Source organism: Desulforhopalus vacuolatus (genome assembly GCF_016918505.1).
Taxonomy (GTDB): domain Bacteria; phylum Desulfobacterota; class Desulfobulbia; order Desulfobulbales; family Desulfocapsaceae; genus Desulforhopalus; species Desulforhopalus vacuolatus.
This window is the reverse complement of record NZ_JAFFPZ010000002.1, coordinates 1-230,686: the sequence shown is the minus strand read 5'-3', so window position 1 is coordinate 230,686 and position 230,686 is coordinate 1. Positions and strand designations below refer to the sequence as shown.

The window sequence follows — 230,686 nt, the reverse complement described above, 5'->3', positions numbered from 1 at the left end:
GATTCCTGATTTTATGATTCAGGGAGGCTGTCCCCTCGGCACCGGTACCGGTGGCCCGGGCTACAACTTCCCCGATGAATTTGACTCCAGCCTCAAACACGATAAACCCGGCATCCTCTCCATGGCCAACTCCGGCCCCGCCACCAATGGCAGCCAGTTCTTTATCACTCACGTTCCCACTCCGTGGCTGGACGGAAAACATACCATCTTCGGCCATGTAGTTGAAGGTATGGATGTCGTCAACAAAATCGCCCAGGGTGACAGCATAAACACCGTGGAAATTATCCGTGCTGGCAGGAAGGCTACAGCCTTTAAAAGCGATCAGGCCGCCTTTGATTCCCTGCTCAACAATCTTGACAAAGACAAACGCAACCGCGAGAAAGAGGCTCAGGCTAAAGAGATAAGCCTTATAAATCAGAAATGGCCTGATCATCACTTCACCCACACCGGTCTCAAATATGTAGTGAAGAAAGAGGGTGAAGGCCCGTCCCCGAAGAAAGGCGATCTCATCAAGGTGCATTATACCGGGTGTCTGCTCGACGGAACCAAGTTTGACAGTTCAGTTGACCGCGGGGAACCGATTGAGTTCAAAGTTGATACCGGCCAGGTAATCCCGGGGTGGGATCAGGCTTTGATCCACATGAAAAAAGGCGAGAAGCGTGTTCTCATCATTCCGCCCGATCTCGGATATGGACCACAGGGTCGTGGACCGATTCCGCCCAACGCCTGGATGGTTTTTGATGTCGAGCTGATTGACTTCAAATAAATCGTCACGATTACAACAGGGACCCTTGAAATGACCTGTATTTCCTTTCTATTCCGAGGATAATTTTTTGACTGTCACCAGAAAGATGGGTGATTATTCGATGTTCCCTGTACACAAGAAAGTGGATTCCGGCACCGGGCTGGAATCCGCTTTGCTGTTTCCTCACTGCCATCGTGCTCTTTTCAAGACCTCACAGCTGAAGGTAGCAAAAGTTTAATCCTCCTGCACATCCTTGAACACGACCCGATTCCGGCCACTCTCTTTTGCTTCATATAATCCGGAATCCGCCCGTTTCAATAAGGATTCGGCGGTATCTCCCGGATGGTACTGTGCTACTCCGAAACTGATCGTCAGCGGACATCCCGGTGAGAATTTAAAATCCTCCACCAGTTGACGCAGTTTCCCGGCGAACGCCACCGCTCCGCCAGACCTGGTCTGCAGCAGAATAAAAACAAACTCCTCCCCGCCGAAACGGCCAACAAGATCCGAAGCGCGAACCTGAGTTCTGAAAATCTGTGCCAGTTCTTTCAGGACATCATCCCCCGCCTGATGGCCAAGGGAATCATTGACTATTTTGAAAAAATCAATATCAGCAATGATAAAGGAAAAAGGCGTACTGTTCCGTTCCGCAAGGGCAAATGCTCCTCTGAGAAAATTGTCAATTCCCATGCGGTTGCTTACGCCGGTGAGCGAATCGGTGACGGCCATCTTCTCAACCACTTTCCTCTGGGTGATGTCGGTGAGGATAATCGTATAGAAGTTCTCTTCACCGTTGTGTTCACCAGAGACTGTCTGCGTAACCCACCAGCTGCGACCGTCTCCGGTAATCCCTTTCAATTCTTTTGCTTTAAGGATATCAGCCAGCCCCCCTTTATTACGCTGGCCAATCTCTTTCTCTGCGCACTCAAAAAGGTTTGCATAATGGAGGCCGGTCACCTCGTCAGGATCCAGTTTCAACTGTCTGCGAAAAGCAGAGGTGGCATCGATAATACGCCCATCTTTTTCCACGTGCAGCACCATGACAAAACGGTCGATGATAATATCAAACTTCTGCAGCCGGATCACCGTATCCCTCAGTTTCCGCTGCAGCTGCAGCGGATACCCTGAGAGAACCCAGGCGAGCGGGATACTCACTGCCAGCAGAAAGAAGAGCATCCACAGCTGGGTAAAATTTTTGACCTGCTGCAGACGGCTGAGGTATTCACCCTTTTCTTTGAAAACAAGGAAAACATGCTGTGAGTTTTCCAGAAATTTTCCCACGTAATTGAAATAGAACCCCTTTACTTCGATATCTCTGCCTTCGCTGAGATTGAGAGCATCCATTTCATTTTCCCGCAGCATATTGCGACCGGTAGCGAGCTGCACACTCCAACACAGATGAGGGTCGACACTGTAGATATAGTTTCCCTTGTAATCAATGAGAAACACAGTGAACTTCTGCGACTTCACAAGACGCTGAAGCAGAGGTTCAAGGAGCATGTTGATGATTATTATTCCCCGCCTCCGACCATTGTGAAATATGGAGACAGCAACGCGCAGGGTCGGCTGCCAGGGGACTTCTATCCTGCCTTTCTCTCTATTAAGATCAATATCGGAGCGCCAGAAATCCCCTTCCGGCAATTCCATTGTTCTGGTGAAATACGAGTGCCCGCTCTTGTTCTGCAGCCCATTGTCGCTGACAATCTGCGGCGCCTGCCCGGCCTTCCGTTGATTTATGCGAATGACTTCATTCCCCTTACTGTCGAGATAACGCACCTGCATATAATCGGGATGATCCTCAACAGTGAAGAGAAACAACTCAATCAGCCGCTGGCGAGTGGCGGGAGTCGACATTTCAAGAAAACGGGTAAGAAAGGGACTGCGCTGCAGTCCGGAAAGAGTCTCTTCAAGTTCTTTTGTCAGAGTAAAAATAAAACGACGCTGCTCAAGGGCAAACTGATAATCCTGACGAATCTGCTCATGTATCTCTTGAGAACTGCGGGAGTAGAGAACAGCGATGGTCATCGCTATCAGCAGTATCCCGAAGGAAAGGAAGCTGAAGATAAACCGTAAACGATATCGTGTTTGCGAGGGAAAAGTCTCAGTCTCAAATGGCAGTGACATGACACTATAAAGGAGAAGGAAAGAACGTTAAATAAATGAGTTCCCGGAGGTCCGCGCCAGACTCCGATATCAAAGTTAAACCTGCAGTAAATTTCCTTCTGCACTTCGCATATAACGAAACGCAAAATTTTTCAAAATACCAATAAGAAGAAAGTCCGTCCATAGAAAAACTCCTGCAGACGGCCCAAAGCAGCTCGGGGAGGAGAATTATCGTGCTGTGCGCCGCCCTCTGATTAACCTTCCTCTCTTTTCCGAGAGAAGCCCCATTCTGCTTTCTTCACTGCATGATTTCCTGAGCAGCAGAAGAGAAAATCACCGCTACCAGCAACACCAGCAACAGAGACCACAACACCACGGCCCTGCGCCGTGCCGCCTTTGCCTTTCCTTCTCCCCACCACGTCCGGGGGGTAACACCGCGGGCACGGAAGGTAAGCACCCCGGCAAGGTTGATACCGATGATATTGGCAGCAAAGAGGAGAAAAGCACGAAGCCCCGCCTGCAGCTCCCCTGCACCCAGCAGCAGACCAACAACGGTGAGCGGCGGCAGCAGGGCCACCGCCACCATCACCCCGATAAGGGTGGAAGAAGTCCCGGTAGTGATAGCCCACACTCCGGCACAACCAGAAGCAAAGGCCAGCACAACATCGAAAAGAGTCGGCCGGGTGCGGGCCGCAATCTCACTGAGAGTAAGCAGCGACGTCTGCGGGTTGAACTGCTGCCAGCAGAACCCGAAACATATCGTAAGAACCAGCACGAGGCCGATACCTGCGGTAAGGGTTTTCAAGGCGCGATTGCCCAGCTCTTTTTCGGCAAGACAGGTAGAGAGAGCCAGTGCCACATTGGGACCCAGAAAAGGAGCAATCACCATCGCGCCAATGATCACCGCCACATTATCAGTGAGCAGACCGACAGCAGCGACCACTGCGGCAAGCGTAGTCATTACCATAAACGTACGGGAGAGACGCGCGCTGTCGGAGATGGAGGCAAAAAGCTCCTCCCGGCTCACCCGCGCTGCCTTCGTCAATTTTTCCTCCTTAATCTCCTCCGCCGTCTTCTCACCGTTATCCTTCTTCTCCCGCTCAGCTTCCCGGGGGCGTGGCAGTGAGGCAACCACGGAGAAAACGATAAGATGAAAGCCCTTAATACCGGTAAAGGTCCGTTCAAAGACATCCATGATAATCTCACTCCTCTCCGCCTCAACCAGCACGTTGACCACAAAGTTCTCCTTCGAGAATTCCTCCTGCCAGTAATACAACTCCTCATACTGGCTGAGCAGGCCAAGGGACCGCTCCTTCTCCACCCACGGAAGAAGTATCTTCAAAAACCTTTGTGCCATCTCTTTCAACCTTTGTATTTATTCTTGTGTTCTTCGCGGTAAAACAGCTTTTCTTTCAGGGTACCCATAACAAGAAAAAACAACAAGACATACACAACCAGCTAAATTATCGTATTATACAAGCGCCATGCTTCTTTTCCACCCTCGTCAGACTCTATGAAGACTATAACGAGGATGCATAACATCTCCTTTTGGAAGGGTTCTGTATTTTTAAATGCCGGTGAGTCCCGCAATGTTGTTGTAGAGACAAGGCATGCCTTGTCTCATCGTTGAATGGCTTTGACATTCATGAGCTACATCCTTACCCTGAAAGACCATCTTTCTCACTCAACAGAGAGAAACGCCATGCCTATCCCCCGTGCCCGCCTCAGCTGCGGATTTGACACCACCTTCCTGCAGCTGCCAGAGAAATTTTATCAACTCTGCTCACCTCAGCCGGTAACAGCTCCTGAGTTACGCCTTTTTAATCACGAACTTGCAGAGGAACTTGAACTCCCCTTCGACGCGAAAGAGCCGGAACTGACCGCCTGCCTTGCCGGTAACCTTCTCTTTGCCGATTCACACCCCCTTGCCATGGCCTACGCCGGTCATCAATTTGGTTCGTTTGTATCGCAGCTGGGGGACGGCAGAGCAATTTTACTTGGAGAGAAGGTGACTGCAGACGGACGGCGGTTTGATCTCCAACTCAAAGGTTCCGGCGTAACCAGATTTTCCCGCAACGGTGATGGCCGGGCCGCTCTGGGACCGGTACTGCGCGAATACATCGTCAGCGAGGCAATGCATGTCCTTGGCGTCCCCACCACGCGTTCTCTTGCAGTCCTGACCAGTGGTGAAAAAGTAGTGCGGAGTGAAGGTGCGCTGCCCGGCGCAATTCTCGTCCGGGTCGCTTCCGGACTGGTACGGACCGGTACCTTTGAATATTTCTCCGCCCGCAATGATGAAGAAGCCATACGCCAGCTCGCAGAATATGTCATCGCCCGCCACTACCCGGAATCTGCAGAAAACGAAAAACCTTTCCATCACCTCTTTGCCGCCATTGCCTCGGCCGGAGCACGACTCACAGCACAGTGGATGGCACTGGGTTTCATCCACGGAGTGATGAATACCGACAACATCGCCGTGAGCGGAGAAACCATCGATTACGGTCCCTGTGCCTTTATGGACCACTACCACCCGAACAGGGTCTTCAGTTCCATTGATTTTTCCGGCCGTTACCGCTATTCGGCACAGGGCTCGATTATGAAATGGAACCTCAGCCGACTCGGCAACTGTCTGCTGCCGCTTTTCGGCCAGGATGGGGAGGCGTTTATAGAGACGGTAACAGGATCGTTTGAACAGGAATTTATGCAGCTGTTAACGGAGGCAATGCTGTGCAAGATTGGCATCGAAGCTCCCCGTGAGGGTGATTCTTCCCTGTTGCAGGAACTGCTTGCTCTCATGCAGCAAGAGGAAACCGATTTCACCCTTACGTTTCACCACCTCGCAGATTGCCTTGATGGAGATACCACACCCTTCTCTACCCTCTTTCACAACAATACCGAACTGCCCGCCTGGTTGGAAAGGTGGCAGAAACGAATGAAAGCAGCAGAAGAAGAACCAGCGACGAACCGCCAGCGAATGAAAGCCGTCAATCCACTTTTTATTCCCAGGAATCACCGCATCGAACAGGCCATACACGCGGCACAGGAACATGATGACTTTACCCCTGCCCGTAAACTCCTGCAGGTACTCCAGACACCCTTTACAGAACAACCTGAGTTTGCAGAATTTGCCAAAGCACCAAAAGTTGAAGAGCGGGTACTTCACACCTTCTGCGGAACCTGAACCATGCAAACGGCAAGAGAAATCACGAATGGACACGGATAAACACGAATTATACCATTTACATTTTGTATTGACCAGAGAGCGTGACTGCGTGGACATCTTTTTTTGTGATTACGAATGAATAAACAGGATGTAAAAAGAGCATAACTTAATAGAAATGGTCTAATCATGTGAAAAAGGGCATTTTTTATAAAAGCGTAACTTCTTAAAGTTTTTTGCCTTTATTCGCATGATTAGAGCTTTTATTCGTTGGCAAAAAGTTTTTCGCTGTTCCGTCTTTTGCTTTTCCCTGCCTCCCGTCTCCTTTCTCCTGTCTCCCATCCCCCTGCCTTTGAATTCGCCAATAGAAAGTGAAAATGGCATTCAGTACGGTCACAACTTAATAGGAATGGTATTATTACTCATACCATTCCTATTAAGTTATGCCTCATTTGGGGGCTCAATCGCGGTTGTATCTGCTCTTAATAATTCCGGGAATTACTACCAGTTTAGCCCACCAATGGTTGTGTAATTCCACTGTTATCGTTACGTTTCCCGTCACAGTGTAGACAAGGCATGCCTTGTCTACAGAACAACATCGCGGGAAACCACCGCCGTGCCGATTTTCCATCAATGGTGATGAATCAATACAAAATGGAAATGGTATCATTCGTAATCGCCAAAAAAGATCCTCACGCAGTCGTGTTTCCTAGTCAATACAAAATGTAAATAGTATTTATTCCAGACAAAAAACAAAAGAGGCTGCCCCTTACGGGACAGCCTCTTTTTTTACTGCCTGCAATGTTAACCGTCAGTCTTCAATCTTTCCGGTTTCCATGCGCTTGTTGTAGATATTCTGCATTTCATACAGATCCTGCATGGTCTCAAACACACCATGCCAGTGTGCATAGTCCGGTCCGCCCATCAGAGCGCCCTGACGCATGCGGCGTCCTTCATGATGCCACAGATGATAAAACGTATTCTGGAAGGTATCAGCCCAGGGATTTTTCTTGAGCAGTCCTTTCTCGGCGAGGGCTTTCTTCATTTTCAAAGCCTCGTCGTAATACGCCTCATTGTAGAGTTTCACCTGCGGATCAGCCTGCTTGAAGAAACTTTCCGTGTGCAGCGCGGTATGGCAGTTGCTGCAGACCTGCTTCATCTTCTGGCGACCTTCAGGTCCATTTCCAACGAGAGGATCCATCGGATCAGTACCATTGCGGACCTCGGAACGTCCGGCCCACAGGTTCCAGTAGAGACGCTCAGAGATATTATGGGTAGTACTGAGATCACCAATCCCGCTCATGTGACAGGTGGCACAGGTAGGAGCACGATAGTCACCCGGCTGCCATGCACCCGGTGCTGAGTCGTAGTTCCAGGTGGTACCTTCAGCGTTGAAAATATGTCCATGCTTGGAGTTATTGTAGATCTCGATATCCGGATGATCCGGGCCAAGGTGACAGGACGCACAGGCTGCGGGTTTACGGGCCTCGGAGATCTTGAAAGTATGGCGGGTATGGCAGGTGACACAATTCCCGATGGCACCATCAGGATATACCGTACCGACACCATAGGTCGGCCAGGTTTGGAACGTAGGCCGTTTGTTTTCGTCAAGCTTGATGATGGATCCGTGGCACTGCATGCAGCCCGTTATGTTGGAAGACTCAACACATTCCGGATAATTCTGACCTTCATGGGTTTTAATAAGACCCTCGAAGAAAGTTTTATAACCGGGATTTTCAGGATCCTGATACTGCAGTGCACCGCGGGAGTGACCACCTTTGCCAGCCTGCTCAACCTCCTGGGCATGACAGCGGGCACAGGTTTTCGGGGAAACAAGGATACTGACATACATATCGGTTCCCTTCACGCCCGGACAATTCTGCGCAGCCATAGGGCTGCCCTTGTCAAGGGTGTGGCAGTCAATACAGGAAACACCTGCATGGGCATGGCGACTCATTTTCCAGTCGGCAATAATACCCGGGGTTTTTTCCTGGTGGCACTGTACACATTTCTGCCCTTCGGGAGAAATACCGTGATCCACTTTCAGAGTTTTCACCGCACTTTCCACCGTTCCTGCGTATGCAGAGGTGACAAGACCGACAACAAAGAGCAGCGATAAAAGTATTCGCATATTTCTCCTCCTGTTATTTTTCATTTTTGACCAGATGGTCCTTGATATTTTTGTGCCCGACATTCTCATGGCACCTTACACATGATTTAACGACACCATTTTTAAAATCTTTGTGGGCCAGATATGCCTTGGGAATATCGTATTTCATGGCTTCCATATCATGACACTGAAGACAACCGGAGGTATAAACAAACTCCTCACGGTTTTTGAGGTTTCCAACGAAGTCAACGGAATCAACCCAGAATGCCTCGCCCAACACATCTTTCATACCACTCTCGGCCTTCACCATAACATAGTGCAGAACATTGTCATGGGGGAGATGGCAGGCAGTACATTTAGCGCGGAAACCCGCCTTATTATTGCCGCCATGGATTGCATTTCCATAGGCTTCAACCACTCCTTCCATAGAATGACAGGAGGAGCAGAATTCAACGTCCGCAGTCTTCTCTATCATCTCTGCGCTGACCAGGGCAATGCCCAGTCCTATGATAATTCCCAGTATTACAACCAGCAGGAAACGAATCATGGGTGCTCCAGTGTTATGGGTAATTGAATACTCGGCTACCTTGAATAATCAGTCTTTCGCCCATCTTCTTCGTTACAGTAAAAAATTTATCCTCAGAGGTAAACGTCAGACTCCGATATCAAAATTACAGGCGGATAAATTTCCTTCTACACCTCAAATATGAACGAAATACAGGTTTTTTCAAGGTACCCTTATATTGGTCTAAAAAGTAAGCCGGAAGGTTAATACAGCTGCTGCAACTGCTGTCAGCTGAAAAATAAACCATTATGCTGCAGAAACTTTAAACAATTGGTCTTTATTCCAATTTCTTCGTTACAGTCAAAAATTTATCATCGCAGGTAAGCGCCAGACTCCGATATCATAAATATATGTCCTGGAAACTTTTTACTGAGCCTTGAAGTTAATCAAAAATTCTACATATTCAAAGCACAACAAAATTCAATCATAGCCTGTTTTCAAGAAAAAATCATACGCTTTTTCCCTCAAAGAGTTCTCTTTTCAAACAGTTAAAATTTCCAGGAATAATCATCAAGATACCCATCACAACATTGCGGATTTTCTTTGCCTCAAGGTGTACCGTCCTTCACCTCAACCGCTTCTTCAACCACACAGAGCAGACGGTAAAACCATTCCTATTAAGTTGTGACCGTACTAAATGCCATCTTCACTTTCTATTGGCGAATGTAAAGGCAGGGGGACGGGAAACAGGAAACAGGAGAAAGGAGACGGGAGACGGGGAAAAGCAAAAGACGGAACAGCAAGAAACTTTTTGCCAAAGGAAAGCTCTAAACATGCGAATAAAGGCAAAAAATTTAAAAAAAAATTAAAATTAAACAGAGAATTACTGTTGTTCTATTTTTACTCTTTGCGTTCTCTGGTTAATACAAAATGTAATACCAATCACATTTTTTACTGACCAAAAAAAATGACAGGACAAACAGGGTGATACATTAATTTCATTGCAGAAACGTCTGTTGTGAGATGAGCCACCTGTTGTGCTGAAGACGCCCAAATTGGGCGTCTCTACAAAAACCTTTTGCTTTTGCTTTTTCCTGTCTCCTATCTCCTGTCTCCCGTCTCCTGTCTCCCTTTTTCCGTCCCTGCCTTTGAATCCGCCAATACAAAATGGAAATGGTATAATACCATTTCCATTTTGTATTGACCAGAGAACGCAACTGCGTAGACATCTTTTTTTGGCGATGACGAATGAGTAATAATTCGTGTTTATCCGAGTCCATTCGTAGTTCCTTTTGCAGTTTGTAACCATGAATGGATAAACAGCAGACAAAACGGGGTATAACTTAATAGGAATGGTATAAATGGTATTATTCAAGGTACCCATAAAAAGAGCCCGTCTGCAATTGCAAACGGGCTCCAGCAAAAATATACTTCAGGGAACCTTCAAGACTTTTGGGAATTATTCAGCAGGCATTTCCAGCAGAGCCTTGCGGCTGAGACGGATACGGCCGCGGTTATCCACATCAAGCACTTTAACATCAACCTCGTCCCCTTCCTTGAGGACATCGGAGACTTTGGCTACCCGTTTATGGTCAAGTTCAGAGATGTGAACCAAACCGTCGGTCCCGGGGAGAATCTCCACGAAGGCACCGAACTCTTTGATACTGCGGACAACACCGTGATAGGTTGCACCAATTTCTGGTTCGGCAGTAATCGCCTTCACTTTGTTGAGCAGTGCTTCACCGAGAACAGCATTCTGGGCAAAAATTTTCACCAGGCCGGAATCATCCACTTCGATTTTGGCATCGAACTCTGCGGAAAGTTCCTTGATGATCTTACCGCCGGGGCCGATGATATCACGGATCTTGTCGGGGTTGATCTTGTGAACCATATATTTGGGAGCGTGATCACTCACCTCATCCCGGGCACCGGAGATACCTTTTTCCATCTCAGAGAGGATATGCATGCGCCCCTCTTTGGCCTGAGCCAGCGCGGTACCCATGATGTCACGGTTAACACCGTCAATCTTGATATCCATCTGCAGAGCGGTGATACCGTCGATGGTACCAACCACTTTGAAGTCCATATCGCCGAGGTGATCTTCGTCACCGAGGATATCGGAGAGGATGGCAACGTTGTCACCCTCTTTGATCAGCCCCATGGCGATACCTGAAACCGGGCGTTTGATTGGGATACCAGCGTCCATCATGGCCATGGAACCACCGCAGACGCTCGCCATGGAAGAGGAACCATTGGATTCCATGATCTCAGAGACAACACGAATGGAGTAGGGAAAATCGGTTGCATCAGGCAGTACGGCGGAGAGGCCGCGGTTGGCAAGAGTCCCGTGACCGATATCACGACGGGAGGGTCCACGCATCATGCGGGCCTCGCCCACACAGTATGGAGGAAAGTTGTAGTGCAGCATAAAGCGGACATTGAGTTCACCGTTAAGGGTTTCAACCCGCTGTCTGTCGCGTTCGCTGCCAAGGGTAGCGGAGACAAGAGCCTGGGTCTCACCACGGGTGAAAAGCGCAGAACCGTGAGTGCGGGGCAGCACGGCCACCTCGCAGTTAATGTCGCGAACCTCAGTGAAACCGCGACCGCCGATCCGGGTCTTGGTATTGACGGTGCGTTCACGCATGTAGCTTTTACGACAGGAGTCAAGCAGATCGGAGATTTCACCGTTACGCTCTCCTTCCGGATCAAGCTCATCTTTTACCGCTTTTTTCAATGCAGAGTATTTGTCGCTGCGCACCATTTTATCAGCAGTCTCGAAGACATCTGCAAGGCCACCGGCGGTGATCTCTTTGATTTTCGACTTCAGGGCTTCGTCAATAACTGGAGATTCAACGGCAATTTTCTCTTTCCCGTTTGATTTCTGCAGTTCAAGTTGAATATCGAGGAGCGGCTGAAGCTGTTCAAAGGCATAGAAAATACCACCGAGGACCTCGTCTTCGCTCAGTTCGTCAGCCTCCCCTTCAACCATGACTACTGCGTTTTTTGTGCAGGCGACGATGATGTCCATGGTGGATGTCTTCAGTTCCGTCTCGGTGGGATTCAGCACATATTCGCCGTCAATGAGGCCAATACGGCCGCCAGCCACGGGACCGGCAAAGGGAATATTCGAGAGAGAGAGAGCGGCAGATGCCCCGGTAATTGCCAGCACATCGGGAATGGTCTCCTGATCTGCGGAAAGTACAGTGGCGATAACCTGGGTTTCATTACTCCATCCTTTGGGAAAAAGCGGACGAACAGGGCGATCGATCATTCGACAGGTAAGAACTTCGCGGTCGCTCGGGCGGCCGATTTCCCGACGAAAGTAATTGCCCGGGATACGTCCTACAGAAGCCAGTTTTTCCTGATACTCAATGGTCAGCGGCAGGAAATCAACGTTCGCGCGTGGAGAACTTGCGCCTACGGCGGTAACAAGTACTACGGTTTCGCCGGAACGCACGATGACAGATCCCGATGCCTGCTTCGCGATCTTTCCTGTTTCAATGGAAATAGTTTTTCCACCGATTTCAGCTTCAACTTTGTTAAACATGTTTACTCCAGATATGTGCATCAGGGATAGGCGTGTGGCCCAACGGCAACGGAATGTGCCATAAGAAGGAAGTTCCTGACTGGATTCTCCACCAGCCCCTTATGCTCTTTTCGAATTCGGACACGGATGCGCCTTCCCTGTGAAGATGCTCCGCTTCACCGGACTTGCCGGTGGAAACTGCATTAGCAGGGGCTCTACCCCCTTATAAAAAAACACCCCGGGGAATTACCCGGGGTGTTTTTTTTAAAAACATCAATCACTGATTACTTCCGCAGATTGAGCGCCTGCAGAAGATCACGATATTTGTTGATATCTTTTTTGCGCAGATAGTCAAGCAGACTGCGGCGCTGACCAACGAGCATGAGGAGACCACGACGGGAATGATGGTCTTTTTTATGCACTTTGAAATGCTCGGTGAGATACTGAATACGGTCAGTGAGCAACGCGACCTGAACCTCAGTAGAACCGGTGTCACCCTCGTGAGTTTTAAACTTTTCAATAATTTCGCTTTTTTGTGCTGCTGACTGGGCCATGCTTTTCCTCAATGGTCTGAATTACCGCTTGCGGGACTGGTCCTCGCTCGCAGAGTGAGGGAACGACAACCGCTCCCTGAATCGGTTCGAACTTATCCATTCCCAACTTTTAATGCAACAATTTAACAACATCCTCAACAGAAAGCATCCTCGAAAGCAACAGCTCCCGTGCATTTTCTGCTTCAAAATCTTCCCCCGTCACTGCTTTCACCAACCCGAAAAAACCGCTGCTGGTTCTCCGCAGAGCCGTGAGATATGCACCGCAGCCAAGAGTCTCGCCTATCTCCGCTCCCAGCACCCGAATATAGGTTCCTTTGCTGCAGCGAACTCTGATCTTCAACTCTGGCCGGTCATCACTGCAGGAACCATTACCGACCCGCTCCAGCTCAGAAATGACTATCTTCCGAGGCTCCTTCTCCACTGCAATTCCTCTGCGGGCATACCAGTAAAGCGGTTTTCCCTTGTGCTTCAGGGCAGAATAAATGGGCGGCTTCTGCATCTGTACACCACGGAAGGTGGCAAGGACATCCTCGATCTGTCCCTCCGAAAGTTCCCCAACGGATTTTTTGCAAACAATATCTCCCTCAGGATCAAGGGTCTCCGTCTCAATGCCGAGTCGCAGAGTTGCCAGATATTCCTTCTCACCATCCATGAATTGCGAGATAAGCCTGGTGGCCGATCGTCCGACACAAATAACCAGCAAACCAGTAGCGAAAGGGTCAAGCGTCCCCGCGTGGCCAACTTTTTTAATACCGAGAATACGTCGAACCCGCGCCACTGCGCCAAAAGATGTGAGGCCAGGGGGCTTGTCGATACACAGCACTCCGGCGGGCAAAACAGCGTCCTCCTGCATAACCACCCCTTACAGCTCTTTGCGGAGCAATTTGAGAATCAGAGCCTCAGCCTTTTCCAGGGTGCTGCCGTTAATCTGGAAACCAGCGGCGTTATGATGACCTCCACCCCCGAAAAGACCAGCAATCTTCGACACATCCACTTCACCTTTGGCACGCAGACTGACAGAAACCTGCCCTCCGCTTCCCTCTTTAAGAAACATTGCAACCTTCACCGGCTTTACTGCACGGGGAATATTGATAAAGTTTTCCACATCATCAATCAATGCCCCGGTTGTGGCAAGCATTTCCCGGCTGAGAGTCATGACAGCTATTTGAGAGTTCTCAAGAAGATTGACTGAACCAAGACACTTCTGCAACAGGCAAAGTCGGGCCGGGCTGTAATTATCATAAATTCTGGCGGCCACGTCCTCAGCACTCACCCCTTTCTCCAGCAGTTCTGCTGCGATATGCATGGTGCGGGAAGAGGTGTTTTCGTAGCGGAAAGAACCCGTATCGGTCATGATGGCAACATAGAGATTATAGGCAGCCTCCCAGCTGATCTCAGCGCTGAGGGCCTCGGCGATTTCATAGAGCATCTCCCCGGTGGAAGAACGATGCTCGTCGACCCAGCTGCTGTTCCCGAACTTTTTATGGGAGGCGTGGTGATCAATAACAACAAAAGGGGTTGCCGCAGAGATTTCCTTATAAATATTACTGCCGATGCGCCAGGCATCCCCGCAATCCAGAGAAACGCCGGTCACTTTCTCTCCGGTTTTCTCAAAAAATGCCCGCACTTCTTTGAAATCCCAGCTCAATCGCTCCTGTCCAGGCAGAAAAGAATAGAGATGCGAAACAGGTTCTTCCAGCAGACAGAAAACCTCTTTGCCCAGTGATTCCATAATGGAAGCAAAAGCAAGTAATGATCCGAGGGCATCTCCATCAGGGTGAATATGCGTTACTGCAACAATCCTGCTGCTGTTGCGCAAATCATCAAGAACCTGTTGTGGAATCATAGTTTTTCCTTCCGTTCCCTGTCAATTTCCTGAAAAATTTCCTCCAGTTCCGCCACCTTCTCCACTGTATTATCGTAGAGAAATTTTAGAGCAGGAGTAAATCTCAGGTTAAGAGTGCGGGCAATGTGACTGCGAACAAACCCTGAAGCCCGTTTCCATCCCCTGCCCGCCTCAGTTACAGCCTTCGGTCCGCCGAGTACCGTGTAGTAAATCTTTGCTTCGGCAAGATCAGAGGTAACCTCCACTCGGGAGACAGAAACACCGATGAGACGCGGGTCAGATATTTTCCCCACGAGAAGCATAGAGACTTCCTGCTGGATGGCACGCGACACCCGGTCAGAGCGTTTACCACTGCGCGCTCCTTTCTCACCGAGACCGATATCATCCAGTGTCTGTTTAGGATTCCATATCGCCATGATTAAAGGGTAGCCTCCACTTCATTCATGATAAACGCCTCAAAAAGGTCTCCAACTTTGATATCGTTGAACTTCTCAACCCCGATACCACACTCGTAGCCGCTGGCAACCTCTTTCGCATCATCCTTGAAACGTTTGAGGGACTCAATTTTACCGGTATAGACCACTACGCTGTCACGAAGGACACGCACTCCCACCCCACGCTGTATTTTGCCGTCAAGGACAAAACAACCGCCAATAACGCCAACCTTCGGGACACTAAAGACATCACGCACCTCAGCGGTCCCGATAATCTCCTCTTCAAAGGAGGGATCAAGCATTCCGACCATCGCCTTCTTGATATCGTCAAGAGCGTGGTAAATGACGTCATAGGAGCGAACCTCAACACCTTCTTTTACCGCCAGCTCTTTTACCTTAAGAGGCGGACGGACGTTGAAGCCGATAATAATGGCGTCGGATGCTGAAGCAAGCAGGATATCCGATTCTGTTACAGCACCGGTACCCGCATGCAGCACCTTGACCTTGATCTCATCGGTAGAAAGATCCTCTGCAGCCTTGGCAAAGGCCTGAAGAGTTCCCTGAACATCCGAACGGAGAACCACGCGCAATTCTTTGATCTCCCCTTGACTCATTTGATCAAAGAGATTCTCAAAAGTCACGCGGTTTGTAACAGCGAGATCACTTTCACGAACCTTGAGACTCCGTTCATGACTGACACTCCGCGCCATTTTCTCGTCGGGAACAACGATAAATTCATCCCCGGCACCTGGTACACCTGAGAGCCCCTGAACCTCTACCGGCATGGCGGGACCGGCCACCTCAACTCTGCGTTCGCGGTCATCAAGCATCGAACGAACCTTGCCGCTGAACCGGCCAACGATGAAATAGTCACCGGTGCGCAGGGTCCCGTCCTGTATCAAGATGGTAGCCACGGCGCCGCGCCCTTTATGCAGCTGGGCTTCAACAACACGACCACGTGCCTTGCGATGTGTATCGGCATGAAGTTCAAGCACCTCGGCAAGGAGCATAATGGATTCCAGGAGAGTATCGATGCCAATATTCTGCTTGGCGGATGTCTCCACGAACATTGTGTCACCACCCCAATCCTCCGGCATCAGATTGAGCTCGGAAAGTTCACGTTTCACCCGCTCAATATCGGCATTGTCCTTGTCGATTTTGTTCACTGCCACAATAATTGGCACGTTGGCAGCTTTGGCATGGGCAATTGCCTCTTTCGTCTGATCCATGACACCGTCATCAGCGGCAACCACCAGTACGATAATATCCGTTATCTGAGCACCGCGGGAACGCATTTCCGTAAAGGCGGCATGGCCGGGAGTATCAACAAAGGTGATGTTTCCTGCGGCAGACCGGACATTATAGGCTCCGATATGCTGAGTAATGCCTCCAGCCTCACCTTCAGCAACGTCGCTTTTGCGAATAGCGTCGAGAATGGATGTCTTTCCGTGATCGACATGCCCCATAACGGTAACAATCGGCGGACGATTTTTCTGGGAGCCACCCTCTTCAGACTCTTCAAGAAGCTGCAGTCCAATCTCTTCTGTAATGCCCTGCTCAACCTCGTAATCAAATTCAGAGGCAATGATAACAGCGGTATCGTAATCGACCTGTTGATTGATGGTAGCCATAACTCCCATCCCCATCAGTTTACCGATAATTTCTCCCGCCTTAACCTTCATATTCAGTGCAAGATCGCCAACACTGAGGGATTCATAGACAGTAAACTTCCGTTTACTGGCCTTCATCTCAGCGGCGAGCTGTACCGGTTTGGCATTTTTTTTATTTTTCCGACGACGACCGCGGCCATCCGTCTCACCATAATCAGGACCGAAGTGGGTGTACTTGACATTCTTCCCACCCCTTTTGCTGTGGCGATCCTTATCACGATCTTCACTGTGCCCCACTTTTTTCCCTTTACGTTTTCCACGGGGTTCGTTTCCGGGAGCACCAGGCGCTCCCGGAGCAGGGGGACGTCCAGAAGCAGGGCGCGGAGGAGCAGAACCAGGGCGTGGAGCAGAACCCGGGCGGGCAGCAGAAACCGGGCCAGCAGAACCGGGGCGCGGAGCAGGTCTGCTCTTTTTCTTCGGACGAGAGGGGGACGGTTCAGGGGGCAGTTCGATACGACGCAGAATTCTTGCCGCTCCTTTACGCGGAGGAGGGATCTCCAGTTTCTTCTCGGCCACTTTTTTCTCCACAGGTTTTTCCACTCCGGGAGCTGCCGGTTTTTCTTCCACCTTTTTCTCCGTTGCTGTCATTTTTTCTGCAATTATTTCAGGAGCCACGGTTTTAACAACCGGTGCTGCCTTCATTTCTTTTTTCTCAGCGGATTCTGCAGGGTCAGCTGCGACGATGGCATCTTTCGGAACAGATGCCTGAACTGCACGTTTTTCCGCTGCAGGTTCTACAGGTTCTACAGGTTCTACAATCAAGGGCTTCTCTACGACTGGAAGTTTTGCAGGCGGCTCGACTCTCGGCTCTGTGGTAACTTCGGCCCTTTTCGGCTCAGTTTTGAGCGTTTCGGCGAGAACCGGGGCGGAAACCTGTTCCTCAGTGTTCTCTTCAGGCTTCTCTGGAGCTGCCTCGGCAAGAACAGGTTTTTCCGGCTCTACCTTTTTTGCACGGCGACGGATAACTGTCGACCGATGATGAATAACTGCCTTTCCTTTCTTTTCATCGGCCTCACTCTCAATGCGCTTTTCCACAAGCTTGGAATTCACGGATTTGAGTACTGTTTTGCGAATCTGATCGGCGGTCTCAGCGTCAACTGAAGAGCTGTGTCCTTTGATGTCATACCCCAGCTCCAGCAACTTGTCTGTGAGCACCTTGCTGCTCATTCCGGCTTCTCGGGCCAATTCATACACTCTGACTTTGCTCATCTATATCCCCCTGCACCACTGTTCCAATCAACTCTGACATCCCGAAAACCGGCTTTTCAGCCAATGCGGAACACAACTTTCCAGTATTTCTTCTTTGCTAAAAATCTTTCGCGGCAACAACTGCTGCAGCAATATGCCCCCCGCCCCGCCATTTTCTTTTGCGGATCAGCAACAACTTTACCTTCTCGCCAGACATAGCGCTCCAGTTCTGATTTACCAAATTTCTTCCGGCAAACAACACAGGTTCGAATCGGCTCTGTCATTCAACCGGCAGCTCAGGATCATTTGAAGGTTTAACATCAACCGGTTTTTTCGGATCCTCTGCCGCTTCAACATCAATCGGCTGTTCCGGATCCTCTGCCGCTTCAACATCAACCGGCTGTTCCGGATCCTCTGCCGCTTCAACATCAACCGGCTGTTCCGGATCCTCTGCCGCTTCAACATCAACCGGCTGCTCAGGGTCCTCCGCAGCTTCAACATCAACCGGCTGCTCAGGATCCTCTGCCGCTTCGACATCATCAGCTTCTTCCGTCTCAACAGCCTTCTCAACGGCATTGCCGTCTACATCTTCGGCAGCAGCATCAGTGCCTTGTTCTTTAGGCATCGTCACCGAGATTTTCGCCGCTTCAGCGATCAGCAGACCTGCGTAGTCCTCTTTAATGGCACGAAAGGCCATGAGGTCATCCATGCTTGTTTCAGCCAGAACTGCGGTGGAGGTTACCCCTTTGTTGAACAGCTGATCTGCCAGACTTTCATCGACATCAGGAAGCTTGAGCAATGACTGATAGCCCGGATCCTGCAAATTTTTATAGCGCTGCTCACTCTTCACATCAATATCCCAGCCCATCAACCGAGAGGCAAGGCGTACGTTCTGCCCACTGCGACCGATGGCAAGACTGAGCTGATCATTAGGCACAACCACCAGCAGAGTGTGATTATCTTCATCCACTCGAACCATACTCACATGGGCCGGAGCCAGTGCATTGTAAGCATATTTTGCCGGATCGGGGCTCCAGGTAACGATATCAATACGCTCTCCCTGCAGTTCCTGAACCACATTTTGCACACGGGAACCTTTCATCCCGACACAGGCACCTACCGGATCGACATCACTCTCCGAAGAGCTGACAGCGATCTTCGCGCGAAAACCCGGTTCACGACTGACTCCGAGAACCCGGACAATTCCTTCTCCCATCTCCGGAACTTCCATCTCAAAGAGCTTACCAAGAAATTCATTACAGGTTCGGGAGAGAATCAACTGCGAATCCCGGCTGGTCTGGCGCACCTCTTTCAAGTAGGCACGGATGCGGTCTCCCTGTTTGAAAGAACGCTTGGGAATCTGTTGATCACGGGGCAGAATAGCATCAGTACGACCAAGGTTGACCACCATATTACCGCGATCAAAACGCTGCACGATACCACTTACCACCTCGCCGACACGATCTTTGAACATGCCATAGATAACTTCCCGCTCGGCATCCTTCATCTTATGGATAATAACCTGTTTGGCAGACTGGGCAGCAATACGCCCAAGACCTGCAATATTGGGTATTTTCTCACCAAGCTCATCGCCAACCTGCGCCTCGGGATCAAGAACTTTGGCATCCTCAATATTAATTTCGGTCTGTTCGTCCCCGGCCTCTTCCACTACCATGCGAAACTGGAAAATTTCCACTTCGCCATACTCTTCATTGTAGCGCACCTCAATATCTCTACGGCTGCCATACTTTTTCCGCGCCGCAGACTGCACAGCCTCTTCAATGGCCTCAACAAGCAGAGATCTGTCAATGCCGCGTTCCCGGCTGATCTGGTCGATGATACGTTTTAATTCTGAGAGCATGTTCCAACTCCGTCGCTATAACTTTCGCTCAGCTCAAAACCAGAGCCGTGCCTTATTTATATTTTCGTGTTCAATCCGCAGAGATTGGCCAGCCTCAAGTTCGAGGGTGATTTCGCCATCTTCCACTGCTTTAATTTCACCAACAAACACCTTGTCACCATCCACAGGATAATGGGTGCGCACCTTGCACATTTTCCCGATATATCTCTCAAATTCTGCCGGGCTACGCAGCGGACGATCAAGCCCTGGAGAGGAAACTTCAAGATAATACGACTCGGGAATGCAGTCTTCCACATCAAGATACTGCCCGAGCGCACGACTGACAGCGCTGCATTTCTCGAGGGTAACGCCGGTATCTCCACTCTGCGGGACATCAACAGTTACCCGTAAGACCTGACCATGTCCTTCCCGATGAAACTGGAGGTCAAAAAGCTCCAGCCCCATTTCCGGAAGGATATCATCAAGATAACGGCGGATTATTGCAAGGACAGGCTCACTCATTTTTACTCCCTGGTTTTACCGGATTCAGGCACAAAAAAAAGCGGGCAGGGCCCACTTCCGTTACAACTCCCCCCTTTATTCCACGTAACGCCATAAGCGAAACACAGAGTGAAATCGCACCGCAGGCGACTTCGTAACAGCTTGGAAGGTATAAACAAACTCATTCCCCTACTTGAAGTAGTAAATAACGGTGAGAACGAATTAGGCCACAAATTTAACCATAAAGAGGCGTTCTTGTCAAGAGGCAAAAGGTATTCCCCCCCGTGAGAAAACACCTTTTGACAACATTTTACCCTCTCTGACAAAAATTCTCTGCCAATCGACAACACGCTGCGTACCAGCCGATGAACACCTTTTTATTACCGAAGAGCGAAGCCTTTCTGTTCGAAAAAGAGCTCAAAAATGGTGTGGAGTGGTGCCGCAGAACTCCTTACATGGCCGCCGCCGACGCTGATGGTCCTCAGCGATGACGATTACCTTGCGGACTTTGACCTTTCCTTTAAGCTGGAGCTGCCATGTACCACGGGTACTGCCTGCGGGGTTGAAGAAGCGTACCTTGTCAAAAGTAGCGGTCGACCGGCGGTTGAAATCCTGCGGCTGTCCGTTGATCAATCTCTCCCGACTGACTTTATTTCCAACCCGCAGGTTCGCGAGGCCGTGTCCTCCTTTTGATTTCGCGACCAGTACCACCCTCTTCAACTCCATATTTTGAAGTTTAATGCCGGGATACTGCTGGCGCAAAAGTCGTTTCAATGGCAACACCGCTGTCTGATTATGACCCGCCTGAAAAACCGTATCCCCCATATCGATCTGCAGGCGCAGGCGTTCAGCAGAGGCCACAGCCGGCAGGAGAAAAAGGCAGGTCAGTGCAACAAGAATACCGGGAGTAAAGCGGCCTTTTTTCTTCTGAGTTTTTTTGCTGTTACAGCTGTTTTCAAGTGTTGCTGTGTTCATAATGGAACCTCCATGTACAAATGTGATTTTTCATTTCGGGAAGCGTTGTTATTCTCTCCCCGCCTCTGAAGTCACACCTTACGCCACCACATCCTCCCTGCCAGTAGACACCGGGTGACATCCCCGGACTTGCGGGAATATCACCCCCCATGTCGGGGCGACATGGGATGAAATTACTCTGAAAGATGTTCTCATCTGTCCTTTTCTGGTGTAACAATTCAAAAGCACGCAACGAGGCCGCAGAGAAGGCCATCACCGACTTGCAATCAGAGCCCCTGAAAAGGAGAAAATATGTTGAAAAAATTTATTCTTACGGCAGCCCTCCTCCCCCTTCTGTTCTCCTTCACAGCACAGGCGGAAGAAACCACAGCCCCCGGCGAACAGGCAGCCACTGCAACCCCCACTGCAAGTGCAGCCATCCTCAGACTCCTCCAACAGCAGGGCCTTGCTGATCAATCAACCGTCGATGCCATCAGCCCCCATCTGGATCTGTTCGAGAAACAACTTGCCAGAGAGGGCAAAACCTCCGCAGGAAAGCTGGACGATCTTCTGCACAGTGAAAAAGTGAAGGCACTAAAGGGGCTTTTTTCCGGGACCGGTGACGATGGCATGGGCACAGGCAGCGCCCCTGGCGACCACCTCGCCGACATGCTTACACTTTCCAAAAAACAGATGACGAAAGTAAAACCCGCACTCAGTGAAGGCTTTACAGACCTGCGTAAGGCTGCAGGAGGAGCAATCGCCTCAGGGAAAGTGCGCTGGGAGGAATTTCGGCCAGAATATGATGCCGTCGTCAGCAAAATGCGCAACAAGGTAAAAGAAAGCCTCAACTCCGAGCAGATGAAGACTTTTGACACTTTTATCAAAGACAAGAGAGAAGCAATACAAAAAGCACTGCAATGATCCTTTTTTAGAAAAATCTGCTGATTGGTCCTATAGAAGACCTTGTAAAGAATGTAAATTTATGGCAAGTTTGTTCAAGGCACAGGAAGTTGGCTCTTTACCGCAATGTCGGGCATCTGTACGACATCAAAAAAGAGAGGAAGCAACTGTATGGCTCAAATGTATGGCTCAAATTCTTTTCACAATAGACCTCATCCTGAGGCCTGTATTTTCGTCCCTGTACAGATTTTCACAAACCGGTTTTGCCGGACTTGCAGTAAACACCGGTTTTTTTTATTTTCGGGAAGTGGAGGAATATCCTCTTCCACCTCATGGGTTTCTTTAATAGCCAGGGATCTCACTTCGAGATGCAAAACACCAGGTTATTCAAGAAATACCGATAAAGGAGACGCCCGAACAGCTGTTGGAATTCGTCCGTTTCCGCTCACCCTTGCCTGAGAGGTAGAACATTGAAAGACACACCAGAGATGTTTTGGACAGGATTATCTCCCGATGAAGCGCGCAAAGCGCTGGTCAACAAAGACAAATCCATGCGCGACAAAACCATGAGTCTGAAGGAAGCGGTAGACACCTTCATTCATGATGGAGACAACGTTGGGATCGGTGGCTTTGTTGACATTCGCCAGCCAGTGGCAACCACCCATGAGATGGTCCGCCATGGCTTCAAAGACCTCACCCTTTCCTTCCAGTCGGGAGGTATGGCTATAGACTATCTTGGCGCCGCCATGATGCTCAATCCCGATCACTTTTCCATCAAACGCCTTGAACTTGCCTACTGGGCTCATGAGGCCTTTGGTCTCGCCCCCATGTTTCGCTACCTCGCTGAACGCAGCCTGATAGAGCTTGAAGACTGGTCCAACGCCAACATGTCAGCCCGCTTTAAAGCCGGTGCCATGGGCCTCCCTTTCATCCCCACCCGGGGCCCGATCGCTGGAGATGTGGCAAAAAGCAACCGGACAAAAATCATTGACTGCCCCTTCACCAACCGCCCCATAGCTCTACTGCCGGCGTGCCATCCCGATGTGGCAATTATTCACGTCAATGCCGCCGACAAATACGGGAACTGTATTGTCCGAGGTTCAGATTGTACCTGTGCCGAGATTTCCATGGCCTCGGCACATACCATTGTCACCTGTGAACAACTGCTCTCCCACGAAACAATCACCAGCCTGCCGAAAGACATTGCCATCCCCTTCCTCGGAGTTGATGCCGTAATCGAAGTTCCCTACGGCGCCTATCCTGGTGCCTGCCGCCGCAGCTATTATTACAGCAAGGAACACATCGCCGACCTGCACAGACGTACATCTCTCATGTGCAAAACCGAAAATAAGGATGAATTGCAGGCATATTTTGATGAATATATCTTCGGCGTGGACGATTTCAGCGGCTTCCTTGAAAAAATCGGCGTTGCCGAACTGCTCAAAGCGAAGAAACTGGAAGCAGCTAACTGTGAACGTCTGGTGTAAGGACTGATATAAAGGAGAACTCTATGACCGTTTCAAAAGACTACACCGCACAGGAAATAATTATTGTCGCGGGTGCCAAGGTTCTTGAAGATAAAAAGGTTGTCTTCGTCGGCACTGGCCTGCCGATGGTGGCTTCATTACTGGCTAAAATGACCCATGCCCCCAGCCTGATTCCCGTATTTGAAGCCGGGGCTGTCGGCCCGGATCTCGCTGTAGGTCTGCCCGTTTCAGTGGGCGACTCCAAGACCTTTACCTCCGCGTCCTTTGTAAAGGGTCTCAACAGTGCCTTTGAAATGACCCAGCGCGGCTTTGCCGACTACGGCTTTATTGGTGGCGCAGAGGTTGATATGTATGGCAATCTCAACTCTACCATGATCGGGGATTTCCCCGATGGCTATCAGAAACCGAAGATTCGTCTGCCTGGTTCCGGTGGCGCTTCCGATATGGCAGCTTCATGTGAAAAGACGATTCTCATCGTCCCCCATGACAAACGGAAATTCAGTGCAAAACTGCAGTACCTTACATCTCCCGGACATCTCGACGGCAGTAAAGACGCTCGCTGGAAAGCCGGAATGCAGGGCTCTGGCCCCTATCGCCTCATCTCCACCAAAGGTATTTTTGACTTTGAGGAAGAAAGCCATCGGATGCGTCTGTTGCAAACCTTCCCCGGAGAGACGAAAGAGTCAATCCAGGCTGAAACCGGCTTTGAACTGCTCTTCGCCGACAACGTAACCGCGTTTGCCCCGCCTACTGAGGAAGAGGTACGATTGATTCGTGAAGAAATAGACCCGACTGGGATCTTTGTAAAACGGGCCTGATTTTTTACTTTCTTAAAAAGTGTTAAATCTTTAATTATGCGGCGACAGGAATTCTCTGTCGTCGCTTTTTTTTATGCAAATCACAAGGTACCTTTATATTTTTCTTGACTTCGCCCCGGAGAGGGTTATTCTTTTGGGAGATGCAAGGTACCTTGCAATGGTGCCAATACAAAAACAGGAGGACGCATTGGAAAATATAAATCAGGAACACTGCCCGATATGCGAAAAGCATTGTCCAGTCACCGATTTGCAGTGCCCAAAGGGAGAGGCATGGGTTGCCTCAGTAAACCTTCAAAACCCAAAAATTGAGGAGACAGCAATGAAAGAAATGAATCAAAGACAAAACGGCAACAACCAGAATCAAATAAATACAGGTGGAGCTGCAACATCCCGAAATTCCGGTGGAAACGGCAGCGGGATGGGACAGGGTGTAAACGCGGGGAAAACCGGCTGCAGAATGAATGGCGGCAGTGGTCGGGGACTTGGCGTCGGTCGAGGTCGCGGAATGAGTCAGGGCGGGAGTGCCAGGCAAGGTGGCTGCAGGATGAACGGTGGCAGCGGTCGAGGACTCGGCGTCGGTAACGGCGTTGGCCAGGGCGGTGGTGGACGACGGGGAAACAGATAAAGAAAGATGTGCTCCCCGTTGAGTAATTGAGTAAGAAAGGCCTCTCTTCACGGGCACGGTAGAATGTTTGCCGTGTTTGTGAAGAGGACTGATTCTGCGGACAGGGAATACATTGCAGTACCGCAGCAAGACCATGTGATACCATTCCGATTAAGTTGTGACCTCACTACATGCCATTTTCACTTTCCATTGGCGAATTTAAAGGCAGGGGAACGGGAAACAGGAGAAAGGAGACGGGAGACGGGGAAAAGCAAAAGACGGAACAGTGAAGAACTTTTCGCATTATTTCACCCTTCCTGTTAAATTATACCATTCCTATTAAGTTGTGACCTTACTCGATGCCATTTTCACTTTCTATTGGCGAATTCAAAGGCAGGGGGATGGGAGACAGGAGAAAGGAGACGGGAGACAGGGAAAAGCAAAAGACGGAACAGCGAAAAACTTTTTGCCAACGAATAAAAGCTCTAAACATGCGAATAAAGGCAAAAAACTTTAAAAAAGATTTTAAAATTAAACAGAGAATTGCTGTTGTTCTATCTTTACTCGTTCTCTGGTCAGTAAAAGATGTGATTGAGGAAACAGCAATGAAGAGATTCGATCAAAGACAAAATCGATATTGGCAGGGAACAGGAATTTGTAACGGTGGCACCCTCCAGGGACACGGCAGAGGGAGTAACTTTTAATGAGCAATGAAGAAGAGCTTGCGGCCCTCCTTCATCGGGTGGGTGGCGTTCTCCTTGGTCAGGGGAAACATCATCACGACCCTGCCCGCGGGCAGGGTCGTATTCTGCATACCCTTGCCAGGGAAGGAAGTCTCAGTCAACGCCAGCTGCAGGATATGTTTATTATGCGTTCCGCTTCAGTAAGCGAACTGCTCCTGAAACTGGAACGCAAGGGGCTTATTCAGCGCGAACGAAGCACTGAAGATCGACGCAGTTTTCTGGTCAACCTGACGGAGGCGGGAAAAGCGGCAATCGGAGAAAGTGCCGGGGATCGAGATCCATTTTCCCCCCTTTCCTTAGAAGAACAGGAAGAGCTGCAACGACTTCTTGGCAAACTGCTTCACACCTGGGAGAAAGAAGGCAATGCAGGAATGCAGCGAAGGAGTGGTCCCCGGGGATTCGGACCCCATCGTGGAGACGGTGGCGGATCTGGTCAGGGTGGTTCCCGTGGTGGACGCGGAGGCGGAGGCGGACATTTCAGATAACCTCAGTTGTTTACGTATTGCTGAATTCATACCCTTTACATTTTGTATTAACCAGAGAATGCGAGTAAAGATAGAACAACAGCAATTCTCTGTTTAATTTTAAAATCTTTTTTAAAGTTTTTTGCCTTTATTCGCATGTTTAGAGCCTTTATTCGTTGGCAAAAAGTTTTTCGCTGTTCCGTCTTTTGTTTTTCCCTGTCTCCCGTCTCCTTTCTCCTGTCTCCCATCCCCCTGCCTTTACATTCGCCAATAGAAAGTGAAAATGGCATTGAGTATGGTCACAACTTAATAGGAATGGTATTATATCAATATCACACCCTCCGACTAAAGAACTCACGCAATCCGCTCTGCCGCCGCACTGGCGTAATAACTGCCCGCTTAAAGCTCTCTTTCTCTGCCACGACAAGAACCCCCTCTCTGGCTCTCGTTATTCCGGTATAGACCAGTTCACGGCTGAGGAGACGGTTTTCCGCATCGGGGAGGACAACCGCAACCGTATCATATTCCGAACCCTGGCTTTTATGGATAGTCATGGCGAAGACGGTTTCATGGCCCGGCAGTCGATTCAACAGAAAGACCTTGAAGCCCGCCCCTGATTCAAACCACACCCGTTCCCCTTCGCCGTCACGCCCCGGCAGGCAGATACCAATATCTCCATTAAAAAGGTCAAGGCTGTAGTCGTTGGCAGTAACCATTACCGGTCGCCCGGCATACCAGCGCTCTCCCCACTCCTCACCCGGACAGTAAAACCCGGCAGCAGCGAGATGGCGGGTTACAGCAGCATTCACCTGCTCAACCCCGCGCGAATCCCGACGGGTGGCACAGAGAATCTGAAACGCACGAAAGGCGCGGAAGACATTCGCCGCAGTCGCATTATCACAGCCATCCTGCCTCACCTCTCCAACCACCTTCATATAAGGCTCAGAACGACGTCCGAGTTCTGCACGCCACCCTTTGCCAGGCAGCTGCAGATTCTCACTACTTTTAAGCAGTTCCCATGCCTTCTCTGTCTCACCTTCGTTAATCGCCGCAGCGAGATCCCGGATATTATCGTTATAGCGCCACGCTCTCTTTAACACCACCCCGCACTGCGGCAGGCTCGCCAGCAAGTCTGCAAGCACAGCACCGGACTCCACCGAAGAAAGCTGATCTCTGTCCCCGAGCAGAATCAACCTTGTCTCCGGCTGCAGGGCGTCTACCAAACGGCTCATGAGAGCAAGATCAACCATGGATGCCTCGTCAACCACCACCACATTAAAGGCCAGCGGCGCCGTGTGATCATGGCGGAAATTAATGCTGTCCGGACGGCTGCCAAGAAGTCGATGCAGCGTGGAAGCCTCCGCAGGAATCTTCGCGGCCACATCCCCTGCAAGTTTTGCCCGCGCCCCGTTTACCGACTCTGCCAGTCGCATGGCCGCTTTGCCGGTAGGTGCAGCGAGGGCAATCTTCAGTTCACCTTCACTCTGCACAAGTGCAGCCAGCAGTTTCACCACCGTAGTCGTCTTGCCCGTTCCCGGCCCGCCGCTGATGATGGCGAGATGACTGCACAGTGCCAGTTCCACAGCCTCCCGCTGAAAATCCGTCTCACCCTTTTCCAGTCCCGCGCCGTCAAAAAGCTGTTCCAGGATCGCCCCTGCCCCCGCTGGCAGTTTCCGCCGTCGCCCGGCAAGGCGAAGCAGCTGTGCTGCAAGACGTGACTCAAAACGATAAAAACGGTGGAAGTAGAGACGTTTCCCGTCATAGACGAGGGGAGCTTCGGCGCCGCTGCTAAACGCTCCGGCACTGATGCAGACACTCTCCGGCAGCGGCGGCAGCTCAGCTTCTATACAGCTGTCTCCCGCCTCGAGGGCATCAGCAAGCCGCACCACCAGCAGTCGAAACTGCTCCAGCACCTCCCCCTCAAGCCCGCTGCGCATCGCGAGAAACTGCGCCAGATAAAAGCCAGACAGAGTCCCCGTATCATATTCCTGTTTTTCGTTCTCCATTCCCTTTCTCACAGCCAGCGGCGTACACGTGCGCTGTAGCGCCGGAAACCCTCATTGAAATGACCTTCCAGCGCCCGCTCTTCCGGCACAATCTGGAGACGGGTGAGAAAGTAAACAAAGAATGGCAGCGGCAGAAAGGCAGCAAAAGATCCCAGCCAGCATCCCCATCCGACAAGGATCAACACAAGGCCGAGATACATCGGATTGCGGCTGTACTGATATACCCCTTCAGTAAGCAGATTTCTTACCTCCTCAGGGTCGTCGGGTCGCCAGGTGGTCCCTGTACGATGATAGGGAAGCCAGGCCAGCACCGTCAGCACCAGCCCGGAGAGGATACAGAGCAGCGAGAGAAACAAACGCAGCCACAACGGCCAGGAGGACGGCCACAGCAGAGAGAAGAGGAGCATCACCAGCACCGTTATCATGGTCATGGTCGGCGGGGTTATTTTTAGTTCCATGGAATCCATTATTATTTTCCTGTTATTCTGTCGAATTCGCGCAACAGCTTTTCATCCGGTCGTGCAGTGTAGATTCCCCCCGTACCGCCCGGCGTCATGCCACGGACAAAGAGGTAGAACACACCACCGAAGTGCTGCGCATAATTGTAGTTTTCAATCCGCCTGCCAAGCCAGCGATGGAGCACAAGTGTGTAGATCCAGTACTGCAGTCCGTAATTATGAGCCCGCATGGCCCCGCAGAGAGACTCCCCCTCGTAATCAGCAAGACGGTCACCGAGATAGTTACTCTTATAGTCAAGCAGATAGTAACGGCCGTCATACTCACACAGCAGATCAATAAAACCGGTAAGACAGCCCTCCAGGGCGTGAGGCCTCAGAGAGGTTACGGCCGGATCGGCGGCAAGCAGACTGCCAAGATCTGCAGCCTCACAATGGCCGAGGTTCATGTAGAACTCCATCTCCTTGAGACAGACAGTGTCGGCAATCTGCGCAAGGGAAAAGCACTCTCCTGCCGCCTCCGGCGGAGTGAGACTGCCCTGCATCACGTTCCGGAGGAGCAACGCCAGTTTTTCTGTTTCCACCTGCACGCCGAAACGCCTGCTCAACTCATGGCAACGCTTCACAAATTTTTCATTTTTTTCAATTTGGGAAAGTTCAGAAAAAGAGTGTTCCTCCAGCAGGCCATGGATCAGATTCCCGAAGTGGGGCCCGGCAGGTAAACCGGTCAGGGGAATAGACGCAGTATTCCCTTCCTCGCCTGCAGTCTCACTGCTCCCCTCATGCTCATAATCACTCAGCCTTGAGAGGGAAGAAAAAGAAGAACGCTGCCAGTCTGTGACCAGCTTGCGACTGACTTCGCGCACACTCAGTTTTTTATTTCCACCCGGCGACGTTTTCACTGACTGCGGGGGGACATTCTCCAGCTCCCGCAGCCCCGTACCACTTCCGTCCGCTGCCTGTTGCAGGATCCGCAGTTGCTCATCCCGGGCAAGCGGAGTTACGCGGCCATTGGCATTTTGCCGCAGCCCAAAGAGAAGCCAGCTCAACGGAGAGAGGAAGGAGTCAAGAGCTCTGCCTTTCGCAGAGCAGTCCGCCCAGACGACATAACAGCGCAATTTAGCCCTCGTGACAGCAACATAAAGCAGACGCAGTGCCTCCGCCTGATTTTCCCACCGCGCCATCTCCCTGTGCCTGTCGAACTCCTTTGAGCCAAGATCGAGCACCATGTCACCACCGTCCCAGACAACAATCTGGTTCGTTTCACTCTTCAGCAGATCAATCGGCCGCCAGAGGTCCGGACAGAAAACAATACCATACTCCAGCCCTTTGGCCTTGTGCATGGTAACCACCTGCACTGCAGCCTCGTCACTCTCAAGCAGCAGCTCAGCCTCCTCTCTGCTCTCATCTTCGCGGCGTCGTCGCAGCCACTGGAACAGTTCAAGTGGTCCGAGACGTCGATCCTCGGCCTCGTCCCGCGCCAGCGAAAGCAACTGCTGGATATTGGAGATAATGCGTTCGCCCCGCCGTTGCGTGATCAGCCGATGATACACCTCCTCCTCGCGCAACAGACACACCATCATGGCGAAGAAAGATTCCTCCCGCCATTGCCGCTGATACTCGGCCATGCGCACCCGCCAGGCACCGAACACATCCTCATCTTCACAGACAGCCCGCAGCTCCTGTCCGTTCATGCCAAACCAGCGGAGTGCCAGCCCCGCCTTGAACTGACGCTGCCTGGACGGCTCAAGAATCGCCTGCAGCAGCAGGAGCAGTTCACGGCACTCTTCCGAAGCATACACCGAGTCCCGGCTCAGTGTAACCGCAGGGATCCCCGCATTGGCGAGGGCGTTGACATAATCTGCAGCCACGCTGTTCTTACGTACGAGAATGGCAATATCCTGCGGTACGAGGGGACGATTTTCCCCGTTATTGCTAATGTTCCATCTGTCGTCAGTGAGGAGATGGCTGATTTCAGCAACCAGATGGGCACAAATACAATCCTGAGCTTTACCCGAACTCCATCGTTTCCCGTTTTCCGGTTCCGGCAGTACCCAGTATTCAAGACCACTGGCCTCCTCAACGTCCGGTCCGGAAAAACCGGCAATCTCAGTTTCTTTAAGAGCCTGTACAGGATAAAAGGGAAGTTTCTCCTCTTCGTAGAGGAAAGGTTTTTCACGCCCCTTAAAGAGTTGATTGATCCCCTCAACCATTCGAGGATGGGAACGATAGTTCTTTTTGAGTGTCAACTGGTAATCGGCACTGGACCGCGCCTGGAAATAGCTGTGAATATCCGCCCCGCGAAAACTGTAGATTGCCTGTTTTGGGTCCCCGATGAGAAAGAGCAAATGCTTTCCATCGACGAAAAGACGAGAGAAAATATAATACTGGTCACTGTCCGTGTCCTGAAATTCATCAATCAGCGCGGCTCCGAAGCGCTGTGCCAGACTCTCCTGCAACAGTGCCCCGCCGTCACTCTTAAGGCTGGCGACAACATTATGGATAAGATCATCATAGCTGAGGCTGCCGGTGCGGCCCATTCGGCGGCGAACCTCTTTCCGCAGCGTCCCGGCAAGCTGCCAGCGGCAGGAGAGCTTGAGCGTGCCAAGTGCTTCGATCAGGGCTTTCAACGTCTCCGGCGGCGGAAAGATTCGACTCTCACAAAAACCTTCTTTCCCCAGCTTTCTCAGTTTTACTTTCTGCAACAGGCCGGAGTCTGGTTCGGTGAGAACCTCAGGATCAAGGATACTCAGATCCTCCGGCGCGCCGGTACCGGCACGCATCTGCGCCAGCCCGTCCAGCAGAACCGGCCAGCCATCTTTCAACTTCTTATTGAACAACCCGGCCTTCTCGTCCTTCGCGTACTGGTCACACAACTCTTCCCCATGCTCCGCCCACCATTCACAAAAATCTGCTACGGCAGCGTTGAGGGTATCCTCCGCTTCTGCAAAGGGTGGCATCGTTTCCGGCAAAAGTGTTCCCTTTCCCTTCGCCTGACTCACCGTCTTCAACAGTTCCTCCGGGGTACCGGCCACTTCCCGCAGAATAGATCCTGCAAGATTTGAAACAGAATAGAGATTCTCCCGCCAGAAGTCGTCAACCACCTCCTGAACCACTGCTCCGGTATCAGTGAGCAATTCGGAATCGAAGGGCTGAGAACTCTCAAGGGCATGCTCTCGCAGCATCCTCTGACAAAAGCTGTGGATGGTAAAGACAGCTGCCTGATCAATGTTGGCGAGAGCCAGCTTGAGGCGGATCCGTGCCTCCGTCCGCTTTGCATCAGGAATGGTCTGTGCCCAGGCGGTGAGAGTGGCATCCGCATCCGCCGATTCCCCGCTGAGAATCAACCAGCCGTCCACCAGTCTCTGACGCACCCTCGCACGCAGTTCAGCGGTAGCCGCACGGGTGAAAGTGACAATGAGGATATGGTCAATCTCCAACCCCAGTTCGGCGACAAAACGCAGGACCAGCATGGCGATGGCATAGGTCTTTCCGGTCCCCGCGCTGGCCTCGACCAGGTACACGCCCTTCTCCAGTTTGAGATGCACCGCATCAAACTCTTCCATCACGCCCCCTCCATGCCCGCTTTATAGACTGGCACCATTACCTTTTCGGCAAACTGCTCAAACTCTTCGTCCAGCAGCGCGGCGGGCTCTCCTTCCCCGATAAGCAGTGCCAGTTCCGGCTCATAGAGGTACTCCAGATCCCTCTCAAGCTTTGACTGTGCGGCAGCCTCCATCCCGATCCCCTTTTTCACAGCCTTCACAGCCCAGTCAAACGCGGGTTCCACAAGGGCGCAAAGCGGACGTCGCCGCCCCTCACGCCAGAGACGAAGCAGACTTGTAATCCCGGGATTGAGACCGCCGTCATCTTTCGTCATATCGCCGTTAAAATGAAGGGTTACGTCTGCTGCGAGAAGCCAGGTCTCACCGGACAGGCCGGCAAGACAGCTGAGCTGATGGTACAGCCAGCCCCGCAAAAGATCTTTTCCCCGCAGTTTACCAAAGCGAAGCTGTAAATTTCCACCAGCAAAGAAATCAGTCAGGGTACCACCAAGAGCAAGATTGTCCGTAGCCGGAGTCGACGGTATATCAAGGAACTTCTCAGGCTGCGGGTCACCGAGATTCAGAGCCTGCAGCCTTTCAACGTACGTCAGTACCTCCTGCTGCTGTTCGGCAAAGTTCAACCGGCCGCTGGTGCCCAGAGGCCACAGACTCTGACTCTGCAGACGATGCAGAAGGCTCTCCTCCGCCGTCTCCTTCAGCGCTCCTCCAGCCACAATCATCTCATCAAAGAGAACCCTGTTGACTCTGGCCTTCTCCAGAAAATTGAGGCTGAAGCTCTCCCGATCATCGCGCTGAACATCTCCGGTGTCCGGCCGAATTCCGAGGACGTTGTTGACGAACCACGCCGGGGGATTTTTGTAGAAATTGAAAAGTTCCCCGACGGAAATCGACTCCGCCTCGTCCTGCTCAACCTCACCCCGCCACCAGCCAAAGGGGGAAACTTCGTCAACCCTCTGCGGAGACGGTGCTGTTTCCAGCGAAACCTGCTTCTCTCTCCACGCCTCCTGCCGTGCCTGGGCCACCGCCAGATTGTGCCCGCTGTAACTGAAGAATGCGGAAGAACTGTCATCAAAATAGCGTTCACTGAAAGAATAGAGCGGATGTTCGCAGACGATATCTGCCACCCCATAACTGCGGCTGAGCAGGTCAAGAAACTCGGAGACCACCACCGATGGCGGTAAAACATCCCCGTTCTGCTCAGAGAGACCAATATAACTGAGATAGAGCACCCGGCGTGCGGCGAGGATCGCCTCAAGAAACTGGTAGCGATCATCATTGCGCGGAGATCGGTCGCCAGGACGCGGGGCGGCGGCGATAAGGGAGAAGCTGTCAGCACGGTCAGTCCTGGGAAAGACGCCGTCATCAAGGCCAAGGAGACAAATCGCTTTAAAGGGAATGGAGCGCATGGGCAGCATGGAGCAGAAAGTGAGCCGCCCCCCGGGAAAGCCAACGCTGGAGGAGCTCTCTGCCGTGCAGTCGTTAAACCATTCACAGATCACAGTAAAATCGACATCCTGCTCCCCGGTGAAAGGCTCACTTTCGGCCAGCCCGACGAGCAACGTTCGCAATTCTCCCACCTCACCGGCACCAGTGTCGGTGAGCAGGTTTTCCATGGTGTCCAGCAGCAGCGTTGACCACGCCGTAAGGCTGCGGGGATCGTGGAATTCAGCCTCTGCCCGTTCAATCACTGCAAAGAACTGGCAGAGACCGCCAAGAGCCGACGCCCCTCTGCCTTCGAGATCAGGCCATGGCAGCACCCCGTCTACAAAGTTGTCACTGTCTATCATGAAGCCCATCAGCAGGCGGTCAAGTCCAGAGCGGAAGGTGGCCTCACTGAAATCAAGTCCCAGCTCACTGCGCTGCTGCACGGAGAGCCCCCAGCGGATCCCCGCCTCCTCCGTCCAGCGGGTCACCTCCTCTACATCCTTTTCATTCAGCTCAAAACGCCCGGCGATAAAACGGTGCTGCAGCAGTTCCATAACCTCACTGCGGCCGAAGCGCCCCTTGAAAAGATCGAGGAAGAGAGAGAAGGCGGCAATGGCCGGGTTGCGCCACTGCAGACTGCGATCAGCAACAGAGTACTGGATATCATTGAAGGCGGCGGGGATCAGGGCAGCGTAATGCTGAATATCCGGTGCCATGACCACGATGTCCCGCAACGTTAGAGAAGGATCGTCCTCAAAAAACTGCAGCAGGTGGTCGTGAAGGACCTCAAGTTCCCGCCAGCGGGAGTAGGTGGATATAACACGTATGGAATCGTCGGCGGCGAGTCGGGCCGGAGTAACTTTTCCCTTGAGGATGTCATGCTGAACCTGTTCAAGCAGCAGAGAGCTGCCCTCTGCCGCATTCTCCAGCGGATCATGCCATGAAGTTATTTCAAGCGTGAAATCGATATCTTCAAGCATTATCTCCTGCAAATCACGTCCCTGCCTGCCGAGGTCGGCAAGGAGAGGGTGTCCCCCCTCTCCTTCGGCAACATCGAGACCGGTTTTCAGGGCGGTGCGCAAGACCTTCTTCTCGCCGGTCATATCCCCCCAGTACCCCTGGCAGGGGGAAAGGAGGTAGAGATGAACGTTTATTTGCCGGGAGAGAGTGGCGAGATATTCGAGAAAACGCGGCGGCAGGGTGTGAACGCCGAAGATGGAGACCCGCTGCGGCAGACGGGCGCTTAGTTCCCCCTCTCCGCTTTTGTTGAGAAAATCGATAACCCGTTGAAAGAGCAGGGCGCGGTGAGCTCCACCCTCCGGCTGATCAACAAGCCGCCGCCAGAGGGCCATCTGCCATTCCTCGTCAACAGCTTCCGGCCCGTCGGGAAAGGTGGCTCGCTCCTCCTCCCAGTCGAGCACCATTTTACTGCGCATGAGCTGATACTGATCGAAGGTGTCAGCAATACGTCTGGCAAGCTGATAGCGTCGGTGTGACGGCTCGTCACCATGGAGATAGCGGTGCAATGGCTTATATTTTTCCCCGTCGCAGTCGCGCAGCAGAGCTTCGAGCCGCCAGGTGAGAATCCCGCGATCGAAGCCGTCCGGACTGATGTCAAGGTCGAGCAGGTTGGCAATATGGCACAGGAAATTAAGCGGCAGGTAGAAACGAAAGTTACAGAAACTGCCAAAGCGGTCGGCCAGATTCTGCGAGACAACGCGCCCCATTCCCTGACTCTGGATGAGGAACATCTCAGTTCCAAACAGGCTTTTCTGCGGGGCACTCTGCAATACAGCGGCGAGATGCTCAAGGAGATCTTCAGTGCGGTTGGAGGCGTGCAGAAAAAAACCATGTGTCATACAGCTGCCCCCATTTCTGCATACTGGTAAATGGCAAGCAGCAGGGCAAAAAGTATTCCTACTATGAAAAAGATGCGTATGATACGATCCCATGGTAACATTTCGTTGCCCGCCATGTGTTTGAGAAAAATCACAATGACCCAGGTAACTCCAGCCGTATAGGGGAACATGGAGAGCAGTTGCCAGACCGTCCCTTTAAAAATCTCTATCGGTGTTGTTCCCTGCCCGAGGTTGAAAAGAAGGTAAAGCAGCGCTGAGAAAGTGAAGGTAATTTTTTCGCGAAGAGTTTGCATAATTCAGGAGTGTTATGAAGATGATTTTTTTTCCCCGTACAGACATTTGTTCCATCCGCCAGTTTCCGCTTTTTCTGCCTGCACCTCAACTGCTCATCATGCAGGGATGGCGGAGGGAAGCCTCTGAAACCCTCAATCTTTTCACGAAAGCGGGATTCTGTCAAGTGAAGGTTCCTGTACCCTTTGCCGATACCGCTGATGAGAAGCGTTTTCTTCATCTGATTGAAGATATTACCACCCGTCGGGATGATTACGCCGGGCAGCTCAGCTCGCTGACCCTCGCCGGCATGACGGAACCAGAAAAGAATGAAGAGCACTCCGAGCGGGCAATCCTCGGGGCTCTGACCGGACAGACAAAGGTCCCGGTGGAACACGAAGAGGAGCAATGGCAGGCGCGGCTGGTGCTTGCCCTCGGAGAGATTTTAGACCGTGAAGAGGAGGATATTGCCGCAGAACTTGCCACTCTCGATGACAATACCCATGAACTCTTTGAAGATTTACAGGGCGAAGCAGAAAAAGATGAAGAATCTCTCTTTGCGGAACTCCGGGAGGTGCAACAGAATCTCACCCCAACACGATCAGGTATAGTCCGGCGAGTTCATGCCTGGTGCACGCTCTTTGGAGCAGCCTGCGGGGATGGTATCCTTCTCACCGACAGCGAGGATGCTGCAGATATACTGATCAACAGATATGAAAAAGCCAGCGTGGAATCGGTCGTGCATGTCACGAACTTTCCTCTTCCAGCTCTCGTCGGACGCAATGCAGGAGAAGCGATAGAGAAAATTGCCGCCTTTCATCAGCAGTATCAGGAGAATGTCAAAGATATCAGCCGGTGGCTCACTGAGATGCAAAACGGGTCTGCTGTCCTGGAGATGGATAACATTGTCAGTTGGGAGAAGGCTCTGGAGAGTGCTTTCCCGGCGGCGGAATATGGCCGGCGCGTTGTGGAAGTGAGGCTCTTTCGTGGTGGCTTCGGCAGGATTGCAGCGGGGGAGACCTCAAATGGGGTAATGCTGGTGGTGAAGGGGTAACGCTCCAGGGAAAAAACCAGCACTGAAATTTTACACAGAGATAATTCCAAAGAAAAAGCCCCTTTCCGTAAGGAAAGGGGCTCAAAAATATTTCAACATTCACACGACCGTTGTCTTTTATCCGTGATCCTCATCGGCACGGGTATAGCAGCAGGTGTAGGGATTAATAGTCAAGACCGGGCAGGCCGCATTACGAACAACTTTGGCAGCTACAGAACCGAACATGATTTTCTCCAGCCCTTTGTATCCGTGGGTTCCCATAATAACCATGTCAGCATTAATTGCAGAGACATAGTCAACAATTTTTTCACTTACGTCACCCATGAAGACCTTGAAAACAAGGCTTTTTACACCCGCTTTGGTTGCGTCTCCCTCAAGTTCTTTGCAAAACGACTCCATCTTGGTTTCCGCGCTCTTCAACAGTTCGCCTTCAAGATTCGGCAGTGTCATCTGCGGCACGAAGAAACCGGAATAATCTTCAAAATTCTGCACTACAAAAACGAGATGCATCTCCGCCCCGAATTTCCCGGCAATGTAGGCCGCAGATTCTGCAATCGTTTTGGAGTTATCAGAAAAGTCAACCGGAGTTACCACTTTTGTAATTTCGTGTATCATACCGTCCATAGACACCTCCCGCTTTGAGATGAAGGGCACCGGGCAGGCACCGCAGTGGCGCCTGTTCCCGAAACCTTGATGAGGGGACGTTGATAGAAGACAACGTCTTCAAGTCAGTCATCCTTACCTCTTTCTTATTTGTCAGTATTCCACACTTCCTGCAAAAATTCAAATATTTCCACTGCTGTTTCCAGTTGTTTTTCCACGTATTTCATCTGCTGCGGTTCCTTTCTTCAATAATCAGAAAAATCAGGCTCCAGGAAACTGTCAGAGAAGCTCCTGATACCCCCTTTCCCCCACGATAAACCGCACATAAAACGGCGGAAAGTCACCCTGTCAAACCTGGCCTCACAAAAAGTGGAAGAGAGAGATCTGTCAATGGTTATGGGAACCTTATGCCATTCCGATTAAGTTGTGACCTCACTAAATGCCATTTTCACTTTCTATTGGCGAATTCAAAGGCAGGGGGATGGGAGACAGGAGAAAGGAGACGGGAGACAGGGAAAAGCAAAAGACGGAACAGCGAAAAACTTTTTGCCAGCGAATAAAAGATCTAAACATGCGAATAAAGGCAAAATAATTTGAGACTAAATATTTTGTTGAATTAAGGAGAGAAAGACGGAAGAAAGGGGGAGTCAGGAGAAAAAAAAGGCCATATCTACGGTATAGAGCTTTGAGCGTATTGTGCTCTACCGCAGATATGGCCTCGAACTACAAATAATCTGGTGCGCATGTTTCATATTACCCGAGAATCAAGGTAGGCAGCCACAACACTATCTGTGGGAAGATCATACACAATACAAGAACGGTGAAGTTAATCATGACAAAAGGAATGACTGATTTATATATATCTCCCATGCCGATTCCTACAGGTGCTATCCCCTTTAGGTAAAATAATGCGAAACCATAGGGAGGAGTCTGAACGGCTATAAGAATGTTGAGAATCATCAGTACGCCAAACCAGATTGGATCATATCCGAATGATACAGCAATGGGGGTAAAGAGTGGTGCACACATAAGAACAATAATAAACTCATCTATAACGAATCCAAGCAGCAGCATGATGACCTGGAACATCATGATGATCATGATGGGCGGTAAATCAAGATTTACAGCAAAGTCTGACACCATGGACTGTACTCCCATCAACAGATGAAAGTTGCTGAATACTGACGCCCCGAAGATGATCCACATTGCTACACTGACGAGTAAAGCTGTCTGCAGGCCAACCTCGAGAAACATTTTTACTTTGAATCGTTTAAATAATATAGAGAGGACGACAGCACCAACAACACCAATTGCACCTGATTCTGTGGGAGTGGCAATTCCTGAAACAATACTTCCCAGTACAGCAACAATAAGCATCATTGCAAGAAAACCGTCACGGGCAATAGACAACTTTTCGACGAATGGCTTCTTTTGGTTTATTGTATCTGCTGCAGTGAAAGGTGCTTTTTGGGGAGAAATTCTACAACTGATAACAACATATAATATCATTAAAACGACTGTAACCAGGGCAGGCATCATGGCGCCAATAAACATTCGTCCAATTGAATTATGGGTTGATGCTGCAAACATAATCATTGGTATGCTGGGAGGAATAAGGATACCCAGACCACCACCGGCCATAATGACGCCCATGGCCAGATTTTTGTCATACCCCCTGTCCAGCATTGGTTTTAACGCAATGGAACCTGATGTCATAATACCTGCACCAATAATGCCTACCATTGCACCAATCATGGAACAAACAATAATAACACTGACAGCAAGTGAGCCTCTGATTTTGCCGATCAGCAGCTGGCTTGTGTCAAACATCGCATCACCAATTCCGGATTTGGTGAAAAATTGTCCCATATAAATATAGAGAGGAATGGCCAACAGTATGAAACTGAAGTAGGTACTCTCAATTGTTGTTGGAATGATGTTAAAAACGGCATCCCCCCAGGTGAGATAGCCTATCCCCATTGCAATACCACCGAGAGCCAGAGCAACAGGGGCACCAAGAGCAAAAAAGATACAAATACATAAAAGAAGAACACCAGTAAGAGCTTCAATTCCCATTATAGTTCTCCCTTTTTCAGCAAATCGGTCCCCGTGCAAAGGTAAAAAATATCAACGATCATATCTCGTACTAATTGAGCAATAAACAGAGTGCTGCCGACAATCGTCATAATCCAGAAGTGGTGCATATAAGGTGCCCACTCACTTTGTCTGCGTGTACCAAATTTAAATGCATCGACCAGCTTTTCCTGACATATATAAACAATCAGGACCAGGAAAAAAATCCCAAGAGAATACGATATCAGATTAAATATTCGTTTCGTTCTGGGGGAAACTCTGACATAGAGTATATCTACAACAATATGAGCCCGTTTCTGATGTGCATACGCTCCACCCAGAATGGCAATATAGCCAAAAAGGAAAAGAGACAAATCAAAAGCCCATACTGTTGGTTTATTGAGGAAGTAACGAGAAAAAACTTCAGAAGCAACAATGAGGGCAAGTACGGGCATCATATACGATGCAGCATACCCCGCCAGCATAGCGATAAAATCAATTTTTTTACAAAATCCACGTAAAAATGACAACAACATAATAACACCCATTAAAATTATAGAGGATGAGCCTTGTGCAAGGCTCATCCTCCCAATATTTCAAACCACTGATATGTTATTATTTCTTGTTCTTTTTCATTACTTCGATAAGCTGTTTACTGTATTTGTCTTCATTTGCGTACTCGCCCCAGAGTGATTCGCCTGCCGCAGTCCAGGCAGCTTTATCTGCATCGCTCGGCTCCGGGCTCCACAGAAGGCCTTTGCTTTCCATCTCGGTGACAGCTTCAGATTCCCACTTTCTGGACATTTCCAGTTGTGCTTTTGCATGCATAACAGTGGCTTTCATAACTACCGCTTTAAGATCATCAGACAGTTTGTTCCATGCCTTTTGATTAACAAGGATTGGCAGAACCTGTGCCCCTGCAAGGGGTAACGGGTACATATAGGTTGCAACTTCAACATGGTTACCATCACGGTGATCAATCATATTACTTCCGATAGCTCCATCAATAACGCCAGTAGCTAAACTGGTGTAAATTTCACTCCAGGCAAGAGAAACAGGGGAGGCCCCCAGCTTACGAAGGAATTTTCCATACGCACCTGGTGCACGAATCTTGAGACCTTTAAAGTCCTCAACAGAATTGATTTTTTTCTTGGTTAAAATGTAAACTGGTGGCTGAATGTATGGCTCCAGTCGAACCAGTCCATGTTCACCATAGGCTGTATCAAGAATAGGTCCCCAGCCTTTGTCATGAAAAAGAGAGTAGAGCTCATCTGTGTCACTTGTACCACCCGGGAGGCCAATCTCAACAATACCGGCCGGTAATTCACCAGCATGCATGGATTGGAAAGGAGCCACCATTGTGAGAAGACCGCTCTTGCAGGCACTCAGCATACCGCTGGTTCCAACACCTTCACCTGCAAATAAAACCTGAACTTTGATTTTGCCATCAGACATTTCGTCGATATTTTTCCCCAGATCTTCATAGAGTGCTCCAAAGGCAGTTCCTCGGCCATACAAATTTCCAAAGCGCCAATTATGCTCTGCGGCAGCTACATTCGTAGCGCATACAGCAAGGCCCAGGCCCACTGCAATTGCTGAACTGAGGAATTTACTCGTCATGATTTTAAAGTTTGGCAGCATTTGTTACTCCTTGTAATTGGTTGTAGGGGTAAATCGCAAACGTTACTTTATAGAGAGATCGAATAATCCCCCTCTTTCTGGTGACAGTCAAAAATGTATCCTCGGAGGTACGCGCCAGACTCCAGGTAAGCGCTAGACTCCGTGGTCAAAGCTATACCGGTGATAAACGATGAGCCGGTATACGTACCTTCACGAAATTCTTTTCAAAAAAACACGGAAATAATTTCTACGGTACTCATAGATCTGCGGTACATTTCCTCCTGTGCCATATTAAAGTCAAGGAAACCGGATTGTTTCATGATGTGCTCATGCAAGAGGAGATATTGGGCTAAAATTAAAACGTAACCTTCTCACAAAATACTGATTTTCCGTATTTTTTTTACAAGATACGAGTCTGGGAATTTTTCTTTCCATGCCTTGATCAGGCATGAAGAAATCAGGCCAGATCGAAGCCTTTTTTAAAGATCCACTGACCTTGAACATGCTAATATCATGCCAAACGAACAAAGGTGTTATTACCCCGCCGGGTATTGAAGTTTCATATTACACATCACAAGCTGGTTGTAAGGACCTTTTATTAACACGTTAGCATTAACCAGAGTACCCGCCAGATTACTGTGAAATGTGTTTTTTGTTTATATTTCAAGTAATTACAAGCACATATATTTTTTTCTTTGAAAAAAAATTTGTACGTTTTTGATATTTTTAATGTCACGATATTTCATATTTGTAACATTAGAGACATCGTCCATTTACCAGCAGGTTCTCCTCCTGCAGCCTCCAGCGTGGCATCCATCGGAGCCAGGCATCAGACTCCGATATCAAAATTATGGGCGGGTACATTTAACGAATGCAGGCTGTTTCAAGGTACCCTTTCTTCGACAAGGAGAACACTCTGGCTTAACCCACCTCTTTTACTCCACGGTGCACTGCGATGGAACCGCACATGAAACGGCGGTAACTCACCCTGTCGAACCCGGCCTGACGAAAAATGGAAGAGAGTGTTTCGGCATCGTGAAAAGCCAGGGTAGAACCCGTGAGATAGGCGTACGCATCTTCATCGCCAGCCAGCATCCTGCCGAGCAGTGGGATACCGAAGCGGAGATAGAGGCGGATAAAGGGATAGAGCAGATTTTTCCGTGGCGGGGTGGTATCAAGACAGACAACCCTGCCCCCCGGTACCAGCACACGATGAACCTCGCGCAGAACCTTGAGAGAGTCATCCACATTGCGCAGAAGATAACCAAAGGTAACCGCCTCAAAGCTGTTGTCGGCAAAAGGGAGCGCGTTGGCATCGCACACCTGCCAGCTGATACGTGAAGAGGGAAACCGCCGCTTTGCTTCGGCAAGCATCCCGGCGGAGAAATCTCCGCCGATAACCTCGCAGCGCGGGTGACTGACAGCCATAAGGGCAGCGATGTCACCGGTCCCCGTGGCAAGATCGAGAACCTTTCCCTCTCCCGGATCACCAGCCTCGGCTACCACGTGGCGTCGCCAGCGCTGGTCCTGACCAAAGGTCATCACTCGATTCATCAGGTCGTAACGACCGGCGATAGCATCGAACATATTGCGTACTGCCGGTCCCCGGCCCTGGTTTGTCTCTTTATTTTCTGTCATGAGTTGCAGGAGTCCTTCTCTCAGCAGGGTGCGAATCCCGGAGTACGCGGAAATGGAATAGTTTCACGAATGTTGCTCATGCCGGTGACAAACTGCACGAGGCGTTCAAAGCCAAGGCCAAAGCCCGAGTGAGGGGCAGAACCATAGCGGCGCAGGTCAAGATACCAGTCATACTCTTCAAGAGACAGCCCCGCCTCTTTCATCCGGGCTTCCAGCACTTTCAGGCGCTCCTCCCGCTGGCTGCCACCAACGATTTCACCGATCCCGGGCACGAGAATATCCATGGCAGCGACGGTGCGGCCATCATCATTCATGCGCATATAAAACGGTTTGATGGCAGCGGGATAGTCGGTAACGATGAGCGGACAGCTGAACACCTCCTCGCAGAGATAGCGTTCATGCTCCGACTGCATGTCGATTCCCCACTTCACCGGATAGTCAAAGGAGCGGCCGGATTTTTCCAACAGCTCAATGGCCTCGGTGTAGGGGAGATGGACAAAATCTTTTTCCACCACCGATTTCAATTTCTCCAGCAGTCCCTTTTCAATAAAGTTGTTAAAAAGCTGCATATCCTCAACGCAGTGTTCAAGGACATCCGCGATGAGATACTTGAGCATATCACCGGCAACCTCCATATTGCACTGCAGGTCACAGAAAGCCATCTCTGGTTCGATCATCCAGAATTCGGCAAGGTGGCGCGAGGTATTGGAGTTTTCCGCACGGAAGGTGGGGCCGAAGGTATAGACGTCTCCGAGAGCCATGGCATAGACTTCAGCCTGAAGCTGTCCGCTCACCGTCAGCCCTGCAGGGTGACCAAAGAAATGGCTTTCACTGCCGTGTTCATGCCCGGTGCGCACCTGAAACATCTCTCCCGCCCCTTCGCAATCGGAGGTCGTGATGATCGGGGTATGGAGGAAAATAAAATCACGTTCCTGAAAAAAATTGTGCACTGCGTATCCAAGACGCGAACGCACTCTGCCAACGGCACCGAGGGCATTGGTACGCGGCCGCAGATGGCTCATCTCCCGCAGGAATTCAAAGCTGTGTCGTTTTTTCTGCAGGGGATAATCAGGACATGAAACGCCCACCACCTCTACCGAAGTGGCATGCATTTCCACCACCTGTCCTTGAGCCGGGCTCTCTTTCAGTTCACCGGTAATCTGCAGGCTGGCTCCGGTGTTGAGGGTTTTGATGTCGCTGTCATAGTTGGCCAGAGAGGCATCGGCAATCACCTGCAGACCGCTCAGGCAGGACCCGTCGTTAAGCTCGAGAAAGGAAAAGCCACCGGTATCACGACGGGTGCGGAGCCAGCCGCAGAGGGTGAGAGTCTCACCGAGGGGCGGTTTATTCAGAATGTTTTTGATGCGCAACTTCATGATTCACCTTGAGAAGATAATCCTGTCGAACATTTGAGAGAGCGGCAAAGAGAGAGGCCCTCGCCTGCGGCTCCTCCGCATAAAATTTATCAAGGAAACGACGAACCCGCTCGCGGCGGGTCTCTTCGGCAAAAGGACAGAGGTTGCTCACCGGCTGCAGTTTCCAGTCGACGGCCAGAGCCCTGACATTGGTTTTATCAAGATAAGCCATCGGCCGAACAAGGGCAAGAGTCCCATTGAAAAGCTCCTGCTTCGGAAGCATGGTGGAGAGACTCCCGCAGTAAAAGGCGTTCAGCATGAAGGTTTCAATAAGGTCATCCCGATGATGACCGAAAGCGATTTTACTGCAGCCGTATTTTTCCGCGAGATCAAAAAGCTGGCTGCGACGATGGCGCGCGCAGAGGAAACAGCTTCGCTCTCCGGGGAGTTCCCGTTCCGCATAAATCTCAAGGGAGAGACCAAATTTCGCCAGCTGAGGGGCAATGGTGTTTTCAGGGCCGCCTCCCCCCGTGTAACCATGGTTAATATGAACACACTGCAGTTCAAAGGTGATGGGAGCACGGGCCTGCCAGATCTTGAGTATTCCGGCAAGGACAAGGCTGTCCACCCCGCCGGAGACGGCCAGCAGAATACGGTCCCCCTCTTCAAACATGGCATAATCGTGCATGGCTCGGCCGAGTTTACGACGCAGCTTTTGGGGAATGGTTTGTTTCATTCTTTTTCAGATAAAAAAAACCCGCCTCCCCTTACGGGCCGGGCGGGATTAAAAGTTATTTACTCCTGCGGATCACAAGACCTGCGGATCACAAGAATTACTTCAGGTATGGACACTCTCCAAGACGCTCTTCGAGTCCCTGCCTGAGGAGTTCCTGCGCTGTTATCCAGCGAAAACCGCGTTTGCCCATCTTGCTGGAGAAAATATTTGACAGAAAAGATTCCTGAGTCTCACGAAAGTCGGCAGTCCAGAGGACAGCACCGGTCGGAGCATAAAAAAGAGCCATTTTGAAAGAGGCGGAAGCCGGTGAGTCAACGGAATATTCACTTCCGACACGTTCACTGTAATACTCCAGGTGAGTGAGAAGTACACCGTCACATCCGGTCTGTTCACCAATAGCGGCAATCGCTCCAGAGCGCCCGTGGATTATCTCGGGGGGAAAGCCCCCGGCCTGACGGGAAGAGACGAGCTCAATATTGGGTCTGTCAGCGAGAAGAAGAGTCATCTCACTGGTGGCAAAAGCTGCTCCTTTTTGCAAATCCTGCAGGGGTAAATCAACATCCTCTCCCCCAGCCATCACGGGCATTACCGCAATACACTTCAATGGCTTTAATGCCCTCGGACTCTCTTTCTCCGGTGTGGCACAGCCTGAGATTGCCAGCAGAGCAACAACCATCAAAAGACTCACAATATTTGTTTTCACTTTCCCCCCTTTTCCCCGCCCCCGGCAGGGATTCTTTTCATTGTCCCAGGCCCTGCTCAGACCCTGGGTAAGCTGCCGGTCAAGAGTCTGTGGAAGTTCTCCACCCCTGTGTTTAGAGCAGTGGTTCCCTGCTGCAACGCTGTGGGGAACATCGAATAATTGTCCATCTTCTTTGTTACAATAAAAAAATCTTCCTCGGAGGTAAGCGCCAGACTCCGATATCAACCACCAGCCACAAACCCTGCGGTACATTTCTTCCTGTGCCTCGAATATGAACGAAATACAATATTATTCAAGGTACCCCTATTTTCAACACGTCTTACAGACATCCCTTGGAGGACATAACTCTACCGTCGGCAAGCGGTGTTACCGCCTCTGCGAGAGCCCGGCCGAACGCCTTGAAGACTGCTTCTATAATATGATGTCCGTTCTCGCCATGGAGTAAATCAATGTGCAGGGTAATCCCGCCATGCTGACAAACGGCCCGGAAAAATTCCTTCGACAGCATGGTATCAAAGCTTCCCAGCATCGGTTCCCGAACCGGTGCTTCATAGTGCAAAAAGGGGCGATTGGAGAGATCAAGTACAACTCGAACAAGCGTCTCGTCCATGGGCAGAGAGAAACTGCCATACCTGGTAATACCGGCCTTGTTACCAAGGGCCTCACTCAATGCCTGTCCGAGACAGATACCAATGTCCTCAACCGTGTGATGCCCGTCCACCTCGATATCCCCGTCTGCGTGAAGCTTCAGATCGAAGGAACCGTGAACAGCGAAAAGGGTTAGCATATGGTCAAAAAAGGGAATTCCGGTAGACAGGTCATACCGGCCATTACCGTCAAGGGTAAAGGAGAGATCGATATCTGTCTCGCTGGTCTTTCTTTTAATTTCTGAGTGTCGCATTCTTTATATTGTGATATCCTGTTTTTATTGGCTTTGAAAGGAACCGGTTCGCAACCTCAAAGTGAAGTCGCCACTCTTCACCTTTACCATTTCCTGCCAAAAAAGTACAATAATTTGTACGAAGGTTCTGGTGCTTTGAATTTTGAGGGTAAAGAGCTGTAAAAAAAGAACATCACCTCGTTTTTTAATTGACAGAAGCTTAATCATTTGGTAAACAGTCTACCTGTTTTTTACAAGAAGCAAGCGGGAATAACTCAGTGGTAGAGTGCAACCTTGCCAAGGTTGAAGTCGCGAGTTCGACCCTCGTTTCCCGCTCCAAATATTTGAAAAGGTTCGACATGTTCGAGCCTTTTTTTTTATCATGTTTCATCAGTTGAGGATTAAAATGAAAACCTATCTTACTCCGGTTGACGAAATTCAGAAGGAGTGGCTTACAGTTGATGCTGAGAATAAAGTTCTTGGTCGTCTTGCCACTGAGATCGCCCACCGCCTGCGTGGAAAAAATAAGCCCACATTTTCTACATTTATGGACAATGGTGACTTCGTTGTAGTTACCAATGCTGATAAAGTTGCCCTCACCGGCAAGAAATGGGACGATAAAAAATATTATCGTCATACCGGCTACATTGGCGGCATTAAGGAAACCAGTGCAAAAGAACTTCGTGAGAAGCATCCCGAAGATCTTATTATCAATGCGGTAAAAGGGATGTTGCCAAGAAATAAACTTGGCCGGGCACAACTGAAGAAACTCAAAGTTTACGCCGGTCCTGAGCATCCGCATGCCGCTCAGAATCCCACCGTATTCGATATTTAATTCTGGAGACAAGATATGGCTCAAGATAAGTTTTACGCCACTGGAAGAAGAAAAAGTGCAGTCGCCAGAGTCTGGCTGGTTCCTGGAAACGGTAAAGTAACCGTGAACAAAATGGAAGCAGTTGAGTACTTTGGAGCAATTTTCAAAGATCATAAGGTTGTTAAACCTTTTGTTGTGACTGATACCACTGAACAATATGACGTTATCGCTACTCTCAAAGGTGGCGGAAAATCTGCTCAAGTTGATGCTCTCTCTCATGGAATTTCCCGTGCACTGCTGGAAGTAGACTTGGAGAATCGTCTTCCCCTGAAGCAATCCGGTCTGCTTACCCGCGACCCGCGGCAGAAAGAAAGAAAGAAATATGGACAAAAAGGCGCCCGTGCCAAGTTCCAATTTTCCAAGCGTTAATCTGCTGGAAAATGCGGGCTGCTGCATTATACTGATGAAGCCGGGGGGAATGACGAATGTCATTCCCCTTTTTCCGTTCTCTTTTCCGCTAATACACTGTGGCAACACATTTGATACTGCCCTGATGGAAATTCCCGAGGAAAACAGCCATGACACGAGTTGGAATAATTGGAGCATCCGGTTATACGGGTGCAGAGCTGGCGAGAATCATCTGCTCTCACCCTGAATTTGAAATAACCCTTGCCACCTCAAGGAAATTTGCAGACAGGAAGCTCGCAGAGGTATTCCCACATCTGCGGAATCTGGTTGATATTGTCTGCGACGGGAGTACTCCGGATACCTGGGCGGAAAAAGCAGACGTCTTCTTTACCGCAGTCCCCCACCAGACGGCGATGGATGTAGTTCCTCCGCTGCTGGACGCCGGAAAGAAAGTAGTCGATCTGTCAGCGGATTTTCGCATCCATGATCAGGCAACCTATGAAGAATGGTATGTGCCGCACAGTTCCCCCCAACTCCTTGAGAAAGCAGTTTACGGCCTGCCGGAACTCTATCGAGACAAAATTGCGGGGGCACAGCTGGTAGCAAATCCCGGATGCTATCCAACCTCCATCATTCTCGGGCTGACTCCGCTGCTCGAAGCTGGCGCGATTCTTCCTTCCCCTATCATTTCTGACAGTAAATCCGGAACGACTGGAGCAGGACGCGGGCTGAATCTCGGCTCACTCTTCTGCGAAGTACATGACGGTTTTCGTCCCTACAAAGTCGGCCGGGCCCACCGCCACATCCCTGAGATTGAACAGGAGCTGACCCTGCACGCAAAGGAGAAGATCACAATCTCTTTCACTCCCCATCTTCTCCCCATTGCCCGGGGAATCCTCAGCACCATCTACACCCAGCTTACGCCGGGTTTTGATGCTGCACAACTGCAAAATATCCTTGAAAAACGCTACTCGGGGGAACGCTTCGTTCGTGTCCTTCCCAGTGGCCAATACCCTGCCACCCAAAACGTCCGGGGCTCCAACTGCTGCGACGTTGCCGTAGCCTTTGACAAGGTAACTCAGCGCGTAGTCGTTATGTCCGCCATCGATAATATTGTCAAAGGTGCATCCGGCCAGGCAATCCAGAATATGAACCTGATGTGCGGCCTGCCGGAAGGCAGCGGCCTTGAAGGTGCACCCTTTTTCCCCTGATGACAGAGCTGCAGTTAAGGCGTATACGTCTCACCATCGCCTATGATGGCACGCGATACTGTGGATGGCAGCGGCAGAAAAATGGCCGCTCCATCCAGCAGGAAATTGAGACCTGCCTCCGCACCATGACTCGAACAGAAATTAATCTTCACGGGGCAGGCCGCACCGATGCGGGTGTGCATGCAGAGTCCATGACTGCCCACTTCGACTGCACGTCCGGCATTACGAACGCTCGCTTCCTGTATGGGCTGAACTCCATGCTTGCAGGGGATATACGGATCCTTACAGTAGAAACCTGTCCCGCCGAGTTCCACGCCCGGTTTTCCGCAAAAGGGAAGTGTTACCAGTATCACCTCTGCACTGCCCTTATACAGCCACCTACCCGGCGTCTCTATTCACTCCATGTCACAGCAGCACTCGACCTTTCTTCCATCTCCAGATGCCTTGGCGTGCTTGAAGGTGAACATGATTTTGAATCCTTCGAGAACACCGGTACCCGGGACAAAAGAATCGTCACCGGCCGGGGAGCAGTGCGAACCATCAATTCAGCACGGATATTCACAGCAGACAGCACACACCTTATTTTTGAATTTATCGGGGATGGTTTTTTGAAAAATATGGTGAGAAATCTTATGGGAACTCTGCTGGATGCAGGGAGAGGGAAAATCAGCTCAGCAGATTTTGCGAAAATTCTGCAGGCGAAGGACAGATCAGCAGCAGGAGTAACGGCCCCCGCCCACGCTCTTTTTTTAAAAAAGGTATTCTATTGAACTATTGAAGAAGACCTTGAAACAGCCTGCATTCGTTCATATTCGAGGCACAGAAGAAAATTTACCGCAAATCTCATTTGATATGGGAGTCTGGCGCGTATCTCCAGGGATATTTTGTTAACTGTAACAAAGAAAATGGGCGATTATTCAATGTTCTCTGAAGAAATTCGCCTCAGCGTTTCTTCTTCAGAGCTGAGTAGCGTGCAAGAAGTGACTGCAGCTTCCATGGACTTGAAAGACAAATCTGGGAGTCTTCACAAAGGGTCATAACATCGCAGAAATTGATAAATTCTGCCAGGAGATCAGTCATCTCAAGGTCTTTACGCTGAATAATCCGCAACTGCCTCTGCATATCCACTCCTTCAATATGCAGTCCCTTGAGCCAGGCATACTCGACTTCCCGGCAGATGGAGAGTGAGGAAAGACAGGCAATACCGGCCCCCGACTCCACCGCCCTCTTCACGCCCTCGGGATGACCGACTTCCATAACAACATTGACATCCTTCATGTATGCTCCGAAACGTTCGCGAATAGTAGCCATGGTTCCGGAACCTGTCTCGCGCATAATCCACTTGCGCCCCTTCAAATCTTTCTTGATATTAAATACGTCATTGTTTACCAGTGGGTCAGACGCTCCGCAGAGAACCACCAGCTCATCCTTGAACCACGGCTGCCATAACAGTTCTTCACTGTCAGACAGATGCCCTTCAACAAAGCCGATATCCATCTCTTTAAACAACACCAGTTTCTCAGCTGCACGAGTATTGTAGACAAGCAGATTGACATGAACGCCTGGGTGCATCCTGGTAAATGCACCGATCAGATAGGGCATGATATAGTTGCCCAGCGTCGTGCTTGCCACCATATTGATAACACCTTCAAGGCTGTCGTTTTTTTCCGACATGGCCGCCTTGATGTCAGCAATCTGGGATGCAATTTCTTTCGCCTGTGGAAGGAGATATCGGCCGCGTTCATTGAGAATCAGACTTCGCCCATGACGATCAAAAAGGGAACCCCCGAGCTGGTTCTCCAATTCTGCAAGAGCCATGCTGACTGCGGACTGGGTCACAAAAAGTTTCTTGCTTGCCTTGGTGACCTGGGCTGTTTCTGCTACCGCTATAAAAATTTCAAGTTGCCTTAAAGTGATAGACATTTGCCCCCTCAAGTGGTATAATCCGTTCACTATAAATGATGTTTAATATTTATATTTCTTTAAAAGATAGCACATTCAGCAACTTTCACAACCGTTTTCCGTTTCCTCCACTGATACAGTTTCATGAGTTTTCATGAGAAAAAGAGAGGGAAAAAGGGTTATGAAATAATAGCGTTTTTTTTAAAAAAAGGGCTATATAGGGCTTGTTTGTTTTATGAATCCTGGACAGGCAATACTTTCTTCAGGGTTTTTAATATTCAGTATCGACTGGGAGATTTTTGTCATGGAGTCACAAGTAGCTTTCATGTATCCAGAACTCGTACTCTGGATTAGTGGATTCAGCCTTGGAGGTCTGGCATTCGCCCTCGGCCCTATTGCTATTGTTTACCTTTTCATGCCATCCGGGAAAACTCGAAATATCAGTGAAAAGACATCCCAGGCTGTCGAATGTGGCATGGCTCCCATTGGGGACAGCTGGATTCGTTATAATGTGGTTTTTTACCTCTATGCGCTTATATTCCTCGCCTTTGATGTTGATGTCCTTTTTCTCTTCCCCGTAGTACAGGCTTACGATAATGCCATCTTCGCCGGAGGATGCAGGGATTTCATTGAAATAGTTATTTTTGTGGGAATTCTTTCTCTTGCAATCATTTATTCATGGACTAAGGGAGTCTTCAAGTGGGAAAGGAAAATATACCTGAATCGGTAGTCCAGCTGGCTATCGCCGATGACATTATAAAAATAGGTCGTGCAAATTCACTGTGGCCGCTTACCTTCGGAATTGCCTGCTGTGCCATTGAAATGATGGCCACCGGTGGATCCCGCTTTGATATGTCCCGTTTTGGAGCTGAGGTATTCCGCCCCTCACCAAGACAGGCTGACCTTCTGATTATCGCGGGAACAGTAACGAAAAAGATGCAACCCGGGATTAAGACACTCTATGATCAGATGCCGGAACCGAAGTGGGTTATGGCCATGGGTAATTGTGCAATTTCGGGAGGCCCCTTCGCAATCAAAGAAAATTACAACGTGGTGCTTGGTGCAGACACTTTTCTTCCAGTAGATATTTACGTACCCGGTTGCCCGCCGCGCCCCGAGGGTCTGCTTCAGGGAATAATTGAACTGGAGGAGCTGGTCTCAGACTGGAAGCGCTTCAAAGACCCGGAAAAAGCTCATTCCCGCCAGCCGTCCATTCGGGCGCAGGCAGATAAGGAAGTTTGATCATGATTTGTGAAAAACTGAAGCAGGCTCTTAAGCCTCTTTTCCCTGCAGAGGAGACCATTCCACCGGTCATTGTTGCAGAGGGGGAAGAACCCGCTGAAAAAACGCCGACACCCCAGAGAGAGGCAGTAATCGAAACTGATTATGCCAAATGCGGGTACCATCTTGATATCAAAGCCACTCCAGAACAACTGGTGGAAGTCGTTTCCATCATTGACCAGAATGATTTTTTCATTGAGTCCATCACTGGTGTCGACTGGATTGAGGAAGGCGAAATTGAAGTAGTGTACGATTTCTCCCGCTACGATTTTGATCTCTGCCGGGTTGTGGTCCGTACCCGCGCCGATAGAAATAATGCGGAACTGCCAACCATTACGGGAGTCTATGCGGGTGCCAACTGGCATGAACGTGAGACCGCCGAATTCTTTGGCATTAACTTTATCGGTCATCCCCACCTCGTGAACCTGCTTCTTCCTGAAGACAGCGATATTCACCCCCTGAGAAAGGATTTTAAGCCATGAATCAACCAGTTGAACTCCAGCCGGATGAGACATTTGTCCTCAATGTAGGGCCGCAGCATCCTGCGACCCATGGTGTGCTGAGGATAAAGATGGAGATGAATGGAGAGTATATTGTCCATGCTGAAACTGTCGTCGGATATATCCACCGCATGCATGAAAAAATGGGGGAGATAAAGACCTACCCGCAGTTCCTCATGAATCTTTCCCGACTGGACTATCTCGGAGCCATGGGCTACAGCCACTGTCATGCTCTCTGCGTAGAGAAAGCAGCGGGGATTGAAGTGCCGAAACGTGCCGAATATATCCGTGTTATCATGGTCGAACTGAACAGGATATCTTCTCACCTTGTCTGGCTCGGTGCCTTTATCATGGACCTTGGAGGCTTTACCCCGTTACTTTACACCTTTCAGGCACGGGAACACATTCTTGACATGATGGAGCGTATTACCGGTGCCCGCCTCACCTATTGTTATATTCGCTTTGGTGGCGTCAGCAGAGATATCGATGATCAGTTCATTCAATCTGCCCGCGATTTTATGCCATACATGCGCAAGGAACTCGTCAAGTATCACAAGCTCGTTACCGGCAATATTATTTTCAAGAAACGATTGATTGGAATGGGCCATATTTCGCCGGAGATGTGTCGAAAATATGGTGCTTCTTCCGGAGTTGCCCGTGGGGCAGGAATCAATTTTGATATCCGCCGCAACGAACCGTATTCAGTTTATCCTGAACTTGAATTCGAAGTTCCGGTATATGATGGTTGCGATAACATGTCCCGTTACATGGTGCGCATGGATGAAATTGAACAGAGCCTGCGCATTGTCGAGCATGCTCTCGACCAACTGCCTGATGGTCCTGTCATGCCGAAAAAAGCGCCCAAAAATATCAAACCGCCAGCAGGCGATTACTACCAGGCAACAGAAACGGCTCGCGGGACCTTCGGAGTCCGTCTGGTCAGCGACGGCAGCACGACTCCCTATCGCATGAAACTGCGTTCCCCTACCTATTCCAACATGCACCTTTTTGATGAAGCCTGCAAAGGGCTGATGATCATGGATGCCATGGCAATGATGGGAACTCTTGATCTGGTTATCCCGGAAATCGACAGATAAGAGGTTACTATGATACTTACACTGACAATTCTGCTTGCCGTTATCATTGCTATTGCCTGGGCTGCGTTTAACGCGGCCTATCTCGTGCTCGCGGAACGACGCGGGGCGGGAATAATTCAGCGTCGTCCGGGACCGAACATCAACGGTCCCTTTGGTTTGCTGCAGCCGCCCCTCGACGGCATCAAGCTTATGGCCAAACAGCTCATTATTCCCGACGGTGCAGACAAATTTATGTACATCAGTGCCCCCGTACTGGTTATGTGCCCGGCGATTATGAGCTTTGTCGCCCTGCCCTACTCAGACTGGCTGCAGGCCCAGAACATTGACGTCGGTTTGTTGATGGTTTTCGCCTTCGCCTCAATGGGCACCATGGGAATCGTCTTTGCCGGCTGGTCCTCACGTAATAAATATTCCCTGATGGCCGCAATGCGTTCTGTCTCTCAGGCAGTGGCCTACGAAATCCCCATGATTATTACGGCACTGACCATCACCCTGATGGCAGGAACGACGAATCTTGATGCTATTGTTGCCCAGCAGTCTGAGAATTTTTTCCACTGGAACATTTTCCCGCTGTTCGGGGAAACGCATAATATTTTAATGCCGTTTTCCTTCCTCATCTTTTTTATCTGCTCCATGGCAGAGACAAACAGGGCTCCCTTTGACCTGGGTGAGGCAGAGGGTGAACTGGTTGCTGGTTTTCACATTGAGTATGGCTCAATGGGATTCGGTCTCTTTTTCATGGGAGAGTATGCCAACATCGTCATAGGAGCCACCCTGGCAACAATTTTCTTTCTCGGTGGCTGGTCCTGCCCCTTCGGGCTTTTTCCAGGAGTATGGTGGTTCTTAATCAAAATGTATGCCATCATTTTCACCATTATCTGGATTCGCTGGACCTTTCCACGTACCACTATTTATGGTCTCCTGAACCTCAGCTGGAAGATTCTTATTCCAGCCTCACTTGTTAACCTGCTGCTTACTGCAGGACTTATGAAGGTGTTTTAATGATCAACTACTTCCGCGAAATCTTCAGTGGCCTCTGGAGTCTTTTTGTGGGGATGAAGGTCACCTTTATTGAGGCGTTCTCCCCCAAAGTCACTGTCTCCTATCCCTATGAAACACTGAAGATGTGTGATGCCTACCGTGGTCACATTGAACTTATTGAGAATGAAAATGGGGACCCCAATTGTGTATGCTGCATGTCGTGTGTACGCGCCTGCCCTTCCGGGTGTATTTCTCTTACCGGAGAAAAACCGGAAGGAGGGAAAAAAAAGGTGCTGACCAGTTACAATCTTGACTTCACCAAGTGTTCTCTCTGCAGTGCCTGCGTTGAAGCATGCAACTTCAACGCGATTGAACACAGCAAAGAGTATAATCTGGCGAGCCGTAACAAAGAAGATTTTCACTTCGACCTGCTCGCCCGACTCAGGGAGAGAAACCAATGATACCATTAGATACAGCCCCATCGATTTTCTCCGTGAACGGTGTGGTGGGATTTGTTTTTCTCATTAACATCGGGATTACCCTTCTGGGGGCGGTTGCAGTTGCTTTTTCTAAAAAAGTTATTCATGCTGTCGCCGGTCTGATTGTCTGTTTTGTGGGAGTTGCAGGACTTTATTTCTTTCTCAACTCGGTTTTTGTCTCCATGATGCAGATTTTAATTTATGTCGGAGCAGTAGCCATTACCATTTCCTTCGCAGTCATGCTGGCTGCACCGGAAGAGAAAATGGCAAGTACCCGCCGGGGAGTAATTGCCGGTCCTCTTGGTATAGTCAGCGCAATTATGCTCTGCATCAGTTTTTCCGCTCTTTCTGTTGGTTATACGTGGCAACCGCTGGAGCGTATCAACGATGGTTCCATGAAAAGCATCGGGATTGAGTTGCTTACCAACTATTCTATGGTTTTTGAATTGATCTCCATCGTTCTCCTCATCGCTATTCTCGGCGCGCTGGTGATTGCCCGTACAAGGAGGGAAGACGCATGAGTATTCTCGGACTCTATAATCAACTGGACTGCTTTCTGATTCTTGGAGCGGTTCTTTTTGCCCTTGGTGTTTACGGGGTTCTTGCCCAGCAGTCCTTCATCGGCATGCTCATTGCCTCAGAGTTGATTCTGGTTGGAGCCGCTGTTAATTTCATGGCATTCAATCGATTCCTGGCCCCCGACCCGGTCACCGGCCAGGTTTTCACCCTTTTCATCATGGCCGTGGCTGCTGCCGAAGCTGCAATCGGCCTGAGCATCATTATTGCCATCTACAGGCATTACCACTCGATTGATGCCGAAGATGCTGTTCAACTCAAAGGTTAATCAAGGAGCTGTCTGAGATGGATTATTCACTTATTTTAGCCCTGCTCCTTCCCCTCGGGGGAACTATCGGGGTGCTTCTTAACGGAAACAAGCCAAACGTGCGGGAGGCGATCTCCAGTGTCACCTCGCTTCTGCTGCTGGTGATTGTCGGCGGGATGGTCCCTTCTGTCCTGCACGGTAATGTTTTGAAGCTGGAACTCTTTTCACTTCTGCCCGGCGTGTCTGTTACTCTGCGGGCAGATGCAATGTCGATGATATTTGCCTTCGTTGCCTCCTCGCTCTGGACCATCGCTGTCTTTTATTCTCTCGGCTACATGCGCAGCCTGAATGAACATGCACAGACCCGTTTCAATGCCAGTTTCGCGCTGGCAATCTTCGGAGCCATCGGCGTTGCTTTTTCAGACAATCTCTTCACCATGTATCTTTTTTATGAGATTGTCTCCATCTGCACCTATCCGCTGGTTGCCCATCACCAGGATGAAGAAGGATACAACGGAGCGCGCAAGTACATTGTCTACCTGACAGGGACGGCAAAACTTTTCCTGTTGCCGGCGATCATCCTCATTTATGTTCTTACAGGTTCTCTTGATTTTGCGTCAAACTGCACAACAGGCATCTTTCCGGCGGAGGTTAACTCAACGCTGGTTACCATGCTCTATATCTTCTGCCTGTTCGGATTCGCCAAGAACGGCATCATGCCTCTCCACCACTGGCTTCCAGGAGCAATGGTTGCACCGACACCGGTTTCAGCCCTGTTGCATGCAGTGGCAGTGGTAAAAGTCGGGGTTTTTTGTACCACCCGCACCATGCTCTATGTTTTCGGCACCGATCTCATGTCACTGCTCAATCTCGGAATTCCCACCGCGTGGTTTGTCAGCTTCACCATCCTCGTGGCATCCGTTATTGCCCTCTCCAAAGACAATCTGAAAGCACGACTGGCATACTCAACAGTAAGCCAGCTCAGTTATATCATTCTCGGGGTTGCTCTACTTACCACTCCAGGGATTCAGGGTGGATTGATTCATATCGTCAACCACGCTTTTGCCAAGATCACTCTCTTCTTCTGTGCCGGGGCAATTTTCGTTGTCACTCAGAAGAAACTCGTCTCTGAACTTGATGGCCTTGGCCGGGCCATGCCCTTCACCTTCGGGGCCTTTTTCCTTGCGTCCCTGACCATGATAGGTGTTCCTCCTGCCGCCGGATTCATTACGAAATGGGATCTGTTGATCGGGGCGCTTGATGCCAATCAGATCGGCATTATTCTCGTGCTGATTACCTCAACAATTCTTAATGCAGCCTACTTTCTGCCAATCACCTACCGGGCCTTTTTTGCTAAACCTGCCAACGGGGTGATATACGACAAGGTGAAAGAAGCACCACTGGCGATGCTGGTACCGATTGTAATCGCAGCTGCAGTTTCTATTATCATTGGGATTTATCCAAACTTCATGTTGCAATTTGCCAAGGCGGTGACGGGATGATTGCGAAATTCTTTGAAATGCTCAACAGGAACGGGCTGATAGTACGTCTTTTTTGCTACATTTTTGCAGCAGTCGTGCTTCTCTACACCCTCTTTTTTGTCCACAATACACACCCCCATACCTGGCTGGAGGCGAATATCCCGGCCTTCTGGACAATTTTTACCTTAATCGCCTGTGTCGTACTGGCTGGTATTGCCCGAATATACGGGGCAGCAGGAATCAAACGGAAAGAGGACTATTATGACATCTGATTTTTTCATACATCCCTCCCTCCTCCTGATCATCGGCGCAGTACTTCTGCCGTTGACAAAGGATTTAACACGTCGGTTTCTTCTGCTTGTCGTGCCATTGATTGTTTTCATGGATGTCATGGCTCTTAATACCAGTCCCGGTATGCATGGAATCCTTACTTTCATGGGGAAATGGACGCTGACATTCGGTCGGGTAGACAGTCTCTCATCGGTATTCGGCTTTATCATGGCACTGATGTGCATTATCGGTACTATCTACAGTCTGAATGTAAAAAATGTCTGGGTCCAGGTCGCGGCATGGTTTTATGTTGCAGGCAGTCTTGGGGCCATTTACTGCGGCGATTACATCACACTCTTTCTTTTCTGGGAAATGATGGCTGTTGCTTCAACGTTCCTTGTCTGGTGCAATACAGAACAGGGTGCCCTTCAAGCTGGCTATCGCTATCTTCTGGTTCATACAACTGGAGGAGTAATTCTCCTGCTCGGTTTTGTTCTCCGCTATCAGGCTGTAGGCAATATGGATTTTGTCCAACTCAGCGAAGAAACCACTCACCTGTATACATGGCTGATCATGGCCGGGTTGATGCTTAACGCCGCCGTGCCCCCGCTTCACTCCTGGCTGCCGGATGCCTATTCCAAGGCCAGTGTCGCCGGTGCCGTTTTCATGTGCGCATTTACCACAAAAACAGCTGTTTACACACTTGCGAGAGGGTTTGCCGGTTTTGATATTCTGATTTATCTCGGCGTCTTCATGGCAATTTACGGCATTATTTACGCCATGATGGAGAATGATATCCGCCGTCTGCTTGCCTGGGAGATTGTTTCACAGGTTGGTTACATGGTAGCCGGAGTCGGGATCGGTACAGCACTGGCAATTAACGGCGCCTGTGCCCATGCCTTTGCCCATATCCTTTACAAAAGTCTGCTCTTCATGGCAGCCGGTGCCGTGGTTCACGCTACAGGAAAATCCAAACTCACTGAGCTTGGCGGGCTGTTCCGAAAAATGCCCCTGACTTTGATTTTTCTTCTTGTTGGCGGGGTATCTGTTTCCGCCTTCCCCTGGTTTTCCGGATTTGTCAGTAAGTCCATGATCATTACTGCCAGTTTTGAAGATCATCTGGTCATTGCCGGTTTTCTGTTGTCGATAGTCTCTGTCGGGACGTTCTTCGTAGCTGGCCTGCGACTGCCCTACTACCTTTTCTTTGGCGAAAGCCACTGCTCAGAAGAAACGATGAAGAAGGCAGTGGATCCGCCGTGGAATATGACCCTGGCCATGACCATTGCTGCAGGACTCTGTCTTGTAGTCGGTTGTTATCTGCCCTTCCTTTACAACATGCTTCCCTATGCAGTGGAGTATAATCCTTACAATACAGGCCACGTTGTTGAAACCCTGCAGATTATTGCTTTTACAGTTCTGGCGTTCATTTTCCTGAAAGGTTTTGTGAAACCGACAAATACCATCAGCCTTGACCTGGACTGGTTCTACCGTCGTGGCGGACAATATTTTCTCAAACTTGCTTCCGGACCGATCCAGAGTGCAGATACCGCCTGGGGGAAACTGTACAAAAATGTTGGCATGGCTGACCTGATGAGTTCTGCAAAGTTCTGGTCATGGTTTGACTGGAATGTTATTGATACCATTGTTGACGGAACCGCCCGCAGTGTTCTGGGAATCGGACGCCGGGTGACGGTTGTTCTGCAAAAGGGACAGATTCAACAGACGCTCTATATATCTCTGACCTTCGCAGCAATCTTACTGACAGCCTTTGTCTGGCTCTGATGGATTGACATTTCACTAAGTTTCAAAGAAAGGATCATATTCGATGGATCAATTACTTTTAAACTCCGGTTTCCCCATCCTCAGCGTGCTGATTTTCCTGCCGATGCTGGGAGCCCTGGTCCTGCTTCTCATCAAAGATGAGGAGAATTGCCGCTGGACGGCACTGGCTTTCACCACAGTTGTCGCTCTGTTGTCGTTGACACTGCTCTCTGGTTTTGACTCGACAACAGCCAGGTTTCAATTTGTTGAAATGAGACCATGGATTGAGGCTTTCAATATCAATTATACGGTGGGAGTCGACGGCATCTCCATTCTCCTGCTGCTCCTAACCACATTGATCATGCCGTTTTGTGTGCTGGTCTCCTGGACCTATATCAAAAAAAGAGTTCGGGCTTTCATGATCTGCATGCTCATCATGGAAACTGCCATGATTGGGGTTTTTGTCGCACTTGACTTCGTTCTTTTTTATGTCATGTGGGAGGCAATGCTTATTCCCATGTACCTGCTGATTGGCATTTGGGGAGGACCACGGCGCATTTACGCCTCTGTCAAGTTTTTCCTCTATACACTGGCTGGATCGGTACTGTTACTGGTGGCAATTATCTGGCTCTATATGCAGAACGGGTATAGTTTTTTCATCCCCGACATGATGTGGCAAAGTTATTCCACTTCAGCGCAGATGTTTCTTTTTCTTGCTTTTTTTCTTGCCTTTGCCATTAAAGTACCAATGTTCCCGTTCCACACCTGGCTGCCGGCAGCGCATGTTGAAGCTCCTGCTGCGGGGTCGGTTATTCTTGCCAGTCTCCTGCTGAAAATGGGTGCCTATGGTTTTCTTCGCTTTGCTTTGCCGATTACTCCGGAAGCGACTGCGATCATGATGCCCTGGGTTCTCTGGCTGTCGATTATTGGAATTATTTACGGTGGTTTTACAGCACTTGCCCAGTCGGATATGAAAAAGTTGATCGCATACTCCTCGGTTGGTCATATGGGCTTTATCACTCTTGGAATATTTACCCTGAACCTTGACGGTATTGAGGGTGCAGTTCTACAGATGATTAACCACGGTGTCACAACCGGTGCACTTTTTCTCTGTATCGGAATGATCTATGAGCGCACCCACAGCCGTGACATTGAATCTGCAACGGGTATCGGTAAATACATGCCGGTGTATATAACCTTCTTTACCTTCTTCTCCCTTGCAGCTTTTGCGTTCCCTGGAACCAACGGCTTTGTCGGAGAATTCATGATCATTGCAGGAACCTTCAAATACAGCCTTTCCCAGGGGAATTTTCCGTGGCTTGCTCTCGCATCCATTCCCGGAGCAGTTCTTGCGGCTGCGTACATGCTGCGCATGCTGCAGAGGAAAATCTGGGGACGCGAACACAACCCGGACAACTCCTGGCTCAAGGAGCATGATTTGAATATTCGAGAAATTATAACTCTGGCCCCCTTCCTCCTCTTTGTTTTGTGGGTCGGACTCGCCCCGAAACCCTTTCTGAATATAATGCACTCCAGCGTAAGTGCACTGGTTCAGAATTTCGCAACCTGCCAGGCAAAAGCGGTGGCAATAGCCGGGACTATCCTGAACTAATTTAAGGAATTTGAAAAGGTAATTACGATGCTCTTCCTCCCTGAACTGACAATACTGGGCGCAGGTCTTGCTCTTTTTGCGGTAAGTCTTGGCCAATTCCAGCCCCGAACGGTCAAAAATATTACCGCCTATGTGCTCCTGATCTCCCTGGTTACCACTATTTGCTCTATTGGAAATAACGGAACCATGTTTTTTGGTGCCTTCAAGGTTGACCTCTTCACGCAGATTATTAAGAGTATAGTGGTCCTCGGGACCTTTATTATCATGCTCTTCTCCAATCCGGATGCTGGCGTAAAAAAAGGCACTCAGCCCGAATATTACCTCTTCATGCTGATGTCAGTTTTTGGATTGATGATGCTGGTTTCTGCAAATGAACTGCTGGCAATCTTTGTTTCCCTTGAACTCTCTTCCTTTACCGTTTACCTCATGGTTGCCATGCGCAAGAACGATACAGGGGCACTGGTCAATGGAACAGCCCAGGACAGTACAGGTCACGGACATGCAGGCATATTCTGCCAGACAGGTCAGGGAATGCAGAGTGAGGCAGCCATGAAATACCTGCTTTACGGTATTACCGCCTCTGGACTCATGCTTTTCGGCATGAGCTATATCTACGGTCTGACTGGATCTACAGAACTTCCTGTCCTTGCTCCAGCACTTGCCAAAATATTTCCGGCTCCGGTGGCCGTTGTTGCTGTGCTGCTCATCCTTGCAGGATTTTTTTACAAAGTTGCTCTCTTCCCCATGCAATTCTGGGTTCCAGATGTTTACGAAGGTGCAGGCAATGAGGCAACTGCCTTTATCGCCACCGTCCCCAAGGTTGTCGGAATAGCGTTGTTAATTCGTATCGCCAGTCTCATTCCCGCCTCCGGTCAGGAAGTGACATGGGTTCTCGGATCCTGCGCTGTTATCTCCATGTTTTATGGCAACCTCGCAGCGCTTGTACAGAAAGACATGAAACGGCTGCTTGGTTATTCCGGCATAGCCCATGCCGGTTTCGCCCTTCTTTCTGTTGCCATGCTGGGACTCTACGGTTTTGCTATCGCCATGTATTATATTATTGGTTATCTGTTGATGACGCTGGCCTGTTTCCTTGTCATCTGCACACTCTCCCGCAATGGTTCCAACCTTCAGGTCAGCGATATGGCAGGTCTGTACAAACGCGCACCGCTGCTTGCCATAACTTTGGCCTGTGCCCTCTTTGCACTTGCCGGTATTCCTCCGTTTGTCGGCTTTATGGGCAAGTTCATGGTAATGGTTGAAGTTTTGCATAAAGGCTATCTTGTATTTGTTGTCCTTGCGACTATTAATACAGCTATTGCTATCTACTATTATCTTTCCATTGTCCGGCAGGCATGGTGTACCGATGATAAAGAACGACCTGCGGCTACACCTTCCCTTCTTGTCAATGCAGCGGCATTTTTTCTATTGATCACCATCATCGCCATGGGTGTGTTTGCCAATCCGGTTGTCAATACACTTGCTGCAGCTCTGAGTACAACCTTCAGCTGACACCGGAATACTCTTTTTGCAGGGGCTTTGCCGTATAACGGCAAAGCCCTTTTTTTCTGCCATGAATACTCCACTCCTGCTCGTTACATCCACCCTTCTGCGACGGTCAACCCGGCTTAACGCTTTTTTTACAGGTTTCGGCCGCTTCCGTAAGATCATCTTTTTTGACACCATTGTTGAAAGGTTGAATTCTCAACAGATTGTCGCCGTTCTTGCGCACGAAATGGGCCACTGCAAACTTCACCACATTGGTGTGAACTTTATTTTTTTCGCCATCCAGACGGGCCTCACTTTCTCCCTTCTCTCCCTTTTTCTCAAGTGTCCCGGGACACGTCATGCTCTCAACATGGACACCGACTCCATTTATGCGGGACTTGTTTTATTCGCTCTCATCTCTGGCCCTGCAGAACATCCTCTGTATGTCCTGCTTCACTACAGTCATCCTCCACTGCGGCAACGCCTGCAATACCTTCAATCCCTCTCATTCAATCAAAGTATGGATTCCCTCTGATTCCCTCTCTTACCGATAAATATCGATGTCGAAGCTAAAATTTCATGTTATTATCATTTCGTGATATTTTTTTAGCTTTTTCTCCTTTAACCTCTGCATTATGGAGCACTGCATGAACAAAGAAATGAGCAAGCCCCTGAAACAGGCAGCCATCCTTCTGGGTGCTGTTATTATCCTTATTGGTTGTCTTGGTACTGCCAGCAATGGAGTGACAGCGTCTCCCTTTCAATTCATTCTTTTCCTGTTTGGTCTTGCCATAGGCCTGGCGATTGCAATTACTGCCATTACAGGAATTTTTCTTGCATCAATTGCCATGAGCGACAAAAAGGTTGCTGGCGAAATGTGGAACAGCTTGAAAAGTAAAATCGGGCTGGGTTGACAGAGTCACTGTTAAAAAGTTTCTGCCAACGTATGAATGAAACTTGATGTTCAGGCATAAAGATGATTTTTCAAATCATCTTTATGCCTTTTTTTTTCATAACATTCTGGGAGAATATCAGTGTGAGCAGCTTTGTTCGCAGAACACAATCTGGCCGTCTGTGAAGGGAAGTCTTTATGCCTCAACATGCTTCCTTATATTTTGAGGAACGGGTCTTGTCTTCCAGCAAGTGTTCGGCTATATATAAGATATAAGTTTTAGAAGCGCAGTTCCCGTTTAACATTAGGAAGAGAGTGGAAATAAATGCCGATTTATACCTACAAAGGAACCAACTCCTACGGTGACAAACGAAAAGGTGAAGTGGAAGCTGTTGACCTGAAAACGGCTCAGGCCATTGTCAAACGTATGCGAATCACCAATACAAAGGTAAAAGAGAAGCCCAAAGATATTCTGGAAGGGATTTCCTTTTTCAAGCCAAAGGTCAAGGCAAAGGATATTGTCATCTTTGTGCGTCAGCTTTCTACGATGATCAACGCCGGTCTCCCCCTGGTCCAGGGACTCGAAATTCTTGGAAAGCAACAGGACAACAGCACCTTCAAAGAGGAAATCACTGAAATACAACAGAATGTTGAGGCAGGTTCCACTCTTGCCGATGCAATGAGGAAGAAGAAAAAAACCTTTGACAACCTTTTCACCAACATGATCGAGGCAGGGGAAACCGGTGGTATCCTTGACACTATTCTCTCACGCCTTGCCGGCTTCATGGAAAAATCGATGACATTGAAAAAGAAAATCAAAGGGGCACTCACCTACCCTGTGATCTGTCTTATCATTTCATTGCTTATTCTTGTCGTTATTCTCGTTTTTGTTGTACCGGTTTTTCGACAGATGTTTGAAGGATTTGGCCATGCGCTTCCCGTTCCAACTCAAATAGTTGTCAGTCTCAGTGATTTCTTCCAACATTTCTGGTACTGGATTTTCCTGGCCATTGCCCTTGTTATTTTTGCCGTGAAGAAATACTACGCGACCAAAAATGGTGAGAAGGTCATTGACCGGACACTGCTTTACATGCCGGTATTCGGGCCGTTACTGCGCAAAGTGGCCGTTGCCAAGTTCACCAGAACTCTCTCCACCATGCTTGGTGCCGGTGTTCCTGTTCTTGACGCACTGCAGGTGGTAGCCAAAACGTCGGGAAACAAGATTATTGAAGAAGCCGTCCTTCGCACGGCAGATGCCATTGCGGAAGGTCGCCCCATAGCAGAACCGCTGGAAGAGACAGGTGTTTTTCCGAATATGGTTGTCCAGATGATCAACGTTGGTGAATCCGTTGGTGCCCTTGATGACATGCTTGAAAAGATTGCAGACTTCTATGATGAAGAAGTAGATCAGGCAGTTGAGAACCTCACCTCGCTTATCGAGCCGTTCATGATGGTCTTTCTTGGCGGTATGATCGGGGGTATCGTTGTTGCCATGTATCTGCCTATATTTAAACTTTCCAGTGTCATGATGTAATACCATTTACACTTTATATTGACCAGAGAACGCGACTGCGTAGACATCTTTTTTGGCGATGACGAATGAGTAATAATTTGTGTCCATTCGTGATTTCTTTTGCATTTTGTAACCACGAATGGACACGAATTTTCACGAACAGGGACAACGCATTATACCATTCCTATTAAGTTGTGACCGTACTTAATGCCATTTTCACTTTCTATTGGCGAATGTAAAGGCAGGGGGATGGGAGACAGGGAAAAGCAAAAGACGGAACAGCGAAAGACTTTTTGCCAACGAATAAAAACTCTAAACATGCGAATAAAGGCAAAAAAATTTAAAATTAAACAGAGAATTGCTGTTGTTCTCTCTTTACTTGCATTCTCTGGTTAATACAAAATGTAAATGGTATTAGACGAAAACGTTTGTATTCGGAGTTAAGCCGTACAGTGTACCTGGAGTATTAATCAACTTTGGGAGTTATCCGAAAGTCGGGGTTGAGCTTTTTACGCTCTCATATTCCGTGCTTTCCGTGTCTTCCGTGGTTTACCAGGAGCATGAGAACAGACTCTGCTCCTTATGGGCCGATAAGCAGAAACAATACCTTGCCATAGTTCTCATGCAGTTTGCTCCCACGGAAAACATCAATTACCTCAAAGCAAATAACAGACCGAATTCAATCACAAGGGCATTCTCTTATGGTTTTTTCAGTAATAATTCGTGCTTATTCGTGTCCATCGTGGTTCCTTTTGTCGTTTGTAACCATGAATGGATAAACAGGAGACAAAACGGGGTATAACTTAATAGGAATGATGTAACAAAAAAAAAGAGATCAAGGTTCTCTGGGAAGATCCATCTTCCTTTTACAGCCCGGGCAGTTTCTCTTATATATCATCTCCATGAGATGAAACAGGTTAATGCTCCGGGGGGCTATAAATGATTGAACGTGTTGATTTTACGCCATGTCCAGAGCAGTTGAGGTATACCGGTTTAAGTTGACTTTACTTCTGAACAGGTTATGCTGATTTTATATATTATTGGGAATTTTCTGTAGATGGTGGATAAACCATAAAAGGTCTTGTTAACGGGCAATATTTTTATTGCTTCGTCAACAGCCGTGAACAGGGAGGACCACGCATGACTCTTACAAAGGCGGATTTAATCCAACAGGTGTACAAAAACCATAATACTTTGACCAAGGCCCAGGCCATTGAATCGGTTGAAGCCTTCCTCAGAATAAGCAAAGAATCTTTGATTGACGGTTCTGATCTTCTCTTGAGTGGTTTTGGTAAATTCCATGTAAAACAAAAGAATGCCCGTAGAGGAAGAAATCCCCAGACCGGTGATGAACTAACCCTGGATGCCCGTAGAGTAGTAACTTTCAAACCCTCCGGAATATTGAGAGATAAGATTAACGGAACGTCCTGATCATTTCCCCCAATTTGAACAATAGCCCCCTCTGAATGCTGTGTTCAGAGGGTTTTCTTTTTTATGGAAAAATAAAACAATGAACATATTCTGCAGCTGGGACACAATTAAACTCGTCGACATTTCTACAGATTCACGTTGGAATCTGCATCCGTGGGTTCGAGATGAGAGAAGTCAGGAACTTGAAGAATCTTTCAATCAGGCAGGAATACTTCATCCTCCAGTAGTTATCCAGTCAGATGAAAAGTATCAACTTCTCTGTGGTTATCGTCGATTAAAATATGCTCAGCAGGCAGGTCTGAAACAGATCAGTTGTGCCATCGTTAAAAAAGAAATCGAACCTGCAGCAATCATGACTCTCATTCTTGAAGACCAGAAAAGCACCGGGGAACTTTCTCCTGCGGAAAAAGCCCGTTTTTTGCAACTTGCCAAAGAATCAGGAGGAGAGGAATTAAAGAAGTATTTTATTCGAAGTCTGGGTTTATGGCGAAAACAGGCCGAGGTTGAACTGCTTGCGCAACTGCATACACAGTCGGCAGATATTATCAGAGACATTCATCACAGCCGTCTCTCCCTGCAGATATTCGCAGAATTACAGCAGCTGCCGAATCCTGAAGACCGGCAACGTCTCCTGCAACTTTTTCGAGAGTGGGATTTGGGGGGAGGAAAACAGAAACGTATTTTTCAACAGTTACGTGACTGCGCAGGCAAGGAAGGAAAGAGCATTGGAGAACTGCTTGATTCACAGGAAATTCAAGAAATTCTCAATCACGAACAGCTCAACGTTCCTCAGAAGATACAGCATCTCAATGCAACCCTTCAGCAACATCTGCTTGCCGAGTCTTCCGCCCGGGAGAAAAAATTTCGGGAGGAAGTTCGTGAGCTCAAGCTGCCCTCAAGAGCAGAGCTGAATCACTCTCCCGCCTTCGAGAGAGACGATGTGACTCTCTCCCTGACATTCCCGGACATGGAAGCCTGCAAAGTCTGGCTTAAGAGAGAAAAAAAATGAAGGTTTCATGGATATTCGAGCAGCCCGCGAATCATCAAATCGCCACCGGGATATTCATACTCTGGAGAACTGATATGGGGCGCTTCCCCCCGACTTCCTGCACTCCAGCCCTCCAGGAGCGGTATTCCCCCGTCACCGGCAAGCAGTGGCCCGTAAAAAAGCACAGCTTCATCATAGAGATGCCTGGCCAGCAAGGTCGCGTGCAGAGTTCCACCACCTTCAACAAGAACCGAACAGATCTCCCGCCGTCCCAGCTCATCAAGCACGAATCCAGGGTCCAGTCCGCAGGCGTCACACTCGACACTGCATACTTCAACCCCCGGTCGTGTAATAACTCTCCGCTTTGCCTCCGGGACATCGTTACCACAGAAGACCAGTGTTGAAGCATCTGATTCAAGATGAAAGACTTTTGTATCTGTCGACAGGGAGAGATGTGAGTCAAGAATAATCCGCACCGGATCCTTCCCGGTCTCTTCACCCTGCAGCCGGGTAGTCAGAGAAGGATTGTCTACGGCCACAGTGCCCCGCCCCACCATAATGGCATCCACACAGTTACGAATCTGGTGCACCCGGTGCAAAGATTCATCCCCGGTCATCCAGCCGGATTCTCCACGTCTGTAGTTCAAACGACCATCAAGGCTGAGGCCGGCTTTCATGATCATCCAGGGGCGGCCAGTGGTTATATATTTAAGAAAGGGCCGGTTAATTGCCCGGCATTCCTCCTCAAGAACCCCACAGGTTACTTCAATTCCAGCACCCCTGAGCAGGCCAATTCCGCGACCATTCACCAGCGGGTTGGGATCACCCATCCCCACAACAACTCTGGAAAAGTGATGCGCAATCAGCGCATCACAGCAGGGAGGGGTCCGTCCCGTATGACTGCAGGGTTCAAGGGTGACGTACATCGTGGCCCCCTGCAGTTTCCCCCCGGCGGCAAGAGCATTGGCTATTGCATTACGCTCTGCATGCGGTGTACCTGCTTTTTTATGCCATCCAGTGGCAAGCAGACGTCCATCTCGAACGATTACAGCACCAACACAGGGGTTAGGGGATGTACGTCCGCTCCCTTTCTTCGCCTCAGCGAGAGCCAGTGCCATGAATTTTTCATCTTCTGAGTTTTCCATTACATATCCCGGGAATCAAGCAGGGTCTTCAATTCGGCCATAAATTCATTCACGTCCTTGAACTGTCGATACACAGATGCAAAACGCACGTAGGCAACTTCATCAAGAGCCGGTAAACCCTCCATCACCCACTCCCCCACGACCTGGGAAGGAATCTCCCTGGCACTATAATCCTGCAGTTTATGCTCGATATCATCGACAAAACAATCAATTTTATCCCGGCTGACATTACGTTTCTGGCACGCTTTCTCCAAGCCAGCTGTTAGCTTTTGTCTATCCCAGGACTCTCTGCGGCCATCCTTTTTAACCAGCATCGGCAACATGACTTCCAGTCGTTCATAGGTCGTGAAGCGCCGTCCGCAGGCAAGACACTCCCTCCGCCTGCGGGTAATCGTCGCATCCTTGTTCAAGCGGGAATCAATAACCTTGTTATCAAGATGTTCACACCACGGACACTTCATGTATCTCCCTCTTCAAAATACAGCAAAGGCCGATTCCGCGTAATACGAAATCGGCCTCCATTAAATATTCCGAAGCAAGACTCTGAACACCACTGCCCCAATCACGCCACAGAAGACGTTTTAGTGCAGTGTATGCCGCAGGTCTGCTTTTCATCTGTTTTCAACTCATCTTGTCAATACGCCGTTGATGTCTTCCATCAGCAAATTCAACAGCAATCCAGAGTTCCACCATCGACAGCGCCAGAGCCGTATCAAGAACCCGTCCTCCCATGCAGAGGATATTGGCGTCGTTATGCTCACGACTCAATCGGGTTGTTTCGAGATCATGACAGAGAGCTGCGCGAATTTTCTTTGAACGGTTCGCAGCAATCGACATCCCGATACCGGTTCCACAAACGAGAATACCTCGTTCGCTCCTCCCGGCCTCTATCTCAGTCACAACCTTGCTGGCATAGTCCGGATAGTCCACAGAATCCTCGTTGTAACAGCCCATGTCCAGGACCTCATGTCCCAGAGAGTTGATCAACCTGGCCACCTCCTGCTTCAAAAGGAAACCTCCATGGTCCGACCCTACTGCAATTTTCATTGTATACTCCAGAGAAACAATCTTTTTTTACATTCGTTTCATAATCAAAGAGCCGTTGGTACCACCAAAACCAAAGGAATTGGACATGGCGACCTTTATCTCCATTTTACGAACTTTGTTGGGCACATAATCCAGATCACATTCCGGACTCGGTTCGTGTAAATTGATAGTCGGAGGAGCAATCTGATCAGTAATACTCAGTGCAAGAAAAGCAGCTTCAATACCTCCAGCTGCACCAAGCAGGTGCCCGGTCATCGACTTGGTGGAACTTATGGCAATTTTATTGGCATGATCACCAAAAACCTGATGAACAGCCCGACTTTCTCCACGGTCATTCAGGGATGTTGAAGTCCCGTGAGCGTTAATATAATCAATATCTTCAGGCCTTACGCCAGCACTGAGAAGAGCATTATTCATGGCACGGACAGCACCTTCACCATCTTCCGGCGGTGCCGCAATATGGTAGGCATCACTCGAAAGACCAAAACCGATGACTTCAGCATAGATTTTTGCCCCACGTGCCTTTGCGTGTTCATATTCTTCAAGCACTATCATGCCGGCACCCTCTCCCATGATAAACCCGTCACGATCTTTGTCAAAAGGACGAGAGGCAGTTTTCGGGTCATCGTTACGAGTGGAAAGAGCCTTCATGGCAGAAAAACCTGCAACCCCGAGCCCGCAGATAACGGCTTCCGTTCCACCACTGATGACAACATCACAGGTCCCATTTTTCACATAGTTGAATGCTTCTCCTACGGCATGAGTCCCTGCAGCACACGCGGTGGTAAGGGTCAGGTTGGGGCCTTTACTGCCGATATCAATGGAAATATTGCCGGAGGCCATATTGGGAATCACCATGGGGATAAAGAAAGGGCTGATCTTCCTCGGTCCACGATTAAGCAGTGCATTATGCTGTTTCTCAATATTGGGAAGCCCCCCCATGCCGCATCCCGTGATAACGCCGACACGACCACAATTATCCGGAGTTATGGCAAACCCGCTATCCTTGAGAGCCATTCGACTGGCGACAACCCCATACTGAACAAAGAGGTCAAGATGTCTGGCCTCTTTCTTCTCAAAGAAATCCTCAGTATTGTAGTCGGTAATCTCGGCGGCAATCTTTACAGCATAATCGCCTGCATCAAAGCGGGTGATAGTATCAATACCACTTACACCTGCGCAGATATTTTTCCATGCTGTTTCCGTTCCAATTCCTACGGGGGTGACAAGACCTATCCCGGTGACAACAACTCTGCGTTCCACAATGGGCTCCTCTGCTTCGCTTATTTCCAATATGCAAAACCTGCAAATGGACAAAAAAGCCCTGCAGCACAGAGTGCAGCAGGACTGTCAAACTCTTACTTAAGTTTCTTCACGTAATCAATAGCATTTTGTACGGTGGTGATGCTCTCCGCATCTTCATCGGGGATCTCAATGTCAAAGCCTTCTTCCATAGCCATGATAAGTTCAACGAGGTCGAGAGAATCAGCGCCGAGATCATCGGTAAAAGATGCTCCGGAAACGACCTTTTCTTTATCAACACTGAGTTGTTCCGCAATAATATCAATCATTTTCTGTTCAATAGCCATGTCTTTCTCCTTTTTGCGTGACACCATACAGGCGTCGAATTGTCTGTTTTGCGTAATGCAAACCTGCTTTAATAAAAAGCTGTTGTGCAATGCCCAACAGCGGGACTCCTCTGAGGAGTACCCGAATTACATATACATACCACCGTTAACATGCAACGTATGGCCTGTGATATAACGTGCGTCATCAGAGACCAGAAATCTCACCGCAGCAGCCACGTCTTCACTCTGGCCGAGAACTTTAAGAGGGATACTCTTTAGAATTGCATCCTGAACATCCTTTTTCAGTTTAGCCGTCATCTCTGTTTCGATAAAACCGGGTGCCACGCAATTAACAGTAATCCCGCGTGAAGCATATTCCTGGGCCATGGATTTAGAAAAACCTATCAGACCGGCCTTGGCAGCAGCATAGTTAACCTGTCCGGCATTACCGGTAACACCAACTACGGAGCTGATATTAACAATCCGTCCGGTGCGTTTCTTCATCATAATCTTTCCGCCTGCCCTGGAACAGAGAAAAACACCCTTGAGATTCGTCGAAAGGACGGCGTCCCAGTCTTCCTCTTTCATTCGTGCCAGCAGACCGTCACGGGTAATTCCGGCATTGTTAACCAGGATATCAATCGTTCCCGCTTCAGCAATAATTCCATCAAAAGCTTTTTGTACAGCATCGGACTGCGCGACATCAAATTGAACAGCCCCTGCGCTGCCACCTGCATCACAGATTTCTTTGACAACAGCATTCGCGGCATCAGCTCTGCTGACGTAGTTGATATAAACCTTTGCTCCATCACGGGCAAGCCGCAGAGCAATAGCCCGACCAATTCCCCTGCTGCCACCTGTTACAACGGCGATTTTTCCTTCAAGACTCATCAGCTCAGCTCCTTTACTCTAGCAATCAACATCGGCAGGACCTCACTGAGGTTACCAACGATTCCGTAATCAGCAATGTTAAAAATAGATGCATTCTCGTCACGATTGATTGCAATAATAGTCTCCGCAGACTGCATTCCGGCGACATGCTGAACCGCCCCGGAAATCCCGCAGGCAATATAAATCTTTGGGGCAACAGTCTTACCGGTCTGACCAACCTGATGCGGATAGGGAATCCACCCGGCATCAACGACAGCGCGGGAAGCCGATATCTTTCCGTCCAGCAGCTTCGCCAGTTCGGCAAGCAGTTCAAAACCTTCCGCGTTTTCAAGACCACGTCCTCCGGCAACAAGGACATCCGCCTCCTGAATATTCACTGCCCCGCTCGCCCCGGCCACACTTTCCAGAACCTCAACGCGGCTGTCCAGCCCGTCTTCTTCGGGAAGCAGTTCCCCTGCCTCAAGGACAATAACCTCACCAGCGCGGGTATCATCCCGATCAAGGGCCTTCATTACTCTCGGGCGAACGGTAGACATCTGCGGACGGGTATTTTCACAAACAATCGTCGCCATAATGTTGCCGCCAAAGGCCGGCCGGGTCTGTAAAAGAGCACCGTCAGATTCGCGTAAATCAAGAGAAGTACAATCGGCCGTGAGCCCGGCATGCATTGTCACCGCAACGGCGGGAATAAATGCACGACCGATGGCAGTCGCTCCGGCAAGAACTATTTCCGGTTTATACCTGCGTAACAGAGCAACAGTCACCCGACAATAAAGATCTTCCCGAAAAGTTGAAAGGGCATCTGCCACAACGACATAAACACGGTCGGCACCATGGGCAATGAGTTTTTCAGCCACTTCATCCAACTCACCGGAGAATCTGCTGCCGAAAAGCAGCGCATTCAGCTCCACACCCCGCATGTCAGCGAGACGACGTCCTTCACCAAGAAGTTCAAGGGAGACAGGATTAAGTTCACCGCGATAGTATTCACAATAGACAGCCACCCCGCTCCACTCGGCCAGATCACCCTGTTCAGCTTTCTCCACCGAAAGAGAAAGCGCACCCGCAGAGCAGTTCTCCACGCAGGTGCCGCACAGGGTGCAGGTGTCGCCGATAACCGGATAACCATCCTGCATGGTGACAGCACCAAAGGGGCAACTCTCCTCGCAGACGCCACAGCTGATACACAAATCTTTATCAAGAATCAACATCAGCGGACCTCCTGTCCCCGAGCAAGCTCAACAAGTTTCACGGCGAGTTGAGCCAGTTGTTCTTCAAGCGTACCCTGAAGTTCAATTCGCTTTCCTCTTGCTTCCGGAGCAAACACCTTTGCCACCTGAGTCGGAGAACCGGGGAGACCTATACAATCGGCTTTTGCTGCAATTGTCTCAGCGTTCAGTCGTTCGATCTCAACTTTTTTCGCTTTCATTTTCCCTTTCAGAGAGGGAACACGGGGTTCATTTATATTTTTTACCACGGTGAGCAGAGCCGGAAGCTTCACAGCCAGCACATCGTACCCGTCGTCCATCATTCTCTCGACAACCAGTCTGGACTCATCGACTTCCCGCACCTTTTGAACACAAGTGACGAAAGGAATTCCAAGACGTGCGGCCATACCGGGACCAACCTGAGCCGTATCACCATCAATAGCCTGTTTCCCGCAGAGGATAAGGTCTGCCCCGCCAAGTGCATTGATGGCATGTTCCAGGGTGTATGAAGTCGCCCAGGTATCAGAACCGGCAAAAGCACGGTCCGAGACCAGCACAACACGGTCTGCCCCGAGAGCAACGGCATCACGCAACATCCCTTCTGCCTGCGGAGGTCCCATGGTCAGGGCTGTAACCTCACCCCCTCCCAGCTTCTCACGAAGGCGTACAGCCTCTTCCAGAGCATGTTGATCGTAGGGGTTCATTATTGCAGAGACCCCCTCCCTTGTCATCGTGTTGGTTTCCGGATCAAGGTGAACCTCAGTGACGTCCGGAACCTGCTTTATACAGACTATTATTTTCATGGTAATCAGGAATACTCCCGGTTCAGTTCCTGACCGATAACGTTTCGCTGAATTTGATTACTGCCTTCGTAGATCTGCAGAATCTTTGCGTCACGCATCATTTTTTCTACCGGATAGTCACACATATAACCATATCCTCCCATGACCTGCACTGCATCTGTGGTCACCTTCATGGCCATATCGGTTGCACAGGTTTTACACATGGCACTGACACGGGACACATTCTTTGGGTGAGCGTCAATATGGCGTGCTGTGGCATAGACCAGAGCCCGGCTTGATTCAATGCCGATGGCCATATCCGCAAGCAGGTGCTGAACAGCCTGAAAAGCAATAATCGGTTTACCAAACTGACGCCGCTGCTTGGCATAGGGTACAGCCTCATCAAGAGCACCCTGAGCAAGGCCCACAGCCAGAGAAGCAATTCCCGGCCGTGAAATATCAAGCGTTTTCATTACAGTAATAAAACCGGTTCCCGCACGTCCAACAATTCGATCTTTCGGGATACGGCAATCTTTAAAAATCAGTTCAGTGGTCGAAGATGCCCGAATCCCCATTTTTTTTTCTTTGGGGCCGAAGGTAAACCCGGGATCCCCTTTTTCCAGGATAAAGATGGACGCGCCACGGGGACCTCTGGCACGATCAGTGATGGCGACAACGCTGTAGATATCAGCCTCTCCGCCATTCGTAATCCACTGTTTTGTTCCATTGATCACCCACTCGTCGCCATCAAGAACAGCAGTAGTCTGGATACCAGACGCATCTGATCCGGCGTTTGCCTCAGTCAGGCCGAAAGCGGCAAATTTTCTTCCACTGGCGACTTCTGGCAGATATTTGTTTTTCTGCTCTTCAGAACCACTCAGCATAATAGGGAAACTTCCGAGGAAATTAGCGGCGAAAGCGGTACCAACAGCGACATCCCCCCGCCCGATCTGCTCTACAGCAAGGACAATATCCATACACCCGCCACCAAAGCCTCCATAGGCCTCTGGAATCGGGATACCGAACAAATCGGCCTGAGCCATTTCGTTGAGAATTTCGCGGGGAAAGGTGTGGTTCTCGTCAAGTTCCGCTCTCTGCGGAATAATACGCTCATCAGTTACCTGTGAAGCAATATCAACGATCATCTGCTGTTCTTCAGTCAAAAAATAATCCATTCCAGTCTCCTGTTACCATTTCAGCAGGGCTGCTCCCCAGGTAAATCCGCCACCAAAAGAACAGAGCAGGACGGTGTCACCCTTCGCTATTCGACCGGCACGATTTGCCTCATCAAGGGCGATAGGGATGGACGCGGCTGAGGTGTTCCCATATTTTGGGAGATTTATAAAAACCTTTTCTTCAGGAAAATGCAGACGTTTGGTAAGATTCGTCAAAATCCGCATATTTGCCTGGTGAGGGATAAAAATATCAACATCTTCAGGGGTAAATCCTTCCTTCTCCATTACAGCATCCACAGCACTGGCCATGGCTTTCACTGCGTACTTGAAAACCTCTTTTCCAGACATGCGAATCAGAGGACCGGTGGAGCCATTCACCCGCAGATCAGGGTTGGTACTCTCGGGGGCATGCATATACAGGAGTTCCCAGAGGCCTCCATCTGCACGCAGAAAACTCGAGAGGAAACCACGTCCTTCAGCAGCCCCAAAAACAGCCGCACCGGCACCATCCCCAAAGAGAATACAGGTATTGCGATCAGTATAGTCAAGGCGGGCAGAAAGAGTCTCCGCACCAATCACCAGAATCTTCATCTCTGGATCTGCCTTGATATATTTGTCCGCCATGTCGAGTCCAAACAAAAAACCTGAACAGGCGGCATTAATGTCATAAGCAAAGGCGTTATCTGCGCCGAGCTCAGCCTGCACAAAACATGCAGTAGAAGGCATCATCATATGAGAACTGATTGTACCGACGACAATTAATCCCAGTTCCTTCGGATCAACACCCGCAGCTTCAAGTGCCCTGCGGGCTGCAGTTGCAGAGAGCTGCCAGTTTTGTTCATTTTTACCACCAAAACGTCTCTCCTCAATCCCGGTACGAGTACGAATCCACTCGTCACTGGTTTCAACGATCTTCTCCATGTCAACGTTAGTGACAATTCGCTCAGGCAGGCATGAGCCAGTTCCAAGTACTACAGTTCCCATTATACTTCTGCTCCTCTGGCACCATTATTTGCAGCCAGACTTTTTTGAATAATCCCGGTCATGTTGCCCTTCGCCATCGCCGCTCCCTGAAGCAACGCATTCTTGATTGCTTCAGCTGATGATTTGCCGTGACAGACGATACCAATCCCATTCACTCCCAACAGCGGTGCACCACCATACTGTTCGTAATTCACCCGCTTGCGAAAGGACTTAAAAGCAGGGTAAACCAGCAGGCCACCGATTCTTGTCAACAGTGTAGATTTGATTTCATCCCGCATCATGGTCATTGCAGCCTCAGCAAATCCTTCACTCATTTTCAGGCAGATATTACCAACGAAACCGTCGCAGATGATCACATCTACATCTCCGCGAAAAACGTCGCGCCCTTCAACATTCCCAATAAAATTGAGTGAACTCTGCTTGAGAAGCGGCCAGGTTTCTTTAACAAGGGAATTCCCTTTACCGGCTTCCTCTCCGATGGTAAGCAAACCAACCCGGGGATTTTTCGATCCCATGATCTGTGAGTAGGCAGAAGCCATCACCGCAAACTGCAGCAGGTGGTGAGGCTTGCAGTCTACATTTGCCCCAATATCCATCAGGACAACAGGTTTTTTAAGAGTGGGGAAAATTGAGGTAATTCCCGGACGGGATACCCCTTCAAGCCGCCCGAGTGTACGAATCCCTGCAGCCATTGTAGCGCCGGAATTTCCTGCACTGATGGCAGCACATGCCTTCCCGTCTTTCACCAGATGAAAGGCGACAAGAACAGAGGAATCTTTTTTTTTGCGGATGGCATTCACCGGATTGTCGCACATTTCCACGACTTCCGAGGCATGAACAATATGCAGTCTCGACACCACATCCGGAGCAAGGGATAACGCGTTAATATCCTGCCGCAGAACATCTTCTGCACCAACAAGGGAAATCTCCACTTCCCCGGTCTCTGCAGCAGCCGCAGCACCCTGCACCAATATTCTGGAGCCGCGGTCTCCACCCATGGCATCAAGAGCAACATGCATAAACGTTCTCAGTCCAGATCCACATCGAGGGAATACACAGTTCTCCCTCTATATTTACCACAGTTGCCACAGAGACGATGGGGCTCTTTGGGCTCGCCGCACTCCGGACAAACAGAAATGCCCGGTTTTTTCAGTCCATCATGGGAACGTCTCAGACGTGTACGGGAATGAGATTGTCTTCTTTTCGGTAAGGCCATTTTTTTTCCTCCTGCTCAGCGTTTATACGCCAACAATATTACTTCTTTTTCAACTTGCCCAGTACGGCAAAAGGAGATGTGGAACAGTCCAAACCACAGCGACACTCTGCTCTGTTCAGGTCCACTCCGCATTCAGAACATCGTCCTTTGCAGTCTGGCACACATAAAATCTGTTGCGGCAGGCTGAGATAAACCTGCTCCTTCAAAATTTCATCTACATCAATTTCCGGTGAAGTCACATAGAGAAGATCAACATCTTCCTCTCGACTCTCAACCTCGGTATTTACGGGTGCAGGCTCTTCACCTGCAATCAGTGTATATGTTGAAATCTCACTGAAGGTCCAGAGAGTTTCAGTTGCACATCGACTGCAGGGAATCATCATTTTCCCACTGACATCTACGTGAAGAACAGCGCTGTCTTCCCTCTTGCGACGGGCCATAAGCACCCCGTCCAACTGTACCCTGCCATCCGCTGAATCCAGTGTAAGGATGTAATTATCAAGCACAATCTTCTTTGGCGAATCCGACAGCTCCTCAAAGCGTAACTTCATTGTTGTCCCCGTCATACCCGAGAGAGTAGAAACAAAAGCAGTCAGAATAATAAATTTTATCCGAATAGGCCAGTAAAAAAATATACATTGTATAAGAAACGTGCCAGAGCCCACGCCTGACTACAGCCTGCACCCTCATCAAAGAATATGTGCGAGGCGCTCGGAGGCCTTTCCCAGCCGCAGAGAAACTCTTCCGAGAACCCACTTCAGCAGATCGCAGGCAAAATTCGCCTCTTCTTCACAAATCTTCACCCAGGCATCCCTGGAAAGTAGCGCAATATACGTCTCCTCTACCGCAACAGCTCCGGCAGTGTGAGTATCCAGCCCGGTAAGCAGCCTCTCTCCGAGAGGCGCTCCAGGATCAAGCAGAGCTATAATTTGGGTTTTCCCTTCAAACCCCGTCTGCTGTTTGATACCAACCCTCCCGGAAATAATGAATCCCAGACCTTCCACCACATCTCCACAATCGAAAATTTTCTCTCCGGCAGTAAAATGCTGCTCCTGCAATACAGAGATAAAAGATTTCGACCCTTTGAGAAAGGGCAGTGAAGATAAATCAAATCCGGAAATGCTCACTTTTTTTCCTCTTCATAGGAGGCAATCTTCTCTTCAATAGCCTTGACCAGACCCGAATATTCATCAGTGCGCAGAATAGAGCGAAACTGTTCCTGATAGTTTCTAATCAGACTGACACCCTCAATGTTGACATCGTACACCATCCACGTCCCGCTCCTCTTGCTCAGGATATAGTATATGGGAAAAGATTGCTGCCCGTCGCTCACCTCGGTTGAAACCTGCGCCCGGTCGCCATTTATCCGTTCACCGTTATACTTCACGGTATACTTTCCTGCCTGCTTCTCTTCATCCTCAAAGCGCCCGATGTAAACATTTTCCAGCAGCTTCGTCATCAGGCCGACGAAGTGAGTGCGTTCCTTTTCATCAAGCCCGAGCCATGGTCTGCCGAGGACCCGTTTTGACATCTCGCGAAAATCAAAACCTTTTTTCACCTCTTCCATGATCTTTGCACGGCGCTCCACCTTATGTTCCGCACCCTGCATCTCCGAGCTCTGAATAATCCCGGTCAATTGATCAAGAATCGGTCTCATTGTCCCTTCCGGATCGTCAGCGGCCATCACCACACCCGCAGAGAAAAGCAGCACAGCCAGTATTACACATTTCATTTTCATAAAGGTACCTTGAAACAGCTTATATTTCGTTCATATTCGAGGAACAAAAGGAAATTTACCGCAGGCATAAATTTGAGTTCCCTGCAGCAGTTACTTCGCACTGCCAAAAGCAAATTTACTAATCAGTCCCTCAATATCCACTGAGGATTCTGTATCAAAAATAACTCCACCCGGCTTGAGCAGTTGTTCATCTCCACCGGGGCTCAACGCAATATATTTCCCGCCGATAATCCCCTGCGTTTTTACCGAAGCCATGGAGTCAACCGAAATTTGAACACTGCTGTCAAGGCGCAACACCAGTCTCGCTGCGGCATTCTCATTCAATTCAATCGCTGATACATCTCCGACGACCACGCCGGCAACCTGAACAGTCGCCCCCTGCTTCACCCCTGAGACGTTGTCAAAAATGGCTTTTATCTCATAGGTCTTATCGCCGTTGAACGAACCCGAACCAAACCCGAAGCTGCTGATCAGTTCCTCAATATCCAGTGCTGATTTTGTTTCTTGAATTTTGTCTCCGTCATGAAGCTCTTTTGCAGATTCTCCAAGGGCAAGTTGAACATATTTATCCCCGATAATTCCCTGTGATTTGACCAGGGCGGCGGTATCGGCGGGAATCTTCACCCCATTTTTAATCCGCAGCAGCAGTTCAGCCCTCTGCCCTCCGCTGAGGTTCACACTGACCACCTCTCCGACATCTACGCCAGATATCTGCACGGATGCCCCCTTTTTTACGCCGGAGACATTATTAAACACGGCATTGAGGGTATAATTTTTATTACCGGTCAGAAAAGGCACTTCTCCGAGTTGGAAGGCAAGCCAGCAAAAGGCTGCAAAACCAAGAACCACAAAGAGGCCAACCATCGTTTCTAACAATCCTTTTCTCATAATGTTCCCGTTTCCACATTGCGACTCTGGTAAATCTCGCCCATCGTCGTTTTGACAAACTCTTGAATTTCCGCTTTTTCAGACCACTGAATAGACTCTGGGCTGTCAAAAGCATCCACCCCTCCATGATTGAGGAGAATCACATGGTCAGCAAGATTAAACACCTTGGGGATATCGTGACTGACAATAACAGAGGTAAACCCATACTGCTGTTGTGTACGCGCAAAAAGGTGATAAATTTCTCCTGTCATCACCGGATCCAGTCCGGTAGTAGGTTCATCAAAAAGCATAATGGAAGGTGTGAGCATCATCGCTCTCGCCAGCCCCACACGCTTTTTCATTCCGCCGCTGAGCTGAGCAGGATATTTCAACTCGTGTCCTGCCAGATCAAACTGCGCAAGCATTTCTATCACCTGAGAGTGAATCTCTTTTTCGCTTTTTCTGGTTCGCTCACGTAATGGCATGGCCACATTCTCAAATACGGTCAACGAATCAAAAAGAGCCGAACTCTGAAAGAGAACTCCGAAGCGGGTCCGCAACTGATTTAATTTCCGACCACGAATAGCGGTGATATCTTCTCCATCAACAAGAATAGACCCGGAGTCTGCATCAAGAAGACGCAGGACCAGCTTCAGGGTTACACTTTTCCCCTGCCCGCTTCCCCCCGCAATAACAGTCGTCTTCCCGGCCGGGATGGTAAAGCTGATATTATTCAGGACATGCTGCAGTGAACCGTCCTTGCGCTTGAAACTCTTACATATATTGACAAATTCTATGGCACTTTCACTCATAATTTCCCCTCAGAGCAAGACTGCGGTCAGGAGATAATCGAAGACCAGTACAGAGATGGAGGAAAGAACCACCGCCTGAGTCGTCATTCGGCTCACCGATTCTGCACCAAATCCGGCACCGCGAATCTGCTGCACGAAAAATCCACGACCACAGCAGATCCACACGACAAGGCCGGCAAAGACGAATGATTTCACAACCCCCAGCCAGATGTCATGATTCGTAACACTGCTGCGCATCCCCTCGTAATATGCTCCGGGGCTCACTCCCATCATGCTCACCCCGGCGAGGTAACCACCAAAGATTCCCACCACATCAAAAAGCGCGGTGAGCAGCGGGATGGAAATCAATGCCGCAAGGAATTTAGGGGTAATAAGATAGCGATAGGGATCAACCGCCATGCACTGCAGAGCATCAATCTGCTCTGAGATCCGCATGATCCCGAGCTCAGCAGACATTGCCGAGCCAGCCCGGCCTGCCACCATCAATGCCGTAAGCACAGGCCCAAGTTCCATAATAATAGAAAGCGAGACGGCTGAACCGAGAAAACCGTCGGCACCGAAGCGATTAAGTGAGTAGTAGCCCTGCAGCCCCAGCACCATTCCGGTGGAAAGCGCAGTGAAAAAAATAACCACTATCGACCCTGAGCCAATGAAATTGATCTGCCTGAGCAGTTCTGAGAAACGAAATGGGCGTTTGAAAATACCGAGGACTGACTGAAAAAAGAAGTTCGTCATCCAGCCAAGATCCTCAAGTATATAGAGGCCTGTATCGCCGAGTCGCGCCAGTGGATTAGACATATGATCTATACAACCTCCAGAGCCGGGGAAATAGATGGAACCAGCTTCGATCCCGGAAAAATCTGCAGAAAGAAATTGCCGACAACAATGAAATCAGAAAAGAGACTTCCCCTTTCAAGGTGCAGACAATACAAGCCGCAAATCTAAAGCGAAACTGGCCGGAAGTCAATACAGGGGACCATGCCATGCGCAATCTTTGTGAAATTCCCCGCTTCGGGAATAAGACTTGTCTTTTCATCAACGGTGTGGCTTTTTAGATGTTCAACTTCTACGAACGAAAGGGTTCCTGAAGATAAATGTACGTAACCAACAGCTTGATTACAGAACCAGCCTGGAACTCATGAGAGCACTCAAAACCATTATCGACAACAACGAAGACCTGGCACAGCTCATGGAATACGCCAGGACCATGGACGCCGTGGCACTGGACACTGAATTTCTCTGGGAACGAACATTTTTTCCCCGTCTCGGCCTTATTCAGCTTGGTCTTTCCGACGAGGCCTGCTTTCTTATCGACCCGCTGGCCATCACCGACCTCTCCCCCCTGGGCGACCTGCTCGCCGACAAGAGAGTGGTGAAGATTTTCCATGATGCATCCCAGGATATGAGTATTCTCGTCCAGGCCACGGGTGCGACACCGTGCAACATCTTTGACACCCGTCTCGCTGCAGGTTTTGCCGGTTTTCCAGCCACTCTTTCACTTTGCAATCTCGTGGAGAGTCTGCTCAACATCCATCTCGACAAAACCGAAACCCGCACCAACTGGCTCAAACGTCCGCTCACAGAGAAACAGGTATACTACGCTCAGGATGACGTCCGTTATCTGCGCGCAGTGCGAGTACTTCTGTTTTCCCGCATTGCTGAACCCGCAGTGAAAAAATGGCTGGTAGAGGAGATGGAACTTCTTGACCATCCGAAAAACTACAATACCTTTCTGCGCACCGACCGCAGCAAAAAGATTAAAGCCGGACGTCATCTGCTCCCAAAAGCCCGTGAAGTTCTACGCCGTCTTGCCGAGTGGCGGGAAGAAACCGCCGAGACCCTTGACCGCCCGCGCGGCCATATTCTCCAAGATAATATTCTGTGCGATATCTGCAATACCCTGCCCGTATCCCGCAGTGAGTTGAAAGAGCGAACTGCCATCTCCGACAAGGCCTGCCAGCATTACGGCGATGAACTTATTGCTCTGCTGGCGAAATGGCGGACGGAAGGTGAACCGTCTCTTCCCGGTGAAAAACGGCCGAAAAAGATGAATCGGCAGGAAGAGAAAATGCTGGTGGAACTGCACGACTATATTGATACCACCGGTGAGACTCTCGGAGTCGCGCCCGGCCTGCTCGGAAACAACGGAGAGATAAAGACATTAACGCGTTTTCTCTGCAGTAAAAAAGACAATAAGAATACAGCTCTGCGCCAGCAACAGGGCTGGCGCAGAGAATTTCTGACGGACTTCTTCCGTTTAGTTCAGTGAAGTAACCCGCCTGATTTTCAAGAATGCGATAGCAGCCAGGCCGGATAAAATCCTTGTCATTATATTTACCAATGACCTTTTTTATTTTTACAATTTCCCCACGCCGACAGTCCCTGCTCTCAGCAAAGTGCTCATAAGAAGAGAAACAGGTCAAAAGTTTACTCTTTTTCGTTTACCGGCACCTGATCAAGCAGCATATCCATCGGCTCAATCAACTCGAAGCCCAGATCCATCAATTTACGCTTGACGGTTGCCACATTACAGGTCAGCAGATAGGGGAAAAGAGCCCGGTGGTCTTCATCCCAGTAACGGGCCACCAACACACTCCCGAGACTGATATTCTCCTCGGTAATCACATCCACCACCTTCTTCATCTGCCCCGGCTTCTCCTCTACAACCACGCAGAGCAACGTTCCCGGCTCTTCGATATTGAGCAGGTTGATAAAAGCCTTGAGAATATCGCGGATAGCGATAATCCCCAGCAGATGTCCCTCTTCATCCACCACCGGAAAAGCACCGACCTTTTTATGATACATTATCAACAGCGCATCCTGCAGAGTATGCACCACGCTGATGGTAATCGGATCAGGGGTCATGATATCGGAGATTATATGCTCAGCAATCTCCTTACACACCTCAGGTTCTACTCCCTCTTCAAACAGAAGAGAGGGCATGGCATCACGAATATCCCGGTCAGTAACAATACCAACCAGCCTGCCGTCTTCCACCACCGGCATGTGCCGAATCTGCTTCTCTATCATCAACCGGCGCGTCCCGAGAATCGTATCCTGCGGGCTGACCACAACCAGTTCTGTTACCATTTTATCTCTGACAAACATGTTCCACCTCCATACGCAGGAAACCTCTTCTCATTTTTCCAGTCCGGCAAGAATTCGCAGATGACTCTCTACAAGGCGGGGTAATGTCAGCGGATTATACCCCCCCTCAAGAACCGAAATAACCCGACCACCGGTGCAGCACTCCGCCAGCTCTACTACCGTTCTCGACAGAAAATCGAAACCCTCTGCCGTTAACTGGATATCTGCCATGAGATCATCTGCATGGGCATCAAACCCCATGGCAACCAGGAGAAACTCGGGTTGAAAGGCCTTCACCTTTGGCTTGATCCGCATCTCCACTGCCTTGCGATACTCCTTATCGCCACGCCCCGGCAGCACCGGCACGTTAAAGGTAAAGCCCTCCCCCTCCCCCTTCCCTTCCTCAAAATCACGTCCCGTCCCGGGCCAGGCAAAGGACGGATGTTCATGCAAAGAACAGTAAAGAACGGTGGGATCTTCCTCAAAGATATGTTGAATTCCGTTGCCATGATGAACATCAAAATCAATGATTGCCACTTTCTCTATGCCATGCTGCAGCTGCAGGTAACGGGCGGCAATGGCAACGTTGTTGAAATAGCAGAAGCCCATCGATTTATCTCTTTCGGCGTGATGTCCCGGCGGCCGGAGCGCGCAGAAAACCCGGTCGAGCCGGCCGGATACCACAGCATCTACTGCCTCCAGCACCCCACCCGCAGAGAGCAGCGCGGCATCATAGCTGTCACGGCAAATAACGTTGTCGGTATGCTCAAAGTCCGGCAGTCCATAGAGGCAGGCGTCTTCAAATTTGCGAATATAATGGATATTGTGTACAGCCTCAATCCAGCGCTGGTTTGCCGGCTGCGCCTCTATCGGTACCAGCTGCGCAGCCAGTCCGCTCTCCTTGAGCCAGGCATAGACAGCACGCAACCGACTCGCCGACTCGGGATGATGGTCACCGGTATCGTGAAGCAGGCAGCGCTCATCACAGACAAGACCTGTTTTTCCCGTTTCATTCATAACTTCAGCCAAGGTTCACGATCACTCGACCGCGCTGACCTCCCTTCAATATAAGGTCAATCTGGTCATCAAGACCTTCAAGGGTTACTTCGTGGCTCAGGTCTTCAAGGCCTTCCAGCTTCCACAGGCCGGCCAGTCTCTCCCAGACCTTAAGCCGCCGCTCCATGGAGCAGTTCTGGGAATCGATCCCCACAAGGGTTACCCCGCGAAGGATAAAAGGAAAAACGTTGAGAGGAAGATCTGGAGAGGCAACATTCCCACAACAGGTAACTACTCCCATCGGTGCAGTGGCCTTGATGGCGGCGGTGAGCATCTCTCCGCCCACACAGTCAATAACCCCGGCCCAGCGGGGTTTCATCAGCGGACGGTCATTCCCGGCAGTCACATCTTCTCTTGAGCAGATGTTATAAGCACCAAGTCCGCGCAGATATTCCGCAGCCTCCGCCTTGCCTGTAACCGCTGTCACCCGATAGCCAAGCTTTGCGAGCAGTGCCACCGCGACGGAACCAACCCCGCCGGTTGCTCCGGTAACAAGAACTTCTCTCTCTCCGGCTGCTTCAGGTGAAAGACGTTCGTTGAGGGCATAGACCGACAATCCGGCGGTAAACCCGGCAGTACCATAAATCATTGCCTCTTTCGCGGTAAGTCCTGCGGGCCTTTGAACAACCCAGCCGGACGGAACACGCACGTATTCGGCAAAACCACCGTCGGTATTCATGCCGAGATCATAACTGGTCACAAGCACACGATCACCCGGTTTGAAATGCTCGTCACTGCTCTGCACGACTTCTCCGGCACAGTCAATTCCCGGCGTATGCGGAAAGTGCCTCGTCACGCCGTGATTACCGGTAGCGGAAAGTGCATCTTTATAATTAAGGGAGGACCAGATAACCCGAATCAAAACGTCCCCATCGGGCAGATCACTGATATTACGTTCTTCAACAGCACGTGTAAATGTACCACCTTCGCTTTCACGAACCACCAGTGCTTTAAAAGTATTGACAGTCATATCTTTCTCCTTGAGAGTTATTCGGAGTATCCAACCCATCCCCGAGATGATAAAAATATGTTACACGAGAGAAAAATTTACTTCATCCTTATTTTTTTCACTCCCCTGCCTGCTCTGCCCTGATATTTCCTCTTTTTATTTCCTTCCGAAAGACTCTCTTTATTGGTTTGTACGACAATATTTTCGATGTTCTGAAGAAGCAGAAGTCGCTCCTTTTGTGCTTGACTTCTCTCTTGAGAAGATTAAATTCGACACATTTTACGCAGAGATAAACATTCGTGTTTATTCAACTCTTTTTTTTGCAGGAGATATTTATGTCTGAGGAAAAGCGCCAGCAGCTGCTGGAAAAACGCCAGGAGATAGAACTGGGGGGAGGCCTTAAACGTATTGAGACCCAGCATGCCAAGGGAAAGCTTACCGCCCGAGAACGGCTCTATCTCCTCTTCGATGAGGGAACTTTCGTTGAAATGGACGCTTTTGTCCGCGCCCGCCACAGTGACGGCCGCAAATATCAGGCGGAGTCAGTTGTTACCGGCTATGGTCAGATCTACGGTCGTATCGTCTATGCCCACAGCCAGGATTTCACTATCACCGGCGGCTCCCTCGGTGAAATGCATTCCGCCAAAATATGTTCCGCCATGGATGCCGCTGCCAAGATTGGTGCTCCCATCGTCGGCCTCAACGACTCTGGCGGGGCGCGGATTCAGGAAGCAGTGGACGCGCTCAACGGCTACGGCAATATCTTCTACAAGCATGCTTCCTACTCTGGAGTAATCCCACAGATCACCGCCATTCTCGGACCCTGTGCCGGTGGTGCAGTATATTCTCCGGCTCTTACCGACTTTATTTTCATGGTGGACGGCACATCCCAGATGTTCATCACCGGACCACAGGTTATTAAAACGGTGACCGGCGAAGAGATCAGTGCCGAAAACCTCGGCGGCGCCATGCTTCACAACAGCGTCAGTGGCAATGCCCATTTCTATATGCCAAACGAACAGGAGTGCATTAACTCCATCCGTGAACTTCTTCAATATCTGCCCCCCAACAATCTGGCACGAGCGCCACGTTTTGAGGTAAGCGGAAATATCAACGCCCGGGTAGAAGCACTCAACGACATCATACCCGCCAATATCAACAAAGCGTATGACATGATGGAGATCATCTATCAGCTGGTGGATGACCAGGCCTTCATCCCTTATATGAATTTCTACGCCTGCAATATTATCACCGGCTTTTGCCGCATCAACGGTGCCTCCGTGGGAATTGTCGCCAACCAGCCAAATGTCATGGCCGGCTGCCTTGACATGAACGCCTCCGACAAGGCCGCACGCTTCATCCGCACCTGCGACGCCTTTAATATTCCGCTGCTCACCCTCGTTGATGTCCCCGGTTTCCTGCCAGGCACCTCTCAGGAGCACAACGGGATTATCCGCCACGGTGCGAAAATGCTCTATGCCTTCTCCGAGGCGACGGTCCCCAAGGTTTCTATCATCGTACGCAAGGCATACGGCGGAGCCTATATTGCCATGTGCTCCAAATCCCTCGGTGCTGACCTTGTTTTTGCATGGCCGTCGGCTGAGGTTGCAGTCATGGGACCGGAAGGTGCGGTAAATATTGTATACAAACATGAGATTGCCAAAGCCAAAGACAAAGAAGCCACCCGGGCGAAACTGCTCGCTGAATATCGCACGAAATTCGGTTCTCCGTATCAGGCTGCTGAACGCGGCTATGTCGACGATGTTATTGAGCCGGCAATTACCCGCCTGAGAATCATCGATGCCTTCAATATGCTTGAAGGCAAGAGCCAGCAGCATCCCCGTAAAAAACACTGCAACCTGCCGCTGTAAGGAGAAACATCATGGATTTAAAGACACTGATGGAGATATTCTCCGACCCTTCCAGGATAGAGGCTCTCAGCGCAGGCGACAAACTGAACGCCTCTCTGATCACCACCGTTGTGGGCATGGGTATCACCTTTACGGCTCTCATCATCCTTCTCTTTGCCATCTCTCTGATGAATCGGGTGCTGGCAAAGAAGCCAGAGGCAGAGCCCTCTGTCTCCACACAAATCACCGGCAGCGTTTCTGCTGATGAAGAGATGGATGAAGTAGTTGCAGCCATCACCGCCGCCATTGACCTCTATATCCGACCGAGCCACAACAACAAGGTGATTATCCGTAACATCCGCAGGGTACAGGACTTTAACCCGCGCTGGTCTCAGGCAGGCCTTATTGATCAGCTTGAGCGACGTCTGTAACCCGCCACTGAAACAGAACATCTCTTTTACATTTAAAAAATACAGCTTCAGGAAAAAACAATGAGAACTTTCAGCGTCAAGGTAAACGGTAAAGAGTACGAAGTAGAGATTGAAGAGACCGGCAATTTCCCCGGTGCAGTTCCCGTCGCACCGGTCCCCGCAGCCTCTCCGCATCAGGCTGCACAACCCGCTGTTGCTCCCAGACCGACGGCGGCATCCGCCATGGTCAATAACTCCGCTGACGGCCGTATCGTTGCGCCAATGCCGGGGACCGTACTCAGCATAAACTGTGAAAACGGACAGGCCGTAAAAAAAGGAGATGTTCTGCTGATGCTCGAAGCCATGAAAATGGAAAATGAGATCCAGGCACCCGCCGATGGTAAAGTTGCCGAAGTGAAAGTAGTGAAAGGACAATCCGTCGATGCTGGAGAAATTTTAGTTCAGCTCACCGCTTGACAGAGAGGTGAAATCATGCTGGAAATATTAAAGAATTTTTTACTGGATACAGGCGTTGCCGGACTCAATTACGGCTCGGTGATCATGATCGCCATTGCCTGCCTCCTCTTCTATCTCGCCATCGTCAAAAAGTTCGAACCACTGCTTCTGGTGCCCATTGCTTTCGGCGTCCTGCTCACCAATCTGCCTGGTGCCAATCTGATGGCCGAGCCGGTAATGCACATCAAAGAGGTGATCCAGGGGGGGATAACCACCCACGTTATTGAGACACTGGAACCGGGAGGACTCCTCTGGTATCTCTTCCAGGGAGACCACCTCGGGATCTTCCCGCCGATCATCTTCATGGGGGTTGGAGCAATGACCGACTTCGGCCCGCTGATTGCGAATCCCAAATCACTGCTGCTTGGCGCCGCGGCCCAGTTTGGCATCTTTATTACCTTTATCGGTGCCATTGCCTCCGGACTCTTCACCGCACAGCAGGCAGCATCCATCGGTATCATCGGTGGGGCTGACGGCCCGACGGCCATCTTCCTCAGCTCTCGACTGGCTCCTGAAATGCTCGGCCCCATCGCCATTGCAGCCTATAGTTATATGGCGCTGGTACCGATTATTCAGCCGCCCATCATGCGCCTGCTGACCACAAAGAAGGAACGGGTCATCAAAATGAGTCAGCTGCGCGAGGTAAGTAAGAAAGAAAAGATTATCTTTCCCATTGTTGTCACTATTTTGGTAACCCTGATGGTGCCGGCATCTGCCTCCCTGATCGGGATGCTGATGCTCGGCAACCTTTTCCGTGAATGCGGCGTTACCGCCCGTCTTGAAGATACGGCGAAAAATGCGCTGATCAATATTGTCACCATTTTCCTCGGAACTACCGTTGGTGCCACTGCCACCGCAGAGCATTTCCTCATTCCAGAAACGCTGGCAATCCTCACACTCGGCGTTGTCGCCTTTGCCATCGGCACTGCCTCAGGCGTACTGCTCGCCAAAGCCATGAACAGATGGTTTAATATGAACATCAACCCGCTCATCGGCTCAGCTGGTGTTTCCGCTGTTCCAATGGCCGCCCGCGTTTCTCAGGTGGAAGGTCAGAAAGCGGATCCGGGCAATTTTTTGCTGATGCACGCCATGGGTCCCAACGTGGCCGGTGTCATCGGCTCTGCCGTTTCAGCAGGTGTTTTGCTGTCCATGTTCAGCAACTGATTCCCTCCATTTTTCGGGTCTCTCTTCAATAGAGAGACCCGTCTCTTTTTTTCTTTTCCTTCCTCTCTTTACCATTTGTTTGTTTTGCTTGAATGTGTATATTCTTTCATGTATCATATTCACTTGTGATTCAGACAGTATTTTCTTATGAGACATTCTCGGCGTTCGTCGACACCAGATTTCGACCTCTTTTACAGCCGTATTTTCGGCTTTCATGGAGGTGTGAACCCTGCACCTCCAGACCATCAATGACAGCAGTCACCTCAGGAGGAGATTCATGGAAATTCTCAAAATTGACCATCTTGGCATCGCAGTCCCCGGTATTGATGAGGGCAACAAGTTTTGGAGCGAGATCCTTGGCCTGAAAATGGCAGGAAAGGAAACCGTTGAGAGCCAAAAAGTAACCACCGCCTTTCTCCCCATCGGCCAGAGCGAAATTGAATTGCTTGAATCCACCGCTCCCGACGGTCCCATCGCCAAATTTATTGAAAAAAAAGGTGCAGGTTTTCAGCACGTTGCGTTCCAGGTTGCCGATATTAAGGCAGCTCTGGCAGAGCTGAAAGAAAAAGGTGTGAAACTGATCGACGAAACTCCCCGTGGTGGCGCAGGTGGAGCTCAGATAGCTTTTCTGCATCCCAAAGCTACCGGTGGTATTCTTGTTGAACTCTGCCAGCGTGACTGACAGGGCCCTTGAATAAGTCAAGACTTTTTGAAAGATTTTCTCTGCTCTCCAAAAGAGCAGAGAATCAAAGCAGCTTTCTAAAGTTGTAGATTTATTTAACAGTATTGACAGAAGGGAAAACGGTTAAAAGCCGTTGCGGGCCCGCCGCTGTAATCGGGGACCGACACTGCAAAATGCCACTGATTTGAAATATTTAAATTGGGAAGGTGCAGTGAAGGGAGAATCCGAGAGCCAGAAAACCCTGTCTATACTGGTGTATTGTAATGTGCAGACGGCGTGGACTCCGAGCATACTTTTGAGAAACTCATCACTGCCTGTTGAGTGACGAATTACACAATTTAACATGTAAGGAGTTTAAAATGGCACAACATCCGAATTACCCCACATGGAAAGAACTCGCTGAAAAACAAATGAAGGGCAAACCCGTTGAATCTCTTGACTGGGATACCCCGGAAGGAATCAAGGTAAAACCCCTTTATACGCAGGAAGATCTTGAGGGAATGGAAGATGTAAACTCCCTCCCAGGCACAGCCCCCTATATGCGCGGACCCATGGCAAGCATGTATGCAGGCCGCCCCTGGACCATCCGTCAGTACGCCGGATTCTCCACAGCAAAAGAATCTAATGACTTCTACCGCAAAGCACTCGCCGGCGGTCAAAAAGGTCTTTCCGTAGCTTTTGACCTCGCCACTCACCGCGGTTATGACTCCGACCATCCACGGGTCTCCGGAGATATCGGAAAAGCCGGTGTAGCCATTGACTCTGTTGAGGATATGAAGATCCTCTTTGATGGTATTCCGCTGGACAAGATGTCCGTCTCCATGACCATGAACGGTGCTGTTCTGCCGATTCTCGCTGGCTATATCGTTGCCGCCGAAGAGCAGGGTGTGAAGCACGAACAGCTCCTGGGTACCATTCAGAATGATATCCTCAAGGAATACCTTACCCGTAACACCTATATTTATCCGCCGACTCCCTCCATGCGGATTGTTTCTGATATCATGTCGTTCTGCTCCAAAGAGATGCCGAAATACAACACCATCTCCATTTCCGGTTATCACATCATGGAAGCCGGTGCCAACAGCGTGCTTCAGACTGCCTTTACCCTCGCTGACGGTCTTGAGTATGTGAAAACCGCACTCGCCTCCGGCATGGACATTGATACCTTCGCGCCGCGTCTTTCTTTCTTCTTCGGTATCGGCATGAACTTCTTCATGGATATTGCCATGTTGCGTGCCGCACGGGTACTCTGGTACCGCAATATGCAGCAGTTTAATCCGAAGAACCCGAAATCATCCATGCTGCGGACTCACTGTCAGACCTCCGGCTGGTCGCTCACAGCGCAGGATCCCTACAACAACATTATTAGAACTACTCTCGAAGCAATGTCCGCCACACTCGGCGGCACCCAGTCTCTGCACACCAACTCCTTTGACGAGGCCATCGGCCTGCCCACCGAGTTCTCTGCACGGATTGCTCGAAACACTCAGATTGTTATCCAGGAAGAGTCTCAAATCTGCCATGTAGTTGATCCTCTCGGTGGTTCCTACTACGTTGAAGGCCTTACCAACTCAATCGTTGAGGAAGCACAAAAGATCATTGATGAAGTTGCTGAACTTGGCGGCATGGCAAAGGCCATTGAGTCAGGGATGCCGAAAATGCGGATTGAAGAGTCTGCTGCCCGTAAACAGGCACGGATCGACCGCGGTCAAGACGTTATTGTCGGTGTCAATAAATACACCCTTAAAGATGAAAAAATTGACTTTGACGTACGCGAAGTTCCGAGCACTGTTCGCGACGAACAAATTGCCCGTCTGGTAGAAATTAAAGCGAGCCGCGATCAGGCTGTTGTCGATAAAGCACTGGCGGATCTTAAAACTGCCGCTGAAAACGACGGCAACCTCTTGGAAGCAGCCCTTCCCGCAGTGCGCGCCCGCGCAACCGTAGGAGAAATTTCTGACGTTATGGAATCTGTATTTGGACGTTTTGTAGCCACTACCAGTGTCATCTCCGGCGCATATTCCTCTGAATTCGGTGCCGACACTGATGCCATTTCCACACTGCAGAAACGCACCAGCGATTTTCTTGCAACAAATGGTCGTCGTCCGCGAATACTCATCACCAAGATGGGTCAGGATGGACATGACCGCGGATTCAAGGTCGTTGCTTCCGCCTATGCCGACCTCGGTTTCGACGTCGATATCAGTCCGATGTTCCAAACACCGGAAGAAGCGGCCAAAATGGCCATTGAGAACGATGTGCATGTTGTAGGTGCATCCTCTCTTGCAGCTGGCCATAAATCGTTGATTCCGGCACTGATTGAAGAACTCAAGAAAGCAGGCGGAGATGATATTATTGTTGTTGCCGGTGGGGTTATCCCGCCTGCTGACTATCAATTCCTCTATGATGCCGGCGTTCAAGGTATCTTCGGCCCAGGTACTCCGATCCCTGAATCAGCAACGAAAACCATTGATCTGATCGAAGGGAAATAAATTGCTTCACAGTGCGCAGCGGTTTTCCGCTGCGCACTGATTTATTGGAGGTCTGACGGTTCTCTGGGATCTGCCAGACCTTTTTTTATGGGTCCCTTGAATAATCTTGTATTTCGTTCATATTCAAGGCACAGGAGAAAATTTACCGGAGCTATATGTCTGATATTGCGAGGATAAATTTTTGACTGTAACGAAGAAGATGGGCGAAAGACTGATTATTCAAAGTTCCCTTATGCTAAGAGATGAAAAAAAGAGCATTCAGGCTCTGGACATTACAGGAATCTGTAATGTGGAATATCCGATATTCCTGCTCCCGAAGGCTGAGAACTCTTCACGATGTTGTTTTCATGTTCCATGCGCCAGCTGCACCTCTGTTGAAGAAATTTTAAAAAAAGGAAGTTGCTTTACATAATGAAAAAATTCAGCCAGAGTTGAAGCATAAGCGGAAATATTTACGACAACCATGGAATAAAATGCAAGAGCTCATTTTCCCGCTGCCAGAGGGAAAGTTTTGAGATTAACGAGGAAGCACAAGATCAAACTTCCCCAAATCCAACTCAATAAAAAGGGCACAATATGCTGAAACCAGTTGACGAATATGTAAAGGGCATCCTCGACGGCAACAAGCTGATGCTCGCCCGCACCATCACCCTCATTGAAAGTATCCTCCCCGCTCACCAGGTTCACGCCAGAAAGGTTATTGACGCATTGCTGCCGTATTCAGGGAAAGGTACGCGGCTCGGGATCACTGGAGTTCCCGGCGCGGGCAAAAGTACCTTCATTGAGGCTTTCGGCAATATGCTCACGGAACAGGGACATAAGGTCTCCGTTCTTGCCATTGACCCTTCAAGCAGTCGAAGCGGTGGTTCTATTCTTGGCGACAAAACCCGCATGGAAAAACTCGCCGTCAACCCCAATGCCTTTATTCGCCCCTCTCCATCTGCCGGGACACTTGGCGGTGTTGGTCGTAAGACCCGTGAGAGTATGCTTATCTGTGAGGCTGCGGGCTACGATGTAACGATTATTGAAACGGTGGGTGTCGGTCAGTCGGAAACCACTGTAGCCTCCATGGTCGATTTTTTTCTCGTATTGATGATTGCCGGAGCAGGCGATGAGTTGCAGGGAATCAAGAAAGGAGTGCTGGAAGTAGCTGACGCCATTGCCATAAACAAAGCGGATGGAGATAATGTTCTACGGGCGCAGCTGGCAAAACGGGATTACGAATCGGCACTGCACATGCTTATGCCCGCCAGCCCCAACTGGAGTCCTCCCGTGAAGACCTGTTCCTCTATCACCGGAGAAGGCATTGAGGATATCTGGGATATTATCTGCGATCACAAACAGAAACTGACCCAGTCAGGTGAAATTCCCTACCGCCGCAAGCAGCAGGCTCTGGATTGGATGGGGTTTCTGGTAGACGAAGGCCTGGCGGCATGGTTTTTCAACCGCGCCGAAGTGCAAGATCTTCTTCCGGGGCTGAAAATAAAAGTGGAAAATGGTGTTATCGCGCCAGGTGTAGCCTCGGATATGTTACTTGAATTTCTGGATAAAGTGAAATGACAGAGAACCAGCGTCTTCTTCGTTATTTTTCTAAAATTGAGGAACACGCTGATTTTTCGAACCTCCTGCATGAAAGAGCTGAAACAGGAATCACATCACAATAATATGAAATAACTGTATTGGTACAGTTAACTGAATGTGCTGAAATCCGCGCCGTTCAGGGCGAGGGTAAAGCGTAAACGCCAAAGGCGTGTAACGTATTCCTCTTTTCCAGGGGAAGGACATGCCCGCGCAGCCTGTGAAATGAACGATGCAGTAAAGTCGTCAGCAACAGGAACTCACGAAGTGACTCACGCAAAAAAAGCGTGGCCACCGCAGCAATCCCCGTCCTTCAGGCCGGGGAGGATGTCAATATGTGCTATAACTTCCGGCAGGGGGCTCACCGGTTGTGTCTTCCCGGCGGTACGCCTCGTTGTATCTCTCCTTTTTGCAGACAGCATGGTATGGTTCTTTCTCCAGTGTTGAAAATTATCTGCGATGTACAGATGTTTTCTCCTGAAGGTACAACTTCGGTTTTTAAACCAATCTCCCCGGCAATAAGGAGAATGTAATGAGTGATACCATTCCTATTAAGTTGTGACCGTACTAAATGCCATTTTCACTTTCTATTGGCGAATTCAAAGGCAGGGGGATGGGAGACAGGAGAAAGGAGACGGGAGACAGGGAAAAGCAAAAGACGGAACAGCGAAAAACTTTTTGCCAACGAATAAAAGCTCTAAACATCCGAATAAAGGCTAAAAACTTTAAAAAAGATTTTAAAATTAAACAGAGAATTGCTGTTGTTCCATCTTTACTCGTTCTCTGGTTAATACAAAATGTAAATGGTATGAGATGGTAAACAGAATGGCACGCAACTGTCGCACCTGAGACATCCCCCAGGAACAGAGATCAAGACAAGAGTCGCTGCGGAAGAGCTTCCTGCCGTTGCAAACAGTACAGGAGCTGCGGAAAGTATATGGCGTTGCTCAAAAGCGAAATAAAAGTCGAGCCAGAGTGTGCAGTGCAGACATTCCTGGCTCGACATGGAGTTGTCAGATCATAAATTTTCTCAAATTATATGGGGTTAAAACCTCATATCCCTTTTCTGTTACCACAAGGGTTTGTTCAAACTGGGCTGAAAGACTGTTGTCTTTTGTCACTGCCGTCCAGTCATCACTCATGACATAGAGGTGACGGCCACCGAGATTAATCATAGGCTCAATGGTGAACACCATCCCCGGTACCAGGGGCAATCCCTGTCCACGATGGCCAACGTGAGAGACCTGCGGTGCTTCATGGAAATCAATTCCCACTCCATGACCGACAAACTCCCGGACCACCGAACAACCTTCACCCTCTGCATAGTGCTGGATAGCGTAGCCGATATCTCCCAGCGTCGCCCCCGGCTGGACCACTGCAAGGGCCTCCAGCAGAGAACCCGCAGCCACACTGACAATCTTGCGGGCATCATCGGAAGGCTCGCCAACAAAGAAGGTCTTGTTGGCGTCTGCATAATACCCATCAAGAATCGGAGTGATGTCAACATTAACAATATCTCCGTCCAGCAGTTTGCGCTCACTCGGGATACCATGGCAAATAACCTCATTGATGGAGGTGCAGACGCTTTTGGGAAAACCGTGATAATTGAGCGGTGCAGGGATACCACCGCCAGCCACTGTTGTTTCATGCACATAGGTATTTATCTCATCCGTCGTCACGCCGGGAGCAATCATTGCCTCTACTCCGTTCATGATCTTAGTGAGTAATTCACCACTCTTCTTAATTCCCGCCACCTGTTCCGGCGTCTTCAATATTATGTTGTAGCGCCTGCGATACTCTTCCGCCATGGAAACCGGCTTCTGGTTTTTCAAACAGCAATTCTTGTACTTTTTTCCCGAACCGCAGGGGCAGGGATCATTCCGGCCGATTTTATGTGAATTCATTTCCATATCCTGTTTAAACGACAATGCGCATTGCTTTGCGCCCCTTATTTATACCAGCCTGAGTATTTCAAATAACTCTCAGCGATCCGTTGTACTTCGCCCTTGAGCAGGTCAGGCCCGATATCCTTGATTTTTTTCGCCGGCGTTCCGGCATATACTGTTCCACTTGGAACAACGGTATTTTTAGTTAATACAGCCCCTGCAGCAACGATACTGTAAGGTTCAATCACACAGCCGTCCAAAATAATCGCCCCCATGCCGATGAGCACGTTATCGTGGATGGTGCAGCCGTGGACCACAGCATTGTGGCCAATAGAAACGTTATTGCCGATATTGGTTGGTGCCTTCTGATACGTGCCATGGATGGTCGCGTTATCCTGTACGTTGACCTTATTACCCAGCTTGATGTAATGCACATCACCGCGGAGCACAGCCCCATACCAGAGAGAACAATCGTCTCCCATCTCCACATCTCCCACCAGCGTCGCAGTCTCAGCAAAAAAACAGTTTTCACCGTATTTCGGGAGTTTCCCGTTAAGCTCTCGCAGAATCATGGTACAACCTCTTCATTTGCGGGTTAAGAAACATTTACGCCTGCCACTGAAGGGATGAAGCGGTTCCCGCCGCTGATCCAGCAGAAGTATCTCAAGGTACCTTTAAAATTATCCGAGACCTCCACCCTGCCGGGGGAAAAGGCCTTCGTCTCAGCGGTCAAGCGGGCGTTGTCCGTACAGCACCTCGCGGTGCCCATAGTCAAGTAAAGTTCCCCTCAAGCCTCATCCACGGACCATTTATGCGAAGGACCCACACACCCGATTATCAGCTCTGTATGGGTATGCGTGAGGGAAAAATGATGCAGGAAGAAAAATTACTTCTTCATAATTTTTTAATGTACCACTCCCCCGCAGCTCCCGCCCAACTTTACCTGCAGATTGATGAAGAAAGGAGAGGCGTTGTCCTGATTCCCGTCTCCTGCCTTTAAATTCGCCAATAGAAAGTGAAAATGACATCTGATGAGGTCACAACTTAATCGGAATGGTGTAACACCCCTTCTCTGCTTGACAATCGACGGATAATTTCTAGTGTTGTACGTTGTTGCAGTTACAATCTGAAAGAACACGGTACCAGCTGGATACTAAAATCCCGAACGAATGGGAATATCATCACAAAGGAGATATCATGGCAAAGCTTACCCTCGGAGAAAATGCCCTTGAAACTATCGGCGAACTTCCCGCTGTTGGCAGTAAAGCCCCCGCTTTTACTCTCGTAAAAGCGGACCTCAGCGAAGTAACCCTCGCCGACTATAAAGGCAGCACCCTCGTCCTCAACATTTTTCCCTCTCTTGACACCCCAACCTGCGCCACCTCCGTACGTGAATTCAACAAACGTGCGGCTGGCAAGACAGACGCCAGGGTGCTCTGTGTCTCCGCAGACCTCCCTTTCGCTCTCGGTCGCTTCTGTGGTGCTGAAGGAATTAAAGACGTTGAAACTGCATCCACTTTTCGCGCCAGCTTCGGCGACGACTACAAAGTGAAATTCACTCAGGGAATTCTCACTGGCCTCATGTCCCGTGCGGTAATTGTTATTGATGCTGATGGCAAAATCAAATACACCGAGCAGGTGCAGGAAATCGCCAACGAACCGAATTACGATGCGGCACTTGCGGCCATCTAATCTTTTCGTCGAAATTGTATAAGAAAAGGCTGACAGATCATATATGACCTGTCAGCCTTTTTACATTCACAGGAACCAAATTCTTGCGCGTTTTCTGCTGTCTGCTATTTGCAGCCAAAGACGTGAACTATCTCATCGGTCAACTCTATTTCGTCAGGGAATCTGCCTGTCTCCAATTTGGAATACATCAGTTTACTGTCTATAACCACTTCAAACGCACCGCGCTCTCCGGGAATCAACTCAGGACTCACACCTGCAGCTTTCTCAATTCTGGCAGCCAGACTGGTTGCCCTTGGCAGGTAATTTCATTTTGTACAATAGCTGATACTTGCCTTCATTTTTTACCTCATTTATGAATTCAGTTTATCTGAGAACGCCGACCATTAACTGAACGTCCTTTTTCTCTTTTGAGAGGTTCTGGCTTCCCTGCAGTAAAAAAAACACAGGGCCTGCCCCTCTCAAAAGGAGGAACAGGCCCTGGATACAAACATCAATCATACAACTGTGTCCTGAGTAGAAGCGACCTTACTCAACTACAGCCAGAACAGCTCCCTTCGGAACAGACTCGCCAGATTCAGAATCAATGCTCTTCACAGTACCATCACAAGGTGCTTTCAGAGCATTTTCCATCTTCATGGCTTCGAGGATAACAACAGTATCACCCGCTTTCACAGCATCGCCCACTTTTACACTGTAAGAGATAACCATCCCCGGCATAGGTGCACATACAGCACCCGCACCGCCTGCGGCGGGTGCGGGTGCAGCGGGTGCTGATTTAGCAGCAGCGGCAGCGGCAGGAGCGGCAGCCGGACGAGCCGGGCCGGCAGCAGCAGGAGCAGCAGCCATAATCGGGCCGTCACCGGTAGGATCAACATCAACATCGAAGTATTCACCATCAACAAAGACGTTGAAAGTCCTGACGTTGGCGCTCTTGTCAGGAGTTCCTGCTTTGGGTTCAATAAGCTCACCGGCTTTGGCTTTTTTCAACAGTTCGTCAGCTTTCTTCACGTCTTCCATGGTGATTGCTTTGACACTGTCCGGCGGAGGAACTACACCATATTTCCACTGCAGGTATTTCTTCCCGGTAACCGGAAATTGAGCGTAAACAATGAGGTCATCCATGTCTTTGGCGAGATCACCAATTTCAGCCTTGGCTTTTTCAAGTTCAGGCTCAAGAACTTCAGCAGGACGTACAGTAATCGGCGTCTCTCCACGTGCGTAACCCACCAGAGCTTTTTTCTGCAATTCGGGATCAATCGGCGTAGCAGTTTTACCGTAGAGACCATAACAGAGGTCTTTGACCTGGCCGGTGATCATGCTGTAACGCTCACCGTCTTTATCGTTAAGAACGTTATTAACGGTCTGAACACCAACAATCTGCGAAGTAGGAGTGACAAGCGGTACGGAACCAAGGTCTTTCCGAACACGCGGCAACTCTTTGAAAACATCGTCAAGGCGATCCAGCGAATCCATCTCGCGAAGCTGATTGACGAGGTTGGACAGCATACCACCCGGAGTCTGATGAAGGAGCACGTTGATGTCGATGATAGACATCTTGGGTTCGTTGAGGAGATGCTTGTATTTCGGCATAACCTCTCTTTCAAGAATCTCGTTGATCTCAGCGAGTTTCTTAATATCAAAACCGGTGTCGCGGTTGGTCCCAAGCAGTGACATGACCAAAGGCTCAACGGCTGCATGAGAAGTCCGAAACGCGTAGGGGCTCATACAGGTATCAACGATATCACAACCAGCCTCAATAGCCTTCAGGGTTGTCATGGAGGACATCCCTGAGGTGAAGTGAGAATGGAGGTGAATCGGCATACCAGGGACTTCCTTCTTGATGGTCGTGATCAGATCATACGCATCATACGGAGCCATCAGACCAGCCATATCCTTCAGACAGATAGAGTCTGCACCCATATCTTTCAGGGCTTTGGCTTTGTTGATGTAGTAGTCGTGATTATAAACGTCACCACCAAGACGCGGCTCGGTCAGGGTGTAGCAGATACAACCCTGGAAGTGTTTGCCAGCTTTTTTGATGCCTTTTACAACGGTCTCAAAGTTCCGATAGTCGTTCAGTGCGTCAAAGGTCCGGAAAACATCCATACCGTTTTCAGCTGCCCGATCAACAAAGGCCTCGGCGAGGTCATCAGCGTAGTTCCGGTAACCAACGAGGTTCTGCGCACGAAGCAACATGGAGAACGGGGTTTTTTTAATGTAGCGTTTAAGAGTCCGCAGACGTTCCCACGGGTCTTCATTGAGGAAACGGTGCATAGTGTCGAAAGTTGCACCACCCCATACTTCCATGGCCCAGAAGCCGACTTCATCCATCTTTTCGGCAACAGGAATCATATCCTCAGTCCGCCCACGTGTGGCGAAGAGAGACTGATGGCCATCACGCAAAGAGAGATCCTGAATTTTTATCGGATTCTCAGCAGCAGGACGGTCAATATCATAATTCATAGCGGTCTGTTTTACTTGGTCGCTCATGGTAAATCTCCTTTATATAATAATATAAACTCTGTCATGGCTCACTTGAGCAGGCGTCTCTGTACCATATTACGCATGCTCATAAGATGTTGTCGTCCGCTCACAGCCCAGAGATCCGGTCCTCTATACGCCCGTGAATCAGCAGCTTCCTGCTCCAGGCGAAAGGCCTCAGCCTCCTGCTCGAGATAGGCGTTGACAGCCGCCATAGCCGCCGCCATCTTCATTTGTGCATTTTTTTTCATATCTGGTCCCCTGAATTATTGTGAAACCCCTTACAACGGGATGTTTCCATGTTTCTTCATGGGAGTATCGTCACGTTTGTTCTTAAGCGAATCAAGAGCATCGATAATACGTTTACGAGTCTCTGCCGGTTCAATGACGTCATCAATATAACCACGTTCTGCAGCCCGATACGGGTTAGAGAACTGTTTGTCATACTCTGCCTGCTTCTCAGCGAGATATTTGGCCGGATCGGCTTCATCTTTCGCGCCGCGGGCATAAAGGACCTCAACAGCCCCTTTGGCGCCCATGACTGCGATCTCACCTGTCGGCCATGCGAAGTTGACATCACAGCGCAGATGTTTGGAGGACATGACGCAATAGGCACCACCATAGGATTTCCGGGTAATGATGGTAATTTTGGGTACAGTGGCCTCAGCGAAAGCAAACATCAATTTGGCACCACTGCGGATAACCCCGCCAAATTCCTGCTCTTTTCCAGGGAGGAAACCAGGAACGTCAACAAAAGTAATAATCGGAATATTAAAGCAGTCACAGAAACGAACAAATCGGGCAGCTTTCCAGGAAGCATTAATATCAAGAACCCCTGCATAATACGCAGGCTGGTTGGCGACGATACCTACTGATTTTCCACCGTAGCGACCAAAGCCAACTACGACATTCGGCGCATAAGCCTCTTTGGTTTCAAGGAAGTAACCATCATCAACAGTGGAGCGAATAACGTCTTTGATGTCGTAGGGCGCGTTGGGATTATCAGGAATAATCGTATTGAGCTCTTCTGAACGACGGGAAGAGGGATCTGCCGTTTCAATAACCGGAGAATCTTCCATGTTGTTCTGCGGCCAGAAGGAGAGCAATCCCTTAATATATTCAAGGGCATCATCCTCAGTGGGAGCACCATAGTCGGTGACACCAGAGGTCGTAGTATGCATGGATGCGCCACCAAGCTCTTCAACCGTTACATCCTCATTGAGCACGGCTTTAACAACCTTCGGCCCGGTAAGGAACATATAACTTTGGAGATTGACCTGAATAACAAAGTCAGTAAGCGCAGGAGAGTAAACGGCACCACCGGCACACGGCCCGAAAACGCCTGAAATCTGCGGGACAACACCTGAAGCGAGAACATTACGTGTAAAAATATCGGTATAGCCGCGCAGTGCTTCAATTCCTTCCTGGATGCGGGCACCACCGGAGTCGTTGAGACCTACGATCGGAATCCCGTTTCTCATGCTCAGATCCTGCAACTTGACAATCTTCTCCGCGAGCGTTTCAGAGAGTGAACCAGCAAGAACTGAGAAGTCCTGGGCATAAACATAGACCGAGCGGCCATTAACTTTGCAGATACCAGTGATGATACCATCACCAAGGAACTGTTTCGTTTCCATTCCAAAGTTATGGCAGCGGTGAAGTTTAAAGGCATCATACTCTTCAAAGGTCCCGGGATCTGCCAGCTGGTTAACCCGCTCACGCGCAGTTTTCTTTCCCTTGGCGTGGATTTTATCAATCTTGGCCTGACCGCCGCCGAGAAGAGCCTCAGCTCTCTTTGTCTTCAGCTCTGCGATTTTTTCCTGAGTTGTACTCATTAATATCTCCTTGGTACTTTTTTTCAGGGTCTGAGGGCGGTTACAGATCTGCTCTGCAACCGCCTGTAACAGTGTAGAGGCTCTTATTCTCTCACACCCTCTACACAGGGGAGCAGTAGCCTCCCCTGCTGTCTCATGGCTTCACCTTAAAATACTTTCTTCGCCAATTCACCGATTTTGCCAAGGTTATCGCAGTGATGAACACCTGCAGCCTTCATGGCTTCAATCTTCGCTTCGGCTGTACCTTTACCACCGGAAACAATGGCACCGGCATGCCCCATACGGCGGCCTGGAGGAGCGGTAAGACCAGCGATAAAACCAACCACCGGAATATCCATATTGGCCTTGATAAATGCACAGGCGTCTTCTTCAGCATTCCCGCCAATCTCTCCAACCATAACGACAGCTTTAGTCTCGGGATCGTCGTTGAAGGCAGTGAGGCAATCGATGAAGTTGGTGCCGTTGATCGGGTCACCACCAATACCGATACAGGTGGTCTGGCCGAGGCCGACCTCTGTCAACTGATGCATTACTTCATAGGTAAGGGTACCGGAACGGGAAATAACGCCAACCGGGCCGCCTGCTTTTCCCATGCTGTTCGGCATAATACCGATTTTGCACTCACCAGGAGTCATCAGACCCGGGCAGTTTGGACCGACAAGGCGGCACTGCGGTTTCTGGGCGAGATAGTTTTTCACTCTCATCATATCCATTACCGGAATACCTTCGGTGATGCAGACAATCAGTGCGATATCAGAATCAATTGCTTCAATAATGGCATCAGCTGCAAACGGGGGGGGAACGAGAATCATGGAAGCATTGGGTTTCGTTGCTTCAGCAGCTTCGCGCACACTGTTATAGACCGGAATACCATCCATCTTCTGGCCACCCTTCCCGGGAGTCATCCCGGCGACAACGTTGGTGCCATAGGCAACGCACTGACGGGTGTGGAACTGTCCTTCCTTCCCTGTAATCCCTTGAACAAGCAGACGGGTATTCTTATCGAGAAAAACACTCATTGTGAACCTCTACTATGTTGAATTAACGATTTTTATGTAAATCTTACTTTACAATCTCAGCAACCTTCTCGGCAGCATCGGCAAGGTTTTTGGCGGTAATAAGAGTGAGTCCGGATTCTTTGAGAATTCTCCGACCTTCTTCTACGTTTGTTCCTTCCATGCGTACAACCACAGGGATATTGAGGTTGACAGCTTTGGCAGCCTGTACCACACCCTGAGCGAGAACATCACAACGAAGAATACCGCCGAAGATGTTGATGAGAATCCCCTTCACTTTCTTATCACTGAGGATAATTTTAAAACCGTTTTCAACCATTTCAGCATCAGCTCCGCCTCCGACATCAAGGAAGTTTGCAGGTTCAGCACCCACCTGCTTGATGATGTCCATGGTGGCCATGGCCAGACCGGCACCGTTAACCATGTTCCCGACGTTCCCGTCGAGGTTGATGTAGTTCAGGTTAAATTTGGCAGCAGCTGCTTCAAGCGGATCATCTTCGTTGGGATCATGGAAAGCAACGATATCAGGATGACGGAAGAGGGAGTTGGAGTCAACATCCAGCTTGGCATCAAGGGCGATGATGTGATTGTCGCCGGTGATAACCAGCGGGTTAATCTCAACCATGGAGCAGTCATAATCAATAAAGAGCTGATAGAGTCCCCTGAGAACACCTGCAAACTCTTTGAGGACTTCTTTCGGCATGTTCAAACCAAAGGCAACCTGATTGAGGTGAAAGCCCTTGATTCCAGTGGTGGGATTAATCTGAACCTTGATGATTTTTTCCGGAGTGTTGGCAGCCACGTCTTCAATGTCCATCCCGCCAGCTTCAGAAGCAATGATGGTAACTGTGGAGGTTGCACGGTCCGGGATGAAAGAGAGGTAGAGTTCTTTGGCGATATTACAGCCTTCCTCTACGAGTACGGTCTTCACCAGTCGTCCTTCAGGCCCGGTTTGCTTGGTAACAAGGGTCATGCCGAGGATTTCATTGGCATACTTTTTTACTTCTTCAGCAGTCTTGGCAAGTTTAACCCCACCACCCTTCCCGCGTCCACCTGCGTGGATCTGTGCTTTCACTGCCACAGGGAGTTTCAGTTTGGCAGCTTCGGCTATAATCCCATCTACAGTTGTCGCTACTCCGTTCGCAAGGGTGGGAACCTTGTACTTGCGAAAGAGTTCTTTTGCCTGGTATTCATGAATTTTCATGGTGAACCTTCCTGACACTTTATGGAGCCGCAGAGCTCCTGACAATAAAATAGGCACCTCATCCATAAAGATGGGTGTCCGTTACCAGTCACGAACACGATCTTCGCAACGTTCCTCTATAACATGCACAGATCCTTTCCCACACATTGCGGCCGGGAAAAACCTGTATAACCAACTGAGAAATTTTGAGAACAGCACGCAACGACAGCATGCACAGCAGAGCGACATATAAAAAGAAGGAAGGGGATGGAAAGAGAGAAGATGAAGCGGGAAACGTAACGGCGTAACATCTCCGATGGTTGAAGCGCATTAAAAACGCTCTCCAGCGGGACTGGTTCAGAAAAATGCTATGCCGGAAGATACTTTCTCGTAACAATCCATGCCTCTGAAGTCATTTACACTACATTTACTACGAACCAATTTACTGTATTCAACCTGCTACTTCAACTGCTAAAATCAAACTTTATGATATATCATATCACTCATTCAAAAAAGATGGAATAGATTTGTTTTTCCGTCACATTTCCATTAGAATTATTGTTACTTTACGTCCTTCTGCCTGCACCAGTCACTCTTTTTTCACATAGAGACAACGGGGAGCCGACAACAAACGCCAGAAGACATTTTTTCCACTCCACCCTTCCGAAGGATCTACCATGTCACATCTCTCCAGCGGTATCTATTGGGCCGATGCTTATCTCCAGAAATCAGTCAGTCCTGAACGTGCTGTCTCCCAAATTCGTTCCGGACAACGAGTATATATAGGCTCTGGCTGCGGTGAACCGCAAAAACTGATTAAGGCTCTGGTAGAGAAATCCAACGCTTTCAGTGGTCTGGAAATAGTCCGTCTGTTCGGCCGTGAAACAGCCTCACTCACCGCCATTGCCGATCGCACCCACGACACCAATCTCAACATCCGTTCCTTTTATCTCGGTGCCGCAATTGACAGCAATATCGCCAGTCAGCAGCGTTTTATCACGCCGATGAATATGTCAGATATACCAATGCTCTTCACCAGTCGACGCATGCCACTGCATGTAGCCATTGTGCAGGTTTCCCCACCAGACGACTTTGGCTGGATGAGCCTCGGGATTTCAGTGGATATCAGCATGGCAGCGGTCCGTTCAGCGGATATGGTCATCGTTCAGGTCAACAATAAGATGCCGCGCATCATGGGACAGAGTTTCATTCATGTGAATGATGTGGACTGGATCGTAGAACACGATGAGGATCTGATCGCCGTGGAACCGCCTGTTCAGGGAATGGAGCAGGCCCAGGAAATGGGAAAATATGTAGCGGGATTGATTGAAGATGGTGCCACCCTGCAGCTTGGCCTCGCAGCAATGTCGCAGGTAACCATGCAGGCGCTCTCCAACAAGAACGATCTCGGGGTTCACTCTCAATTCATGATCGACGATATGATGCACCTCTACTCCACCGGCAACATCAACAACAAGAAGAAGGGATTCAATGAGGGCAAGATGGTCGCCTCAATGGCCATCGGTTCAGCGAACCTGTATGAATTTCTCAACGACAATCCTGCGGTAGACTTTCACCCCTCAGACTACGTCAACAGCCCGTTCATCATCTCCCAGCACAACCGCATGGTTTCCATCAACGTCGCACGGGCGATGGATCTCACTGGTCAGACAACCGCTGAGGCGATGTCCGCTACCCACTTTGGAGGCGTTTCAGGCATACCGGACTTTGTCCGCGGAGCGCGTCAGTCACCAGGAGGGAAATCCATTCTTCTGCTCTTTTCCGTCAGTAAAACGGAAACGGGGCTGGTGAGCAACATTGTGCCGAAACTTGAAGACATGGTGACGGTGGTTCCACGCGGCGATGTACACTATGTGATCACCGAATACGGCGCCGTCAATCTCTTCGGAAAATCGATTCAGGAACGGGTGATTGCCATGATTTCCATTGCCCATCCAGACTTCCGCGAAGAGCTCTTCGCAAGGGCCAAGGAGATGGGTTATATCGGCAGTGAGCGCAATCTCGGTGAGGCCGCGCTGGCGGTTTATCCGATAAATCTTGAGGAAACTATAGAGCGTGACGGGGAACAGATCCTCATCCGTCCAGCAAAACTGGTGGATGAACGGCGCATCCAGGAGCACTACTACAACCTGCCGGAAAAGGATGTAGAATCACGTTTTTTCTGCCCCAAAACGATTTTTGCACCGGATGAGATTGAGAGCCAGAGTTATGTCGATTACATCAATGACCTCACCCTTCTTGCCATTACCGGTGAAATGGGCTTCGGCAAGGTGGTGGGGGTTGGAGAGTTTATCAAGATTGAGGCCCATAATATGGCCGAGGTCGCGTTCTCCATCAGCGAGGGATATCAGGGGAAAGGGCTGGGACGACTGTTCATCAAAAAGCTGGCGGAGGTGGCGAGGGAAAACGGTATCTCAGGACTGATCGCCGTTACCAATCCCGGCAATCGCGCCATGATCAAACTCTTTAAATCTCTCCCCTACAAAGTGAAAAGCAGTCTCGAAGATGGGGACATGGTTCTCACCTGTCGCTTCAGTGAACTGGCCGTATAATACATTCTATTAAGTTGTGACCCGTTTTGCATCCTGTTTATCCATTCGTGGTTACAAACGACAAAAGGAACCACGAATGGACACGAATAAACACGAATTATTACTGAAAAAACCATAAGAGAATGCCCTTGTGGTTGCTTTGAGGTAATTGATGTTTTCCGTGTCCTTCCGTGTCCTTCCGTGTTTTCCGTGGTAGCAAACTACATGAGTATTGTGGCAATGTATTGTTTCTGCTTATTGATCCATCTGGAGCAGGGTCTGTTCTCATGCTCCTGGTAAACCACGGAAGACACGGAATATTAGAGTGTAAAACGCTTAACCCCGACTTTCGAATGACTCCCAAAGTTGATTCATAATTCTGGTGCACTGTACGGCTTAACTTCGGATACAAACGTTTTCGTTTAATGTGTTTCCCTGTTCGTGAAAATTCGTGTCTATTCGTGGTTACAAATTGCAAAAGGAACCACGGATAAACACGAATTAGTACTCATTCACAATCGCCAAAAAAATGTCTATGCAGTCTCGTTCTCTGGTCAATACAAAATGTAAATGGTATAATTCACCTTCTGTAGAGAAGACTGTAATAAAAAAAGGCCTATTTCCAGAACATCCTGGAAATAGGCCTTTTTATCTTCTCAAACTGAAATCTCAATAGGTAATCCCCACCTTCCGCCTCACCTCTTCAAGAGTCGGCAACCCCTTTTCCCGGGCCTTGCCAGCACCCTTTCTCAGGATATTGCGTACTTCTCCAGGATCGGCCAGAAACTCTTTTTTCTTCTCTCTCGCCGCACCAAATTTCTCGTTGAGCAGATCAAGCAGCTCCAGTTTCAGATACCCATAGGCAGCTCCGCCATTGATATAGAGATTGCGGATCTCCTGCAGACGCTCTGGTGCCGCAAAGAGTTTCAGGAGTGCGTAGAGATTACAGGTATCGGGATCTTTAGGATCTTCCACCGGAGTAGCATCCGTTTCAATAGCCATTACCCGTTTTTTCAACGGCTTCCCTTCAAGAAAAATTGGAATTGTATTCCCGTAGGATTTCGACATTTTCTGGCCGTCCAGGCCCGGAACAATGGCGGTGGTTTCACTGATTCCCGGTTCCGGCAGCTTGAACGTTTCCCCGAACTGATTGTTGAACTTGGTGGCAATATCCCGTGTTACCTCAATATGCTGTTTCTGATCTTTACCCACCGGAACAATATCCGGCTGATAGAGGAGAATGTCGGCAGCCATCAGCACGGGATAGGAGAACAGACCATGGCTTGCCACAATCCCTTTCGCCACCTTGTCTTTGTAACCGTGGCAGCGTTCAATCAATCCCATGGGAGTGATGGTGGAGAGAATCCAGGTAAGTTCCTGCACCTCCGGAATATCGGATTGTGCCCAGAAGATGCAGCGCTCGGGATCAAGTCCCATGGCAAGAAAATCGGAGGCCACATCGAGAGTTCCCTGCGCCAGCTTCTCACCGTCATGGACAGAAGTCATAGCATGGTAGTTGGCGATAAAAACGTAGTAGTCGTTGCCCTCCTGCATAGCGAGCATGGGCTCGATCATACCGAAGTAGTTACCGAGATGAAGCTGACCGGAGGGCTGTATTCCTGAGAGTATTTTCATAATGTTTTTTTGTGATGAATAAAGGGTACCTTGAATAATCTTGGATTTCGTTCATATTCGAGGCAGCCTAAAGGGTAAGCGTCGTCAGAAAGGCGCGTTTAAGTGCAGTAAAAATAAAAAAACGGAGCGGGAAGATTACTCTTCCCGCTCCGTCTCGTCAATCCTGATTGCTCAGGCAACCTGTTACTTCACCTCTTCAAAATCGGCGTCTACGACATCATCGTCCCCACCTTTTTTCCCGGCGTCACCGCCAGCGGCACCACCAGCAGCACCTGCGCCACCTTCGGGACCATCCTGAGAGGCCTGTTGATACATCATTTCAGCCAATTTATGAGAAGCCTGAGTCAGAGCTTCAACAGCGGCAGTAATGGCCGCGAGATCATCACCGTCTTTTACCTTGTTGACATTCTCAATCTCACGTTCAACGTTGCTTTTAGTTTCAGCATCCACCTTGTCACCAAGGTCCTTGAGGCTTTTCTGCGTTCCGTGAACCAGAGCGTCGGCGCCATTACGTGCCTCAACCAGCTCTTTATGCTTTTTATCTTCATCTGCATGCAGTTCAGCATCCTTCATCATCCGGTCGATCTCTTCTTTGGTAAGGCCGGAAGAAGCAGTGATCTTGATCGACTGCTCTTTGCCGGTGCCGAGATCCTTGGCGGATACCGACAGAATACCGTTGGCATCGAGGTCAAAAGTTACCTCAACCTGCGGCACTCCACGCGGAGCCGGCGGAATGTCAGAAAGGTCAAAGCGACCGATAGTTTTGTTATCCTGCGCCATTTCACGCTCACCCTGAAGAACATGGATGGAGACGGTCGGCTGGTTATCCGCAGCAGTAGAGAAGACCTGACTTTTCTTGGTCGGAACAGTAGTGTTCTTCTCAATCAGTTTGGTGGTTACACCGCCGAGGGTTTCAATGCCGAGAGACAGAGGAGTAACGTCGAGGAGCAGAACGTCTTTGACGTCGCCCTGAAGAACCCCACCCTGGATTGCAGCACCGATAGCCACGACTTCGTCAGGGTTTACACCTTTATGTGGTTCTTTGCCGAAGATCTCTTTTACTTTCTCCTGAACTTTAGGCATCCGGCTCATACCACCAACAAGGATAACCTCATTGATTTCAGAGGGGGAGAGTCCGGCGTCTTTCAGCGCAGTTTGACAGGGACCGACAGTCCGCTCAATCAGATCCTCTACGAGAGTCTCAAGTTTGGCACGAGACAACTTGAGGTTCAAGTGTTTCGGACCGGATGCGTCTGCGGTGATAAACGGCAGGTTGATATCAGTTTCTTTAGTAGAAGAAAGTTCCATCTTGGCCTTTTCAGCCTCTTCTTTCAGCCGCTGCAGTGCCATTTTGTCGCCGCGCAGGTCAATGCCCTGCTGACGTTTGAACTCGTCTGCCATCCAGTTGACGATACGCATATCGAAGTCTTCGCCACCAAGGAAGGTATCACCGTTGGTGGATTTTACTTCAAACACACCGTCGCCAATCTCAAGGATAGAGACATCAAAAGTACCACCACCGAGGTCAAATACAGCGATTTTCTCTTCGCCCGTCTTATCAAGCCCGTAAGCCAGAGAAGCTGCGGTCGGCTCGTTGATAATCCTCTGCACATTCAGCCCGGCAATCTTCCCGGCGTCCTTGGTAGCCTGACGCTGGGAATCGTTGAAGTACGCAGGGACGGTAACAACTGCTTCTGTCACCGGTTCACCGAGATATTCTTCAGCGGTCTGCTTCATCTTAGCCAGCACCATGGCAGAAATTTCTGCAGGACGATAATCCTTGCCTTCCACTTCCACATTTACGGCGCCATTTTTACCCTCAACGATGTTGAAGGGGCTGATGTCAATAGAACGCTGAACCTCAGCATCACTGAACCGACGACCGATAAGACGTTTTACCGCGTAGAGCGTACGGGTCGGATTGGTAACAGCCTGACGCTTTGCAATCTGTCCGACGAGACGTTCGCCATTATCTGTAAAAGCGACAACAGACGGTGTCGTCCGATTCCCTTCGGCGTTGGCGATTACTTTTGGTTCACCGCCCTCCATAATTGCCACACAGGAGTTGGTAGTCCCGAGGTCAATACCAATAATTTTACTCATAATTTTTCTCCTAAATTCCGCTGGTTATAAAAACTTTATCCATTTCAGTACGCATTAAAGGTGCTCATTCCGCACTTAAAGTCAAGGCTGAAACTCTTGTTTTCAAGGGGTTTCAACCGTTCTTCTCACCGGAAGAAACAATAACTTTTGCCGGACGCAACAGCCGATCTTTATACCAGAATCCCTTCTCATATTCATTGACCACATGCTGAGCCGGAACCGTATCGCTCGCCTCCATCACCAGTGCTTCCTGATGCTGAGGATCAAAAGGTTTGCCAACACTTTCAATTGGTTTCACCTCAAATTTGGCAAGGGTTGCCATCAGGCTCTTGAGTGTCATCTGCACGCCCTCAATCAGCGACTTCTGTCTGGCCTCCGCATCTGCACCTTCCGCCGTTCCCTGGCTGACTGCACGTTCAAGGTTGTCCACTGAGGGTAGAATCTCGCGGAAGATTGTCTCTCCGGCGTACTTCAGGCTGGCAATCTTTTCACGTTCAAGACGTTTCTTAAAGTTGTCATTCTCTGCAGCCGACCGCAGCATTCTGTCCTTAAGACTGGCAGTCTCTTCCTTCGCCTTTGCCAGCTGCACTTCAAGGGGTTCCTCTGCATCTGTATCTCCTGCATCGGTATCGGTGAGAGTCTGTTCCGCGTCTTCCTGCACCGGATCATTCTCTGTCTGTTTCATCCCCGGAGTATCATTCTCTTTCTTTATTTCGCTCATGTAATCTCCTGCCCAGTTCATTCAATAAGTTGTTTAAAATTGCACCGTTAACAGGAGAAAAATAAGTAAGGGTCAGTCTTTGTCAAGAATTGGCACAGGAAAAAGCAAGAGGCAGTCCAGGGAGAAGAAAAAGGGGCATTTAGGAGAAAAATACTCGGATCCTGTGGTTTTATCTCTCATCGGCCAATGCCATTTGAAGAGACAACAGGGTACCTGGAAACAGCCTGCATTCGTTCCTTCGAGGCACAGGTGGATGTTCCCATCAGGGTGAGATCAACCCTTTCTTCGCCTGAGCCTGAATAGCAGTAATTGCCACAGTGTTCACAATGTCTGTGACCACACAGCCACGACTGAGATCGTTTACCGGTTTATTCAGACCCTGCATAACAGGACCGATAGCCACCGCACCGGCCGAACGCTGCACAGCTTTATAGGTATTATTGCCGGTATTGAGATCAGGAAAGATAAAGACAGTCGCCCTGCCAGCCACTTTACTGTGCGGCATCTTCGTTTTGGCAACTATGGGGTCGACCGCTGCATCGTACTGAATCGGGCCTTCAAGCAACAGATCAGGCGCCAGTCTGTGGGCGATTTCTGTGGCTTTTTTAACTTTTTCGACCTCTTCGCCAATACCAGATGTTCCGGAAGAGTAGGACAGCATGGCAACATAAGGTCTTATCCCAAACAGCAGAGCTGTTTTTGCAGATTCAATTGCTATCTCAGCAAGCTGCTCTGCTGTCGGCCGGGGGTTAACGGCACAGTCACCGTACGCCAGCACACGGTCTTCAAGACACATAAAAAATACTGATGACATGATGGTACTGCCGGGTTTCGTTTTTACAAATTCAAGAGAAGGCCGCACAGTGTTAAGTGTGGAGTGAACTGCGCCAGACACCATTCCGTCCGCATCCCCTTTATAAACCATCATGGTCCCGAAGTAATTGACGGCTGACATCACATCCCGTGCATTATCCGGCGTAATCCCCTTATGTTTTCTCAGTGCAAAATAGGTCGCGGCATAGTCATCAAGAAGATCCGAATCTACCGGATCAATAATTTTAACTCCCTCAAGAGCCAGCCCAAGGCTTAAAATCTTATTTTTAATAGCAGGCAATCTCCCGAGCAGGATAATCTCTACCACCTCCCGGTGAATAAGGATTTCCGCCGCCCGCAATATCCGTTCATCTTCCCCTTCAGGCAGCACTATCGTCTGTTTAAAGGCACGGGCACGCTTGACGAGCCCAAATTCGAACATCTTCGGGGTGGTAAACAGTAAACGGTAACCGACAATTTTTTTTCTTAACGCCGTCGTGTCCACATTGGACTCAAACAACCCCAGACCAGAGGCGATTTTCAGCGTCGAATCAGGAGTAATAGAGTTGTGAATAGCGGTTATCTTCGTCGCAGTGGTAAAAGTATCCTCTTTCACCTTGAGGATAGGAACCAGGTCGTCAGTCCCAAGGAGAAGATTACGCAGACTTTCATCAGGTTCCAGATATCTGGTAAGGACCATGCCACCGATATTGGGCATGTTTGACGATCGGGATGCGGCCAGCATCCCGAGAATAACATCAACCCGGTCAACCGTGGTAATAATAAGATTATCGTTCTCGATTGTTGGCAATAAATTTTTCAAGTTCATTGCCGCGATAACAAAACGGGACACCGGTTTGTTCAGCAGCTGGCTGCCATAGATTACTGTTGCATCCAGTGCACTGGCGATCTCAGCCATTGTCGGTCGGTCAAGGGTCTCTTCAAAAGGAATTGAATAGATCAGCTCTATTTGATCCTGCAACCTGCTCTGAAGAGCCTGCAGCATATCCTCCTGCAGGCCGGGCGGAGTTCTGTTGACAATGAGCGACAGTATTTTCGACCCTTTTTCTGCAAAAGATTCCAGAGCAAACCGGCACGACTGGACAACACCTTCAAGAGATCCCTGGTGCGCATTGGCAAGCATCAGCACCGGACAATTGAGATTGTTGGCAATTTCAACGTTGAGTTCAAACTCAAACGCTGCCGAGTCACTGGCAAAATCTGTACCCAGACAGAGAACAAAATCAAATTCGTCTTCCAGATCTTTATAACGTTCAAGAACCCCTTCAAGAAGTTTGTCATTTTTTTTGTCAGCAACGAGTGTCCGCGCTTCGTCAAAGGTATAGGCATACATCCGGCGATACTCGATATCAAGATTGTAATACGTTGATATCAAATGGAGAATATCATCTTTCTTTTCGGTACTATAGTCAGTGTTGATTATCGGGCGAAAAACAGCGACACGCCCCAGGTTTCGCACGAGAAACTCCATCACTCCAAGGGCAACCAGAGATATGCCACTGTGAGGTTCCAGTGCAGTAATATATAAATTTTTCGACATTGATTATCCTCAGGCTGTAAGAAAAATGATTGGATTCATGCCCCGTAACCATCAGCACGATCTCCCCCCCTTACCCAAAGCAGACTCAGGGCAACATGCAAAGCACAAGGGTTCCTTGAATAATCTTGTATTTCGTTCATATTCAAGGCACAGGAGAAAATTTACCGGAGCTATATATTTGATATTGCGAGGATAAATTTTTGACTGTAACGAAGAAGATGGGCGAAAGACTTATTATTCAAGGTTCCCACAAGAGACTCTTCTGTCTGCGCTCTTTCTTTATGTACATACAGTATATGTAGATATAACTCAAAAAGGGGGGGAGCATGAATTTATTTATGCCTGCGAGCAGCCGGTTCTTAATGTGCAGAGAAAAAAACCTGCGGATACAAGCGTCCCTCTTCAGGGAACCTTGAAGAACCTTGTATTTCGTTATGATATTGAGCAAAGTAAGAAATTGAATTTTTTTGAGGTCTTTCCCGTCAAACCGGAACCTGATTTTTTTGGGAAGAACCTGACTGTTGAGTGGGGTGTACACTCAACAATACAATGAGTGGCACTGTATTGTTGAATGATAAGCCCCTGTTTCGCTGGATAAAAAAACAAAGAAAAAGGTGTAAAAATGTATGCACTTGCTGTAAACGGAAGTCCGCGTAAAGGTGGCAATACAGAAATGCTGCTTGAAGAAGTCTTGAAACCCCTCAAAAGTGCAGGATGGGGGACCCGAATTGTCCAGATAGGCGGGAATAAAATTCGTGGCTGTCTGGCCTGTGGAAAATGCTGGGAAAAAAAGAACATGGAATGCGCTATAAAGACTGACGTCTTTAACGATCTTTTCCAGGAAATTCTTCAGGCAGATGCCATTATTTTCGGTTCACCGACCTACTTCGCCGATGTTACCTCCGAGATGAAAGCTCTCCTTGACAGAACTGGTTTTGTAGGATTGGCAAATAACAATGCGTTGCGTGGCAAAATAGGTGCTGCAGTGGTTGCCAACAGACGCGGTGGTGCACTTCATGTGTACGACACCATCAATCATATGTTCCAGATCAACCAGATGATTCTCCCGGGGTCGACGTACTGGAATATGGGGGTAGGACTGGCCAAAGGGGATGTCGCAGAGGATACCGAGGCGTTGGCAAACATGAAAAACCTTGGCGAAATAATTGCCTGGCTCGGCAAAGCTGTAAAGCCGCACATGGACAGCTTCCCTTCAGCAGCAGGTCATGACGAAGCAGGTTGATATCTGTTCAGTCCTTAAAAAATCTAAAAGACATCAGGCTTTTTGATAAAGATGGGGCTGATCGTGAAAATCATCAAATGAGAGAAACGATTCTCTCATTTTTTTGGTGCCATTATGTTCCACTTCGTGGCCGTGGATCAGCTCAAAAAAAATGTTGTCAGCTGTGCAGCCGCCTTTGTTCTCTCCGATATATAAAAGATGCTGGCCAGGACGCAGAGCCTGCCAGATGCGGGAGGCCAGGTCATCCTCCTGGGGCCAGGCAAGGATAAACAAATCAACTTCAGGATGAAGCCGCAGATACTCCAGGGAATCCATTTTCTGGACAATATCAAGATACCGGTCCTGCGGAAAATCAGGCCAGGTTTTGTTATCAATGGAGGTTTGCATCCTGATACCGTATTTGCAGAGCCAGTGTCCAAGCCAGCCGACGCCTGCCCCGAGTTCAACAATGCATGTGAAATCGGTACAAAGCAGTTGCAGCGACCTGACGAACTCATCAGTGAGAAGCACAAAGGACTGGCCGACGTAGGACTCCCGGAGCAGGATGGTCAGCAGGTGTTTTTTTCGGTCGAATTCCCCGGCTTCGGCCCACAGCCGGTCAGTATAGATAGAGCTTTTAATCTGGGCAATTGTTGGCAGTTGCCTACTGGTTTGTGAAAAGGTTCGACTCAGGAGAGGATGGTTGCTCTCATCTCGGCGGTCGAGAACTGCTGTTTTTTTCACTAAGAATAATTGCATTATGTTTCCCTGAACAGCAGAATTCACTCGGGCTTTTCCTGCGGGAGAAGTCGATATAAGGTAGCCTTCTGAATAAGGATGATAAAATTTTTAGAATTATTGATCGTCGTCGATCTATACAGGAAACAGAGCACAATAAACACTACCAATGAAGCAACGGCAAAAATCGCTGCCGATTTTTGTCAGGGCTCAGCCTTCACAACAGTACCGGTCAGCAACTGCACTTTCCTTGCGGTAACTGAGCAAAACGTCAACCAGCAAAGGAGAATGTCATGGCACATGAAGTCACAATGGATATTTCCACCAGGTTCGTACTCCACAAGGACGTGACGATTGAAGTCAAAAAAGATGGGCACAAACTGGGTACTGTCCTTATCAGCAAGGGCAACATTGAGTGGGTTCCCACTGGCAATTCGGTAAACAAAAAACGCCTTTCCTGGACCAAATTTGCCAGGCTGATGAAGGCCGAGGGCAAGGACATTCGGATCAAATAGTTATTGGCTGACAACTCGTTCAAGGCAGACAGTGGATGAGGACAAGAAGTGCAACACGGGCGCCCTTATGCTGTAAATCTGAAATTTTTTTGTACGGTTCAACTGTATTTATGCCCCTCAGCTTAAACAATCCTCTCAAACCGAGAGTTTCGGCAAAATGAATATTTCCGCAATGATAATCAGGTTCATCAGTTCGGAAATGATACATGAATAAAAAATTGTGATGGCTGGGATAAGATCTCGCTTGAATTACATCTGGAGGACACCACGTGTCGACCTTATCAACTGATATTATAAATATTGTTCTGGCAATTTTCCTCGTAATTATAAACGGCTTTTTTGTTGCCGCAGAGTTTGCGCTGGTGAAAATTCGCCCCGGCAAGCTTGAGGAGCACGTAGCCAATAATAAACCCTTTGCGGCAACAGCACACTGGCTGACCCAGCGCATGGACGCATCATTGTCTGCATGTCAGCTTGGCATAACAATGGCTTCCCTTGGCCTCGGGTGGATTGGAGAGCCGGCAATTGCCCATCTGCTGCGGCCGCTGCTTCTGACTGCAGGGGTTGTTTCTGAGATATGGATTCATGGAATTGCCTTTGCGGTGGCGTTTACTTCAATAACTGCGATTCATCTTGTTTTGGGTGAACAGGCACCAAAGATATACGCTCTGAGACGACCGGAAAAGATCTTATTGTGGTTTGCCCTGCCTCTGAAATTTTTTTACTTCCTTTCCTTTCCGTTCATGATTGCATTAAATGCAACCACCTCATTTTTATTGAAAAAAATTGGGGTGAAAGCTGTTTCTGAACATGACACAGTTCACAGTGAAGATGAAATTAAGGCCTTGTTGAACCAGTCTCGCAAACAGGGAGAGCTGAGCCAGGCCGAACACCGTTTATTAAAAGCAGTTTTTGAGTTTGATGACACCGTCTGCCGTCATATTATGCAACCCCGTGCCGACATTGTTTTTTTTGATATCAACCGGACATTTCTGGAATGCAGATCCCTGGCATCGCAAAACAAGCATTCACGCTATCCTTTATGTGACGGATCTTTAGACAATGTCCTGGGGGTCGTGCACATCAAAGATTTGCTGGATGTCTCCCCGGATATGGAGGATGCCCTGCGCTTAATTGCCCGCCCGGCTCAGTTTATACCTGAAACGCTGCAAATCAGTCGCCTTTTACGGCAGTTTCAGGAAACACATCAGCACATGGCTTTTGTCGTCGATGAATACGGTACTGTCATCGGCTGTATAACCCTGGAAGATGTGCTGGAACGCATTGTCGGACCCGTTGAGGATGAGTTCGACACAAGTCCGCTGCAGATCAAACCCGATGGTCCGGGTAAATTCATCGTTCCCGGCGGAACCGGAATTGATGTCGTGAACCAGCGACTCAAGCTCCATCTCAGCAGTATGGAGACTGAAACTCTGTCGGGACTGTTAACGGAAAGAACAGGCCAGGTGCTCAGCGTTGGGGATCGGATTGAACTTGATGGGGAAACGACAGCCGAAGTACTGGAAATTACGGGTTCTCGGGCCACCAGCATCCGCATGGAGTTGTCGCCGAAGCCCTCTGTCGAAAGCTAAAGGGTATCTTGAATAATCTTGTATTTCGTTCATATTCAAGGCACAGGAGGAAATTTACCGGAGGTATATGTTCGATATTCCGAGGATAAATTTTTGACTGTAACGAAGAAGATGGGCGAAATACTGGTTATTCAAGGTACCCTAAATAGATTTATGGGTACCATTACCCCCAACCTTCTCTTATTATAAAAAATGAACGCTGTTAAAATTCCATATAATCAATTGAGTCCGGAAATATTGAAGGCTGTTGTTGAAGAATTTATAACCCGTAATGGTACGGATTATGGTGCAGACGAAATTTCACTTGAGACTAAAATTGCCCAGGTGTTACTGCAACTTAAAGCTAAAGACGCCTTTATTGTCTTTGATCATGAATCCGAGACCACGACCATCCTCAAAAAGGAGGATAAAAATTTAAAATCCATGGATCACAGTTGACAGATACAACTGAACAAACACAAACAAACGGCCGTGGCCTGCGGCATACCACCCGTGGCCTGCGGCATACCACTGATACGGAGCATTATCTCCATAAAAATTATATAAAAAATTATGTCAGATATTAAACCTGGTATTTACAAACATTATAAAAACAAGAAATATAAAGTTATTTGCCAGGCAACACACTCAGAAACAAGAGAAGAAGTTGTTGTTTACCAATGTTTATATAGTGACTACAGCATGTGGGTGCGGCCAAAAGAGATGTTTACTGAATTAATTGAAGTTGAGGGTAGAAAAATTCCAAGGTTTGAATTTATCTCTGAAATTTGAATATTTCTTATTATGGGTTCCTTGAATAATCTTGTATTTCGTTCATATTCAAGGCACAGGAGAAAATTTACCGGAGCTATATATTTGATATTGCGAGGATAAATTTTTGACTGTAACGAAGAAGATGGGCGAAAGACTGATTATTCAAGGTTCCCTTATATTAACCTCACTTGAAGTACAACCTATACCATTTAAATAATGAGACTATGACAACAGAAAAAGATAATTCCAAAAGTAAAGACCCCCTGCATGGAGTAACGCTAAAAAATATGCTGGAAGACTTAATAGAATACCATGGTTTTCCCTACCTTGCTGCCAAGGTAAAAATTAAAGTATTTGGTGTAAATCCAACCTTTAACAGCAGCTTAAAATTCCTTCGTAAAACCCCCTGGGCAAGAGAGAAAGTTGAAAAACTCTATATCTATCATTTTGTGATCCGCAAAGAAAAAGAGCGGCATCGGAAAAATGCAAAATAGCTGGATAAAAGCTGTAACATGCCCCTGAATTCAATATGACATCCCGATCCCCCCGTTACAGGAACCAAAACAATATCCTCCATTACGGAGATGCGACTAAAAATCAAGTGGGCTTTTTACTTCCCTCTTCGTCGTACTTTTGACGGTATGAGTGTAAATCATGGTTGTTCGCACATCACTGTGTCCCAATAATTCCTGAATTGTCCGGATGTCATAATTTGCCTGCAGGAGATGGCTTGCATAGCTGTGTCTGAAAGTATGTGCAGTGACCCTTTTGGTAAGGCAGGCCTTTTTCACAGCCTGTCGAAGAGCTTTCTGAACATGGGTTTCATGGAGATGAAATCGCTTCATTGCTCCGGTCTTCTTCACCCTGGAGATCTTGTGTGCAGGAAACAACCACTGCCAGATAAATTGACGACTGGCATTCTTCGATTCCCTCTCATCTGCGTCGAAAAGAAAAACCCCGTTATATCCTCTGGCAATATCTTTACTGTGCAAATTATAAACTGTATCAAGCTGCTCGCGCAGTACACCGTACAGACTTTTGGGCAGAGGTACCGTACGATCCTTTTTCCCTTTCCCATTGTGGACAGTAAGAATACCTTCTTCCAGATTCAGACAATGGACACGCAGTGACAGACACTCAAACAAGCGTAACCCGCAACCGTACAGCAGTTTAACAACGAGCAGATACGGTTCATCAAGTACTTGAAATATCTTCTCAATCTCCACTCTGGATAAGACCACTGGAATATACGGCCTCTTCCTGGCGCGTACCACTCCATCAATGGTGCCAAATTCCCTGTTAAGCACGTGTCTGAAGAAAAAAAGAAGGGAATTAAAGGCCAGATTCTGGGTTGAGGCTGATACCTTTTTCTTGACGGCAAGATGAGTGAGGTAATTTTTTACGTGTTCAGCCGTTAATTTATCAGGCTGCGGGGATTCGGTATAGGTCTGAAAATCGCGTATATATTTTCTGTAGGATTTAAGTGTCTTATCGGAGTAGTGCCTCATCCGGATGGTATTCTCCAGTTCTGTAAATTCATATTTCCAGGAGCTTCCAATCCTATCGATATTTTTCTCAGCAGGTTTGGTTACGATTGTTGAGGAAACCGTATCTCTGTTATGATCTTTCCTGGTAATGTACTTATCAACATTGACAGCTCTCTCTGTTATCTCATCATTTTTTTGGCTCTTGCCCTCGTTTTTCCCAGGCACCAAATATTCTTGATAGAGCTGGACTGCTCTCTCAGCTTCTTTCCTCGTAGTTACATCTTTTTTTTTCTCGGCCAGCTGAAGAAGAAAAACTTCCAGTCCTTGAACGGTCGATGCCTCATGACGATATTTCTGACAAAAATCCAAGTAATAACGCAGGTATTTCTGGCATTTATAAATGTGTTGCAGAGCAATACCTTTCTTGTCGAGAAAATCAGCATACCTGATCCTGACATCTGCAGGTACAACCAGCATAAACGCCTCCAAATTCTTAAATATAATCACCTGTAACACTTTTTATTGTGGTGTTACCCAGAAAAATAACATTAACCACTTGCACTGAACAGTGCAATATATTTACCTGATATAATCTAATATATTGCATTTTTTATCGGAGCATTTCAGAGGTTTAAGACATCGTATGAGGGACGTCTCAGTCTTCGGGATAATTACTTTTTATTCTCTTCTGTTACGTTTTTTTATATAATATTTTCACGTTTACAGATTTGATCTTACAAGATTTTCTTGAATGAATATACGCATATAAAGAAACGATCGCCAAGTCGATGAAGCCGGACTCCGGTATTCAAGAAACAGCGATTATACCGCAATTCTATAATAGGGGAGGGCAAAATGAGAATATGCCAAATGTGTCTTATTGTTGTTTTTGGGGTTCTGTTTTTAGCTGAAGGAAGTTGGGGGGGAAAGCTCACTGTCGAGACCAATCGGGATCGTCCGGGGATAGATTATAAGAGCTTTTTTCTTTCGTCTCCCCAACCCGATCTCTGTCTTGCAGCCTGTGCAAAAGAATCGAAATGTGATGCGTATACCTACGTTAAACCAGGGGTACAAGGAAATCAGGCAAGATGCTGGCTGAAGTCAGGTCGGCCGGTATCGAGCTCGAACAGCTGCTGTACCTCCGGTGTGAAAAACTCCAAAGTTGTGCTGACAACTGAAATAAATAGGGACCGCGCGGGATCTGACTATAAAAGTTTTTTCCTTTCATCTCCGAATTCAGATCTCTGTCTTGCGGCATGCGCAAAAGACAGCAATTGCAAAGCGTATACCTACGTGAAGCCTGGAGTGCAGGGCAGCCAGGCAAGATGCTGGTTAAAAAACAGTGTTCCTGCTATTTCAACGAATGGCAATTGTGTCTCCGGTTTGAAAATAGATTATCTCGAACAGGCGAGATCTTTTGCTATTACCAAATGGGATGGTTCCTGTTCCGGCAGCCGCCGGGATTGGTGGGATGACATGTGTATGGGATGGCGTAAGAGAATGGGCTCAAAAGGCTGGGAGCAGTGGTGGAGTAACTTCGGTAATGTCAGGGCACAGAAATTTGCCGACAACAGCAAGGTCTCATGGGGACAGGATGATCAATGGAACGGCATGGATGGTGGCGAGGCTGCACTCATCTGCACCCACGGCGGGCATAACAATTCAGACGGATGGCGGGGCTCGATGCACACCAATGATGGCAACGGCTGTGCCATCACGACCAATCAGATGCAGGTCGGCCCGGCTTCGGGCGGCAATGTGCGATTTCTTCATTTATCCTCCTGCAACAGTATTAACTGGAATGAGATGGGAAAATGGTGGGGCCCGGCTGCAGGAAGAGTCCATGTTGTTACTGGATTTCATGGATATATGTATATAGGATCAAGATATGTTGATGAGTATAAATCGCTTGCCAGTGGAGGTTTTTCAAGTGGGGTTGCAAAGGTATGGATGTCAAAAATGCACCATGTGGATCACTGGTACAACGGCTGGGAAACGATTTGCCCCATGGCTCTTGGTTTCGGTGAAAACGGGGAACAGTCGAATAATGCTCTGAACGAAAAATACAATGACCGCTGGGACGACAAGGCACCGCGATCGATGACCTATATGTATTATCCGGGCTGTGATCCCGACGGTGCGGACAAATTGCCAAACTAACATAGAATATGAGCAGAATGTGAATTCTTTGCAGGAGGAAAACATGAATATACAATTCAACAGGATTTTGTGCTTCATTCCCATGATGGTTCTCAGTTTCTTTATCTCTGGTGCGTTTGCAAATGATCTCGGGTCACCGGTTGAGACGAGGAAAATGGTGTCAACAGATTACAACGATCTTGTCAATCGTGCGTTGCCCCGGTACGAAAACATAAAGTTGCAGCAACGGTTTGAGAGTATCGTCAGAAAGTTTCCCAACGGTCTTGATACGTTAAAGATACGAAGCCTTAACGATCTGGAAAAGGTCTTGACACTAAAAAGCCAGAGGACTCCTGCCAGGCTGAAAGTACAGAAATTAAAAGACATGACCTATGAGGTCAATCCTGTAGTTGGAAAGCTTGAGTTTGTACGAGATGTCAAACAGCCGATGAGACTTTCTAAAAAGGTTGGACTGCAGAAGATGAGTGAGTTAAAAAGGATACATGGTGGTATTCTTAAAAAAATGGGCATTGCAGAGGATCAGATTTTTTTTAAGCAGACCTCACTGTTGATGTCCCAGAGTGAAACCAATCCAAATCTGGGACCGGTAAAAAAGACGAGTCCGGTGGTGGTCGGTATCACTACAGATGTAATCCGGGCCATCGATGGAATTCTCATCGAAGGAAACAGTGTAAAACTCACCACGTTTTCAAATAATGATGTGGACTTGTTGACGGTAAAATGGCCTCGTTTCCGATTTGCACCCTCAATCAGGAGCTATAAACTAAAAAATCGGGACAATCTCAAGCATTTGATCGCTGAGAAAGTTCACAGTATTATAGGAAATAGCCGTGGTAAGGTGAAAATGGCCGTTGTTCTGCTTCCGGTAGGTGAAGGCGACAATCTGACCATGGTTCCGGCAATGAAAGTTGCTGTAACAGCCGTAGACAGCGGAGAAGGTGTCGTCTTTTATGAAAACCTCCTTGATCAAGACCTCAACCTGGAGAGTGATATCATCGATTCAGACTCCGGCGGGTCAAGACGAATGTAGATACAGTGTGAGGGATGGTGGTCTCGCAAGGGGTGTAGTAACGTACTGTTATTTCATCACGGTTGGGTGAATGAAATTTCGAAGTTTCGTGGAGATGACCAAAATAGTACGGAGGTGATTGAAAATACTGCACCGCCTTTTCATCATTGGTGAATGCGACGGTCTGTGCTGCCGAATATTTTGGCAGCTTAACTCAATGTTAAATAAGACTGTTCCTTAGCCTCATTTAACATTGAGTACAAACATTGAAGAACTTTGAAATAATTGTTTACAGGCTTATTGCTGGAGAAACCCAAATTGAAGAGTTTGAGCAATGGGTTTACTCAGAAAAAAAGCTTGAGCAGATTTTAACTTCTGATGATTACTTAAATCTCATTTCTCTAAGCTACAAGCAGCCATCTTCACTTTACGAAGCTGAAAAAATTCTGAAGAGATATGTTGATATTGGTAAGTACTATGAATGGAGTTTGCGGCGAGTTTTAGAAAAAGTAATTGATCATTCAGAAAATGCTTCCAGGTATATTGAGAAATGCTATGACTTGTACTGTGATGGCTATAATTTTTTGGATAATCTTGGCTTAGGATATGGGCTAAGCGTTGTTGTACCACCTGCAGACTATATTGAAGAAAACGAACAATCCAGGTTAATAGATGGTTTTTATCCAGCAGTTGCCGAAGAAGCATCGAAAGTAATTGGCTGGTTGAATTCAGGAAAAATTGTTATAACTGGGCATGATGGTAGCTATCAGGGGATTGAGTACAACGACAACAGAACTCTTCAAGAGAAAGAGCCTACCAGTTACAAAATTTCTTCACCAAAAAAAAGAACTTGGAAGTTTTGGCAAAAAAACTAACTACAAAGCCAAAATTTATAGCGGCGTTATCAGCACAAATATCTTTAATTTCTTAAATTTATTAGTGCAGGCTTGTCAGTCGAGTTTAATCCCACTAATCTATACAGGAGGCAGCTATGTTTTTTTTCTCAAGAACTTTCATATCCTTGGTATTTACCCTTGGCGTCCTCGCCACTGCCGTACAGGCTGCACCTCCGCAAAAGGAGATCTGTCCTGCCCCTGACAACCAGGGAGCACGAAACGCTGCAGTTGCTGCCGCGTGCCAATACTTCAACGGCGTACCTGGCAGCTGGGGACTGCACAGCGCCTTCAACGCTAACGGTCAGGTAATCACTTGCATACACTTCAGCTGCAATGCCGCAGCCCAGGGTAATCAAGAACAAAACCAAAATCAGCCAGCGGCCTCTCTTAAGCGTTTCAAATTGATGTTCCCGGACTCCTACCTTATCTATCAACCTGGTAACAACATTCTGCAGATTAGCACCCAGGGTAACGTACTCTCCTCCGGCAGAGACTGGCAGGTTGCCAAATTAAAGCCCTATCTGTTCCATATTAAGCAGAAGGCGTGGAAAAATTTTTTCTGGACGATCAACACCTCTCGTAAAGAGGTTTACCGCGTCAAGGGCGGCCAGTTTGGAAGTATGGGTGGACAGAAAAACAAACTTGGCATCCGCGTGGATCCGGTCGGCAGCCCAGGCAACCCTACCCGCTTTAAGCTGCTCTTCAATGACACTTACCTGGTCTATCAGGTGGATCGGCCTAATCTGCAAATCACCGCTCAGAACAACGTGCTTTCCTATGGTAACGACTGGCAGGTGCGCAAACTCAAGCCCTACCTGTTTCACCTGAAGCAGAATACGTGGAAAAACTTCTTCTGGAAAGTGAACACCTCGCGTAAGAAAGTTTCCCGCGTAGTGGGCGGCCAATTCGGAAGTTTAGGTGGTCAATCTACAAAGATAAACGTGAGAGTAAACACGGTTCCTTGATCATGTTATAGGGGGGGGCAGAATGATTTCATTAAATCATCTGTCCCCTATTTTTCTTTTCTCTCTCGAAGCAGAGGGGTTAGTAAGGGGTAAAGCGATTGTTAAGATGTGGTCCTGACTCTCAAACGGGATCTGTGGCCGGATGTCGTGGAATACGCAACCATTCAATAAAGAAAAATTTATCAGAGGATCGGCAAATGAGCAGACATCTGTATGTTTATATAATATGCATAATCGCGGCATTGGGAGGCTTATTATTCGGACTGGATCAGGGCTTTATAAATGGCTCCCTGGAACTCATCAAAAAGGAATTCCACTGGACTACCATGCAGGGTGAAACATTTGCCAGCATAATGCTTGTAGGTTGTATTTTCGGAGCAATTGCAAGCGGCTGGCTGGCTCACACTCTGGGCAGAAAAAAAACTCTTCTGCTGGCCGCCGTAATTTTTGCCGTTTTCACCTCTTTGGGAGCTCTGACCAGCTCTCAGTTCATTTTGTTTTTCTCCAGATTCTGCCTTGGTCTGGCAGTTGGAAGTGCCTCATTTTGTGTTCCTCTGTATCTTTCAGAAATTGCCCCGACTTCATTACGCGGAGGATTTATCTCCATGTATCAGCTGATGATTACAATCGGGATCTTTATGATCTATATATCAAATTCATTGATTGAAAAACATTTTGAAAGCTGGCGTCTGATGCTGGGTGTTATAGCGGTCCCGGCGATCATAATGTTCGTCGCTGTCTTTTTTATTCCCCAAACTCCCCGCTGGCTGATGTTGAAAAACCGACAAGCTGAAGCCAAAGATGTGTTGGAGAAAACAAGGTTTGATAAAGCCGAGGTCAATGAAGAAATGGCCGCTATAAAAGAAAGCCTGGATGAGCAGGAGAGCTTGTCTTTCTGGCATATTATTTCACAGGGCTATTTTATAAAAGTTCTGTGTTTGGGCATCTTTCTGCAACTTCTGCAGCAGTTAAGCGGTATCAACTGCGTCATATATTATTCGAGTATGATTTTTAAAAATGCGGGATTCATCGATCCTGCCGTAGGCACAATTGTAATAGGTCTTGTGAATGTCATGGCTACGATAGTTGCGGTTAAGTACGTGGACAAATGGGGAAGAAAACCGATTATGTATGTTGGCCTGACAATTATGGCGATTACCCTGATTTTAATAGGAATAATATTTCATATTAGAGAACATATACTTCCAGGGAATCATCTCGGGATGGTTGATGAAATAGTAATGTTGTCTGCCACCATTCTATATATTATAGCTTTCGCGGTTTCCCTTGGCCCGATAATCTGGGTAATCTGTGCGGAAATTTTTCCGCTGAAAGTACGAGATATGGGGATGACTGTTACGACACTGACTAACTGGGCAGGTGCCTATATTGTGGTGCAGTTTTCCATGTCGGCCATGGAACATTTCGGCGGTTCTGTCTTGTTTTTCTTTTTTGCTCTCTGCTGTATCGCCGGGTATTTTCTAGTAGGTCTGTTTACTCCGGAAACCAAAGGTGTTGCACTCGAAACTATTGAGACCAACCTTAAAAACGGCCGTAAGCTGCGTCTTCTCGGCAATGATTAATGCATCGCTGATGATCGTGCAGATTCCAGAGCAATCCAGCCACTGATTCCAGAAGATTCACTGGATGAGTACAATAAGTACAACACCGTGATATGAAAAAGAGTGAAATGCCGGTATGGTTATGTCACCACAACGTAACCGGAGGTTACCATGCACAGAAGTACAAGGCCTTTTATGAGTCCGAAACCACGACCATCCTCAAAAAGGATGATAAAAATTTAAAATCCATTGGTCAGCGTTGAGTTATACTGGAAGCAGAGCACAAAAATTGCAGCCGATTTTTGTTCCGGTTCACCCTGCAAAAGATCCAGAACAAAATTGAGAATGCGAATGATTGAGTATAATGAAAAGACCGCGAAAAAGATCGAGCGCAACTACATTACACCGGAAATGGCGCATCAACGCATCCAGACGTTAGCAGGGCTCGTACTTCAACCGGATGAGCATGTTTTAGATGCAGGATGCGGAACGGGTTTTCTCACCGAAGAACTTGCAATCGCTGTGGGACCGAACGGCCGTGTGGTTGGTATCGACAACAGTTTAGACATGCTTGCCCTCGCTGCCAGGCGCTGCAAAGAACTTCCCCAGGTTCAATTGAAAAAAGGTTCAGTGGAGAAAATCCCCGAGAAGGACAACAGCTTCGATGCGGTGTCTTGCGTGCAGGTCTTGCTGTACGTACACGATGTCTCCAAAGCCCTTGGCGAGTTGCACCGTGTACTCAAGCGCGGTGGTCGCGTTGTTCTCCTGGAAACCGATTGGCGTGGTGTTGTTCTCAACAGCTCCGATGAAATTCTCAGCCAGCGGATGTTTGCGGCCTGGGACGATGCAGTACCAAGCCCCAATCTGCCGGTACAATTGGCACCGCTCCTCAGGGCGCAGGGTTTCACGGCGGTTCGTGTGGAACCTGTTCCTCTCTTGAACACGAGCTATATGCCTGATAATTTTGCAGTCGATACACTCAAGTGGGTCGCACACTATGCCCGGGAACAGGGAGCTGTCAGTGAAGAGGAGGCTGTTTCCTGGCTGGCGGATTTCGTCAGATCAGGCGAGAAGAATGAATTTTTTTTCTGCGTGAACCGTTTTCTCTTTTCTGCCGTCAAACTTTAAACTCGTGAACCCAACAGGGCAATTCTCCATTTCCATCTGAGGCAAAACACGGTAATACCATTCCTATTAAGTTGTGACCTTACTCAATGCCATTTTCACTTTCTATTGGCGAATTTAAAGACAGGGGAACGGGAAACAGGAGAAAGGAGACGGGAGACAGGGAAAAACAAAAGACGGAACAGCGAAAAACTCTTTGCCAAAGGAAAGCTCGAAACATGCGAATAAAGGCAAAAAACTTTAAAAAATATTTTAAAATTAAACAGAGAATTGCTGTTGTTCTATCTTCACTCTTTGCGTTCTCTGGTTAATACAAAATGTAAATAGTATTACTCATTCCCCTAAAAAAAGGAGACAATCTTTATGCAACTGGATGAAGGAACACTTCCTGACTGTGGAGATAGAAAATTTGTCGAACTTTCACCAGACGAACAAAAAACGTTTGTTGAAGCACATTTCTCTTACAAAAATGAGAGCTGGTTTGATCAACAGGGAGAATTTGCTGGAGCCTCTACAGCAGATGTTATTGCTGCACTGATTGACTACGAACACGCTGCCATTAATGCTATTGGTGACTGCATGGCTGGCTTCTGCAGCATACAACCGAAGTTTTCTCAATTTGTTCGGAAGAACAAAGAATAAACCCAAAGCATAAGGCTACCTTGAATAATCAGTCTTTCGCCCATCTTCTTCGTTACAGTAAAAAATTTATCCTCGGAATATCAATCATATACCTGCGGTAAATTTCTTCCTGTGCCTCGAATATGAACGAAATACAAGATTATTCAAGGTACCCATAATAATATCTTAAAAGATGGGAAGACAATTCATCGCAGCCTTTACGACTCTGTAAAGAATTTTGTGTAACGCAGCCATTTCTCGATCAGATTTTTGGTATCAAAACATAGCAGGTATTTCAAAGAGTAAACAAAAGGAGCGTTGTAAGAAATGGCAGGATCGACATTTAAAACAAACCCGTACTATTTGCATGAACTTCTCGAAAACTGTCATCGTGGGATTCTCCAGCTACCGGATTTTCAGCGCAGTTGGGTTTGGGATGAAGATCGCATCAAGAGTCTGATTGCTTCAATATCAAGAGCCTTGCTGGATTCAAGTAATAAGTGCAACACGTTTGCCAGTGAAGACTTCCAGCGGGGAGTCTCCAATTTGCGCTGAACCAAAACAATGCAGTCCGCTGGCCATGAGAAACTGCTACCCCAACGCTCTAAAATTTATGGTATATCTATTGTCTTCAGAAACTTTGAGGAATTCTCGAGCTGTCAGCTTTTTCAGATCACGACGAGCGGTTTGTGTTGTTACCTGATTGTAAAGTAAGGAGAAAGGACGTTTTTCGAATAAATCTTTCAATGAAACTTCTCTCGACTTTTCCAATGACGAATTTTCCAATAACAACAGAAGCAGTTCAAATTACCGTCTGGTTATCTCCTTATTCTTTAATTCCAACGCATAAAAATATCTCAAAGCAAATTTTCTAATAAAAAAGATAATCCTTTCTTTAATCTTTTCAAGACTTTCAACCACACCTTTCAAGGTAAACTCTATAAAAGGTGTGACATCTTTTCTATCTTTAATATTTTTAGAGAATGCAATATAATAATCATCCACATTTCGATAGTAATAGTTAGAAAGTTCTTTGGGAACATATTTTATTTTTGATGATTGAAGCAGGATTACTTCAATCATTCTAGCTGTTCGCCCATTTCCATCCCCAAACGGATGAATTAAACATAAGTAATAATGTGCCAAAGATGCCCTTATAAAGGGATTTAATGACAAAATTTCATCGCTATTAATCCAGTCAACAAAACAAGTCATTACATTCTTTATATCATCTAATATCTTTGGAGGCATGTACGTATCACCATGCGTTTTATCTCCGACCTGTACCTTGACGTTTCTGTACATTCCAGGAATACCCCCATCATAAAAAACATCATCTGTAATAATAGAGTGGATCTCTTTAATGAGCTTCTCTGTTAAAATAAAAGGGGAATCTGAAGGTTCAACTTTTGAGAGCCAGGCATAAGCTTTAATAATATTTTTAACTTCTTGCTTATCCTTTTTGGTGTAATGAACAAGATCTTCACCCTCAGCAATTTTTTTAACATCTTCTTCTATTATTGCATTACCCTCTATCATTGCGGTGCCAGAGATTGAACTGTACATGATACCTGGTTCTAAACCAGCTGCCAGTTCTGGTAAAATCGGGAGGTCCACGACTGTTTCGTTTAATACTATTGCTCGAACGAGAAGATTGTTTATTTTTGCATCATCAACATTTTTGCTAAAGTAAAATTTTCCAGACTTAAACGTCATTATTCCCTTCATGATGTACCCATTTTTGTTCGTCAATATGTAACATAAAAACACAATAAATACAGCAGGATATGCAAACGCAATACTCCGAAATGTCAAAATCGGGGTGCCAGAAAAACGTGCCCCCTGAAAAAGAGAACACACGTTCAAAACGTCATAAAGGTATGGATACCGAAGTGCACTGGATCTTCACGACTAAGGACAACGCATTAGACGGAGGCATTTGTCTCCGAAAAATACCCTCCTTGGGAATAGGTGTTCTGTCTTTATTTGATTCCCAAATATTCAGCATAGTATATTTCTTTTGCTTGTTCGGAAAAGAACATTCTTTTAGAGCTGCGAGGGGAGCATCCAGAAGGGGTGGCATGGAGATCTAATCCTGTGGCACTTTACGGACCTTTGTTTAGAGGAACCCAATGAGTACACGCTAAATATTGAGATGAAAAAGGCCGTTTAATTGTGGACAACACAGAGAGAACGTAAGCCAGAGACAATTCTAAGAATGGGCTTTAAGATGGGCTCGTCGGAGGAATTGTCTCTGGCTGGAGTGGACTGTTACAAAAACACCAGTCCTTCTTCATAAAATAACTCGTTTAGTCGAAAGTATATTAACACCTACCGTCATCTGTTTCAGCGGAAGTTTCGGTCATTAAATTATTTTATGATTATCACATCAAGAGACATCCAGAACTTTTCGAATCAACTTGGCAATATCCTTTTTTGCAAGTGGTTTGAATGCAAATTCTTTTATGCCCATAGATTTTGCTTTTCCCTCCGAAATAATAGTGGAGTAGCCAGTGCAAAGGATAATGGGAATATCTGGACGAACCTGTAGCATTCTCATACTAAGATCGCTACCCGTCATACCGGGCATAGTCTGGTCAGTTATAACAATATCGAACTTATCGGGTTGGTTTTGAAAATTTTCTAAAGCCTCAAGACTGTTATTTATTACGGTTACATGGTAACCAAGTTTTTCGAGCATGGTTTTGCTCATTTTGGTAAGTATTTCTTCATCGTCAATAAAAAGAATCCTCTCTCTGCCAATTGGAATCTGGTCATTAATTTCATTTTCTGTCAATGCCTCCTTCTCTACGATAGGTAAAAAAACGTGAAAAACACTTCCTTCATCAAGTTCACTGTAGAGGGAGATAAACCCGCCATAGTTTTTCACTATTCCATGAACCACTGAAAGGCCCATCCCAGTGCCCTTACCGATCTCTTTTGTTGTGAAATATGGGTCAAAAATTTTATTTTTGACGGTTGGTGCTATCCCCGTGCCTGAGTCACCAATTGATAATTGAATAAAAGTACCAGCTGTTACATCTGGTTCGTGTATAAGATCTTCATTGGTGAGAGTCACCTCTTTTAATGAAATATCAAGTTTCCCCCCAGTCTCTTCCATGGCATGGAAGGCATTGGTACAGAGGTTCATTAAAATTTGATTGAGCTTAGATGGGTCAACAAAAACAAGACCTGTTACGGCATCAATATCTTGAGCAATCTCAATAGTTGTTGGTAATGACGGGCGCAGCATTGTAATCGTTTCTTTAACAATACTGGCAGGTTGTAAGATCATACGTTCCATATCATCTTGGCGACTGAAAGCGAGTATCTGCTGAACAAGACTTTTTGCTCTGTTGCCAGCCCCTAACACCTCATCTAAATCCTTGGAAATGGATGATCCTGGTTGGCAATCATCCTTTGCCATTTCAGTAAAACCAAGGATTACTGAAAGTAGATTATTAAAGTCATGAGCAATACCACCTGCTAATGTGCCGATTGATTCCATCTTTTGTGATTGCTGGAGGCGATTTTCCAGGTTTAATTTTTCCTCTTCTGCCTGTTTGCGCTCGGTGAGCATTCTGGATTGTTGGATGCTGTTGAAGCTCAATGTTGAAATAATCTTGGCAAGTTTGGAGTAGAATTGCATACCGGCATCCACTGTTTCTTTACTGAAACGTGGAACCCGTTCGAGTGCTGCAAGGTAATCTTCCGTATTGAATCCGTATTTTCGGGCCTGTTCTTGGAAGAACTCAACATCTGGTTCCTCATCCTCTAGTAAGTACTGGCCCATAAAAACATTTCCAACATGCCTGCCGCCAACCATAATCGGTGTAACAATGTCCCACATATTGTTTTTACATTTGTAAGACTTAAATGTGCCTTCTGATACACCTTGGGTGAGAATGGTATCACTTGCGAGGCAGTTCATGAGGGAGTCTGGATTACATCTATGGAATTTAGTACAGATATCTTGCCATCCAACAGCAACCAAAATTTTTCCAGATACATCGAGAACGGCTCCCAACATTCCGGTGAGTTGGTAAAAATCCTCCATCATGGACTGTAGTATCTCAGTATCAATAATATCAGAAAGTTCAAGGGTTCCAATATCTCCTTCCGGCTCTGTAATAGCTTTGAGCTTATTCCTGATGGTAGCTTCACTTTGCAGCAATGCTTCTTCCACCTGCTTTTTTTCAGTGATATCATCAACAAATGCGGTTCCAAATCTTGTGTTTCCCTTACCATCTATAACCGCTGTGGCGTTCACGCTGACATTGATCACACCACCATCCTTGCGGACATATATTTTTTCCATTTTGAAACCAGTTGAGTTCAAAGAAAACATGTTCTGAAAAAGTTCTTTGTTCTTGGGCCGATAATCTGGGTGGGTTACATCAAAAAAGGATAGTTCTTTGAGTTCTTCGCTAGAATAACCAAGCATTTTTTCGTAAGCAGGGTTTGTGGAAATGAAATTGCCAAGCAAATCTACGGTGCAAATTCCAACGGGAGAGTTATCGAACAGAAGTCGCAATCTTTCCTCACTCTCCAGCAGTGCTTTTTCGACTTTTCTACGAGCAGAAATATCTTGTATTACACCTCGTGTTCTAATTGGATTCGCAGCGGAATCCCTTTCTAATTCAGCGATAGACACTAGAGTTCGCCTTTGGTGAGTATCTCTGGTTATGATGTCGAATTCCAAATTGTAAGGGACATTTCTTTCAATAAGGTCAACTAAAGCTTGGTGGACTCGTTCTCTTTCTGGTATACAACTTTCCACTGCTTCTGTGGTAAGTGTCTCAGAATCCATATCGAAGCCACAGATTCTTCTTGCCTCTGTAGAAGCCCAAAATTCTTCTGTGTTGTTATTGTATTCCCAGTTACCCACCTTGCCTATTTCTTGCGCTTTTACATATTTAGTATTGGCTTCGGCGAGTTCACGTTCTATTTTTTTACGCTGTTTGATTTCCAGTTCAAGATGATTTGTCCTCTTATTAACTAACCGTTTCAGGTACCACAATCCCACCAAAGTAAATACAAGAAAAAGAGGGACAAGTATTAAAAGTGTTTGTTTTATCAGTGTGCTGAGAGAAACTGTCGGCGTTGGTAAAATTGGACCAAACCACTTGTCATAAAGAGTGTTGTATGTGCCGTCTAAATATATAATTGCCAACCCCTCATTGAGCAGGGTGAGCACTTCCTGACGACCTTCCGGAACAGCAAAACAGAATTTTTGTTCGAACCCCTCAAGTTTCAAGGTCATCGGTTTAAGTGAAGCAACCACTTTCTGCTCAACCGGAACTACATTTTCAATACCCAGTTTTTTGATCATCTGAAGTCCAACAATTTGCTGGACGACAACGGCATCATGTTTTCCAGATGCAAGTAGAGTAAAAGCATCTTCATATGAGACAGTAGGAATAATATTTTTGGACAGCTTGTGGGTCACCACATATTCATGAGCAGTGTCTCCCTCCATCACCAGCACCTCTTTGTCTTGAAGGTCCGTGATGTGCTGGATTTCAGTATTCCCTTTTCTGATAAATACAGTCCCATTCATTCTCAAATAAGGCGCTGTAAAGTCATAAACTTTATCACGCTCCCTGGAATATGACATCAGAGGCAAGACATCAATTTTTTTGTCAATAAGTTCCTGTTTGATTATATTCCAAGAATCAACTTTAAAGGATACTGACAGGCCAACCGCTTCAATCGCTGCTGTCAACAGGTCAACTGAAAAACCAGCTGCCGTGCCATCCGGTTTTACTATCGCAAAGGGTGGATAATCGAGTTCACTGGCGGATTTCAATATGGTTTGATGTTCTGGTAATTCCTCAGCAAAGACAGGTGCAGGGAGAATTGAAGAGCTGTGAAAAATAATCAAAAGCAATAGTGTGCCTGTGAAAAGTTGTTTGCGTAAATATACTTTCATAGTGATAAATAGCATGGTTTGTTGAGAGAAAAAGGTTGAAACCGGAAGAAGACTCTTTTTTCGTGAGTGAGCGCCGGATACCATTAAGCCGAAAAACGGCGTGGGTGGTAATCTGCGACTATGCAAAGAAAGCAAGCCTTGCCGTACCTGCCCATCCTTACAAGTCCGCCACGGATGCGGCTTTACTTTGCTGACCAGGGGGCCGATACGCAGCTTATTCAGGACTTCCCTGGACACCGCAACATTCAGCACACCGTTATCCAATCCGGCGCGGTTTGAAAAGTTATGGCGGTAGTTCTTTCCTTATTGGAGCTCAAGGCGAAGTGAACGCCCTATCGCTTTTGCGGCTCGTGAAAGAGCGGCAAGGGTTACTTTATCGTTTTCAGGGTCAAGTAAGCGGTCAAGCTGCGAACGGCTTGTTTTGAGCTGTTTGGCCATTTCAATTTTATTTATCCCGCTTTCCTTCATAGCTGCCGCGAACTGGTGAGCAATGACACGCTTAACGGCTTGTTGCGTTGTTTCTTCACAGGTGCCCTGTTCTTTCAAAAAATCGCTGAAAGAACCCCCAACATGGCCTTTTTCTCTCTCTTTATTCATGGCTTTAATCCTTTTATTCTTTTTACGGCAACCGCCATTTCATGATCTGGTGTTTTTTGCCTTTTTTTTGATGAATCCGTACAAAAGCAGCATATTCCCTTCATGAGCACAGGAAAAAACCCTTGCGATTCGCCCACCAGAGAGGTTTACGCGGATTTTCCACAGTCCTTTGTACCCCTTAATGGATCGGCACAGGGGCATACCCACAGGCCAACCAAATTCCATTACATTTTGTATTGACCAGAAAACGCAACTGCGTGAACATCTTTTTTGGGTGATTACGAACAGATAAAAAGGATGTGAAATTGATCTCAATGGTGATAACGGTGGAATCACATCACCATTGGTGAAAAATCGGCACGGCGGTGGTTTCTCACAACGTTGTTGTGTAGACAAGGCATGCCTTGTCTCTACGGTGGCGGTAATCAGCGAAATGGCAACCATCACCGATTACCCGCGAAAAAATACACACCATGTTGTCACCACGGGCTAATAACAGCGGAATTACAAACCACTGGTATCACCCGGAAAGGAATATCACCCCTGCTCTTCATAACGATTCAACTTGTTGAGCAGAGTCTTTCGGGTAATGCCGAGACGTCTTGACGCTTCACTTTTATTGCCCCCCGTCTCTTCCAGGGTTTTCAGGATAAAACGCTTCTCGGCCTCTTCGAGGGTGGCTGTGCCGGCGACCGGCGCTGCGGTTGTGCTGCCTCCGCGCTGCACGGTCAGAGGCAGACTCTTCTCCGTCAGCTCAGTGCCGCGCATGAGGATGATGCCGCGTTCGATGGCGTTTTCCAGCTCGCGCACGTTGCCCGGCCATGACCAGCTGCGCAGCATGTTCAGGCACTCCGGACTGATGCCATCCAGCTGGCGGCGGTTTTTTTTCGCATATTTTTCGGCGAAAAAACGTGTCAGCAATTCAAGATCATCGCCCCGCTCCCGCAGGGGCGGGACGGTAAGCATGACCACGTTGAGACGGTAGTAGAGGTCTTCCCGAAAATGGCCATCCGCCACTTCCTTCTCCAGATCAAGGTTGGTGGCGGCGAGGATGCGCACATCCACCTGTACCAGCTCACTGCCACCCACCCGCTGCAGCTCACGCTCCTGGAGCACCCGCAACAGTTTCACCTGCATTGCCTGGGTGGTCTCACCAATCTCATCCAAAAAAAGTGTGCCGCCGTCAGCCTGGACGAACTTTCCCTCGCGCCGACTTTCAGCACCGGTGAAGGCTCCCTTTTCATGGCCAAAGAGTTCACTCTCCAGCACCCCCTCGGCCAGCGCCGCACAGTTGACAGTGACAAAGGGTCCGTTGCTCCGCTCGCTGTTGCGATACAGGGTCTCGGCCACCAGCTCCTTGCCGGTGCCGGACTCTCCACAAATCAACACCGAGGCCTCGGTGGGGGCGACATAACTGATCATCTCCAGCAAATCCTGTATCCTCGGAGATTCGCCGATGATTCGGGTATCAAGCCTCCCCTGCTCTTCGTCCCGGCCATGTTTCTCCTCCTGCCGGGACTGCACCTGACGCAGATCCACCGCCCGTGAAAGGGCAAGGCGAAGCCGTTCAAAGTCGAGAGGTTTGGTAAGATAGTCGTGGGCACCCTGTTGAATTGCCTCGACGGCGTCGTCCACTGTAGAGTAGGCAGTCATGATAACCACCGGCAGTTCCGGGTGCATCTCATGAATATGCCGGAAGGCAGTGTGGCCGTCCATCTTCGTCATGCGGACATCCATGAGCACGGCATCGTAGGTGTGGTTCTCCACGGCAGCTACAGCGGTAACGCCATCGTCAGCCTCCACCGTCCGCCACCCCCACGTCCTGAGCATGGAGCAGAGCATATAACGGTGAGCCTGATCGTCGTCAACAACAAGAATTGTGGTCTCTTTTTCGCTCATTGCGCCCATTTTTAAGAAAAATTTCACTTTTCAAAGGAGAAAAGAATGTCCGCACCGGTTGATTCTGAAGAGCTGTGCGTTTCCACCGAAAAGCCGTGCTTCATATTGTAGCGAATCCAGAATTCGCCAACCTGGCTGAACATATTCACATCATAGCCGACATATACGTCCCTCGACAGGCGTTTACCCACCACAAGGGAGATGTTCTCCTTACTGGCACTGCCCTCCAGATGGACATCGTCAATGGAAAAGATACTGCCAAGATCACCGAACAGCAACGAACCACCGGCCAGCCCGAGCTTGTCTGCTACGGTGACAAGAAGGCTTTCATCCCCAGACTCTGCACCGGCAAGGGAATGGCCGAGGATAAGGTAGGAAAGAATCTCTGTCTCGGTCATTGACGGACTGGAGAAGAGGTGATACTGCAGGCTCTGCACCAGGCCGCTCACATCTATGCCCACAGTATATCCTTCGCCGAGAGTCTGTTCATCCGTCATCGTTTTCTGGGCGCGGACGTCAATGCCAGGATTATCAATCGGCCCACCGGAAAAGGTGATATTGCCCCGCGTGATATCCAGTGTACGCCCGTACATGGAGATCTTCGCTTTCTTCAACTGCAGCAGCCCCTTGCCGGTAAACACATCCTCGGGTTCCCGGTGTACCACAAGGTTGCCGCTGAGCATCCCGGAAAGGCCATATCCTTTTACTTTGACGGCATCCTGCAATGCCACATCCACATCAAGAGAAATCGGCCAGCCTGTCTTCTCCGCGCCGTTCTTATTCACCAGAACGACATCCTCGGAAGCGGAGACAGAGGGGGTGAAGTTGTTCAAATCCACCTCGCCGGAGGCGACTGCTACTTTTCCGCTGAGCCGTCCCCCTTTCGCATTAAACTGAAAATGCAGATCGGGGTTAACCTCAAAGGTATATTCCGGCTGGGAGACGGCGGTAAAATCCTTTCCGGTAATGGCGAACATGCCAAAGAAAACGGGCTGGTATTCCAGGCGGCCGCCCACTTTCACCTCTCCCCTGCCTGAACGGGCCCTGCCATCCATTCGCATGCTGTTACGGTCGGCGGAGACGGAGAACCCCACATCGGTGAGAACAATGCCCCGGCTGAGCACACCAACGCTGCCATCAAGCCTCGCATCTCCCTTCAGCATCGGATCACGTGCAGTACCGCTGAGATCAAACTCGGCGTAGAGTCTGCCCACAGGCTGCCCCTCGGGGAGCAGGGCACCGAGCATGTCGACCTTTAAATTACTCAGCGAGAGGGTGCCGGAAAGCGGCAGAGTGGCAAGCTTCGGCAATGTACCAATGTCGTCGATTCCGTCAGCGTTCACATTGAAGGTAAAGAGACCGTTGTTCCCCACATCGCTGTTTCCAGCGAGCCGCAGCTCGCCAGCGGTGAAGCTGCCGTCAAAACGGGTGTTGTCCAAAACAAAAGTCTCTCCATCTGCCATGCCATCGTTAAACTCAAGCTTCGCCCGAGGCAGTTCCAGGGCAAACTGCCCGTTTTGCGGGACACTCCCTGTACCAGAGAACTGTGCTGTACCCGAGAGAAGACCGGTAAGGAGAAGCAGAGGGTTACGACCCTTTGAGAGTATTCCAAGATCCAGTTTTGCAATGTCCAGCGAGGTTTGCCAGCGGGGACCCTGGACTTCTCCGGCTTGTACCTTTTCCCTGCCGCTGTCCACTTCTCCGCTGATGCAGAGTTCCCCCGGCGCCCCCGTGAGGCAGAAACTGCTGAGTGAAACACCCTCACGTCCCAGGGAAAGCTGTGCCTCGTCCTGCTGTATCAGGCGGGGCAGCACCTTCTCCTGCGGCAGTTCCAGTCTGCCACCGTTGAGAACACCTTTCCACCTTTTCTCCGCGAGGCTGTAACCACCCTTTACAGACAGAGAGGAGGAGAAACTGCTCTCTCCGAAATTTCCTTCAGTGAGACGGACAGAGAGCGTATGGCTGTCAACGCGACCGGTAAGGTCGGCATCAAGCCCGCCGATCCGGTTCCTGCCGTTTTTCAGTTCCATCGCGCGCAGGGTGCCGCTGACCAGGCTCTTCTCCACCCCTTCAAGACGAATGTTCCCGTCAACACTCCCCAGAAAGAACTCGTCCCGTGACAGCCCTCTACCACTGAATTTTGCTTGAATTTCCGGGCGGGCCAGCGTCCCGCTGCCGTCCATGGAGAGCTGCAGACTGCCCTGTGCCCGAGGCAGGAAGTCACCGATGTCCGGTGAGGAAAAACTGCCCTTCAGGCGAAGTTTTCCCGACTCACTGTCTGTGGCGACATTCCCCCTGGCAAGATGCAGCTGCGAACGGCCCAGGGCAAGGGAGAAGCCGTCGGTGAGAAGGACGCCATTGGCAAAACTGATCTCACCGCTGCCGCTGAGTTTGTTGCCGTGTATCGTGCCGGAGAGCTCCTTTAACCGCAGCTTCGTCTGCAGACTCCGGCGGTGGTCACCGTCTGCGCTTTTCTCTGAAGGGGTAGAACTGGAAGACAGTTGCCCACTGCTCTCCAGTTCTCCGTCGACAGTCCCCTCAAACAAGGGGGAGAAGAAGCCGGGATTAAATTTCTTCAGCAGAATCTTCCCCTGCCATCCGCCATCACCTTCCCACGTAAAGCGGGCCGGGCCGACCACAGCCTCCCCATCCATTTCACCACTGCGCAGGAGCAATTTATCGCTGGAGACGGACTCGTTGTCCAGCTGGATATCGCCGCTGAGCCACACCGGTTGATTATCTATCTCACCGTCCAGTTCAGCGATATTGACCTCTCCCACCACCAGATGGTTGAGAATCTTTCCAGAGGTCTTCAACCGAGTCTCAAAACGGCCATCCAGACGACCGGCAAGCTGGGAGACAATCAGTTGCGGATCGATCTTTTTTCCATGCAGATCACCACGCCAGGCAAAGCCCTCTTTCCAGTAGAGCCAGATAGACTCGGCGGTAACCTGCGACTCCCCCTGTTGAAGGCGCATGTCAGAGAGATCAATCTTGTCGGCGTTCCCGTTAAAATCCCCTTCGAGACGGAGATTCTTGCGATGCTCCCAGTCAGCGGTGAAAACGGCATGCCCTTCGTAATGATGGAAATCGCCCTTCACATCCCCGTCCACATTGCTGAAGATGATCGACGGACAGTATTTGATCCACGCGGAAAGGTCAAAATCGTGTCCGCGCAGACGCCCGGCCCAGTGCGGATCACTCGTCAGATCATGCACCTTCACATTGGCACTAAGGGTACCGGGAGTAAACAGGACGGCAGCGAGATCTGGATTTTCCGCATCTCCTGAGAGCTGCAGGTTTCCGGTCATTGAGTGGAAACCAAAACCGGCGAAACGGAAGAAACCGCCAAAATCGACCTGCCAGTCCGTTGCCGGAAGAGTTCCCGGTTCCAGTGAGCCCTTCATATCGAGGGCCATATCCGGGCCGTCAAGCTTGAGCTTTTGTATCCGTACCCCGTCAAGACCACCGGAGAAGGCAAGGTGAACAGAGTCGAAGAGGAAAGAGGTGCATGGATCACCATCCTTGTCAAAACCGCGGTCAAACACCACGTCACTGGCGGAGAAATCGTCTACCTGCACGGAGAAGAGGGAGAGAAGTTTCTGCGGCTGAAAGGAACTTTTTGCAGGCTCCTTCTGCTCAGAATTATGGATGCTGCCATCCACAAAAAGACCATCCACTTCCACCTGCTCCAGATGCAGTTTGCCGCGCAGCAGGGCAAAGGGCTTCCAGCATATCAGAAACTTTTTCAATGTGGTCGGTTTACCTTCGCCTTTGACACTGATGTCAGCAAAGGTGAAACTGTTGAAAAATGCCCCGGAGGCCTGTCCAATATGTACCTGACCACCAGAGAAAGAGTTGGCCGCGAAACGCACTCCCTGCACCCCGAGCGGCGACAACACCGCTCCGACAAAACAGAGAAAGAGCAGTAACAGCAGCACCAGCAGTCGACTTGTCCGCCTGCGAGGCAGGAATCCCAACAGTTTCACAGGTCACCCCCCACGCTCAAATGGACCCGCAGCGGATAGCCCGATTCGGTGATCGCCGAGGCCAAATCAAGTTTGATGGAACCGAAGGGCAGCCGCACCCGCAACCCGGCCCCCGCCCCCTGGTGAAAATCCAGTGAGAGGTCGTTGGTGGCAGTCCCCACGTCCCAGAAGGCAGCGACCCCAAAATATTGGCCGATCAGGCGTTCCACCTCCACCGACTCCACGGTGAGATATTTCCCCCCAACCACATCGCCGTCTGAATTCGTGGGACCGATAGATTTATAGGCGTAACCGCGGATGGAGTTGTCACCCCCCGCATAGAAACGCAGCGAGGGAGGGATATCTTCAATGTCGCTGATCAGTGTCGCCCCGAAGCGTGCCCGGCCCAGCAATCGCCAGCGACTGATCGGCGTAAGAACCACCTTGCCTCCCAGCTGCCACTGTAAAAAGGAGACATCAGAGAGCGCATTATCCAGGGCACCCTTGACGTCGGCGGAAACGCGCAGACCGTTACCGGTATTAATAAGGTCATCGGCGAGCACAAAACCAAAGGTAGAGGTCGGCATGACAATGGTGGCGGTACCGCTGCTGCTACTGCTGCTGCCAACGTCATAGGACTCGTCCACAAACTCCAATCCGCCGGAGAGATTAAACTTCGGGCCGCTGTATTTCCGCAGGAACGAGGTGCTGAACTGCCGGGTAGATGTATCATCCCATTCATTTTCAAGGTAGGAACTGCTCAAGAGGTAGTGATCATAGCGCGGATCTTCTGAGCGGGGTTTCTCCCAGGTAATGTAAACCTGTTTCTCAAATTCTGCGACTTCCACCCCGGCACCGAGATGATCCCCGCTGGAATTAAGCATACGGTTCTTCCAGCTGGCTGTTACCCGGGCTCCGGTATCGGTGGCATAGCCCGCACCAAGGGTGTATTTATTGGGCTGATCGGGCATCTCCAGGCTTACGGCTACCGGAATCTCTCCGTTTTGTGCGTTCTCAGGATGGCCTGTTACGGTAACATTCTTGAAATAGTCCGTCTGATAGAGGATGGACTGCAGCTTATAAAGTGCACTCACACTGTAAGAATCGCCCTTGTGATAGGGTAGATAACCATGCAGCAGCTTCTCGCGAAAGCGTTGGGGCGGATCGGTGGTGAGATTCGTGTCCCCAAAGCGGTAGACCCGGCCGGTGTTGAGCACAAGGACGATGGTGCTGGTGCTGGTAACAGGGTCAACCTGCACGACACTGGTGGTGAAAGCGGCATCAAGATAGCCCTCCTGAATGGCGATATTGAGAAGTTTCTTCTTCTCACTCTCATACAGCTGTTGTTTGAGGACGTCACCCTTTACCAGCAGGAAGTTGCTGATAATCTTGTTAATGGAAGAGTTGTTGCGCCCTTCACCTTCACAGCGCAACTCCCGCGAAACGACCACCACCGGCGTGCCCTTATCAATGACGAAGGAGGCATCCCAGCTCATTTTGCCGTCTTTCTCTCCGTGGGTAAGGGTTGATTTGATCTGCGGATTATAGTAACCGAAGGGCTGCAGTGCCCCCTTTATATCTTTGCGTCCGCGACGGAAGAGCTGAGTAACAGAGATGGCATTGAGGCCGGGGTTACTGCGCTGACGGAAGAGAGAGAGACGGTCGAAAACGTTTTTCAGCAGCGGATCTTTAATCCCGGTCACGCTGACATTAATCAGAACCGGCTTCTCTTTCTCCTTTTTTTGCTTGATACCAAGCAGATGTTCCAGCCGCTGCACAGTCGTCGCGTTCTTTGTATCTTTCTCCGTATCGATGCCACTGTCTCTGGCAGTGACATCCATCTGCTCCGCCGCTGCTGCAGAGTGCACACTGCAGCACACCGGGAAGAGCAACACCGGCCACAACAGCAATAGTGTTCGACAGAAAGAGAGCAATACGGTAAAAAAATGCACAAGGGGGCATCGAATAACCAGTCGTTCGTCCATCGTCTTCGTTACAGTCAAAAAGTTATCCTCGCAGGTAAGCGTCAGACTCCGGGTAAGCGTCAGACTCCGGGTAAGCGTCAGACTCCGATATCTATTACACCGGTGATAAAAGGTAAGCCGGTATACGTACCTTCACGAAATTTTTCTAATAAAAACACGAAAATAATTTCTCCGGTACTCATATACCTGCGGTAAATTTTTTACTGTGCCTCGAAGGAACGAATGCAGGCTGTTTCAAGGTCCCCACAAGATTCATTTACGCACAGAGGGGAAAAGCACGGGCAACACAGTTATCCGGTCTTCCCTCTTAAATTTTTTATGTTTCCTCACAGAAACACGTTTAAATACTGCCAATGAAAAAAGAAAATATCGTCGTTGAGAAAATCGTTAACGGCGGGTTCGGCCTTGCCCGTGGAAGTTCAGGACAAGTATTGCTCATCCCTGGAAGTCTGCCCGGAGAAACTCTTATTGTAAACGCTGCAGAGGAGAAAAAAAACTATTCTTTCGCCACGCTGAAGCAAATTCTCCAGCCCCATGAAAAACGACGGAAACCACCCTGCCGATGGCTGGCAAAGGGATGCGGTGGCTGCAATCTGCAACATGCGGAATACGCCCTGCAACTGGAGCTGAAAGAGGCCATGCTCAGTGATCTGCTGCACCGGCAGTCTCCTGAGCTGGCGGCAGAGGTGGAAGCAGTACGCAGGCCGATACTCGCGGCACCGGAAGAATTTGGCTACCGTCAACGCCTTCGTCTGGCAGTGCAGGACGGTCGTCCCGGTTTTCGCCGCAGCCGCTCCCATGATATTGTGGAGATTGACAGATGCATGCTCGCCCCGCCCACGCTCAACGAGGTCCTCGCCGGTCTTCGCGCTCGCGGCAGGCAACTTCTTGAGCTGTGCAGTGAGGTAGAGCTGATGGCAGATCCGCACACCGACGAGGTCGTGATTCTCCTCCACTTTCAGCGCCCGCCCCGCCCCGGCGACCGCAAGGCCGCACTTAAACTCGTCGAGACGCTGCCGCAGGTGAATCGACTTTTTTTCTGCGGGGAGAATTTTGCCCTGCAGGGGGCATCCGGAGAAGAATCACGCCTGCTCGGCTACTCTTACGCTCAATCCAGCCTTACTCCGGCGCTGAACTTCAGCTTTGAAGTCGGCGGATTCTGCCAGGTCAACCCTGCCCAGAATCAGCGGCTGATCGAGACAGCACTGGAGTTCGCCAGTCTGCAGCCGGGAGAACGGGTGCTCGACCTCTACTGTGGCATGGGCAACTTCTCTCTGCCGATGGCGCTGCAGGGTGCGGAGGTCCTCGGTATCGAGGGTCAGGGTTCCGCCATTCGCAGCGCGAAGAGAAACACCGCAGCAGCCGGAGTGACGGCGGAATTCCGCAAGGTACCGGTACACACTGCCTGTGCGGAGCTGCCCGCCACCGGAGACCGTTTTGACCTCGTCCTGATCGATCCGCCCCGTGAAGGCGCACCGGCTCTTGCCCCCATCCTGGCCTCGCTGGCTCCCCGGCTGGTCTCTATCTCCTGCGATCCGGCAACTCTCATGCGCGATCTTACCGCCCTGCGCAACCACGGCTTTCATATCACCGGCATGCAGCCGGTGGACATGTTTCCCCAGACTCACCACCTTGAGATTGTCACCATTCTCTGCCGTGAATAAAGGGATCCGGACCGAATCCTCCGTCGCTCTCCTTTCTTGCAATTCGCAGACAAAAACCTTATGTTGAGATGAACTGCGGGAGCCCGAGAGGGCTGAGAGGGGCAGCTTCCCGACCGCCACACCTGAACCGGATAATGCCGGCGGAGGGAAGTTTTCTCCCCGCCCTGTCCGCAAATACTGCTACAGGAGCACTCATGAAATTCACCCGTCCCGTTCTTGTCGTTTTTAGCGTTGCCATGTTCTGCCTTGGCAGCACAGCCTCCTTCGCCACTGAAACCCTCACCGTAATGACCCACGACAGCTTCAGCGTCAGCGCAGATGTGATGGCGCAGTTTGAGAAGGCCAACGATGTTACAGTGCGTTTTCTGAAAAACTCCGATGCCGGGGCGACCCTCGTGCAGGCAATTCTCTCCAGGGAAAATCCCCTGGCCGACGTCCTGTACGGCGTGGACAACACATCTCTCTCCCGTGCCCTTGAGGCCGATATTTTCCTCCCGTGGGAATCTCCCCTGCTCAGTCAGATTATGCCCATCCTTGATCTCGACAAAAAGCACCGTCTCCTGCCGGTGGACTATGGTGATGTCTGCCTCAATTATGACAAAAAGTGGTTTCTCGAACACAAGATTGCCCCTCCGACAGGCCTTGATTCACTGATTGATCCAGCATATCGCAGCCTCACCGTAGTCGAAAATCCCGCCACCTCGAGCCCCGGCCTCGCCTTTCTGCTCACCACCGTTGCCCATTACGGCGACAGTGAAGAGGGCTACCTTGATTACTGGAAGCAACTCAAAGCCAATGATCTCTATATTGCCGACGGCTGGAGCGACGCCTACTATGGTCATTTCACTGCCGGTTCAAAAAAGGGCGATCGGCCCATCGTCGTCAGCTATGCCTCCAGTCCGGCGGCTGCCGTGTGGTTCTCCAGTGACAAAACCGCCGCTGCCCGTACTGCCGCAGTCACAGAGAATCAGTCTGCTTTCCGTCAGATTGAGTTTATCGGTATCCTCAAAGGAACGAAAAAAGAAGCCCTTGCACGGAAATTCGTCGATTTCATCCTCAGCCCCCCCTTCCAGGAAGATATTCCACTGCAGATGTTCGTCTTCCCGGCCAACAAGACGGTGAAACTGCCGGAAGTTTTTGTGAAAAACACCACCATTGCCAAAACGCCGGTTGAGATAAGTGCAAAGGCAATTGAGGAGAACCGCGCACGCTGGGTTGAAGCCTGGACCAACGAAGTCTTGCGCCACTAAAGGCCCACGCACACCCGGCCATGCCCTCAATTCTCAATCATATTGAAACCCACGGCGACCGCTTCCTGATTATGGACAGTCGCCTGCCGGTACTTTCCGGTGGTCTGGTACGCGATGAACTGCGCCTGTACAACCTCAACATTGAGACGATGCAACACCTCCTCACCAATTTGCCGGATGCAGTGAAAGACGCCCTGCGCGGGGTGACAATGGAGACACAGACAGCCCGCCTCTCCGGCGGGCAGAAGATCATCCTCGCCACCCTCTTCGCCCTCGCTTCCCCCGCTCCGCGAATCCTCTTTATCAACTTTTTCCGCCCCCTTTTCCCTGCTACCCGCCGGGTGGTACTGGCACTGGTAGAGACCGCGCGCGACACTCGGGAGGAGATCAGGATTCTGAATGAAGAGACGGAGGAAAAACTCCTCAACACCGGGAAAAAGACGTGAATATAACCATTCCCGCAGGCAGCTGCCCGCTGTATCAGAAGGAGCGCGGCGGCGGAATCATCCTTGAACTCCGCGAAGATTTTATCCTCCGCAGCGGTGAAGTGTGGCTGCTCACCGGCGATAACGGCCTTGGCAAAAGCTCCTTTGTGCGCCGGATAGTGCTCCCCGCCGCCCGCAGTGAAAACGTGGATTCCCCGCTCATCTGCTGGTTCGAGCAGGATTTTCAATTGCAGTGTGAGGCAATCCGGGCACGGGCTGCCGCCCTCGGGAAACCGATTCCTGCAAATGAAGAGAGCGCCATGACAGCCCTGCTGAACGATTTTGCCGCAGCCGCCGGAGAAGAGCGGGAGGTTCTCTACCTCTTTGACGAAGCGGAGATGTATGCGGCCATTCCCGGACTGGACGGCCGTCTCGCCCCGCGTCACACCCTGCTGCTTATCAGCCACAGCGACGCGACCCTCGCCCGCTATCCTCAGGCGCGGCGGCTCAACTTTACGGCGCTGGGAGGGGGAGTCAGCCTCCTGAAAGAAGACTATGCCCAGCCTTAATTCCTCCTTTAAACTCGCCCTTCTGCTGTTTCTTGCCCTGCTCTTCATCTGTCTCTTCTGTATTCTCTGGCTGGACAGCGGCCTCGCTCAGGGTCTTGCCCTGGCGGGAATATCAGTGGCAGGCATAGTGCGCACTTCGCCACGTCAGTTCTTCCAGGAACTGCGGCTCTTCGCCAGTTTTGTGGTACTGATGGGCCTCTTCTACCTGATCTTTGGCATCTTCTCCCTCAACGGTCATCCTTTGAGCTGGTGGTCGATCTTTGCGGCCAAACGGCTGGCACTCTTTCTCAGCACTCTCCTCACCTTCAACGTTCTCCTCTCCTTTATCTCCATGGAGGACATTTTTGCCCTGCCGATAGCAGTCGGCCGCAAGAAATATCTGCTCCTCGGCAGCTCGCTCTACAGCACATCACGCAACGCCATGGAAAATATTGAGCTGCACACCTCCCTCTTTCCGGAGAACCAGCAACAGAAATGCAGTATGGGGGGGCGCTTCCGGCGGCAGCTCATCTCTATTCTAACACTAATTTTTTATATTCTACGCGAGGCCGAACTGCAGGGGGAGTTGATGGATAATCGCATACAACACTGTTTCACGACAGAAAAAATGAGAGGAAAAAAGAAATGAAAAAGCTGAAAACGCGATGGTATTTTCTGGTGGCAATGGTAATCGTGGTCCTGCTCACAACCCTTTTTGTGCGCATTCCCATTCCCAGTCGAGGTTATTTTAACTTCGGGGATGTGGCGGTTGTCTTTGCCGGACTGGTACTGGGAGCGCGGGGTGGATGTATCGCCGGTGGCCTCGGTTCGGCACTGGCGGATGTCATAGGAGGATTTGCCATGTTTGCCCCGCTCACCCTTGTCGCCAAGGGTGTGGAAGGACTGCTCTGCGGCATGGCACGGGGCAGATCGGGAGCGGCTGCGGCGTTGCTGCCCCTTGCCGGAGTCCTGGCCATGGCAGCCCTCTACTTTGTCGGCGAGACGCTGATGCCACAGATCGGTCTCGCCGGGGCACTGGCGGAAATTGTCCCCAACCTCATCCAGGCCGCCGGGGCCTATATCGGCGGACGGGCACTCTTTGCCATGTACAGCAGGATGGCGCGGGAATAGGAGAGCGCAGGAATAATTTCTTCAGGGAACCTTGAATACTCTTGTCTTTCGTTCATATTCAAGGTTCCCTTCAGTTCGCTTCCGTCACCTTGCCCTTCAGATAGAAGGAACGGGCAATATAGATGAATGGGGTATCAAGCATGGCGACCAGCCACTTGAGCAGATAGGTGCTGAGGCAGATCTCCAGCAGGATTGGGAGAGGATAGACACCGTAAAAAGCGATCCCGGTAAAAACCACAGTGTCCAGCCCCTGGCTCACCATGGTGCTGAGGTTGTTGCGAATCCACAGATGCCCGGCCGCCGGGAAACGCCGCCGCCAGAAATCGAAAGCGAGGATGTCATGATACTGTGAAAGCCCGTAGGCGCAGAGGCTGGCAAGGGTGAGGCGTGGCATCAGCGAGAAGATGGTCTGCATGGACTGCTGGGAAAAGTCCTCCGATGAGGGCACAAACCAGAGCGCCAGATTCATCAGCAGGGTGAAGGAGAAAAGCGAAAAGAAGCCGAAGAGCACCGCTTTTCTTGAATATTCACGACCGTAATTCTCTGAGAGAATATCAGTGACAAGAAAGGAAGAGGCATAGACAATATTGCCGAGGGTTGCCTCAATCCCGAAAAGGTTCACCATTTTTACCACCTGAATATTGGCAACAATGGTGGCGATGGGCACCCACAGGAAGAGGCCGGTTCTCCCGGCAAAACGGTAGATGGTGAGGATCAGCAGAAAGTTTACCAGCAGCATGGCAAACCACAGAAGTTCATTGAATCCGACAAATTGAATCATGGTTTTCTCCAGTTTTGATGTAGGGCGGGTGGTTCTGGCACCGCCGCGAAAAGAGAAGCAATCGTGCCTCTCCCCGAGCGCGGAGAAGATACAGAAAAAGAGGAAAGAGCGCAAGCCATCTCATGTCTATTCCACAGAATCCCCCCCGGGCAGCCCGTCTCGCACACCGCCTCGCCGCCATTCCGCCACGGAAGATGCTCTTTGCCCTGCCGCTGCTCTTTCTCACCCTCTTCTACTTTTATCCGCTGACCGGTATCACCTCTATCAGCTTCAGGGCGGACGCCGACGGTACACTGACAAAACTCTTTACCAATCCGGTCTATCGCCACATCCTCTGGTTCACGATATGGCAGGCGGCGCTCTCCACCCTGCTCACTCTCTTTTTCGCACTGCCCGGGGCATGGCTCTTCGCCCGCTGCAGCTTTCCCGGCAAGCGCTTTATCGAAGCGGCGATGACCATCCCCTTCGTCATGCCAACGGTGGTCACTGCGGCCGCCTTCCGCGCCATGCTCGGTCGAGGGGGACTGATCAACGACTTCTGTGTACACCAGCTTGGTTTCACTGCGCCGCCCATCGTCATTGACCACACCATCTTCTTTTTCCTGCTCGCCCACGTCTTTTATAATTACAGTCTGGTCACCCGCATGGTCAGCGGCTACTGGAGCGGTCTCGACCAGCGCCTCGCCGCCGCCGCGCAGATGCTCGGAGCCAGTCCCCGTCAGACCTTCCTGCGCGTCACCCTGCCGCTGCTCATGCCGGCGATCGCCTCAGCAGCGCTGCTGACCTTCATCTTCTGTTTCACCAGCTTCGCCATCATCCTTATCCTTGGTGGACCGGCGTATTCCACCCTCGAGGTGGAAATCTACCGGCAGACGGTGCAGCTCTTCAACCTGCCAATGGCCGCCAGCCTGTCCCTTCTGCAGATCATCTTCAACTTTGCGCTGATGTGGGTACACGCCCTGCTCAGCCGCCGCACCGGTGTCTCCTTTTTCAACGGGACAACCCCTGCCGGGGATCATGCCACTTCGCTGACCCGCCGGTTCTTTATCGCCGTCAACCTCAGCTTCATCGCCCTGCTGCTTCTTGCCCCGCTGCTCTCCCTCGTCGTCTCCTCCTTCAGTGGCGAAAATGGATTCACCCTGCGCTACTATCAGGCGCTGAGCGTGGGGCACTCCTCCCTGTTCTACGCCCCGCCACTCTCGGCCATGGTCAATTCCTTTGCCATCGCCCTCACCACCACCCTGATCGCCCTGCCACTCGGGATGATCAGCGCCGAGTTTCTTGCCGGAACACAAGGACGTACAGCCTCGCTGTGGGATGCCGTTATCATGCTGCCGCTGGCCACCTCCGCCGTTACCCTCGGCTTCGGCTTCATCGTCACCCTCAACCACTGGCCGCTCAACCTGCGTGATTCCTTTATCATGTTGCCGCTGGCCCACAGCCTCGTCGCCTTTCCCTTTGTGGTGCGCAGTCTGCTGCCCGCTGTGCGCCGCATCCCCGCCAGCCTGCGCGATGCCGCCGCCCTGCTCGGCGCATCCCCGTTCACAGCATTCTGCCGCATTGAACTGCCGCTGCTGCGCCCGGCGCTGGTGGTCGCAGCCATCTTCGCCTTCTCCATCAGCATGGGAGAGTTCGGCGCCACCGCGTTCATTGCCAGACCCCAGCTGCCCACCCTGCCGCTGGCCATCTTCCGCTTCCTCAGCCGTCCCGGAGAGCTCAACTACGGCGAGGCAATGGCGATGGCCTCCCTGCTGATGGCCGCTGCCGGATCAGGCTTCGTCCTCATCGGACTTCTGGAACGGCGCAAGAGTAATACTCCTCAAAACCTCGTAAAAAACAAAACAGGAGAAGGGGAGGCAGGAGACGGGAGACAGGAGAAAGGGAAAAGCAAAAGACGGAACAGCGAAAAACTTTTTGCCAACGAATAAAAGCTCTAATCATGCGAATAAAGGCAAAAAACTTTAAAAAAGATTTTAAAATTAAACAGAGAACGCAACTGCGTAAACATCTTTTTTGGCGATGACGAATGAGTAATAATTCGTGTTTATCCGTGTCCATTCGTGATCCCTTCTGCAGTTTGTAACCACGAATGGACACGAATTTTCACGAACAGGGACAACACAGTAAACAAAAACGTTTGTATCCGAAGTTAAGCCGTACAGTGTACCAGGATTATTAATCAACTTTGGGCGTTATCCGAAAGTCGGGGTTGAGCTTTTTACGCTTTCATATTCCGTGTCTTCCGTGTCTTCCGTGGTTTATTCGTGGTTCCTTTTGTCGTTTGTAACCACGAACGGATAAACAGGATGCAAAACGGGGGGGGGCACAACTTAATAGGAATGGTATTATTTGTTTTGTTTCATAGTTTTTTTTGAGAAGTTACGTTTTTATATAAAATGTCTTTATTCGCCTTTTTCGAGCCTTTATTCGTTGGCAAAAAGTTTTTTCGCTGTTTCGTTTTTCACAAGGGAACCTTGAAAAAATTTCATACCACAATGGATGTCATCAGGTTTTGTTGCCCTGCTTTTCCCATAAATTTTTGACACGTTACCGAAATACCGGACAAAAATATGAAACCACTGCTTGATATTGAACAACTGTACGTCAATTATGAAAGCCAGCCCGTACTCCACGGAGTTACCCTTTCTCTTGCCTGCGGGGAGATTCTCTGCCTGCTCGGCCGCTCCGGCTCCGGTAAAACCACCCTGCTCCGTGCCATTGCCGGGCTGGAAGAGGCCGCCTCCGGTATCATTTCCTGCGACGGGAGAGACCTGCGCGACACCCCGCCACACCGCCGGGGCTTCGGCATGATGTTTCAAGACTACGCCCTCTTTCCTCATAAAAATGTGGCGGAGAACATAGCCTTCGGACTTGAGATGCAGGGAATGAAGGGAAACGTGGCCGCCGCAAGGGTGAAGGAGATGCTGGAACTGGTAAATCTGGCGGGGTATGGCGAACGGCGCATTGACGAACTCTCCGGCGGGCAGCAACAGCGGGTGGCACTGGCACGCAGTCTTGCTCCACACCCGCGTCTGCTGCTGCTCGACGAGCCCCTTGGCTCCCTTGACCGCAGCCTGCGAGATCACCTCGCCGAGGAGATCCGCATCATACTCAAACAGCTGGAGGTGACTGCCATTTTCGTCACTCACGATCAAAAGGAAGCCTTCTCCGTCGCCGACCGGGTCGCGGTCCTGCTCGACGGCCGCCTCGCCCGCCTTGACACACCGGAAGCGGTGTACCGCGACCCGCAACAAGGGGAAGTCGCCTCCTTTCTCGGCTTTGCCAACTTCGTGGAAGGCCGCCTTGATGGTTGCGAATTTACCTCCCCGCTCGGCAGACTGCGTTTTGATGACATGGAGAATAAGAATGAACCGGAGCAGCGGACCCTGCTGCTGAGACCGGAAGGTGCGACACTCGCAGGAGCGACTGAGGGAAGAGGCCTCAGGGTGAGCGGCACAGTGCGCAGCCGCATCTGCCTCGGCGGGTATTACCGACTCAGGGTGGAGAAGATTGACGGCCTTAACGCCCCGTTGACCTTTGAGATTCCCCTTGCCCCCACACCACCCGCTGCAGGAAGTGTCGTGGAGATAGATGTCCCTGAGAATTCGATGGTCCTGCTTGCGCAATCGGAGACATGAGACTATATAAACGACATCATGACAGTTCTCATTGCGTCCCCAATTCCCAATTCCCATGCCTGCCATCCCGCAGTCACACAGGCCGGCACTTTTAAAGAAAGCGACAGGCCATGACTGAAAAAAAAATCGTCATCTTCGCAAACGGCAAACTCAAAAACAGAGCAAGAGCCCTCCGCATCGCCTCTGATGCCGACTTTATTATCTGTGCCGACGGCGGATCCGTTCACTGTGACAACCTCGGGATCATCCCTGATCTGCTGGTAGGAGACCTGGACTCTACTCCGAAGAAACTCCGCAAGAAGTTTGAGATGCAACATGTGAAGATAGATCAGCATCCAACCCACAAAGACAACACCGACCTTGAACTGGCCCTGCACTACGCCGTCAAAATGCGGGAGAAATACAAGTCCAACCGTCACGACAAGGTTTCTGTACATCTTCTTGGAGGCCTCGGCGGCCGTCTCGACATGACACTGGCAACCATTCTCATTCCCACTGCCTGGGGCCACCGTAACCTCGACATCTCTATCCACGGCGACCACAACCTTGTACGCCTTTTCCCCCCCGGCAGCCACACCGTTTATGGCATACCAGGTGCCAGAGTCTCCTTCCTGCCCATCTCCGGAGATGTCAAAGATTTGAGTCTTATCGGCTTTGAATACTCCGTCGATCACATCAACCTCCGTCTCGGCTCAAGCCGCTGCGTGAGCAACTGCATTGAGAAAGACTCCTGCCTCGTGTGCTTCACAGAGGGAACGCTGCTGATGGTGATGGATAATTAGGGGTGCTGCGTACAATTAAGGCTGCTGGAATTTTCACTAATACCAATTACATTTTTTACTGATTAGAGAACGCAACTGCGTAGACATCTTTTTTGGCGATTGCGAATGGATAAACAAGATGTAACATTGATCTCATGGCAGAATCGTCCGTTGTGCTGGAGACGCCCAAATTGGTCGTCTCTACAAAGACCTTTTGCTTTTTCCTGTCTCCCGTCTCCCGTCTCCTTTATCCCTTTTCCCGTCCCTGCCTTGGAATCCGCAAAAATGTAAATGGTATTATTTCTCCGCATCATCCTGATCAAAATGGCCAGGCAGCATTTTATAGGCAATGTAATATTTCATTATGTTGCTGACGTACTGCACGGTCTCTCGACCTATTCTCTTCGCCGCAACGACTTCAACATTATCAAACCAGACATTAGGATCCAATCCCATCTTCTCTGCCTCAGCCCGGAGTTTTGCAACCCTGTTCGGCCCTGCATTATAGGAAGCAAAAGTAAAAAGTGCCCTGTTCAGTGTATCCAGATTTCCTTCTGGAGGGAAATACCTGTCTGCCATAAAATGAAGGTACTTTGTACCCGCATGAATATTAGGTTCTATTTTTTCTATATTTGCAATATTCACATTTTTATCACCAGCTGTTGCCGGCATCATCTGCATAACCCCGACCGCGCCAACGGCACTGCGCACGCTTTGATCCAGTGTCGACTCCTGATATGCCAGCGCGACAAGCATCAGGTAGTCAAAATCATATTTATCCCCATATTTTTTAAAGTAATCGACAGCTTTATCAAACTTTTTCCTTTCAGCAGTAGCAGCAGCATTGGTTATATATTTTGTATTCTTTAAATAGCGATTTATAATGACATTGCCCGTCAAAGTGCCCGCTTTATGACCTTGAGCAAATTCAGCTATAACGCCCTTAAGCTCCGGGCTGTTCTTTCTCACCGCCCAGGCTATTTGATCACCACTATGAATTTTGGCCTCTGTATGAAGCTTTATGTCAGGGAACACTTTTTTCCAGAGTTTCGCTTTGTGGGTATCAACGACCACAGCTGGAATGAGCCCGACACTGACCATCTCAAGAAGATCCGAGTCTTCGAGGTGCTCATCGGCTGCAATAATTTTTACGGGTTTTTTGCCTGATTTCTTCAGCACCAGATTGAGTTTCATTAAATTTTCATAATAGCTGCTGGACTTTCTCACATGAATTTCCATGCCTGAAACGTCATCGGGACTTTGGAGGGTTGCAACCGAACTCCCTGTCACAACAATTTCATTCACATTTTTCGCAAATGGTACGCTGAAATCAACAATCTTTCTGCGCCCATCAGTTATGGCAATGTTTCCCATTGCTATATCACCATGGCCTCCTGCCAGCCTTTCCAGCAGTTTCGCGCGAGGAGTTGGGATATATACAATTTTAATTTTTAGAGTCCCGGTTTTTTCTCTTTTATTGATAAATTTTTCAAACTGCACCCCATTCTCATAAGAGATTCCTTTAGGCCGGGCACCATCAAAAAAGAAAAATGCGCGATTATACGGAACCAGAACCCGTATAATTTTCCGTTTCACCATTTCGGAGTAATCGCCTGTGAATTTCTTATTTATTCTGTCATTTTTTGCAATATTTGTATCACCTTTAAATATTGCAAAAGAGGAGTTTGGCAGCGCCATCCCTATCACCACAAGACTAAACAGGACTGTCTTCAATCCGACTGTACATCTACACATATTGAAAGCCTCTTTTACATTATGAAGAACATGAGTAACTTCTCAAAAAAACTATGAAACAAGACAAATAATTTCACCGCGAAGAACGCGAAGGCCGCAAAGAGTAAAAATAGAACAACAGCAATTCTCTGCATATAGTGCATAGCAGCTGAGTTGAGCCAGCATATACTGCTAACTTACCAATATATAGACAATTATAAACTCAAAAAGAGTATCGCTTCACCAGCCAGGGACAACGCATTAAACGAAAACGTTTGCATCCGAAGTTAAGCCGTACAGTGCACCAGGAGTATTAATCAACTTTGGGAGTCATCCGAAAGTCGGGTTGAGCGTTTTACGCTCTCATATTCCGTGTCTTCCGTGGTTTTTACCTGGAGCATGAGAACAGACCCTGCTCCTTATGGGCCGATAAGCAGAAACAATACCTTGCCATAGGTCTCATGCATTCTCTTATGGTTTTTTCAGTAATAATTCGTGTTTATTCGTGTCCATTCGTGGTTCCTTTTGTAGTTTGTAACCATGAATGGATAAACAGGAGACAAAACGAGTTAATAGGAATGGTATTATTCGTTGGCAAAAAAAACTGTTTTACCACCTTTTGCTTTTCCCTTTCTCCCGTCTCCTGCCTCCCGTCTCCCGTCCTTCCCCATTATGTTCAGCATCATATTTGTATCAACCGCACCGCCCCCGCCGTCGTCTCCATCAGCCGCAGCCACAATTCCTCCTCACGTGCTGCCTCCAGCTCCGTCGTTAGAGTAACCTGCGCGTCATACTTCTGCCCGACCACGCGTCCTCCGTACAGCTCCAGCACACGGCGAACCCCCGGTTCAAAGGGGTAGGCAAAAGAGAATTTCAGCCGGGTCTGCGATACAAAGGGAAGGAATTCTGCCGCAGCCACCACCTGCCTTGTTACCCCGGAATAGGCACGCACCAGTCCGCCGGTACCGAGTTTCACTCCGCCGAACCAGCGGCTTACCACCACCAGCACGTTCCCGTATCCACCGCCGGTAAGCACTGCCAGCATCGGTCGTCCCGCCGTACCCGATGGCTCGCCGTCGTCGCTGCAGTGAATTGCCTGCGGCTGCTGCGGATCGCCTGCTACCCACGCCGAACAGTGATGCCCCGCGCTGTTCTCCGCCACAACCTCGTCTTTAAGACGAGCCACGGCCTCTTCTCTGCTCTCGATACGATAGAGACGGGCGAGGAATCGGCTCTTTTTTTCAGTCAGCTCGGCCACTACCGGCAGAGAATCTGCCGCCGGTTCAAGGAAGGCGGCAGCCGCAGTATCCTTTTTTACAGAAGTCAATGTCTTCCCCTCACAACAGCACTCCTGCCAGCCCGGTGCAGTCCGGCAGGGTAACGGTGTTTTCTGGAAACCTGTTCACCTGTTGAATACCAACAAAGCCAAGACCTGTATCGCGGGCGGTCTCATAGTCCGTAAGGGCATCACCGATAAAGACGCACTTTTCCTTCTGCAGGTTATGTTTTTTGAGTTGCTCCCGCACAAGCTCGGGTTTATGGGCAGGCGAACCGAGCACCTCGACAAAATAGTGGTCGAGATTGCGGCGGCGGGTGACCTCGCGCAGTTCAGGCTGGGGAGTCCCGGAGACAACAAAGAGCAGGATTTCAGGATATTCACGTCGAGATTTCTGTAGAAATTCGAGTGCTCCGGGAACGTACGGCACGGCCACCACCGCATCAAGCACCATCTCAGAGTAGCGTTTCGCCTCTACCGCCAGAGCCTCTTCACTGAGAGGCCTGCCCAGCAGTTCGGCATGGGCCCAGCGGATTTTCTCCACACGACTGATGCCGCCATAGCGCAGATGGTGTGCGATCACCCGGTCGAGAATCTCGGGATACGCAGTAAAGAGAGTGCGGAAGGCAGCTGTTTTCACTGAAGTTGAATCAACAATCACACCATCAAAATCAAAAAATATTGCCTGTAATTTTTTACGATTGGACATAGAATAGTTTCCTCTTAAAATAATTTAACTTTGCGGGGGAGCAGCCGTCACAAATATTACAGTTTTGGGTACCTTGAATAATCTTGTATTTCGTTCATATTCGAGGCACAGGAGAAAATTTACCGGAGGTATATATTTGATATCTCGACGTCTCGTTCCTCGCTTTGTCGGAGGATAAATTTTTGACTGTAACGAAGAAGATGGGCGAAAGACTGGTTATTCAAGGTACCCTTTTATTAATTCTACGACACTCAACAGGAAGTGAACAGACATGAGCGAAAAATATCGAGAGAAATTCGGCTGGAAGATCGGAGAGACCAGGCGGGTCTTTGAATCTCCCTTTTTCCGGATAGCAACTGCAAAAGTAATCTGCCCGCGCACCGGAATTACTCAGTCATACTATCGTTCTGAACTTTCCCCGTGGGTTAATATACTCGCCTTTACCCCCCGGCAGGAAATTGTACTGGTGCGTCAGTTCCGTTTTGGCACTGAAGCCATGGAGTGGGAACTGCCTGGTGGAATTGTGGAGGACGGCGAAGATCCGCTGCCCGCAGCACTCCGTGAACTGCAGGAGGAGACCGGATTTGTGGGTAAAAAAGCCGAGGTTATTGGCCGCACCTCCCCTAATTCCGCTATTCAGGACAATGAACTGTTTACCATCCTGGTCGAAGACGCCGAGAAGCTGGCCGAGACGAAGATGGACCCCATGGAGGACATTGAAACACGGCTCGTCGGGCTGGATGAGGTCTTCAAAATGATTAAAGAAGGTACTCTGCGTCACGCCTTCACCCAGGTCGCCCTGATGCGCTGGTTTTTGCACACCGGTCGACTGGGCTGAAAGCATGCGGGGAAATCCCGCTCCCGTTGACTTTTCCCCCATCTTCTAGTATTTCTGTGGAGCTGGTCATATCATCGGCGCGACGGATCATCGCCGCTTTTTTGGGGAGCAGCCACTGCCCCCTGTGAAATATTTCTTATATCTTTCCCATGAGTGAAGAAAATCAAACTCTCGCCCAACGGCGGGAAAAGGCAGAAGCGCTCGCCGATCTCGGCGTGAAACTCTATTCCAACGGCTTTACGCCCGCAAACAAGATCAGCGATCTTCTTCCCAGAGGTGAACATCTTGAAGCGGAGCAGAAAGACGAGAACGGTACACTCTACTCCATTGCCGGACGTGTTATGGCAATGCGCAAGTTTGGCAAGGCTGCCTTTATCACCATTACCGACCGCACAGGTCAGTTTCAGTGCTATATCAAGCGGGATATAGTTGGCGAAGAGATCTACGCGACCTTTAAGAAGTGGGACATCGGCGATATTGTCGGCGTGGAGGGCACCCTCTTCTGCACCAGAGTAGGGCAGCTGTCCCTGCAGGCACAGAAAATTGTCATGATCTCCAAGTCGCTGCGCCCCCTGCCCGACAAATGGCACGGCCTCTCCGATGTCGAGACCCGCTACCGCCAGCGCTATGTGGATCTCATCGTCACCGAAAAGAGCCGGGAGACATTCCGCAAGCGAGTTCAGATTATTCGTCTTGTTCGCGATTATCTCACCCGGGAAGGCTTCATGGAAGTGGAGACGCCGATGATGCACGCCGTTCCCGGTGGTGCCACCGCAAAACCCTTCAAGACGTATCACAACGCTCTGGAGATGCCACTCTATCTGCGTGTCGCGCCGGAACTCTACCTCAAGCGTCTGCTGGTCGGCGGTTTTGAGCGAGTCTTTGAGATCAACCGTAACTTCCGCAACGAGGGACTCTCCACCCGCCACAACCCCGAGTTTACCATGCTGGAGTTTTACCAGGCCTATGCCACCTATGAAGATATGAGCGCACTGACTGAGAAGATGCTTTCCGAGGTCTGCAATGAGGTCAATGGCACCATGCAGATTGAGTATCAGGGAACACCGGTCAACCTCGCCCCGCCCTGGCGGCGGATGACCATGCTCGACTCACTGGTGGAAATCGCCGGGCTGGATCGTGCTGTCATTGAGGACGATGAGAAGGTGAAGGCTCTGGCCATTGAACATGGCATTGAGCTGGCCGAAAATGCCGGTCCCGGCAAGGCACGCACCGAGCTGTTTGAACTTCTCGTGGAGGAGAAGCTGATCGAACCGACCTTCATCACCTCCTATCCGGCGGAGGTCTCCCCTCTGGCCCGTCGTAATGAGAAGAATCCTGACATTACCGACCGCTTTGAGCTCTTTATTACCGGGCGCGAGCTTGCCAACGCCTTCTCTGAGCTCAACGACCCGGTAGATCAGGAGCAACGCTTCCAGGCCCAGATTGACAACCGCGGGGACGACGATGAAATTCATCCTGAACTCGACCACGATTACATCCGTGCCCTTGAATATGGCATGCCGTCGGCTGCAGGAGAGGGAATCGGCATTGACCGTCTGGTCATGCTGCTCACTGACGCCCCCTCCATCCGCGACGTCATTCTCTTTCCGCATCTGAAGGCGGAGAACAGGGAAAGCAAGGTTCAGGAGTGATCCCGCACTGCGGAGACGGGGTTGCAGCAACCCGACACGACCCCTCTTCGCAGCACCATGCCCCCACGGGTATTCCCCCAGCCTTCCCACTCAAACTGCTATGTATGAATGGTTTATCAGCCGCCGTTACCTGCGCGCCAAACATAAAGATGGCTTCATATCCCTGATTTCCCTCATCTCGGTGGCGGGGATTACAGTGGGGGTGATCGCCCTCATCATCGTTCTCGCTGTCTATGCCGGTTTCACCGAGGGATTGCGTGATCAGATTCTCGGCCTCAATTCGCATATCATCGTACAGAGTTATCGCGGTCCTTTTGACAATTATGAAACGGTGCGGGAGCAGGTGCTCTCCACCGACAAGGTGGTTGGTGCCACCCCCTATATCTACACCCAGACCCTGCTCAGCTCTTCCTCGGGCGGTAACGGCGTCGTGTTGCGTGGACTTGATCCGCAGAGCGCAGCGGGTGTCATTGGGCTGCCGACACAGATGAAAAAAGGCAGTATCGCCGATCTCATCCAGCCCGCTGATGTGGCGGTACCCAACATCATTCTTGGCAAAGCACTGGCCGCTGACCTGCGGGTAAAGGTCGGTTCAAAGCTGCGCCTGATCTCTCCCTCCGGTCCCTTGACACCGATGGGTGTCATCCCCCGGATCAAGACCTGCCAGGTCTCGGGGATCTTTGAAAGTGGCATGTATGAATATGACTCCACCATCGCCTACATGGCGCTGGGCCAGGTCCAGAATTTCCTCGACCTCGGTAACGTCGTCCACGGTATCGAAGTGAAGGTTGCGCACAGCCAGCTTGACAACGCTGGCAGCATTGCCGAAGATATTGTCAAGAAACTCGGCCCGGGCTGGGCCGCCAAAGACTGGATGAAGATGAACTACAACCTCTTCGCCGCCTTCAAGCTGGAGAAAATCGGCATGTTCATCGCCGTGGCGCTGATCATCCTCGTTGCCGCGCTGAATATCGTCAGTGCCCTTGTAATGGTGGTGATGGAGAAGAACCGCGATATCGCCATCCTCAAATCAATGGGGGCGACCTCGCGCTCCATCATGAAGATCTTTTTCTTCCAGGGACTGGTCATCGGGCTGACCGGTACGGTGCTCGGGGTGCTCGGCGGTCTCGGCATCTGCAAGCTGCTGTCGAAATACCACTTCATTGAACTGCCCTCTAATGTCTATCCCATGACCACTCTGCCCATCAAGGTGTTGCCGATGGATGTCACCATTATCGCCTGTGCCTCGATTCTCATTACTCTGCTCGCCACCCTCTACCCTTCGTGGAAGGCGGCACAGATACAGCCGGCGGAGGTACTCTCATGACCCTGTTGCGTGCGGAAAAAATCTGCCGGGGATATGGCGAGAAAGAGCGACGCATCGAGGTTCTGCGGGAGGTAAGTTTGAGCGTAGAGGCTGGTGAGATGACCGCCATCATCGGCGCCTCCGGTTCTGGCAAGACCACCCTGCTGCAAATTCTCGGCACCCTTGACACGGCAGACAGCGGCGAACTCTATTTCCGGGATGAACTTCTCAGTAAACGCCCGGCAGACAAGCTGGCCGCTTTTCGCAACAAAGAGGTGGGCTTTATCTTCCAGTTTCACCATCTGCTGCCGGATTTTACCGCCCTTGAAAACGTAATGATGCCTGGACTTATAGGTGGAAGCAAACGCAAACTGCGTGAACGGGCAGAGACACTGCTCGACCGGGTGGAGCTCTCCGAGCGCAGTGATCACAAGGTGGCTGAACTCTCCGGGGGAGAACAGCAGCGCGCGGCACTGGCGCGCGCCCTGATTATGGAACCCGCAATACTGCTGGCCGATGAACCAACCGGTAATCTTGATGAACGTGCTGGCGAGTTGGTCTTCGACCTGCTCGCCAGCCTCTGCCGTGAGCAGAAACTTACCACAGTGATGGTCACCCACAACCGGGAGCTGGCGAGACGCATGGACCACTGCCTCACGCTGAAAGAAGGAAAGCTGGTCTGATAGAACAATACACTCGTGTACTACCATTTACACTTTGTATTGGCGGATTCAAAAGCAGGGACGGGAAAAGGGAGACAGGAAAAAGCGAAAGGCGGTAAGGCATTTTTTACCGCGAAGAACGCGAAGGAACGCGAAAAACTGGATAACCGACGAAAAACACTACACACGCGAAAGAACGTAAAAACCTTTGAGAAAAAAGATTTTTTTGAATGAAACCATTTATACCATTCCTATTAAGTTATGCCTCATTTGGGGGCTCAATCGCGGTTGTATCTGCTCTTAATAATTCCGGGAATTACTACCAGTTTAGCCCACCAATGGTTGTGTAATTCCACTGTTATCGTTACGTTTCCCGTCACAGTGTAGACAAGGCATGCCTTGTCTACAGAACAACATCGCGGGAAACCACCGCCGTGCCGATTTTCCATCAATGGTGATGAATCAATACAAAATGGAAATGGTATTACATCCTGTTTATCCATTCGTAATCGCCCAAAAAGATGTTCACGCAGTTGCGTTCTCTGGTCAGTAAAAATGTAATTGGTGCAAGACCTGTTCGTTCAGTGAAAACGAAAAGAAAACTGTCGGTGACAGTAAGAACTCCAAACGCTTTAGCTTTGGGGATATGCCAACCATCACAGCAGGGGAGAGTTATGCCTGACGACGATCACAATACTTCGCGCAGAACATTCATCAAAGCTGCTGGCGCCGGTGCTTTTGCGGTTGCAGCCTCGGGTTTGGGAGCAGGCAGCACATTAGCCGCAACAACCGGGTCCGTTGCGCCGTCCAGAAAAAAACGTGCAACAAAAAGTACGCATAAAGGACCGTACAATATTGTTTTCATCCTCACGGACCAGGAACGCTACTTTGAAACATATCCGCAAAGTGCAGAACTGCATGCCCGGGAAAAGATGCAGGAAGAAGGTGTCAGCTTTGAAAACCACTACACCTGCTCCAACATGTGTACAGCCTCACGTTCCGTCATCTATACGGGCCAGCATATCCAGAAAACCGGCATGTTCGACAACACCAACTGTCCCTGGCAGCCAGACATGTCCACGGACATTCCCACCATCGGCGACCGGTTGCGGGAACTGGGCTATTATACCGCCTACAAAGGCAAGGTACACCTGAGCCGCAAGGTTGAGCCCGATGACAGTGGCAAAATCAAGACCGATGCCATGGAACCCTACGGATTTTCGGATTATAACGCCAGGGGGGATGAATACGGTCATCTTCAGGGCGGATACACCCATGACAACACCTTTGCCGCCGATGCCGTGGACTGGCTCCGATCCAGGGGTACCAGGCTGGGAGAAAAAAAGCAGCCCTTTTTTCTGGGCGTCAATCTGGTCAATCCTCATGACATTATGTATTTTGACACCGATGCCCCGGGCACTCCCGTCCAGAATAATGGTTCGCTCTTAAACGAAATCAAACCAGGCCCCAAAAACAGCATATACGAAAGAACCCATCCTGATCTCCCCCTGCCGAAAAATCTCTACCAGCCTGTACAGGAAAAAGGTCGCCCCAGGGCTCACTACGAATATGAAAAGGGCTGGAACGCCATGCTGGGAAAAATCCCGGACAAAAACCAGAACTGGCAGCGGTACCGGGACTATTACCTGAATTGTCTTAAAGATGTAGATATGCAGATCAACAATGTTCTGGAAGAACTCGACCGGTTGGGAATGATGGAGAATACCATCGTGATTTTTACGGCGGATCACGGAGAAATGGCGGGGGATCATCACCTGCGAGGTAAAGGACCCTTTTCCTACGAGGAAAATATCCATCTTCCACTGTTTGTCATGCATCCTGGCATAGATGGCGGACAAAAAACCAGGGCTGTAACCTCTCATGTGGATCTTGTTCCCACCATCCTGGCCATGACCGGAATGGATCACAAAAAAGTAGCTGAAGCAGGCAAAGATCTTCCAGGAAAAAATCTAACAGATCTTTTGAAAAAACCAGCATCAGTCACCTTCGACGCTATCCGTCCCGGGGCCCTGTACTGTTACGACATGTTCATGACCATAGATGCAGACTTCATCGAGAAATCAGCCAAAGTTCTGGCAGAGGGTGGCGGAAAGGCGGAATTCAAAAAACAGGACATCAAACCGGATCTTAAAAAACGAGGGGCCATGCGTACCATATTTGACGGCAGATACAAATTTACCCGCTATTTTTCTCCCGTAGAACACAACACCCCCCGAGACTACAAAGAACTGGTCAAATACAACGAACTGGAATTGTACGACCTGCACAACGATCCCCGGGAAATGCAAAATCTTGCGATACATCTTCCCAAAAACAAGGAACTGGTCATGACCATGAACGACAAGCTCAATGAGCTCATTGATGCCGAAGTTGGCAAGGACGAGGGACAGCAACTACCGGGATACCCCGATGTCAATTGGGCGGTGACAGATTTCAGGGATTGATCAACAAACAGGTGTTTGTTGAGAGAGAATCATTCTCGTACAGGGGCACGGCACGCCGTGCCTCTTGAAATTCCAGATAAAAAAATTCGCCCCTCCCCATCCTTGACAACCACCAGATAACTTTCAGGAACTCACTCCCCATGCCCTTCTTTGCTGTCATGGCCAAGCCTGTCGGCCCCTTGTGCAACCTTTCATGTTCCTATTGCTATTACAAAGAAAAAGTCTCCCTGTACCCTGACGTATCCACCTTCGTCATGCCGGATACGGTTCTGGAATCGTTCATCAGCCAGTACTTTTCCCTCAATGGTTCGAACGGTGCTGATTTTTCATGGCAGGGAGGGGAACCTCTGCTCCTGGGTCTTGATTTTTTTGAAAAGGTGATCCGGTTGGAAAAACGTTATGCCCGGGGAAGACGTTTTTCCAACACCATCCAGACCAACGGCACACTGATCAACGACAACTGGTGCGAATTCTTTACCCGGAACAAAATTCTTGTGGGACTGAGCATCGACGGACCGCCCGATCTTCATGACCTGTACCGTCGGGACAACCAGAACAATCCCACGGCGCATACGGTAATTGCGGCGGCGGCGCTGTTGTCCAGGCACGGTGTAGAATTCAATACCCTGACAACCATCAGCAATGCCAACGCGAAAAGACCTCTGGAAACCTATGCATTTCTCAAGGAAATCAGCCAGGGGTTCATACAGTTTATTCCCCTTGTGGAAAGAATTCCCGGTCCCGAAGCCCAGAGTCTCGGCCTGAGTCTGGATATCCCGCCGGGGGGAGGCGGAGACTACGGGATAGAGGTTACCCCGTGGAGTGTATCCCCCGAAGACTTTGGTACATTTTACACGACCATCTTTGACGAGTGGGTCCGCCATGATGTGGGCACAGTATTCGTGCAGCTTTTCGACGTCACCCTGGCCAATCACCTCGGAGCTCCGCCTGTCGTGTGTTATTATTCACCTGACTGCGGCCAGGCAGGAGTTCTCGAACACAATGGGGACATGTACGCCTGCGACCATTTTGTCTATCCGGCCACAAAACTCGGCAACATCATGACCACGGATATGGAAACCATGCTTACCGGGGAACGACAAAAAGCCTTCGGACTGGCCAAATCTCTGGCACTGCCCACCTGTTGCACCACCTGTGATGTCCTCTTTGCCTGTCACGGAGAGTGCCCCAAAAATCGATTTGCCTGGACACCGGACGGAGAACCGGGGCTGAACTACCTGTGCGCCGGCTATAAACATTTTTTCAGGCACAGCGGAGAAGCCATGCAGCGGATGGCACAGCTGCTGAGATCCCGCCAGCCTGCTTCACTGATTATGGATGGAAACCACACGTCTTAAAGTAGACAATTTTATCCAGTCTTTCGCTTTTCGCCTTCCTTCGCGTTCTTCGCGGTAAAAAATGTTTTACCGTCTTTCGCTTTTCCCTGTCTCCCGTCTCCTTTCTCCTGTCTCCCATCCCCCTGCCTTTAAATTCGCCAAGAGAAAGTGAAAATAGCATTTAGTGAGGTCACAACTTAATAGAAATGGTATTAATCGTTATCCCCCGCCTTCCCCTTCCGAATAAGCGCATTGCGGTAATCAAAGTAAGCCTGACGGGTCGCGATATAGGGGTCAAATGCCATCTTGCGAAACTCATCATAGAAATGGGGATTAAGCGAGAGGAAGTTGAGATTGTCAGCGGTAACCAGTTCCCCACTGACCAGCCAGTCATCAATCAGCCAGAAGGTGGGCCGGGAAAAGCCATCTACGCCAAACCCCACCGTATCACGCGCCGAAGAGGGGCCTATCAGCGGCCAGTAAAGGTAGAATCCATTCCCTATTCCCCAGACACCAAGGGTCTGCCCGAAATCCGCCCGCTGTTTCTTCAGACCAAACTCCTGATCTGCCACATCCGCCAGACCGAGAACACCCGCCGTCGTGTTGATGACAAAACGTCCCAGAATAATGCCGGACTTGTCAACATCCCCCTGCAGCAGAGCATTTACCATGCGCACCGGGGAATAGAGATTCTCAAAAAAGGTGTTAATACCGGTGCGCAGCCCAATCGGCACAACCTTCGCATATCCCTTGGAAACCGGGCTCAGCACCCAGACATACATCTTGTCGTTGACCGTATAGAAGACCCGGTTCATCGGCTCAAGCGGATCCGCGATAGAGCCCATGGCTTCATCAATAGTAGTCTCTTCATCCCATGAGGGCGCATCACCCCAATCGTCACCACTTCCCGTGTCTTCATCCCATGGGGGAGCATTACTCCAATGTTCTCCACCTGCAGAATCTTCATCGCTGAGCAGATCGGGAATATTTGCATTGGCAGCAAAAGAAATTGAGGGAGAAGCAAGACTGAACATTGCCAGAAATAAAACCGCCAGCAGTCGTTTCTGTATCATAAGTATTCTATGTTTCAACAGTTTTTTTATTAAAGGCTCTCAAATCTGCAGATGGGACTCAATCACCTCTGCCAGCAATGGAGCAATGGGGTATACCTCAAGAATCCCGCCGCTCCTGCGGCCGGGCCAGGTGTCGGAACCAATGACCTTAACAACAGGGCTGCGGGTAAATTTTTCTATCGCATCCCCTGCCATCACCAGATGGGTGGCGTGGGCATACACATCTTTCGCCCCCGCCTGCAGACAGCGTTCAGCAGTCTGGATGATGGAGCCGCCGGTACGGATCATGTCATCACAGATAATAGCCGTCTTGCCCTTTACCACGCTGGAGACCTGACCGACAATAGTTTTGTCGGTGTCGAAGCGATCCTTGTCGGCGGCAGTATGGGAACAACCGAGCAGACTCGCCAGCCGGGCTACCCGTTTGGAGAAACCATAGTCCGGTGAGACGAGAACATAATTTTCAAGTCCGAGACCGGCAATGGCCTTCGCCGAACTTTCGTCGGTCCAGATGTGATACGTGCTCACGGACCCGCTGTGAGCGTGCAGTACAGCCTCATTGTGCAGATCGACAAAACCGACATAATCCGGTCGGGCATGGAAGATCTGCCGGGTACGGGTGATTCCCTTGGGAATCTCAAAGATACCCGGTTTGGCCCGCTCCATGGTGGAATACCCAAGATAGGGAATAATGACGTTGATAGAGCGCGCGTTCCAGAAACGACCGCCGGAAATGAGATCCAACAACTCCTGGAAGGAGTTGTCATTGTGGGTGGAAGCAATAATGACAAGGTCTTTCTCCTCAATGGAGAAAGGAAAGGCGTGCCAGAATTCGCCGTCGGCGAACTGTTTGCGTTCCATCCTGGTAAAAGGCATCCACAGGCGCTCGGCGATACACTGACCAAGATCGGTAGAAGCAGTTCCCGCTATAAGGACAACATCTTCTTTTTTTCGCATGGCTCTTCCCGTTGTTTATAGAATTGTGCGGTGCCGCGCTACTCCTGCCACCCGGCACCGCCCTTTTCCTACTTGAGCAGTTCAGCGACGATGGCATCTCCCATTGCAGCAGTACCTGCCGGGGTCCCGCTGCCGAAAAGATCAGCAGTGCGAATTCCGGCATCAAGAGTACGGGCGACAGCGCCCTCAATTGCCTCGGCAACATCATTCATTGCAAAGCTGTAGCGCAGCATCATCGCCGCAGAGAGAATCTCGGCAATGGGGTTGGCAATACCCTGCCCGGCGATATCCGGCGCGGAACCACCGGCCGGCTCATAGAGACCGAACTTCTCTTTATTAAGGGAGGCAGATGCGAGCAGGCCCATGGAACCGGTAATCATTGCAGCCTCGTCGCTGATAATATCACCGAACATGTTCCCGCAGAGCAGAACGTCAAACTGGCCGGGATTTTTCACCAGCTGCATGGTGGTATTGTCCACATAGAGATGGTTGAGTTCCACTTCGGGGTACTCTTTCGCGATCTCGCAGACAATCTCCCGCCACATGACCATGCAGGTAAGAACGTTGGCTTTATCAACAGAGGTAACCTTTTTGCGGCGCACCATCGCGGCTTCAAAGGCCATGCGGGTAATGCGTTCAATCTCGCTGCGTTTGTACCCCATTGTATCGTAGGCGTATTCATCGGCACCAGAGCCTTCCCGGCCTTTGGGAGTCCCGAAGTAGATTCCGGAAGTGAGTTCACGCACGCAGAGAAGATCAAAACCGTCAGCGATGATATCGGGACGCAGGGGACAGGCTGCAGCAAGAGATTTAAAAACCTTCGCGGGACGGAAATTGCAGAAGAGGTCGAAGTGTTTACGCAGAGGCAACAGCGCGGCACGTTCCGGCTGCTGTGCAGGCGGCAGTTTTTCCCACTTCGGTCCACCGACAGAGCCAAAGAGGACAGCATCGCTCTTCTCACAGACATCAAGCGTGGACTGCGGCAGAGCCTCGCCGTGGCTGTCAATGGCGCAGCCGCCGACATCGGCATACTCATAACTGAGCTCAAAACCAAACTTCTTCTGCGCCGCATCAAGCACCTTGATTGCTTCTGCCATGACTTCGGGCCCGATTCCATCTCCAGCCAGCACTGCTACCTTCTTCATAACCGCAACTCCTTTTTCAAGTATGTAAAATTGTGAGTACAAAACGCTCTGCCTTCGAGAATGGCAGAATAATTTTCCGAACGTCTTTAAGACGATAAGAATTCTTTTCCATAATAACAGAGGCAGCCTTCAACTCCTCTTTCCATTTTGGCCCCTTCATCAGCAGCAGAGTTGCATCCTGAAAGGCGGTAACCAGCTCAAGAAAGGAGCCGACATCGGTAACCGCCCGGCAGGTAATATGGCTGAATTTCTCTGCGGTGAGCGGAGAATCCGCCTCCAGCCGCTCCTCGCGAACAACCAGCGGTGCGCCCTCTTGCGAGAGGCCGAGGGTGCGGATAACGTGGCGCAGAAAATTGACCCGTTTCTGACGGGGCTCAACCAGAGTCAAGCCCAGCGTCGGCATGGCCGTCCGGCAGACGAGGCCGGGAAAGCCCGCTCCGGTGCCAATGTCGAGCAGGTGGCAATTGCCCGTCAGCTCCGGCAGCAGCGTAAGGGAGTCGAGAAAGTGCTTCTCCACAATATCCTCAACGCTGGCCGTTTTGGCAACGAGATTGATACGGCCGCGCCACTTCAGCAGCTCCGCACAGTAGTTTTCAAGCAGAGCCAGTCGTTCCGGTGCAGGGGCGTACGCGCTGCCAAGGCTGCTGAGCCCCTTCTCCAGCAGGAGTCTGCTCTCAGTCATGGTTCAGACGAACGTTAACGGAATTGGCGTGCGCGTCGAGCCCTTCAAGGTGGGCGAGACGCATGATATCTTCGGCGTCGTTCTCAATTGCCTGTCGTGAGTAACTGATGATGGAACACTTTTTCAAAAAGGTTTCCACCCCGAGGGACGAGGCAAAACGAGCTGTGCCCATGGTCGGCAGCACATGGTTGGGACCGGCGAAATAATCTCCCGCCGCCTCCGGAGTATTAGCACCGAGAAAGATGGCTCCAGCGTGACGTATAAAGGGAATCTGCTCCCAGGGGTTGACGATATCAAGCTCAAGATGCTCACTGGCGATATCGTTGGCCAACCGTATGGCCTCCTCAAGATCTTTGACAATCATCATCGCACCCCGCTCGGTGAGAGAGGTACGGGCAATTTTTTCACGGGAAAGCAACGGAAGCTGTTTCTCCAGCTCGGCGAGCACCTTCTCCGGCAGCGTTTCATCGGTGGTCAGCAGAAGAGCCAGCGCCTGGGGATCGTGTTCCGCCTGGGCAAGCATATCAGCCGCCAGATGGGCGGGAACGGCATTGGCATCAGCCACGATCAGAACTTCTGACGGACCGGCGATCATATCAATACGCACCATACCGGAAACCTGCTTCTTTGCCTCGGCAACAAATTGATTGCCTGGCCCGACGATGACATCCACCTTTGGAATGCTCTCCGTGCCATACGCCAGCGCAGCGATCCCCCAGGCCGAACCGGCACGATAGATATCGCTGATGCCGATCTCCTGGGCCGCTACGAGCAGGAAAGGGCTGACTTTACCATCGCGTCCCGGAGGGGTAACCATAACCCGTCTGCGCACGCCAGCGATGGAAGCGGGGATTCCGTTCATCAACACTGAAGAGACCAGGGGCGTAGAGCCACCGGTTCCACCAGGAACATAAAGTCCTGCAGAGTCCACCGGACGAACCAGACGTCCGACCACTGTGCCGTCATCGCGGGTCTGCAGCCAGGAGTCCTCCATTTCACGTTCGTGAAAATTCCAGATGCGCTCCACCGCAGCCTTGATTGAACCGAGAGTTTTCTCGTCCACTTCATTATAGGCGGCACGCAGCTCCTCGCCGGTCACCTGTAAATTTTCTACAGTGAGCCCGGGGCAGTCAAATCTGCGGCCATAATCCACCAGCGCCTCATCACCCTGCCCGGCAACATTTTTTATAATTTTCGCCACCGAACCGGCACAGTCGGCATCGGCGAGCTGAAAGCGATCCAAAATTTTTTCGAGGACGGCATTGCCCTCATCCGTTCCCAGTTTTACAGGTGTAATCAGCATAATAAATTGTCTCCTTTTCAATTCCAAATTCCACGGCAAAGATAATACAGCCGCCACTATACGATATTTCTTTTAATTTAGAAAGAGACCCCGGGGACCGGCAGAAACGAGAGAAAACAGACAAAGACAAAAAGGGAGACAGGAGGCAGGGGGACGAGAGACAGGGAAAAGCAAAAGACGGAACATCGAAAAACTTTTTGCCAAAGGAAAGCCCTAAACATGCGAATAAAGGCAAAAAAATTTAAAGGGCATAATACAATTACATTTTTTACTGACCAGAGAACGCGATTGTGTGGAGATCTTTTTTGGCGATTACGAATGAGTAATATTCCGTGCTTTCCGTGTCTTCCGTGGTTTACCAAAAGCATTATAACAGATCGAATTCAACCTCAAGGGCATTCTCTTATGGTTTTTCCAGTAATCCATGGCCTGACCTGTTCAGCACCTCCATGGCGCAGCCCACAATCTGATAAACCTCATCTTTCAGTAATAATTCGTGTTTATTGGTGTCCATTCGTGGTTCCTTTTGCTTTTTCCTGTCTCCTTTCTCCCTTTTTCCGTCCCCCTGTCTTTGAATCCGCCACTACAAAATGTAAATGGTATAACTTCCGGGAGAAAGCTGATTATCTTTTTTTTATTGCAGAAAATCTCTGTCATTTCCATACGATTCATCAAGAATTTACCCGTGGTTATTCACTCTTCCGGGACCCTTCCGTCAACCCGCTGCACTTTGTACATTTAAGAATTTGCAATGATGGGGTATTGTTATCGAAGTATTTGATACAAATGTTAAGAAAAACACTAAAGGGTGTCTTGAATAATCTTGTATTTCGTTCATATTCAAGGCACAGGAGAAAATTTACCGGAGCTATATATTTGATATCGGAGTCTGGCGCTTACCTGCGAGGATAAATTTTTAACTGTAACAAAGAAGATGGGCGAAAGACTGATTATTCAAAGTTCCCTGGAAATTTTCCACAGATTAAAAAATCAGACAGGACCGACAACCGGGCGGGCAACAGGAGCCGGGCAGGGTCTCAAATAAGGAATATCATGAAATTTGAACCAAAATGGATCGCCTGGGAAATTACCCGCCGATGCAACCTTAAATGTGTTCACTGCCGCTCCTCTTCGGAAATGGCCGTGGTGGGACATCCCGACTTCTCTTTCGACCAGGCAAAGGCGGTTATCGATGACATTGTCTCCTACGCCTCGCCGGTACTTGTTCTCTCCGGCGGTGAACCACTGCTTCGCCCCGATGTCTTCGATATTGCCAGTTACGGAACCCAAAAGGGATTACGCATGTGTCTCGCCACCAACGGAACACTGGTAACCCCGGAGACCTGCCGTAACATTAAAGAGAGCGGCATCAAGATGGTCTCCATGAGCATCGACGGTTCCAACGCCACCACCCACGATAATTTCCGTAATCAGGAGGGAGCTTTTGCGGGAACAATGAACGCCGTTCGACTCTTCAATGAGCATAAGATTCCCTTCCTGATCAACTCTTCTTTCACAATGCGCAACCGAGAAGAGATCCCGGATATCTATCGTATGGTGAAAAAACTCGGTGCCACTGCATGGTATATGTTCATGATCGTCCCCACAGGGCGCGGTGAAGATGTAATGGATGAGCTCATCCCCACCGAGGTATACGACGAGATTCTTGAATGGCACTACGAAACTGAGAAAAAGGAAGACGACTTGCTGATGCGCCCGACCTGCGCTCCGCACTACTACCGCATCATCCGTGAGAAGGCAAAAGAGGCAGGCGAGAAGGTCCAGCGGCGCAACCTTGAATTTTCCACCGGCGGCTCCAAGGGATGCCTTGCCGGACAGCTTATCTGCCTGATTGATGTAGACGGCGAAGTACAGCCCTGCAGCTATTTTCCCCTGTCCGCCGGCAACATCTTTAAAATACCGTTTAAACAGATCTGGGAAGATTCGGAACTTTTCAATCAGCTTCGCGATTTCAAGAGCTACAAAGATAACTGCGGCCAATGTGAATATATTAACGTCTGTGGCGGTTGCCGCGCACGAGCCTGGTCCATGACCGGAGACTTCCTTGCAGGGGAACCCTTCTGCAACTATATTCCGCGTACAATGCGCACTAAATGAATCAACAACAATAAGAGTCTGCCATGAATGACACCTTTCTTCGCGCCTGTCGAGGTGAATCAACCAGTTTTACACCTGTCTGGATGATGCGCCAGGCCGGACGATATCTGCCGGAATACCAGGCGATTCGCAAAAATCTTTCCTTCCTGGAGCTGTGTAAAAATTCCGAGCTTTGCGTAGAGGCCACCCTGCAACCCGTAGATATTCTCGGGGTAGACGCGGCCATCCTCTTTTCCGATATTCTTATTCTCATGGAGCAGATGGGCGTACCTCTGGAATTTCATGAGAACCATGGGCCGGTATTCCTGCACACTATCCGCGACAGTAAAGCTGTGGAGAAGCTGCGGATTCCTGATCCGGCAACGCAGATGGATTTCGTCATGGAGACCATCCGCCTGCTTCGCAGGGAACTGCAGGTACCATTGATCGGCTTTGCCGGAGCACCCTTCACCTGCGCAACTTATCTCATTGAGGGTGGCAGCTCCAAAATCTTCTGGGCAACCAAGAAACTCATTTTCACCAAACCCGGGGTATATCATGCTTTGATGGAAAAGATCACCGAAGCAACCATCCTCTACCTTAAAGAGCAGATCCGCGCGGGAGCTCAGGCTGTGCAACTGTTTGATTCCTGGGCCGGAGTCCTCGGGCCTGTCGATTTTGCTGAATATGCGCTGCCTTATGTAACTCAGATCATTGCCGCCTTGAAAGCAGACGACTTTCCTGAGGGAAAAGAAGTACCGGTGATCTATTTCGCCAACAATGGCTCCACCCTGCTTGAGCTTTCCGTCAGTTCGGGTGCCGACGTCATTGGCATCGACTGGCGTATCAACATCGCCGACGCCATTGCCCGTATCGGTGACTGTGCCATTCAGGGTAATCTTGATCCCTTCGCCCTGCTGCTGTCGAAGGAAAAACTGCGTGCCAGGGTGGGAAAACTGTTGAAAGATGCGGCGATGGCAAAGGGACACATCTTCAACCTCGGCCACGGTATCAATCAGTTCACTCCGCCGAAACAGGCGAAGATAATGATTGATGCCGTCCATGAACTGAGCCAGAAATGAAACTGCCAGAACTCAAAGAGTGTTTTCAGTGTTTCGATCAATACTCCATGCTCGACAACATCCGGGAACACTCCATAATGGTGACCCGGGTGGCAGAGACACTCTACGACAATCTCTCCTCTGCCCTGCCCCCGGAGAATCTGCCGGAGAAAAGGGTTGTGATAATCGGCGCACTGATGCATGACATCGCCAAGAGTCTCTGCCTCAACGACAACAGACCACACGCCGTTGTGGGGATGGAGATCTGTCAGCAGCACGGCTGGCCGGAACTGGCTAAAATTGTTGAAGAGCACGTTCTGCTGAAGCATTTTGACGACGAGGCATATCAACGCGGAGTCTTCGGAGCAAAAGAACTGGTCTTCTACTCCGACAAACGCGTTAATCACCATGAAGTGGTCACCCTCAATCAGCGCCTTGCCTATATTCTTGAGCGCTACAGCAGAGATGATCCGTACCGCATCAAACGTATCAGGGCCAATTTTGAGACCGGCTTCACCCTGGAAAAAAGATTCTTTTCCCATATTGATTTTCCACCGGAGGAACTTTCCAGCCATCTCCAGCCCTCTACCGACGACTTCGGCCTTACAGCTCAGGACATTCCATGACGCCCCTTCCTCCCTGCAATAACGACACCCCGATCATCCAGATTGAAGGCATGAACAAGTGGTATGGATCGTTTCACGTTCTCAAAGAAATTAATCTCTCCGTCTGTCCCGGCGAACGGCTCGTTATCTGCGGGCCGTCCGGCTCGGGGAAATCGACTCTGATCCGCTGCATCAACCACCTTGAGGAACACCAGAGTGGCCGCATCGTGGTTGATGACATTGAGCTCACCGACAATATGCAGGATATTGAGCGGGTGCGTACTGAAGTAGGCATGGTCTTTCAGAACTTCAACCTCTTTCCCCACCTCTCTATTCTTGACAATCTCACTCTCGGTCCGATCTACACCCGCAAGACGCCGAAAAAAGAAGCAGAGGCAACAGCCATGCACTACCTTGAGAAAGTACACATCGCTGAACAGGCGCACAAGTTTCCCGGCCAGCTCTCCGGCGGGCAGCAGCAGCGGGTCGCCATTGCCCGCAGTCTCTGCATGGAACCGAAGATGATGCTTTTCGACGAGCCCACCTCCGCGCTTGATCCGGAGATGGTAAAAGAGGTCCTCGAGGTTATGATAAGGCTGGCGGAAAGCGGTATGACCATGCTGGTGGTCAGTCATGAGATGGGATTCGCCCGCAAGGTGGCACACCGGGTGATCTTCATGGATGCGGGAGAAATTCTTGAAGCGGCCCCGCCCGAGGAGTTTTTTGATCATCCCCGTCACAGACGGACGAGGGAATTTTTGAATCAGATCCTTGTTTGAGCCGAGACATGCCGAGCCTCCCTCTGCTTACCCTGTTCATTCCCACCTTTATCGCTGTTTCCCTGACACCGGGAATGTGCATGACTCTTGTGCCCTTACCCTGGGCATGACCGTTGGACTGCGCCGTACCTTCTGGATGTTCTGGGGCGAGTTGACCGGGGTAATGCTTGTCTCGGTCTGTTCTCTGGCCGGGGCGGCAACAATCATGTTGCGCTCTCCGGAAATATTCTCCATTCTCAAACTGGCAGGCGACGCATGGCTGATCTGCCCTGGACTGCAGCTCTGCCGACAGCGCGGGCGCAAACTGCGTTCCTTCCTCGGCAAAAAAGGAGGCTGCACCCTGCTCAACCGCATCTCCGGAGTATTACTGGCAGTGGTTGGTGTCTGGCTTATGCTGAGTTGACATCCATTTTTTGACTGCAGGGAACCTGTAACGAAGAAGCCGGGTGCAAGACGGATTATTCGATATCCCCATGAAGGGTTTTCCTGTGCAATTCTGGCTGATCCTGCTATACTTTTTAGAGGATTTTAATCGCCCATCTGGAACTGGAGAAGAACAATGAAACAGAATAAAAATGAAGAGAATGAAAAATGCCCTGCGGAAAAGAAAAAACGCGCGGGATGGGATCTGTGGATCATTAAATGGTTTAAAATAATTCTTGATTACAATCTTTTCAAATCTGGAAAACATGCTGAATCTTTGTATTAGCAGAGAGTACAGGGTGCCTTGAAACAGCTGCATTCGTTCCTTCAAGGTACTGGAGGAAATTGTACCGCGGACCTGTGAGTACCTTAGAAATTATTTTCGTGTTTTTTTGAAAAGAATTTCGTGAAGGTACGTATACCGGCTTACGGTTTATCACCGGTATCATACCAATCACATTTTTTACTGACCAGAGAACGCAACTGCGTGGATATCTTTTTTGGCGATTACAAAAGGATAAACAGGATGTAAAATTGAGCTCATGGTAGAAGCGTCCGTTGTACTGGAGACACCCAAATTGCTCGTCTCTACGGAAATTTTTTGCTTTTTCCTGCCTCCCGTCTCCTTTCTCCCTTTTCCCGCCCCTGCCTTTGAATCCGCCAATACAAAATGTAAATGGTATAGTTTTGATCACGGAGTCTAGCGCTTACCTGGAGTCTGGTATGTACCTCCGAGGATAAATTTTTGACTGTAACGAAGAAGATGGGCGAAAGACTGATTATTCAAGACAGCCACAAAACAAGCAGGAGAGGTTCTCTCTTTCCTGCCTCCCTTCTTCCTTTTTTCCCGTTTTAATTTCGATTAGCCCCTTGTTCTTACAGGTTTTTTGTCTTTCTTCGCGTTCTTCGCGGTGAAAAAAATCTGTCCAATACGTAAATTACTGATATCGTTATTATTTTGTGTTTTCCGCGTTTTTTTGAGAAGTTATGTTATTTTCTCCGAAAGCCTCTGTCACAGTGCATTCTTTTGTCACAATTGATATTTCCCCTTATAAAGAACAAAACACCAGGGGAAAATCGGAGGTCCCCGAATACAGGAGAAAACCGTTTAAACCCCCTAAAAACATCGTAATTCTATTGCGTTCTCAGTGAGAACTGGCTAACATCTGCGCTGTTTTTCAAGGAAACTGTATTTCTTATTTATTCAGGAGATAATTATGAACAAAATCGTAAAACTGCTGATTCCTGCAACGGCAGCACTGTTTCTCGCCGGATGTGGCGGAACACAATATGGCGCAGCGAATATCTACAGCATCCCCGAAGGGGCAGAAATCATAAACCTCAAGGACAACAGCCATCTCGGTGTCACTCCGGCAAAGATTTCTTTTCCCGGCAAATCCGATACCGCTGAACAGATAACCATTCAACTGCAAAAACCTGGCTATCTTGACCGCATAACTTCTTTCTGGATTAACCGCCGTCACGACAGCAGAACAGATGCTCTGGCCCAGCCCATTGATGTAAAAGTCGAACTCAAAAAAGAGTAAGGAGAAACGCAATGAAAAAATCATTTATACGTAATCTGCTGCTCGCATCCAGCCTCTGTGCCATACTGCTGACGGGCGGCTGCGCCTCCCAATACTCCGTGAAGCTCAATATTCATACAGACCCCGAAGGGGCCCATGTTGTCTATCGTCAGGGGCAGTCGCACTGGATATATCTCGGAGTCACCCCGTTGAATGTCACTGAGATCATAAAGAAGGAACAGCTTGAGAACGAAGATACCGTGAGCATAAAAGCCATGCGCACAGGCTATCTTGACCAGGTTCGTGAATACAGCGGACGAGAGATCCGCGATGAACTTGCCGAGCAGAGACAAATTTTCTGGACCCCCCGCCTGGTTAAAGCATCGACGAAATAATACCATTCCTATCATGGTTACAAACGACAAAAGGAACCACGAATGGACACGAATAAACACGAATTATTACTGAAAAAACCATAAGGGAACCTTGAATAATCAGTCTTTCGCCCATCTTCTTCGTTACAGTCAAAAATTTATCCTCGCAGGTAAGCGCCAGACTCCGATATCAAACATATAGCTCCGGTAAATTTTCTCAGGTGCCTTGAATATGAACGAAATACAAGATTATTCAAGGCACCCATTATTCAGGATCCCTTTATTTCTCTTGAAACTGTTCACAATATTCATCCCACGCAATGGGCATCATCGATCGCTTCAGCTTATTGCACTCCGCGCAGCAGGCGACGATATTTTCCTTTGTGGAACGGCCACCGCGTGACAGGGGCAGCACATGGTCCATGGTCAGGTTGTCAAAACCAACCTCCCGATGGCAGTAAGAACAGCGCCCGTCAGCCGTCTTCTGCTGCCACCAGCGCGTCTTGCGCAAAGCACGTGCCTTATCCCGTTCGGCACGGATTATCCGCTCATCCGGGGCATCGAAATCCATCCAGCCGAAATCCATCGGCTTCTCCCTGCGCCGTTTTCGACTCACACAATTTCTCCCACAAGCATTGGCCTTATTGCTCCAATCAGATAAAGCGAACCCGCGACCACGATCAAATCATCTTTGCCCGCAGAAGCACAGACCCGTTCAAGAGCCTCTGCAGGGTGACGTTCGCAGTATGCACGCGGCTTATCTTCCGGCAAGAGAAATTCAACGATCGCTTCCGGCTCTGCAGACCGCTCTCCGTGGGGCCGGGTAAACACCATCTCGTCAAAGAGCGGCGCAATGCAGTGCAGCATCGTGCCGAGATCCTTGTCCGCCATGCTTCCCCACAGGGCGAGTCGTCTGCCAGGAAAATGCGCTGTAAGGGTGGCGGCAAGATTTGCCACCCCTGCCGGATTGTGGGCACCATCAAGTAGAAAAGACAGTGTACGTCCATTGCGAACCACAGTGAAAAATTCCATCCGTCCCGGCCACTTCAGCGCCGCAAGTCCGGAGATGATGTCGCTGTCGGCGACACGAAAGCCGTACAACTCCAGCACCTGCACCACCGCGACAGCAAGAGATTCGTTCTCCTGCTGAACAAGGCTGGGGCTCTGCGAGTGCAGAACCGAGTATTGCCGTTCCCCGGGTAACCCTTTCCCCTGCCAGCTCCAGCTGCCATTGTCAGCACAAGCGAAGTCAAAATCATGATGAAGCTGATAGAACGGGGCATCTTTTTCTTGTGCTGCAGAGGCAATTACCACCGCAGCCTCCCCGGCAGCGCCACTGATTACCGGTACCCGCTCTTTAATGATACCCGCTTTTTCTCCCGCAATAGTGGCCAGAGTATTACCGAGCCAGGCTTCGTGATCCATACTGATGGAAGTAATTACCGAAACCAGTGGCCGCACGACATTGGTGGCATCCAGCCGTCCCCCCATACCGGTCTCCATCATCACGATATCTGTCCCCTGTTCCTCAAACCAGAGGAAAGCGAGAGCAGTGGTAAATTCAAACCAGGTAATCTGTTCTCCGTCCAGCACCGCAATAATGTGGCTGCCGAGACGCGCAAAATCCTCTTCACTGATAAAATCACGCCCCACACGAAAACGCTCCCGGGGAGAACTGAGATGAGGAGAGGTGTAAACACCCACTTTATAGTGCGCCCGACTGAGAATCTCATGCAGTGCAGCACAGACAGTGCCCTTGCCATTGGTCCCGGCCAGATGGACAATCTGCAGTTTCGCCTCCGGATTTCCGACCTGCCGGAGGAAAGCCTGCATGGCCTCCAGGCCGAGTTTGATTTTATGCATCTGCAGGACATCAAGGTATGCACAGACATCTGAATAATTCATAGAGAAAATAACAGGATAAGGGGATTTTGAAGAACGTTGTATTTCGTTTATATTCGAGGTACAGAAGAAAATTTACCGGAGGTACATGTTTCGTATATGGCCAATCATACCAGAGTAAGACGGGCGTAATCAAGATGGAGTGCCTTCAGTCCGTGGCGGTCAAAAAAGACCTCAATTGACTTCCCCTCACCGATCATCGTCACACTCCCCTCACCAAAAAAGGGGTGACTGACCCGCTGTCCCACAGAGAGGTCTTTCTTTTTCAGCTTCGCCCCCTTTTTATGCAGGGGCATGGACCGCTCACGGAGAGGTTCCCCGGCCTGGAATCCTTCCGGTACAGCCATACCGTCTGCCCGCTCATACAGACGGGGGGAGAGCTCTACCAGAAACGGCGACATGCCGGAACGGTGCCACTGGCGATCCTGGGTCATCAGTTTACGCGGGTAGGTGAGGTAGAGATATTTCTTTGCCCGGGTGGCGGCCACATAGAGCAGACGGCGTTCCTCCTCAAGCTGCTCACCGTACCCGGCGGAGGCATGGGGGAAACGCCCCTCGGCAAGGCCAATAACAAACACGGCCTCAAATTCAAGGCCCTTGGAAGAGTGGATGGTGGAGAGCACAATCCGATCACTCTCCTGCTCTCCCCTTCCCTCTTCCGGAGGATCAAGGGTGGTATCATCGATGAAACTCTGCAGATCAGTATAGTCATCCAGCAGAGCTTTCACCTGGTCGAGATCTTTCTGTCTTTTGGGATAATCATCTGCATAAAGTCTCTCAAAAACAGGCTGATAGTATGCTCTTGCAAGCTCATACAGGCGACCGGGCTGCTGTTCACCCGAGGTAAGGTCCTCAAAAAGTTTGACCAGTTTCTTCCAGCTCGGAGCCCATTTGCTGCCGGGCTTCAACGACTGCAATGTCTTTAACCACTCCTCCGAGGTTGAAACCGCAGCGGTTATTTTCTGCGCGGTGGTCGGCCCCACTCCTTCGAGCTGCAGCAGGATACGGTTCCAGGAGAGGGTATCGTCGCGGTTCACCAACACCCGCAGGAAAGCAATCATATCTTTGATATGGGCGGACTCCGTCAGTTTCATCCCGCCTCTTTTCTCATATTCAAACTGCGCTGAGGTCAGCTCAATTTCCAGTTTATAGGAATGAAACCCGGAACGGAAGAGCACGGCAATATCATGGCGTGGCACCCCTTCGCTCACTAATTGCTGTATCCTCTTTACAATCCAGCCCGCCTCTTCCCGCTCATCGCGTCCGGCATAGACCTTTGGCTTTATATCCCCTTCGATACGAGAAAAAAGAGACTTGGTATATTTTTCTGTCGCCTGCTCAATAATGTTGTTGGTAAGGGAGAGAATGGGCTGAGTTGAGCGATAATTCTCCTCCAGCTTGATCATTTTCGTACCGGAAAAGATTTTGGGAAAGCGCATGATGTTGTAAAAATCGGCACCACGGAAAGAATAAATGGACTGGGAGTCATCTCCCACCACCATGACATTATCGTGACTCAGTGCCATGCCTCGGACGATATCGGCCTGAATCAGGTTGGTGTCCTGATACTCATCCACCATAATGTGAGAAAAACGCTCTGAAACTCTCTGCCGCACTTCTACAGACTCCTCCAGCAACCGCTTCCAGTTGACCAGCAGGTCATCGTAATCCATGAGACCATGATTGAACTTGAACTCTTTGTAATGTCTGGCAAGGGAGAGGAGATCATCAAGATGATCAAGCAGATGAGAATACTGCTCTTCCACCAGACTCTCAAGGTCGAGGGCTTTGTTCACAGATCCGCTTATCATATTGATAACAGCCCGCTTTGTTGGGAAACGCTTTTCCTTCTTGCCGATACCAAGTGAGGACTTCAGCAGATTAACAATCCCCTCAGCGTCAGCGCGGTCAATGATGGTAAAGGAAGAGCTGAAACCGAGAGAAGAACCAAATCGCCGCAGCAGCATATTGGCGACACTGTGGAAGGTTCCGCCAACCACCCGCCTGCAGTCACCGCCAAGGAGATGTCCTGCACGCCAGAGCATCTCTTCGCTGGCCTTACGGGTGAAAGTGAGCAGAAGAAGGGACTCCGGGGGAACACCCTGATTGACGAGGTGAGCAACGCGATAGACAAGGGTTCGAGTCTTACCGCTTCCAGCACCGGCAATGACCAGTACAGGTCCTTCGGTGGCAGTGACAGCCTCGCGCTGAGGCTCATTGAGATCTGCGAGATTGAGACTGGAAACGGACGGAGACATGGGAGCAAAGGGATCATTATTCATGGTCGCCACTCTACCACAGCAGAGGGACCCCCCGCAACGGCGTTGACAAAACACGACCGCCCTTTATAATGCCACCTTTCTTTCACTGCTGTCCCGCTCCACGGGACAAAAAGAATTCATGAATGACAAGGAAACAGGAAATTATGGGAAAGACAGCGGAAATGTTCAAAGAGTTGTTTGACAGAGAGACACTTGCCCGTCTCTTTTCGGCCGAACGAAGCAATGAGTTTTTTGATGCCCTCTTCGGGGATGCTTCTGAAGGTGCCTATGATATTGAGCTTGCATGGCGGGACGCAACAGAAACCGAGTTGACCATGGAACTGCGTCTCAATCAACGGCCAAACTGCTGCCTGGTCTGCAATCTGACTTCGGGTCTGCCACCGGTTTTCACCCGCCACCCGATCATCAACATCGGGGGCCTCGTGAAAGAAATTGATGCACTGCCCGGGAATACCAGAAAAAGTGCCTCGTGGTCTCTCGGAGAGACAGAACAACTGAATGAGGCACTGCATATTATTCCCCTGCATATTATATTGGCATAAGGTACCCTTCATACAAAGAAACACGATGACGAACCTTAAAGAAAAAATTGGCCAGCTCTTTCTGCTCGGCTTCCCCGGCACCGTCCCCACCCCCTCGATACTGCGGGATATCCGTGAACTGAACCTCGGCGGCGTCATTCTTTTTGACAAAAACCTGGCAGCTCGGGAACCTGAGAACAACATTCGCTCTGCCGAACAGGTCCGCAGACTCACCGACACCCTGCAGAAAGCGGCAGCGGCGGCAGGTACAGCTCCTCTTTTTATTGCTGTTGATCAGGAAGGCGGGCAGGTAAGCCGTTTCCGTAAAGAACGCGGTTTCAAAGAAACGCCCTCAGCGGCCCGCCTGGGAGAAGCCGGCACTGCTGCAATCCGTACTGCAGCGGGGCAAACCGCCCGGCTCTTAAACAGCCTTGGCATAAATGTGAACTTTGCCCCCGTTGCAGATGTAAACGTCTTCAAAGAGAATCCGATTATTGGACGGATTGAACGCAGCTTTTCTGCAGATCCTGAAAAGGTGACGAAGTGCTGCTCCGCATGGATCGAAGAGCACCGAAAGCAGGGTGTGCTCACCAGCCTGAAACACTTCCCGGGCCATGGCAGCTCCCGTCTTGATTCACATCTTGGTTTTGTTGACATCACTGAAACATGGCGCGAGGAAGAGCTGATACCCTTTCACCGGCTCGTGCAGACAGACACGGTCGACCTGATCATGGTGGGACACCTCTGCCACCGGCAGTATGATGCCACCCTTCCAGCAACGCTCAGCCCTGAGATTCTTCATCGCCTGTTGCGGGAAAGATGCGGCTGGAACGGAGTGGCAGTCAGTGATGATATGCAGATGAAGAGCATTACAAAGAAGTGGGGACTGGTTGATGCGTGCTGCCGCAGCATCGCGGCCGGGCTGGATCTGCTGATTATTGGCAACAACTTGAACTTCCAGCCTGAGATACTGAAGGAAATAGAAGATGAGATGGCAAAAAGAGCAGGCAGTAATGCTGACCTCTGCAGTAGAATTGAGGAGGCATGGTTGCGGGTAATACACCTCAAAAAAAGCCTTCCCCGATCACAGCCATCCTCTTTGTTACAGTAAAAAATTTAAGCACAAAGAGTTCAGCACCAAGAGTTCATCGAAATTAAAACGGGAAAAATGGGAGAAAGGAGACGGGAGACGGGAGACAGGGAAAAGCAAAAGACGGAAGACCTTTTTTACCGCGAAGAACGCGAAGGAACACGAAGGAAGACGAAAAGCAAAAGACTGGATAGCCAACAAAGTACACTAAACGCATGAAAGTTCTACATATAATACCATTTACATTTTGTAGTAACTTCTTAAAGAAGCTCTAAAAAGACAAAAAATTTCACAGCGAAGAACGCAAAGAGTAAAGAGAGAACAACAGCAATTCTCTGTTTAATTTTAAAGTTTTTTTGCCTTTATTCGCATGATTAGAGCTTTTATTCGTTGGCAAAAAGTCTTTTCGCTGTTCAGTCTTTTGCTTTTCCCTGCCTCCCGTCTCCTTTCTCCCTGACAGTTCTTGACGCAGCGCCTTCTGCATCTTATTTTTCAGGGTATTTCAACTACAGGAGAATAACCTATGATATTGACAAATGGCTGCCCGCTTCAGGGCCAACCCGAAATTGAATATCCCTGTACCTGGGAATACAAGGTATTTGGAGAAGACTGTGCCCTGCTGATAGACTGCATCAAAGAGGTGTGTCATCCTCACAAGGCTGAGATTAACCACTCCCGAAGCAGCAGTTCTGGGAAATATCACAGCATGAAGGCTGTGGTTGAGGTTCCGAGTGAAGAGGTCCGTATCACTATATTTGAGCAGTTGAAACAGGCATCCGCTGTGAAATTTATTCTCTAAAACAGGCAAAAAAATGACTGAAAATAGTAATGGAACACAGAACAGCGATGGAACACGGTTACTGAACATTCTTCGTGAAGGCATCGGACTGGTACAGATGATTTTTTACCGTGAGACAAAAAAAGTACTCGTCTCACGGGATAAAAAACGCGATTCTGCAGAAGCAGCCCTGCTTGCCGGGGCAATTACCGGGGAAGTGTTTGGTACCTTAAATCCGGGGGAAAAATTTGTTCTTTTTCGCCAGCAGCACCGGGCCGAGATTGAACAGGAACTCCTCTCTTTACGCAGTAATCTGCCAGAACTCTGCCAGCATATTACTGATGCCCTGCGGGTGCAGGCCCTCTGTGACCACCAGGAAGGCAATAATTCCACCGCCCTGCTGCACAAGGCAAAGAGTAACGGCTACCTGACAGAAGAGCGGGAAACACCTCTCCCCTCCAGTTTCATGACTTCTATCCGGGAGCTGGGCGCAATTTTTGACCTCGTCATTCCGCCGGTCGACATCAGTACAGAGGATGAAAAAAAGTTTGTCAACTGAGGGAATTCATTGCCTCCAGCCTCATCAGAACAGCGAATAATCACCTATCTTTTTCGTTACAGTTAAAAATTTATCCTCCGACAAAGCAAGGAACGAGACGTCGATATATCAACAACATGCCTGCGGTAAATTTTCTTCTGTGCCTTGAATATGAACGAGATGCCAGGTTCTTCATTGTACCCTTATCTTTACCCCTCAAAGAGAGTCGCACTTCCACAGAAGGCGGCTCTCTTCACTGATTTCTCCTTCCTCTCGCAACTTCGCTTCCTGATCACCGCATTTCTTTGTCAGTTTTATTACTGCCTGGTATCAATTTCATTCATTGCAAGCATACAGTAAATGTCATATACTTGTTTTCCAAAGTGATTATCGAGCAATCATAATGAACCTTGCCAACCTTGATGGAACATCCTCTTTTCTTTGGGATTTTCCTGTTATTCGAAGGGGCTTCTTTCACGAACCGGCTCGTATCGAGTGGCTGGAACAAACGGACCTTTTTCTGATTCCCGACACTCTGTAAATCTTGCGTTTCATTGAATGCACGGAAATCCCCGCCGTTCAGGGCGAGGATATAAAGCGTAAACGCCAAAGGCGTTCAACGTATTCCTGTTTTCTAAGGGCAGGACATGCCCGGTTAGCCTGTGAAGTGAACGGTCGAGTAAAAAGCCGTCAGCAACAGGAACCCGCTGAAGTGACTCACGCAGAAAATGCGCGGGCACTGGAGGAATCCCCGCCCTTCAGGCCGGGAGGATGTCAATCATCTGGCTGGCAGAATACGCAGTCAGATGGTTTGGAATCGACTGAATTGCTTCCTGCGAAGGAAAGATGCAGGCTCATTCGGATGTGAAAATCATAGAGCCCGGATCATTATGGGTTCTAACAATGTTTTTCGTCCTGCGGCCTTTTCGTCTGTAGAGGCTTCTGGAAATATTCACGTCCTGCTCTGCCATAGTGGAAACTCTCGTCGTTCTGACCGACGACGACAGTTTCTTTGCGCTCTCTTTCGTCTTTAGTTCTGTAGTCTAGCGTTACCGGATCCACCGGTAATACTTTTAATCTCGCGAACCAAGGAGAACATTATGTCGCGTAAGATGGTAACAATTGACGGCAATCAGGCCTGTACCCACGTGGCTTACGCCACGAGTGAGATCATCACCCTCTATCCGATCACCCCCTCTACACCCCTTGCTGCTGAAGCAGATATTAAATCTACTGGCGGGGTGGAGAATATATGGGGTTCAGTTCCCGTTGTTACTCAGATGCAATCTGAGGCCGGGGTTGCCGGTGCCATTCATGGCTCACTGACCACCGGGGCAGTCTGCACCACATTTACTGCTTCCCAGGGACTGCTTCTGATGATCCCTAATATGTACAAGATCGCCGGGGAGCTTATCTCAACCGTTTTCCACGTTACAGCCCGCGCTATTGCATGCCAGGGTCTTTCCATTTTCGGTGACCATGGCGATATCTATGCTGCACGCCAAACCGGCTTTGCAATGCTTGGTTCTACAAGCGTCCAGGAAGCACAGGACCTTGCTCTCGTTGCAACTGAGGCAACCCTGGAAACCCGTATTCCATTCATCCATTTCTATGACGGTTTCCGGACCTCCCATGAGATTCAAAAGATTGAGCAGCTCTCCATGGATCAGATCGCAGAGATGATCAATGAAGATCTGGTTTTTGAACACCGTAAACGCGGACTTACTCCAGACCGTCCGGTCATCCGCGGTACCGCTCAAAACCCCGATGTCAACTTTATTGGCCGTGAGACCGTAAACAAATATTACAATGCGACACCGAAGATTGTTCAAGATATCATGGACAAATTTGCCACAGTCGCCGGTCGTCAGTATCACCTCTTTGACTACCATGGATCTCCCGATGCTGATCGCGTCGTCGTCGCCATGGCTTCCGGCTGCGAAACCATCGCTACGACCATTGATTACCTGGTCGCCCAGGGTGAGAAAATCGGTCTGGTTATTGTCCGCCTTTTCCGCCCCTTTGACTGTAAAGCAATGGTTGCCGCCCTGCCGAAGAGCGTGAAAACAGTTACTGTTCTTGACCGCACCAAAGAACCGGGCGGAGCTGGTGAGCCGCTTTATCTTGATGTTCGCGCCGCCATCGGTGAAGCTATGGAAGCCGGTGAAATGGACAAACCGGTTGTTCTCTCTGGTCGCTATGGTCTTGGTTCAGCAGAGTTTACTCCGGCCATGGTTAAAGCTGTGTATGACAACATGAATGCAGCCACACCGATGAACAAATATGCTGTTGGTGTAGATGATGATGTCACCCACGCCAGCCTTGATTATGACAAGACCTTCAACATGAATGAAGAAGGTGTTTACAATGCGATGTTCTTCGGTCTCGGTTCTGACGGAACTGTCGGTGCCAATAAGAACACCATTAAAATTATCGGAACGGAAACTGATAACTCAGCTCAGGGTTATTTTGTCTACGACTCCAAAAAGTCCGGCTCTGTTACCACCAGCCATCTGCGTTTCGGTAAGAACCCAATTATTGCACCTTATCTTATCCAGAACGCGCAGTTCGTTGCCTGCCATAACTTTACGTTCCTCAAGCACGTGGATATGCTCAGCCACCTCGTTGATGGCGGAACCTTTCTGCTGACCTCCAGTTTCGATAAAGACGCCATCTGGGCACAGCTGCCTGGTTCCGTACAGAAACAATTGATTGACAAGAAAGCCAAACTCTACATCATTGATGCACTCAAACTCGGTGTAGCACTTGGCCTTGGTGCGCGTATCAACATGATCATGCAGACTGCTTTCTTCATGATTTCGGGGATCCTCTCGAAAGAAGAAGCCATCACCTCTATCAAAAATGCTATCAAGAAAACCTATAGCAAGAAAGGTGATGAAGTTGTGCAGATGAACTACGGTGCTGTTGATGGTGCCATCAACGCTATTGTTGAAGTAGCTCTGGGCAGCGCCACCGATGGCGACGCCATGCCTCCCACCGTTCCTGATGATGCCCCTGAGTTTGTTAAAAACGTCACTGCAAAAATGATCGAAGGCAAAGGCGATACCCTCAAGGTTTCTGAAATACCGGACGATGGTACATGGCCAACAGGTACAACTCAGTTTGAAAAACGGAATATTGCAGTAAACGTTCCGACCTGGATCGCTGACAACTGCATCCAGTGTGGTCAATGTGCACTGGTTTGCCCCCATGCTGCAATCCGTCTCAAAGTCATTGATGATGCCTCTGATGCCCCGGCATCCTTCAAAACTAAAGATGCCGTCGGTAAACAGTTCAAAGGCAAACAGTTTGCTATCCAGATCTTTACTGAAGACTGTTGTGGATGTACTCTCTGCGTTGACGCCTGCCCGGCGAAAACCAAAGCCCTTGAAATGATTCCCAACACGGAAGAATTGAAAGTTCAACAGATTCCCAACGTAAAATATTTCCTCAGCAAACCGGAAGTTAATCCTGCAGACGTCAACCTCAGCACTGTTAAAGGCGCGATGCTCATGCAGCCGCTCTTTGAGTTCTCCGGTGCCTGCGCTGGCTGTGGCGAAACTCCCTATGTTAAACTGATCTCCCAGCTCTTCGGAGATCATCTGATGGTTGGTAATGCCACCGGTTGCTCTTCCATCTACAGCGGCAACCTGCCGACTACACCTTACACCAAGCGTGCCGACGGACGTGGACCTGCATGGTCCAACTCTCTCTTTGAGGATGCTGCTGAGTTTGGTGCAGGTATGCGCACCACTGTGAAGAAACTTGCTTCTCAGGCCACTGAACTTATTACCAAAACTGCCGATGCCGGTATTATTGACAAGGCTCTTGCAGAATCCATTCTCAACGCCACGCAGAAAGAACAGGCCGATATTGAGACTCAACGCGGCCGTATCGCTGAACTGAAAACAGTCCTTGAAAAGAGCAGCGATATTCTTGCCAAACGACTTCTCTCTGTTGCTGATTACCTCGTTCGCAAATCTGTATGGAGCTTTGGTGGTGACGGCTGGGCCTACGATATCGGCTACGGTGGCGTTGACCATGTTCTCGCCTCCGGAGAAGACATCAACATCCTCGTGATGGACACTGAGGTATATTCCAATACCGGTGGTCAGATGTCTAAATCGACCCCGCGTGCAGCTACGGCACAATTTGCTGCTGGTGGAAAGAAAATGCCGAAGAAAAACATGGGTATGATCTTCGCAACCTATGGCAACATCTATGTTGGTCAGATCAGCATTGGAGCCAACCCGGCACACGCTGTGAAAACCATCAAAGAGGCAGAAGCATACGATGGTCCGTCACTGATCATTGCCTACTCGCACTGCATCAACCACGGGATCAACATGGCCCATGGTCTGCATCAGCAGCAAAAAGCAGTTGCCTGTGGTCACTGGCCGCTCTATCGCTACAATCCGATGCTTGCCGCAGAGGGCAAAAACCCGCTTCTTATTGACTCTAAAGCTCCATCCATTCCATTCGAAGAGTATGCCATGGCAGAAAACCGCTATCGCTCACTCAAACGGATGAATCCGGATAATGCCGAGAAACTGATGGCTGAAGCACAGGGTGACGTTGAGAGACGCTGGGCATTCCTTACCAGTCTTGCAGGTGCTCTGGAACCTAAATAAGGGGAAAGTGCCGACAGGCTGCGTGTAGTTTGTCGGCACCAGGTTTGTTCCCAACTTGCTTTAATTTAATCAAGGCATTATATAAAAGGAATTGGTGAACATGTTCACCAATTCCTTTTTTTTATATTTTCTGACTTTGCAATATTGCACCCTTCCTTTTTCATTTTGATATAAGAGAGGTAACAATGGTACGAGAAGAAATTTATACTGCGGATGAAGCGTTGAAAATCCTGTTTGAAGGAAACCAGCGGTTCATGAATTGCAATATCACTCACAAAGACCACTGCGGCGAAGCTCTTGAACTGCATGCGGAACGCCAGCAGCCACTGGCAGTGATTCTCACCTGTGCCGATTCAAGGGTTCCCCCGTTGTACATCTTTGACCTCGGACTTGGAGATCTTTTCGTTTTGAGAGTCGCCGGGGGCCTGGTCAACGATCAGATGCTCGGCAGTATTGAATATGCCGTTACCCATCTGCAGGCCAGGCTGGTAATGGTCATGGGACACAGCTCCTGTGGAGCGATTACGGCAGTAGCCAGCGGTTCCCGCCTCGGCGGACACATTGCAACCCTTATCCCACCCATTGACGCAGCTCTGAAGGTTGCCAGGAATATGGAGGAGGGAGATCTGCTGGACAACGCTTCAAAGGAATTGACTCGTAACATCTGCGAAAAAATATCCAGCTCTGAACCCATTATCCATGACCTCGTCAAGGAAGGAACGGTGAAAGTTATTCCCACCTTTTACAACCTCTCCACAGGTGCCGTCCAGCTCATTTGACATCCCCTGAAAGCTTCTTTCATAAAAAAAAGGGGAGTACCGTTTCCGGTGCCCCCTTTTCCTTTACAAAATTCTTCCTTTTACTTCTCGCAATCAGTCCACCTTTTTCTTATCGCGCCCGGCCTTCATCTTCTCATAGTCTGCCACCGACTGCAGAACCTGCTCACCCTGACGTTTTTTCAACTGTTCAACCTTTTCCTTGAGTTTATCAGGACGGATGTCCATTTTTGTAGCGCCAAAGAGTGTCGCCGCAAGATATTCGAAGGAGAAAAGCATCAAAGCCACGTCATCAGTTTTGATCTCTTCTATCACTTGCGGGTCAAGCTCGTAGGTCTCCAGAAAGGAGCTCTCAAAGATAAAACGGCGGAAGGTATGCAGATCTGTAGAGGCCATAAAAAACATACGTTTAGCCTGCTCTGACAGACTCGCCTGATGGCCAAAGGATTTGCGCCGCATGACAAGCCTCAACCAGCCTTTATTCATTTCGTCACGGACATCCACTCCCTGGTCAGCACGCCACTCCCTTACGGTCCATTCTTTATCTTCTTCGAATCCCTTGCAGTGCGGTTCTCTCACAATAAAAAAGAATTTATCCTCCGCAGCCGCGTTCTCATTTCCTTCAGCGTCTCTGCTGCCACCCTCATGAAAATCTGCCATCCCCACCGGATAATAGCGACAGGCAGTAGGCCGATCCGTATAAACAGTACACCCTTTGGGGGTTACAAAGGGACACCTGTCATCCTCCTCACGCATTTTAAGCTGGACCCCCGGCATATCTGTTTTCTCCAGCCAGGTGGGTTCGGTGTAACGCTGAACAAAATCGGAAGGCTCAAGTTCAAGACGCCGACTGAGGCAGAGAATATCATAGGGGGTAAGGACTATTTTGATTCCCCCGCAACAGGCAGTGAAACAGCTTACGCCGGGATGACAACGAAATTTTATCTTGCTGTCGAGGGTCAGTTTTTTGGGCTCCACTGCAGAAGGATTCTTCACCGATCCAAAAATGCTCTTTTCATCACTCATACATCACCTTAGTCAAAATTAATATGGCCAGGCCCAATATTTATTGAGCCACTATTTCTCACACAAGAGGGTCATTTTAATGGGGAGAGCTCTAATAGTAAACTAAATTCACAGATTCTTCCCTGCATGAAAGCAGATTCAGGTTTCTGCAGAAACGAAAATATGAACCATATATTTACTGTTTTTTCCACTCTCTAAAACGGAATAATATTGAAGTTTATGAAAAATAACCGTATACAGCAAAGTATATTTTGTTCAGTAGAGTATTGAAATACTCTGCTTCACAGCACAAAAAGAGGATTGACGCAAAAATGTTCACTCACCCCGTAGATTTAACTGCAGTAGAAACCGTAGTCTATCACCTGCCGGATGGTCCTGCCCTTGCCCTTGATGTTGATGGCATGCAGGATTTTCTCGACTTTGAGCTGGACCAGGGTCATTACTGTGACATGTCTGGCATAGACGGAACCCTCCACTTTTTCCCAAGGGGCAATGCCTGATCTGCCCCTTCCAGCTCTTGACTTCACCTCTGACGGGCATGTCCATACTCCGTTCTGCAATCATGCAGAGGGGAGTATGGAAGAGTATGTCCAATCAGCCATCTCTTCCGGTATTACCAGCATCACCTTCCTCGAACATCTCGAAGCAAATATCCACTGGAAAAAGAGAACATGGCTCACCGATGAACTCTTTGACACGTATTTCACTGAAGGTGGCCAGCTGCAAAAACGTTATGCCGGCAGGATTAAGATTGGTCTGGGCGTAGAATGCGGCTGGAATCTGGAGCATCGTCAGCAGTTACGTGAAAGGCTTCTGGCCCGTAACTGGGCAGAGATTGGGATCTCCTGCCATTTTTTAAAAATTCCCGAACACAGCAACCATCTTAACCTCTTCAGCCGCAGTGAAGAAGACCAGCAACTGATCATCAAGCTCGGCACAGAGGAACTCTTCTCCCGTTACCTCAATGCCCTTGAGGAGGCAGTGGAGTACCTTCCCGCGACAAAACTCTGCCATCTCGACGGTGCCATGCGCCATATCAAAGGGTGGAGCCTTACCAGCCGGCATCTGAAACAGATTGATTCATTACTGCGTCTCATGAAAGAAAAAGGAATGAAACTGGAGATCAACACCTCCGGCTTTCCGCTGCGCGGAGAACAGTTTCCTGCCCTCCCCATCCTTCTCAAAGCCAGGACACTCGGACTGGAATTTATTATGGGCTCAGATGCCCACCGCCCCAGAGACGTCGGACAGGAATTTCAGCGAATCCCTGCCCTCTTCAAGTAAACATTTTTTCTTTATCCCTTTATAATGCCATGACCAGTGCTGCACCACGTGTTTTATACCAATCACATTTTTTACTGACCCAAAAACACGACAGGACAAACAGGGGGATACATTAATTTCATTGCAGAAACGTCTGTTGTGAGATGAGCCATCTGTTGTGCTGAAGACGCCCAAATTGGGCGTCTCTACAAAAACCTTTTGCTTTCCTTCTGTACCTCGAATATGGACGAAATACAAGGTTCTTCAAGGTACCCATGAGATGGGTTGCACAAATAGAAGAAGGGGGGAAAACAGAGTACTCTGTTTTCCCCCCTTCTCAGTCTGCAGGCAGACTGTACATCCTTAGATTACTGCTGAGATTCAGGCAACCATTTTTTAGAAAGCTTGCTCATGAATGCATGACCACCGGGAACGAACTGAATATTGTTATATCCAGCATGAGAGAGAACCCGATTAACTTCATAAGCACGACCACCGCTACTGCAGAACAGAAGGATATTTTTGTCTTTCGGCAAAAGATCCAGACTATTCGCCCGCGCAGTTGCATAAGGGAAGTAGATCCATTTGTCTTTACCGTATTTTTCAACAAAAGGCTCAACTTCCACCCATGTCCGAACATCGACAATAACAGTGTCCGGATCTGAGAATCCTGCCTCTGCTACTTTGATGAAGTCCATGGGATCCATCATCTTCACGTAGCCATCCATTTGATTCTCTGCAGTGAAACCCAGATTGTTTATAGCATCAATAGCGGAACTGAATGGAGGCGCATAAGCAGTCTCTGCATTGCAGAGGTCTTCAACCTTTGCACCATCACCAACCCCGCCTTGAGTCATAAAGGCCATGGCAGTATCAAGCCTTACACTCAGAGAGTCGCTTTCACCAGGACCAGTTCCCTGGATACCCAGAACTCTTCTCGTCCTCTTATCGTAAACCAGGCACAGATAAAGAGCACCACTTGTCGGGAAGAAGTGAGCGCGGTCACCAGTTGCAATCCATACACACTCTGGATCGAATCCTGCCATGCGGGCTGCCCGCATGGTCAATCCCGCAGAACCCATTGCGGTGTCATAAGCCTTGACAATAAAACTTCCGACAGCGCCTTTAAACTGAGCAGTTCCACCTGCGATATTGGTACCGGCAACACGACCTTCACGGTTGGCAAGAGACCCGAGAGGTATGGTCATGCGCTCTCCGGAAACCATGTGGACGATCTCTGCACAGTCACCTGCAGCATAGATATCCGGATCAGAAGTCTGCATCCGGCTGTTTACCGAGATACCACCACGCATACCGACATGGAGTCCGGCACCAACTGCCAGTTCGTTTCTTACACGAACACCGGTTGCAGCGATGACGAGGTCACAGGGAAGTTCTCTGTTGTTGGTTTTAACAGCAACTGCTCTGCCATCTTTACAGATGATTTCCTGAGCACCTTCATTGACATAAACATCAACGCCATTCCTGCGCAGACAGTCTGCCATGATGTTTCCACAGGGTTCATCAACTGCACCCGGGAACAGATGCGGAGCAAACTCAATAAGAGTGGTCTCTACTCCCCACAGGTCGCTGAAAGACTCTGCCATTTCAACACCAATGGCACCACCACCAATAACAACGGCGGTTCCAACTTTATTGGCAATCAGCAGGTCTTTGACCTTAATTCCAGAAGACAGGGTGCTGATAGCGATAACATTTTCAGCATCAATACCCGGAATAGGAAGCTTGAAGGGTCTGCTTCCGGTAGCGATCAGCAGCTTGTCGTAAGGAAGATCCGATTCTTCACCGTTCTTGAGGCTTTTAACATGAACAGTCTTGTTTTTTCGATCGATAGAGACAGCACTGGTCTCAGTCATCATCTTGATTCCTTTGGCTTTCTCAAAGAAATCAACATCTCTTACCATGTGAAAGCTGGTGGAACGAAGCTCTTTTTCATCCGCAACATCACCCGCTACAAAATAGGGGATACCGCAACCACCGTAAGAGATAAGAGAATCTTCATCTATCATAGTTATTTCTGCATCGGGCAGGAGACGCATAATGTGACACGCCGCCTTCGGCCCCGCAGCAACTGCACCGATAACAACCACTTTCAAGCCCATAGTGAAACTCCTTCTTTTAGTTAGTTAATAAGTAAGGAATACATTCTTCGTTCACAAAAATGCTGTGCATTTTCTCAATCAGACAGCAAAAAAACACACGATTTCCCACAGTCGAAGTTCCCCGGCACTGGCCGGGGGAAAAAAATCAGCAAAAAAGAGACAGTAACCCCATAGTAGCACTACTAATACCGATAGCAATCACTATAACCTTCATCACGTTTTTTGATTCATTGTTAAAATCTTTTTCGGTCTGAACGACGGGGATTTCCGCGCATTCAGTTAAAACAAAAAAACACTATAGTCTTGAATCTAATAGTAAATTATTATCTACTATAGTAAATTATACGTTTCTATAAATCCTTAAAGATCTTCGATAAAACTGAAGTTTAAAAGATTCTCCACGTATGTACTCGATAGACTCTACCGAGCTGCAATATCCATGGCTGCTGTAGTACAACAGTTTACACGAATTATAGGGATTGCAGGTTCCTCTTGCTTTTAACTCACAGTCAGTTTCTCATTTTGGCAACTGGAAAATTAATTTTCAATTTTACACATATGAACAAAACTATGCAATGGAAGATTCAACTAACTTTCAATTTATCGACAGAGAAATAACAAAGGTTGTCCCCTCCCCCTCTTTACTTTCCACGCGAAATCCAGCGCCATGCTTCTCCAGAATTCCACCGACAATAGCAAGACCAAGACCGGTACCCTTCCTCTTTTTTGTGTAAAAGGGTTGAAAAATTTTATTTCGAACCTCCTCCGACATTCCCTCTCCCGTATCAGCCACCGAAAGTTCCACATTATCCCCTTCCCTCCAGCTGGCAACCATCAGATCTCCTCCGCCGGGCATTGACTGTACAGCATTGACTGTGATATTGAGTACCGCCCGATACATCATATCCATATCAAACCTCAACAAAGGCAGTGCCGGATCAAGGTTGGTAATCAGTGAGATGCCTTGTTTCTTCAATTCCGGCTGGATAAACGCCAGCACCTTGCGCAGGGTGATATTGAGATCCCCGCTTTCAATGCGCATATTTTGAGGCCGGGCAAAGTCAAGAAATTCGAGAACGATATTGTTCAGGCGTTCCGTTTCCTTGACGACAATCGCGGCCAGCTCCTCACTTCCCGGTGCAATTTTTTTCATCCTTTTTTCAAGAATTTCCGCCGTACTGTGGACAATACCAAGGGGACTTTTCAATTCATGGCTGACAATAGCAATCATGGTGCCGAGATGAGCAAGCCGCTCGGCCCTATCCAGTTTTTCCTTGAGTTTCTGGCGTTCCTCAGCACGTTTTTCCAGTTTATCCCCGGCACGGGAGACAATACTGCGCAACACGAGAAAAAGCCCCCCCATGAGAAACAGAGAGACACTGATAATGCGACCCTGGAAACGGATAATATGGGAGTAGCTTGAGGTAAGATCTTTTTGAATCTCAATAACCCCCATGATGTTCTTCCCTTCGATCCCATCGCGAACGAGCTGGTGGAAGGGGATAAATGTGTTGAGTACACAGCTGACCTCTCCAGAGATATGCAGCAGGCTGAGAACAGAACCTCTACAGGTGAGTGTTGAGACTGGTTTCCCGGAGAGCGCAGAGTAATACTCTTCACCGCCCGCATCCTTTTTCCCCACCCTCGACTTTTCCGTGGAATAGGAGATGATATTCATACCAGAGTCATAAATACTGACGGATTCAATTTTCAAGCCCTGAATGGTACTGTGAATAACAGAATCGAGCATTTCTGCCTGTTCCGGATTGCGCAGAGAAATGTCGCCAAAGCGAATGAGAGCGGGAAGCACAAAGCGACGAAAAACCTGCTGATTGATATTTTCAGCGAGCAGGCGGGAGTTTTCCTCATTCTGCTGCAGCATCACGGTGCGGGCATTGTCTGAGATAAACCAGGAGAGAAGAACGGCACACGCAAGAATAACGCCCAGACTGGTAAAGGAAAAATATTTGACCAGTTTAAAAGAGCCAATCTCAGATTCGTCGATCTCTTTTTCCGGAGAAGAAACCGGAAGTTGAGAAGTTGGAGCCTTCTCTCTCATAGAACACCTTTTAGAAAACAGAGAAGGTCCGCAATTCAAAAAAATTGCGGACCTTCAGGGGATACGTCCAGAGGAAGAGCCTCACGCATCAGGGAACATCGAACAACCGATCTTTCACCCATCTTTTTCGTTACAGTCAAAAAATTATCCTCCGACAAAGCGAGGAACGAGACGTTGAGTTCAATTACATGCCTGCGATAAATTTTCTGCTGTGCCTCGAATATGAATGACTGCAGGTTGTTTCAAGGTACCCTTCAGTTTGCTCTGCGCCGGAGAAAAGGCGGGGTTTCAAGTTCTTCACTGTTGTTCCAGTTGTCATCTCTGGCAGATTTGGAAGGAGGATTCGAGGACCCGAGAGTTTTTTTCCTTCCTGCTCCGCCCACAGCGAAAAGTCCCTTCCGGTTGCGCGGATTGGCAGGTGCCATGGTCGGTTTTGCCGGAACCGGATGTTCCACCTGGTTAACACCACTGACATTAGGCCGGGCCTGTGTAGTAATCGTCACAGACTCCATCGGCTCCATCCTGTCACCGATACCGGTAGCGACAACAGTCACCCGCATGACATCTCCAAGAGAGTCATCGTACAGCGCACCGGTAATAATGGTGGCATCCTCATCAACCTTGGCCGCCACCAGGGAAGCGGCGAGGTTCAACTCAAGCATGCCGAAGGTTTCTTTCGCTGCAGAAACGTTGATCAGGACGCCCTTGGCACCGTCAATACCAGCATCTTCAAGAAGTTGATTATCGATGGCCATACTTGCCGCCTTGACAGCCCGATCTTCACCACTTGCCTCACCGGTACCCATAACAGCAGGACCTTTCTCCCGCATGACAGTGCGCAGGTCGGCAAAGTCGGCATTTATAAGTCCGGGAGAGTTGATAAGGTCACTAATCCCTTTCACTGCCTGATAGAGGACATGGTCCGCCTTGGCCAGCATGTCACCGAGTTTGGCATTGGATTCCATATCGGCAAGCAGACGATCGTTCGGTACCGTAATGATGGTGTCGGCATTCTCCTTCAGTTCCGCCCAGCCCTTTTCGGCATTTCTCATCCGTTTTTGACCTTCAAAACCGAAGGGTTTGGTGACAACAGCCACCGTCAATGCACCAAGTTCTTTACTTATTCTTGCGACAACAGGGGCTGCTCCCGTTCCTGTTCCACCACCGAGTCCTGTAGTGATAAACACCATCTCACTGCCTTCCAGAACCGCTCTGATATCATCCTCGGACTCCAAAGCAGCATTGCGCCCCTTTTCCGGATCCGCGCCAGCACCAAGACCTCTCGTCTCTTTTCCGCCTATGGCCAGCAGGATATCAGCACAAGAGCGATCCAGCGCCTGCTTGTCAGTATTTGCCGCAATGAATGTGACACCTGCAATCTTGTCCCTGACCATTGTATTGATGGCATTTCCACCACCGCCACCAACACCTATAACCTTCACAGTAGCCACAGCCACCTCTTTAGGTTCAACCGCCCGAAAAGCGTTTCCACCCGAATCTTCACTCTTCGACTGTGTCGCTGGCGCTATATTTTTGATCTGAATATTTGAAAATGACATCTGCTTCCCCCCTGGTATTATTCCCCGCACGCCACCCCCATGACAGAGGCGAAGAATGCTTTATCGGACATTTCTTATTATCTTTTTTCTAATTATATCATTTTCTAATTATATCATTTAAGGACAGTTGCTGAAAGGAATAAACGCTATAAAAGAAGACTGCGGAACCACTCTTTAATTCGTTTGAACAGACCTCCTTCCGGCCGTGCCACCTCATTCCGTCTTTTTTTTGCATAAATCAGCAGTCCTGCTGCCGTGGTACATCGCGGATCGTTGAGCATTTCGCTCCTTCCCTTCAGGCCGGCAGGCAGGCCGATACGCACCGGCAGAGAGTATATCTGCTCTGCCAGCCTGTCAATATTATGCAACAAAGCTGTACCTCCCGTCAGAATAATACCGCCGTTGATTTTCTGCTGGTAACCTGAGTCCTCAATCTCATTTTTCATAATATCAAGGATCTCCTTGGCTCTTGCCTCAAGAATTTCTACCAGCATTTTCTGCGTAACCTGTTTCGGGTCCTGCTCACCAACCATTGGCACCGGGACAACGTGGGAAGGTTTCACCACTGAGGAAATGGCACCGCCATACAATTCTTTAAGGTTCTCCGCATCCTGAACAGGTGTGTGCAGACAAACCGCTATGTCGTTGGTCAGATTGCAGCCCCCCAGACTCACCTGAGCGGTGTGGCGAATACTGCCACCTTTAAGCACGGCGAGATCGGTGGTACCTCCACCGATATCAATCAGTGCAACCCCCATTTCCATCTCATCACTGCTCACCACCGCACTTGAGGAGGCAATGGACTCCAGCACCAGTTCCGCAACTTCCAGTCCTGCCTGTCGACAACAGGCAACAAGATTGTGTACAGCCGCGACATCCGCCGTAACAATATGAACATTAGTAGCGAGGCGCACCCCGGTCATTCCCACGGGATTCTGAATTCCCACCTGCTCATCCACCATGAACTCCTGGGGAAGAACGTGGATAATCTGTTGATTCTCCGGAATCTTCACCATTTTGGCAGCATCAATAACCGCAGTCATGTCTGAAGGACGAATCTCGCGGTTAACCCCGATTATTCCCGGACTGTTGAAGCCGCGGATGTGGTTGCCGGCGATACCGACATACACCTCAATTCCGTTCAGTTCATACCCGGAATCTTCTTCCGCAATACGAACCGCCTCGCGGATAGAATCGACAGTCGATTCAATATTGACGACAATACCCTTGCGCAAACCGTGAGAGGGTGCAATCCCCACCCCAAGAATTTCAATTTCCTCACCACGAAACTCTCCAACAACGCAGCAGATTTTAGTGCTGCCGATATCAAGGCCGACCACCAGTTCTCCATATTCCTCCTGAACCTCCTCCTGAACCTCCTCTTCGAAGATTTCCACCTCAGCCTGAATACTCTTCACGTTATCATCTTTTTCAGGTTGATTCCCTTTGCCCTGGTTGTCGGGCGAGTCGCCGTTAATACTGATTTCGAGATCGTTAGACATTATCTTCCAGCCTGTTTTGAATCGAGTGTTGCCACAAGAATTTTATCTTCCAGATATTCCATTTGGATATATTCTATTTCTTCTATCTGCTTCTGTCCATTATCCAACTCATACAGAGGCTTGAGTACCTTGATCAGGCGGGCGTACTTGCGGTTTACGTCGCCGTGACCAAAATAAATGGGAAACGGATATTCTACAAGGTAGAGTATAATTCCGCCATCTCCGGTGAGGTGAATTTCAGAGAGAGAATAGGCTGGCAGGTGCGGATTATTCTGCCCCAGCTTTTTGAGGAAAGCCATTACATCCTGCCAGCTTTTCTGGCGGACGTTCTCATCATGCACAAAATTCAACCCGGTAATCACAGGATAATCAATCCTGCCGCCCACAGCCACCGGCTGGAAATCATTTCCGTAACGATTTATATAAAACAGCTCTCTTTCTCCACCATTCTCTTTAAGAAGCAGAGCCACAGCCTTCTCCTCCTGCAATTTCACCGACAACGTAGATGGATAGTCCCGCCAGACCTCCGCCTGACACACCCAGGGCAGTGCCTCAAGTCTCGTTTCGAGCTGATCTGTATCGACATCAAACATGCCGGTTCTGTGACGAATCACCTGCAGTGCTTCCAGAACCTTGATGCGCGGCACAATATATGCCCCTTTTATATCCACATCCTCAATCACCAGCAGTCGGGACATTACCTCCCGTCCCTTGTCATAAAGCGCCGCCCCCCCCCAGTACCCCAGGGTGAGAGCACACACACCAACCAGCGCCATTCCTGCAAGGCGCAGACGATAATTCGAATGCCGGGAAACGGGTATCCGCCCGGAACTGAAACCGCGATTGATCGATTTCATACTTCGTTGACGCCCGGAAAAAACACTCATCATAAGATCACAGGTTTTTTGTCCCCGACTTTGTCGGGTAACACCTGTCTGCCTGGAGGCCACCGGTCGACGAACTTTCACACTCCGGGAACTCAGCAATCCTTTTCGCTTCCCGCGGTGCAGAATTGATTTCAGCAGTAATGTTTTTTTTCGGCGGATCATAGTTCGCCCTCTCCTCCAAGTATACGCACTTCCGGCTCAAGTTGAATTCCCAGTTCAGCAAAGACCTTTTCCTGTACAGTTTTCATCAGTTTGATCATATCGGCAGCACTTGCCATACCAACATTGACCAGAAAATTGGCATGTTCCTTTGCCACCATCGCATCTCCGATACGCAGGCCTTTGAGACCACAGGAATCAATCAGCCGCCCCGCACTCTTCTGCGGCGGATTCTTAAAGAAAGAGCCGGCACTGGGATCAGAAACTTTTTGTGTTCCCCTGCGCAGGGCGACTAACTCCCGGCACCGCTCCCGCACCGCCTCCGGATCATCTGCAGTCAATTCCATCCCTACCCCGACAACTACCGCTTCATTGGCGAGATCTGCATACCAGGGCCATGTCCGGTAGTCAAAATTGAGCTGACTGCCCTCTGCAAAAAAACGCCCTTTGCGAGAGATCAACTCCACCCGGCTTACAACCTGGGCCATCTCTCCGCCGAAGGCACTGGCATTCATCACCACAGCTCCGCCCAGGCTTCCAGGAATGCCTGAGACAAACTCCACACCGGAAGCTCCGTTCTGGAGGCAAAAGGAAGAGAGTCTCGCCAAAGAAATTCCGGCTCCTGCGGAAAGGAGTTTTTTATTTTCCCCGAGGTCTGCTGGATTTGCCAGGAAAGAAGCCTTTTCAAAAAACTTGCCAGACGAAAATATAATTCCGGGAAATCCCTCGTCGACCACCAGCAGATTGGACCCTCTGCCGATCCAGCACCACGGCAGATTCTCCTCCGCACAGAAGTTAAGCAGCCAGATAACATCATCACGATCTTCCACCGTGGCAATCGCTGCAGCAGGGCCACCGATACGAAAGCTGGTCCAATCCCGCAGAGGGATATCATAATACACCTCAGCCTTGAGTCCCTGCTGCAGGCGTTCTTTCATGGCATCATCAAATCTCATTCTTCCCCCTTCAGAATTTCCAGCAGCTGCTCCCCTGCGCGAAAAATATTTCCAGCACCGAGAGTAAGGACCAGATCCCCCGCTCTCAGTTCGGGACGCAGGCGCCCGGCAAGGGTATCAACTCCACCTAAATACACTGCATTCCGCTGACCGTGGCTCCGCAGTGCATCAACAAAAGCTTCACTGGTTACGCCCTCAATCGGCTTCTCTGAAGCGGCGTAGATATCAGTGAGGATCAGCAGCTCGGCAAGGTGGAAACAGACCTGAAACTCCTTCATCAGCGCCTTTGTCCGACTGTAGCGATGAGGCTGAAAGAGTACCACCAGCCGTTTCTCCGGCCATGCCTTGTGAATAGCTGTGAGGGTGGCAAGAATCTCCGTGGGATGATGTCCGTAATCGTCCACCACGGTAATTCCGGCAACCACACCCTTTTTCTGCATGCGCCGCTGAACTCCGCTGTAGCTGTTAAGCCCCTGGCGGATACGTTCGAAATCAATCTCCAGTTCAAGACCTGTCCCCACGGCGGCCAGGGCGTTGTAGACGTTGTGAATACCTGGAGGTGCAATGCTGATCTCTCCCAGTTCTCCTGCCGCAGTCTTGACGTTGAAATTCACCCGTCCGTTCTGCCACTCCTGGCGGTCACTGTAGATGTCTGCCTGAGGTGTAAGGCCGTAGGTTGTCACCCGCTTGCGGATCTTTGGCAGAATGTCGGCAATATTCTTATTATCAAGGCAGACAATTGCTGTACCATAAAACGGTACTTTATTGATAAACCGCAGGAAAGTCTCCTTGATATGATTAAGGTCCCGGTAATAATCAAGGTGTTCGAGGTCAATGTTGGTCACCACTTCTATCACCGGTGACAACTTGAGAAAGGAACCATCGCTCTCATCCGCCTCCGCGACGAGAAATTCACCGGCACCGAGCTTTGCATTGCCACCGAGAGCATCAACCTTCCCGCCAATGACGATGGTGGGATCAAGCCCCGCATGAGCAAGCATCCAGCTGGTCATCGAGGTGGTTGATGTCTTGCCGTGACTGCCGGCAATGGCAATGCCATACTTTTTCATTCGCATCAACTCAGCGAGCATCTCCGCCCGCTGAATCACCGGCACATTCTCTGCCCGGGCCTGCAACACCTCCGGATTATCCGGAGGAATAGCGGAGGAGGTAACAACTACTGCGGCCCCTTCCATTGCCTCTGCTGCATGCCCCTGTGTTATTTTCGCGCCAAGGCTGGCGAGACGACTGGTAATCTGCGAACTGGCGAGGTCACTGCCGGAAACCGTATATCCGAGATTCAGCAGCAGCTCAGCGATACCGCTCATGCCGATGCCGCCGATACCGACGAAATGTACGTGGAGAGTCTTTTGATACACTATTGTTGCCCTCCGACAAGAGTAAGACATTCTTTGACGATCCGATCCGCCGCATCCGGAACAGCGAGTTTTTTCATCATCGCTCCCATCTCTTCAAGTCTGTCACCGGCAAACAGCGTCTGCACGGCTGAGCCGAGGATTTCCGCGTTCAGTCCCGCCTCTTCAAAAACCATAGCCCCGCCTCCCGCCACATAGTGCTCAGCATTTTTCAACTGGTGATTGTCGGCTGCGGTGGGGTAGGGAATCAATATTGCGGGCATGCCAATTACCGCCAGTTCAGCCAGGGTTGTCGCCCCCGCCCGCGAAATAACCAGAGAAGCCTGACGATACACCTCCGCCATATCACGAAAAAATGGTTCCACCGTTGCATCGATTTCCGCAGCCTGCCAGGAAGCACGCACCTCCTGCGCATCTTTCTTCCCGGTCTGGTGGATCACCTTGAAGTCAACTTTTCCCTTCAGGGCTCTGAGAGCCTCGGGCACCAGAACATTGAGCCGGTGAGCCCCCTGACTGCCACCCAGCACAAGAATTATTTTTTCATCGGCCGTTCGCCTTTCAGCAGCAAGGTTAAGGATATTCTCCCGCACCGGATTCCCGGTAAACACCGTCTTCTTCGCGTTGAAATATCCCGCCGCGACAGAGAGTGACAGGCAGATCCGGTCAGCGATATGACTCAGGTAGCGATTGGCCATCCCGGGAACCGAATTCTGTTCGTGCAGGACAATCGGAATTCCCAGACGCTTTGCGGCAGCAACTACCGGCCCGGTAACATAACCACCAACCGCAAACACGACATCGGGACGAAATTCACGGAGAATCTTCAGCGCCTCCAAATATCCCTGCGGCAGGCTTACGAGAGCCTTCAAAAGCTGCAGAGGACTTTTCCCTTTGATACCAAAACTGGTAATCGCCCGGCTCTCAAAACCCGAGGAGCGAAGGCTCTCGGTATCCATCCGCCGCTTTGTGCCGATGAACATCGTTTTTGTATCAGGATACTGCCGTTGAAATTCCCGGGCCGTGGCAATCGCGGGGAAAAGATGCCCGCCCGTACCACCTCCGGTAAGCAAAAGACGTATCGCCATTACTCTGCCTCCAGTGCATGTACAGCGGCACGAAAGACCTCACCACGATGGCCGTAACTCCTGAACATGTCAAAACTGGAACAGGCTGGAGAGAGTAAAACCGTTTCCCCGGCAGTCGCCAGTTCACGTCCGAGCGACACTGCCTCTTCAAGGCTTGCCGCCCGATGTATCTCAGTACACGATATAATGGCCTGTTCGATGTCATCGGCCGACTCCCCAATAAGAATGGCAGCCTTTACCCGCTGTTTCACCAGCTCGCAGAGTTGATGATAATCCTCACCCTTATCCCGCCCCCCCGCAATGAGGATAACAGGATGGTCAAACTGTCTCAATGCCCCGATAACCGCACCGGTATTGGTGGCCTTTGAATCATTCACCCAGGCGATACTGTCCACCTCGGCTACCAGCTCCATACGGTGTGGCGGACGTTTAAACTCTGCAAAATATTTTTCCAGAATTTTTATATCAACGCCAGCGACACGCAGTGCCAGTGCTGCTGCAGCAAAATTTTCAGAAGCAAAGCCAGCGCTGCCAGCAGGCAGTCGCAAAACTTTTCGTTCTCCTTCTTCCACCAGCAGAAGCTGGCCATCTTCCACAATGGCCTGATTTTTCGGGCCGTACCCGAAGGAACGAAACGCAGCACGAAAGTCCATCGGCAGGTCCTGACAGCTGGCATCGTCTCCGTTTATGACTGCCACCTGCTCTGCGCTCTGGGCCCGGAAAATATTGAGTTTGGCGGCGATATAGCCCTGCAATCCATGATGACGGTCAAGATGATCCGGAGTTATATTGAGCAGAACCGCCACGTCCGGAGCAAAATCTCCAGCGACCTCCAGCTGAAAACTCGACACCTCGACCACAGCATATTCACAGGGTTCTCCTTTCCCCGCGCAGTAGTCATAGAGTGAGACACCGATATTGCCACCGACGAATACAGAGTGGCCAGCCTTTTTCAGAACCTCACCGATAAGACTGGTCACCGTGGTCTTGCCGTTACTGCCTGTTACCGCAACCACCTTCACACCGCCCAAAACCGGCGCGAGCACGGCGAGTTCTCCCATCACCTTTACGCCCCGTTTCCGCAGCAGAAGCACCAGCGGGTTATCCGGTGCAATCCCCGGGCTGAGGAGCACTATCCCGCCACGCAGGATAAAGTTGAGACTGTGTCCACACTCCCACTCTACACCTTTCTCTTTGAGCATGGCGGCAGTTTTCGCAAAGGAAGCCTCGTCACGGGAATCCGAAACCAGCACCTTTGCTCCACAGCTCAGGACATAATCCACTGCGGCACTGCCGGTAACCCCGCATCCCATGATCACAACTGTGGTTCCCGGAGGAATATATGGATTGTTATTTTTCATCGCAGTTTCAGTGTTGCCATTGCAACCAGACCGAGGATAATGGCTACGATCCAGAAACGAATGACCACCTTGGTCTCATGCCATCCCTTTTTCTCAAAATGATGATGGAAAGGTGCCATTAAAAATATTCGTTTGCCACCGGTCATCTTGAAATAACCGACCTGCATCATGACTGACAGCGCCTCCATGACAAAAATACCACCGACAATTACGAGGAGAAACTCCTGCTTGATTATGATTGCCACCGTGCCAAAAGCTCCGCCGAGGGCCAGGCTGCCCACATCACCCATGAACAGCTGAGCGGGAAAGGCATTGAACCAGAGGAAACCAAGGCAGGCACCAAAAATCGCCCCGCAGAAGACAGCCAGTTCTCCACTCCCCGCCACATACGGCAGGTGCAGATATTCCGCCAGCACAATATTCCCGGCGAGATAAGAAAAGATAAGATAGACACCCGCTGTAACAATGGAAGGTCCGGCGGCGAGGCCGTCGAGACCGTCAGTGAGGTTAACCGCATTGGAAGCGCCAACAATCACCAGTGCCGCAAATACAACATAAAACACACCGAGATCCGGATGAAGATTCTTCAGAAAAGGCAGACTCAGATGTCCGTCAAACCCCGGATGGATAAGAATGAAAAGGCCGACAACCGCCGCTCCGGCAATCTGCAGAAGCATCTTTCCGCGTGCGCTCAGTCCTGTGGAATTTCCCTTTGTAATCTTTTTAATATCATCCAGACTGCCAATCCCGCCATAAAAGAGGGTGACAAAAAGTACCAGCCAGACGAGGGAGTTGTTCAGCCGTGCCCAGAGCAGTGTAGTTACGGTGATTGAGGAGAGAATCAACAGTCCACCCATGGTCGGCACTCCCTTCTTGGCAAGGTGAGTCGCCGGTCCGTCATCGCGCACGACCTGACCAATCTGACAAGATTTCATCAACCGGATGAACCAGGGACCAAGCAGCAGCAGAATGAGGAAAGCGGTCATTGCCGCGCCCATTGAGCGGAAGGTAATGTAGCGAAAGACATTGAAACCACTGAAATCGGTGTGGAGGGGATAGAGAAGATGATAAAACATTATTACTCCCGCATAAATTTTGCAACAATGCTTTCGAGGGCAAGTCCCCGTGAAGCTTTCACCAGCACGGCATCTTTATCCGTCTTCAACTGTTCACAACAGCAGTCAATTGTCGAGACAAACTGCTCCTTATCCGCAAAAATCGCCACGTCGGTATCCGCCATCCCTCCTTCCAGAGCACCTTTTTTCACTGCCGAAGCAAACTCTCCAATAATGGCCAGCCGGTCAATATCAAGTTCTGCAGCACGTCGGCCAATTTTTTCATGGGCAGCCTCCGAGGAACTGCCGAGTTCGAGCATGTCTCCAATCACGGCAAACTTCTTGCCCGGGAAAGAAGCAAGGACCTTCAAGCCCGCTGCCATGGATCCCGGATTGGCATTATAACAGTCGTTAATCACTGTAAATCCACCGGGAGCAGTGAGCAGTTCCATACGCCTGCCAACATTGCGAAAGTCGGCCAGACCCAGGGCAATTTCCTCCAGATCGACACCCAGAGCAGTGCAGACGGTGGCGGCGGCAAGGGCATTCCCCACGTTATGTTCACCGGCCGCGCCGAGGAAAATATCTCTCTTTGCCCCCCCGCAGTGGAGGGTGAAATTGCAGCGTCCCCGCCCCGCTTGACGAATATCGGTGGCATACAGATCGGCTCTGCTCCCCGCCGCACTGAAGGTAATTTTGCGACAAAGGGACTTCTCCGCCTGAGCGCGAATCTTTTCATCATCAATATTGACGACAAGAAGACCATCAGCACGGGTTCCCGCGAAGAGTTCGCCTTTGGCGGCGGCAACACCGTTGAGGTCTCCAAGACCGGCAAGATGCGCCCCGAATACATTGGTAATGACGCTGATGTCCGGGTCAGCAATTTCTGCAAGCCGGGCAATCTCTCCCGGTGCATTCATCCCCATTTCAAGAATAACTGCCCGCTGATCCACACCAATGGGCAACAGCGACAGAGGCAGGCCGATGAGGTTATTGAAATTCCCCGCTGTTTTCAGTATGGAGGTCTCTGGGTAATATTCCCCCACCGGCCATTTGCGGCGCAGAATGGCGAAAATCATCTCCTTCACGGTTGTCTTGCCACAACTGCCGGTCACGCCGACAACGTTCTGTTCACGCCCCTGTGCGGCCAGAAAACGGGCAAGGGCACGGCGGCGAAAGGCAGCCATGTTGCCAAGAGCACGAGTGGTATCAGCAACCACAACCTGACAGACATCAAGCGGCAGTTCCCGCTCAACGACGAGACAGAGATTGTTCTTCTCCACCGCGCCCGGAGCAAAATCGTGGGCATCATGATGTTCACCGGTGAGAGCGACAAATATTCCCCGGGGATTTTCCATGCGGCTGTCAGTGGTTACAGCACCAGACATGCCGGCATTCCCGACCACCCGTCCTCCGGTGGCCTCTGCCAGCAGTTGTGACGTCCAGGAAAAGAGTGCATTTTCAGCACGACGGCGATCATCGAAATAACATCGTCCTCTTCGACTGATCTGATAGGGTTCGTGTCCCTTCCCGGCAATAACCACCACATCCCCTGCTCCCATTGAGCGGATGGCCTGATCAATGGCCTCATCTCGACTGGCTGTAACAACACACCCCTTCTCTTTTTCCGAACGGGTGAAAAGCCAGTCCTTTTGAAAAACAGGGCAGCCAGCAGACTCAACCCCTGGCAGAATCTCTCTGATAATCTCAGAAGAGAGTTCCGAGCGGGGATTATCATCGGTAAGAACAACGACATCGGCCAACCGTCCCGCCACTGCCCCCATCAAGGGTCTTTTGCCGGAATCACGGTCCCCTCCACAGCCAAACACCACGCATAAATTGCGGTGAGGCAGCACAGCGACAGTCTCCAGAACCTTCTCCAGCGCATCAGGCGTATGGGAATAGTCGACCAGCACCACCGGCCCTTTCGATGCCCATGCTGCCTCTACATTTATCCGCTCTACCCGGCCGGGTGCACCTGTAAGAGAGGAGACATCTGCAGCAATATGCTGAGTCACCATGCCAAGCGCAGCGGCCACCCCCCAGGCAGTCAACAGGTTTTCCACGTTGTAACTGCCAATCAACAGCGTGTTGAAGAAAAAGGTTTTGCCGAAAGCGCGGCACTCAACTTCGGTATAATCCAGGTGCAGCCTGCAATTGATCAATCGTAAATCATTGTCCTCCGCCGCACCCCAGCGAATCATTCGCACGCCGGGGCGGCTTTCTGCAAGAACAGCGAGTTTATGCCCTTCAACGGAAGGATTCGGAATCACAGCCACGCCGTCATCCGCAAGATATTTTGAAAAGAGCAGTGACTTTGCGTTGAAATATCTCTCCATTGTACCATGGTAATCAAGATGATCCCGGGAGATATTCGTAAAGGCCGCCGCTTCAAACTGCAATCCGTCTACCCGACTGCGGACAAGGGCGTGAGAAGAAACCTCCATCACCACAATTTCCGTACCGGCGTCAACCATTGCCCGAAGCAGTCGATGCAACTCAATGGGTTCCGGAGTGGTAAGGTGCGCCGGAAAAGAGAGGGTTTTCCCGTTCACCGTACAGCGATTATTCACCGTACCGATAACACCGACAGCTTTCCCGTCTGCAAGAAGCAACTGCTCCACCAGCGAGGTGACCGTAGTTTTTCCGTTGGTCCCGGTAACGGCAGCCAGGCGCAGGGACTTCGCCGGATTTCCGTAAAACCAGGAGGCAATAACGGGACAACAGACAGAAGTATTGTCAACCTCAATAACAATGACACTTTTCTCTGCAAGAAGAATACGAACCTTTTCCGAAATACCACCAGTCTCACACACCACTGCAGCCGCACCTCTGTCGGCAACATCCGCGAGAAAGGAGTGCCCGTCCACAGAGGCTCCGCGCAGTGCAATAAACAGAGAACCGCTCTTCACCTCGCGGGAATCGCAGGTGAGAGCGGTCAATGTTCTATTCTCGACTCCATCATTTTTCGACGACTCTGCGTGATCACCGAATCGCTTTAAAAGGGAATCCAGTGTTCGTTCTGTCATTGCATTTACCTTTTACAATTGTCTTTACCTTTTACCGTTAAGGTGCATTATCTGCCTCAACTTTTCCGTATATTCTGAAGAGCCGTTCTTTCTGCAGGCACTTCATCACTGCATTGTTTTTTCTTTGCTCACAGCTTTAAATATCTCCAGCTGTTTCTGCTTCAGAACAAGCTGGCAGGAGGCATCCTTTTTTAGAATCGTTCCTGCCTCTGGACTCTGCTGAACCACCCGTCCAGAACCTGCGATTGAGATTTTTAGAGGAATTCCCTCAAGCATACGCAGACTCTTGCGCAAACTCCTGCCCATGAGATCAGGCATCTTCACCGGTTCGTCTTTCCTGCCCTCTTGCCGATTCATCACCTTGTCACCCTGCACGACGATGGTACCCCTGCACTGCCAGTTTTCCCCGTCTCCCTCTTCCGGCGAGAGCAGATCAGAAGCACCTGCGGAGACCATGTGCAGTATCCCAATCCTCCGCATTTTTTCATCGATCAGGGAACGGATATTTATTTTTTGGGCCTTGAGTGTATTTTCCCGCGAGAAAGGAGCATAACCACGAACCTCCGCTACCAGCAGAAACACCAGCGGACTCTCACCAGAAGGAATATCGGCAAAAACCACCTCGTCCTGAATAAACACATCACCCGCGTTCTCTTCAGGAATCGTCCCCGAGGCCTTACCCTCAAGATATATGGTGGAAAAACTGCCTTTTTTTCCCATTGCCGTGAAGAGGCGGTCAACCCCCTTCTGTACCAGCCGGGGTGGAGGTCCCGGAAAAGAAATCTTCTCCACCGGCTGTCCGGCCTGATCTGTCGAATGGACCGTTTGCGCAATCACCGCCGGTTCACCTGCGGGCAGACCATGGAGCAGGGTACTCAGACCGACCAGCAACGTCATTGGCGTAGAGACCTCGGGCAGCATATCCAGACCGCGATCACGATTCCGCTGCAGCAGATGTCCGTTAAACGGCTTCTGATCACGCGGACCACTGTAGAAATCGGCGTAAATTTTTCTGTCCAGATTCAATGCAGTAATAAGCTGGAGTTGTTTGCCAGCCTGTACCTGTGGGATCAGGGACCAGCCTCCATACTCCTCAACCTCATCATCCGCCTTGAGGAATGCTGCCGAGTCCCGTAACAGTACGCGAATTGTCTCCGGAAGCAGCATCGGTTTGAACATCATGCTGTCAAGGATTCGTGAACCATAGTGAGCAAAATCATTGGGGTTAAAATCCGGGAGCTGTCCGAGAGCAACAATACTGCCACTCTTTGCATCAAGAACACAGCCAACGACCCGCATATCCTGACCACAGGAGGTCCCCTGACGCCGCACCGCAGCCAGGACATCTTCCAGCGGCTGCTGAATCTTCAGATCAAGTGAGAGGACCAGATCTGTCCGCGCCTTTCCCCCTTCTCCCTGAGGCTCTTTGAGCTTTGAGAGCAACCTGTCATACTGATGTTCGACTCCTGCAAGGCCAACACCGTTCTCGGAGAAACCAATCAGGTGCGAGGCCATGGTCCCACCAGGATAACTCCGGCGCCACTCCCGTTTCAGATAAACTCCGGGCAACGCCAGCCTGCCCAGTGCGTCTTCCTGTTCCTGACTGATCTGTCTGGCAATCCATACCCGCAGAGCCCCCTGTTTCAGTTTGCTCTCCAGTGAAATACGATCAAGAGAAAGAACTGATGCCAGTTGTTTCGCTGTCTCTGGAATCGAACGTGTCTCACGAGTCCTTACATAAACGGAAACCTGTTCAATAGTCTCAGCAAGACGTTTTTTACGACTGTCGTAAATTGTACCGCGAACCCACTCACCGGCAGATTTTTCAATCTTTGCCGCTGGTTGCGGGATCTTATCCCCATTTCCGCCACGAAACAGAATCCAGATTCCGACGGCAAGCACCAGCGCCAATGCCACAAACCATAGAAGACGACGACTCCGGGTCCTGCCGGAGAGGCGAATACGTGTTTTGCGAACGGCCATGCCTCATTGTTTAGAGTATTTAGAGTAGCGAAACTTGTCGATACTTGAGTCATAAACACCAATCTGTCGACCGGAAGCCGGATACAAATCAAGTTTTTCCGCCAGTTTTGCCATATTTTCAGGACCCCATATTCGGGCACGCCGCGCCAGCAGGGATATATTAATCATTTCCAGATTTTGATACTGTTCCGTCATCTTCACCATGCGGGCGTCGGAATCATTAATGAGTGAGGTACAGATCAAGTTGCACACCAGCGCCACGGGGACCACAACGAGGGCTACCCGTCCGAAACGTTTGACCATTGCCCCACTTGCAGTCAGTCCAGCCACCCCCTCGACAAAGGGTGCCACCAGACGGGTGGCAAGGACGACAAGACCTCCGCAGTAACCTGCCCGCCCGTATCGCGCTCCAGGGTGTACATATGCGTGAGTACTGCTGTGGAATCTCATTCCTTCTCCTCTCTTTTTTCCAGCTTCTGCGCCACCCTGAGACGGGCACTGCGTGAGCGGGGATTTCTCTCAACTTCTTCACTGGAGGCACCTACAGGCCTGGAGGTGATAACTTCAAGTGCGGGATTCTCTCGAAACTTCCTTTTTACCAGCCGGTCTTCAAGGGAATGAAAGGAAATGACACAGAATCTTGCCCCCGGCTTCATGTAACGGACGCCACTGTCGAGAGCAATTCCAAGGTTTTCCAGTTCCCCGTTTACTGCAATACGAAGGGCCTGAAAGGTCTTCGTGGCAATATGAATCCTTTTGGGGTGAAACCTTCTCGGGACGGCGGCATTGACGACCTCCACCAGTTGCCTCGTTGTCTGAAGCTGCTCCTTTTTTCTTGCGGTCACGATTGCTGCCGCAATCCTCCGCGCCTGCCTCTCTTCGCCATAGTAATAGAGAATATCGGCAAGCTCTGACTCATCCGCCCGAGCGAGAATAGACGCCGCTGTAACACTGCGCCGATTATCCATGCGCATGTCAAGCGGCTCATCCCGCTGAAAGCTGAAGCCCCGCCCCTCGTGCAAGTCCAGTTGCAGGGAGGAGAGACCTGCATCAAGGAGCAGGCCATCAACTTCACAAATGTTCAGGTCGTCGAGCCCTTCTGCCAGCTCGGCAAAATTTCGTCGAACCGGGATTAAACGTTCTCCGAAGGAAGCCAGTCGCTGCCGGGATTTCTGCTGAGCACTGGAGTCCCAGTCAAAGCCAACCACCCTGCCATCAGGACCGGAACGCTGGAGGATTCCCTCAGTATGGCCACCAAGACCAAGTGTGCAGTCCACATAAAGTCCGCCGGAGCGGGGCCTGAGAAGTTCCATGCACTCCGCAAGCAGGACAGAGACGTGAATAGATGCCGGATCACACATTTACAACAACCCTATTTCTGAGAGTTCTTCTTCGTATTTACCGAAATCTTCGAGGGTTTTCGCATTTTCTTTTTCGTAAACCTGCGGATCCCAAAATTCAAACCAATGAACGTTTCCGGCCACAATCACTTCCTTTTTGAAATTCAATTTTTCCCGGTGAACCGAAGAAATAAGCAGGCGACCCTGCGTATCAACCGAGGTCGTAATTGAGTTATTTACCAGTGCCCGCAAGAGTCGGCCCATACCTTTTTTAACTCCATCGCCGAGCAGCCTGTCTTCATACTTTGCCCATTCATCTTCAGGATAAGCACGGAGATGATCGTTCCAGAGAACGAGCACAAGAGAACCTGCATTCAGCACAGTCAACACGGAACGAATTTTTGCAGGGATACTGACCCGCCCTTTTCCGTCCATCTTATGTGCCGAATGACCGCGAAATCTATCGTTCGCCATCGTCTTCCCTTTTCCCCCACTTTACACCACTCTCTTTCTTTTTATAGTATCAAAGGGGGTGAGTCAAGGAAAAAACTATCGGATTTTCGACAGTATAGCACAATACTGTCCATTTCATACAAAATACAATATATGGTAGATCGACAGGTAGAAAACCCTGTACAGAGTAGCTTTTAACAATTCAAAGAAAATCAATTTTCACCTTGAAAAGCCCCATATTTCACGTCAAATCGGGCTTTCCAGAGGGAGGTGTAAACATGGTTAATGTGAGCAAAAAGAGTGCAAATAAAGGGCGGTGGAAGAAAGTGGAGGAACAAAGGATGTTTGGGAAAAAGGAGACATTGAAATAATTTTACGCGAATGGCGGGTTATCAATCCGCGTAGATTATCACCTTATTTCTTCCCCTTTGCTTTGCATGATAGAGAGCCTTGTCGGCTCTCTCCAAAACCGATTTTATACTTCCATCTTCAGCGAGATACTGAGCAATCCCGATGCTTAAAGTTATATTGATCGTGCTCTTTTCGTGGCGTACGGGGTGTGCAGCAATCTGACAGCGAATTCTCTCGGCCAGGGAGAGGAGCTGCTCCTGCCCGGTCTCTCTCAGAATTATTGAATACTCGTCTCCACCTATTCGTGCAGCTACATCTGATTTCCGGATAACAGACATGATGGTTTCCGCCACACACTGAAGGACCTTGTCACCGACAGCATGCCCGTATGTATCATTGATATTTTTAAAGAGATCCAGATCAATCATCATGACAGAATAGGGTTTATGATATCTCCGGGCCTGACTATGGATTATTTCACCTTTTTCAAAAAAACCACGACGGTTGTTCAATTGAGTGAGGTCATCGATCCGCGCTTCTTTTTCGGCCTGTTGATGGAGAAGTGAAAGCTCCATAATCCGTCCATCTATGTGCTTTTCCGACAGCAGCTGTTGCGTCAGTTCTTCGGCTTTTTTCCTCCGCAGCAGGGCATTGATGGTGGCAACAAGCACGTTCTCGTCCACCGGCTGCACAAGATATCCGTCAGCGCCACCATCCAGCCCTCTGACCTTTGCCGTATCGTCAATATAGTAAGCGGAGAGATGCAGGACGGGAATGAAAGTGGTTAGAGGGTCAGCTTTCAGCTCTGCACAAACCTCAAAACCACTTTTATCCGGCAGTTTCACATCAAGAACGATCAAGTCAGGAATGTGCCGGGCGTACTCCAGTGCCTGCTGTCCGTTAATTGCTTCGCTGACATCAAAATTATGCATCCGCAACAGTTTTGCCGTTACATATCTTCCTGCATCATTGTCATTCACAACCAGAATCCGTTTTTGTTTTTCTGCCGGCATAACATGTTCTCCTAAATTTTCGGCTTTGCAAAACGAACGACCGCATCCCGAATGTTTACCAAAACGACCTCGCGTGTGATAGACTCCTTTGAAAGCACAGCCAGGGCGCTCTTTCTCAGGGCCGTTTGCTCTGCGTCGTCAAGTACCTTTGAGGTCAGGATGATAACGGGTATGTCGCAGGTTGAGGAATCTGCCTTCAGCCGCATAAGTGTCTCGACACCATCCATCTCCGGCATCATCAGATCAAGAAATATAATATCCGGCTGCTGTTCCGCCGCTGTTTTCAGACCTTCCACACCACCTGCAGCTTCCAGTATCCGATACTTCGTATCTGTCAGCAGCCCTTTCATGATGTAGCGCCCCACCTCTTCGTCGTCAATCACCAGTATTTTTTCAACTACAAGTGCAGGCAGCCTGGTAACGTCAGGCAGGGGCAGCATTGATTTCGGTACAGTCTCTGCCGATGATACATAGCAGATCGGAATACTGACTGTAAAGGTAGAGCCCACCCCCAGAATACTTTCTACTGTCAATCTGCCGCCAAGAAGTTCGGCAAGCTTTTTGGCGAGTGACAGCCCGAGGCCGGTACCCTTAATCTTGTTGTGCAGCGGCATGTCAACCTGAGTGTACTCTTCAAAGATTCTGTCAAGGTCCCCCGGCGGAATTCCGATGCCGGTATCCGTTATGCTGAATGTTATCTCCGAACTGTCCGGGTCAGTTTCTGCCTCCACCCGGATTTCGCCAAATTCAGTGAATTTTATGGCATTGGAGATTAAGTTTCGAAGAATCTGCGCCAGTTTCCCCTCATCGGTGAGCATGGATGGAAACCCGTCAGTCTCTCCAAATTCAAATTTTACTGCGGGATTGACCAGCAGCGGTTTGAGCATTCCCCGCAAGGTGCTGAAGGTGTTGCCGATCTCAAACTTTTCCGGATGGACCTCGGTTTTGCCCGCTTCGATCTTGGCGATATCAAGGAGGTTGTTCACCAGCACTAAAAGATCTTCAGCCGATTTGTGAATATAACGCACCTGTTTTTCCTGTTCACTGGAGAGGTCACCATCTATCCGATCACTTAGAATCTTCGCCAGAGAGAGAATTGAGCTCAACGGTGTCCGGAACTCGTGACTCATGTCCGACAGGAAACGAACCTTGAGTTCATTGGCCTGATTCAGATGTTCCGCCTTTTCATCAAGTTCAGAGTACAGGGCGACTATACCTCTGTTGGTGTCTTCCAGCTCTCTGTTCATTGCTTCCAGGTCGGCCTTGCGCTGATGCAGTTCGTTCATGGCGACCAGCAGCTCCTGGTTCTGCTGCTGGATTTCCTCAAAGGGGTTCTGAGACGTGTGACGATTGATTTCTTCAGCAATCCTGTCGAGAACCTGCGGGGTAACCACGGCTGCCGACGATGGAATTTCCTTGCCGAGGAGAACGGTCGTACCCGTGCCCGGCGTTGAATCAATATGGAAATAATCCATCAGGCGGCGCGTGCCGATGATACCAAGGCCCATACCTGTTTTGGAAATATAGCGCCCTTCAAGAATTGCGTCCAACTCCTCAAGACCACCCCCCCGGTCACTGACGCGAACCATGAAGCGTTGTGGTCGGTCACTCCCCCCCACCAAAAAATCGACCTCGCCACCACCGGCGTATTGGAAGGCATTCCGGGCAATCTCGGATACAGCAGTACCAATTCTGGTCTGCTCAGTACTGTTAAAACCAAGCAGCCCGGCAATAGTGCGCGCCCGCTGCCGGGCGAGGACGATGTCATGCTCATAACGCAATGCTACTTTGATCAGAGAGATATTCATTTTATGACCTTTGGGGACATCGAATATCAAAGAAATGTTTCAAGCGACCCCTTTGATTTTTTTAGCGACGACAACACAGACATCGTCCCTGCCGCGAGTAAAATCGCGATACAGCACTGCGGCAATAACCGAGGGATGGCAATGTACGAGCTGTGGATAATCACCCAGATTCCAATGGGTGGTAAGGCCGTCAGAATGCATGACGAGCAGGCTGTTATCATCCCAGGGATAGGTAAATTCCTGCAACGTGCGTGCTTGATAGCCAGCGGTGCCGTTCTGCGAAACCAGATTCTTTTCAACTCCATCGCAAATTATACGAGCATAGATATTGCCAATGCCGGAATATGTAACGATCTTTTTTGCATGATTGATCTCCGCCACGGCGATCACCGCGCCGCGTGTGCTGCGCAAACCGGCATGCAACGCCGCGACAATGGTTTGTACTGTTGCCGCCCTGTTTTTTCTGAAGAGCGTCACCGCCTCGAAAGATGCCAGAGCTGCATCCAGCCCATGACCAAGGCCGTCAGCCACCAGCACCAGACTTCTTGCAGCGTTCTGCTCCGTCGCGCAGTTGTCACCGCAAACCTCTTCGCCCGGGAAGGGGAAGCGGAGAGCGCTGATTTCAAGGGGAAAAACGGGAAGTTGAGTGTGGGATGAGCCTGCCAAAAAACGGCTCATGACGACCGTTCCTTTCCCCGGCAGGGAATGGATGTCAAACTGGGACGAATTCCGCAGCACAGCGCCAAGACCGGTGCCGGAACTGCCAGCGGTGGAAAAGCCATCCTGCATGCTGCGGGCAACGTTGCCCATGCCCGGCCCCTTGTCGATGGAGAGAATTTCCATTCCCTGGACATCGCCACATTTTAGCGGGCGGAGGATCAACTCTCCCCCCTGCGTATGCCTGGCCAGGTTGGTGGCCAGCTCCGTAACGATTAACGCCACAACACCACTGTCGTTTTCAGTAAAGTTCACAGTCTGGCAGAATGACCCCGCCAGCCGCCTGGCTTCGCCAGCCTGACTGCTCTCCTCCACTGGAATAACGATAAGATCTTTCATATCCACCTCGTGATTGAGACTGTCGTACCGATTCCCGGTGTCGAATCGATCGAGAAGTCATTGACCAGCCGACGAGAACCACTTAAGCCAAGTCCCAGGCCACCGCCGGTGGTATAGCCATCAGTCAGTGCCAGGTCAATATTCTCAATACCCGGCCCCTGATCGCTGAAGGTAAGTTTTAGCCCGCGACGGTTCCCCTCGTTGATGACATCAAGGGTGGCCGTGCCTCCGCCGCCGTAATCAACGGTGTTGCGTGCCAGTTCACTGGTGGCAGTAACGATCTTGGTCTGATCAACCAGCCCCAGACCGATCTCTATTGCCAGAGCCCGCGCCCGTTGACGAACCCGAACAACGGCATTGTCTTCACGCAGCTCCAGTGTTTCACTCTTCAGAATCATAATCCGCGCCCTCCACCTCATGAGCGACGAGACCATTCAAAACTGACATTCCCTGTTCAACATTGAGAGCGGTCCGCACCCCAGACAGCGACAGACCGAGTTCGACCATGGTGATGGCCACAGCCGGCTGCATGCCAACCACAACCGTTACCGCATCAAGCATGCGCGACATGGAAGCAACACTGCCGAGCATCCTGCCAATAAAAGAGTCAACCATTTCCAGGGACGAAATATCAATCAACACCCCTTTGGAATTGTGCTCGACAATTTTGGTAGTGAGATCGTCCTGCAGCGCCATGGCGAGGCGGTCGTACATGTCCACCTGAATGGTGACCAGCAGAAACTGCCCCATCTTCAGAATAGGAATTCTATCCATAATGTTATCCATGACAGCTCCTTATACCTGCCGCGATGCCCGCGAGACCTTGACGCCGGTCTGTGCAAAAGCGTGACGGATAGCATCGGCCAGAGTTGCCCTGGTGGTAATGTCCGAGAAGGTGACACCCAGGTGTACCATCGACTGGGCTATCTGTGGCCGGATACCGCTGATAATGCATTCGGCACCCATCAGTCTGGCGGCGCTCACTGTCTTCATCAGGTGCTGAGCTACCAGCGTATCCACTGTTGGCACACCGGTAATGTCGATGATCGCCACCGACGATTCTGTCCTGACGATCTCCTGCAACAGAGTTTCCATCACGACCTGGGTGCGGATGCTGTCGAGAGTGCCGATCAGCGGCAGGGCAAGAATTTTGTCCCAGACTTTGACCACCGGAGTGGAGAGTTCCAGCATCTCGTTCTGTTGCCGTCTGATGATCTCTTCCTTTGTTTTTATATATGACTCCGCAGTATACAGGCCCAGCTTATCGAGCAGCACGGTTGCTGCCCACAGTTCTTTGCCAGGTGTGTTGACATCCCTGCCAAACTCCTTCTGTATCAGAGTAAAGAGCGGTTGTTTCAGGGAAAAAATAAACGTGGCTGTTTCTGTCGGGGTAAAGCCAAGACGGGTGCGTGATTTGGTAATGTTGTCCAGCAATTGCAATGTTTTTTCCCAATGTGCCCCCTTGATATCGACCAGCTCCCCACCCTGAATTGCCAGTTGAAAGGCATTGTAAAAATCAGTTGTATCCTGCTTCACCTCAAACTCTGTCAGCAAATTTTCATGCAGTGGAATTACCGCAAGCTGTTCCTTGATCCAGTCGGTCAGCAGTTCTTGTTCGTACTTTTTAAAAAGTTCTGTCAGGTTGTTATTGGTATCCACGTTATGTTCCTTATTTTAGTTTGGTAGATTGATCAACGGCTTGAATCCATAGAGGGCAACATTGGATAATTACCCGTTTTCTGCATTACAGTCAAAAAATTATCCTCAGAGGTACACGCCAGCCTCCGATATTAAAGGTTCCCTAAAGTTATAGGCGGGTACATTTCCATGAAGAACAGCGAAGATGAAGAAATAGAAGGTTCTTCAAGATACTCTAACGTGCATGGCCTCTGCAGGGAGCTGAAGAGGAATACATCTTTGTCCTTATCCCTTGTGAGCTTTTACCCCCTTTGCGGTTAAACAGCTTTTCTTTTCACCGTGAAAAGAAGAAAAAAAACAGAGAGAGGATTAAAAGAGAAGATACTGTGGGGAAAGCTGAAGGGTCCGCTAATACGAATGTAAAGGCAGGGGGACGGGAGACAGGAGAAAGGAGACGGGAGACAGGGAAAAGCAAAAGACGGAACAGCGAAAAACTTTTTGCCAAAGGAAAGCTCTAATCATGCGAATAAAGGCAAAAAACTTTAAGAAGTTACGCTTTTATAAAAAATGCCCTTTTTCGTATGATTAGACCATTTCTATTAAGTTATGCTCGTTTTACATCCTGTTTATCCATTTGTAATTGCCAAAAAAGATGTCTATGCAGTTGCGTTCTCTGGTCAATACAAAATGTAAATGGTATAAAAAGTGCTCTATTCGTCAAACAAAATCGGCGGAGACAGCGGGTGATGCGGCATTTTACGACTGAAATGCGCGTAAGCCTGAGCGGTGGCAACCCGGCCGCGCGGTGTCCGTTTAATAAAACCGGACTGAATCAGGAAGGGTTCATAGACATCTTCAAGGGTGTTTTTTTCCTCACAGACAACGGTGGCAAGGGTCTCAAGACCTATAGGGCCGCCATCAAATTTGTCGATGATGGCAAGCATGATACGGCGGTCCATATCGTCGAGGCCGAACTGATCAACACCAAGCAGGTCAAGTGCCGCCTGCACCACCGTTTTATTCACCACCTTGTGACCGCCAACCTCAGCAAAATCCCGTACCCGCCGCAGTAGACGGTTGGCAATACGCGGGGTTCCCCGGGAGCGTCTGCCAAGTTCAAAAGCACCTGTCCGGTCCACCTCCATGCCAAGAATATGGCCGGAGCGCTGCACAATGATAACAAGCTCTTCCGGACTGTAGAATTCAAGGCGCAGAACCACACCGAAGCGGTCCCGCAACGGCGCGGTGAGCAGTCCGGTACGAGTGGTGGCACCAACGAGAGTGAAATGCGGCAGATCCATCTTCACTGAGCGGGCACCGGGCCCCTGGCCGATAATGAGGTCAAGCTGGAAATCTTCCATTGCCGGATAGAGCACCTCCTCCACAGCATGGTTGAGGCGATGAATTTCATCGATAAAAAGGACATCCCCCTCCTCAAGGGAGGTGAGGATGGCGGCAAGGTCGCCCTGTTTTTCGATTACCGGGCCGGAAGTGGCTTTTATGCCAGCACCCATTTCGTGGGCGATGATATGAGAAAGGGTTGTCTTGCCAAGGCCGGGAAAGCCATGAAAGAGAACGTGATCCAGCACTTCGCCCCGGTTGCGGGCGGCCTGGATAAAGATGGAAAGCGACCTGCGCAGCTGCTCCTGGCCAATATATTCATCCAGGCTTTTGGGACGCAGCACATTCTCGTTCCCCGACTCCACGGCCTGTGGAGTCGGGGAAATAATGCGGGAATCTTCGCTTTGCAGGTCTTCTTCGTAGTTCATATACCGTTCATATCCTGAGAATGCAGGGTGCCATCAAAAAAGCCCTGCTTCTAAACGCATTTACGCCAGAGCCCTCAGGGCGAGGCGGCTCAACTCCTCTACCGCCATCTCGCTGAAGGTCTCTTCGCCAACCTCTTTCTTCACTCCAGCCAGCGCCGTACGTACCTGGGTCTCGGAGTACCCAAAGTTGGTCAGAGCAGAGACAGTGTCCTGCACCGCCGAACCGCCTCCGGTCAGTGGTGTTCGACCAGAAATGGAGACTCTTCCGCTGGCAAGATGGGCGACCTTATCCTTGAGTTCCATGCAGATTCGTTCCGCAGTTTTTTTACCGATCCCCTGCAGAGTGGTGAGTCGTTTCACATCGCCATTGACGATGGCACTGCAGAGCGGCTCGACCCGCAGCCCGGAGAGCATGGCCAGCGCCACCCTGGGACCAATCCCGGAGACGGTGCGAAGGAGAAGAAACAGCTCCTTCTCCTCCTCCGCGAGAAAGCCGTAAAGAGAAATGGCATCCTCCCGCACGTTGGTATAAACGTGGACGAAGACGCTTCCGCCCACCTCCGGCAGGCGCGACAGTGTGTCAGTGGACATCAGCAGCTCGTACCCCACATCGTGCACATCAAGAACGGCACGGTCGGCGTAGAGTGCAAGTATCTTTCCTGAAAGACGTGCTATCATAATTTTTTATCCAACAATGTTCTGCAACCTGCGGAGATCCTCAAAACTGCTGATTGGTATGGCAGATCGCCACGGCCAGTGCATCCGCAGCATCCGCACTCGGCGAACCCTGCAGTTTCAGTAATACCTTCACCATCTGCTGCACCTGCACCTTCTCCGCCTGGCCGTATCCCGCCACGGCCTGTTTCACCTGACGGGGAGGATAGTCATAGACCTTCAAACCGTTCTGCATGGCAGCTACTATCGCCGCTCCACGCGCCTGACCGAGTTTGAGTGCCGAGCGGGCATTGGAGGACATGAAAACATCTTCCACCGCCGCCACCTCCGGCCGGTGAGTCTGAATCACTTCATTGAGACCATCAAAAATCTCATTAAGACGCCAGGCCAGCGGATACTTCACCGTAGTACGGATTGTCCCGCAGGTGATATAGACAAGCCGACTGCCAGAGGCTTCAATAACCCCATAGCCGAGAATCCGACTGCCGGGGTCAATGCCGAGAACACGCACCATTCAGGAAAGCTGCTCCAGCAGATCTTCATCAATATCGAAGTTGGAGTAGACGTTCTGCACGTCCTCATGATCTTCGAGCATATCCATCAGCCTGAGCAGATTTTTCGCCACGTTCTCTTCGGTGACAGCAACGATGTTCTGAGGGATCATGGCAATCTGTGCCTCAACAAATTTCACACCGTCGTTTTCCAGCGTCTCACGGACAGAATCAAAATCCTCCGGAGCGGTGAAGATCTGAAACTCATCATCCTCCTCCACCACATCATCAGCTCCGGCCTCAAGGGCCTTGTCCATGAGAATCTCTTCGGAGATAACACTTTTATCCACCTGGATGAGCCCTTTCTTATCAAACATATAGCTGACGCAACCATTCTCACCAAGGTTGCCATTACACTTGGAGAAGGCGTGGCGCACATCAGCCGCAGTACGGTTGCGGTTGTCGGAGAGGCACTCCACCAGCACGGCAACACCACCCGGGCCATAGCCTTCATAAAGGATCTCATCATAGACCTCCCCGGCAATCTCACCGGTACCCTTCTTGATGGCACGGGCAATATTATCTTTGGGCATGTTTTCAGCCTTCGCAGTCGCCACGACGGAGCGAAGACGCGAGTTACCGTCGAGGTCACCGCCGCCGGAACGGGCAGCCACGGTAATCTCTTTGATGAGACGGGTGAAGATCTGACCCCTCTTTGCATCGTTTGCGCCTTTCTTTCTCTTAATAGTTGACCACTTGGAATGTCCTGACATAAAAGCACCTTACTTGTTTATGTTAATGGGGCGGCCAGCAGACCGCTTAAAGTAACGGGTCTCACTTCTTGTACTTCATTCCGAGCACAAATATCTCCCGGCTCTCCACCCGTGAACTGTGTGGTTTCACCACCTTGACCATGGCAAAACGCTGTTTCATTTCCTTGACAAATTCGGGAAAATCCTCTCCCTGAAATACCTTGACGATATAATGGCCTCCGGGCAACAGCAACGTCTCGGCCAGCTCCAGGGTGTGACGTACCAGCCGAAGTGACTTCTGAGAATCGCTCCAGCGGTTGCCGGTGGTTTTTGGAGCCAGATCCGAGATCAACGCCTTGAATGCCGGACGAAATTTCCGAACCAGCGGTATCAGCTCCGGCTCCATAATATCCTGCTGAAGCCAGAAAATCGGAGCTCCATCAGGACGAGGGCTCAGGTCGGTCTCCTGCAGATCGACTCCGACTACCACCCCGCCGGGCCCTACCACTTCCGAAGCATAAAGAGACCAGCTTCCGGGAGCGCAGCCCAGATCAAGCACGGAATCCCCCCGCCCGAGAAATTTATATTTCTGCTGCACCTCTTCAAGTTTATAGACAGAGCGTGCCGGATATTTGTCTTTCTTTGCCTTTTTCGCATAATAATCGTTTATTTTACGCACTTTTTTAGCCCTTTTACCTTGCTTTTACAAGCCCTCTTAAGGAAGGAAGCCACGCGCAAACTGCAGCGCCTGTGACCGATCGTTAACCTCACCTTCAACCCTCGCCTCATCAAGTGCCGTGAGAATTTCCCTGAACAGCGGCCCCGGGACAAACCCCATATCGATAAGATCCTGCCCGTTGAGCAACGGCACGCCGGTGGTAATGGGAAGGATGTCGTTCCGCCAGGTCTCCTCCACCAGCACAAAGAGCTTTACCAGTTCTCCGCGCATAAAATCATGATGTTTTGGATTTCCCGCCAGTGTATCCGAGAGAGCGACGAGAAAGAGCCCGAAGAGATCATCCCCCGCCCTGCGACAGAAACGAAGGACCCCCTTTTTACTCAGCATCTCTTTCCGCCGAGCCCCCACCAGGTGAAAGGGCTGCATGTGCATGCCGATAAGCACCCCCACCTGCCTGCGGTCCGCAGCACTCCACCGACTGCGCCTGGCAAACTGCTCAAACAGTTTACGGCTGAGCTGGTCATGGCCGTAATAGGTGGTGTGGCCTTTTTCTTCGTCTTCGTTTTTTGTTCCCGGTTTGCCAATATCGTGGAGAAGTGCCGCCCATTTTAAGCGGCGAGAACTGCCTTCCTCAGCAAGATACCCGTTCACCTGCGCCAGAATCTCGGGAACGGGGAAATACGTTTCCGGGCAGGCAATAATTTTCTCTGCCATCTCCAGCGCGAGAAAAGAGTGTCCCAGCACATCAAGGTGATGGAACTCCTGCGGCTGACTTACCCCCTCGGCAAGATACAGTTCAGGCAGGAGGTATCGCAACAGGTTATCATCTGCCATGAGTTTGATGGTTTCCGAAGTGCGTGGAGAATCAAAGATCCTGCACAGTTCACTGCTGATCCGCTCCGGTGCCACCCGACCAATGGTCGGGGCGAGCTTCTTCACCTCTGTTCTTGTCCCGGCGTCCAGGCTGAAACCCAGTCTGGCATGGAAACGATAGGCCCGCACCATACGCAGCGGATCGTCAGCCAGAGTCCCGGGAAGGCTGCGAATGATTCGGTTCCGAAGGTCCTGTGCCCCCCCCGTTGGGTCTATGGGAGAATCACAGTGTCCTGCGGCAAAATCAGCGAAGGGAAGTGCCAGCGCGTTGATCGTAAAATCACGCAGGCACAGATCCTCTTCCAGACTCTGCGCCCCGTTACGCCACGCGGCAAAATCGACCTGTTCCCCCCGCCATACCAGCCGGGCAGCTTCCTCACCGGGGGTATCCGACAGTGGCACCAGCGCTCCGCCGTCAAGACGGGCGGCCAGAGCCCCGGCCCAGGCCAGAGGTTCTGTGCGCACCACCAGATCAAAATCCGCCGCCGGGTGATTGAGCAGGGCGTCACGCACCAGACCGCCCACAGCATAAAGCTGGCCACGTTCTTCCGCCACCGCACAGAGAGCGTTGATGAGTATTTCTCTATTGGTCATATTATATATGGGGACCTTGAATAACCACTCTTTCGCCCATCTTCTTTGTTACAGTCAAAAATTTATCCTCGGAGGTAAGCGCCAGACTCCAGGTAAGCGCCAGACTCCAGGTAAGCGCTAGACTCCGTGGTCAAAGTTATATCGGTGATAAACGGTAAGCCGGTATAAGTCCCTTCACGAAATTCTTTTCAAAAAAACACGAAAATAATTTCTAAGGTACTAACAGGCCTGCGGCAAATTTCTTGCTGTGCCTCGAATATGAACAAATGCAGGCTGTTTCAAGATACCCGTTCGGGTGATTTTCATTTTTTCATGGGAAAATTTTATATATTACCATATTTTCTGCAACAGACCAAATCCAATGAAAAATAACCAGCGTACAATCAAAGGGAAACTTCTGCCATGAGCCAGCCACCAACCATTTTTCTTGCTCCGCTGCGAGGTGTTACCGACTACATTTTTCGAGACACTCTTCAGCATTATTTCGAGGGTTGGGACTACGCCATCTCCCCCTTTATCACCCCGCAAAACAACTCTGATTTCGCAGATAAAACACTGAAAGATGTCTTACCTGTCAATAATCCGGGTCTGCCTCTTATTCCCCAGCTGCTGACAAACACACCGGAGCAATTTCTCATCCTCTCCCGCAGGCTGGTTGAACTCGGCTACCACCATCTCAACTGGAATCTCGGCTGTCCCGCGCCTCAAGTGGCAAAAAAAGGGAAAGGCTCAGGCATGCTGCCCTGTCCGGATAAAGTTGTCGCCCTTCTTGATACCGTTCTGCCGACACTGGAACAGCTGGGCTGCAGGCTGTCGATCAAAATGCGCCTCGGGTATCACAGGCAGGAGGAGAGTTTCGCTCTGCTGCCACGGCTCAACGCCTTTCCTCTCAGCGAGATCACCATTCATCCCCGCCTCGGCAGCCAGATATACCGGGGAACGACCGACGTAGAGAGCTTCACCCACTGTCTTGAACTGAGCAGCCACCGCCTGATCTACAACGGTGACATCACCTCACGTGCAGACTGGCACGCACTGCAGAAAAGATTCCCGCAGATCTCCTGCTGGATGATCGGCCGGGGAGCCATTGCCCGCCCCTTTCTCGCCGAGGAAATCAAAGGAAGAGAGTGCAGAGATCTCTCCAATCGCCTGCATCACTTCCATGCGGAGCTTCTGACCCGTTACAGCTCGGCATTTTCCGGTGACGCCCATATAACTGGCCGGATGAAACTGATCTGGAACTTCCTTTTCAATTCATTCCCCTTTGCCGAAAAGAAGATGCTCAAACAACTTCAAAAGTCCAGAACAATTGCACAATATCAGGATATTGCAGAATTGATCCTGCAGACATCCATTCCTCCGCATTAATTTTTTACTGACCAGAGAACGCGACTGCGTGGACATCTTTTGCTGTCTCCTGTCTCCCTTTTCCCGTCCCTGCCTTTAAATTCGCCAATATAAAATGTGAATTATATAACTCGAAAGAAGCCCCTCCCTCTTTATGAGTTCTTTTTCTTGTGAATTTGCACAAATTAAGATAAATTGCAATCAGAGAAGAGTGACTAATCAAGGCGGGTAAGTTCCCTGTCTTGTGGGGAAAAGAGGGAAATAATGAATAAAATCGAACAATTCACTATTGCGTGCGCTTTGTTAATAGCCCCGGCCCAGGCAGGCGCTGCGGAAAGTTTGACGGATGCTGTTTCCGTTTTTTCTGCGGATTCATCTACCCTCAGTCGATATATCACCGTCCGCCCGGGTCTCACCAGTTTTTCTTACGAAAACAATTCTGACAATACGAAAAGCTCCGTCACGGATATTCATCCTTTCTCCGGTTCCTTTCGACTCAGCGCAGGCCTTCTGCAAAAGGATCAGGATACAGTCTCATCGCTAAAGAATAGTGCCATCGAAAACCGCCACTCCGATTATGCGATACATCGAATGGATACTCTCTCCCAGGATCCGGCGTCTTTTTCACAAAAACCCTATGTCGGTTTTGGGTGGGGGCTTTCTCCGGATGAAAAAGGGAACTGGTTTATCAATCTTGATTTGGGAATAATGTATCAGGGAAATGACTGTACCGGTTCTGATGTTGAGCGCTGTTCACAGTTGAACAACACCTCTGCAGACAAGTTGAGCGTTCAGGACGGGCTGGAGAAATATGGCTGGTTCCCCGTCCTCTCCGGAGGAGTTACATTCAAGTTCTAAATTCGGCGAAACAGGAACGCCATTCAGGGCTTCCTCTCCGGTTTTTTCAGCGGCGTACCTTGACCATCGCATTTTTTATTGAAAGTGCCCAGGGATGATAATTCCGCAGGAATGGAGGGAGTCCTTTCAACGCCCGGGTTGCCTCTTTCATCGTACGATATTCCCCGTAGAAAACCATCAACCGCCCTGGATTGTTCCCTCTGATAAAGAGATAGAGATTGCTGGCAAGATAGCGATACTGCTCTTCCGCCAGCATACGTTTGAGATTATTCACCGCCACCTGTGAAGTCAGGATCATCAGCTGTACAGTGTACATGCGGTCTTTAGCACCGTTCTTCCAGCCCATACCGGCAACGAGACGATTCTGAAGCAACCTCTCTACGCGAATTTCACCAGGGGAAGCCGAGACATTCTCCAGTGACAGAGGAGAGAGTACTTCAGTCGTCTCTGTTGCGAAGTTGGCCGAACGGCGTTTTTCACGCCCGGTCGGATGCAATATTACGACCTTTTCCTTTGTTGCTCGTGAGGAAAGGGCTGGTGCCGTTTTTGCCTTTTTCACCACTTGAGCAAGAATTTCATTGGGTCGCAGGACATTATATTTTTTTTTCCGATAAAGCGGTGAGATCTTCACGATTTCTTCAGGCCTGCTCACACCACTCAGTGAAAGACCAACATCATCAAGTTTCTCCATCTTCCCTTCTCCGGAGCCGTCGTCCGCTGCCTCTGTCTCTGTCGCTGCTGCGATCTTTTCACCTGTCTCTCTTTCGTGGGAGACCTTCACCCGCGAAGCAGTAATCGCCTCCGGTCGCTCAGGCTCCTCTCCAGTCATCGCAGCCTGCAGGGCATCCCGCTCAGCTTTTTTAAATTCTTCTTCCGCCGCACTCCCGCTCTGAAAGTCGCTCTCGCCGGACTCGTTTTGTATCACGTCAGGAACACTCTCCTGCTCATTGCTTCCGGAGAAAAACATCCAGGCAGACAGACAGAGGCCAGGGATCAGAACACCGAGAAGCACAGGCTGCCAGTGTTCTTTCATCCAGCCACCTGCACTGCGGAACAATTTCGAACCCATCCTGCGCAGCATCTCAGCAAAACCAGGCTCTCCGAACCCGCCCTTTGAATTTTCTTCTTCCACCTCATCAATCAGGGTCATGAAGGAGCTGTCATCGCCGGGGTTTTTCATCGCTGCCCTGGAAAGTCTATTCACAGCCCGCAGACAACCGCGGGCAGCAGAACAAATCTGCTCCACTTTTTCAAGCGAGAAGGCATTGCGGGCGACATCAAGTGGATCAATTTTTTTCTCTACCGTACTAAAAACATAAGCCTTGGCCTCATCTTCTGAGAGCAGGTTGAGAGTATAAAAGGACTCTGGAATCTCTTCAAAATCAACGATATTGAGTTGCTCATAGTTTTCAATAAAAACTGGCCGACCAGCAAAAAGGATATGCACTCTGCACCCTTCGCGGCGAAAAATATCGATCATTTTACGGATGCGTTCAAGGGTGGCGAGATAGATATTCTCTGCCTCATCAAAGACCACCAGTGCCGGTCTGTCACTTTTTTTCAGAGCCTCGGCAATCCTGCCGATAGTATCATCAGGATCTCCATCTATAGCCTCAACTTCATCAGAAATACCGAGATCGACGGCAATAGTTGCCACCACCTCTCCAAAGGTTTCAACGGTATGCGGGAAATAAACGCTGTCAAAATCATCCTGTTCACAGAGGATTCGACAAAGCATGGTCTTCCCCGTTCCCTCAGGCCCGGTAAGGATCATCAGTGAGGCATCGCCGATAATAACTCCGTCTACCCCTGAGAGAATTTTTTCAAACTCTGCTCCCGGAAAGTAATTGGAAGTATCAACCTCATCCTGAAACGGTGCGACCATTGAGACCTGCTCCTGTTAGGAATTTTCGCCCATCTTCTTCGTTACAGTCAAAAAAAATTAATAACGATATCAGCATATTGCTTCTTTTTCACTGCAAAGAACAAGAAAAACCGTTGTCTTTACCCTTTGTGCCCTTCGCGGTAAAATTCTTTGTCCTTACCCTTTGTCAACCTTAGCACCTTTTGCAGTAAAACAGCTTTTCTTTTCACTGCGAAGAACGCTGAGAAATGCGAAAAAAGACAACAGCACAATGTACCATATTCCGAAAAGAAGATGAAACGAAACACAATTCCCGCTGATATTTTCTCCCATCTACCGTACAATCACCGCCCAGACCGAAGGGAAGAAAGAGACCTCGTTCCGACAGACCACAGGCGCAGGAATCCAACACGTTTTCCAGAAAAAAAGAGGCGTAATACCATTTACATTCTGTATTGACCAGAGAACGCAACTGCGTGGACATCTTTTTTGGCAATTACGAATGAGTAATAATTCATGGGTATCCGAAGTTAAGCCGTACAGTGCACCAGAATTATTCTGGGTGCCTTGATGGGCGAAAGACTGATTATTCAAAGTTCCCTTATGAATAAGATTGGCTACCACGGAAAACACGGAAGGACACGGAAAACATCAATTATCTTAAAGTAACAAATTTAAAACCAGGAGTATTAATCAACTTTGGGAGTCATCCGAAAGTCGGGGTTAAGCGTTTTACGCTCTAATATTCCGTGCTTTCCGTGTCTTCCGTGGTTTATTCGTGGTTCCTTTTGTCGTTTGTAACCATGAATGGATAAACAGGATACAAGACGGGGTATAACTTAATAGGAATGGTATAACTCACCATTCGCGTAAACTGAAAAACTATCCGGAATTACTCTCCAGGCCGGAATAGATTTCTGGTCCCAGACCAAGAAGTTCCAACATCCTTACTTGTAACGGTGAAAGTGGTGTGACATGGTGAAAGATTTGCCCGGCTAACTCGATGATCGTCAGAGTGATTTGGGAATAGGCCTTCAGGATTCTTTCCGCTGTTGGAGAATCCGTTTCCTTCTTGGGATTTTCTGCGTGGAGGCCTGTGAGTTTTTCGCTATTTTGCTGTAAACCTCGACGAACGACAAACTCAATCAGCGTTAAGGCTCGCAAGGCTATACTCAGAAGATTTGTCAGACCTTCAACTTGGTCATTTCTTTTGACAAAGACAGGATCTAAGGAGAGCGGAGCTCCCTTAAGACGATGAAATCCTCTTTCGATTGTCCACTCGTCGCGGTATGTGAGCACTGCGTTTTCAAAGCTCAACTGGTCAGGAGATTCGTTTGTGACGTACGCTTTCCAACCCAATGTTTTCTCTAATTCAGTGATTGCATCCTCCCGTCTTTCCACGGATGTAATCTGGTATCGGACCTGTGTGACTTGTTTCTTTTTGCGGTTCTCACTGCCGCGACCTTGTCCTATATATTGAACGAGTACTTTTTCTTCACGCTCAAAATGATAGCGAAGCAATCCCTGGACTTTATATTGTGTCAATATGGTTTCAGCTTTTTCTTCAAGCGTTTTTGCATCCCGAATCTGACGTTTTCCGCGAGCAGGAGCGGGAGTTAATGCCTCCAACTTTTCGGTGGCCGTGGCGAGTCGTTTTTTTAGATTTTTCGACAGTGTTTCCCTGTATTTGGAGGAGCAAATAAGAAGAACGCGCTCTTCCCATTCGACTCTCTTTTCATCTTGGTCTATTGAACAGGTTCGAGTGAATTCATAGCCTTGGCCAAGAGATATTTGCTCTCCGTTTTTGTCCAGCTTTCGGCTGAAAACAGGACGAAGTTCTCGGCTTCCATCCAGGCCTTGCTGTATCCAGACAGGCATTTGGGTGGCTGTTTTACCGGTTTGAGGCAAAGGACTGAGATAGCAATGTTCGA

The 230,686-nt window shown here is 49.7% G+C and carries 209 protein-coding genes, 1 tRNA gene, 1 pseudogene and 2 riboswitches (1 of these 213 cut by a window edge); of the genes and pseudogenes, 94 read left to right on the top strand and 117 right to left on the bottom strand.

Annotated elements, in window-relative coordinates; genetic code table 11:
* Together JWG39_RS16670 and JWG39_RS02670 are read left to right on the top strand one after the other, a co-directional pair.
* Nucleotides 1–766: the 3' portion of a peptidylprolyl isomerase gene (locus tag JWG39_RS16670; RefSeq protein WP_275888941.1), read on the top strand. 197 nt of this gene lie to the left of the window's left edge; 766 of the gene's 963 nt are visible here — the last part of the coding sequence; its start codon lies beyond the left edge, outside the window; the stop codon is at nt 764–766.
* Between the two features lie 67 nt (nt 767–833).
* On the top strand, nt 834–983 hold the full coding sequence (locus tag JWG39_RS02670; protein ID WP_205217807.1) for a hypothetical protein: 150 nt from the start codon (nt 834–836) through the stop codon (nt 981–983).
* Here JWG39_RS02670 and JWG39_RS02665 read toward each other — a convergent pair.
* Together JWG39_RS02665 and JWG39_RS02660 are read right to left on the bottom strand one after the other, a co-directional pair.
* The gene (locus JWG39_RS02665; protein ID WP_205217806.1) at nt 980–2,869 is read right to left on the bottom strand and encodes a sensor domain-containing diguanylate cyclase; all 1,890 of its coding nucleotides are present in this window, start codon (nt 2,867–2,869) and stop codon (nt 980–982) included. The genes JWG39_RS02670 and JWG39_RS02665 overlap by 4 nt on opposite strands.
* A gap of 277 nt (nt 2,870–3,146) precedes the next feature.
* The gene (locus JWG39_RS02660) at nt 3,147–4,205 is read right to left on the bottom strand and encodes a TIGR00341 family protein (RefSeq protein ID WP_205217805.1); all 1,059 of its coding nucleotides are present in this window, start codon (nt 4,203–4,205) and stop codon (nt 3,147–3,149) included.
* Nucleotides 4,206–4,550: 345 nt separating this feature from the next.
* Here JWG39_RS02660 and JWG39_RS02655 point away from each other — a divergent pair, with 345 nt between their 5' ends.
* Nucleotides 4,551–6,029 carry a protein adenylyltransferase SelO gene (locus tag JWG39_RS02655; RefSeq protein ID WP_205217804.1) on the top strand — a complete coding sequence of 493 codons (1,479 nt, stop codon included), beginning with the start codon at nt 4,551–4,553 and terminating at the stop codon, nt 6,027–6,029.
* Between the two features lie 439 nt (nt 6,030–6,468).
* Here JWG39_RS02655 and JWG39_RS02650 read toward each other — a convergent pair whose 3' ends face one another.
* The 13 genes from JWG39_RS02650 to JWG39_RS02590 form a co-directional block, all read right to left on the bottom strand.
* On the bottom strand, nt 6,469–6,639 hold the full coding sequence (locus tag JWG39_RS02650) for a hypothetical protein (RefSeq protein ID WP_205217664.1): 171 nt from the start codon (nt 6,637–6,639) through the stop codon (nt 6,469–6,471).
* 180 nt (nt 6,640–6,819) lie between these two features.
* On the bottom strand, nt 6,820–8,139 hold the full coding sequence (locus JWG39_RS02645) for a multiheme c-type cytochrome (protein ID WP_205217803.1): 1,320 nt from the start codon (nt 8,137–8,139) through the stop codon (nt 6,820–6,822).
* A gap of 13 nt (nt 8,140–8,152) precedes the next feature.
* Complete coding sequence (locus JWG39_RS02640; protein WP_205217802.1) at nt 8,153–8,665, bottom strand: cytochrome c3 family protein; 513 nt, start codon at nt 8,663–8,665, stop codon at nt 8,153–8,155.
* Between the two features lie 1,417 nt (nt 8,666–10,082).
* Entirely contained in the window at nt 10,083–12,170 is a 2,088-nt protein-coding gene (gene pnp, locus JWG39_RS02635; protein ID WP_205217801.1) for a polyribonucleotide nucleotidyltransferase, read from the bottom strand.
* A 263-nt stretch (nt 12,171–12,433) separates the two neighbouring features.
* Entirely contained in the window at nt 12,434–12,703 is a 270-nt protein-coding gene (rpsO, locus tag JWG39_RS02630) for a 30S ribosomal protein S15 (protein ID WP_205217800.1), read from the bottom strand.
* A 109-nt stretch (nt 12,704–12,812) separates the two neighbouring features.
* Nucleotides 12,813–13,556 carry a tRNA pseudouridine(55) synthase TruB gene (gene truB / locus JWG39_RS02625; protein ID WP_205217799.1) on the bottom strand — a complete coding sequence of 248 codons (744 nt, stop codon included), beginning with the start codon at nt 13,554–13,556 and terminating at the stop codon, nt 12,813–12,815.
* A 9-nt stretch (nt 13,557–13,565) separates the two neighbouring features.
* Nucleotides 13,566–14,549, bottom strand: coding sequence for a DHH family phosphoesterase (locus JWG39_RS02620; RefSeq protein WP_205217798.1), 984 nt, complete (start codon nt 14,547–14,549; stop codon nt 13,566–13,568).
* Complete coding sequence (gene rbfA / locus JWG39_RS02615; protein WP_205217797.1) at nt 14,546–14,965, bottom strand: 30S ribosome-binding factor RbfA; 420 nt, start codon at nt 14,963–14,965, stop codon at nt 14,546–14,548. Before rbfA ends, JWG39_RS02620 begins: the two co-directional genes overlap by 4 nt.
* 2 nt (nt 14,966–14,967) lie before the next feature.
* Nucleotides 14,968–17,862: a translation initiation factor IF-2 gene (infB, locus tag JWG39_RS02610; protein WP_205217796.1), complete on the bottom strand. Its 2,895-nt coding sequence runs from the start codon at nt 17,860–17,862 to the stop codon at nt 14,968–14,970.
* A 56-nt stretch (nt 17,863–17,918) separates the two neighbouring features.
* Nucleotides 17,919–18,125 carry a YlxR family protein gene (locus tag JWG39_RS16990; protein ID WP_205217795.1) on the bottom strand — a complete coding sequence of 69 codons (207 nt, stop codon included), beginning with the start codon at nt 18,123–18,125 and terminating at the stop codon, nt 17,919–17,921.
* Nucleotides 18,122–19,702 (bottom strand): transcription termination factor NusA, encoded by a 1,581-nt coding sequence (gene nusA / locus JWG39_RS02600; protein ID WP_205217794.1) that lies wholly within the window; start codon nt 19,700–19,702, stop codon nt 18,122–18,124. Before nusA ends, JWG39_RS16990 begins: the two co-directional genes overlap by 4 nt.
* 33 nt (nt 19,703–19,735) lie before the next feature.
* A complete protein-coding gene (gene rimP / locus JWG39_RS02595; RefSeq protein ID WP_205217793.1) occupies nt 19,736–20,203 on the bottom strand; it encodes a ribosome maturation factor RimP in 468 nt (155 codons plus the stop codon).
* Between the two features lie 396 nt (nt 20,204–20,599).
* On the bottom strand, nt 20,600–21,157 hold the full coding sequence (locus JWG39_RS02590) for a hypothetical protein (protein WP_205217792.1): 558 nt from the start codon (nt 21,155–21,157) through the stop codon (nt 20,600–20,602).
* Between the two features lie 291 nt (nt 21,158–21,448).
* On the opposite strand from JWG39_RS02590, the gene JWG39_RS02585 reads away from it, so the two are divergent.
* From JWG39_RS02585 to JWG39_RS02560, 6 genes are all read left to right on the top strand, one after another.
* The gene (locus JWG39_RS02585) at nt 21,449–22,060 is read left to right on the top strand and encodes a hypothetical protein (RefSeq protein ID WP_205217791.1); all 612 of its coding nucleotides are present in this window, start codon (nt 21,449–21,451) and stop codon (nt 22,058–22,060) included.
* 449 nt (nt 22,061–22,509) lie between these two features.
* Complete coding sequence (locus JWG39_RS02580) at nt 22,510–23,526, top strand: CoA transferase subunit A (protein WP_205217790.1); 1,017 nt, start codon at nt 22,510–22,512, stop codon at nt 23,524–23,526.
* Nucleotides 23,527–23,549: 23 nt separating this feature from the next.
* The gene (locus JWG39_RS02575; protein ID WP_205217789.1) at nt 23,550–24,344 is read left to right on the top strand and encodes a CoA-transferase subunit beta; all 795 of its coding nucleotides are present in this window, start codon (nt 23,550–23,552) and stop codon (nt 24,342–24,344) included.
* A 319-nt stretch (nt 24,345–24,663) separates the two neighbouring features.
* Nucleotides 24,664–24,969, top strand: coding sequence for a hypothetical protein (locus JWG39_RS02570; protein WP_205217788.1), 306 nt, complete (start codon nt 24,664–24,666; stop codon nt 24,967–24,969).
* 338 nt (nt 24,970–25,307) lie between these two features.
* Complete coding sequence (locus JWG39_RS02565) at nt 25,308–25,652, top strand: hypothetical protein (RefSeq protein WP_205217787.1); 345 nt, start codon at nt 25,308–25,310, stop codon at nt 25,650–25,652.
* Entirely contained in the window at nt 25,652–26,176 is a 525-nt protein-coding gene (locus JWG39_RS02560) for a MarR family winged helix-turn-helix transcriptional regulator (protein ID WP_205217786.1), read from the top strand. Before JWG39_RS02565 ends, JWG39_RS02560 begins: the two co-directional genes overlap by 1 nt.
* 311 nt (nt 26,177–26,487) lie before the next feature.
* On the opposite strand, the gene recD is transcribed toward JWG39_RS02560, so the two are convergent.
* Genes recD through JWG39_RS02535 form a run of 5 tightly spaced genes read right to left on the bottom strand, consistent with a single transcriptional unit; the run spans nt 26,488 to nt 35,759 of the window.
* Nucleotides 26,488–28,161, bottom strand: a complete 1,674-nt coding sequence (gene recD / locus JWG39_RS02555) for an exodeoxyribonuclease V subunit alpha (RefSeq protein WP_205217785.1) — start codon at nt 28,159–28,161, stop codon at nt 26,488–26,490.
* Between the two features lie 8 nt (nt 28,162–28,169).
* A complete protein-coding gene (locus JWG39_RS02550; protein WP_205217784.1) occupies nt 28,170–28,628 on the bottom strand; it encodes a methyltransferase family protein in 459 nt (152 codons plus the stop codon).
* A 2-nt stretch (nt 28,629–28,630) separates the two neighbouring features.
* A complete protein-coding gene (gene recB / locus JWG39_RS02545) occupies nt 28,631–32,182 on the bottom strand; it encodes an exodeoxyribonuclease V subunit beta (RefSeq protein ID WP_205217783.1) in 3,552 nt (1,183 codons plus the stop codon).
* Nucleotides 32,182–35,466 carry an exodeoxyribonuclease V subunit gamma gene (recC, locus tag JWG39_RS02540; protein ID WP_205217782.1) on the bottom strand — a complete coding sequence of 1,095 codons (3,285 nt, stop codon included), beginning with the start codon at nt 35,464–35,466 and terminating at the stop codon, nt 32,182–32,184. Before recC ends, recB begins: the two co-directional genes overlap by 1 nt.
* Nucleotides 35,463–35,759, bottom strand: coding sequence for a hypothetical protein (locus JWG39_RS02535; RefSeq protein ID WP_205217781.1), 297 nt, complete (start codon nt 35,757–35,759; stop codon nt 35,463–35,465). The genes recC and JWG39_RS02535 overlap by 4 nt, the downstream gene beginning before the upstream one ends.
* A gap of 14 nt (nt 35,760–35,773) precedes the next feature.
* Here JWG39_RS02535 and JWG39_RS02530 point away from each other — a divergent pair, with 14 nt between their 5' ends.
* Nucleotides 35,774–36,790, top strand: a complete 1,017-nt coding sequence (locus tag JWG39_RS02530) for a hypothetical protein (RefSeq protein ID WP_205217780.1) — start codon at nt 35,774–35,776, stop codon at nt 36,788–36,790.
* 117 nt (nt 36,791–36,907) lie between these two features.
* Here the strand turns inward: JWG39_RS02530 and JWG39_RS02525 are convergent, their stop codons facing one another.
* The 9 genes from JWG39_RS02525 to hisB all read right to left on the bottom strand — a co-directional run bounded on the left by JWG39_RS02525 (nt 36,908) and on the right by hisB (nt 46,419).
* The gene (locus JWG39_RS02525; RefSeq protein ID WP_240191946.1) at nt 36,908–37,414 is read right to left on the bottom strand and encodes a universal stress protein; all 507 of its coding nucleotides are present in this window, start codon (nt 37,412–37,414) and stop codon (nt 36,908–36,910) included.
* Nucleotides 37,415–38,146: 732 nt separating this feature from the next.
* Nucleotides 38,147–39,469 (bottom strand): TRAP transporter large permease, encoded by a 1,323-nt coding sequence (locus tag JWG39_RS02520; RefSeq protein ID WP_205217779.1) that lies wholly within the window; start codon nt 39,467–39,469, stop codon nt 38,147–38,149.
* The gene (locus JWG39_RS02515) at nt 39,469–40,050 is read right to left on the bottom strand and encodes a TRAP transporter small permease subunit (protein ID WP_205217778.1); all 582 of its coding nucleotides are present in this window, start codon (nt 40,048–40,050) and stop codon (nt 39,469–39,471) included. Before JWG39_RS02515 ends, JWG39_RS02520 begins: the two co-directional genes overlap by 1 nt.
* A gap of 31 nt (nt 40,051–40,081) precedes the next feature.
* Nucleotides 40,082–41,107, bottom strand: coding sequence for a TRAP transporter substrate-binding protein (locus JWG39_RS02510; protein WP_205217777.1), 1,026 nt, complete (start codon nt 41,105–41,107; stop codon nt 40,082–40,084).
* A 900-nt stretch (nt 41,108–42,007) separates the two neighbouring features.
* A complete protein-coding gene (ubiE, locus tag JWG39_RS02505) occupies nt 42,008–42,724 on the bottom strand; it encodes a bifunctional demethylmenaquinone methyltransferase/2-methoxy-6-polyprenyl-1,4-benzoquinol methylase UbiE (RefSeq protein ID WP_205217776.1) in 717 nt (238 codons plus the stop codon).
* Between the two features lie 20 nt (nt 42,725–42,744).
* Nucleotides 42,745–44,100 carry an asparagine--tRNA ligase gene (gene asnS, locus JWG39_RS02500; RefSeq protein WP_205217775.1) on the bottom strand — a complete coding sequence of 452 codons (1,356 nt, stop codon included), beginning with the start codon at nt 44,098–44,100 and terminating at the stop codon, nt 42,745–42,747.
* A complete protein-coding gene (locus JWG39_RS02495) occupies nt 44,069–44,815 on the bottom strand; it encodes a tRNA 2-thiocytidine biosynthesis TtcA family protein (RefSeq protein ID WP_205217774.1) in 747 nt (248 codons plus the stop codon). The genes asnS and JWG39_RS02495 overlap by 32 nt, the downstream gene beginning before the upstream one ends.
* A 97-nt stretch (nt 44,816–44,912) precedes the next feature.
* Entirely contained in the window at nt 44,913–45,518 is a 606-nt protein-coding gene (locus JWG39_RS02490; RefSeq protein WP_205217773.1) for a hypothetical protein, read from the bottom strand.
* 319 nt (nt 45,519–45,837) lie between these two features.
* On the bottom strand, nt 45,838–46,419 hold the full coding sequence (hisB, locus tag JWG39_RS02485) for an imidazoleglycerol-phosphate dehydratase HisB (RefSeq protein ID WP_205217772.1): 582 nt from the start codon (nt 46,417–46,419) through the stop codon (nt 45,838–45,840).
* Nucleotides 46,420–46,662: 243 nt separating this feature from the next.
* Between hisB and JWG39_RS02480 the strand changes: the two genes are divergently transcribed.
* The 5 genes from JWG39_RS02480 to truA all read left to right on the top strand — a co-directional run bounded on the left by JWG39_RS02480 (nt 46,663) and on the right by truA (nt 49,601).
* Nucleotides 46,663–46,737: transfer RNA gene (locus tag JWG39_RS02480), tRNA-Gly, on the top strand.
* Nucleotides 46,738–46,804: 67 nt separating this feature from the next.
* A complete protein-coding gene (gene rplM, locus JWG39_RS02475; RefSeq protein ID WP_205217771.1) occupies nt 46,805–47,233 on the top strand; it encodes a 50S ribosomal protein L13 in 429 nt (142 codons plus the stop codon).
* Between the two features lie 15 nt (nt 47,234–47,248).
* Complete coding sequence (rpsI, locus tag JWG39_RS02470; protein ID WP_205217770.1) at nt 47,249–47,641, top strand: 30S ribosomal protein S9; 393 nt, start codon at nt 47,249–47,251, stop codon at nt 47,639–47,641.
* Between the two features lie 149 nt (nt 47,642–47,790).
* Entirely contained in the window at nt 47,791–48,831 is a 1,041-nt protein-coding gene (argC, locus tag JWG39_RS02465) for an N-acetyl-gamma-glutamyl-phosphate reductase (RefSeq protein ID WP_205217769.1), read from the top strand.
* Nucleotides 48,831–49,601 (top strand): tRNA pseudouridine(38-40) synthase TruA, encoded by a 771-nt coding sequence (truA, locus tag JWG39_RS02460; protein WP_205217768.1) that lies wholly within the window; start codon nt 48,831–48,833, stop codon nt 49,599–49,601. The genes argC and truA overlap by 1 nt, the downstream gene beginning before the upstream one ends.
* 172 nt (nt 49,602–49,773) lie before the next feature.
* On the opposite strand, the gene JWG39_RS02455 is transcribed toward truA, so the two are convergent.
* On the bottom strand, nt 49,774–50,754 hold the full coding sequence (locus tag JWG39_RS02455) for a LysR substrate-binding domain-containing protein (protein ID WP_205217767.1): 981 nt from the start codon (nt 50,752–50,754) through the stop codon (nt 49,774–49,776).
* A gap of 304 nt (nt 50,755–51,058) precedes the next feature.
* On the opposite strand from JWG39_RS02455, the gene JWG39_RS02450 reads away from it, so the two are divergent.
* The 18 genes from JWG39_RS02450 (at nt 51,059) to JWG39_RS02365 (ending at nt 67,351) form a co-directional block, all read left to right on the top strand.
* A complete protein-coding gene (locus JWG39_RS02450; RefSeq protein WP_240191945.1) occupies nt 51,059–51,463 on the top strand; it encodes an NADH-quinone oxidoreductase subunit A in 405 nt (134 codons plus the stop codon).
* Nucleotides 51,433–51,975: an NADH-quinone oxidoreductase subunit B gene (locus tag JWG39_RS02445; protein WP_338032169.1), complete on the top strand. Its 543-nt coding sequence runs from the start codon at nt 51,433–51,435 to the stop codon at nt 51,973–51,975. The genes JWG39_RS02450 and JWG39_RS02445 overlap by 31 nt, the downstream gene beginning before the upstream one ends.
* 2 nt (nt 51,976–51,977) lie before the next feature.
* Entirely contained in the window at nt 51,978–52,496 is a 519-nt protein-coding gene (locus JWG39_RS02440; RefSeq protein ID WP_205217765.1) for an NADH-quinone oxidoreductase subunit C, read from the top strand.
* Nucleotides 52,493–53,611 (top strand): NADH-quinone oxidoreductase subunit D, encoded by a 1,119-nt coding sequence (locus tag JWG39_RS02435; RefSeq protein ID WP_205217764.1) that lies wholly within the window; start codon nt 52,493–52,495, stop codon nt 53,609–53,611. Before JWG39_RS02440 ends, JWG39_RS02435 begins: the two co-directional genes overlap by 4 nt.
* Before the next feature lie 9 nt (nt 53,612–53,620).
* A complete protein-coding gene (locus tag JWG39_RS02430; protein WP_205217763.1) occupies nt 53,621–54,613 on the top strand; it encodes a complex I subunit 1/NuoH family protein in 993 nt (330 codons plus the stop codon).
* Nucleotides 54,613–55,053 carry a NuoI/complex I 23 kDa subunit family protein gene (locus JWG39_RS02425; protein ID WP_205217762.1) on the top strand — a complete coding sequence of 147 codons (441 nt, stop codon included), beginning with the start codon at nt 54,613–54,615 and terminating at the stop codon, nt 55,051–55,053. Before JWG39_RS02430 ends, JWG39_RS02425 begins: the two co-directional genes overlap by 1 nt.
* Nucleotides 55,050–55,592 carry an NADH-quinone oxidoreductase subunit J family protein gene (locus JWG39_RS02420; RefSeq protein ID WP_205217761.1) on the top strand — a complete coding sequence of 181 codons (543 nt, stop codon included), beginning with the start codon at nt 55,050–55,052 and terminating at the stop codon, nt 55,590–55,592. Before JWG39_RS02425 ends, JWG39_RS02420 begins: the two co-directional genes overlap by 4 nt.
* On the top strand, nt 55,589–55,915 hold the full coding sequence (gene nuoK / locus JWG39_RS02415) for an NADH-quinone oxidoreductase subunit NuoK (protein WP_205217760.1): 327 nt from the start codon (nt 55,589–55,591) through the stop codon (nt 55,913–55,915). Before JWG39_RS02420 ends, nuoK begins: the two co-directional genes overlap by 4 nt.
* Before the next feature lie 17 nt (nt 55,916–55,932).
* Nucleotides 55,933–57,396, top strand: coding sequence for a monovalent cation/H+ antiporter subunit D family protein (locus tag JWG39_RS02410; protein WP_205217759.1), 1,464 nt, complete (start codon nt 55,933–55,935; stop codon nt 57,394–57,396).
* Nucleotides 57,393–57,647 (top strand): hypothetical protein, encoded by a 255-nt coding sequence (locus JWG39_RS02405; protein ID WP_205217758.1) that lies wholly within the window; start codon nt 57,393–57,395, stop codon nt 57,645–57,647. Before JWG39_RS02410 ends, JWG39_RS02405 begins: the two co-directional genes overlap by 4 nt.
* Nucleotides 57,637–59,427 carry a Na(+)/H(+) antiporter subunit D gene (locus JWG39_RS02400; protein ID WP_205217757.1) on the top strand — a complete coding sequence of 597 codons (1,791 nt, stop codon included), beginning with the start codon at nt 57,637–57,639 and terminating at the stop codon, nt 59,425–59,427. Before JWG39_RS02405 ends, JWG39_RS02400 begins: the two co-directional genes overlap by 11 nt.
* Nucleotides 59,428–59,470: 43 nt before the next feature.
* Entirely contained in the window at nt 59,471–61,018 is a 1,548-nt protein-coding gene (locus JWG39_RS02395; protein ID WP_205217756.1) for an NADH-quinone oxidoreductase subunit M, read from the top strand.
* A 27-nt stretch (nt 61,019–61,045) separates the two neighbouring features.
* Nucleotides 61,046–62,530, top strand: coding sequence for an NADH-quinone oxidoreductase subunit N (locus JWG39_RS02390; RefSeq protein WP_205217755.1), 1,485 nt, complete (start codon nt 61,046–61,048; stop codon nt 62,528–62,530).
* Between the two features lie 61 nt (nt 62,531–62,591).
* Nucleotides 62,592–63,041, top strand: a complete 450-nt coding sequence (locus JWG39_RS02385) for a M48 family metalloprotease (RefSeq protein ID WP_205217754.1) — start codon at nt 62,592–62,594, stop codon at nt 63,039–63,041.
* A gap of 112 nt (nt 63,042–63,153) precedes the next feature.
* Nucleotides 63,154–63,420: a hypothetical protein gene (locus JWG39_RS02380; RefSeq protein WP_205217753.1), complete on the top strand. Its 267-nt coding sequence runs from the start codon at nt 63,154–63,156 to the stop codon at nt 63,418–63,420.
* Nucleotides 63,421–63,723: 303 nt separating this feature from the next.
* Nucleotides 63,724–64,932 (top strand): type II secretion system F family protein, encoded by a 1,209-nt coding sequence (locus JWG39_RS02375; RefSeq protein ID WP_205217752.1) that lies wholly within the window; start codon nt 63,724–63,726, stop codon nt 64,930–64,932.
* Between the two features lie 1,119 nt (nt 64,933–66,051).
* The gene (locus tag JWG39_RS02370) at nt 66,052–66,342 is read left to right on the top strand and encodes an integration host factor subunit alpha (protein ID WP_205217751.1); all 291 of its coding nucleotides are present in this window, start codon (nt 66,052–66,054) and stop codon (nt 66,340–66,342) included.
* A 79-nt stretch (nt 66,343–66,421) separates the two neighbouring features.
* Nucleotides 66,422–67,351 (top strand): ParB/RepB/Spo0J family partition protein, encoded by a 930-nt coding sequence (locus tag JWG39_RS02365; RefSeq protein ID WP_205217750.1) that lies wholly within the window; start codon nt 66,422–66,424, stop codon nt 67,349–67,351.
* 5 nt (nt 67,352–67,356) lie between these two features.
* Here the strand turns inward: JWG39_RS02365 and ribD are convergent, their stop codons facing one another.
* The 18 genes from ribD to JWG39_RS02275 form a co-directional block, all read right to left on the bottom strand.
* The gene (gene ribD, locus JWG39_RS02360) at nt 67,357–68,475 is read right to left on the bottom strand and encodes a bifunctional diaminohydroxyphosphoribosylaminopyrimidine deaminase/5-amino-6-(5-phosphoribosylamino)uracil reductase RibD (protein WP_205217749.1); all 1,119 of its coding nucleotides are present in this window, start codon (nt 68,473–68,475) and stop codon (nt 67,357–67,359) included.
* Nucleotides 68,475–68,936: a transcriptional regulator NrdR gene (gene nrdR / locus JWG39_RS02355; RefSeq protein ID WP_205217748.1), complete on the bottom strand. Its 462-nt coding sequence runs from the start codon at nt 68,934–68,936 to the stop codon at nt 68,475–68,477. Before nrdR ends, ribD begins: the two co-directional genes overlap by 1 nt.
* 160 nt (nt 68,937–69,096) lie before the next feature.
* Nucleotides 69,097–69,522 (bottom strand): ribose 5-phosphate isomerase B, encoded by a 426-nt coding sequence (gene rpiB, locus JWG39_RS02350; RefSeq protein WP_205217747.1) that lies wholly within the window; start codon nt 69,520–69,522, stop codon nt 69,097–69,099.
* Between the two features lie 27 nt (nt 69,523–69,549).
* Nucleotides 69,550–70,785 (bottom strand): beta-ketoacyl-ACP synthase II, encoded by a 1,236-nt coding sequence (gene fabF / locus JWG39_RS02345; RefSeq protein ID WP_338032168.1) that lies wholly within the window; start codon nt 70,783–70,785, stop codon nt 69,550–69,552.
* Nucleotides 70,786–70,880: 95 nt separating this feature from the next.
* The gene (gene acpP / locus JWG39_RS02340; protein WP_439099701.1) at nt 70,881–71,138 is read right to left on the bottom strand and encodes an acyl carrier protein; all 258 of its coding nucleotides are present in this window, start codon (nt 71,136–71,138) and stop codon (nt 70,881–70,883) included.
* A gap of 99 nt (nt 71,139–71,237) precedes the next feature.
* The gene (gene fabG, locus JWG39_RS02335) at nt 71,238–71,981 is read right to left on the bottom strand and encodes a 3-oxoacyl-[acyl-carrier-protein] reductase (RefSeq protein WP_205217745.1); all 744 of its coding nucleotides are present in this window, start codon (nt 71,979–71,981) and stop codon (nt 71,238–71,240) included.
* Nucleotides 71,981–73,192, bottom strand: a complete 1,212-nt coding sequence (locus JWG39_RS02330) for an FAD-binding protein (protein WP_205217744.1) — start codon at nt 73,190–73,192, stop codon at nt 71,981–71,983. Before JWG39_RS02330 ends, fabG begins: the two co-directional genes overlap by 1 nt.
* Nucleotides 73,192–73,992 carry an electron transfer flavoprotein subunit beta/FixA family protein gene (locus JWG39_RS02325; RefSeq protein WP_205217743.1) on the bottom strand — a complete coding sequence of 267 codons (801 nt, stop codon included), beginning with the start codon at nt 73,990–73,992 and terminating at the stop codon, nt 73,192–73,194. The genes JWG39_RS02330 and JWG39_RS02325 overlap by 1 nt, the downstream gene beginning before the upstream one ends.
* Nucleotides 73,993–73,997: 5 nt before the next feature.
* Nucleotides 73,998–75,146 (bottom strand): acyl-CoA dehydrogenase family protein, encoded by a 1,149-nt coding sequence (locus JWG39_RS02320; protein ID WP_205217742.1) that lies wholly within the window; start codon nt 75,144–75,146, stop codon nt 73,998–74,000.
* 12 nt (nt 75,147–75,158) lie between these two features.
* On the bottom strand, nt 75,159–76,130 hold the full coding sequence (locus tag JWG39_RS02315; RefSeq protein WP_205217741.1) for a beta-ketoacyl-ACP synthase III: 972 nt from the start codon (nt 76,128–76,130) through the stop codon (nt 75,159–75,161).
* A complete protein-coding gene (gene plsX, locus JWG39_RS02310; protein WP_205217740.1) occupies nt 76,130–77,149 on the bottom strand; it encodes a phosphate acyltransferase PlsX in 1,020 nt (339 codons plus the stop codon). The genes JWG39_RS02315 and plsX overlap by 1 nt, the downstream gene beginning before the upstream one ends.
* 8 nt (nt 77,150–77,157) lie before the next feature.
* Nucleotides 77,158–77,346 (bottom strand): 50S ribosomal protein L32, encoded by a 189-nt coding sequence (gene rpmF, locus JWG39_RS02305; RefSeq protein WP_205217739.1) that lies wholly within the window; start codon nt 77,344–77,346, stop codon nt 77,158–77,160.
* A gap of 38 nt (nt 77,347–77,384) precedes the next feature.
* Nucleotides 77,385–77,897: a YceD family protein gene (locus JWG39_RS02300; RefSeq protein WP_205217738.1), complete on the bottom strand. Its 513-nt coding sequence runs from the start codon at nt 77,895–77,897 to the stop codon at nt 77,385–77,387.
* A 138-nt stretch (nt 77,898–78,035) separates the two neighbouring features.
* The gene (locus JWG39_RS02295; protein WP_205217737.1) at nt 78,036–78,473 is read right to left on the bottom strand and encodes a cyclic nucleotide-binding domain-containing protein; all 438 of its coding nucleotides are present in this window, start codon (nt 78,471–78,473) and stop codon (nt 78,036–78,038) included.
* Nucleotides 78,470–79,084: an MlaC/ttg2D family ABC transporter substrate-binding protein gene (locus tag JWG39_RS02290; protein ID WP_205217736.1), complete on the bottom strand. Its 615-nt coding sequence runs from the start codon at nt 79,082–79,084 to the stop codon at nt 78,470–78,472. Before JWG39_RS02290 ends, JWG39_RS02295 begins: the two co-directional genes overlap by 4 nt.
* A gap of 90 nt (nt 79,085–79,174) precedes the next feature.
* Nucleotides 79,175–79,972, bottom strand: a complete 798-nt coding sequence (gene mlaD / locus JWG39_RS02285; protein ID WP_205217735.1) for an outer membrane lipid asymmetry maintenance protein MlaD — start codon at nt 79,970–79,972, stop codon at nt 79,175–79,177.
* Nucleotides 79,969–80,763, bottom strand: coding sequence for an ABC transporter ATP-binding protein (locus tag JWG39_RS02280; protein WP_205217734.1), 795 nt, complete (start codon nt 80,761–80,763; stop codon nt 79,969–79,971). The genes mlaD and JWG39_RS02280 overlap by 4 nt, the downstream gene beginning before the upstream one ends.
* A gap of 9 nt (nt 80,764–80,772) precedes the next feature.
* Complete coding sequence (locus JWG39_RS02275; RefSeq protein ID WP_205217733.1) at nt 80,773–81,561, bottom strand: MlaE family ABC transporter permease; 789 nt, start codon at nt 81,559–81,561, stop codon at nt 80,773–80,775.
* A 340-nt stretch (nt 81,562–81,901) separates the two neighbouring features.
* Here JWG39_RS02275 and rnd point away from each other — a divergent pair, with 340 nt between their 5' ends.
* The gene (rnd, locus tag JWG39_RS02270; RefSeq protein WP_205217732.1) at nt 81,902–83,032 is read left to right on the top strand and encodes a ribonuclease D; all 1,131 of its coding nucleotides are present in this window, start codon (nt 81,902–81,904) and stop codon (nt 83,030–83,032) included.
* 158 nt (nt 83,033–83,190) lie between these two features.
* Here the strand turns inward: rnd and JWG39_RS02265 are convergent, their stop codons facing one another.
* From JWG39_RS02265 to JWG39_RS02255, 3 genes are read right to left on the bottom strand one after another with little or no spacing between them, the layout of a single operon-like run.
* Nucleotides 83,191–83,871, bottom strand: a complete 681-nt coding sequence (locus tag JWG39_RS02265) for a CBS and ACT domain-containing protein (RefSeq protein ID WP_205217731.1) — start codon at nt 83,869–83,871, stop codon at nt 83,191–83,193.
* 30 nt (nt 83,872–83,901) lie between these two features.
* A complete protein-coding gene (locus JWG39_RS02260; RefSeq protein ID WP_205217730.1) occupies nt 83,902–84,867 on the bottom strand; it encodes a histone deacetylase family protein in 966 nt (321 codons plus the stop codon).
* Nucleotides 84,868–84,871: 4 nt separating this feature from the next.
* Complete coding sequence (locus JWG39_RS02255; protein WP_205217729.1) at nt 84,872–85,876, bottom strand: YhdH/YhfP family quinone oxidoreductase; 1,005 nt, start codon at nt 85,874–85,876, stop codon at nt 84,872–84,874.
* Nucleotides 85,877–86,190: 314 nt separating this feature from the next.
* On the opposite strand from JWG39_RS02255, the gene JWG39_RS02250 reads away from it, so the two are divergent.
* The 7 genes from JWG39_RS02250 (at nt 86,191) to meaB (ending at nt 94,529) form a co-directional block, all read left to right on the top strand.
* Nucleotides 86,191–87,726, top strand: a complete 1,536-nt coding sequence (locus JWG39_RS02250) for an acyl-CoA carboxylase subunit beta (RefSeq protein WP_205217728.1) — start codon at nt 86,191–86,193, stop codon at nt 87,724–87,726.
* An 11-nt stretch (nt 87,727–87,737) separates the two neighbouring features.
* On the top strand, nt 87,738–88,136 hold the full coding sequence (locus JWG39_RS02245) for an OadG family protein (protein ID WP_205217727.1): 399 nt from the start codon (nt 87,738–87,740) through the stop codon (nt 88,134–88,136).
* A gap of 60 nt (nt 88,137–88,196) precedes the next feature.
* Nucleotides 88,197–88,592, top strand: a complete 396-nt coding sequence (locus JWG39_RS02240; RefSeq protein WP_205217726.1) for a biotin/lipoyl-containing protein — start codon at nt 88,197–88,199, stop codon at nt 88,590–88,592.
* A 15-nt stretch (nt 88,593–88,607) separates the two neighbouring features.
* Nucleotides 88,608–89,795 (top strand): sodium ion-translocating decarboxylase subunit beta, encoded by a 1,188-nt coding sequence (locus JWG39_RS02235; protein ID WP_205217725.1) that lies wholly within the window; start codon nt 88,608–88,610, stop codon nt 89,793–89,795.
* Nucleotides 89,796–90,072: 277 nt separating this feature from the next.
* Nucleotides 90,073–90,477, top strand: a complete 405-nt coding sequence (gene mce, locus JWG39_RS02230) for a methylmalonyl-CoA epimerase (protein WP_205217724.1) — start codon at nt 90,073–90,075, stop codon at nt 90,475–90,477.
* Between the two features lie 70 nt (nt 90,478–90,547).
* Nucleotides 90,548–90,740: riboswitch (cobalamin riboswitch) on the top strand.
* Nucleotides 90,741–90,836: 96 nt separating this feature from the next.
* On the top strand, nt 90,837–92,969 hold the full coding sequence (gene scpA, locus JWG39_RS02225) for a methylmalonyl-CoA mutase (protein WP_205217723.1): 2,133 nt from the start codon (nt 90,837–90,839) through the stop codon (nt 92,967–92,969).
* A 576-nt stretch (nt 92,970–93,545) separates the two neighbouring features.
* Entirely contained in the window at nt 93,546–94,529 is a 984-nt protein-coding gene (meaB, locus tag JWG39_RS02220) for a methylmalonyl Co-A mutase-associated GTPase MeaB (RefSeq protein WP_205217722.1), read from the top strand.
* Nucleotides 94,530–94,819: 290 nt separating this feature from the next.
* On the opposite strand, the gene JWG39_RS02215 is transcribed toward meaB, so the two are convergent.
* From JWG39_RS02215 to JWG39_RS02200, 4 genes are all read right to left on the bottom strand, one after another.
* Complete coding sequence (locus JWG39_RS02215; RefSeq protein WP_205217721.1) at nt 94,820–94,969, bottom strand: hypothetical protein; 150 nt, start codon at nt 94,967–94,969, stop codon at nt 94,820–94,822.
* A gap of 591 nt (nt 94,970–95,560) precedes the next feature.
* Nucleotides 95,561–96,457 carry a methionyl aminopeptidase gene (locus tag JWG39_RS02210; RefSeq protein ID WP_205217720.1) on the bottom strand — a complete coding sequence of 299 codons (897 nt, stop codon included), beginning with the start codon at nt 96,455–96,457 and terminating at the stop codon, nt 95,561–95,563.
* 38 nt (nt 96,458–96,495) lie between these two features.
* Nucleotides 96,496–97,005: a gamma carbonic anhydrase family protein gene (locus JWG39_RS02205; RefSeq protein WP_205217719.1), complete on the bottom strand. Its 510-nt coding sequence runs from the start codon at nt 97,003–97,005 to the stop codon at nt 96,496–96,498.
* A 23-nt stretch (nt 97,006–97,028) separates the two neighbouring features.
* Entirely contained in the window at nt 97,029–97,202 is a 174-nt protein-coding gene (locus JWG39_RS02200; RefSeq protein WP_205217718.1) for a hypothetical protein, read from the bottom strand.
* A 42-nt stretch (nt 97,203–97,244) separates the two neighbouring features.
* Here JWG39_RS02200 and JWG39_RS02195 point away from each other — a divergent pair, with 42 nt between their 5' ends.
* Both JWG39_RS02195 and tpx read left to right on the top strand, forming a co-directional pair.
* Nucleotides 97,245–97,433, top strand: a complete 189-nt coding sequence (locus JWG39_RS02195; protein WP_205217717.1) for a hypothetical protein — start codon at nt 97,245–97,247, stop codon at nt 97,431–97,433.
* A 197-nt stretch (nt 97,434–97,630) separates the two neighbouring features.
* Complete coding sequence (gene tpx / locus JWG39_RS02190; protein WP_205217716.1) at nt 97,631–98,125, top strand: thiol peroxidase; 495 nt, start codon at nt 97,631–97,633, stop codon at nt 98,123–98,125.
* A gap of 104 nt (nt 98,126–98,229) precedes the next feature.
* Here the strand turns inward: tpx and JWG39_RS02185 are convergent, their stop codons facing one another.
* The 6 genes from JWG39_RS02185 to sucC form a co-directional block, all read right to left on the bottom strand.
* Nucleotides 98,230–98,424: an Rdx family protein gene (locus tag JWG39_RS02185; protein ID WP_205217830.1), complete on the bottom strand. Its 195-nt coding sequence runs from the start codon at nt 98,422–98,424 to the stop codon at nt 98,230–98,232.
* A 226-nt stretch (nt 98,425–98,650) separates the two neighbouring features.
* A complete protein-coding gene (locus tag JWG39_RS02180) occupies nt 98,651–100,615 on the bottom strand; it encodes a pyruvate carboxylase subunit B (RefSeq protein ID WP_205217715.1) in 1,965 nt (654 codons plus the stop codon).
* A 41-nt stretch (nt 100,616–100,656) separates the two neighbouring features.
* A complete protein-coding gene (locus JWG39_RS02175) occupies nt 100,657–100,857 on the bottom strand; it encodes a hypothetical protein (protein WP_240191943.1) in 201 nt (66 codons plus the stop codon).
* 30 nt (nt 100,858–100,887) lie between these two features.
* Nucleotides 100,888–102,441, bottom strand: coding sequence for an acyl-CoA carboxylase subunit beta (locus JWG39_RS02170; protein WP_205217714.1), 1,554 nt, complete (start codon nt 102,439–102,441; stop codon nt 100,888–100,890).
* Nucleotides 102,442–102,587: 146 nt separating this feature from the next.
* Nucleotides 102,588–103,460: a succinate--CoA ligase subunit alpha gene (gene sucD, locus JWG39_RS02165; RefSeq protein WP_205217713.1), complete on the bottom strand. Its 873-nt coding sequence runs from the start codon at nt 103,458–103,460 to the stop codon at nt 102,588–102,590.
* Between the two features lie 43 nt (nt 103,461–103,503).
* A complete protein-coding gene (gene sucC / locus JWG39_RS02160; protein WP_205217712.1) occupies nt 103,504–104,661 on the bottom strand; it encodes an ADP-forming succinate--CoA ligase subunit beta in 1,158 nt (385 codons plus the stop codon).
* A gap of 656 nt (nt 104,662–105,317) precedes the next feature.
* On the opposite strand from sucC, the gene JWG39_RS02155 reads away from it, so the two are divergent.
* Nucleotides 105,318–107,213 (top strand): bifunctional acetyl-CoA hydrolase/transferase family protein/GNAT family N-acetyltransferase, encoded by a 1,896-nt coding sequence (locus JWG39_RS02155; RefSeq protein WP_205217711.1) that lies wholly within the window; start codon nt 105,318–105,320, stop codon nt 107,211–107,213.
* A 648-nt stretch (nt 107,214–107,861) separates the two neighbouring features.
* Here the strand turns inward: JWG39_RS02155 and trpS are convergent.
* The 4 genes from trpS to pta form a co-directional block, all read right to left on the bottom strand.
* Nucleotides 107,862–108,827 carry a tryptophan--tRNA ligase gene (gene trpS / locus JWG39_RS02150; protein ID WP_205217710.1) on the bottom strand — a complete coding sequence of 322 codons (966 nt, stop codon included), beginning with the start codon at nt 108,825–108,827 and terminating at the stop codon, nt 107,862–107,864.
* Nucleotides 108,828–109,010: 183 nt separating this feature from the next.
* A complete protein-coding gene (gene dnaK / locus JWG39_RS02145; RefSeq protein ID WP_205217709.1) occupies nt 109,011–110,930 on the bottom strand; it encodes a molecular chaperone DnaK in 1,920 nt (639 codons plus the stop codon).
* 112 nt (nt 110,931–111,042) lie between these two features.
* Complete coding sequence (locus JWG39_RS02140) at nt 111,043–111,651, bottom strand: nucleotide exchange factor GrpE (protein WP_205217708.1); 609 nt, start codon at nt 111,649–111,651, stop codon at nt 111,043–111,045.
* 262 nt (nt 111,652–111,913) lie between these two features.
* On the bottom strand, nt 111,914–114,025 hold the full coding sequence (gene pta / locus JWG39_RS02135) for a phosphate acetyltransferase (RefSeq protein ID WP_205217707.1): 2,112 nt from the start codon (nt 114,023–114,025) through the stop codon (nt 111,914–111,916).
* 622 nt (nt 114,026–114,647) lie between these two features.
* Between pta and JWG39_RS02130 the strand changes: the two genes are divergently transcribed.
* Nucleotides 114,648–115,268, top strand: a complete 621-nt coding sequence (locus tag JWG39_RS02130) for a flavodoxin family protein (RefSeq protein WP_205217706.1) — start codon at nt 114,648–114,650, stop codon at nt 115,266–115,268.
* 33 nt (nt 115,269–115,301) lie between these two features.
* Here JWG39_RS02130 and JWG39_RS02125 read toward each other — a convergent pair whose 3' ends face one another.
* Nucleotides 115,302–116,006, bottom strand: coding sequence for a hypothetical protein (locus JWG39_RS02125; RefSeq protein WP_205217705.1), 705 nt, complete (start codon nt 116,004–116,006; stop codon nt 115,302–115,304).
* A gap of 272 nt (nt 116,007–116,278) precedes the next feature.
* Here JWG39_RS02125 and JWG39_RS02120 point away from each other — a divergent pair, with 272 nt between their 5' ends.
* The 5 genes from JWG39_RS02120 to JWG39_RS02100 all read left to right on the top strand — a co-directional run bounded on the left by JWG39_RS02120 (nt 116,279) and on the right by JWG39_RS02100 (nt 119,339).
* Complete coding sequence (locus JWG39_RS02120; protein WP_205217704.1) at nt 116,279–116,500, top strand: hypothetical protein; 222 nt, start codon at nt 116,279–116,281, stop codon at nt 116,498–116,500.
* A gap of 269 nt (nt 116,501–116,769) precedes the next feature.
* Entirely contained in the window at nt 116,770–118,092 is a 1,323-nt protein-coding gene (locus JWG39_RS02115; RefSeq protein ID WP_205217703.1) for a CNNM domain-containing protein, read from the top strand.
* A 192-nt stretch (nt 118,093–118,284) separates the two neighbouring features.
* A complete protein-coding gene (locus JWG39_RS02110) occupies nt 118,285–118,530 on the top strand; it encodes a YheU family protein (RefSeq protein WP_205217702.1) in 246 nt (81 codons plus the stop codon).
* Nucleotides 118,531–118,644: 114 nt separating this feature from the next.
* A complete protein-coding gene (locus tag JWG39_RS02105; RefSeq protein WP_205217701.1) occupies nt 118,645–118,863 on the top strand; it encodes a DUF1653 domain-containing protein in 219 nt (72 codons plus the stop codon).
* A gap of 206 nt (nt 118,864–119,069) precedes the next feature.
* Nucleotides 119,070–119,339, top strand: coding sequence for a VF530 family DNA-binding protein (locus JWG39_RS02100; RefSeq protein WP_205217700.1), 270 nt, complete (start codon nt 119,070–119,072; stop codon nt 119,337–119,339).
* Between the two features lie 96 nt (nt 119,340–119,435).
* On the opposite strand, the gene JWG39_RS02095 is transcribed toward JWG39_RS02100, so the two are convergent.
* The gene (locus JWG39_RS02095) at nt 119,436–120,809 is read right to left on the bottom strand and encodes an integron integrase (RefSeq protein WP_205217699.1); all 1,374 of its coding nucleotides are present in this window, start codon (nt 120,807–120,809) and stop codon (nt 119,436–119,438) included.
* A 378-nt stretch (nt 120,810–121,187) separates the two neighbouring features.
* Here JWG39_RS02095 and JWG39_RS02090 point away from each other — a divergent pair, with 378 nt between their 5' ends.
* From JWG39_RS02090 to JWG39_RS17465, 9 genes and pseudogenes are all read left to right on the top strand, one after another.
* On the top strand, nt 121,188–122,492 hold the full coding sequence (locus tag JWG39_RS02090; protein ID WP_205217698.1) for a PAN domain-containing protein: 1,305 nt from the start codon (nt 121,188–121,190) through the stop codon (nt 122,490–122,492).
* Between the two features lie 43 nt (nt 122,493–122,535).
* A complete protein-coding gene (locus JWG39_RS02085) occupies nt 122,536–123,522 on the top strand; it encodes a hypothetical protein (RefSeq protein ID WP_205217697.1) in 987 nt (328 codons plus the stop codon).
* Between the two features lie 245 nt (nt 123,523–123,767).
* Nucleotides 123,768–124,376 carry a hypothetical protein gene (locus JWG39_RS02080; protein WP_205217696.1) on the top strand — a complete coding sequence of 203 codons (609 nt, stop codon included), beginning with the start codon at nt 123,768–123,770 and terminating at the stop codon, nt 124,374–124,376.
* A gap of 116 nt (nt 124,377–124,492) precedes the next feature.
* Nucleotides 124,493–125,362 (top strand): hypothetical protein, encoded by an 870-nt coding sequence (locus tag JWG39_RS02075; RefSeq protein ID WP_205217695.1) that lies wholly within the window; start codon nt 124,493–124,495, stop codon nt 125,360–125,362.
* A gap of 98 nt (nt 125,363–125,460) precedes the next feature.
* Nucleotides 125,461–126,945, top strand: coding sequence for a sugar porter family MFS transporter (locus JWG39_RS02070; RefSeq protein ID WP_205217694.1), 1,485 nt, complete (start codon nt 125,461–125,463; stop codon nt 126,943–126,945).
* Nucleotides 126,946–127,037: 92 nt separating this feature from the next.
* Nucleotides 127,038–127,187 (top strand): hypothetical protein, encoded by a 150-nt coding sequence (locus JWG39_RS02065; protein WP_205217693.1) that lies wholly within the window; start codon nt 127,038–127,040, stop codon nt 127,185–127,187.
* Nucleotides 127,188–127,275: 88 nt separating this feature from the next.
* Nucleotides 127,276–128,052: a methyltransferase domain-containing protein gene (locus JWG39_RS02060; RefSeq protein WP_205217692.1), complete on the top strand. Its 777-nt coding sequence runs from the start codon at nt 127,276–127,278 to the stop codon at nt 128,050–128,052.
* A gap of 360 nt (nt 128,053–128,412) precedes the next feature.
* Nucleotides 128,413–128,691 (top strand): hypothetical protein, encoded by a 279-nt coding sequence (locus tag JWG39_RS02055; RefSeq protein ID WP_205217691.1) that lies wholly within the window; start codon nt 128,413–128,415, stop codon nt 128,689–128,691.
* Nucleotides 128,692–128,997: 306 nt separating this feature from the next.
* Nucleotides 128,998–129,150 (top strand): annotated as a pseudogene (locus JWG39_RS17465) (GmrSD restriction endonuclease domain-containing protein); the annotation flags it as partial.
* A 327-nt stretch (nt 129,151–129,477) separates the two neighbouring features.
* Here JWG39_RS17465 and JWG39_RS02045 read toward each other — a convergent pair.
* From JWG39_RS02045 to JWG39_RS16985, 4 genes are all read right to left on the bottom strand, one after another.
* The gene (locus tag JWG39_RS02045) at nt 129,478–130,398 is read right to left on the bottom strand and encodes a Fic family protein (protein ID WP_205217689.1); all 921 of its coding nucleotides are present in this window, start codon (nt 130,396–130,398) and stop codon (nt 129,478–129,480) included.
* A gap of 661 nt (nt 130,399–131,059) precedes the next feature.
* Nucleotides 131,060–134,866 carry a PocR ligand-binding domain-containing protein gene (locus JWG39_RS02040; protein ID WP_205217688.1) on the bottom strand — a complete coding sequence of 1,269 codons (3,807 nt, stop codon included), beginning with the start codon at nt 134,864–134,866 and terminating at the stop codon, nt 131,060–131,062.
* Nucleotides 134,867–134,905: 39 nt separating this feature from the next.
* The gene (locus JWG39_RS02035; protein WP_205217687.1) at nt 134,906–135,199 is read right to left on the bottom strand and encodes a helix-turn-helix domain-containing protein; all 294 of its coding nucleotides are present in this window, start codon (nt 135,197–135,199) and stop codon (nt 134,906–134,908) included.
* A gap of 39 nt (nt 135,200–135,238) precedes the next feature.
* Entirely contained in the window at nt 135,239–135,400 is a 162-nt protein-coding gene (locus JWG39_RS16985; protein ID WP_369130557.1) for a type II toxin-antitoxin system RelE/ParE family toxin, read from the bottom strand.
* Nucleotides 135,401–135,545: 145 nt separating this feature from the next.
* Between JWG39_RS16985 and JWG39_RS02025 the strand changes: the two genes are divergently transcribed.
* Entirely contained in the window at nt 135,546–135,692 is a 147-nt protein-coding gene (locus JWG39_RS02025; protein WP_205217685.1) for a hypothetical protein, read from the top strand.
* A gap of 44 nt (nt 135,693–135,736) precedes the next feature.
* On the opposite strand, the gene JWG39_RS02020 is transcribed toward JWG39_RS02025, so the two are convergent.
* The 3 genes from JWG39_RS02020 to JWG39_RS02010 are packed head-to-tail and all read right to left on the bottom strand — an operon-like array spanning nt 135,737 to nt 143,069.
* The gene (locus JWG39_RS02020) at nt 135,737–137,107 is read right to left on the bottom strand and encodes a sigma-54-dependent transcriptional regulator (protein ID WP_205217684.1); all 1,371 of its coding nucleotides are present in this window, start codon (nt 137,105–137,107) and stop codon (nt 135,737–135,739) included.
* A gap of 14 nt (nt 137,108–137,121) precedes the next feature.
* Nucleotides 137,122–141,087 (bottom strand): translocation/assembly module TamB domain-containing protein, encoded by a 3,966-nt coding sequence (locus JWG39_RS02015; RefSeq protein WP_205217683.1) that lies wholly within the window; start codon nt 141,085–141,087, stop codon nt 137,122–137,124.
* Nucleotides 141,084–143,069: an autotransporter assembly complex protein TamA gene (locus JWG39_RS02010; RefSeq protein ID WP_205217682.1), complete on the bottom strand. Its 1,986-nt coding sequence runs from the start codon at nt 143,067–143,069 to the stop codon at nt 141,084–141,086. The genes JWG39_RS02015 and JWG39_RS02010 overlap by 4 nt, the downstream gene beginning before the upstream one ends.
* Nucleotides 143,070–143,404: 335 nt before the next feature.
* Between JWG39_RS02010 and rlmD the strand changes: the two genes are divergently transcribed.
* The 6 genes from rlmD (at nt 143,405) to JWG39_RS01980 (ending at nt 148,069) form a co-directional block, all read left to right on the top strand.
* The gene (gene rlmD, locus JWG39_RS02005) at nt 143,405–144,715 is read left to right on the top strand and encodes a 23S rRNA (uracil(1939)-C(5))-methyltransferase RlmD (protein WP_205217681.1); all 1,311 of its coding nucleotides are present in this window, start codon (nt 143,405–143,407) and stop codon (nt 144,713–144,715) included.
* Nucleotides 144,716–144,780: 65 nt separating this feature from the next.
* Nucleotides 144,781–144,881: riboswitch (TPP riboswitch) on the top strand.
* 28 nt (nt 144,882–144,909) lie between these two features.
* Nucleotides 144,910–145,965, top strand: a complete 1,056-nt coding sequence (locus tag JWG39_RS02000; protein WP_205217680.1) for a thiamine ABC transporter substrate-binding protein — start codon at nt 144,910–144,912, stop codon at nt 145,963–145,965.
* 20 nt (nt 145,966–145,985) lie between these two features.
* Complete coding sequence (locus JWG39_RS01995) at nt 145,986–146,411, top strand: hypothetical protein (RefSeq protein WP_205217679.1); 426 nt, start codon at nt 145,986–145,988, stop codon at nt 146,409–146,411.
* Complete coding sequence (locus tag JWG39_RS01990) at nt 146,408–146,959, top strand: hypothetical protein (protein ID WP_205217678.1); 552 nt, start codon at nt 146,408–146,410, stop codon at nt 146,957–146,959. The genes JWG39_RS01995 and JWG39_RS01990 overlap by 4 nt, the downstream gene beginning before the upstream one ends.
* Entirely contained in the window at nt 146,946–147,587 is a 642-nt protein-coding gene (locus JWG39_RS01985; protein ID WP_205217677.1) for a hypothetical protein, read from the top strand. The genes JWG39_RS01990 and JWG39_RS01985 overlap by 14 nt, the downstream gene beginning before the upstream one ends.
* Nucleotides 147,584–148,069: an ECF transporter S component gene (locus tag JWG39_RS01980; protein ID WP_205217676.1), complete on the top strand. Its 486-nt coding sequence runs from the start codon at nt 147,584–147,586 to the stop codon at nt 148,067–148,069. Before JWG39_RS01985 ends, JWG39_RS01980 begins: the two co-directional genes overlap by 4 nt.
* A 70-nt stretch (nt 148,070–148,139) precedes the next feature.
* Here the strand turns inward: JWG39_RS01980 and JWG39_RS01975 are convergent, their stop codons facing one another.
* Nucleotides 148,140–148,850, bottom strand: a complete 711-nt coding sequence (locus tag JWG39_RS01975; RefSeq protein ID WP_205217675.1) for a queuosine precursor transporter — start codon at nt 148,848–148,850, stop codon at nt 148,140–148,142.
* Nucleotides 148,851–148,972: 122 nt separating this feature from the next.
* Here JWG39_RS01975 and JWG39_RS01970 point away from each other — a divergent pair, with 122 nt between their 5' ends.
* The 3 genes from JWG39_RS01970 (at nt 148,973) to JWG39_RS01960 (ending at nt 153,270) form a co-directional block, all read left to right on the top strand.
* Nucleotides 148,973–150,778: an ABC transporter permease gene (locus JWG39_RS01970; RefSeq protein WP_205217674.1), complete on the top strand. Its 1,806-nt coding sequence runs from the start codon at nt 148,973–148,975 to the stop codon at nt 150,776–150,778.
* 642 nt (nt 150,779–151,420) lie between these two features.
* Nucleotides 151,421–152,488, top strand: coding sequence for an ABC transporter ATP-binding protein (locus tag JWG39_RS01965; RefSeq protein WP_205217673.1), 1,068 nt, complete (start codon nt 151,421–151,423; stop codon nt 152,486–152,488).
* A 110-nt stretch (nt 152,489–152,598) separates the two neighbouring features.
* The gene (locus JWG39_RS01960; protein ID WP_205217672.1) at nt 152,599–153,270 is read left to right on the top strand and encodes a thiamine diphosphokinase; all 672 of its coding nucleotides are present in this window, start codon (nt 152,599–152,601) and stop codon (nt 153,268–153,270) included.
* Between the two features lie 276 nt (nt 153,271–153,546).
* Here the strand turns inward: JWG39_RS01960 and JWG39_RS01955 are convergent, their stop codons facing one another.
* The 3 genes from JWG39_RS01955 to JWG39_RS01945 form a co-directional block, all read right to left on the bottom strand.
* Nucleotides 153,547–154,947 (bottom strand): MltF family protein, encoded by a 1,401-nt coding sequence (locus JWG39_RS01955; RefSeq protein ID WP_205217671.1) that lies wholly within the window; start codon nt 154,945–154,947, stop codon nt 153,547–153,549.
* Nucleotides 154,948–155,665: 718 nt separating this feature from the next.
* Complete coding sequence (locus JWG39_RS01950; protein WP_205217670.1) at nt 155,666–156,310, bottom strand: IMPACT family protein; 645 nt, start codon at nt 156,308–156,310, stop codon at nt 155,666–155,668.
* A gap of 10 nt (nt 156,311–156,320) precedes the next feature.
* The gene (locus JWG39_RS01945) at nt 156,321–156,968 is read right to left on the bottom strand and encodes an HAD family hydrolase (RefSeq protein ID WP_205217669.1); all 648 of its coding nucleotides are present in this window, start codon (nt 156,966–156,968) and stop codon (nt 156,321–156,323) included.
* A 271-nt stretch (nt 156,969–157,239) separates the two neighbouring features.
* On the opposite strand from JWG39_RS01945, the gene JWG39_RS01940 reads away from it, so the two are divergent.
* From JWG39_RS01940 to JWG39_RS01925, 4 genes are all read left to right on the top strand, one after another.
* Nucleotides 157,240–157,806 carry an NUDIX hydrolase gene (locus JWG39_RS01940; protein WP_205217668.1) on the top strand — a complete coding sequence of 189 codons (567 nt, stop codon included), beginning with the start codon at nt 157,240–157,242 and terminating at the stop codon, nt 157,804–157,806.
* A 149-nt stretch (nt 157,807–157,955) separates the two neighbouring features.
* On the top strand, nt 157,956–159,458 hold the full coding sequence (gene lysS, locus JWG39_RS01935; RefSeq protein WP_205217667.1) for a lysine--tRNA ligase: 1,503 nt from the start codon (nt 157,956–157,958) through the stop codon (nt 159,456–159,458).
* A gap of 100 nt (nt 159,459–159,558) precedes the next feature.
* On the top strand, nt 159,559–160,785 hold the full coding sequence (locus JWG39_RS01930; protein WP_205217666.1) for a lipoprotein-releasing ABC transporter permease subunit: 1,227 nt from the start codon (nt 159,559–159,561) through the stop codon (nt 160,783–160,785).
* On the top strand, nt 160,782–161,447 hold the full coding sequence (locus JWG39_RS01925) for an ABC transporter ATP-binding protein (RefSeq protein WP_205217665.1): 666 nt from the start codon (nt 160,782–160,784) through the stop codon (nt 161,445–161,447). The genes JWG39_RS01930 and JWG39_RS01925 overlap by 4 nt, the downstream gene beginning before the upstream one ends.
* A gap of 257 nt (nt 161,448–161,704) precedes the next feature.
* Here JWG39_RS01925 and JWG39_RS01920 read toward each other — a convergent pair whose 3' ends face one another.
* Nucleotides 161,705–161,875, bottom strand: coding sequence for a hypothetical protein (locus tag JWG39_RS01920; protein WP_205217664.1), 171 nt, complete (start codon nt 161,873–161,875; stop codon nt 161,705–161,707).
* Between the two features lie 225 nt (nt 161,876–162,100).
* Here JWG39_RS01920 and JWG39_RS01915 point away from each other — a divergent pair, with 225 nt between their 5' ends.
* Complete coding sequence (locus JWG39_RS01915) at nt 162,101–163,891, top strand: sulfatase family protein (protein WP_205217663.1); 1,791 nt, start codon at nt 162,101–162,103, stop codon at nt 163,889–163,891.
* Between the two features lie 140 nt (nt 163,892–164,031).
* The gene (locus tag JWG39_RS01910) at nt 164,032–165,249 is read left to right on the top strand and encodes an anaerobic sulfatase maturase (protein ID WP_205217662.1); all 1,218 of its coding nucleotides are present in this window, start codon (nt 164,032–164,034) and stop codon (nt 165,247–165,249) included.
* A 191-nt stretch (nt 165,250–165,440) separates the two neighbouring features.
* Here the strand turns inward: JWG39_RS01910 and JWG39_RS01905 are convergent, their stop codons facing one another.
* The 5 genes from JWG39_RS01905 to hisD form a co-directional block, all read right to left on the bottom strand.
* Nucleotides 165,441–166,301: an MlaA family lipoprotein gene (locus JWG39_RS01905; protein WP_205217661.1), complete on the bottom strand. Its 861-nt coding sequence runs from the start codon at nt 166,299–166,301 to the stop codon at nt 165,441–165,443.
* Nucleotides 166,302–166,340: 39 nt separating this feature from the next.
* On the bottom strand, nt 166,341–167,258 hold the full coding sequence (locus JWG39_RS01900; protein WP_205217660.1) for a ribose-phosphate diphosphokinase: 918 nt from the start codon (nt 167,256–167,258) through the stop codon (nt 166,341–166,343).
* Between the two features lie 68 nt (nt 167,259–167,326).
* A complete protein-coding gene (gene leuB / locus JWG39_RS01895) occupies nt 167,327–168,403 on the bottom strand; it encodes a 3-isopropylmalate dehydrogenase (protein ID WP_205217659.1) in 1,077 nt (358 codons plus the stop codon).
* 16 nt (nt 168,404–168,419) lie between these two features.
* A complete protein-coding gene (gene rsmG, locus JWG39_RS01890; protein WP_205217658.1) occupies nt 168,420–169,085 on the bottom strand; it encodes a 16S rRNA (guanine(527)-N(7))-methyltransferase RsmG in 666 nt (221 codons plus the stop codon).
* Complete coding sequence (gene hisD / locus JWG39_RS01885; RefSeq protein WP_205217657.1) at nt 169,078–170,388, bottom strand: histidinol dehydrogenase; 1,311 nt, start codon at nt 170,386–170,388, stop codon at nt 169,078–169,080. Before hisD ends, rsmG begins: the two co-directional genes overlap by 8 nt.
* Before the next feature lie 1,053 nt (nt 170,389–171,441).
* Here hisD and JWG39_RS01880 point away from each other — a divergent pair.
* From JWG39_RS01880 to JWG39_RS01845, 8 genes are all read left to right on the top strand, one after another.
* Nucleotides 171,442–172,506, top strand: coding sequence for a radical SAM/SPASM domain-containing protein (locus JWG39_RS01880; protein ID WP_205217656.1), 1,065 nt, complete (start codon nt 171,442–171,444; stop codon nt 172,504–172,506).
* 23 nt (nt 172,507–172,529) lie between these two features.
* Nucleotides 172,530–173,567 (top strand): uroporphyrinogen decarboxylase, encoded by a 1,038-nt coding sequence (gene hemE / locus JWG39_RS01875; RefSeq protein ID WP_205217655.1) that lies wholly within the window; start codon nt 172,530–172,532, stop codon nt 173,565–173,567.
* Nucleotides 173,564–174,172: an HDIG domain-containing metalloprotein gene (locus JWG39_RS01870; protein WP_205217654.1), complete on the top strand. Its 609-nt coding sequence runs from the start codon at nt 173,564–173,566 to the stop codon at nt 174,170–174,172. The genes hemE and JWG39_RS01870 overlap by 4 nt, the downstream gene beginning before the upstream one ends.
* Entirely contained in the window at nt 174,169–174,930 is a 762-nt protein-coding gene (locus tag JWG39_RS01865) for an amino acid ABC transporter ATP-binding protein (protein ID WP_205217653.1), read from the top strand. The genes JWG39_RS01870 and JWG39_RS01865 overlap by 4 nt, the downstream gene beginning before the upstream one ends.
* Nucleotides 174,931–175,006: 76 nt before the next feature.
* The gene (locus tag JWG39_RS01860; protein WP_205217652.1) at nt 175,007–175,333 is read left to right on the top strand and encodes a hypothetical protein; all 327 of its coding nucleotides are present in this window, start codon (nt 175,007–175,009) and stop codon (nt 175,331–175,333) included.
* A gap of 156 nt (nt 175,334–175,489) precedes the next feature.
* Nucleotides 175,490–175,639 (top strand): hypothetical protein, encoded by a 150-nt coding sequence (locus JWG39_RS01855; protein ID WP_205217651.1) that lies wholly within the window; start codon nt 175,490–175,492, stop codon nt 175,637–175,639.
* A gap of 931 nt (nt 175,640–176,570) precedes the next feature.
* The gene (locus tag JWG39_RS01850; protein ID WP_205217650.1) at nt 176,571–176,900 is read left to right on the top strand and encodes a hypothetical protein; all 330 of its coding nucleotides are present in this window, start codon (nt 176,571–176,573) and stop codon (nt 176,898–176,900) included.
* An 11-nt stretch (nt 176,901–176,911) separates the two neighbouring features.
* Nucleotides 176,912–177,274, top strand: coding sequence for a nucleoside hydrolase (locus JWG39_RS01845; protein WP_205217649.1), 363 nt, complete (start codon nt 176,912–176,914; stop codon nt 177,272–177,274).
* A gap of 259 nt (nt 177,275–177,533) precedes the next feature.
* Here the strand turns inward: JWG39_RS01845 and JWG39_RS01840 are convergent, their stop codons facing one another.
* From JWG39_RS01840 to JWG39_RS01830, 3 genes are all read right to left on the bottom strand, one after another.
* A complete protein-coding gene (locus JWG39_RS01840; RefSeq protein WP_338032166.1) occupies nt 177,534–177,869 on the bottom strand; it encodes an HNH endonuclease in 336 nt (111 codons plus the stop codon).
* Nucleotides 177,866–179,158 (bottom strand): bifunctional folylpolyglutamate synthase/dihydrofolate synthase, encoded by a 1,293-nt coding sequence (locus tag JWG39_RS01835; RefSeq protein ID WP_205217648.1) that lies wholly within the window; start codon nt 179,156–179,158, stop codon nt 177,866–177,868. The genes JWG39_RS01840 and JWG39_RS01835 overlap by 4 nt, the downstream gene beginning before the upstream one ends.
* A 104-nt stretch (nt 179,159–179,262) precedes the next feature.
* The gene (locus JWG39_RS01830; RefSeq protein WP_205217647.1) at nt 179,263–181,437 is read right to left on the bottom strand and encodes an ATP-dependent helicase; all 2,175 of its coding nucleotides are present in this window, start codon (nt 181,435–181,437) and stop codon (nt 179,263–179,265) included.
* A 122-nt stretch (nt 181,438–181,559) separates the two neighbouring features.
* Between JWG39_RS01830 and JWG39_RS01825 the strand changes: the two genes are divergently transcribed.
* From JWG39_RS01825 to JWG39_RS01800, 6 genes are all read left to right on the top strand, one after another.
* Complete coding sequence (locus JWG39_RS01825) at nt 181,560–181,979, top strand: pancreas/duodenum homeobox protein 1 (RefSeq protein WP_240191939.1); 420 nt, start codon at nt 181,560–181,562, stop codon at nt 181,977–181,979.
* A 25-nt stretch (nt 181,980–182,004) separates the two neighbouring features.
* Nucleotides 182,005–183,069 (top strand): glycoside hydrolase family 3 protein, encoded by a 1,065-nt coding sequence (locus JWG39_RS01820; RefSeq protein WP_205217646.1) that lies wholly within the window; start codon nt 182,005–182,007, stop codon nt 183,067–183,069.
* 502 nt (nt 183,070–183,571) lie between these two features.
* On the top strand, nt 183,572–183,847 hold the full coding sequence (locus JWG39_RS01815; RefSeq protein ID WP_205217645.1) for an HP0495 family protein: 276 nt from the start codon (nt 183,572–183,574) through the stop codon (nt 183,845–183,847).
* A 13-nt stretch (nt 183,848–183,860) separates the two neighbouring features.
* On the top strand, nt 183,861–184,385 hold the full coding sequence (locus tag JWG39_RS01810; protein ID WP_205217644.1) for a hypothetical protein: 525 nt from the start codon (nt 183,861–183,863) through the stop codon (nt 184,383–184,385).
* A gap of 1,079 nt (nt 184,386–185,464) precedes the next feature.
* Nucleotides 185,465–188,995, top strand: a complete 3,531-nt coding sequence (nifJ, locus tag JWG39_RS01805) for a pyruvate:ferredoxin (flavodoxin) oxidoreductase (protein ID WP_205217643.1) — start codon at nt 185,465–185,467, stop codon at nt 188,993–188,995.
* Between the two features lie 185 nt (nt 188,996–189,180).
* On the top strand, nt 189,181–189,774 hold the full coding sequence (locus tag JWG39_RS01800; RefSeq protein WP_205217642.1) for a carbonic anhydrase: 594 nt from the start codon (nt 189,181–189,183) through the stop codon (nt 189,772–189,774).
* A gap of 93 nt (nt 189,775–189,867) precedes the next feature.
* Here JWG39_RS01800 and JWG39_RS01795 read toward each other — a convergent pair whose 3' ends face one another.
* Nucleotides 189,868–190,797, bottom strand: coding sequence for a YkgJ family cysteine cluster protein (locus JWG39_RS01795; protein ID WP_205217641.1), 930 nt, complete (start codon nt 190,795–190,797; stop codon nt 189,868–189,870).
* A gap of 311 nt (nt 190,798–191,108) precedes the next feature.
* On the opposite strand from JWG39_RS01795, the gene JWG39_RS01790 reads away from it, so the two are divergent.
* Both JWG39_RS01790 and JWG39_RS01785 read left to right on the top strand, forming a co-directional pair.
* Nucleotides 191,109–191,297, top strand: a complete 189-nt coding sequence (locus tag JWG39_RS01790) for a hypothetical protein (protein ID WP_205217640.1) — start codon at nt 191,109–191,111, stop codon at nt 191,295–191,297.
* Entirely contained in the window at nt 191,290–192,081 is a 792-nt protein-coding gene (locus JWG39_RS01785) for a histidinol-phosphatase (RefSeq protein ID WP_205217639.1), read from the top strand. Before JWG39_RS01790 ends, JWG39_RS01785 begins: the two co-directional genes overlap by 8 nt.
* A 347-nt stretch (nt 192,082–192,428) precedes the next feature.
* Here the strand turns inward: JWG39_RS01785 and JWG39_RS01780 are convergent, their stop codons facing one another.
* The 27 genes from JWG39_RS01780 to JWG39_RS01650 form a co-directional block, all read right to left on the bottom strand.
* Nucleotides 192,429–194,183, bottom strand: coding sequence for an FAD-dependent oxidoreductase (locus JWG39_RS01780; protein ID WP_205217638.1), 1,755 nt, complete (start codon nt 194,181–194,183; stop codon nt 192,429–192,431).
* Nucleotides 194,184–194,778: 595 nt separating this feature from the next.
* Entirely contained in the window at nt 194,779–196,242 is a 1,464-nt protein-coding gene (locus JWG39_RS01775) for a sensor histidine kinase (RefSeq protein ID WP_205217637.1), read from the bottom strand.
* Nucleotides 196,243–196,496: 254 nt separating this feature from the next.
* A complete protein-coding gene (ftsZ, locus tag JWG39_RS01770; protein ID WP_205217636.1) occupies nt 196,497–197,801 on the bottom strand; it encodes a cell division protein FtsZ in 1,305 nt (434 codons plus the stop codon).
* Between the two features lie 146 nt (nt 197,802–197,947).
* On the bottom strand, nt 197,948–199,303 hold the full coding sequence (gene ftsA / locus JWG39_RS01765) for a cell division protein FtsA (protein ID WP_205217635.1): 1,356 nt from the start codon (nt 199,301–199,303) through the stop codon (nt 197,948–197,950).
* Complete coding sequence (locus JWG39_RS01760; RefSeq protein ID WP_205217634.1) at nt 199,303–200,352, bottom strand: cell division protein FtsQ/DivIB; 1,050 nt, start codon at nt 200,350–200,352, stop codon at nt 199,303–199,305. The genes ftsA and JWG39_RS01760 overlap by 1 nt, the downstream gene beginning before the upstream one ends.
* Nucleotides 200,349–201,305, bottom strand: a complete 957-nt coding sequence (gene murB, locus JWG39_RS01755) for a UDP-N-acetylmuramate dehydrogenase (protein WP_205217633.1) — start codon at nt 201,303–201,305, stop codon at nt 200,349–200,351. The genes JWG39_RS01760 and murB overlap by 4 nt, the downstream gene beginning before the upstream one ends.
* Entirely contained in the window at nt 201,302–202,684 is a 1,383-nt protein-coding gene (murC, locus tag JWG39_RS01750; RefSeq protein WP_205217632.1) for a UDP-N-acetylmuramate--L-alanine ligase, read from the bottom strand. Before murC ends, murB begins: the two co-directional genes overlap by 4 nt.
* Complete coding sequence (gene murG / locus JWG39_RS01745; protein WP_205217631.1) at nt 202,684–203,766, bottom strand: undecaprenyldiphospho-muramoylpentapeptide beta-N-acetylglucosaminyltransferase; 1,083 nt, start codon at nt 203,764–203,766, stop codon at nt 202,684–202,686. Before murG ends, murC begins: the two co-directional genes overlap by 1 nt.
* On the bottom strand, nt 203,766–205,127 hold the full coding sequence (gene murD, locus JWG39_RS01740) for a UDP-N-acetylmuramoyl-L-alanine--D-glutamate ligase (protein ID WP_205217630.1): 1,362 nt from the start codon (nt 205,125–205,127) through the stop codon (nt 203,766–203,768). Before murD ends, murG begins: the two co-directional genes overlap by 1 nt.
* Nucleotides 205,124–206,203 carry a phospho-N-acetylmuramoyl-pentapeptide-transferase gene (gene mraY / locus JWG39_RS01735; protein ID WP_205217629.1) on the bottom strand — a complete coding sequence of 360 codons (1,080 nt, stop codon included), beginning with the start codon at nt 206,201–206,203 and terminating at the stop codon, nt 205,124–205,126. The genes murD and mraY overlap by 4 nt, the downstream gene beginning before the upstream one ends.
* Before the next feature lie 2 nt (nt 206,204–206,205).
* Nucleotides 206,206–209,211, bottom strand: a complete 3,006-nt coding sequence (locus tag JWG39_RS01730; protein ID WP_205217628.1) for a UDP-N-acetylmuramoyl-L-alanyl-D-glutamate--2,6-diaminopimelate ligase — start codon at nt 209,209–209,211, stop codon at nt 206,206–206,208.
* Between the two features lie 105 nt (nt 209,212–209,316).
* Nucleotides 209,317–211,194: a PASTA domain-containing protein gene (locus tag JWG39_RS01725; protein ID WP_205217627.1), complete on the bottom strand. Its 1,878-nt coding sequence runs from the start codon at nt 211,192–211,194 to the stop codon at nt 209,317–209,319.
* A gap of 3 nt (nt 211,195–211,197) precedes the next feature.
* The gene (locus JWG39_RS01720; RefSeq protein ID WP_205217626.1) at nt 211,198–211,644 is read right to left on the bottom strand and encodes a hypothetical protein; all 447 of its coding nucleotides are present in this window, start codon (nt 211,642–211,644) and stop codon (nt 211,198–211,200) included.
* Nucleotides 211,641–212,555, bottom strand: coding sequence for a 16S rRNA (cytosine(1402)-N(4))-methyltransferase RsmH (rsmH, locus tag JWG39_RS01715; RefSeq protein WP_205217625.1), 915 nt, complete (start codon nt 212,553–212,555; stop codon nt 211,641–211,643). The genes JWG39_RS01720 and rsmH overlap by 4 nt, the downstream gene beginning before the upstream one ends.
* Entirely contained in the window at nt 212,556–213,008 is a 453-nt protein-coding gene (locus JWG39_RS01710; RefSeq protein WP_205217624.1) for a division/cell wall cluster transcriptional repressor MraZ, read from the bottom strand.
* Between the two features lie 371 nt (nt 213,009–213,379).
* A complete protein-coding gene (locus JWG39_RS01705; protein ID WP_205217623.1) occupies nt 213,380–214,351 on the bottom strand; it encodes a GGDEF domain-containing response regulator in 972 nt (323 codons plus the stop codon).
* Nucleotides 214,352–214,362: 11 nt separating this feature from the next.
* Entirely contained in the window at nt 214,363–216,159 is a 1,797-nt protein-coding gene (locus JWG39_RS01700) for an ATP-binding protein (protein WP_205217622.1), read from the bottom strand.
* Between the two features lie 39 nt (nt 216,160–216,198).
* Nucleotides 216,199–217,215, bottom strand: coding sequence for an ATP-binding SpoIIE family protein phosphatase (locus tag JWG39_RS01695; RefSeq protein WP_205217621.1), 1,017 nt, complete (start codon nt 217,213–217,215; stop codon nt 216,199–216,201).
* Nucleotides 217,212–217,613, bottom strand: coding sequence for an anti-sigma regulatory factor (locus JWG39_RS01690; protein ID WP_240191936.1), 402 nt, complete (start codon nt 217,611–217,613; stop codon nt 217,212–217,214). The genes JWG39_RS01695 and JWG39_RS01690 overlap by 4 nt, the downstream gene beginning before the upstream one ends.
* Complete coding sequence (locus JWG39_RS01685; RefSeq protein WP_369130556.1) at nt 217,597–217,989, bottom strand: STAS domain-containing protein; 393 nt, start codon at nt 217,987–217,989, stop codon at nt 217,597–217,599. The genes JWG39_RS01690 and JWG39_RS01685 overlap by 17 nt, the downstream gene beginning before the upstream one ends.
* A 21-nt stretch (nt 217,990–218,010) precedes the next feature.
* Complete coding sequence (locus tag JWG39_RS01680) at nt 218,011–218,874, bottom strand: STAS domain-containing protein (protein ID WP_338032165.1); 864 nt, start codon at nt 218,872–218,874, stop codon at nt 218,011–218,013.
* A 689-nt stretch (nt 218,875–219,563) separates the two neighbouring features.
* The gene (gene ruvB, locus JWG39_RS01675; RefSeq protein WP_205217620.1) at nt 219,564–220,622 is read right to left on the bottom strand and encodes a Holliday junction branch migration DNA helicase RuvB; all 1,059 of its coding nucleotides are present in this window, start codon (nt 220,620–220,622) and stop codon (nt 219,564–219,566) included.
* 60 nt (nt 220,623–220,682) lie between these two features.
* Nucleotides 220,683–221,300, bottom strand: coding sequence for a Holliday junction branch migration protein RuvA (gene ruvA / locus JWG39_RS01670; RefSeq protein WP_205217619.1), 618 nt, complete (start codon nt 221,298–221,300; stop codon nt 220,683–220,685).
* A gap of 40 nt (nt 221,301–221,340) precedes the next feature.
* Complete coding sequence (gene ruvC / locus JWG39_RS01665) at nt 221,341–221,808, bottom strand: crossover junction endodeoxyribonuclease RuvC (RefSeq protein ID WP_205217823.1); 468 nt, start codon at nt 221,806–221,808, stop codon at nt 221,341–221,343.
* 3 nt (nt 221,809–221,811) lie between these two features.
* A complete protein-coding gene (locus JWG39_RS01660) occupies nt 221,812–222,561 on the bottom strand; it encodes a YebC/PmpR family DNA-binding transcriptional regulator (RefSeq protein WP_205217618.1) in 750 nt (249 codons plus the stop codon).
* A gap of 61 nt (nt 222,562–222,622) precedes the next feature.
* Nucleotides 222,623–223,219 carry an SAM-dependent methyltransferase gene (locus tag JWG39_RS01655; protein WP_205217617.1) on the bottom strand — a complete coding sequence of 199 codons (597 nt, stop codon included), beginning with the start codon at nt 223,217–223,219 and terminating at the stop codon, nt 222,623–222,625.
* Nucleotides 223,220–223,255: 36 nt separating this feature from the next.
* Nucleotides 223,256–224,686, bottom strand: coding sequence for a CCA tRNA nucleotidyltransferase (locus tag JWG39_RS01650; protein ID WP_205217616.1), 1,431 nt, complete (start codon nt 224,684–224,686; stop codon nt 223,256–223,258).
* Nucleotides 224,687–225,088: 402 nt separating this feature from the next.
* Here JWG39_RS01650 and JWG39_RS01645 point away from each other — a divergent pair, with 402 nt between their 5' ends.
* Together JWG39_RS01645 and JWG39_RS01640 are read left to right on the top strand one after the other, a co-directional pair.
* Nucleotides 225,089–226,054 carry a tRNA dihydrouridine synthase gene (locus JWG39_RS01645; protein ID WP_205217615.1) on the top strand — a complete coding sequence of 322 codons (966 nt, stop codon included), beginning with the start codon at nt 225,089–225,091 and terminating at the stop codon, nt 226,052–226,054.
* Nucleotides 226,055–226,297: 243 nt separating this feature from the next.
* Entirely contained in the window at nt 226,298–226,891 is a 594-nt protein-coding gene (locus JWG39_RS01640) for a hypothetical protein (RefSeq protein ID WP_205217614.1), read from the top strand.
* A gap of 46 nt (nt 226,892–226,937) precedes the next feature.
* Here the strand turns inward: JWG39_RS01640 and JWG39_RS01635 are convergent, their stop codons facing one another.
* The gene (locus tag JWG39_RS01635; protein ID WP_205217613.1) at nt 226,938–228,776 is read right to left on the bottom strand and encodes an ATP-binding protein; all 1,839 of its coding nucleotides are present in this window, start codon (nt 228,774–228,776) and stop codon (nt 226,938–226,940) included.
* Between the two features lie 629 nt (nt 228,777–229,405).
* Between JWG39_RS01635 and JWG39_RS16980 the strand changes: the two genes are divergently transcribed.
* Nucleotides 229,406–229,498 (top strand): GxxExxY protein, encoded by a 93-nt coding sequence (locus JWG39_RS16980; RefSeq protein ID WP_205217822.1) that lies wholly within the window; start codon nt 229,406–229,408, stop codon nt 229,496–229,498.
* A 139-nt stretch (nt 229,499–229,637) separates the two neighbouring features.
* On the opposite strand, the gene JWG39_RS01625 is transcribed toward JWG39_RS16980, so the two are convergent.
* Nucleotides 229,638–230,686: IS1634 family transposase (locus tag JWG39_RS01625; protein ID WP_205217612.1), on the bottom strand; the 1,049-nt coding region annotated here is incomplete at its 5' end.

Bases quoted from the DNA above. Each gene is read 5' to 3' on its own strand.
- JWG39_RS01980 (WP_205217676.1), top strand. From the start codon at position 147,584: ATGAAAAAGCTGAAAACGCGATGGTATTTTCTGGTGGCAATGGTAATC.
- JWG39_RS02175 (WP_240191943.1), bottom strand. From the start codon at position 100,857: ATGAAAAAAAATGCACAAATGAAGATGGCGGCGGCTATGGCGGCTGTC.
- truA (WP_205217768.1), top strand. From the start codon at position 48,831: ATGACAGAGCTGCAGTTAAGGCGTATACGTCTCACCATCGCCTATGAT.
- JWG39_RS02110 (WP_205217702.1), top strand. From the start codon at position 118,285: ATGAACGCTGTTAAAATTCCATATAATCAATTGAGTCCGGAAATATTG.
- JWG39_RS02400 (WP_205217757.1), top strand. From the start codon at position 57,637: ATGACATCTGATTTTTTCATACATCCCTCCCTCCTCCTGATCATCGGC.
- JWG39_RS01975 (WP_205217675.1), bottom strand. From the start codon at position 148,850: ATGATTCAATTTGTCGGATTCAATGAACTTCTGTGGTTTGCCATGCTG.
- JWG39_RS02420 (WP_205217761.1), top strand. From the start codon at position 55,050: ATGATACCATTAGATACAGCCCCATCGATTTTCTCCGTGAACGGTGTG.
- mraY (WP_205217629.1), bottom strand. From the start codon at position 206,203: ATGTTTTATCATCTTCTCTATCCCCTCCACACCGATTTCAGTGGTTTC.
- mlaD (WP_205217735.1), bottom strand. From the start codon at position 79,972: ATGAGAAAAGGATTGTTAGAAACGATGGTTGGCCTCTTTGTGGTTCTT.
- JWG39_RS01925 (WP_205217665.1), top strand. From the start codon at position 160,782: ATGACCCTGTTGCGTGCGGAAAAAATCTGCCGGGGATATGGCGAGAAA.
- JWG39_RS01910 (WP_205217662.1), top strand. From the start codon at position 164,032: ATGCCCTTCTTTGCTGTCATGGCCAAGCCTGTCGGCCCCTTGTGCAAC.
- JWG39_RS02650 (WP_205217664.1), bottom strand. From the start codon at position 6,639: ATGGAAAATCGGCACGGCGGTGGTTTCCCGCGATGTTGTTCTGTAGAC.
- hisB (WP_205217772.1), bottom strand. From the start codon at position 46,419: ATGCGACACTCAGAAATTAAAAGAAAGACCAGCGAGACAGATATCGAT.
- JWG39_RS02255 (WP_205217729.1), bottom strand. From the start codon at position 85,876: ATGACTGTCAATACTTTTAAAGCACTGGTGGTTCGTGAAAGCGAAGGT.
- JWG39_RS02045 (WP_205217689.1), bottom strand. From the start codon at position 130,398: ATGAAGGGAATAATGACGTTTAAGTCTGGAAAATTTTACTTTAGCAAA.
- JWG39_RS02065 (WP_205217693.1), top strand. From the start codon at position 127,038: ATGAAAAAGAGTGAAATGCCGGTATGGTTATGTCACCACAACGTAACC.
- JWG39_RS02455 (WP_205217767.1), bottom strand. From the start codon at position 50,754: ATGTCTATCACTTTAAGGCAACTTGAAATTTTTATAGCGGTAGCAGAA.
- JWG39_RS01820 (WP_205217646.1), top strand. From the start codon at position 182,005: ATGACGAACCTTAAAGAAAAAATTGGCCAGCTCTTTCTGCTCGGCTTC.
- JWG39_RS02200 (WP_205217718.1), bottom strand. From the start codon at position 97,202: ATGGGCACCGCGAGGTGCTGTACGGACAACGCCCGCTTGACCGCTGAG.
- rimP (WP_205217793.1), bottom strand. From the start codon at position 20,203: ATGAGTGAGCCTGTCCTTGCAATAATCCGCCGTTATCTTGATGATATC.
- JWG39_RS01775 (WP_205217637.1), bottom strand. From the start codon at position 196,242: ATGAGAGAGAAGGCTCCAACTTCTCAACTTCCGGTTTCTTCTCCGGAA.
- JWG39_RS01695 (WP_205217621.1), bottom strand. From the start codon at position 217,215: ATGAAAGATCTTATCGTTATTCCAGTGGAGGAGAGCAGTCAGGCTGGC.
- JWG39_RS01690 (WP_240191936.1), bottom strand. From the start codon at position 217,613: ATGATTCTGAAGAGTGAAACACTGGAGCTGCGTGAAGACAATGCCGTT.
- JWG39_RS02245 (WP_205217727.1), top strand. From the start codon at position 87,738: ATGGATTTAAAGACACTGATGGAGATATTCTCCGACCCTTCCAGGATA.
- nrdR (WP_205217748.1), bottom strand. From the start codon at position 68,936: ATGAAGTGTCCGTGGTGTGAACATCTTGATAACAAGGTTATTGATTCC.
- dnaK (WP_205217709.1), bottom strand. From the start codon at position 110,930: ATGAGTAAAATTATTGGTATTGACCTCGGGACTACCAACTCCTGTGTG.
- JWG39_RS02385 (WP_205217754.1), top strand. From the start codon at position 62,592: ATGAATACTCCACTCCTGCTCGTTACATCCACCCTTCTGCGACGGTCA.
- JWG39_RS01660 (WP_205217618.1), bottom strand. From the start codon at position 222,561: ATGTCAGGACATTCCAAGTGGTCAACTATTAAGAGAAAGAAAGGCGCA.
- fabG (WP_205217745.1), bottom strand. From the start codon at position 71,981: ATGAGTCTTGAAGGAAAAATCGCCGTTGTAACAGGTGGCAGCAGGGGA.
- JWG39_RS01685 (WP_369130556.1), bottom strand. From the start codon at position 217,989: ATGGATAGAATTCCTATTCTGAAGATGGGGCAGTTTCTGCTGGTCACC.
- JWG39_RS01780 (WP_205217638.1), bottom strand. From the start codon at position 194,183: ATGGGCTTGAAAGTGGTTGTTATCGGTGCAGTTGCTGCGGGGCCGAAG.
- JWG39_RS02560 (WP_205217786.1), top strand. From the start codon at position 25,652: ATGAGCAATGAAGAAGAGCTTGCGGCCCTCCTTCATCGGGTGGGTGGC.
- JWG39_RS01945 (WP_205217669.1), bottom strand. From the start codon at position 156,968: ATGTCCAATCGTAAAAAATTACAGGCAATATTTTTTGATTTTGATGGT.
- JWG39_RS02100 (WP_205217700.1), top strand. From the start codon at position 119,070: ATGACAACAGAAAAAGATAATTCCAAAAGTAAAGACCCCCTGCATGGA.
- rlmD (WP_205217681.1), top strand. From the start codon at position 143,405: ATGAAAAAAGAAAATATCGTCGTTGAGAAAATCGTTAACGGCGGGTTC.
- JWG39_RS02290 (WP_205217736.1), bottom strand. From the start codon at position 79,084: ATGAAAATGAAATGTGTAATACTGGCTGTGCTGCTTTTCTCTGCGGGT.
- JWG39_RS02620 (WP_205217798.1), bottom strand. From the start codon at position 14,549: ATGATTCCACAACAGGTTCTTGATGATTTGCGCAACAGCAGCAGGATT.
- JWG39_RS01850 (WP_205217650.1), top strand. From the start codon at position 176,571: ATGAACAAAATCGTAAAACTGCTGATTCCTGCAACGGCAGCACTGTTT.
- JWG39_RS01645 (WP_205217615.1), top strand. From the start codon at position 225,089: ATGAGCCAGCCACCAACCATTTTTCTTGCTCCGCTGCGAGGTGTTACC.
- JWG39_RS01845 (WP_205217649.1), top strand. From the start codon at position 176,912: ATGAAAAAATCATTTATACGTAATCTGCTGCTCGCATCCAGCCTCTGT.
- JWG39_RS01955 (WP_205217671.1), bottom strand. From the start codon at position 154,947: ATGGCGCTGCCAAACTCCTCTTTTGCAATATTTAAAGGTGATACAAAT.
- JWG39_RS02665 (WP_205217806.1), bottom strand. From the start codon at position 2,869: ATGTCACTGCCATTTGAGACTGAGACTTTTCCCTCGCAAACACGATAT.
- acpP (WP_439099701.1), bottom strand. From the start codon at position 71,138: ATGGTGTCACGCAAAAAGGAGAAAGACATGGCTATTGAACAGAAAATG.
- ribD (WP_205217749.1), bottom strand. From the start codon at position 68,475: ATGGAAAACTCAGAAGATGAAAAATTCATGGCACTGGCTCTCGCTGAG.
- JWG39_RS02235 (WP_205217725.1), top strand. From the start codon at position 88,608: ATGCTGGAAATATTAAAGAATTTTTTACTGGATACAGGCGTTGCCGGA.
- JWG39_RS01855 (WP_205217651.1), top strand. From the start codon at position 175,490: ATGAAACAGAATAAAAATGAAGAGAATGAAAAATGCCCTGCGGAAAAG.
- JWG39_RS02105 (WP_205217701.1), top strand. From the start codon at position 118,645: ATGTCAGATATTAAACCTGGTATTTACAAACATTATAAAAACAAGAAA.
- leuB (WP_205217659.1), bottom strand. From the start codon at position 168,403: ATGAAGAAGGTAGCAGTGCTGGCTGGAGATGGAATCGGGCCCGAAGTC.
- JWG39_RS02020 (WP_205217684.1), bottom strand. From the start codon at position 137,107: ATGGGCGCAATGAGCGAAAAAGAGACCACAATTCTTGTTGTTGACGAC.
- JWG39_RS02430 (WP_205217763.1), top strand. From the start codon at position 53,621: ATGATACTTACACTGACAATTCTGCTTGCCGTTATCATTGCTATTGCC.
- JWG39_RS02095 (WP_205217699.1), bottom strand. From the start codon at position 120,809: ATGCTGGTTGTACCTGCAGATGTCAGGATCAGGTATGCTGATTTTCTC.
- JWG39_RS01710 (WP_205217624.1), bottom strand. From the start codon at position 213,008: ATGGCGAACGATAGATTTCGCGGTCATTCGGCACATAAGATGGACGGA.
- JWG39_RS02085 (WP_205217697.1), top strand. From the start codon at position 122,536: ATGAATATACAATTCAACAGGATTTTGTGCTTCATTCCCATGATGGTT.
- JWG39_RS02195 (WP_205217717.1), top strand. From the start codon at position 97,245: ATGCGAAGGACCCACACACCCGATTATCAGCTCTGTATGGGTATGCGT.
- JWG39_RS01800 (WP_205217642.1), top strand. From the start codon at position 189,181: ATGGTACGAGAAGAAATTTATACTGCGGATGAAGCGTTGAAAATCCTG.
- JWG39_RS02365 (WP_205217750.1), top strand. From the start codon at position 66,422: ATGAACATATTCTGCAGCTGGGACACAATTAAACTCGTCGACATTTCT.
- JWG39_RS02320 (WP_205217742.1), bottom strand. From the start codon at position 75,146: ATGGATTATTTTTTGACTGAAGAACAGCAGATGATCGTTGATATTGCT.
- JWG39_RS01725 (WP_205217627.1), bottom strand. From the start codon at position 211,194: ATGGCCGTTCGCAAAACACGTATTCGCCTCTCCGGCAGGACCCGGAGT.
- JWG39_RS02250 (WP_205217728.1), top strand. From the start codon at position 86,191: ATGTCTGAGGAAAAGCGCCAGCAGCTGCTGGAAAAACGCCAGGAGATA.
- JWG39_RS02265 (WP_205217731.1), bottom strand. From the start codon at position 83,871: ATGTTTGTCAGAGATAAAATGGTAACAGAACTGGTTGTGGTCAGCCCG.
- JWG39_RS01995 (WP_205217679.1), top strand. From the start codon at position 145,986: ATGCCCTCAATTCTCAATCATATTGAAACCCACGGCGACCGCTTCCTG.
- JWG39_RS01900 (WP_205217660.1), bottom strand. From the start codon at position 167,258: ATGCGAAAAAAAGAAGATGTTGTCCTTATAGCGGGAACTGCTTCTACC.
- JWG39_RS02590 (WP_205217792.1), bottom strand. From the start codon at position 21,157: ATGAACACAGCAACACTTGAAAACAGCTGTAACAGCAAAAAAACTCAG.
- JWG39_RS02510 (WP_205217777.1), bottom strand. From the start codon at position 41,107: ATGCTGCCAAACTTTAAAATCATGACGAGTAAATTCCTCAGTTCAGCA.
- tpx (WP_205217716.1), top strand. From the start codon at position 97,631: ATGGCAAAGCTTACCCTCGGAGAAAATGCCCTTGAAACTATCGGCGAA.
- JWG39_RS02380 (WP_205217753.1), top strand. From the start codon at position 63,154: ATGAACAAAGAAATGAGCAAGCCCCTGAAACAGGCAGCCATCCTTCTG.
- JWG39_RS01835 (WP_205217648.1), bottom strand. From the start codon at position 179,158: ATGAATTATTCAGATGTCTGTGCATACCTTGATGTCCTGCAGATGCAT.
- JWG39_RS01815 (WP_205217645.1), top strand. From the start codon at position 183,572: ATGATATTGACAAATGGCTGCCCGCTTCAGGGCCAACCCGAAATTGAA.
- hisD (WP_205217657.1), bottom strand. From the start codon at position 170,388: ATGCTGATTACACCTGTAAAACTGGGAACGGATGAGGGCAATGCCGTC.
- JWG39_RS01880 (WP_205217656.1), top strand. From the start codon at position 171,442: ATGAAATTTGAACCAAAATGGATCGCCTGGGAAATTACCCGCCGATGC.
- JWG39_RS16985 (WP_369130557.1), bottom strand. From the start codon at position 135,400: ATGCCCCTGTGCCGATCCATTAAGGGGTACAAAGGACTGTGGAAAATC.
- JWG39_RS01865 (WP_205217653.1), top strand. From the start codon at position 174,169: ATGACGCCCCTTCCTCCCTGCAATAACGACACCCCGATCATCCAGATT.
- JWG39_RS02395 (WP_205217756.1), top strand. From the start codon at position 59,471: ATGGATCAATTACTTTTAAACTCCGGTTTCCCCATCCTCAGCGTGCTG.
- JWG39_RS01970 (WP_205217674.1), top strand. From the start codon at position 148,973: ATGTCTATTCCACAGAATCCCCCCCGGGCAGCCCGTCTCGCACACCGC.
- recD (WP_205217785.1), bottom strand. From the start codon at position 28,161: ATGGAGAACGAAAAACAGGAATATGATACGGGGACTCTGTCTGGCTTT.
- nuoK (WP_205217760.1), top strand. From the start codon at position 55,589: ATGAGTATTCTCGGACTCTATAATCAACTGGACTGCTTTCTGATTCTT.
- rsmG (WP_205217658.1), bottom strand. From the start codon at position 169,085: ATGACTGAGAGCAGACTCCTGCTGGAGAAGGGGCTCAGCAGCCTTGGC.
- sucD (WP_205217713.1), bottom strand. From the start codon at position 103,460: ATGAGTGTTTTTCTCGATAAGAATACCCGTCTGCTTGTTCAAGGGATT.
- JWG39_RS01795 (WP_205217641.1), bottom strand. From the start codon at position 190,797: ATGAGTGATGAAAAGAGCATTTTTGGATCGGTGAAGAATCCTTCTGCA.
- JWG39_RS02300 (WP_205217738.1), bottom strand. From the start codon at position 77,897: ATGAAGTTACGCTTTGAGGAGCTGTCGGATTCGCCAAAGAAGATTGTG.
- ruvA (WP_205217619.1), bottom strand. From the start codon at position 221,300: ATGATAGCACGTCTTTCAGGAAAGATACTTGCACTCTACGCCGACCGT.
- recC (WP_205217782.1), bottom strand. From the start codon at position 35,466: ATGACACATGGTTTTTTTCTGCACGCCTCCAACCGCACTGAAGATCTC.
- JWG39_RS02495 (WP_205217774.1), bottom strand. From the start codon at position 44,815: ATGAAACAAACCATTCCCCAAAAGCTGCGTCGTAAACTCGGCCGAGCC.
- JWG39_RS02425 (WP_205217762.1), top strand. From the start codon at position 54,613: ATGATCAACTACTTCCGCGAAATCTTCAGTGGCCTCTGGAGTCTTTTT.
- JWG39_RS02565 (WP_205217787.1), top strand. From the start codon at position 25,308: ATGCCATTTTCACTTTCTATTGGCGAATTCAAAGGCAGGGGGATGGGA.
- asnS (WP_205217775.1), bottom strand. From the start codon at position 44,100: ATGAAGTTGCGCATCAAAAACATTCTGAATAAACCGCCCCTCGGTGAG.
- rbfA (WP_205217797.1), bottom strand. From the start codon at position 14,965: ATGGCGATATGGAATCCTAAACAGACACTGGATGATATCGGTCTCGGT.
- JWG39_RS01730 (WP_205217628.1), bottom strand. From the start codon at position 209,211: ATGACAGAACGAACACTGGATTCCCTTTTAAAGCGATTCGGTGATCAC.
- truB (WP_205217799.1), bottom strand. From the start codon at position 13,556: ATGCAGGAGGACGCTGTTTTGCCCGCCGGAGTGCTGTGTATCGACAAG.
- JWG39_RS01720 (WP_205217626.1), bottom strand. From the start codon at position 211,644: ATGAGATTCCACAGCAGTACTCACGCATATGTACACCCTGGAGCGCGA.
- rsmH (WP_205217625.1), bottom strand. From the start codon at position 212,555: ATGTGTGATCCGGCATCTATTCACGTCTCTGTCCTGCTTGCGGAGTGC.
- ubiE (WP_205217776.1), bottom strand. From the start codon at position 42,724: ATGACAGAAAATAAAGAGACAAACCAGGGCCGGGGACCGGCAGTACGC.
- JWG39_RS02575 (WP_205217789.1), top strand. From the start codon at position 23,550: ATGACCGTTTCAAAAGACTACACCGCACAGGAAATAATTATTGTCGCG.
- JWG39_RS01830 (WP_205217647.1), bottom strand. From the start codon at position 181,437: ATGAATAATGATCCCTTTGCTCCCATGTCTCCGTCCGTTTCCAGTCTC.
- rpsO (WP_205217800.1), bottom strand. From the start codon at position 12,703: ATGGCCCAGTCAGCAGCACAAAAAAGCGAAATTATTGAAAAGTTTAAA.
- JWG39_RS02170 (WP_205217714.1), bottom strand. From the start codon at position 102,441: ATGAGTACAACTCAGGAAAAAATCGCAGAGCTGAAGACAAAGAGAGCT.
- JWG39_RS01785 (WP_205217639.1), top strand. From the start codon at position 191,290: ATGCCTGATCTGCCCCTTCCAGCTCTTGACTTCACCTCTGACGGGCAT.
- JWG39_RS02240 (WP_205217726.1), top strand. From the start codon at position 88,197: ATGAGAACTTTCAGCGTCAAGGTAAACGGTAAAGAGTACGAAGTAGAG.
- JWG39_RS01905 (WP_205217661.1), bottom strand. From the start codon at position 166,301: ATGATACAGAAACGACTGCTGGCGGTTTTATTTCTGGCAATGTTCAGT.
- JWG39_RS01760 (WP_205217634.1), bottom strand. From the start codon at position 200,352: ATGATCCGCCGAAAAAAAACATTACTGCTGAAATCAATTCTGCACCGC.
- JWG39_RS02130 (WP_205217706.1), top strand. From the start codon at position 114,648: ATGTATGCACTTGCTGTAAACGGAAGTCCGCGTAAAGGTGGCAATACA.
- JWG39_RS02440 (WP_205217765.1), top strand. From the start codon at position 51,978: ATGATTTGTGAAAAACTGAAGCAGGCTCTTAAGCCTCTTTTCCCTGCA.
- JWG39_RS02140 (WP_205217708.1), bottom strand. From the start codon at position 111,651: ATGAGCGAAATAAAGAAAGAGAATGATACTCCGGGGATGAAACAGACA.
- JWG39_RS02210 (WP_205217720.1), bottom strand. From the start codon at position 96,457: ATGGAAATGAATTCACATAAAATCGGCCGGAATGATCCCTGCCCCTGC.
- JWG39_RS02535 (WP_205217781.1), bottom strand. From the start codon at position 35,759: ATGCAAACTCTTCGCGAAAAAATTACCTTCACTTTCTCAGCGCTGCTT.
- JWG39_RS02205 (WP_205217719.1), bottom strand. From the start codon at position 97,005: ATGATTCTGCGAGAGCTTAACGGGAAACTCCCGAAATACGGTGAAAAC.
- JWG39_RS02090 (WP_205217698.1), top strand. From the start codon at position 121,188: ATGAGAATATGCCAAATGTGTCTTATTGTTGTTTTTGGGGTTCTGTTT.
- JWG39_RS02370 (WP_205217751.1), top strand. From the start codon at position 66,052: ATGACTCTTACAAAGGCGGATTTAATCCAACAGGTGTACAAAAACCAT.
- JWG39_RS02405 (WP_205217758.1), top strand. From the start codon at position 57,393: ATGATTGCGAAATTCTTTGAAATGCTCAACAGGAACGGGCTGATAGTA.
- JWG39_RS02180 (WP_205217715.1), bottom strand. From the start codon at position 100,615: ATGAGCGACCAAGTAAAACAGACCGCTATGAATTATGATATTGACCGT.
- JWG39_RS02585 (WP_205217791.1), top strand. From the start codon at position 21,449: ATGTTGAAAAAATTTATTCTTACGGCAGCCCTCCTCCCCCTTCTGTTC.
- pta (WP_205217707.1), bottom strand. From the start codon at position 114,025: ATGTCGAAAAATTTATATATTACTGCACTGGAACCTCACAGTGGCATA.
- JWG39_RS02330 (WP_205217744.1), bottom strand. From the start codon at position 73,192: ATGTTGATTCTTGATAAAGATTTGTGTATCAGCTGTGGCGTCTGCGAG.
- JWG39_RS02375 (WP_205217752.1), top strand. From the start codon at position 63,724: ATGCCGATTTATACCTACAAAGGAACCAACTCCTACGGTGACAAACGA.
- JWG39_RS01705 (WP_205217623.1), bottom strand. From the start codon at position 214,351: ATGCCGGCAGAAAAACAAAAACGGATTCTGGTTGTGAATGACAATGAT.
- JWG39_RS01930 (WP_205217666.1), top strand. From the start codon at position 159,559: ATGTATGAATGGTTTATCAGCCGCCGTTACCTGCGCGCCAAACATAAA.
- sucC (WP_205217712.1), bottom strand. From the start codon at position 104,661: ATGAAAATTCATGAATACCAGGCAAAAGAACTCTTTCGCAAGTACAAG.
- rpmF (WP_205217739.1), bottom strand. From the start codon at position 77,346: ATGGCCTTACCGAAAAGAAGACAATCTCATTCCCGTACACGTCTGAGA.
- JWG39_RS02435 (WP_205217764.1), top strand. From the start codon at position 52,493: ATGAATCAACCAGTTGAACTCCAGCCGGATGAGACATTTGTCCTCAAT.
- JWG39_RS02035 (WP_205217687.1), bottom strand. From the start codon at position 135,199: ATGAATAAAGAGAGAGAAAAAGGCCATGTTGGGGGTTCTTTCAGCGAT.
- argC (WP_205217769.1), top strand. From the start codon at position 47,791: ATGACACGAGTTGGAATAATTGGAGCATCCGGTTATACGGGTGCAGAG.
- JWG39_RS02280 (WP_205217734.1), bottom strand. From the start codon at position 80,763: ATGAGTGAAAGTGCCATAGAATTTGTCAATATATGTAAGAGTTTCAAG.
- JWG39_RS02520 (WP_205217779.1), bottom strand. From the start codon at position 39,469: ATGGGAATTGAAGCTCTTACTGGTGTTCTTCTTTTATGTATTTGTATC.
- JWG39_RS16990 (WP_205217795.1), bottom strand. From the start codon at position 18,125: ATGACAGAGCCGATTCGAACCTGTGTTGTTTGCCGGAAGAAATTTGGT.
- rpsI (WP_205217770.1), top strand. From the start codon at position 47,249: ATGGCTCAAGATAAGTTTTACGCCACTGGAAGAAGAAAAAGTGCAGTC.
- JWG39_RS02060 (WP_205217692.1), top strand. From the start codon at position 127,276: ATGATTGAGTATAATGAAAAGACCGCGAAAAAGATCGAGCGCAACTAC.
- JWG39_RS02530 (WP_205217780.1), top strand. From the start codon at position 35,774: ATGAAGATGATTTTTTTTCCCCGTACAGACATTTGTTCCATCCGCCAG.
- rnd (WP_205217732.1), top strand. From the start codon at position 81,902: ATGAGAGCACTCAAAACCATTATCGACAACAACGAAGACCTGGCACAG.
- meaB (WP_205217722.1), top strand. From the start codon at position 93,546: ATGCTGAAACCAGTTGACGAATATGTAAAGGGCATCCTCGACGGCAAC.
- JWG39_RS01985 (WP_205217677.1), top strand. From the start codon at position 146,946: ATGCCCAGCCTTAATTCCTCCTTTAAACTCGCCCTTCTGCTGTTTCTT.
- lysS (WP_205217667.1), top strand. From the start codon at position 157,956: ATGAGTGAAGAAAATCAAACTCTCGCCCAACGGCGGGAAAAGGCAGAA.
- JWG39_RS02660 (WP_205217805.1), bottom strand. From the start codon at position 4,205: ATGGCACAAAGGTTTTTGAAGATACTTCTTCCGTGGGTGGAGAAGGAG.
- JWG39_RS02525 (WP_240191946.1), bottom strand. From the start codon at position 37,414: ATGGACGGTATGATACACGAAATTACAAAAGTGGTAACTCCGGTTGAC.
- JWG39_RS02450 (WP_240191945.1), top strand. From the start codon at position 51,059: ATGTATCCAGAACTCGTACTCTGGATTAGTGGATTCAGCCTTGGAGGT.
- JWG39_RS01700 (WP_205217622.1), bottom strand. From the start codon at position 216,159: ATGAATATCTCTCTGATCAAAGTAGCATTGCGTTATGAGCATGACATC.
- JWG39_RS02550 (WP_205217784.1), bottom strand. From the start codon at position 28,628: ATGGATTCCATGGAACTAAAAATAACCCCGCCGACCATGACCATGATA.
- JWG39_RS01920 (WP_205217664.1), bottom strand. From the start codon at position 161,875: ATGGAAAATCGGCACGGCGGTGGTTTCCCGCGATGTTGTTCTGTAGAC.
- JWG39_RS02410 (WP_205217759.1), top strand. From the start codon at position 55,933: ATGGATTATTCACTTATTTTAGCCCTGCTCCTTCCCCTCGGGGGAACT.
- JWG39_RS02645 (WP_205217803.1), bottom strand. From the start codon at position 8,139: ATGCGAATACTTTTATCGCTGCTCTTTGTTGTCGGTCTTGTCACCTCT.
- JWG39_RS01650 (WP_205217616.1), bottom strand. From the start codon at position 224,686: ATGACCAATAGAGAAATACTCATCAACGCTCTCTGTGCGGTGGCGGAA.
- ftsZ (WP_205217636.1), bottom strand. From the start codon at position 197,801: ATGTCATTTTCAAATATTCAGATCAAAAATATAGCGCCAGCGACACAG.
- JWG39_RS02275 (WP_205217733.1), bottom strand. From the start codon at position 81,561: ATGTCTAATCCACTGGCGCGACTCGGCGATACAGGCCTCTATATACTT.
- JWG39_RS02215 (WP_205217721.1), bottom strand. From the start codon at position 94,969: ATGCTGTCTGCAAAAAGGAGAGATACAACGAGGCGTACCGCCGGGAAG.
- JWG39_RS02260 (WP_205217730.1), bottom strand. From the start codon at position 84,867: ATGAATGAAACGGGAAAAACAGGTCTTGTCTGTGATGAGCGCTGCCTG.
- JWG39_RS02655 (WP_205217804.1), top strand. From the start codon at position 4,551: ATGCCTATCCCCCGTGCCCGCCTCAGCTGCGGATTTGACACCACCTTC.
- JWG39_RS02325 (WP_205217743.1), bottom strand. From the start codon at position 73,992: ATGAAAATAATAGTCTGTATAAAGCAGGTTCCGGACGTCACTGAGGTT.
- rpiB (WP_205217747.1), bottom strand. From the start codon at position 69,522: ATGAAAATTGCAGTAGGGTCGGACCATGGAGGTTTCCTTTTGAAGCAG.
- JWG39_RS02640 (WP_205217802.1), bottom strand. From the start codon at position 8,665: ATGATTCGTTTCCTGCTGGTTGTAATACTGGGAATTATCATAGGACTG.
- murB (WP_205217633.1), bottom strand. From the start codon at position 201,305: ATGAGATTTGATGATGCCATGAAAGAACGCCTGCAGCAGGGACTCAAG.
- JWG39_RS01635 (WP_205217613.1), bottom strand. From the start codon at position 228,776: ATGGTCGCACCGTTTCAGGATGAGGTTGATACTTCCAATTACTTTCCG.
- scpA (WP_205217723.1), top strand. From the start codon at position 90,837: ATGGCACAACATCCGAATTACCCCACATGGAAAGAACTCGCTGAAAAA.
- JWG39_RS01640 (WP_205217614.1), top strand. From the start codon at position 226,298: ATGAATAAAATCGAACAATTCACTATTGCGTGCGCTTTGTTAATAGCC.
- ruvB (WP_205217620.1), bottom strand. From the start codon at position 220,622: ATGAACTACGAAGAAGACCTGCAAAGCGAAGATTCCCGCATTATTTCC.
- mce (WP_205217724.1), top strand. From the start codon at position 90,073: ATGGAAATTCTCAAAATTGACCATCTTGGCATCGCAGTCCCCGGTATT.
- nusA (WP_205217794.1), bottom strand. From the start codon at position 19,702: ATGCTCTCAGAATTAAAACGTATCATCGACCAGATCAGCCGGGAACGC.
- JWG39_RS01960 (WP_205217672.1), top strand. From the start codon at position 152,599: ATGACTGAAAAAAAAATCGTCATCTTCGCAAACGGCAAACTCAAAAAC.
- JWG39_RS01790 (WP_205217640.1), top strand. From the start codon at position 191,109: ATGTTCACTCACCCCGTAGATTTAACTGCAGTAGAAACCGTAGTCTAT.
- hemE (WP_205217655.1), top strand. From the start codon at position 172,530: ATGAATGACACCTTTCTTCGCGCCTGTCGAGGTGAATCAACCAGTTTT.
- nifJ (WP_205217643.1), top strand. From the start codon at position 185,465: ATGTCGCGTAAGATGGTAACAATTGACGGCAATCAGGCCTGTACCCAC.
- JWG39_RS02125 (WP_205217705.1), bottom strand. From the start codon at position 116,006: ATGCAATTATTCTTAGTGAAAAAAACAGCAGTTCTCGACCGCCGAGAT.
- JWG39_RS02155 (WP_205217711.1), top strand. From the start codon at position 105,318: ATGTCACATCTCTCCAGCGGTATCTATTGGGCCGATGCTTATCTCCAG.
- JWG39_RS01965 (WP_205217673.1), top strand. From the start codon at position 151,421: ATGAAACCACTGCTTGATATTGAACAACTGTACGTCAATTATGAAAGC.
- JWG39_RS02515 (WP_205217778.1), bottom strand. From the start codon at position 40,050: ATGAGCCTTGCACAAGGCTCATCCTCTATAATTTTAATGGGTGTTATT.
- infB (WP_205217796.1), bottom strand. From the start codon at position 17,862: ATGAGCAAAGTCAGAGTGTATGAATTGGCCCGAGAAGCCGGAATGAGC.
- JWG39_RS02000 (WP_205217680.1), top strand. From the start codon at position 144,910: ATGAAATTCACCCGTCCCGTTCTTGTCGTTTTTAGCGTTGCCATGTTC.
- JWG39_RS01870 (WP_205217654.1), top strand. From the start codon at position 173,564: ATGAAACTGCCAGAACTCAAAGAGTGTTTTCAGTGTTTCGATCAATAC.
- ftsA (WP_205217635.1), bottom strand. From the start codon at position 199,303: ATGTCTAACGATCTCGAAATCAGTATTAACGGCGACTCGCCCGACAAC.
- JWG39_RS02315 (WP_205217741.1), bottom strand. From the start codon at position 76,130: ATGGGAACTGTAGTACTTGGAACTGGCTCATGCCTGCCTGAGCGAATT.
- rplM (WP_205217771.1), top strand. From the start codon at position 46,805: ATGAAAACCTATCTTACTCCGGTTGACGAAATTCAGAAGGAGTGGCTT.
- JWG39_RS02120 (WP_205217704.1), top strand. From the start codon at position 116,279: ATGGCACATGAAGTCACAATGGATATTTCCACCAGGTTCGTACTCCAC.
- JWG39_RS02390 (WP_205217755.1), top strand. From the start codon at position 61,046: ATGCTCTTCCTCCCTGAACTGACAATACTGGGCGCAGGTCTTGCTCTT.
- JWG39_RS02570 (WP_205217788.1), top strand. From the start codon at position 24,664: ATGAAAGAAATGAATCAAAGACAAAACGGCAACAACCAGAATCAAATA.
- murG (WP_205217631.1), bottom strand. From the start codon at position 203,766: ATGGCGATACGTCTTTTGCTTACCGGAGGTGGTACGGGCGGGCATCTT.
- plsX (WP_205217740.1), bottom strand. From the start codon at position 77,149: ATGCATGTTGCTCTTGATGCCATGGGTGGAGACCGCGGCTCCAGAATA.
- JWG39_RS02055 (WP_205217691.1), top strand. From the start codon at position 128,413: ATGCAACTGGATGAAGGAACACTTCCTGACTGTGGAGATAGAAAATTT.
- recB (WP_205217783.1), bottom strand. From the start codon at position 32,182: ATGGAAGAGTTTGATGCGGTGCATCTCAAACTGGAGAAGGGCGTGTAC.
- pnp (WP_205217801.1), bottom strand. From the start codon at position 12,170: ATGTTTAACAAAGTTGAAGCTGAAATCGGTGGAAAAACTATTTCCATT.
- murD (WP_205217630.1), bottom strand. From the start codon at position 205,127: ATGAAAAATAACAATCCATATATTCCTCCGGGAACCACAGTTGTGATC.
- JWG39_RS01940 (WP_205217668.1), top strand. From the start codon at position 157,240: ATGAGCGAAAAATATCGAGAGAAATTCGGCTGGAAGATCGGAGAGACC.
- trpS (WP_205217710.1), bottom strand. From the start codon at position 108,827: ATGAAAATACTCTCAGGAATACAGCCCTCCGGTCAGCTTCATCTCGGT.
- JWG39_RS01915 (WP_205217663.1), top strand. From the start codon at position 162,101: ATGCCTGACGACGATCACAATACTTCGCGCAGAACATTCATCAAAGCT.
- JWG39_RS01825 (WP_240191939.1), top strand. From the start codon at position 181,560: ATGACAAGGAAACAGGAAATTATGGGAAAGACAGCGGAAATGTTCAAA.
- JWG39_RS02075 (WP_205217695.1), top strand. From the start codon at position 124,493: ATGTTTTTTTTCTCAAGAACTTTCATATCCTTGGTATTTACCCTTGGC.
- JWG39_RS01810 (WP_205217644.1), top strand. From the start codon at position 183,861: ATGACTGAAAATAGTAATGGAACACAGAACAGCGATGGAACACGGTTA.